The following is a 230,686-nucleotide window of genomic DNA, read 5'->3' as shown; positions in this document are numbered from 1 at the left end:
GATGACCAGGCCATAGGTGATCTGGCGTCCGGCCTCGGGCATCTGCATGACGGACAGTATCGATTGCAGCAGAGTGATCAGGATGACGCCGGCGACGGTACCGAGATAGGAGCCGCGACCGCCGAGGATCGAGGTTCCGCCCAGCACGACCGCAGCAATGGCCGGCAGCAGATAGGCATCGCCCATCGATTGGGCCGCCTTGGAGGCGTAGCCGGCGAGCAGGACGCCGCCGAACGCCGACAACCCGCCGGCCAGCGCGAAGGCGATCATCACGACCCGTCGTGTGTCTACGCCGGAAAGGTAGGCTGCCCGCTCGCGGTTGCCGATGCCGTAGACGGCGCGCCCGAATCCGGTCCGCGCGAGCAAAAAGACCGTCGCGGCGCCGACAAGCGCCCAGATAATCACGGCATTCGGGATTCCCGGGATCAGGGAACCGGTCGCGAGGTAACGCATGGCTTGGGTGGCGGAATCCTGCGGAGAGAAGCCGCCTGTGTAGACCACCATGACGCCCTGCGCCACCGCGTTCGTGCCCAAAGTGACGATCATGGACGGTATGCGCAGATAGGCCACGCCTAGCCCATTGACGACGCCGATCGCGATGCCGCAGAGGATTCCGAAGGGGATCGCAAGGGCGACGCCCACCGGTCCATAAGCCGCCGCCGCGCAGGCCATCATCGCGCCTGTTGCGACGGACCATGGTACGGACAGGTCGATCTGCCCCAGAAGGATGACGAGCATCATGCCCGTGGCGATCACCCCGAGGAACGAGGCGACCTTCAACTGCTGCAGCAGATATTCCGGCGACAGGAAGCTGCGCGAATAGAGGCTGCCGAGAAGAAGCAGAAGGATGATGCAGCCGAAAGCGGTCAGTACCGCCGGATCTGATCGGCGGATGAGGCCCGGCATGCGTCCGGCAAGGCGCGTCATCGTCGTCTCGCTCACTGGAACCACTCCAACCTGTTGCGCACCCTGAACAGCGCAAATGCTCCGAGGCTGACCGCGACCAGAAGGATGATCCCCTGGAACAGCGGCTGCCACAGAGGGTCGAGGTCGAAGACGAACAACAGGTCGCCGATGGTGCGGAAGGCCAGGGCGCCAAAGACGGCGCCGATTGCGCTGCCTTTTCCGCCGAACAGCGAAACGCCGCCCAGAACGACCGCGGCAATGGAGAACAGGGTATAGGCATTGCCGCTGGCATAGGCGGCTTCGCCCGTATAGGTGAAAAAGGTGAGGAAGAGGCCGCCGATAGCCGCGACGAGGCCTGCCAGCGTATAGGCCATGAACTTGCCGCGCCGGATCGGCATCCCCGACATGTAGGCCGCCGTTTCGGAAGAGCCGGCGGCATAGGCCGCTCGCCCATAGACCGAACGGCGGAACGGCACCCAGACGACCAGGATCACCACTGCCAGCGCGACAAGGCTGGCGGGCACCACGCCGAGGATCCGACCGGTCAAGGCGTCGGCGAGCCCCTCGTTGACCGATCCGCCCGGGAAGGGGCGAAGAAGCAGAGCCAGGCCAAAATAGACGGCGCCGGTCGCGATCGTCGCCACGATGGGCTGCAGCCGGCCATAGATGACGATCGCTCCGTTGATCGCGCCGCACAGGGCGCCCGCCGCCAGAACCGCAATGACGCCTAACGCCGTGGCCTGAGGGGTGCCGAGCACGAGCCAGGAGGCCAGGCAGTTGGTCAACAGGAAGATCATCCCGACGGAGAGATCGATGCCGGCAGTAATCACCACCAGCGTCTGGGCCATGGCGACGAAGGCGAGCAATACGCCCTTGTTCGCGGCGGTCTGGACGACGTTGGGCGTGAACCCGGCCGGATGGTTCGACGTGTAGATGATGAACATCACCACGAAGATAGCCAAAGCAGTCAGCGTGCCGCGCTGCTCGGCAAACCAGTATCGCCAGTCCTTCATCGGGCTGCCTCTTGGCGCGCGGCCTCTGCGGGGTGGATGTTGAGCGCGCTGGCGATCAGCGCATGTTCGGTTATCTCGTCGCCGGCAAGCTCGCGCTTGATCGCCCCGTCATAGAGAACGAGCACCCGGTCGCAGCAGCCGATCAGCTCGGCGTAATCCGTCGAGTAGAACAGGATTGCAGCGCCGCCGTCGGCAAGCCTGCGCAGCAACTGGTAGATCTCCTGTTTCGTGCCGACATCGATTCCGCGCGTCGGATCGTTGAGGAGGACGATGCGCGGGTGGCGCATCAGCCATTTGGCGATCACCACCTTCTGTTGGTTGCCGCCGGAAAGCGAGCCGACCGGGATATCGAGGCCGTCGGTCCTGATCTCCAGCAGCTTCACCATCTCGTCGATGTGGTCCTGTTCCGCGGCGCGGTCGACCACGCCGCCCCGGGTCAGACGATCCAGGCTGGCGAAGGACAGATTGTCCCGGACGGTCATCGGCAGCATCAGGCCTTCGGTCTTGCGATCCTCGGGGATGAGAGCCATGCCGATCCCGCGCTTCCGCGCCTGGGCGGGGCTGTTGATGCTCACCGGCTTCCCGTCGACCAGGACCTCGCCGCCGAGCCCGCGCAGCACGCCGAACAGCGCCAGCAGCAGATCGCGCTGTCCTTGTCCGTCCAGTCCACCGAGTCCCACGATCTCGCCGGCGCCGATCGAGAAGGAGATGTCCCGAAGCCGGTCCGACCAGGAGAGGTTGCGCGCTTCCAGGACCTTCGCGACATTGGTGTCGCGATCCGGTTTTGTCGGATATGCATTGTGATATTCGCGGCCGATCATCATTTCGATGACCTCGCTGTCGCTTTTCGAACCGGCCGGATAGCTGGCGACCTTGCGCCCGTTACGGAAGACGGTGCAATCGTCGGCCAGTTCGGCGATCTCGTTCATCCGATGCGAGATGTAGAGCAGCGCCAGACCCTCCGCCCGAAGCCGCTTGAGCACGGCGAAAACGTTGGCGACATCGGCCGACGTCAGCGCGGACGTAGCCTCGTCCAGGATCAGTATTCGCGGTTTTCGCGCCAGCGCTTTCGCGATCTCCACCATCTGGCGGCGGGACAGTGGGAGGTCCTTCACCAGTGCCAGGGGGTGAATATCGGACGCTCCCGCGCGGGTCAGGGCCTCCTCGGCCATGCGTCGCTGCGCCCCGCGGTCGATCATGCCGAAACGCGTGGGTGGATTTGATATAATGATGTTGTCGGCGACCGTGAGTTCGGGGATCAGCGAGAGTTCCTGGAAGACACAGACGATCCCGGCGGCATTCGCCGCCGCGGGAGAAGCGAATTCCACCTGTCTCCCGTCGAGCGTCATATGGCCTTCGTCCGGGGCCACGACGCCGGCCATGATTTTGATCAGCGTCGATTTGCCCGCACCGTTCTCCCCCAGGACCGCATGGATAGCGCCGGCCCTGACGGAGAGATCGGCCTTCTCGAGCGCCCGCACCCCGCCATAACGCTTCGAGACCCCTTCCATTCGAAAGAACGGTGCCGTGCCTTCCATCGTAATCTCCGGGAATTGGTCGGCGACTTGATGAGGGGTGTCGCGCCTGCCGCGCGGCACCCCTGGAATTGCACTGGCTATTTGTTCTCCTTCGTCTGCCCCATGATCTCCTGCGCTTTGAAATTGATTCCGCAGGTGGGGAAGGAATTGCCGACGAAGAAGTTGTCGGACTCATTGGGGAAATAGTCCTGCCCTTCCTTGAGATCCGGATCGGAGGCGACGGCCAGCGGCAGCTTCACCTCCTGGGGCACGACCTGCCCCTCGAGAGCGGCGATCGCCGTCTTGATGGCGACCGCGACCTGCGCCGGACCGGTGCCGGCCGAGGTGCATTTCAGCCCCTCGGAGGCGAATTTGGCGCAGAACTTGCGGAAGCCGTTCTCCGTCTCTCCGCCGAAGGGGACGAACGGATGCTTGGCGTCGATCATGGCCTGGACGATGCCGGTGTCTCCGCCTTGCCCGGTGATGCCGTCGAACGGACCGTTCGTCGCGATGGCGTCGGCCGTGACCTTCTGCGCGACACCGTCGTCCCATTTGCCCATCACCTCGGTCACCTGGAAGTCCTTGCCCGAAGCCTGCAGCTTTTCATGGATGCCGTTGTGGCGATCGGTATCGACCGAGGTTCCGGCGACGCCGCGCACTTCGAGGATCTTGCCGCCGTTCGGCAGGTGCTTGACCAGCCATTCGGCCCACAATTCACCGAGCCCCTTCTGGTCGACATTGACGTTGATGGCGTCCTTCGTGTCCAGGATGTTGTCGAAGGCGACAAGAACCACGCCCGCTTCCTTGGCCCGCTTGATGACGGGCGCGAAGGCGGTCGGGTTCTGGGCGTTGACGACGATCGCGTCATAACCGGAATCGATGAAATTGTTGATTGCGGAAATCTGCGCCGGCACGTCCTCGCCGGTCGAGACCACCTTGAACTCCTTGAGCTTGGCCGCGACATCCGGCTGTGCCGCGTAGGCCTTTGCCGTCTGCACCATCTGGATGCGCCAGGTGTTGGCGATATAGCCATTGGCCAGCGCAATACGGTATGGCCCATCCTTCTTCGGGAACTTGAAGAATTTCGTGTCCGCCGACCAAGGCGCGAAGCAATCGGGCTCGACAGCGGGGCCCGAGACGATTTCAGGTTCGGCAAGGGCCGACGAGTTGAGCAAGACCAATGCCGTGGCTGCAACAATGCCGCCGACGAGTGACTTCACCATCGCATTTCCTCCCGTGTAGGCGTGCCAGATCCGGCTTCGACCAGCGATCCGATATCGATTCCGATATCGATCTCCGGGCATTGCTACCGCCCGCCATCGGCACGCTTCATGCCGGGCTCGTTCGCGACGCTTCGGATCTCCTCCCAAAGGCAGTCACTGAAAGAGTTAGCGCTACCATTTCAGCCTTGTAAAGTGCTTTTTTGGGGACTTTCTGCCTGTCTCGATCGTCGCTCAAGGGCCGGATCGAGCATGGCCCCGGGTACCCTGCATCGAGGCTAGGTGTCCGATAGTGGCGCTTGTCGCGTCATTCTCGGCGAATGGTGCATATCGCAGGCACATGCGAGCCGGAGGCGATGCAAGCCTCGTCGCATCTGCCCCTTGAACCAGTTCTGATGATAGCGCTATCATCGCTGAGCTCTGTCATCGAGCGTAGGGGAGGAAGATGTCGGACAGCTACGAAATAATCGACCGGCGCTTTACGCGGCTGGTCAATGACGCCGCGCATGTGGACAGGCTCTATACCGGTTGCCGCTGGGCGGAGGGCCCCGCCTATTTCGCGGCGGGCCGTTACCTGGCCTGGTCGGACATCCCGAACGACCGCATGCTGCGTTATGACGAGACGGACGGGAATGTGAGCGTTTTCCGGCAGCCGTCGAACCATTCGAACGGCAACACGACGGACCGGCAGGGCAGGCTGGTGACCTGCGAGCATGGCGGCCGCCGCGTCACCCGCACCGAGCACGATGGCAGCATCACCGTGATCGCCGAGCGTTGGAACGGGAAGCGGCTCAATTCGCCGAACGACGTGGTGGTGCGCTCGGACGGATCGATCTGGTTCACCGATCCGGCCTACGGCATCGAAACCGACTATGAAGGGCATAAGGCCGAGAGCGAGATCGGCAGCTGCCACGTCTACCGTGTGGACCCGGCGACGGCCGCCGTCGAAGCCGTCATCACCGACATGGTGCGCCCCAACGGGCTCGCTTTCTCCCTGGACGAGAGGCAGCTTTACGTCGCCGACACCGGCAGGACGCACGGCCAGGAACATCCGGCCCATATGCGTGTCTTCGACGTGGGCGAGGCTGGCGGCGTTTCCGGAGGCAGGGTGTTCGCCGATTGCACCGCCGGTCTGTTCGACGGTTTCCGCCTGGACGACGAGGGCCGCATCTGGACCAGCGCGCAAGACGGCATCCATTGCTACCATCCGGACGGTACGCTCATCGGCAAGGTGAAGGTGCCCGAGGCCACCGCAAACTGTGTCTTCGGCGGCCCGAAGCGCAACATCCTCTACATATGCGGCACCACTTCGCTCTATGCGGTGCGGCTGATGGTCAACGGCGCGAAACTCTATTGAGGCCGGGAGGCGGCAATGCCGTTTGTGCGCATCGCCATTGTTCGCGAAGTCCTGCACCCCGACCCGGCGGGAAGGAAGGCCGGCGTCGGCGCCAAGTTGGCTGGTGCCATTGCCGAGGCGACCGGGCTGCCGGAACTGGAGATCGAGTTCGGGCCGGGTCCGATGCTCTGGCCAGGAGATAGGGCAGCGGCGGTTCCATCGAGGTGTGTGCCGCTCCAAGGAGTTCTTATTGGCTGACGACATCGTAAGCGAACAGGGGCGGACCGAGCGGGCGAGCCGGCGGGGTGGTGGCCGTCCGACCATTGCCGACGTCGCGGGGCTTGCCGGAGTAGCGGCCATCACGGTGTCGCGGGCGTTGCGCGATCCATCACGGGTGTCGGCCGAGCTGCGCGCGCAGATAGATGCCGCCGTCACCACGCTGGGATATGTGCCTGATCCCAATGCGCGGGCCTTGGCGTCATCCCGGGCGGATGTGGTGGGCGTGCTCGTTCCATCGCTGACTAATGTCGTCTTCGCCGACGTGGTGCGGGGCATCTATGACGAACTGGGCAGCAGCCGGCTCCAGATCCAGATGGGCAATACGCACTATTCTCCGCTCGAGGAGGAGCGGCTGGTGAAGGTCTTCCTCGGCCAGCGCCCGGCGGCCCTCATCGTGGCTGGCATCGACCAGACCGATGTGACGAGGAAACTCTTGCGGACTGCGGGGTGTCCGGTGGTCCAGATCATGGAGACGGCCACCGATCCGGTCGACATGCTGGTCGGCTTCTCCCACTTCGACGCCGGCAGGGAGGCGACCGTCCACCTCCTCGAGGCCGGATACCGCCGCATCGGTTTCATCGGTGCGCGCATGGACCCGCGTTCGCAGCGGCGGCTGGCCGGCTATCGCGACGCCATGGAGGAGGCCGGCCTGTTCGATCCGCGTCTGGTGACCACGACGCCGACACCGTCGAGCGTGTCGCTGGGCGGGCAGTTGCTGGCCGATGCGCTGGCCCGGGTGCCGGATATCGACGCCGTCTTCTGCAACAATGACGATCTCGCTCTCGGCGTGCTTTTCGAATGCCATCGCGCTGCGATCGCCGTTCCGCGCCGGATGGGTATCTGCGGGTTCAACGATCTCGACATGATGCGGGTCGCCTTTCCCACGCTTACCAGCGTGCGTACGCCGCGCTACGAGATCGGACACCGCTCGATGCGGATGGCGCTCGACCGGCTCGCAGGCAACGAGGTGACCGCACCAGTCCTGGATCTGGGCTTCGAGTTGCAGGCCCGCGAGAGCACCCGCCGGCGTTAGACGCGGGTCACCCTCGGGAAGAGCCGGGTGCGGGAAATCCGCACGCCCGGATCCGTGAGGGCGAAAGCCGAATGGCTGAGTTGCTCGACCACGACCTGCGACGACCGCATACGCCGGCAACTTGTCGAGCCGTCAAGCAGGCTGCCGGGGGGCTGGACCGAAGATGGAGATCGACATCGGTTGGAAACGCTCCGCACCGGCTGCGTAAACATCCTTGACATCGGATGTCTATCCGAAAATATGGAACACAGCGGAGGAGGATGAACATGGCCGAGATTTCGCTCGAACGTGCCTGGAAGCGCTTTGGCTCGGTGGACGTCATCCGCGATGTAAGCCTGCAAATAGCCTCCGGCGAGCTGGTCGTGTTCCTGGGGCCTTCCGGCTCCGGCAAAACGACGCTTCTGCGCATGATAGCGGGACTGGAAACGATCGACGGCGGCTCCCTGACGATCGACGGCGTCCGCTCGGAGACACTGCCGCCCGGCAAGCGGAATGTGGCGATGGTCTTTCAGAACTACGCGCTCTATCCCCATATGACGGTTGCTGAAAACATGGCCTTTGGGCTGAAAAACATCGGCGTCCCTGCCGACGTGATCAAGCGGCGGATCGCGCATGCGTCGAGAATGCTGGAAATGGAAGCATTGCTCCAGCGGCGGCCGTCACAACTGTCGGGCGGGCAGCGCCAGCGCGTCGCGATCGGGCGCGCGATCGTAAAGGAGCCGAAGGCGTTCCTGTTTGATGAGCCGCTGTCCAACCTCGATGCCGCGCTGCGGGCGAGAACGCGCGTCGAGCTTGCCGAACTCCATCAACGCCTAAGGTCGACGATGATCTACGTGACGCATGACCAAATCGAGGCGATGACGCTCGCCGACCGCATTGTCATCCTGAACAACTGCCGGATCGAGCAGATCGGCACCCCGATGGAGGTCTATCAAAGGCCGGCTTCGCGCTTCGTCGCGGGCTTCGTCGGTTCGCCGGCGATGAACTTCCTGCCGGTGACGCTGTCGGGCTCCGGCGACCGCGTGCAGGTACGGCTCGGCGACGGAGCGTTGGTCCCGTTGTCGAGGGCTCCGGCAGAAACCGGGGCGTTCGACCTCGGCGTTCGTCCGGAGGCACTGACGGTGGTGACCGAAGTTGGGCAGACATCGGGCACAGTCGTTGTGGTGGAGCGGCTCGGCGAACGAACACTCGTCTATGTACGGTTGCAGGACGGCATCCAGGTCATCGCACAGGACCGCGGTGTCTCGGCGCTTCGCCCGGGCGACACCGTCCGTCTGCAATTCGATCCCTCGGCGCTCCATCTCTTCGGCAACGACGGATGGGCTTGGCACGCGCAATAACGGCGGATCGGCGGCCCAGGCGGGTTCGTCGACCGGCCCGACCTCGAAGCTGAGACCTCGATCAGCCCTTGATCCCGGCCGACAGGGTAATCGCTTCCGTCACGCGCCGCTGAAAGAGCAGGTATGCCAGCGCTACTGGAAGACCGGCCAGGACCGCCGCCGACAACTGGCGGGCGTAGTAGATACCGAAGGCGTCGTTGACCTGCGTGATGCCTACGGTCACCGTCATCATCTCGGTCCGCGTGATGGCGAGAAACGGCCACAGGAAAGCGTTCCAGGTCCAGATGAAGCAAACGATCGACAGTGCGGTCGTCACGCCCCAGTTCATGGGCACATAGACCCTGAACAGGATCGCGAACTCCGAAGCATTGTCCATCACCGCAGCTTCGCGGAAGTCTCGCGGCACCTGGTCGAAGAACTGCTTGTAGACGATGACGATTACAGGATGGATGAGCTGCGGCAGCATTGTTCCAGCCCAGGTGTTCAGAAGTCCCAGATCAGCCACCAGCTTGAAGTGATTGATGATCAATGCCTGGATCGGAACCATGAAGGATCCCAGGATCAGCAACCACAGCGCGGTCCGCCCTGGGAATCGCAGCTGCGAGATCGCGTAGCCACACAGCATCGATGTGAACACGCAGATCGCCGTTACACCGACCGCGACCACCACGGAGTTGAGATACCAGAGCCCGATCTGCGTGGAAGTCAGCGCGAAGATGTAATGCTGGAAGGTGAGTGTCTCCGGCCAGAGTTCGATGAAGGGCCGCACAACCTCGTCTTCCGGCTTCAACGACGAGACCACGCCCCAGTAAAGCGGGAATGCCCAGACGACGGCAGAGATCGCGGTCAGCGCGGTGAGCAGTCCGCCCCAAAAACTCCAGCGTTGCGCGACAGCTCCTGTCATGCGCGGCGTCCGTCCGCGAGGCGCAGGAGCTGGAACTGCAGCACCGAGACCACGACAACGAGGACGAACAGCGTCACCGCGACAGCCGCTGCGCGGCCGCCCTGGTTCTGCTGGAAAGCGCGCTGGAAGACGTAGTAGACGAACACCATGTTGTCGTTCGGGCGCCCACCGACCGAGAACAGGTAGACTTGGTCGAAGATCTTCAGCTGGAGGATGAGCTGGATGGTGAAAACCAGCGAAGTGACGGGCCATAGCAGCGGCCAGGTGATCCGTCGGAACGTCGTCCAGCGCGTCGCATTGTCGAGTGCTGCCGCTTCATAGATATCGGCCGGAATGGCACGCAGTCCGGCCAGGAACAGCAGGATGGAAAAGCCGGCCGTCCACCAGATCGTCACCCAGGCCACCGCTGGCATGAACCAGATGCGCGATTTGAAGACCGGTACCCGCTGGATACCGAGCCAATCGAGCATGTGCATGGCAATGCCGAACTGGAAGTTGAGCGTCCAGTCCCAGATCAGGTAGACCACCGACACGGGCAGGATGTAGGGCAAAAAGAACAACGCCAGAATCATTGCCTGGAACCGCCCCTTCAGTCGCGATACCCCGAGCGCGATCATCAGGGCGATGATGGTCCCGGGCGCGACGGTCATCAGCACGAAGTAGGCGGTGTTCCATGCCGCCCTTCGGAACATCGGGTCGTTGGTCAGCCGCAAGTAGTTGTCGAACCAGACCAATTTGCCCTCGCCGATCAGCGGTGCGTCGGTGAAGGAGATACGGAACATCTGGAGGGTCGGATAGACGAAGGCGAGCGCGTAGATCGCGACGAAGGGAGCGATCAAAGCCAGCGCGACCAGTACGTCCTTCCGCTTGTTGTGGAGCATGGACTCTACTCGAAGGAGCGGAGCCACCGGATCATGGGTGGCTCCGAGTCGCCGAAAGGGGGCTACATGTTGTTCAACTCTTCCGTGATCGACGTAACGGCGTCAGCCGGGTCCATCTCTCCGTTCAAGGTAGGCACGAAGTGGTTGGACATCACATCAAAGATCGGCCCCGCGATGCCGGCAAGCGGCGACTTGGGGTCAAAGATCAGGTTGCTGGTCAGCGTCGAATAGGTCGCGTTCGGCTCCATGGCCTTGTATTCGGCCGAATCCGTGACCGGCTTGTATGCCGGGATGTGCCCGGCGGTGGCCCAGAACAGCGAGTGCTTGTCTATCCACGAGATCACCTCGAGCACCGCAGCCCGCTTCTCGGCGCTCATTTCCTTGCCTTGGTTTTTCGGGATCGCGAAAGTGTGGCTGTCGGCATAGGTGCAGGGTTTGTCGAACACCACGGGGATCTCAACCGCGCCCCAGTCGAACAGTTTGCCCTGCTTGGCGAGGTCGGTCATTGTTGGGACCTCCCAAACGCCGTTGATCATCATCGCTGCCTTGCCGGATGTGAACAGTGCGACCGTGGCGGGATAATCCGTGTAAGTCGACTGCAGCCCGGCCTTCGTCCAATCCTGAAGCACTGCAAGCGCGTTCTTCAGCTTGTCGCCATTGTCGCCCGTCAGGAACTTGCCGTTCGTCATCAGTTCGCCGCCCTGCTGGCACATCAGCGAATAGACAGTGCGGAACATGAAGTTGCCGTCCGCGGTCACGCTGCCAAGTGGGAACTCGACCCCGGCATCCTTGAGCGCTTGCAAGGTTGCCGTGAACTCGTCCCTGCTACCCATGCCTTTCGGCCTGCCGTCGTCGCCCAGCACACCGGCTTTCTTCAGGAGATCACGGTTGTAGTAGAGGACGATTGGATGCGTATCGAGCGGCACGGCATATTGCTTGCCGTCGACCGTCACCGCATCCCATGTGGCCGAAGCGAAGTCCGACGACGACACGCCCATCTTGGAGAGGTCGTCGGCGGTGATCTTGTCCAGGATGCCCTGACTCACCGCAAGCGGGATACGACTGGCGTGATAGGTCATCACGTCGGGCGCCTCGCCTACGGCCGCCGAGGTTTGCACCTTCGCATAGAAAGGCGTGCCCCATTCCAGCGTCGTCGCGTCGATCTTGACGTTGCCTGCATGTGCGGCGTTGAAATCCGTGATCATCTGCTTCATGCGGACGCCGTCGCCGCCGCCCAGGAAATCCCACCACAGGACGGTCTCTTCGGCTTGGACAGCGCCGACCCAGAGACTGCCGGCCGCAACCAAGGCGGTCGTCGCCAACCTGTGAAAATTCATCTTCCTTCCTCCCAGTTGCACGGTTCTGAGCCCGCTTGAACCTGGCCGCTATCCTACATCAAAGTGCGATTGGTGCAACGGATTGATTGGTATGTATCGGAAATTCAGATACACTCTGATCAGAGTGCCACCCGCACCATGGAGTAGGAGTATGGCGGCAGTGTCAGGGTCAGGCCTTTGCCGCCAAGCACGGCCCCATTGCCTCTTGCGGGGACGACCGTCTCAGGCGCGTCCCTGGTGTTCCGGGCTTCCAAATCGTCGTGACGGATGATCGTGTGCTCGACTGACTTCGCAGCAAACCCCTCAAGCGAAAGGTCGGCCTCCATCGCTTCGGATCCGTGCCGGTTTACGGCGAAGAAGGTCAGCGTGCCGGCATTGGCGTCGTGGACCCCCGCAATGTCGAGCCACGGCACCCGGTCGGCTGCGGCAGCGCTGTAGGTCGGCACTTCCACGGCAAGTTGCAGCGCCGTGCCGCGGCCGTTCTTCGACGCCAGCATGAACGGCCAGTAGATCGTCTGCCGCCACGCCACGCCGCCCGGTTCGGTCATGATTGGCGCGATCACGTTCACCAGTTGGGCGATGCATGCGATCCGCACGACGTCCGACCGGCGGATGAACGTATTGATGATGCACCCGACCTGAAGAACGTCTTCGAAGTTGTAAATATCCTCGAGCAGCCGAGGTGCCTCGGGCCAACCCCAGGTCTTCATCCGCTCCGCGTCCTGCTTGCGTTCGTGGTACCAGACGTTCCACTCGTCGAACGAGATCTTGACGTCTCGTTTCGACCGGGACTTGGCCTTCACATAGTCGATGATGCCGGAGACGGTCCCGATGTAGCGGTCAAGCTTCTCCGGCAGTGCAAGAAACTCCGCTGTGTTCTTCTCGTAGTTCTCGAAATACATGTGGAGCGAGATGTAGTCGATCTGGTCGTACGTCGCCTCGAGTACGGTAGCCTCCCATTGCGGATAGGATGGCATGTTGGAATGCGACGATCCGCAGACGACCAGTTCAAGGGTCGGATCGAAGCCACGCAGCGCCTTCGCCGTCTCGTTGGCCAAGTGGCCGTACTCGGCCGCTGACTTGTGGCCGATCTGCCATGGACCGTCCATCTCGTTGCCCAGGCACCAGAGCCGGCAGTTCCAGGGATCGCGGCGGCCGTTCTTTGCCCGAAGGTCGGACCAGTAGCTGCCACCCGGATGATTGACATACTCGACGAAGGCCCGCGCGGCGTCGAGCCCGCGCGAACCGAGATTAACGGCAAGCATCATCTCGGTGCCGGCCTTCTCCGCCCAGTCGGCGAATTCATGTATGCCCACCTGGTTGCTCTCGGTTGTGTGCCAGGCAAGGTCGAGGCGCTTCGGCCTTCCTTCCTTGGGGCCGATGCCGTCCTCCCAATTGTAGGCCGACACGAAGTTCCCACCCGGATAGCGGCAGATCGGTGTGTCCAGGGAGCGGACGAGGTCGATCACGTCCTGGCGCATGCCCTGGTCGTCGGCGAGGGGATGACCCGGTTCGTATATGCCGGTGTAGACCGCGCGCCCCAAGTGCTCCAGAAAAGACCCGTAGAGACGCCTGTCGATGTCCGCGACCGTGTAGGCCGCGCTTGCTGTGACCCTTGCCTTCATGTCTCCTCCCAGGTCGGGATATCATCCGACTTTCCGGTTTGTATCGGAATTACGGAATCATTAGGCGCGCAGGATCAGCCTCCGTCAAGAGAGTATGTTGTAAACGGCCATTTCAGACTGGCTGCCTCAGGCTTTGACGAGGCGCAGCACGATGTCCTTGCTGTGGTTGCCGAAGCCGCTGCCGAATATGTTCAGGCCGCCTGGATGGCGCGCATCCTCCTTGACGCCGATGCGCATCCGGATTGACCGGTGCTCCTCCAGTTGAAGGTCTTGCAGCGAGCAGTCGGACACTTTCTCGCCGTCGCGGTAGGTTCCCGCCGGCGTCACGCGCCACTGCTTGAGGTTGCCATACTGCGATCCTGCAAGCTTCCACCAATCGGGCGTATAGACGCCTCGCTTGTCGCCATAATCCGCAGGGGAGGTCCATGTGTCGATTTCGCGCCCGTTGATGGCGATGGTGATGTCGGAAGGCCAGTTCTTCGACGTGCCGGGCACTTCCGACGAAAGTTCGAGGGACAATTCCAGCGCGCCGATTGCTGCCTTGGCAACCGTTGCATTGTTTGGAAACTGATATTCGACGAAGCCGCGCGTGAACCACAATAAGCCGGCGCGCATCCGGTCGGGATCCAGGAAGGTATCCGGCACGTCGAGAAGGCCTATCACACCATCCTTCGAGCAAAGGCCACAGGGCGCCGAGATCTCGCAGCGCGTGTACAGTCCAAGGGGCATTGCCACCTCGATCACGTCGCGGCCTTGGGCGGGGCTTCGGTCCTTGAAGGCGATGAGCAACTCAGAAAACGTGGAATAGCAAACCTTCTGGCTGCCCTTCCTGGCCCGCTGGGACTTTGTCTGGATGAGGCCGGCATCCACGAGCACCTGGATGTTCGCGGAGATCGTAGATTGCGGGAGGCCCAAATCCTCAGCCACCTGATTGACGTTTCGCGGACCCTTTCGGTTGAGCAGATCGAGGATGCGGACACGCACTTCGCTCGCGAGGCTCTTGAGAAGATCAATCCGCTCAATCGGGTCGACCACAATGATTTGGTTTGACATATGCCTCTGCTGCCTTCTGCCGAGGCTTTTGTATCAGCAGGTCAGATATAAATAAAGGCGCAAGTACTCGTCGTGATCTGCGACGGCCGCGCCCGCCTCGATGCAACTGCGCGATCAAGGGGTGTTGGTTTCCTCCGCCTTCGCGTGGACCATCGCGTCGACCAAGTGCCGCACCGAAGGAGACGGCGCCGCGCGCGGCCACAAAAGGTCGAGCTGTAGCGCCGGCGTTCAGCTCTGGAACCGGCCGTAGCACCACGTCCGACATAACCTTGATCGGCTGGAAAAACGCAACTGCCCGTCGACAGAAAGCCGGGCTTGTCGTGCCGCGTGCGGATGAACGTACATGGAATGAGCGGGCTTAATGGCGCGCGACCGCTCGCGGGGCATCCCGATCCCCGGCGCGTCGGGGATCGGGAACTCGGGTTCGGCGCGGTTTTCACTTGCGCCGACGCCCGTGGTCATGGCTCGAGGAGCGAGTTCGTGTAGAAGTCGGACGAAGGCTTCCGTAGCGCCCCTTCTTCCGTCGACAGGATCAGCTCCTGCGCATCGGAAATGGTCTTTTCGTCCGTCCAGCCATGCGGCTTTCCAGCAGGTGAACTCAGGCTGGCCGACGTCTTTACAATCGTCGTTCTGACCAGTGCTTCCGAAGGAGCCGCGCCCCAGGCGTTCATGAGCGCCTTCGTGGCGGCGGTCGGATCCTTGCGCGCGAAATCGATCGACTCATTCGTGGCGGCAAAGAACCGCTTCAGGATGTCGGCATTGTCGGAAAGGCCTTTGTTGCTGACCACCGCCGCCAGCCCGGGTACGGACAAGCCATATTTGGGCAGATCCAGTACGGCGAATTTGGTTCCGCTTCGTTCCTCTATCAGCGGAAGATCCACATTCGTGTATACGGTGATCAGGTCGATCCGACCTTGCATGAACTGAGGTATCTTCGATTGAGGGTCGATCTGAACCTGCTTGATCTTGTCGCAGTCGATGCCGTTTATCTTGCAGAATACGTTCAGATAACTCGTTGCGGTGTCGCCGATGGAAACCGCAAGCGAGCGGCCCTCCATGTCCTTGGGGGTTGTCACCGGCTTGTCGGGCTGGGAAATGAAGGCGAATGGCGTGCTCGGTTGATAAAGGGCCGCGATCTTGACCGGCATGCCTTTCTGGATAGCGGAAATGGCAAAGATGGCGGGGACGATCACGACATCCTCGTTGCCTTGAACAAGTGAACCGAGTGCGGCTTGCGCCCCCGCGCCCTCTCCCAACTGGACGTCGATATCGTGTTTCGCGTAGATGCCTTCATCCTTGCCCAGGTAGAAGAAGCTGTATTCGCCCTTGAGTTTCCAGCTGAAGCGCACCTTGACCGTGTCGGTTGCCCAACTCGGGGCCGACATCAACGCTGCGCTTGCGGCAAGCAAAGCGATGGCTATTGTCTTGGCTATTCGCATTGATCTTTCTCCCATTTCCAAGCTTATCGAGGCGATTTCTAGGCCCTCAGCACGCCGGATTCTCGGGCCACCCAGGTGGCGACGTAGTCCATTAGCGCCGGCGACAGGCAGTCATAGGGCTCCAGCCCGAGTTCCCTGAGCCTCGCCCGCACGCCGTCCATCTCGTCCGGGCCGACACCCGCTTCGATGATCGATGACACGAAGGCCGCAAAGCCGGGCTCTGCCCAGCCGGCTTCCTGGAAGCGCTCCGGATGGATGAAGTCCAGCCCCTTGAAAGCATGGTCGCGCTCGACCGGACCGTACATATGCACGCCGCAAGCCTTGCAGGCGCGGCGCTGGATCAGCGCCGACGCGTCGACCACGGCCAGCTTGTCGCCATTCTCCAACACCGTCACATTCTCATGAGCGGCGACCGCGACGATCGAGAACTTTGCGCCGGCCGGCTTCCAGCATTTGGTGCAGCCGCAGGCGTGGTTGTGCGCGATCTGCCCCTTGATCGCCACCTTCACCGGGCGATCCGCGCAGGCGCAAACCAGGGTGCCGCCGGTGAAATCGGCGCTGCCGGGCCTCACCCCGTCATCGATTGCCGGATGTATCGATACCTTGTCCGCCATGAGCCTTCTCCTCCTGTGGCTGCTCGCTATTGGTTCCGGGCTGGGTCAGTACACCACGACGCTTCTGATCGATTTGCCCTCATGCATGAGGTCGAAGCCGGTGTTGATCTCGTCGAGCGTCAGGGTATGGGTGATCATCGGGTCGATCTCGATCTTGCCGTCCATGTACCAGTCGACGATCCTCGGCACGTCGGTGCGGCCGCGCGCGCCGCCGAAGGCGGTGCCCTTCCACACCCGGCCGGTGACCAGCTGGAACGGCCGCGTCGCGATCTCCTGGCCGGCGCCGGCGACGCCGATGATGATCGACTGGCCCCAGCCGCGATGCGACGCTTCAAGGGCCTGGCGCATCACCTTGACGTTGCCGGTGCAGTCGAAGGTGTAGTCGGCGCCGCCGATCTGGTCGGCGCCGCGCTTGGTCAGGTTGACGAGATAGGGCACGATGTCGCCCTCGACCTCCGTCGGATTGACGAAATGCGTCATGCCGAAGCGCTCGCCCCAGGCCTTCTTGTCGTCGTTGAGGTCGACGCCGATGATCATGTCGGCGCCGGCCAGCCGCAGCCCCTGGATGACGTTGAGGCCGATGCCGCCCAGGCCGAAGACGATCGCGGTGGCGCCTTCCTCGACCCTGGCGGTGTTGATGACGGCGCCGATGCCGGTGGTGACGCCGCAGCCGATGTAGCAGATCTTGTCGAACGGCGCGGCGGGATTGACCTTGGCCAGCGCGATCTCCGGCAGCACGGTGAAGTTGGAGAAGGTGGAGCAGCCCATGTAATGGAACACCTTGTCCTTGCCGATCGAGAAGCGGCTGGTGCCGTCGGGCATCAGGCCCTGGCCCTGGGTGGTGCGGATGGCGGTGCACAGATTGGTCTTGCGCGACAGGCAGGACGGACATTGCCGGCATTCGGGCGTGTAGAGCGGAATGACATGGTCGCCCTTCTTCAGGCTGGTCACTCCTCTGCCGACATCGACGACGATGCCGGCGCCCTCATGGCCGAGAATGGCCGGGAAGATGCCCTCGGGGTCGGCGCCGGACAAGGTGAACTCGTCGGTGTGGCAGATGCCGGTCGCCTTGACCTCGACCAGCACCTCGCCCTCGCGCGGCCCGTCAAGGTCGACCTCCATGATTTCGAGCGGCTTTCCGGCAGCGACGGCAACGGCGGCGCGGGTCTTCATATCGTCTGTCTCCGGCATTTTTCAGATATCAAGCACAAGCTGTTTTGACCTTGCGCGCGAGCAACAGATCGCGATCATGCTGTTTCCGATTTTCTCTGCATTGGTCTGGAACGTATCCCTGTGGTCGACCTCGCCGCTGATGACTTTGGTCAGGCAGGTGCCACATATGCCCTGTTCGCACGACAGGATCGGACAGATGCCGGCTTCCTCCAGAGTTTCGGCTATCGATTTGTTGTGCCTTACAAGCAGGACCTTGCCGGTTCGGGCGGTTACCACTTCGAACTCCTCTTCGCCGTCGACTGCCGCCGACACAAAGCTCTCCGTGTGGATCCTCTCCGGCCGGATGCCCGACCGTCGCGCCGCGCCCGCCACGAATTCCATGAAACCTCGCGGCCCGCAGACATAGACTGCCGATGTCTGCGTAAGATCTGCAAAGGCGTTGTCCGGGTTGAAACGCTGCTGTGGGCCACCGTCGTCGAGATGAAGCTCAAATCTCGCGGCAAAGGGACTGGTCGAGATCTCGTCCACGAACGCCGCCCGTTCCCTGGACCGCACACAGAGGTGGAATGCAAAGTCAGTGCCTTTGGCGGTCAGGCGATACGCCATGGACAGGATGGGCGTAACGCCAATGCCACCGGCGACCAGCACCACCTTTACGTCGTCTTCCGCCAGGCAGAAATGGTTCCTGGGTTCGCCGATCCGGATGAGATCGCCGGCCCGGAAGGATTCATGGATGGCCTTCGAGCCGCCGCGGGATTGGGGTTCCTTCTGGATTGCAAGGCGATAGTAGGAACAGTCGCTGGGGTCGTTGGAAATGGAGTACTGTCGGATCGTCTTCTCATCGATAAAGACGTCGACATGCGAGCCTGCGGAGAATGGCGGGAAACGGCCGCCATTCGCGGGAGAAAGCTCCACGCAAACAATATCTTCGGCGACGATTTCGATGCGGCGTATCAGGGCATGGATTTGACGGTTCTTTTCGAAACTCATCGGAAGCACGTTTCCACTTCATCAATGAAATCCCGGCCGGAACCGGGCTCTATCGATTGGAAAGTGTAGGTCGGGCTTCCGACATCCGGAAATTGGGATTCTGGAGGTCAGATATCCACAGCGCCGATAGATGAGCTCTTGGACTGAAAGCGTTGGCTCGCAACGCTCACGATCTGCTCCCGCAGCCACTGCAGCCCGGGATCACGGTCATGCGAGGGACGCCATTGCAATACGTCCGTCATGACCGGCAGCTCAAAGGGGACGGCGACGGTTCTGATCGGCAGATACGCTCCTGCCCGCGCCGCAAGGTCTTTGGGGACCAGAGCGAGGAATTCCGTTCCCACCAGTGCGTCCGGCAGGAGCGTGAAGCTTGGCGCGGTGATGCCGGCCCGGGGGGCTCGTCCGAATTGCTTGAGGAACCACGATTCGATGAATGTCGTTCGCTCGCTGAACGCTTGTGCGTGACGAGCCTCCAGAAAATCCTCAAGCGAGATGGACGCGCCGATCTGTTCGTTGCCGTCCCAGACGATACACACATAGGGGCTCGGGGGCAGGGGTTCGAAATGGCAGCCTTCCAGCATGAATCGATCCGGCACGATCAGCATGTCGATATCTGTCTTGTAAAAACGGGTGCTGGGCCCGCGGTAGTAGATGTTCACGGATGGAGCGTTCTTTCGGAGGGCCGAAATGATGTCCAGGATGAGGGTTGCCCAGACATAGTCGGAGCAGGCGATGGTGAATTGGCGGTCCGACGTCGCCGGGTCGAAGGCGCTTCGCATAGACAGGAGCCTTTCCGTGTCGGACAAGATCGCGCGAAGCGGAACGACCAGTTCTTCCGCCAAGGGAGTCAGCGTCATGCGCCGACCGGTCCTGACCACCAACTCGTCTTCGAAGTGCTCACGAAGACGCGACAGGATTCCACTGGTTGCGGACTGACTGAGGCAAAGCCGTTCGGAGGCCCGCGTGATGTTCTGGTGCGTCAGGATTGCGTCCAGGGCGACCAGCAGGTTCATGTCCAGATGCCGGAATCGCACGGCCCGCTCCAGAACGGCTGAGTTTGCAGACACGTTAGCCCATCCCCTGGATGCAAGCCACAAACGACGACAGGAAGGCGCCGCAGGCTCAGCCTGCGACGCCTTGTTCTTGGCCCGATCCGATCAGCTATGGCGTTCAGCCTGCAGTCTGGCCTCAACGACCCGCCGTGCCCGGACAGCCGGCCCGTCCGTCTGCAGCAGGACGGGATTGAGCGACATCAACTCGCTGGTGTCGATCATGCGCTGTTGTGCCTCGATAACGGGCTTGTCCTCGTCGTCGAAGACGGCGACGCCGACTCTGAGGAGTTCGGAGCTCAGCGCCGCATCGTCCTGGCGGAAGTCGCGCGACATCGCCCAGAAATAATGCGTGGTGAGCTCTGTTTCAGGCGTAAGCAAATGCGAGGTCGGGATCGACAGTCCCTCTTCGACCGGACGTCCAACGCCGGTCATGCCCACATCGAGGAGCAGCAGGGACGGCGACGACCAGCGCATGAAGTTCCGATGATCGCCACGCTGGTCCTTTGGATAGCCGAGCATCTGGAAGTATTTGTTGGGATACTGATTGGGCCGGGAGAATCGTGCCCAGACTTCATGCTCGGAAGGGTTTTTCTCGGGTTCGAAACGGGGTGGCCCTTCTGCATTCGTGAACATCGGATGGATATACTGACCATGGCTCAGATCGAGCAGGTTGTCCGAAATGAGCTGATAGTTCGCGTTGACATGAAGATAGCTGTTCACCGTGCAGAACTTCGGATCGGTGAGAACGCTGAAATCGGCGATGAGGCTCTCGTCGGCACGCTCGGCGTCACCCAGCCAGAGCCATGCGACATTGTATTTTTCGACGACCTTGTAGCTCTTCACGCGCGCGGCCCGAGGAATCTTCCCGTCGCCATGCGGATTCAGCGTGCAAGCGCCGGAGGGATCGAAGCAAAGCCCGTGATAGGCGCACTCGACAATGTCGCCCTTGAGCTTTCCGAGGTGGAGAGGCACGAACCGATGAGGGCAACGGTCCTCGATCGCTGCGACCCCACCCGACTCCTTGCGGAAGAAGACGATCTTCTCGTTGGCGATGGTTCGGGCGAGCATGTCGCGGCTAATCTCGCTAGACCATGCGGCCGCGTACCAGGTGTTCTTTATGAAAGCCATGGACTCCTCTCTGGCTCAAGTTGCTGAATAGGTCCCGGACGAAGTCTGGCATTCGCAAGCACATTCCAGAAATCGCGATTCTGGATGCGCACTATCGACAAAGCCGCTAGTTGATCGTCGCCCGGACCATGATGCATCGAAGAGGCCGCGCCTGCTGAGCGGCTGTGGGATTTGCTGGCGCTGGAGACGCTCGATTATCTGCTTACGGCCTCATGACGGCTATCCCGATCGACGGGATCACGATCGGCACTTCTGTTCGCCGGGCCAGGACAGACCGGTCGGCGACTGAAACCGAGGTGGCGCCAAAAGGGAGACAGAGTGCACCGATGTATGACGTCCTGAAAGGCATGCGCGTCGTGGAGGGCGCGTCCTTCATCGCCGGTCCGATATGCTGCCAGCATCTTCTCCAACTGGGGGCCGACGTCATCCGCTTCGACATGATCGGCGGTGGGCCGGACTACAGTCGCTGGCCCGTCACCGCGACGGGCGCCAGCCTTTACTGGGAAGGGCTGAACAAGGGCAAGAAGTCGATAGCGATCGATCTTTCGAGCGAGCGGGGACGCGATCTCGCCGTTTGTATCGCGACCGCGCCAGGCGACGATGCGGGCCTGTTCGTCACCAACTATCCGGTCGAAGGATTTCTTTCTCATGAGCGGCTCGCGGCGCGGCGCTCCGACATGATCACGGTGCGGGTGATGGGCTGGGCTGACGGCCGCAACGGCGTCGATTATACGGTCAATGCGGTGACAGGTTTGCCGGCCATGACCGGCCCGACGGGACTGCCGCAGGACCAGCCGGTCAACCACGTCCTGCCGGCCTGGGATCTGATCACCGGCTCCTATGCGGCCTTCTCGCTCATGGCCGCCGAGCGGCAGCGCCGCCTGACGGGGCAGGGGGCGGAGGTGCGGGTGCCGCTGAGCGATGTCGCCGCGACCTCCCTCGGACATACCGGCCAGATCGCGGAGGTGGTCGTGGGCGCCGACAGGCCGCGCCTTGGCAACGATCTGTTCGGCGCGCTCGGGCGCGACTTCGTCACGGCGGACGGCAGGCGCGTGATGATCGTGGCCATCACCGGCAAGCAATGGTCGTCCGTGGTCGAGGCACTGGAGATCGGCGCGCAGGTTTCGGCGATCGAAGCCGAACTCGGCGTCGCCTTCGCCCATGAGGGTCAGCGTTACCACCATCGCGCCCGGCTTTTCGAGTTGATGCAGGCGGCCATCGCGCGGCTTTCCCTGGCCGATGCGGCCGGCGTCCTGGAGAAGGCGGGCGTTTGCTGGAGCGTCTATCGCAAGCTTTCCGAGACCATCTCCGAAGAGCCGGGTTTCATCCGCGACAATCCTGTTTTTGCCGAGCAGAGGCACCCGGCGGGCTTCGCCTATCCGACTCCAGGCGCGGCTGCTACCTTCGCCGGTCTCGGTCGTGCGCCGGCGCCGCGCGCGCCGCGTCTGGGCGAGCATACCGACGAAGTGCTCGCCGAGGTGCTGGGGCTCTCGACCGCCGAAATAGCGCGCCTTCACGATGACGGCATCGTCGCAGGGCCGCACTCGTAGATGCAGGACGGATCAGCAATGGACCGGACGACAGGCATATCCGACGCCGTGCTCGCGCATGCCCACGCGGCCCTCGCGGCGGCCCGCGCATATGCGGCGACGGCGAAGCATCATGTTGCGCAGCGTGTCGCGAAAGACGGCTGTCCCGACGCATCGGCCCTGGACAGGGAGCAGCGCGCCGTGCACGGCCTTGCCTGGATCGCCACCGTGGTGGAAGCGCTGGCGCAGACCGAACGCTGGGGACGGAACCTGGGACAGTCCGGCGCTCTCGGCGAAGCCGAGCGGCTGGTGCTGGAGATCGCCTTCGGGGAGTATCTGAACCAGCTTGTCGGCGGCATCCCGATCGGGCCGAACGAGATCCTGCGACCGATCGATCTCGGCCTCGGCGAAGCGGTGCGGATGCTCGGCGGCACGCCCGAGGTGGCCGCGCTTGCCGCCGGCGGCAATTCAGCGGCCAATCGCTTGCGGCTGATGGAACTCATCGAAGGTGGCGCGCCTATCTCCGATGCCCTTGGCGACGACGGTCTCGACATGATCCGCGGCACCTATCGGCGCTTCGCCGATGAGCGGGTCGCGCCCGATGCCCACAAATGGCATCTCGCCGACGAATTGATCCCCGACATGATCGTCGCCGAGATGGCCCAACTCGGCACCTTCGGCGTGTGCATCGATACCGAATTCGGCGGCCTCGGCCTCGGCAAGCTCGCCATGTGCGTGGTGACGGAGGAATTGTCACGGGGCTGGATCGCCGCCGGGTCGCTCGGCACGCGCTCGGAAATCGCCGGCGAACTCATCCTCACCGGCGGCACGCCGGAGCAGAAGGCGACATGGCTGCCGAAGATCGCCTCTGGCGAGGTCCTGCCGACGGCGGTGTTCACCGAACCGGACACGGGCTCCGACCTCGGCAGCCTGCGCACGCGCGCGATCCGGTCGACGGAAGGGTGGAGCATCCACGGCAACAAGACCTGGATCACCCATGCCTCGCGCAGCGATCTGATGACGATGCTGGTCCGGACCGATCCGGACACGAAAAGCCATGAGGGGTTGAGCATGCTGCTTGCCCCGAAACCGCGCGGCTTGTCGGGCGATCCTTTTCCGGCAAAAGGAATGAGCGGGGGCGAGATCAAGGTGCTCGGCTATCGCGGGATGAAGGAGTACGAACTCTCCTTCGACGGCTTCCACGTCCCCGCCGACGGTCTGCTGGGTGGACAGGAAGGGCAGGGCTTTAAGCAGTTGATGCGAACATTCGAAGGCGCGCGCATCCAGACAGCCGCGCGCGCCGTGGGCGTGGCGCGCAACGCCTACGAACTTGGCCTGCGTTATGCGATGGAGCGCCGGCAGTTCGGTCGGTCCATCATCGATTTCCCTCGGATTTCGGACAAGCTCGCGCTGATGGTCGTCGAGACCGTGCTGGCGCGCGAGCTCACCTATTTCGCGGCGCGCGAGAAGGACAAGGGCCGTCGCTGCGACATCGAGGCGGGCATGGCAAAGCTGCTCGCTGCCCGCGTCGCCTGGACGAGCGCCGACGCCGCGCTCCAGATCCATGGAGGCAACGGCTATTCGATGGAGTTCGAGATCAGCCGGGTGCTCTGCGATGCGCGTATCCTCAGCATCTTCGAGGGCGCGGCCGAGATCCAGGCGCATGTCGTCGGCAGGGGCCTCCTCTCCGGCCGCCGATGAACTCGCCTCTTGCGGACAAAGCGCTCGGCAGACAACAGATCACGGTTCTCGAGCAAAACCCGGCTAAAGCATGTCTCCCGAAAGTGTGCAGCGGTTTGGGGGAAAAGACATGCGCCAAATCAAGAACCTACAGTGCGTCGCGTGAAACCTCTCACGGTACACGACAGTAGTCGGGACGGCATGGGATGCTGAATACATCGAAGGTCGAGAGTCTTCGGGCTAACTACATCATGGCGCCCTCGGCTGCCCGAGGCCTGGATCAATTCCAGCAAAAGTGCGCAGCGGTTTGGCGTCCCCGAAACAGCGCCGCCCTATCTTCGTCATTCTCGGGCCCGAGCCTACGCGAAGCGTGGGCGAGGTGACCCGAGAATCCATGCCGCGAAATCGCGGACGACTGCTTCGGTGCAGAACGGCCCTCGGCAGGTGGACAGGCGAGCCATCCTCTTCCTCGACCGTCTCTGGCCTTCGGGTCGGTCACGGCATGGATCCACGGGTCATCGCGCCCTGCGCTTCGCTGCGCGCGCTCGCCCGTGGATGACGAAGCGGCTATGTTGCCGCCCGCGACCATTCTGTCGTGTACTGTGGAATCCTCTTTCACGCGGCACGCTGTAGGGCATTGTGGCCGACATCTATGCCGTGCGGGCCGGCAGACACCTCGCCGGCGAGCGGCCCTGCGGAGGCACCTCGTTATGGATGTGATCGCCGCGCGTCGGGCGCCCCAGGTAGAAGCCTTGGGCCATGTCGATCCTCAATCGATGCAAGAGGTCGAGCTGTTCGGCGCTCTCGACGCCTTCGACCAGTATCTTGGGGCCACGATTGCGGACCAGTCGAACGATATCCTGGAACATATCGTTTCCGCGGACCGAAACGCAATCGTGCAGAAACGAGCGATCTACCTTGACCGTGTCGAACTCGATCAGACGCAGCCAGGACAGGCCCGCAAAGCCGGTTCCGAAATCGTCAAGCCAAATCTCGATGCCGAGCGTCTTGAGGTCTTCGATGCAGCGCAGCACATCCGAATGCATCTCCATCTCCAGACCTTCGGTGATCTCGAAGGCCAGGCGGTTGCCGGAGACGCCGGCTTCGCAGAGTAGCTGGGCAACCGATGCCGCGAAGCCCGGCATCTTCAGTTGCACGGGAGAGACGTTGATGGTGACAATGCGGGCGAGGTCATTGGCGATCACCTCGCGGCAGGCGGTCCGTATCGCCCAGCGGCCCAATTCAATTATGGCGCCGGTGCGTTCGGCGACCGGAATGAACAGGCTGGGCGGGACCGATGTGCCGTCCAGCATGCGCAGCCGCATGAGTGCTTCGAGCGCCTCGACCTGGTTCTTGCCGACATCCTTGATCGGCTGGTAGACAAGCGATACCAGCCCTGTCTCGATGGCGATCTTCAGAAGCGCGGCGATGTTCTCGCTTTCGTCGCTGCTTTGCGGGTCGTTCGGATCGAAGAGCTTGACGCAGTTGCGCCCGCTCGCCTTGGCGAGATAGAGCGCGCGATCGGCTTCGTTGATGATCTTTTCGAGCTTGCTGCCTGTATGCCGTCTTGCGATCGTTGCCCCGATGCTGACTGTCACGATGTGGACGCCGTCCCGACGCTGCTGATGCCTGAGGGCCAGTTTCTCCACGGCCCGACGCAATTCCTCGGCCAGATCCATTGCCTGTTCAGAATTCTTCACCGGGGCAATTACGATGAACTCCTCGCCGCCATATCGGCCGATCGTAACACTCTCGCCGATCGTCTTCCGTAGCGCTTCGGCGACCAGTACCAGGCACAGGTCGCCTTCCTGGTGACCGTAGCAATCGTTGAACCGCTTGAAGAAATCGACGTCGATAAGCATCGCGACGAAAGTCTCGCCCTGTCGCTGCCAGGCATCCCACAGGTCATGCAGCCTGTCGTCGATTGCACGACGGTTCTCCAGGCCGGTCAGCGGATCGGTACGCGACAGCCGCAGCAACTCCTTGCCGCGTTCTGTCGCCTCGGCATGCTGGAACTTGGCTTCCAGCTCGTTGAGAAATACGTTGTAGCGTTCTCGATTGAGCCTCCAGTTCACGTAGGAGGTAAAGACGAAGCAGGAGACGTAGAAGACGCCGAACGAAAGGTGATACACGTTCTTTAGTGGAAAATGGCTCAGGATGACGAAGAGCGACGCCACGAGCATCAGTCCTGAAACCAGCAGGGAAAAGCTGAAACGGAAGCTGAAGAAGAGATTTGCGCTCATCATGAAGATGGCGCCAAAGACCAGGTAGTAGGAGATCGTCTCCGTGTACTGCGTCGTGATGGACGAGAACAGCCAGCCGACATAGGCAAGGACCAGAGCGACGGCACAGGTGAATTCCATGTGCGACGCAGGCGAATGGTTGCGGAATTGCCATTCCACCATGAGCAGGGTTGCGACACCTACGCTGAAGCGCACTGCGATCGTCAGCGTCGCAACGTCTGGAATCAGCAGAATGTCCGTCACCGAGAAGATGAGATAGACAAGCACGGCAACCCAGAGGCCGTGACGGACCGACATGCGCCGCGCTTGTTCGCGGTCGCTCCGATAGAGCGCCTGCAGATGCCCCGGCGATGGGCGTTCCTTCCGCTCGGGCAGATCGCTGTCGGTAGCGCCTGCCGTTGCCTGGGGCATACGCCTTGCGTCGGGGTGCGGCGAGATCTCCAGTGCCAAACGGCTTGCCTGTCGCATGACGCGCCCGCTGTCCTTCTACGCCAATGGCATATGAGCAAGCCCGGCGTGAAGACGATCATGGCACTGCGGATGGAAATTTCCGTTAAAACGGCGACTAAGTTTTCTCTGCGTTAGCGTTTTGTAAAGACCCTCCCAAAAATACTAATCAAATACGAGACAAATGTTGCAACTGCGAAGGGTGGCGCATGCGGTTGCAGCTCTAGGTGGCGGGGGCTGTCAGTATGAACAACCGACCAGTACTGGACGGCGAAAGTCTCATCACTCCGACGGCCATGGCAGCCGACGTCGTATCCCGATACGGCGCTTCCAGGCGAGATCAATTCGCTACCGCAACTGCGGAACTTGGCCTGATCCTCCATACGGCGCAGCAGTGGTTTGAGGGTGGCACGGACCCGGTGCAAACGATGCGCTGGACGGTCGAGGCGTTGCACAAGACGCGCCGCAAGCTCGATCCGGCAGTCTGGCGCGAACTGATACCGATCGCGCAAAACCACCCCGTTGCAGCGTTCTTCCACGAGGATCCCTTCACGCGCTGGTCTTTCGAGAAGAACAGGGGGTATTCGGGCGATGCCCAGCTCCTCGATTTCATCTACCAGCATGAGAGTATCCTGGGCAGCGCGACCAGCGCAACGCCGATCGGTCGCGAGCTCTATGCCTTCAGCAAATACTATCCCTCTTGCGTGGCCGTGAGGGAGCGGCGCGATATCCTGGCGCAGAAGGTGGATGAGATCGCGGACGCAAAAGGGCCGGGAACAGAGGTGCTGGCGATTGCGGCCGGGCACTTGCGCGAAGCCGAGAAGTCAGCCGCCCTGAGGAATGGCCGGATCACGCGCTGGGTCGCGCTCGACCAGGATCCGCTAAGCGTCGGTTCTGTCACTCGCGACTTCGCGGGCACTGCCGTCGAGGCGATCGATGGCTCCGTTCGCGGTCTGCTCACCGACGCCCAGAAGCTGGGCCGGTTCGATTTCATCTATGCCGCCGGTCTCTATGACTATCTGACCGACGCGGTCGCGATCCGGCTGAGCAGACGATGCATGCGTATGCTGAAGCCCAACGGCGTGTTGTTCTTTGCGAATTTTTCGCCGGAACTGACCGATGATGGCTACATGGAAACTTTCATGGACTGGACCCTGCTGCTGCGTTCGGAAGCGGATATGTGGAAAATCGTCAATGGCAGCGTCGACCGAAACTCCGTGGATGCTGACGTCTTCTTCGGCGAGAACCGAAACATCGTTTACGCAACGATTGCCAAGCGGGATTAGCGCGTGTCTCCCGAAAGCCGGTTTCGGGACAAAGACACGCGCCATATCAATGATTTCCAGCATGTCGCGTGAAACCTTTTTCACGCGACATGCTGGAGGCCGCCGAACCTGAACCGATCGGCCGGCCTGTCCACTCATGCGTCTCTCGGACGATCAGGAACCTCAACCAACATCTCGCTGATCTCGGCATCAGTTCCCGCAGGTCAGGGCGGCGGCAGATCGATGGCGAACGTCGCAACCGACCGAGCGCACGGTTCCGACGGCCAGAACCAAACGTGCCTTCAATATTCGAGCCCAAACCGCCCTTCTGCGCGCCGCCTGACCCGGAGAGTTGTCACTATTTCTTGCCCGTCGCCTCGTCATAGGCTTCCGAGAAATAGGCAAGGAAGGCGTCGAGCATGCCGTTTTCGCCAGCATTGCGTTCCCCCCAACGCTGCACGAACAAGTCCCAGGCACGAGCTTTCGAGGAGGTGAAGGCGGAGCCCTGCGCCTTTGTCTCGATGACTTCCGGGGCCAGCGGGTCGAGCAGCCTTGCCAGCGCCTTTTGCATTGCCGTGTACGTCGCGGTTTCGTGTTGCTTGAGATCCCCGAAGGCCTCTTCGAGGCTGGCCCTGGCGTCAAGATAGCCTGATCGCCTGCCTGCAAACATCGCTTCGATCACTTCCGGAGGACTTGGAACAAATTTGAGCGGATTGTTGTCCTGTCTTCCGATCATGGTCCGGTTCGAACTCTTTACCATCGCCTTGGCGGTCGCACGGGCCCTGAGCAACTCGCCGAGATGCTCGACGGTCAGCTTGACAAATTCGCCGATTTCCTCCGCAAGCACATTCTGATCTCGAGCCGCCAACATCTCGGGAGCGATCCCTGCCCCTCTGCAAAACGCATCGACGAATGCCTCGGCAGTCGGCTGACCGGAGCCGGCTCCCGTCACGTACCGCGCTGCCTCGTCCCGCCGGATGTCGCGCGCTTCGCAAGCGGCGGAGGCGGCAGCATCGCGCGCTTCGGCCTGGTCAGTCTGGACGACGAAAGCCGGCTCCCTTCGCAAGGGGCGATCCGGGCTCCCGGTTCCGCGTCCTTCCGCATCCTTCGGAGCGGGGTCCCGCCCATGTGCCGATGGGGCGAACTCCGACAAGGTGTGGCCCGCCGGGTCCCCTTCGACCGCAACCCTCACGATGTAGCTTCCGATCGCCAGCCTGTCGCCGTCGGAAAGCCGGAAAGGACTTCTCATCCTTTCGGAAGATCCGTTGAGGAACACGCCGTTCGTGGACCGGTCATAAAGGTAGTAGCCGCCGTTTTCGAAGCGGATTTCGCAATGTCGCCCCGAGATACGGCGGGACGGATCGGGTAGTGTCCAGTCAAGTTGCTGGTCACGCCCGATATGAAAGCCGTGCCGCGTCGCACGATAGAATGCGGGCGCACCTTTCGGCAGCATGTCCGCGTTGACGATTGTCAGAGTGATCGTCATCGGCGTCTCTTCAGACTTTCTCTCGCATTGGAAGCCTCCTTGCACCGCCAGGGAAGGCGCTGCGGGCCAGACCGATCCGCGCTGAGTACCAGCATGCGGCTATCCCGTTCAGCGGGCAAGGCCATCCGGCATTTCAGGCCATCTGGCATTTCGACCGCTCGGGCCTTTGTGTCTGCGTCGCGCCAACCGATGCGCCGCGAGATCTTCCGGGCAACCGGTCACCGATCGGCGCATGTGACGATCTTGCTCCGTCGTCGTCGATTGAGCCAAACAAACTCGAACTTTCGTCTTGCCCACAGCCGGGTCGGTGAAGATGGCTGCTGTGCTCGAGACTGCGGCAGGGCCAAGTGACGGCAGTAGGACGTTCGTTGACAGGGCAATGCCCGAGTCTTAATTTTGGCAGCCGGGTTTGGTACGAACTCGGCTTGCTGAACTGGAGATGCTGCCATGCGTGTGGTTGCCTCGACGCTAGTGGTAACAGCAGCGCTAGTGTCCACGAATGCATCGGCCGAGCCTGTCCAAGCGTCGGAAGATATCGTCGAGTTCTTTGCGAACGCGGTCGATCTCGGTGCCGCTCGCGGCATCTGCGTGGGCACGGAAGAGGAGTGCAAGAGCAAGACGCAGGCGCCCGTCAAGACCGGGCTCGACATGCTGGTCAATTTCGATCTCGACTCTGCCGAGCTTACTCCCGACGCGCGGGCGAAGCTCGACGAGTTCGCCAAGGCGCTCAAGGACAATCGCTTGAAGTCTCACAGCTTCGTCGTCGAGGGCTATACCGATGCGTACGGATCGGCCGGCTACAATCTCGGGCTTTCCGAACGGCGGGCGCGCTCCGTGACGACGTTCCTCCTGTCGAACGGCATCGAATCGTCACGCATCAGTTCGGTGGGCAAGGGCGAGGAGAACCCGCGCGTCGCCAATCCCTATGATGCGGTCAATCGGCGGGTCGAGATGCGCATCAATCTGCAATAGAGCGAACGAGGTTCGCTGGCGCGCCACTGGTTTTGACGCATCCGGTTGGCGTGGACACCGACGCATCCACGCGACCTCGATCGCCGGCGCGGGCCTCTGGGTCCACATGGCTATCGCTCCAACGGTCGATCTTGTCGACCGCTGGTTTCACAAGCTGGTCTGGGGCGGCAGGATGCCCGAGATCGCGGCCTTGTACTGCTCGAATTCCGGCGACGTCTGTTTGATCTCCCTGGTGACGGACGCGGGCTGCGTCGCGACGATCCCGCGGCGGCCACGCATCTTGGCTTCCGCCCAATTCACCAGGTAGTTGACGGTCCTGCCTGCGAGGAAGGGGTTGGCCCGGATCACGTCCGAACTCAGCACACCGGCGAGCAGCTTGTCGCCGGGACTGGACAGAATCTGGTTGGCGCCCTCCGCGCCCAGGAAATGACAAAGGTAGAGCCGGCTGGCCGTGACCTGATGACCACGGGCCCGAAGATAGGCCTCGCCTTCGCGTGCCAGATTGAGAACCATTTCGCGTGAAAGCGTCGCGTCAAATCGCAACGCCAGAAGCTCGGCGCGTGATAGCGTCCGTGCAAGATCGGGCCGGTATGTGTTCATCATCCTGATCCAGGTGGATTCGATGAACTGGCCGAGGCCGGTCGCCGTCGACAAGGGGTTCTTGGCGCGGGGGTCATTGGCGCTCTCAACCCGGATGATGCGATCCGTCAGTGCTTCGACAGCCGAGTTGTCGGAGGCTACGACGGTCGTCGTACCCAACGGATCGATGGCTTCGATACCCCGATGCAGTTCGAAATGAAGATGCGGACCGGTCGACAGCCCTGTCGTGCCGACATAGCCGATGACGTCGCCTGCCTTGACGGAGGTGCCGACGCCATCGTTCATGGCGAAACGCTGCAAGTGGGCGTAGCGCGTTTCGCGGCCGTCGGCATGCGAGATGCGCACGAGATTGCCGTAGTCTCCGCCGCTGCCCTGGAAGGCGATCTCGCCGTCGAAGGCTGCAAAGACAGGCGTGCCGACCGGCGCCATCCAGTCGACGCCCTTGTGGATGCGCACGGTTTTCAGGATCGGATGCATGCGCGGTCCGAAGGTGGAGGTCAGTACGCCGTTGACCGGCGTGACCATTCCATTGGTGACAGTAAGCGAGCGGACCTGGTCGTCTCTCGACACGCAGGCGAATTCGCCGTCGCCTTGCCGGAAGACGAAGCATTCCAGCATCTTCTCGGCGCCCTGTACGGCAACATAGAGCACCCGTCCGCCGACGCCGTCCTTGCTGCGCGCCGAGTTCGAATAGATCAGGACCAGGCGGTCGTCGTGGGCAGCGAATGCGTTCAGGTCCTGCCCGCGTGACAGATGCATGATGGCCTCGCCGATCACTGCGGTGGGAATGCTGTTTCGGGCAGCGGTCGAATAGATCGCGTCGAGCAGTCGGTACTGGCGCTTGGGGCCGCTGTCCTTCGGCTCGCCCGAATAGTTGAACAGATTGTCGCGCACCCATGGATCGGCGGCTGGGCCGAAGCGTCCAGATGCGTCGCGCGCGAGTGTACCGACGAACTTGTCGTTCCCGTAGATCGAAACCTGCTTCAGCAACAGCGTCGAGGCGCGGCGGCTGGTCCGGAATCCACGCATGGCCACGACGAATCCGGGCTCGAGCGTGTCCCGGTGGAAGAACGCTTTCATGGCCTCTCCGGCAAGCTCGGCGTCTTCGGAGGAAAAGCGTCCCTCCAGGACAACGCTGTCGAGACTTCGGTTGACCAGCACCTTCACGAACGAATCCTCGGTGGTTTCGAATCTCTCCTGCTCAGGGGTCATCGTCGCCACGGCGGTATTGTTCTCGATCTCGGTCCTGTCGAAATCGGGCAGATCGGCCACGCCCGAACTGATGGTCTGTCCCCAGCCGGCAGCCGAATCCCCGGTCGACAGAGCTTCAGTGCCGGCTTGATCCCGCCGCGGCTGCTCGTCCGTGGCAGGAATGGCCTCGAGGTCGGCCGGCGCACCTGCCGCAGGCATTGTCGTCGCTGTCCGCTGGGCCTGGAAGAAGGCGAAGTCTTCCTGCGTGGAGGGGATGGTCGTCATGAAGCGTTCGCTGGAACTCAGCATCACGTCCGACAGGATTTCGATCTGCGGCGAAATCCCGGCCCCGGCGAGCGCGGCGGGCCGCTCGACCGAGCGGACCTGCGTCGCGCTGGTGCTGTCGCGAGTGAGGCTGATCCACATCGGGTCTCCGGGAAGATCGACGATCGCAGGAACATAGACCGGGGCGTCCGCCGGTATCAGCGCGGAACTTTCGGCCATCTCCAATTGATCGTCGTCGTCGCGGACCAGCCAATGGCTCGCCGTGACATAGAGACCGGCCACGAGGGCGAGGACGAGGAGGGCACCACACGCTGCAAGGACTTTCCTCCGCCGGGCACGCCGACGGTACGCCGCCAGCGCCTGCTTCTTAAGGCGGAAGCTGGCGTCTATGCCGTGCGTCATGGGCCTTGCCCCGTGAGGAACAGGGTCCAACGGACCTGAGCGAGCGTGTCGACCTCGTAAAAGGCAGCGGCGATGTGGCCGCGTTGCCAGCACTCCTCTATTCCGCGAATGGTGAAGCGCCGCTTCTCGATGCACATGTCGGTCGCGCCGCTGAGTATCGGATGACCGAAAACGTCGGTTGCGTAGACATAGATATAGCGGTTGCTCAGCTCTTCGCGGATGACATTGACGCACTGATTTGCGCCGACCGTCCACCAGCCGTCCGTCTGGAACGCGCTGTCGATCTCCTGGCCGACGGCCAGATTGACCACGTCGAGCGTCTGGTTGCACACGGTGAACTCGGCCCGAGCCGCCGTCGAAAGGAGCAGCGCGATGATGAGCGCCAGAAGCGCCGCTCGAGCCTTTGCCATCTGGCCGGTTTCCGGTAACCGTCGCGACGTTGCCATTGCCGTCCGAGCCTTGCCCGCGGACGATGGGCCGGCCCGCCACAGACCGGCGCCATTATCGACGACCATTTCCGAAATGGCAAAGACTTGATGATCGACTTGATGATCGCGAACGGCCGACCCTAAGCAGACTTGCGTGGCTTCGCCCGCGCTTCACCTGCCGGTCTCTTCTCTTGTCGCAGGTTCTTGTCGGAGGAAACCTGCTTTGGGCAACAGGCTTTCACTCTGGCTTCACGGTCCATTCGCTATTCCCTGGCCGCGAGGAAGCGCCTAGATTGAGTTGGCGGATAAGCTTGACGCATTGCAGCCTGGGAGATGCGTTGATGGCCTGTCGGAAGTTGCTCTATCGCATCATTGCTTCGGTCGGGGTCAGCGCGACGCCTGCCGCGGCGGAGGAAAAGGCCCTTTCGATCGAGCTGAACGATGCCGTGGACGTCGACGGCGGCTGTCGGCTTGCCTATGTCGCCATGAACGGGACAGGAGTACTGCTCGACAAGACGTCCTTCGACGTCTTCACCTTCGACAAACAAGGCAAGGTCGGCCAGTCGCTCGTCTTCCAGTTCGGCCGCCTTCCGGCGGGCAAGACCAAAGTCGTGCAGTTCGACCTTGCCGGCCAGTCCTGCGCGACGATTTCGCGCCTGCTGATCAACGACATCACCGAATGCGTCGCCGAGGGGAAGAACTCGACGATATGCATAGATGCCCTGAAGACGACGGCGCGCACGTCGATATCCTTCGGGCTGTAGCCGGGGACCGCCGATGCTCGACGTCCTGATCGATCAACTGGGTTCGGCCGGCGGCCCGGTGCTGATAGCCTTGGTTGCCGTCTCCATCGTCGCGACCACGGTGGCCATCTTCAAGGTCGTCCAACTCGCCCGCATGGGCGCCGGGCGGTCGCGGGCGGCTCGAAATGCCGTTGCCATCTGGGCCACGGGTGACCGAGCGAGGGCACTCGACGAGGCGGCCAGGGAGACCTCGCCGGCTTCGGCCACGGTGGTCAGCGCTATGAAATCCCTTATCAGGCACCCGGGGGATCGGCAACGGGCCCAGGAAATTGCCGGGCAGACGGCGCTCGACCAACTGACCGAGCTGTCGCGCTATCTGCGAATCCTGGAATCGGTGGTGCAGGCCGCGCCTATGATGGGGCTGCTCGGCACGGTTATCGGCATGATTTCCGCCTTCGGCGAGTTGTCCCAGCGCAGCGGCGCCATTGATCCATCCGCGTTGGCGACCGGCATCTGGGCTGCGCTTCTGACGACGGCCGCGGGGCTCGCCATAGCCATTCCTTTCTACTTCGTCTGGGTATGGCTCGACTCGCGGGTGGAGGACGAACGAGCGACCATGGACGCGGCGATCGGTGCCGTGCTCAGCGTCGAGGCGGGGGCAGATTCCGGCCAGCGTGGCGCGGCGCGGGAGCGAGAGGAGCCCGGCACCGCGACCCGCCCGGCAACGGCTTGAAGACGGGAGATCACCGTGGGCCGGCACAGGATACGCTGGCAGCCCGCACGCCGACGTGCCTTGTTCGCACTGACGCCGCTGATCGACATCATGTTCCTGCTGCTCATCTTCTTCATGTTGTCGTCCCAGATCGCACCTTATTCCCTCATGCCGATCGGGAACGTCGCGACCGGAATCGAGGACGGAAACCAGACGGGCGATGCCGCGCGGACACGCGACCTCGCCATTCGGGTCTCACACGGTTTCGTCAGCGTCGGTGGCGAGGCCATCCCCTTTGAAGAACTCCAGCCGGCGCTCAGCCAGCTGATTTCGCGTGGCTCCACCGGCTTCCTGCTGATTGCCACGAGGTCGGCGAGCGTCCAGGACATCGTCACCACCCTCGAGGCCCTTCAAGCGGTCTCCGCCGGGAGGGTGACGCTGGTCGATGCGACCGGGAGCACGCCATGAGCTTCCTCCCGTCTCGCCCCAGACGGCCGCGGCACGACTTCTCGCTGACCGTCATCAACATCGTTTTCCTGCTGCTGCTTTTCTACCTGGCAACCGGCAGCCTGATCAAACGCAACGAACTGGAGACGGATGTCCCGGTCACGCTGGACCTGCCGTTGGAGCGGCTCCCGCGGCCGCTTCTGCTGATTGCGGCGGACCGTTCGCTCTCCCTCGATGGCGCGCCGCTGACCATGGACGAGTTCCCGACGATGGTCCGCGAGGCGGCATCCGCAGGTGGCTTCCTGAATGTCCTTGCAGACCGCTCGATGGCCGGCCGCGACTTTCTCGAGGTCCTGGCGCGTGTCGACGCGGCTGGTGTCCCGGTCCGGATCGTAACGATGCGGGAGACGATTGCCGGAGCCGGTCCATGAAGCGACAATCGGAGCCGGCGCTTTGGCTTGGCGCCTTCTGCGCTTCGCTGGCATTGCACGCAGCGATCACAACGGGCCTGATCCTCGTGCCGGCGAGCCGGCCGAGGGAACCGCCGAGTACGAGCATCGCCCTCTATTCCATCCGTCGCGCCCAGGTCGGCGAGGCAAGTCCTCCCTTGGCATTGGCTCCGGTGGCTCCCTCCGCAAGAACGGCGATTGCAGTCGGGCAAAAGGAGATCGCCAGCCAGCCGCCGACGGCACTTCGCCTCGTGCCGAACCGCGGAGACCTGACAGCGGCCACGCCGGTTCTGCCGCGTGCGGCGACCCCCGTTGTGGCGGTGCCCACCGCATCCGAATCGGAAGCGGGGAACCTGCACCTTCCCTTGCCGGGCCTCGTGGCGCCGGGGTCGGTCGCGCGCATCGTCGCGCCGACGGTCCTGACCGATGCGTCCGCGGATCGATCGATCGAAAATACGATCGCATCGCAGCCGAAGGCCCCGACGGCCGCCCCGGTTCCTCGTCCGGGGTCGGTTGCACCTCGCCAGCAGAGCGGGCCATCGGCGCAATCGACCGCACGGTTCCCCCTGGTCGCACCGAGCACGGATTCAGCAAAGGCGCCGTCGCCTTCCCTCGCTGATCCGGCGGTCGAAGCGACGCCCCAGCAGCGTCATCTGTCCGCAGTGGAGGCAACCAGTTTGCGTCGGTCGACGGCCGGTTCCGTGGCGCCGGCGGCAACCGCACCTATCGTCGAGCCGATGATCTCGCAGCGGCCACGCTCGGACCCATCGGTCGCGAGCGCTGTCGGATCGCCGGCCGCGACGGCGGCTCCAACCCGTCCGTCGCTATCTCTTGCGCCGCTTCAGCAGGGCGGGTCGCCGTCGCCATCGACGGCGCCGCCACGCCCGGTGGAGCCCAGTACGCTCCCAGCGACGGCCCTGCCGCCTGCCCGGCCGGCGCTTGAAGCGCCGCCGAAGCGCGCGGGTCCACCCGCACTTTCGTTCTCCGGTGCCGGGCAGGTGGTCACTGCGGTTGATGAAGCGCCGGAGCCCAGGATTGCGATGATACCACAGGAGCAGCAGCGCCTGATCCGGCCCCGGGAAAGCGCCGCCGAAGCACTCGCAAAGATCCTCGACCTCATCTCCGGGCAAATGAACAGCCAGTGCTTCCTGGCACTCGCGTCCGCCAGGGGTGAAACCATAAGCGTGAACGGCTTCGCCACCGCGGCCAGGCCTGTGAGTGAGCTCCAGCGGCGCATTCGGCGATTGATCGAGCTTCCGATCGACGTTCGCGGACATGTCGTGACGGACGCGCAATGTGCCGCTCTTGCCTTCGCCGGCGGTCTCGAAGGCTATCCGGAGCCGCGCCTGCTGGTAGAGCTTGCCGTCAGCGAAATCGCAAGCGGGGACGAGCTTTCCGGGCGCATCAGGAACCTGAGCCGCAAGCGCCTCTATCTCGTCGTGGTGGACGACGAGGGCAAAGTGCAGGAAGTAGAGCAGTTGTTCCTGGAAAGCGATGGAACGGTCGGCTTTCGGGCACCCCTCACTCTCACCGACGGCCCTGTCGGAACGGAGCAGCTTCTCGTGGCAATCGCCAGCGACGAAGCGCTCGAGACGTTCTCGTTGCAGGAGGGAGAACAGGCGGCCGCTTTTTTCGACGAGCTCCGCGCCGAGATCAGGCGCAGGGGCAGCACAGTCGATTTCGGCATGGCGTCTGTCATCGTCAGGTGAGGCCTCCGGCCTATCCGCCAAGCCGGAAGTATTTGGCCGTGGCTGCGCCGCCAATTCCCTTCGCCTGAATCTCGGCCAGAATCTTGGGCAGCACCTCCGACGCCGGCGTCGGCTTTTGAAACGACGCGGCCTCGATGTCGCCGGAGGCACTGATCGCCATGATGATCTGTGGAACAGCCTTTCCTCCCGCTCGGTCGGCGGCACTCAGCCCGATCGGGATGCTGAACGAGGCGGTGTCCGCTTCGATGGCGACCCGGTCGTCGAGATTGAAAGCCATGCCTTTGTGGTCGATCAGCAGAAGGCTGGACTTGCGCCCGGGAGCCAGTTTGAGCGCGCCGCTCACCGGCGAATTACTTTCGACCGATGTACGATAGAGCGTCAGCTGCGGGACTTCACCCGCGCCGAGCCCGCGCAGGAAGTCCGTTACGGCGCATTGCGCGGGCTCTATGAGCCGGACGCCCACTTCCGGCTCGATATCGAACCTGGATTGGAAGGCCTTCATCATCTCTTGAAACGGTTGGACGTCCGTTCCGAAGCCTTCGATTTCGATCGCCGTATCGGTGGCCGATGTCGTCGTCGCGAAGAAGCAGTCGCCGCCGGCATATTCGCGCAACCATGAGATACGATCCGCCACGCCGTCCAATGCAACGGTCGCTGGGCCGGGCGGCTGGCGCGGATCGGCGAGCCGGCCCGCCCCCTCGTCGGATTGCAGGTCGTCCGGGTCCTTCGCCGCAGGCGGCTCCACAGACGGCGAAGCAGAACCAGGCGCCGACGGCTCGCGCGCCATGCTCCCGGGGGCGCTTTGCCGTTCGCTTGTCCCGCCGTCAGTACCGCCCCCGGCGCCCGCCGGTGGCTTGGTCACTTCCGGTTCGGAGAGGGGCACGGGAACGCGAGCTGGCTCCCGGGGCTGAGGAACGGGACCGAAGACGCCTCCGAAATAGGCACCGGCACCCATGCCCAGCGCCACGACGATAACCGATATGGCGACGATCGTGGTCCTGTTCTTCCACCATCGTCCGCGAGTTGCCTGCCCGGCACGTGCCGGAGCCGGGCGGGCCTGGTCCAGGAGCACGGGACGCCTGTGCGACACGAAGCCGGGCTGGGCGCTGCCAGGCGCCCATGATTGATCGGTCGGCGGAGTGCTCGCCTTGCCTGTAACGGGCGATGTTGGCGTGGCGGCCGACGAGGGCTCCTCCAGCCATGGGTGAAGCGAAGCGTCACGATAAGGCGAGGATTGCGCCACGCCTGCCGCTCTGGATCGTTCGGTGTGGTCGCCGCCCGCCGGAAGATCCGCCCGCGCCATTTCGACGATCTCGTACATGCTGGACGGTCGATCCGCCGGGTCCGGCTGCAGCATGGCTTCGATCACTGGCCGGAAATCGTCATCTATGCTGGTCAGGTCCGGAACGGTGCGACGTTTCTCGACGATTTCGACCTGGGACCCGCTCATCTCGATGGGCTTTCCACGCAGTGCTGCCGCGAGCACCAGCCCCAGACTGTAGATGTCGGATTTCTCGCTGACCTCGCCTCCGAAAAGGCCGAGCTGCTCGGGCGACACGTAGTTGTATTTGCCGGCGAACCTGCCGCCGATCAGCGTTCCGTCACCTATGCCGGCGGATCGCGCTATGCCGAAATCGATGATCTTCGCCCGGTCCACCCGCCCTCCCGGCAGGATGATGTTGTCGGGCGAAAGGTCGCGGTGGAGCGTATGCGCTTCGTGGACTGCGCCGAGCCCCGCAGCGAGGCGAATACAGAGCCTGCGCACATCGTCCGTTGGCATTGGACCGCGACGCATCACGTCGAACAAGGACTCGCCGTCCACAAATTCCATCGCCAGATAGGGACGGCCTATAGCCGGATCGATCGTGAAGACGTGATAGCGGACGATCGCATCGTGCGACAGACGGTTGAGTATCGACGCCTCCTTGCGGAACAGCGAAAGGATCGTCTGGTCGCGGGCGAATTCGGGAAGCACGATCTTGATCGCCACGAGGTCGCCGGTCTGGATATTGTGGCCGCGATAGACTTCTCCCATGCCGCCCGAGGCGAGGCGCTCGTCGAGCTCGTAGATGCCGCTGAGCTGTGTTCCCGCCGCGGCACGGGTCGTTTCGGGTTGAATTCGCGTCTTCTCGTCGGAACTCATGGCGCTTTGTGTCCCTGCCGGGCGGCGGTTTTACCCGCCCGCGCCGCACCGATATTGACGATGACGATCGTTACATTGTCGGTTCCGCCTCGCGACAGCACCGTTTCGAGCAGCGCATTGCAGGCATCCTGTGGAGCCGCCGAAAGGACGGCCGCCCTGATCTCGGAGTCGCTGACATGCGCCGTCAGGCCATCGCTGGCCAGGACGAAGATATCGCCAGGCAGGGTCTTCCCTTGCTCGTAATCGATGAGGACATCCTCACTGACGCCGACGGCACGAGTAATGACGTTGCGGCGCGGCCAGTATCGCGCCTCCTCCGAAGTGATGACGCCGCGATCGAGAAGTTCCTGGACTTCGGTGTGATCGTGCGAGATCTGGACGATCACACCGTCGCGGACGAGATAGATCCTGCTGTCGCCCACCCAGAGGCAGGCGAAGCTGCCGTCGATCGCGAGCAGTGCCGCGATGGTCGAGCCGACGGTCTCGCCGCGCGCTTCCGAGAGCTTCCGGATGTCCTCATGAGCCCGGCTCAGCCGATCCTCGAAACGTGCGCGAAGGTCCCTGGGCGAATTGGCCGTCCCCACCGTCGCGAGATGCTCGACGATGCTCGCGGACGCGACCTCACCGGAGTCATGTCCTCCCATGCCGTCGGCCACCAGCCAGATCCCACTGTCGGCATCGATCAGAAAACGGTCCTCGTTTATCTGGCGCACGCAACCTCTATGGCTGACGCCATAGCTCTCGACCGCGAGCGCGACCTGGCCCATGTGCCTCCCAGCAATTCCCGAGCGCCCGCTGTGGCGCTGTCTGCGCTCGCTGTTTCCAGTCTGCCACAGTTTCAGGCGTTTCGGTAAGTCATAACTGGTCCGGGCAGCTGAATTCGGAGAGCGCCGGCAGGACCAGGGGGTTGACCCCCGAGCCGGCGCGAATGGTGTAGGCGACGTCGCGTCCGCCTATGAGGAACCGCGCCTCCAGTCCGTTGTCGCTGGGGCTGAGCGAGGCTGCGCCATCGAGAAGACGCATCAGCGCCCATGGACCGTCGAAATGGACGGCGAATTCCCGTCCTGGGATCTCCGGGGTCAGGCTTAGGCCGGCGCCGCCCGACGAGGTGCTGGCGGGCCAGTTGAAGGTCGACGGCACGCTGCCGGTCTGGTGGCTCTGGACGATCTGGCCGTTCACGTCGAGCAGGGCCATGTCGGCGTCGACATGCAGCGAGAACGGCGTGAAGGTGATGCTCACGCCCGGCGCCGACCCACCTTGCGGGAAGAATGCATCCCGGATCTCGGCGGCTCGCTGGAAGGCTTTCAACGTCGACTTGGAAAGCTCACGTCCGAGACGGCTGTCCTGCCTCCATTGCCAGTCACGTCCGCTGAGATCGGCTAGCGGAGCGAGGTTTTGCGCGAAGAATCTGTCGATCACGCCACCGGGTGCAAACAGCCGGGCAAAGTCAGTGAGGGATGCATCGCGATCGCTGCGCCTGGCAAACGGGTAGGCGTTGGTGACCAGTCGATTGCAGGGCTCGGTCACCGCCTCGGCAAGCAGCTTGTTCAGTTGCGCAATCGATGTTCTTGCGACGTCGCCCTCGAAATCGTCGGCGGCGGCGTTGACCATGCTGGCGAGCTGTTTTGGAAGCCGCGACGCGTTGGCTCGAAGATTGTGAACCTGAAGCTGCAGATTGGCGTTGGCGCGCTCCGCCTGTGCGGGACTGTTGGTCGCCATGACGAGGCTTCGCAGCACATTGTGGAAATTCTGGATGAGGGCGTCGATCGGTCGCCCACCGGGATTGCCGTCGACGAGTATTTGGAACGGTTTGAAATGGGCCTCGATATTGGCGCCGGGAATCTGGTTGGTCGGCCGCTTGAAAGCCCCGCCAGCGCGGCTTTGCGATTTGCCGGAAGGAAGGTCGACACCGATGCGGGCGAGGCCTTTTGCCATGCTCTCCATCGCTCCGGGGGCAGGTTCCGTGTCTTCGCCGGCGCGCAAGTCCCGTGTAAGAGCCGTTTCGTCGGCCACCGCTTCAACCAGTTGCGTGATCGGCGATGTCGGCGAAGATGCGGCGGACAGTGACGCATAGTCAGGCTTGTCTTCCGTCATGGGCCTCAGCTTCAGATTGTCGAGCAGCTTCGTCCACGTCGCTAAGAAATCCCTGCCGTAGCGCTCCAGCAGTTCGGGGCCGAGACGGTCGAGTTGCTCCTCCACTCCGACCTGCGCGCCGCCTGCGCCCATGACCCATTGGTCATCGACGACCTTTTGCGCGACCGTTGCAAGCTGCGGCAGAAAGAATTCGTTGAATCCGCTCCAGGTGTAGATGCCGGGCACGCGCAGCGCAGCGATGCCGCGGCCGTCGCGGGCCTCGAAGACCAGAGGCGACTGGGGACCGGCGCGCGCCGCCACGGAAAAGTCGTCCAGCCCTGCCGAGTGGATCGCCGAATTGACCAGCGCCCGCGCAAGGTCGGCCATGTCCATGCGCGATAGCGACCGCTGCGCCGTCTCGACAAGACTGCGGTCGAGCTCGTAGGTGGGACCGCGTCCGTCGTCGAGGTCGAGCATGGCGCGCAGGTGCCGTTCGAGCTCGTCGCGTCCCTCGCGATTGGCAGGTCCGGGATAACGGTTCTGCTCCCAGTCCTGCTTGATCCAGGCAATGATCAATTCGTCATCGATCCGCGGTGCCTGGCCGCCCAGCATGAGATAGACCTTCAGCGGCTCATAGAGCTCGATCGGCTCCGCGAGCTTTGTCCGGATAGCGCTTTCGACCTGCAGAACAAGGCGCGATCGCAAGAGACGTTCGAGCGCCTGTCGGTAGGCTTCCTTGCTTGCCGAATTGAGCTTGGCGCGCTGGCTTAGGCCGAACCGTTCCTGAAGCGGCGTGGACGTTTCGCCGCTGTCATAGCCGGCGGGAAGGTCGCGCAGCAGAGCCAGCGTCTCGACGATGTTCTCAAGATCGACGCCGGTCACCTCGGTGCTTCCAAGAGGCGAGTTGTTTCCGACGTGAACCTGCCTGATCAGCGCCTGCGTCGAATCGACCAGCGCGCGGTTCCTGACGAAACTAACACCCCACGCGCCGATCAGCGTCGCGGCCCCGAGCACAAATGCGGCGAGGCCTCCATAGCGGAGAAGGGCGGCAGGACGGAGAGCCGGCCGATCCCGCGATTTCCAGCCCGTCTCGGCGGGGATAACCTTGGTCAGGAGATCGCGGAGGAAGAAGTCCACGCCATGCGCGGAACCGGTATATTCGGCCGCCGCCCCGGTCTGCCTTGCCGAGGAGAAATAGAATCCGTGCAGTTTCGGCACCGCACGATAGGCGGCGGGCTCGAACATCCGCCCCGCCAGATCAACGATGCGCTGCTTCAGGGACGCGAACTGCAGAGGAAAGCCGAAGATTGCGATGCGCGCGATCGGATCCGGCTCGTGGTAAAGGCGGTCTGTCGTTTCCTGCGAAAGACGCTGGACCAATGCGTCGAACTCCTTCCCGACACGGCTGCCTGCCGTCCTCTCCTCCCGGTCCTGCGGTTGGAACATCGCCCCCCATACCTTCCCTCGGCGGCTGTCGTCGAAGCGGCCGAAAAACTCGGCAAAGCCGGGGACGAGGTCGGCCATGCTGAACAGCAGGTAGACGCCGAATTCGGTAGTCAGCCGGTCCTGTATCTCCTGCAGCCGATTGCGGATGGCGTGGGCTTGTGCGGCGAGCGCCTCACTTTCGAGCGCTATGACGTCCTTGAGGCTTATCACGACGATGACACCGTCGATCGGCTGCCCGGCGCGGCTCTTGCCGAGCAGCGACAGGAGCGCCAGCCAACTCTTCCGGTCGGTCGCGGAATTCGAATCCTGCATCGTCAGGCGACCTGGCGTGTCGATGAACACGGCCTCCTCGGCGAGCCACCAGTCGCATTGCTGCGTGGCGGCCTCTCGCGCGCTACGCGACGCGTCCGGGCGGAGCCCCCAATTGGCGATCGCCGCCGTCTTGCCTGCGTCCTGCCGGCCAATGACGAGATACCAGGGTTGCTTGTCGGCGATCTTGCGCTTGCTGCTCCGCGGCGCTCCGAGCGCTTCGTTCATGCGCTTCAGGAGCTCGGGGTCGCCGGTCGCCACGTCCGCCTCTGCGACATGCGGCGGATGCGTCGCCGATCTTCGCAGCAGCATGAGGACGCCCCAAGCCCCCGCCAGCAGGAAGGCCGCCGCAACGATCGCGGCGCGGACCCAAACCGGTTCGAACGGCCGCTCGCCGTTGAAGCCGATCATCGGGCCGGCATACCAGACGGCCGCAGCGAAGCAGGCCAGCGCGATAGCCGAGATGCTCCCGACGATCCAGGATCTCATGGGCTCACCGAACCGACGTGCGAGCCGGCTGCCCTCACGGCGTTTCCTCCTGCGGAATCATCAGCTCGACCCGGCGGTTGCGGGCCCGGCCTTCCGGCGTCTTGTTGTCCGCTATGGGAACGTCTTCGCCCTTGCCTTCCACCGACAGGCGCGACCCGTCGCTCATCCGCGGCGCGACAAGCTCCTTCACGGCCTCGGCACGGGCGAGGGAAAGATCGTAGTTCGACTTGAAGGCGCTCGACCGGCTGGGCTTCACATCGTCGGTGTGACCGACGACCTTTATCGGACCCGGTTCCGGCTCGAGCGCGGCGGCGATGCGCCCCGCGACCGGCTCGAATTCGGGCCTGAGTTCGGCCTTACCCGGCTGGAACAGCAGGAGATTGTTGATTTCCATAACGATGAAACCGTCCTTGGGCTCGATGATCAGATTTCCCAGGGCGGTTTCGGCGGCAAGGGCGGCGCGAATGCGGTCCAGCCGCGTGGAGCGTCTTGGCTCCTCGATAACCGGTGCCGGGGCGGTTCGCTCGATCGTGACGGCCGTGGGCGGATTGAGCGCCAGCAAGTTGTGGACGGCCGCGTCGCTTTGCCTTTCGACCGTGAAACGCATCGCTGCGTAGGTGACCGCGAGCAGCACGAGCCCGGCGGCGGCGACGGCCCAGAGCGGAAGGGATGCAGAAGCTCGTGCCGTCGTTGCGGATGGGTCCTGTGAGCGAGGGGAGATATCGTCCGCTTGCGGCTCAAGAACGCGAAGCGTCTCGTAGACGTCGCCGCGCACACGCATCAGACCGCTGCCGCCGTCGGCCAGGCCGCGATACTGGCCTTCGAAACCGAGGCCGAGACATGCATGCATCAGTTCGAGCAAATGGTAATGCGAGTGGGGATCGGCCAACAGCCTGTTCAGCGCCTCGAAGAAACCGGCGCCGGAGGCTTGGCCCTGGAAGAACTTCGACACCATGCCGTTCCGTATCCAGGCCTGCCTGTCGGAGCCGGGCAGGTTCCGCACGATATCGTCGGCCACTTCGCAAAGCGCATATTTCGCGATCCGGATCTCTTCGGCCGGGACGTTTCTTTCACCGGCCTGCCGCTCGAATTGCCGAATGGCCTCGGCAATGCCGTCCATCAACGGCTCGACCTGCTTCGTCCGAAGGCGTCCGAGAAGCAGGAGCAGCGGCGCCGCGGCGGCAATCAGCGGATTGGAGCCGGGATATGGCGCGCCGCCGACAGGTTCGAGCGAGGCTTCTGAGGCCGGCGCGCCATCCCAGCCGGCAAGAACGGTAGGCCCGACGCCTGGCCAGCCGCCCGGTGCGGCGTCGGCGATTACCGTTGCGCCGGGCCAGTCCTGGGTGGAGGCGCGGCCCGCTTGCGGAGAAATGATCGTTGCCGGCGACGATACGGGCTCGACGTCAGCGCGGCTCCGCTGCGGCGGAGTGCCCGCCGGGACAGACTTCGGCGAACCGGTTGGAACGGGCCGGATGATGGTTCGGTCGCCCGAGGCGATGGGTTCGTCCTTGATGCTCATGGCCGGTTTTCGACGCCGAAACCTCCGGCTTGCCGGCACGAAGCACGAGGCCTCGATGCGGCAAGTCGATGCAGCCGGGGGGCTCGCTGGCTAAAAAATTCCGCCGATGCCGATCCCGCTGCTGATATCGGGCGGAGGCGGAGCCGGCGTGCGTGCCGGACTCGACCTGCGTTTCGTATTGCCCGTTCTCGTTGAGGCCGGCTTGCCGCCGGCTTCCTGGGAGGCGACATCGGTTTGCCTGACTTTCTTCACGATCACCGGGGCCTTGCAGATGCGGCCGGAGCGCAGGAACAGATCGCCGAGCAGTTCCACGCTTGGCCCGTTCGCTGCAGCCACCTGCTTGGTGTTCTTGTAATAATCATTGAGGGCGCGGGCGGAACCCTTGCCCCAATCGCCGTCCACCGCCATGCGATAGCATCCCAGCCGGCGCAGTTCCGTCTGAACGCTGCGAGCCAGTTCCTTGGAGCTGTCTTCGGCCCCTTGCTCGACCGACGTCCCAACGATCAAGGTTCCGAGGTCGGAGACTACGCTCTGCCGCGCTCCGTCGAGGCTCGCCACCCTGGTGCCGCCCCGCTGCTCCGCCACAGCAGGCGGATCGCTCGCCGGGACGGCCAGCGGCGAGCCTATCGAGCGCATCGTCTGCCCGACGATCAGGACCGCGGTCTGCAGATCGTTCGACGCCAGTTCGACCTGGAGCTTCTGCTTGGCGACCGGGTCGGACAAAATCCGCGACAGGCTCGCGCTCAGCTGTGTCGGATCAATGACCTGCTGCTCGGTGAAGTAGAACTGTTCCCGAAGATTGGACTGGTCCCACGGGACTTGCCGGCCAAGCGTGAGCGCCTCCGTCTCGTTGCGGACACGGATCATCATGTCCGAAATGCTCAGGCCGGGGATCTCGACGCTCTTCAGAAGGGCAGCCGTGAAAGGGCTGTTCTCGCCGGCACCGTCGACCGTCACGTTGCCGGGCTGGGTCGCAAAGGCGATGAAAGTGTTCTCGCCGGCCTCGACCTGAGCGAGGCCGTTGCTTCCAAGGCCGGATGCGCCCATCGGATTGTTGCGGCAGGCATCGAGGAAGACGAAGGTCTGGCGCTCCCGGCTGGCGAAGCGCGCGATGACGTCGTTCAGCTTGACGGCCCGCCCGGTGAGCTTTTCGATGCTTTCCGGATCCGGCGTGTCGACCGGCAGCAGGTAGTTCTGACCCTCGATCTGGACCCCGTGACCCGCATAGAAGATGAGGACAGAGCTCGCCGTGGCAAGCCTCTTTTCGGCATCGGCCAGGAGCCGGTCGAAGTCGTCACGGGTGACGTTGGTGGCGGTCAGGACGTCGAAATTCAGCCTCTTGAGGCTCTCCGAAAGGCGGCTTGCGTCATTGGCGGCATTGGCCAGCTCCTCCAGGCGCTTGCTTTGATAGTCGGAATTCCCGACGACGATCGCCATCCGCCTCGACGGTTCGTCGGGGGACGTGTCCATCGCCGCAGCACTCGCGGCGAACGTCGATCCGATCAGCAGCAATGTCGGCACCACTGAATGGAGGAGGAGTCCGAAGAACGACATGTCTCTGTCCCCGTGCTGCCATCCGACAATTGGCAGTCGTCGAACGTATACGGGTTGGCAAAGTCGCCGCCTGTGGTGCCGGCCGGATACCTTCGAAGACCACTGCTTTTTCTACACCAACGAGCAGGCAAAAGATAGCACGCCATGCCATTGACACCGCCCTGAGATGACGGCATCGGCCTGATTTTACGCTCGTTTCACGCCAGACGTCTTATATTTTCTGTAGAAGGTTGCCTGATTTTCGGGCCGGTGGCGGCTGTGAAATGATGATCTCCAAAGGAAGAAGCTGCAAACGAGGGTTGCAGAAGACGTGGAATTTCTCCATGCGCCTGAATGACTTGCGACCAGTGTGATAAATTTACAATTGCGGCTCAGGCTGCCTGGATGGCATAGTTTGACACAATTGAACCGGGTTCTTCTTCAGTGATGTCGGCCATGGCGGGGCGGTCGGCGAAGGGAAAAGGGGGGTACTCTTGGTCAAGGCAGGGCCGACCGTCCGCGGTCCGAAATCTTGCGGCGCGCGCACCCGCAGCGACACCGCCAGAGGTGTTGCCGCTATTTGGCTTGCCGGCGCTTCCGGCATGGCCATCGCCGCGATGCTGATGTTCCCGTCGACGCAGGCACGCGCTTGCAGCGGGACGCTGGGTTTGGGCACGGGCGTCACCGTGGATTGCCCGTCCGGAACGTTCAGATCGTTCGCGACCAGCATTACCCCGTTCGAGGGCCCCCAAATCTACAGCGGTAACGGCAGCGACGTGATAAACATGTCGGGCGGCCTCATTCTCGGTACCAGTGGGGCTCTCACGCCGATCGGAGAGGTGGGTTTTCTCGACATCACGACCGGCACCATCGAAACACTCGGCGGGGTCGACACCTTCAACATGAACGGCGGTACGGTGGGAGATCCGGGTTCGCCTGTGTCCATATTTCTGGGAGACGGTGCGGATACCTTCACCATGACCGGCGGCACGGTCAATGGTTCGGTGTTCGGGCAGGGCGGCGGCAACACCCTCACCATCAGCGGCGGCACGATCGACCAGTCGATCTTTGCCGGCTCCGAGAATGACACGGTCACCATCTCGGGCACGGCGAACATCGTCGGCTCGACGGCCGATCCCGACGCGATCGGGCTGGAAGCCGGCGACGACACTTTCCTGATGACCGGCGGTACCGTCGGTGCGGCTGTCAGCGGCAATGAAGGCGCCGACACTCTGACCGTGCAGGGCGGGTCCATCGCCGGTTTCCTTTTCGGCAACGAGGGGGACGATACGATCGACGTCAGCGGCGGGACGGTATCTGGCGTTGTCGGCGGCGACATCGGAAACGATGCTCTGACCATCCGCGGAACCGGCTCGGTGTTCGCCGTCTCCGGCGGCGACGGCAATGACACGGTCACGGTTGCCGGCACGGCAGTGATCAGCGACGTGGTCGAACTCGAGGAGGGTGACGACACTTTCACGATGACCGGCGGCACGGTCAATGGTTCGGTGTTCGGACAGGACGGCGGCGACACCATGACCGTCAGCGGCGGCACGATCGACCAGTCGATCTTTGCAGGATCCGGGAACGACATGGTCACCATTTCGGGCACCGCGAACATCGTCGGCTCGACGGCCGACCCTGACGCGATCGGGCTGGAAGCCGGCGACGACACTTTCCTGATGACCGGCGGTACTGTCGGTGCGGCTGTCAGCGGCAATGAAGGCGCCGACACTCTGACCGTGCAGGGCGGGTCCATCGCCGGTTTCCTTTTCGGCAACGAGGGGGACGATACGATCGACGTCAGCGGCGGGACGGTATCTGGCGTTGTCGGCGGCGACATCGGAAACGATGATCTGACCATCCGCGGAACCGGCTCGGTGTTCGCCGTTTCCGGCGGCGACGGCAATGACACGGTCACGGTTGCTGGTACGGCAGTGATCAGCGACCTGGTCGAACTCGACGAGGGGGACGACACCTTCACGATGACCGGCGGCACGGTGGGGAGCGTGATCGGCCCGACCGTAACCCCGCAACCGGGCGTCTATCTCGGCGGTGGAGCCGATGTCTTCCGCATGAGCGGCGGCACCATCAACGGTTCGGTGTTCGGGCAGGGCGGCGGCAACAACATCACCGTCAGCGGCGGCACGATCGGGGAGTCGATCTTTGCAGGGTCCGGGAACGACACGGTCACGATTTCGGGCACGGCGAACATCGTCGGCTCGACCGCCGATCCGGATGCAATCGGGCTCGAGACGGGCGACGACATTTTCCTGATGACGGGCGGCAGCGTCGGCGCAGCCGTCAGCGGCAATGAAGGCGCAGACACTCTGACAGTGCAGGGCGGATCTATTGCCGGCTTCCTTTTCGGCAATGAAGGCGACGACGTCGTGGAGGTCAGTGGCGGCACGGTGGCAGGCCCTGTCGGCGGCGACATAGGCGACGATTCCCTCACCGTACGCGGGACGGGGAGGGTGTCGAGGATTACCGGTGGTGCCGGTAACGACACGGTTGCCGTTTCCGGAGATGCGAGGATCGACGGCGTCGTCGAGTTGGACGAGGGCAACGACAGCTTCGCCATGGACGGAGGCACGGTCGGCGGCAGCGTGCTCGGCGGCGCGGGGGCTGATGTCGTCATCCTCGAAGGTGGCACCATTCTCGGCGGCATCGACGCCGAGACCGTCCGCCTTTTCGGCGGCACGGTCGGCGGCGACATCACGGGGCTCTCCGGTAACACGCTGGTGATCGACAATGCCGCGACGCTGAATCTGAGCGACGGCGTCCTGTTCAGCGGCACCGATGCCACGGGCGTGATCAGTGGCACCAATCTAGCTGTCGGGAGCGAGAGCCAGAACTTCGCCGGCTTCTCCTCGCTCGCGGTCACAGGATCGACCCTTCGCTTCGCCGGCGGCGTGCAGGTGATCGACGCGCTGGCCCTGACCGGCGGCTCGACGCTGTTCTCGACCGGAGCCGTGACGCTCGCCTCGCAGGCGGGGGGCTTCGGCAATCTTTCGATCGCGGGCTCGACACTGAACCTCATCGACGGAAATCCCACCAGCACCTTGACGCTCGGAGGGCTCTTTCTCGACGGCGCGACGATCGGGCTCGACTTCAACCAGGTCACGGCCCAGGCCGACACCATCATTGCCAACGGCGCTGCCACCGCCACGGGCGACAATGTGATACTGGTCAATCTGCTCGGTACGCCGCAGATTCTGGAGACCACGCAGATACCCATCCTGACCGCGGCCGGCGCCCCGATCGGCGGCGCGTTCACAGTCAGCGGCATCAGTGGGACGGCCGCCGAGTTGTTCACCTATCAAGTTCTACCAGGCGCGGGCGGCGGCCTGATCCTCATTGCAACGCCGAATGCGGAAGTTGTCGGCCTCGTGTCGAACGTCGATGCGGCCGTCAATTCGCAGACTGTGGAGACGATGAAGGATGCGTTCTTCGACATCACCGGAGACGCAATTGAATACGGGCTCGGTCTCGATGGCGGAACGACGGGAGCGGCGGCTCCGATATTTGGCGTCTTCGCCTCGGGCCAGTTCGCTCGCGTGAACCATGACGGCTTCACGATCTCGAACGGCGCCACGAGTATCCAGGGGCCGTCCTTCGACAGCGACGACTTCTCGGCCGCGATCAGCCTCGATTTCAACGCCGCCAGGCATTTCGCCTTCGACCAGGAATACGGGCTCAATCTCGGACTGTTCGCGGGTTACACCTCCACGGATCTGGCCCTCGGCTCGTTCGGAGGTTTCCCCAGCGTCGGTTCCGGACGCAACGAGAGCGGCATGGCGGGCACCTACGGTCTGTTCCGCAAGGAGCAGAACTATCTCCTGGTCTCCGGAATGGTTCTTTTCGGCGGCACGGACGTCTCGAACGGCGTGCTCAACGGAGCCAGCGGCGAATACGACACGATCGGCTATGCGGTTACGGCATCGGCCGGCCACATCTTCAACTTGACGGAAAGGGCCCGCTTCGATCTGCGCGGCGGCGTGCTCGGCATCAGCTTTACCGGCGATCCCTATACGGACAGCCTCGGCGTCGAGCACGGGGAATCGAAGGTGTCCTTCGGCGCCCTGAAATTCGATCCGGGCGTGTATGCCGACTACCGGATGGAAAACGGCATGATCTTCAGCCCGTATCTGCGTGCCGATCTCCAGCAGCGCTTTGCCTACAACAACGAGGCGAGCGCCGGCGGGGTGGGATTCTTCTTCGACGACTCAGACTTTTCCGCGGCACTTTCGGGGGGCTTCAACCTGAAGATATCGCAATCCTCCACGGTCAGCGGCGAGGTTCGGGGCAAGCTTTCCTCCGATAGTTCCACGATAGCGGGCAAGATCGGGCTGAAGGTAGCATTCTGAGCATCGGGAAAGCTGCGAAGCGAGGACGGCTATGCCAACGCAGGTGAACCGAGGCCGACGATCCTGATCGGGCGCATGCCTGCCTCGACCACGGCCGGACAAGCCTCTTTGGATGAATTGGATTTGCAATCAGGAAGATAGCGCGTGATTTTTGGCCGGTCTCCAAGACTTGTGCTACACTTGATCGTTGAAAGTTGGCCTGCGTTCCGGAGGCACGTTCCCGATGGCAGATGATCGTGCCGCAGTCATCCAGACGCCGGTCGGAGCCAAGACTTTGACCTTCACCCAGCTGATCGGACGTGACGAGATCAGCCGCTGCTTCGCCTTCACCGTCGGCTTCGTGAGCAACGACCTGCAGGTCGACCCCCTTAAGATGCTGGGCGGAACGGTCTCGATCGAGGGGGAATCCGATCCGAAACGCTGGTTCAGCGGTCTCATCTCCGAGTTCCGTCTCACGCGCATCGAGGAGAGGCTGGCCTATTACGAGGCCGTGGTCAGGCCTTGGCTGTGGTTCCTCGGCAATACCACCGATTGCCGCATCTTCCAGAAGATGAGCGTCGTCGAGATCGTCGAGGACATTTTCTCCAAGCACGCTCCCGCCAAATACGAGAAGCGGCTCCAGGGATCGTACCCCGCGCGCGATTATTGCGTGCAGTACGACGAGACCGACCTCGACTTCGTGCAGCGCCTGCTCGAGCACGAAGGCATCATGTACTTCTTCGAATATGGCGATGGCGAGCACAAGCTTATCCTGACCGACGCCATGAGCAAGCTGAAGCCGGCGCCCGGCTACGAGAAGGTGCCCTATCACCAGGAGGGGCGGGCGGCGAGGCGCGACGTCGAATACATCACCGACTGGATACCCGGCAGCGCCGTGATGCCGGGTGCCTACGCCCATACCGACTACGACTTCAAGAAACCGGGCGCCGACCTGATGGCCGTGTCGACGAAGGCCTTCAGCCATGAGCGGGCATCCGGCGAACACTATCGCCAGCCGGGCGCTCATCTCGATGTCGGGCGCGGCGACGCGATCGCGGCGATCCGGCGCGAGGAGATCCAGGCCGTGCACCGGCGTGTTCGGGCCGCCGGCACCGTGCGTGGCCTGGCCTCGGGCTCAACCTTCAAACTCGAAGGCTTTCCGCGCGAAGACCAGAACCAGGAATATCTGGTGGTCAGCGCCGAATACCGGCTGTTCGATCCCGGCTTCCGCAGCGGCGTCGAAACGGAAGCCGAGAACTTCCGTGTGACCATGGAGGTGGCGCCGACCTCATTGCCCTACCGGCCACCGCGCATCACGCGGCGGCCCGTCATGCGCGGGCCGCAGACGGCGACCGTGGTGGGTCCCTCGGGCGAGGAAATCTTCACCGACGAATATGCCAGGGTGAAGGTCCAGTTTCATTGGGACCGCGAAGGCAAGAAGGATCAGGACAGCTCCTGCTTCGTACGGGTCTCGCAGAGTTGGGCCGGCAGCGGCTGGGGCTTCATCCAGATTCCGCGCATTGGCCAGGAGGTGGTGGTCGACTTCATCGAGGGCGATCCCGATCTGCCGATCATCACTGGCCGCGTCTACAATGCCTCGCAGATGCCACCCTACGGACTGCCCGGAAGCGCAACCCAATCGGGCTGGAAATCGAACTCCTCGAAGGGCGGCGGCGGATACAACGAGCTGATGTTCGAGGACAAGGCCGGTTCCGAACTGGTCAATTTCCAGGCGCAGAAGGACCACAACCTTCTGATCAAGAACGATCGCACCAAGCTGGTGCAGCACGACCAGTCCGACCGCATCGACAACAACGCCAAGCATTCGGTCGGCGTCGATCTCGACGAGGACGTCGGCAACAACAAGACCGTGAAGATCGGCGTGGACCAGACGACCAATATCGGCTCGAACGACACGGAGACGGTGGGTGCCAACCGGTCGCTGACGGTGGGGGTCGACGAGACGATCGGCATCGGCTCAAACTCCACCGAAACGATCGGCCAGAACCATACGCAGACGGTGGGGCTGGTGCAGACGATCACGGTGGGCGCGGCGCGGATCGATACGGTGGGGGCGGCCGAGACAAGGAGCGTGGGCGCGGCGCAGATAAACACGATCGGGGCGACGCGGTCGGTCAGCGTCGGCATTGATCAGAGCCACGACATCGGCGCGTCGGACAGCTGGAGTATCGGGGCGAACCAGAGTGTGCAGGTCGGGGCCAATCAGTCCTTCAAGGTCGGCAGCGCCCAGAGCAGCGATATCGGTGCGGCGCGCAGCGCCAAGATCGGGGCGGATGACACGACTACGATCGGAGGCATGCATACACTGAGCATTGCCAAGGCAAGCGCGGTCAAGATCGGCGAAGACAGCACCGTGAAGGTCGGCAAGAATCTGGTGATCGATGCCACCGACTCCATCCTGATCAAATGCGGCAGCGCCAAGTTCATGATGAAGAAGGACGGAACGATCGCCATCGAAGGCAAGGACATTTCCATCAAGGGTTCCGGCAAGATCGGTATCAAGGCGTCAAGCGACATCGTCATGAAAGGCTCGAAGATAGTCGAGAATTGAGGTGAGGTATGAACGAGGTCAGTAAACGCATTGAAGGCGTAGTTATCGGTGTCTTCATCGGTTTCGACGACCAGGCGACGCCGCTGGTGGTCTTCCCGGGCAATCGCCAGGAAACAGCCGTTCCTGCCAGGAGCCTCGCCGAATTGTCGTCGTCGATGGTCGGATCGGAGGTAGCGCTCCTCTTTGAAGCCGGCGATCCCGGTAGGCCGCTCATCGTCGGTCGGCTTGTCGACCCCGTGAGGAAAGCCGCCACGCCCGCTGTCGTTCGCGATGGCGAACTGGTCCGGATCGCCGGCAAGGAGCGGGTCGAGCTGCGCTGCGGCAAGGCTACGATCATCATGGAGAAGGACGGCCGCATCATCATTCGGGGGACGAATGTGACAAGTCATGCCAGCGCCGCCAACCGTATTCGCGGCGGTTCGATCAACCTGAACTGAGCAAGGCCGGTGCTCAACAACGCCAACTCGGTTCAGGCCTGCCCCATCGTTGCCGACGTTGTGCGCCAGCACGCCGAGCTGTCGGCGTTCCTGTGGGCGCAGCGTGAGCTGCTGCGGCAAGCGGATCCGGTCGACGCGGAGGCGATTGCGGCTATCGACCTGCGTCTGGAGGCCAATCTCGACGGACTGCGCATTGCCGGAGAAGCAGCTTGGCCCTTCATTCTGTCGCAGTATGAGGATTTCCCGGAAAAGGGCGAACTGTTCGTCGCAGCCTTCTTCGCCATCGAATGGTGGGATCTGGCGCGTCTCGACCGGGTGGTCGAGTTCGGACGCGCGTCCGAGGACGTGGCAGGGTTGGCCGGCGCCCTGGCTTGGCTGAAGACGCAAACCATCGCGCCCCTGGTCCGCGACTGGATCGGCTCGGCTGATGCCATCAGGCGGTACCTCGCCGTCTCGGCTTGCCTATCGCATCGCGTCGATCCCAAGGCTCGACTGCCGCACCTGATGCGCGACACCGATGCAAGGGTGCGGGCCGAAGCCTTCCGGCTGGCTGGCACGCTGCGGCGCGACGACGTGATCAATGAGTTGCGCAGGGGGCTCGTCGAGCAGGACGATACGGCCAGAGCGCAAGCCGCCGTCGCGCTTTTCTTGCTCGGGGCAAATTCGGATGCGACAGCCGAATTGAAGAATGTAGCGGTCGGTGGCGGGCCGGAAGCTCTCACAGCGATGCGCATGGTAATCTCAGCCGGCCCCCAACGCGCGGTGCGCGCATGGCTCGGCGACCTGCTGGCGTCTCCTGATACCGCACCTCTCGCAGTTCGCGGCGCGGGCATGCTCGGAGACAGGTCTGTCCTGCACTGGCTCGTCCGCCAGATGCGCAATCCGCCCCTTGCTCAGGCGGCCGGAATTGCCTTCTTGGAACTGTTTCCGGAAGCCAAGGAGAATCACGAACTGTTCTCGGTCGAGGTCAGCCTGCTTGGACAGGTCATAGGAGACCATTTCGATGACGACCCTCCCTACCTTCCCGTAGCGGATCGTATCAAGGAGTGGGGCAGGGAACGGAAACTGTTGGGCGGCCGGGATTGAGGTCGCGGTTCACTCGATCTTGATACGCGCGATCGGTTGGCTTGTCCGATGAAAAGATCCCAGTGCATTGAGCAGCGGGTTCCAGGCTTCTTCAGAGCCGCCGAACTCGGCAACGACAACCTCGACGGAAAATTCGTCGAAGAGATGAATGGCGATGTCTTCAATGGCGCATTTGCCGCTTTCGAGGTCTTCTTCCGTCATGGGAAAGCCGTCGACCGAAATGCGTTCCCATTTGCCCATCAAGGTGGCGATAGCCTCGACCGTCGCTTCGGACGGTGGCGCTGCGAACTCGACCAGCAGGCGACGATACGACCGGGGAGAGCCTGTGGGCTCCCACTCCACAGGGAAGCCGAGCGCCGAAGAGGCGTCTGGATAGAGGACGGACTGATTTTCGAACGTTACCGCTTCCAGCGGCCTGGCAGCCATGACCGCGGAACCGGCGCCGACGATCGTTATGGTCAGCAGCGGATGGGCGTCCAGGGAAAAGCCGACCAGAAGATTATAGAGGACGCGCAAGCAGCGCGGGTCGCAACGGCTGGCCTCGAACAGCCACTGCCGCGTCAGCTCGCTTGGCCGACGGAACTCCTTCAGCGCCATTGCCGCTTGATCGGGTGGGATCTGGGGGACGCAGAACGCGCCTCGTGCACCGAACTCCAGCCAGCTTTCAACAGTTTCGTTGAGATCGACATCGATGTCATCAGGCGGGGAGCCGGACAATTCAACCTGGACAAAGAACTGCCCGTCCAAACGATCCGGGATTTGTACGCGGCTTACAGGAATGCTGTCAGACATTGTCGTCGAACCGGTGGAGCCACCGCTCGGTAAGATCGTCTTCGTCAGCTCGCTGCAGATTGAATGAAGGATACCAGTCGACGAGCACAGGTTTGATCGTACCGAATGCGGCGCGGTAGGCTGGTAGGGACCGTCTACGGTTGACGTCGCCTGTCTCGGGGCGTTCGCCTGCCCTAAGGATGGTTCCGTGCCGGGTTTCGACCATGTTGACATCCGGCTTGAGTTGCGCGCGAAGCTGCGCCACGCCGCCTAGCCGCTTGACGAATGGCGGGCCGAGGGCGGTGAGCCAGTTCACCCCCTTTATGCCCCCCTCCTTCACCGCGTAGGAGGCTTCGAACATGTCGGACATGTCGGCACCGGGATGACGCATGGCCAATGGGTAGGCCAAAGGATAGGCCTTGTTTGGTGCATATGGCGAGCGTTCGAGCACATAGCCTGCATGCCCGGACGCAAAGGGAAACTTGTCGCAGATGTCGTGCGTGAGTGCAGCAAATGCTTCCGGGTCGTCGGATAGTATTTCGGCCGGCATAAGGATCTGGATGTAGTTGGACCTCTCTTCGAACGAGAAGGATTCCCTTGAGTTGGCGAAGACCGTAAACCGCCACCGTGCCGTATCCACATACTCGTCGCCGTCTCGGAGCTCGAAAAAGATGGTCTCTCGCGGCCGCCTTTCGACCTTTAGCCACGCATTCAGGATGCCGAACGTCCTGCTGTTGACACGGTGATGCTTCTGCATCGCGCCGGTCATGTACCAGCGCATGAGCTTCTTGGGGCAGCGGTCCAGGAAGATCTCGAACGCGAAGAGTATTTCATCCGCCACATCGCCATAGGGCAGGTCGAAGTACAGGCCGATGTCGGCGCCCAGCGAAACCACGCGGCTTCCATCATCCAGCACAACGTCAAACGCGTTGTTTTCAGTCGGCATGACAGACCTCTCTCGTCAACAATCCACGTCCTGGCATTCCTTCGGTGAAATGGCTTGCACCTTGCCTTTCTTCCCGGCGATGCGCCGGTAAGCCTGTTCTTGCTCCGGCGACATCATCTCGGCACCCGTCCTGGTCATGTCGGAATCCAGGCGTCCCGAAAGCTTTTCGCCGCTCTTCACCTTCTCCGGGCACGGAAACTTGGCATCATACACGTTGCAGGTCGGGCCCGTGCCAGTGCAGGCGTCCGGCCGTTTAACCTGCACCCTGGCGTTGCGCCGCCGCCCAAGCACTTGTCTCAGCACTTTCTTGGCAGCACGGGGGTGCACCGGTCTGCCGTTCTGCTGGAGTATGGATTTCGGTAGCCTCGATTCCATGTTGAACGACGTTTCCGTGTACAGGTTTGGTTCGTTTTTGAGTTCCTTTTCCACGCAAGAATGCTTAAGTGTTCCCAGGGCACTGCAGCGTTTGTTCTTTTTTTGATCGGAGACATCGTAATGTTTTCGATCGCATTTCTTGATGGCGCATTTGATCTTCTTTTCTAGATCGGCGATCGTTTGAGGGTCGAGATCGCCCTGAAGGTTCACTGTGTTCTTGTTGTTGTGAAACTTCTTGTCGGTGTGCCGGCAGGCGTTCTTGCCGTCCATCTTGACGTCGAAGGAGTAGGTGATCCAATCCGTCGCCTGCTTGAACGTATTCGACTTGACGCCGCCGACCGTGCCCGGCTCGTCGCCGGTGCTCATGCCGTACTGCGATCCCTTGACCGCAATCATCTTGCCACCCTTGGCGAGCACCGTCGTCGTGCCGTTGCGCAACGTTCCCTGATTGGCGAAGTTGGGGTATGGCAGCGGGATTGGCCCGCCCGGGCTGGGGGTCTTGCAGACATCCGGAATCGTCGCGATCGAGACACCGATCGTGCCCTTGTAGGTCAGGCCGAGCTTGTTGACGGTTATGTGGGTCGGCATTAGGCCGTCCTCCTCGGCGCGCGAAGCAGAGCGGCGGCCCGGCTGCCGTTCTCCGAGCTCGCCCAGATGAGGGAGAGGGGACCCTTGGAATAGTCGCGCGCTTCCGCTTCGGTCACGAGCCCGACGAAGAGCGGGCCGGAGGCGGCGCCGACATCGCCCCAGCAATCGGCCGGCGTCTCGAAGTCCGCGGCGTCCTTGAACTTGCCCCTGTTGAGCAGAACGGCGAAGCCATACTCGTTGCCGCGATAGCGTTCGCCATTCATGTCACAGATGACACGGTCCACGACGCCGATCTCGCTGGGCGCCTGCTCGAATGTCGAACGGAATGCGGTACCAAGGCCTTTGCCGAGCACCACGGTCTGGGTCTTGATCCTGTTCTCCTCCCTCGCGGCTCCAACCGAAACCACTTCCAATAGCGGCCGGCAACTCAACTCGCGTGCCGTGCGGAGCGTTGCCATCAGACAGAAGCCGGCAGCCTCGCCGGGGCAGAAACCATAGATGTTTTCACGCGAATGCAGTTGCTCAAGCGCGTCCAGCCATTCCAGCGTCTCGGGTTCGACGTAGCTGTCCAACCCGCCGACCAGGCACAGCCTTGCGCTCCCGTTCGCCAGCGCGTCGCAGGCATGAAGCATGGCGAGAATTCCGCCTGCATGACCGGCAGCCAGCACGCCACCCTTCTCAATCGAGAAATTGCGGGCGAGCCTTGCCCTCAATCCTGAATAGACACTGGCGGCATAACCGGCCGTCTGTCCCGGCCGCTCTTCGCCGACAGCTAGGACAAGAGATATGGACGCGCGGCTGCTCTTGAGCGGTAGCAGTGCGTCGAGAGCGGCCGAGGCTCCGATTTCAACCACACGATCCGGTCCGCTGAGGTCGGCACTGACCCCGTTGTCGAGTGTCACCTTCATCGGCTCGCCGAAGCGATCGACCATGAACGGATGGTCCTGTATGACCGAGATGCCGGCGCGGACGGCCGCCGCGCTGGGGGGCAGCGAAAAGCCGAGCGGCGTGCGTGCCCCGACACCTATGACGACGATGGCACCGGGGTTGTCGCTCATCGTGCGGATCCCGTCCAGACACCGCTCTGGATGACGGCTTGGGAGACGCCCATCCTCTCGCGGACATTGACTGTCGTGATCTTCAACCGTTCGCCGTCGAAGGGACAGTGTAGCGCCGAAAGCCATGCGATGGAGAATTGCCGCTTGTCCGGCATCAGCCGCAGCGTATGTATCGGCGGTTCGCCATGCGTGCGGTCCGGACCCCTGTAGAACCTGGTGACGATGTCGAAGGTTATACGGGGCAACAGGAACTGCAAGAAACCATCGGGGGTGAAGTTGCCAAGTTGCACGAGTTCATAGCCGACCAACGGCGACTTCGTCTGCTGGTCTTCGGGGGCACACTGATAGTAGATGCGGCTGAAATCGCGCGGCAAGAGCGGATCGCGCGTCTGTTCCCACTCGGTTCCGTATGTGCCCGCATATTTGATGCGCGGCAGCCAATGCCGCCCAACCGGTCCATAGCCTGCCGGCCGGTGCTTGTCATGTGCTTCGGGATACTCAAAATTGGGCACTGTTTTGCCAACCAGATGTTGCGGGTGGACCGCAAAGCCGGTCCCGACGGGGTTACGTTGTTCCCAACCGGGTCTCGAAGCCTGTGTATCGGTACCGCCGTAGCTGCGCCGCCAAGTAATTGGCATTTTCAGGAAAGGCTCCGGTTGGCTCATCGCGACTCCGACTGGTCCCGGAATGAAAACCCTGTCGCCCGTTACAGTCAGCGACTTGTCGACATCTGCTACCTTGATGCGGGTGCCAATTTGGGTACCCGGCCCTCCATTGGCAGCATAGGCATGTCCCTTTATCAGCACATCGGTGCGTTTCTTCTCGAGATTGAAATCGGTCTCGTCCAGCAGTTCGTTCGGATCACTGGCGAACACCGGGGCCATGTTGACCGGTATCTGCTTCTCCAGCAGCGTCTGCCTTCCGTCGGGGGCGATTTCGAACGATGCCTTGATTGCCACTAGCCAAATCTCATGGCCGTTCTCGTCTCGCGTCCAGCTTTCCTGGGCTGCAAACGGGGTCTCGTTCGACAAGATCCACATGCGTCAGGCGACCTCGCGGGGTCCCGCCAGGAGATACCGCAGCGTCTCGCCGGGCTCCTCCGGATCGACGTCGTACAGTTCGAACGGATCGATCCAGAAGACCATTCCGCGAACAGGTTCCCCGCCGCCGTCCACGGCGGGAAAGGGCAGCATCGCGAGGCGGTCGCGAAGCGCGTCGGCATCGAACTCGCCGTAGCGCGCCTGCTCTCCAACCTCCTCGATATCGACGAACCAGGAAGCGGCGAGCACGGCAATTTCCGCCGCCGCCGAGGGCGGCGCTGCAGCCAGTGTGAGGGGAAAGCTGCGTCCGGCCTTGTCTGTGCTCGCCATCACGACGCCTGTCATCGGGCCGTGCATATCAAGGCCGAGCATGAAGCGCAGGGCCGGCCGTTCCTCCCACGGGCCGGCAGCGAGCCGCGGCGCGAGGTTCCTGGCGATCCAACGGTCCCAGAAACGGACATAGGCCGAGGGAAGCGATCGACCCACAAAATCCCCCGCCGCCGGAATCTTCCCGTAGAAGCCCGGGATCAGATTCTCTCCGGGCATGTGAACCTCGCGAACATCTTCAGATTGTAGGGGTTCTCCACGCTCGAAGCGCGCAGTTCGAAATCGGCGTAGTAGGCGCGGGCGGCGAGCCTGAGCTTGTAGACTTCGGGGAGGTCGGTGCCGGCGAACCGGCCACCGCGCAGCATCCTGAGCCAGGCCCAGCTTCCCGTCTCGCTGACGACGACAGCGGGCGAGCCGTCGAGCGGCTCGAAGGAAAGCGTGATGACGCCGGTGCCGTCCTTGCCCGGCCACGTCATCGGCTGCGGGCGGGTGGCGTTGTTGAAATATGTGAGCATCTGGCCGTCGACATTGAGCGTCACCCGCGCCACGCTTGGCGCGAGGTCCTTGGGCTCGAGCGTGAAGCTCATGGTCGGTCCGCTGCCGGCGGCAAACAGCTCGTCCCTGATCCTGCGCGCCTGTTCGAACGCGGCGAGCACGGAGGGATCGAGCCCGAAATCGGCGCGCCATTTCCAGGGTGAGCTGGCCGTGTCGACATAGCCGATCAGATGGTCGTTGATGAAGTTGTCGATCATTCCGCCCGGGCCGAAGAGGCGCGAGAAGTCGCGAATGTTGACGTCGATCGCGCTGCCGGGGTCGAAAGGATAGCGGTTGGCCAGCGCAGCCTGGCAGAAGGGCAGCACATCGGCACGCCAGATCGCGTTGAGCTGCGAGGTGACCGCCTTTTCCGTCAGGCCGGTCGTATCGCCGGCAATGCCGGCGAGCCAGTCGTCGAGCGGATCGGGCAGCGTCCTGGCTTGCGTGGCAACCGCGCCGGTCAGTTCGCCGAGGCCGCCCTGCCGCTTGATGGCGTCCTGGGGATCGGGGCTCGCCGAAAGCGTCTGCAACATGTTGGACAGCGCCGTCAGCGCCGCGACGGTCGCATCGAGGGAAGGGGGCAGGCCATCGACCTCCGCGACGGCGCCCTTGATCGGCTTGAAGTGCTCGGCCACCTGCGTACCTGAGATGTCGGTCTCCGCCGTCGCCCCCGTCCGCGGCAGCAGCTTTATGCCCTTCTTCGCATATTTGCCGATCTTGCCGAATTTGCCGAGCAACTTGGACGCGCCCTTCGATTTCGCCTTGTCGTCGCCTTGCTCCTCCTCATCCGAGCGTGTCAGTTCGGTCTCGCGCACGACCGCGTTGACCAGCCGCTTCATGGCGGAATCAGCGCTGGAGAGGTCCTTCAGATTGTCGCTCGCGGTTGCCAGATCGGTCAGCGGCGCGAGCTTGACGTCGCGAAGGAAGCTGTCCCATTGGGCGATGAAATCTTCGTAGTAGAGCTTGAGGATATCCCCGGACAGCGCGGGGATGGAGGTCTCCGCATTCTCGGAGCATCCACCGGCGAAGACTGCGCGGTCGAGTGCCGCCTGCGCGGCGACGTCCTCGAGCCGGACGAGCACGGCCTCGTGGAAGCCGCCATATGTGAAGGCGCCGGAGATGCCTTCGCGCAGCGTCTTGCCCGAGCGCCGGGCCAGCACCTTGCCGCCGTTCGGGCCGGCGAAGTTCGCCGGGACCCATTCGGCCAGTCCGGCCACCGCGGGGTCGGCCAGCAGCGTCTTGTAGGCGCGTACCGGCAGGGCGATCGCGCACACCGTCTGCAGCGCCTCACCGACCAGGCCCTTGTCGGGGGCGACGTAGCTTTCCTCCACCGCCATGCGGGCGATCGCTGCAACCTGGTGGTCCGCGGCCTCCTGGGTCGGGAAAGGTTGGACCGGCGCGAATTCGGGCAGCTTGTTCAGCCACCAGTCCCGGGCGTATTCGGGATCCATCTGCGAAAGGCCCGTCATCATGCGATAGGTCTTGAGCGCGCCGAACAGGAAATCCGGATCACGGATCTGGCGCCACATGGTGGCCTCGAGCAACGAAACCATCCGGGGCTCGAGGATGTTGCGCAGTGCATGGTCGTAGGCGTCGGTCTGCGCGCGGACGAGTTCGGCGGAAGCAGACGGGCCGATCAGGTCCCGCGCGCCCGAAGGCGGCTCGACCCGGCCGTTGGCCACCTCGGAGACAGCTTCAAGCCCGGCGTAGAGATCGGGTTCCTCCACCGGCGCCTTGCTCACCGCGATCGGGTTCAGAGCCTGGCGAAGCCCGTCGAACAGGCTGGCCTGGGCAGCAATCGCCGAGCGGTTGTCGAGATAGGACAAGGTGAACAGCAGCCCGGCGAGGACCACAGCCGCAGCCGCGGCAGCGGCCGAGCCGCGCCAGATCCACAGGCGTCGGCGCTCGGCGAGGGGGTCGAGCGTGCCGAGGCCGGCTTCCTTGAAGACGACTTCGGTCAGGAGGTTCTTGAGGAAGAAGCTGCGTTTGTCCACCCGCCGCACCGGCGCCGCGCGCTGCGGCGGCAGGCCGAAGGAGGCGGTGAGCGCTGCCGTCAAGCGGTCTATGGGAGCGCCCTCCTGGGTCGCCGAGGTGAGATAGAACCCGCGCAGCCAGGGGCTCTCCTCGTAGCGGCTCTCGCCGAAGATCGTCTCGACCAGGGTCTGGATGGGCTGCGATAGGCTTTCGAGCTGGGCCGGGAAGCGGAAGATGTCCGCGCGAACCGCAAGCGAATCCTCATATTCGAGGCGCGGCACCAGCCGCTTTTCGAGCTCCCTTGCCAGCGTGGAAAGCTCGCCGGCAACCACGCCGCCGTCGATGCGGGCGTCCGGCGCGAAGGTGGCGCCCCAGACCTGTTCGCGCGCCGAGGTCGACAGGCCGCCGAAGAATGCCTCGAAACCTTTGACAAGGTCGGCCTTGGTCAGCATCAGATAGACGGGCAGGCGGATCTCCAGCCGTTCCCGCAACTCGATCAGACGCTTGCGGATCTTGCGGCCATGGGCGCGGACGGCCTCGTCGCCTTCCGACAGCGTGTCGATCGACAGCGCGACGATGACCCCGTTCAGCGCGCGCCGGCCGCGATGCTTTTTCAGGAGATCGAGAAAACCCAGCCATTCGGCCGCGTCGACATCGGGCTGGCTCTCCTGCTGGACGTAGCGGCCCGCCGTATCGATCAGCACCGCATGTTCGGTGAAGAACCAGTCGCAGTTCCGCGTGCCGCCCACGCCCTGAAGGTCGTCGGTGAGATCGATCGGGAAGTTCAGCCCCGACTGGCGCAGCGCCGTTGTCTTGCCGGTCGCCGGAGGGCCCACGATCAGGTACCACGGCATGTCGCGCAGGAACTTGCGACCGCCCAGCTTCCGGCGCTTCAGTTCGTTCATGACGTCCTGGAATTTCGCGCCCACTGCCGCGACGCTCTCCTCGCCCGGGCTCAGTTGCGGCTCTTCCGGAGGGGCAGCGATCTCGGCGACGAACATGCGGTTGGCGCGGATCGCCCTGCGCTGGACGATGATCAGACGGACCAGCCACAGGATCACCAGCACGGCGATGATGGCGATGCGAACCGTCTCGGACGCGAATGGGGCGTAACCGCCGACGCTGACGATCGGGCCGAAGATCCAGATGATCAGGGAAAGCAGCGCCAGTCCGATCAGCGTCCAGAGCCAGCGCGACGTCAGTACCGCCCAGAGGAAGCGCAGGATGAACATCTCAGAGCCTCTTCTCGACCAGCACTTCGACCCGGCGGTTCAATGCCCGGCCCTCGCGCGTGGCATCGTCCGCCACGGGGTCGGTGGCGGCCCGGCCTTCGGTTCGAAGCCGTTCCCGGGGCACGCCGTTCTGGACCAGGATGTCGGCAACGGTCGCAGCGCGCGCTTCCGAGAGGCGCTGATTGGTCGACAGCGGGTTGCTCCGCTGCAACGGTATGCTGTCGGTGTGGCCGACCACCGTGATATTGCCGATGATCTCCTCGTTCTCGAGGATCACCTTGGCGATCGAGGCGATGAGCGGCTCGAAGCCGTTGGTGAGTTGGGCGCGCGAGGACTGGAAAACCTCGGGATTGGAATTCTGGATGACGAGCGTCGCCAGCGAAACGCTTTCCCGTCCCTTGAGCGCCTTCGACAGGTCGGCGGGGGCGGCCGCCTGGAACTCCGGCACGAGCTCGATCTCGACCGGCTCGATCGCCGGTGCCTCGGATGGCGGCTCGCGAGGCGCCGCGCGGTCGATCTCGGCCCGGTCCGGCGGCGGCAGGGCACGGACGAGCGTGGCGAGCTCGGTCGCCTGGCCGCTGAGCTGCATCGACAGGAAGACATGGATGGCGACGGCCAGAACCGCGGCCGCCGCAGCCATCACCCAGATCGGTATCGCGAAGCGCGACGGCTCGTCGGCGGCGAGCACGCCCTGCCAGTGGGGGGAGAGAGGTGCTTCCTCCCCGTCGGGATCGCGCAGGAATCGCGCCGCCGCGGCACGCACGGCGGCGAGCGACCGGTCGCCCGCCCGCCCGGGGACGCGGTATTTGCCGCGGAAGCCGAGCGCGAGGCATTGATATTGCAGCTCGAGGAGGTCGCGATCGCGGTTCGGATGCCGCTCGAGCTGCTCCAGGCGGGCGAAGAACTGTTCGCCAGCGTCCACGTCGCCCCGCAGCATCACGACCAGCGGCTGGCGCGGCCAGGCGCTGGCGCCTCCCCATGGCGTGTTGAGCGCGAGGTCGTCGAGAAGTGCCGCCACCGCCCAGGCCGCAGCATCGGCCCTGGCGAGCGGGGAACCGCCGGCGACAACGGCATCGCGTGCCTTCACGAGTTCGTCGAGAAGGCGTGTGCGCAAGGCTTCCGGATTGTCGGGCGCGAGCGCGCTCTCGAGCTCGGGCGCGAATTCGAGGAGCGCCGCGAAGGCGCTGACGAGCGGATTGGGATGCGAACGCGACCGGCGCAGCGGAGCGCCGGACGGCGGTGGAGCCGCCGGCCGTCGCATCGGCGCGCCGACCAGCCGGATACGGGTCCGTTCTCGATCCTCGGACAGGCCGAAAGGATCGTCCTTGCTCATCGCGTCACCTGTTCACCGAGTAGCAGTCAACCTCCGGCTCGTTCGGAAGCACGCCGGAAACGCCGATGACGAAACCGGGCGCATCGAGCAGCGAGGCCCAGTGCTCGCTCTTCTGGTCGAGCTCGAGGCACAGGCGATCGCCGTCGTAGGGAATCTCGCGCGGCTGTGAGTGCAGCGGCTTCAAGGGGATTCCGGGCAAGCGCGACTTCCACAGCCCCTCGAACTCGCCGGCTGCACCCACCGTCGCCTGGTTCACGAATATCTTGCGAAGCGCTTCCTCCGAGAGCTCCGAGCCCACGCGAATGACGATGCGGCTCTGCTGCAGAAGCTTCGGGTTGTCGATGCGGACCTTCCAGACATTGGTCGAATGCCGCATGACCGGCAGGGCGCGCGACTTCGGCTCGACATAGCGCAGGCTCAATATCAGCGAGCGCAGCGTATCGGCGAGCGTCGAGAAAGCGAGGCCAGGCGCCATGTGGTCATAGGCGGGGAGCTCCACCAGGCGCCGGGAACTCGAGCCATAGGTCGCCATCGATCCGGCCAGGCTTGCCATCTCGAGATAGAGCTCGGCCGGGTGGAAGATATCCTGGGCCAGCATGTGGGCGAGGCGAGGGCGTGCCGCATTGGCGAGGTTCAGTATGAGCAGGTTCTCGACGCTGCGGCCGGGCCCGCCGAGCACCATCTTGCCGTGCGCCTCGGCGATGCGGTCGAGGCCGGTAATCACCTCCTGCAGCAACTGCCCGTACCAAGGTACCGCGCCGGTCACGAGCGTGGGCGGAAGGAAGGTGTCATCGAGCGCCACGGCGCCATCGGCGCGAAGCCCCTTTATCTCCGCGACCGGGAGCGCGGTGAAGCCTCCGACCGGCTTGCCGGCGGCGATCAGCATGGCCTGTGGCCTGGCGATCTCGATCTCCTCCGCTTCGGCCCCTCCCTGCACGGCGTCGCGGATCCACTCGATGCGTCCGCGGTAACGTGCTCCGGACGGCTCGGCATGGGCCGGGTCGAAGCTGATGCCGCCCGGAGGCTCCAGCGGCAGCGCCATCTGCACCGGGCCCGCCGCCGTGTCGGCCGTGACGGCCAGCGGCTGGGGCGCATCCATCGTCTCCGGAATGGCAAACGGAGTTCCGTCGGGCAAGATGCCGCGTGCCGACAGCACCGCGATCTGCCCTGCTTCCAGCAGGGCCGGGTCGAGAGACAGCGACCGGAACCCGAACGTATGCAATTGCCCCGCCTGCAGCACGCCGCGTACGGTGGCTTCCATGAAGCGGTCCTGCTGCTGGAAATGTTGCGTCCTGAGGAAGAGCCCTTCGGACCACAGCACCCTGTTTGCGTCGCTCATGCTGCCACTTTCTGCTTTGGCACCCGGCGTTATGCGGAAATGCCGCCGCTGCCGAGCCTCACATTGACGGTCATTTGAGATCCGGGCGACACCGACTTGGTGGTGCGCCAGCTTCGGCCGCCGGGCTCCCGGACAAGCGCCACGAGGCCGAGAGCGGTTGCCTCCGGTTCGACGGTGATGGTTTTCGATGCGGTCTGGCCCGGCCCGACGGCGATCTGGTCCGAACCGATGAGGTCGCCTCCGAGCGCTCCGCCGGCATCCCCCTGCAGTGCGAAATAGTCCGCCGAATTGAACTTCCCCGTGCTGCGCAACCTCATCACGAGGATCGTCACAGGCCTGTCGCCGCCGCCCGGTCCGGGATTCATCCCGGCCTGGCCGGCAACGTTGATGACAACCGTCGACGGCTTGGGCGGCCCGCTCTGGCAGGCGGCAATGATGCCGGTCGCCCCGAGGGCGAAAACGAAGTCGCGCCGATGGATCATTCCTCACTCCTCTTCATATGCATTTCTGAAATCGGCGCCGATTTCGCCCAGGAAGCGGGACTCCGCGCTCAAGGCGATCTCACGGTGGCGCTTGCGGTAAAGTTCCCAAAGCTGGGCGCTGCGTCCACCCGCGAGGAGGGTTTCCATGGCCGAGCTGGATTTCAGCTCGTTTTCGATGGCGGCCGGATCGAAGCGATCGATCATGCGGCGCAGCGCGCCCTGCACGCCCCGCCAGGCGCGGACATGATGCTGGGCGAGGTCGCGGATGGCGTCGACGATGGCTGGTTCGCTCCCCAGAAAGCCGGGGCTGCGATCGGCAAGGATCGTGGCGAGCGCATCATCCACGGTCGGCAGGAACTTCAGCGGATTGACCTCCGATGCGCCGACCACGGTCTGCGCGACGCGGGCATTGCCTTTCTCTTCCGCACGCTTGCGCAGAAGCTGCATCAGCCCTTCCATCATCATGCGGTATTCGCGGCCGAACTTCTCCATTTCGGCAGTCGGATCGCTGTTCGGGAACTCTTGCGGGTCGAGGCCCATTCCGCGCAGGAAGGCGTCGCGCAGCGCCATGTCCGTGGCGGTGGCGTCGGGCGTCGATCGAACCGCCTGACGCCCCTGTGCCGGACGCGGTGCCTGGAGTTCGGGACCGGGCCACGAAGCCGGCGAGGCCGGCCTTGACCGGCCGGCGACGTCGCTTTCCTGCTCATCCGCAGGGGGCGTCGATACCGGATCGAGACTGAACGGGTCATCGAACGCGGGAGATTTATGCCGGCCGGCATCGGTGGTTTCGGCGGCGCTGTAGGCACCCGGCTCGGGATGTTCGAACGGGCTGGGAAGATCGGAGGGGCGGGCCGGCTTGGGCTCCTCCGCGGACTTCATCGAAAAGAAGTCGTCCTCGTTGATACCGGCCGGCGGCCGCGACGCCGATGTCGGTGGCGGGGCAGGCTCCTCCGCCGATGCTTCGAGATCGACCCAAAGCACATATTCGCCCAGTCTCAATCGCATGCCGTTGCGCAGCGGGGTCGAATTGCCGGCGCCAAGAGGTTCGCGCCCGTCGTCGATGAACAGGCCGCTGCTCGAGGTATCCGTCACGAAATAGCCGTCGCGTCCCGCGGAAATCGTGCAGTGGGCGCGTGAGACGAACATGTCGGGGTCGTCGATCTGCCAGTCTGCGGACGAACCGCGTCCGATCACCAACTCGCCCTCGTCCAGCTTGGTCTGCTGCACGGCCTGCGGTCGCGGTCCCTGTTCGAGGGTAAGGACAAGGCTCATGCCGCAACTCCAGCAGCCCGCGGACGCCATCCGACGAGAGTGCGCAAGCGCATGTCCTCGGCATCGGGGCGGTCTTCGCGCGGTGCGAGCCACGCAGTGCGCGAGAGCTGCGCGGATCCGATGCGGGCCGGCGGAACCTCGTCGCGCGCCAGCACGATGCGCAGATCGACATCGAGCATGCCGCCGACCAGATCGCGCACCGCTGTCCTCAGCATGGCAAGTCCCTCGGTGCCCGGCAGGAATGTCTTGAATCTGGTCAAGTCCAGCGGGCCGATGCGCAGCTCTATCCGGCTCTGACGATCGAAGCTGCGTGGGCCGATCGTCGCGCCGCGGTTGAGCGCGGCACTGTTGAGGCCCACCCGCGTCTGCAGTGCCGCGGGAATGCTGATCCAGCCGCCTACAAATTCCTTGAGCTGGACCGGAACCTGGAATGCCTCGGCCAGGAAAAGCGTGAGACGTTCGGGCCCATCCACCTGGTGGGCCAGGGCGGCCGCCTGGCGCAGCTTGACCACCTCGATCCCCGGTTCCTCGAAACCGCGGGTGCCCGGAAGGCCCATGCCGGCCAGCGCTCCGAGCATCGAGCGGACGCGGCCGCCGACCGGCCGCTCGACCTGCACCTCCGGATGCGCGTCGGCCCAAGCGCGATAGAACAGCGCGATCATGCGATGCTGAAGTACGTTGGCGAAGTCGAGGAAAGTCGTGTCGCTGGTCGCGCGGGCGTTCTCGCCGGCGAACCAGCGCTGCGACAGACGGTCGAGCACCCAGCGGGTCAAATGGAGCGGCATCGGGCCTTCCGGCCCCAGCAGGCCGAAATTCGCCACGGTGACTTTTGCCGGCTTGCCGTCCGCCGCTGGATGGAACTCCGCGATGTCCTGTGTGGCGAAGCCGAGACGTACATGCTGACCGAGCCGCGCCGGCTCGCGGTCCGGGCGGCCCGCATGGCCGAACAGCCCACCGTCATGTTCAAGCCGGCGCAGAAGCTCGAAGAAGTCGAAGGCCTCCGACGGCACTTCGGAACGGCGGTCTAGATCAGGTAGCGATTGCCGGGCGTCATCGGCCATGGCACATCCTCCTGCTTCTGGAGCAACCGGGTGCGCGTGCGCACAAATCCGTTAATGCCGGCATAGCGTGCGAAGAGCCGAGCGAGCAGCGCTGAAAGCAGCAGCGTGCTTTGGCCCGCCAGCACGGACTGATCGACGGACAGCGTCACCTCGGTGCCCCGCCCGAAACACATCGGTCCGGCTATGGCCAGCCTTTCGACCACAGGCCGGCTTTCGACACGGACGATGGACCGCACGTGACGCGCCAGGCCCGGGTCGCCACGGTCGGCATAGAGGTCGAGCAGGGCGTGGAGCGGATCGGCCCCACGGCCCTCTTCGGCCAGGCTGAGAAAGTTGAGGGAGAGTTGCGCCACCAGACGCCACGCCAATTCGTCGGAACGGGACTCTCCCTCGGCGCTGGTCGGAAGCGTCGCCGGGATGGCCGGCTGCGGCGGCCGCAGCGCGCCGAGAAGCCTCACCGTCTCGACCGGATCTCCACTTTCAAGCGTCAGGGTCGGTGCGTCGTCAAGAATGGTCAGATCGCGGTTCGTGCAGAGCGCCACCACGTCGATGTGCCGAGGCGGTCTGGGGATCTTCGACGCGGCCGGGCGCGAAATCGCCAGGAAGACGTCGTCTCCGACATAGGAGGTTCGCGTAAGCCCCTGCCGTCTTTCGTCTTCCGTCGGGCGGCGGGGACGGCGTTCGATAAAATAGACCCAGCCCCTGCCTCTGTTCTGCCCCAGGCTGAAAAGCTCCGGAATCTCCGCGTCGGGCCCTTCGAGATCGGCATCCTCGACCCGGATCGGCCTGTAGATCTCGAAATCCAGCGGCCGGGTCCGGTCGGCATGCAGTACCTGCCGCGTCCTGCGGGAATCGAGCTCGATGGCGTTGCATTCGCGCTCGAACAAATTGACGATCGGCGTGGCGAAGAGTTCGAAGTCCGCGGTCGATAGATCGGCGAGTTCGGGGGCCGGCCGCCGCAACAGGAACACGATCTCGAGGCCGGCGTCGGATTTGCGCACCACCTGCTGAAGCCCCTGTACGCGAACGAAGTGGAAGCGCTCCGGCATCACGAAATATTCGCGCAGCAGCCGGTAACCTTCAAATGTCGGCCGACTGCGGGGCATGAGGGCTTCGCTGTCGCTGATGCCGATCATTTGCGGCGCGGGCAGAGGCGCCAGCCGGTTGGTTCGGCCATCGGCGCGTGCCCCCACCGCCGCGCAGAGCCCGAAGATCGCATCGAAGAGATGGGGCGCCTTCGTACGGCCGGCGAAATGCAGATCGAGCCTGTCGAGCGCCAGCTCGCTGAGCTTGCCCTTGCCGGTCCGCGCCAGGCTCAGGCGCAGCGCCGCCTCGCCGCCGACGCCGTCGATCGGCGTGATCCCGGCGGCGGCGAGCCCGCTTCTGTCCTGGATGTAGCCCACCGATGCAATCTCGATCGGCCACAGGGTAACCTCCTGGGCGGTTGTGAAGGTGCAGCGCGTGGTGAGGCCAGGCCGAAGGCTTGAAACCAGCCGCGTGTTTCGACCTACGACATGGCCGGCGAGCATGGTCTGGACCTGCTTGCCGGGCTTCAGCACCGCCATCGCGGTGGCCGGCGTCGGCGTGACAAGATCGGGATAGAGAAGATTGAGCACGCCCCGCGCGAAACGCGAACCCTCGGCGTCGACCTTGAGCCGGGTCCGTGCGGCCAGATAGGCGACGCCGTCGAGGAGTCTTTCGACATAGGGATCCGGACAGGGCACCGTATCGAGCGACAGGTTGCGCGCGACCGCGGGATGCATCTCGGCAAACTCCGTCGCGAGTGCGCGGACATGGGCGAGCTCTTCCTCGTAATATTCCAGGAACGCCCGGTCCATTTCAGCTATCCCTCAATTCGGTCCGGGCCGAACCGTTGTCGAGATCGATGGTCGTGCGCAGCTTCAGCCGTTCCGGCGTCGGCGTCATGACGAGGACTGCGTCGATTTCGATCTTCAGGCCCATGCTCTTGTCGCCCAGGGTCACCGTGACCTTGGTCTCCCCATCCTTCAGCCGCGGCTCGAATATTCCGAGGACGGCGCGGATTTCGCGCGCCAGCTCTTCGCGATCGAAGTCGCGTGCCGACCGGCCCGAAAAGGACGGCACGCCGAAATTGACGACGCTGCGGCGGGCTTCGGGAAAATCGTCCAGCGCGAGCGGGGTGTCGGTCGCCAGCTCGGCCTCGACGGGAGATAGAAGCGGCACCGATTGGAAGCGTTCGGTGTTGAACAATGCTTCGATGTCGCGTCGCACCGCTTCGCGCAGCACTGTCGGCGAGACCACTACGCCGCGGCTCTCGAGTTCGACACGGCGCCGGTTCTGCATCAGGAGCCGATGAAGGCGCCGCTTCTGATCGGATGTGAGTTCGGGGTCCGCATCGATGGTCTTCGCGCCGCCGGCCAGCAATCGGTCGAGCCGCTGTTCGTCCAGTTCGTCGCTCAACGCCTTCAGCAGCACGTCGATCTCGGAAGTCAGTCCCGGCAGGTCGTTCACGAGGCGGTCCCACAGGGAGGGTTGGACCGCCTCGCGTGTCGCGCGTGGACTCATGCTGGTTTTGATCATCGCGATACCGGGAGGCCCCGGCCGGCGTCACACACCGACATGGACATCCATTTCCACCTCGTCGCTTTCGTCATAGGTGAACTTGATCGTCTTGTAGGCGAAGGCGATCCGTTCTTCGAGCAGGTCCGGTTCGTCCACGCTCGGCTTCATTTCGTAGCCGACGACCGAGGCGTCCGTGAGAGTCACCACCAGATAGTCGCTGCTGGCTTCCTCGATGGTCCTACGGGCCGAAAACACCACTTCGTCCAGCTTCTTGTTCTGGAACAGCGCCTGCTTCAGATAGGGTGAGGATTTGTCGTAGTACTTGATGAATTTGATCGTGCCCAAGGCCACGCGACCTCGGCGCGACAGCGAGTTGGGATCGTGCGGGGCGACCATGTCGAATTCGACCCCGTGGACTTCGATTTCCTCCTCATGGCCGTCGCGTTCGCTCGGCCCTGTGATGTCTGGGACCTTCAGAAAACCATCGATTTTCATTTCTGCTCTCCATCATGCTCAAGTGATCAAGTCTTAACGGAGGGAAGCTCCGACACGAGCCGGAGCGAGGCATTGATGCCCTCGAGTTGGTAGTGCGGACGCAGGTAGAAGCGCGCGTTGTAATAGCCCGGCCGCCCTTCGACGCTGTCCACCTGGACCTCTGCCGCTGCGAGCGGGCGCTTTGCGCGCGCCTTGTCGTCGGCGAATGCCGGGTTGGCCAGGACGTAGCGGTTGATCCACTCGGTCAGCCATACCTGCATGTCTGACCGTTCCTTGAACGAGCCGATCTTGTCGCGTGCGATCGCCTTGAGATAATGGGCGAAGCGCGAAACCGGGAAAAGATAGGGCAGGTTGGCCGAAAGCCTTTCATTGGCCTGCGCGTCAGGGTCCACCAGCCGGCCTGCGCGCTTCTCGTCGTCCTGAAGCGAGTGCGCGCCGATGAAGGCTGCCAGATCGGTGTTCTTGCGGTGCAGGATCGGCATCAGGCCGAGCTTGGCCAATTCGGCCTCGCGCCGGTCGTCGATTGCGACTTCGGTCGGGCATTTCATCGCCACCGTGCCGTCGTCGGTCGGGAAGGTATGGACCGGGAGGTTGATCACGGTTCCGCCGTTCTCGACCCCGCGGATCTGGGTGCCCCAGCCGAACAGCTTGTGGCTGCGATTGATGTTGACCCCCATCGGGAAGGCGGCGTTCATCCAGACGTATCTGTGATGGTCGCCCTGCACCTCCTCCTCGAAGGCGAAGCTCTTGACCGGTACCGTTTCCGCTCCATAGGGAAGCCGTGCCAGCACGCGCGGCATGGTCAGCCCGATGTAGCGGGAGTCCTCGCTTTCGCGCAGCGACTGCCAGGAGGCGTAGGCGGGCGACGACACGATCTGCTGCAGGTCCTGCGGGTTCGGCAGCTCCTGCCAGCTGTCCATGCGGAACAGCCGCGGCGCGGCCGCCGCGATGAACGGGGTGTGGGCGGAGGCGCAGATGCCTGATATGTTGCGCAGCAGCCCGACGTCCTTCGGATGGTTGGAGAATTCGTAGGCGCCGATCAGGCAGCCGAAGGGCTCGCCGCCGAACATCGAGTACTCGTCGGTATAGACCTTCTTGAAGATGGGGCTCTGGTCCCACATCTGCCCTTCATAGTCTTCGAGCGTGTCGGCGAGCTGCTCCTTGGAGATGTTCATCACGCGGATCTTCAGCTTCTGATCCGTCTCGGTATTGTTGACGAGATACCACAGACCCCGCCATGTCCCCTCCATCTCCCGCACTTCGGGCGCATGCAGAATCTCGTTGAGTTGTGCCGACAGCATCTTGTCGATGCCGGCGATCAAGGACTTGATCGACTTGATCGCGTTGGAGGAGATGGTGGTGGTCTCGGCGCGGGAGCGGGCCGCGAGGGCGAGGTTGCGGACCAGTGCCTGCAGCTTCTCGCTGTCGTCCTTCTTGACCCTGAAGTCCTTTTCCAGGAGCTCGCCGAACTCCCCGAGGTCGATGGCTTCGGCCTCGGCGACGGTTGCTACTTTTTGCTGTTCAGCCATGGCTCATTCCTCAACCTTGTCACCCTCCGCCAGTGCCTGCGTGGCAATCTGGCCGAGAAGCGGCTCGTTGTTCAGCAGTTGCGCAATGCGCTTTTCGGCGTCCACCCTTCCGTCCATGAAGCCGAGGAGTTCCTCGAGCTGGCGACGCATCTTGAGGAGCTCGGCCAGTTGCGGGACCTGCTCGGCCACGCGGTCCGGGGCGAAGTCGCCCATGTTGGAGAAGCTGAGATCGATCGCCAGCTCTTCGTCCCGCTCCTGTCCCTCGGGCTGGGGCAGGGTGTTCTTGACCCGGGCCTTCACGCGGGGGCCGAGCGCCTCCATGAAGCGCGGGAAGCGGCCCGCATCGGTCTCGACAAAGGCGCGGTCCAGAACGGACTTCTGGGCCTCGCGGGTTTGCGAGGCGCCGGAGAGATCGGCCATCACGCCCATCACGAAAGGCAGCTCGATGGTCGTCGGGCTGCCGTAATGCTCCACGTCGTAGGCGATCTGCACGCGCGGCGCCCGGTTCCGCTCGATCACCTTGGCCTTGCTTTCGCTCATCTCGAATTACCTTTCATCCTTCTGAGCCAACTTCTTGCTGTCCGGCACACCGGCGAGGACACGGAACTCCTTGAGGCCGGACGGCGCGAGATCTTCCATCAATTCGATGAAGTCCATCGGGACCATGCGGCGGATGCGCCGAACGAGATGCGGAATGGGGCTCGATGGCTCGGTGCGGTCGTAGAACGCGATGACGAGGTCGAGACATCTGATCACGTCCTCGCGCGAGGAGAGCCGGCTCGACAGGGCAACTGTTCCGCCCGGTGGCACGTGCCAGGCGTCTCCCTGGCCGTTGCCCGGAGAGGACGCCGCGGGGACGGCGTCTGCGGGAGGCGGCGCACGATTGGCGATGCCTCGCTCCAGCGTCGACAGCATGCGCTCCAGGAACCGTCGCAGACCGGGTACCGCGGCCTTGCCGTTGCCGAGCTTCGCGCCGAGGGCGGCGTCGACCGCATCGAGCGCGGCGATTGCTCTGCGCCCTCCGGCGATGAGATCCGCCATCTCCGCCTCGGCCTGATCGGCATGGGCAGCGCAGCCCGCGCGCACGCGCTTCACCAGTTGCTCGTGGGCGCTCAGCAGCGCCGCCTTCTCCGTGCCGTTCAATCCGGAGGCGGCCTCGTTCAGCACGGTCTGGTCGTCGAGCAGCCCCTGCTGGAGATCGTGCCCGCTGATCGGGCCGATGCCTCGCGGCGCGAAGAACGCCGTCTGCTTCAGATCGCACAGAAGTCCGGCCTGATCATTCTGCAGTTCGAGCAATGCGTTGATGCGGCGCAGAGCTGCATCCTGCGGAGGGACGCCTGACCGCAACTCGGGATGCATGGTTTCCCAATGCTCGTCGAAGGTCCGGGCGATCAGGGTGAGGCCGTCGGCCAGACCGGAGAGCCCGTCCATATTGGCGAGCGCACGCGTGACCAGGACCAGCAGGCGCAGATCGCGGCCTTGCACGCGCAGTTCCTCGGCCTTGTTCAGCACGGCGGACCAGTCGGCAGGGACGGTGACTTGCGAGGTCGGGTTGTTGCGGTCGTCGCGCACGACGGTGAGCTGCGGCTCGGCGAGGCGCTCCAATTCATGAAAGCGGGGATCGTTGCGCAGACTTTCCCCCGACGGGTTTTCACCGTCGAGAGGGTTCAGCCAGAGAGGGATATCGATCATATCAGCCTCCCGCCGCCAGCCAAGGGACCGTTGCCAACAATCCCGTCGACCATTCTCGTCCGTCGCAATCCGGACGACGCCAGCAATTGCAACACGATACGCGTTTCAGCGCCGGTGTCCATATTTTCGCGAATCGCCGTCCGTCGAAATGCCGCGACATGGTTACAGACGCGAAGCAAGCTCCGTTTCGCCGGTGCTTCCCCGCGAGACCACTTATGACAAGGCGCCGTGAAACCTCCGTGAAAAGCTGTCGATCGGCGGGGCGAGAGCCTCGCGGGACCCTTCGATTGCATCTTGCCACTTTGTAAAGCCTCGCTTGTGTGGCAGGCTATGGAGGGTCCGGTCGCAGGAGCAACTCCGATGGAGCCAGGCGGCATGCAACAGCGAAGGTCGTCACAGAGCTTCAAGCGCAAGGAACTGGTCGGCAAGCTCAACCCCACTTGTCTGCGCGCCTTCAAGGCCGCGGCCGATGCGGCGAAGCTGCGCGGCAACCCGTATGTCGAGCTCGTCCACTGGATCGAGCAGCTCGCCCTGTCGGACCGCTCGGACGTCCAGCTCATCGCGGCGGATGCCGGCGTGGACATGAGCAGGCTCGCCGCCGATTTGACCCGCGCGGTCGACAAGCTTCCCTACGGCGCGACCTCCATCGAAGAGTTTTCCGACCATATCTTCCACGCCATCCAGGAGGCCTGGAGCCTGGCCGGGCTCGAATTCGGCGCCGACGAGGTGCGCGGGGCCCATGTGCTGCTTGCCTGCCGCAAGGTGCCGGTGCTCGACGGTCTGCTTGCCAGGATCAGCCCCGAATTCGAGCGGATCGATGCAGATACCGTCATTGCCCGTTTCAACGACGTGGTGGCGGGTTCGACCGAAGGCGCGCCGCCGGAGGCCGCGCCGAAAGCTCAAGTGCGGGGCGCGCCCGGCGGCGAATCCGCCCTGGCGAAATACGCCACCGATCTCACGCAGCGCGCTCGTGACGGCAAGATAGACGCGGTGGTCGGGCGCGACCCGGAGATACGCCAGATCGTCGACATCCTGATGCGCCGCCGGCAGAACAATCCGATCCTGACCGGAGAGGCGGGCGTAGGGAAGACCGCCGTGGTCGAAGGCTTCGCCAGGCGCATAGCCGAGGGCGATGTTCCGCCCATGCTGCAGGGCGTGAGCGTGCACATGCTCGATGTCGGGCTGATGCAGGCCGGCGCGAGCGTGAAGGGCGAATTCGAGAAACGGCTGAAGGCGGTGATAGACGAGGTGCAGTCGTCCGCGACGCCGGTGATCCTGTTCATCGACGAGGCGCATACTCTGATCGGAGCGGGCGGCGCTGCCGGGACCGGCGATGCCGCCAATCTGCTGAAGCCGGCCCTGGCGCGGGGCGAACTGCGGACGATCGCGGCAACGACCTGGGCCGAGTACAAGCAGCATATCGAGAAGGATCCTGCTCTCACACGGCGCTTCCAGGTGGTGAAGGTGGAGGAACCCGACGAGGCGACGGCGGTGCTGATGCTGCGCGGCGTCGCAGGGGCGCTGGAGAAGCATCACCAGGTTCAGGTGCTCGACGAGGCGATAGAGACCGCCGTGCAGCTCTCGCACAGATACATTCCGGCGCGGCAATTGCCCGACAAGGCGGTCAGCCTGCTCGACACGGCCTGCGCGCGCGTCGCCATCTCGCAGCACGCGACGCCCGCCGAGGTCGAGGACCTGATGCGCCGGCGGCAGGCTCTCGAGATCGAAAAGGGCATCATCGGGCGCGAGGGGGCGATCGGCATCGAGGTCGCCGAACGACTTGCGCGGGTCGACGCGGGACTGGCCGAGACCGAAACCGCGTTCGCGGCCGCACAGGAGCGTTGGGATCGGGAAAAGGCCATGGTGGCCGAAGTCCTTTCTCTGCGCGCGAGGCTTCGCGGCGAGGGCGTGCCGCTCGACGCGATCACGCCGGAGCAGGGAACATCGCAGGGTGAGGACGCCGACGCGGCCGATGCCGCCCCGTCCGATGCCGCTCCGTCCGATGCCGCCCCGGCCGACGCGGCGGCGCCCGACCTTTCGGCCGACCTGGCACGCCTGAGGGAGCTCATGGCCGAGCTGGGATCGATGCAGGGCGAGACGCCGCTCATCCTCCTGTCGGTCGACCGCAGTGCCGTGGCCGCGGTGGTGCAGGACTGGACTGGGATTCCGACCGGCCGGATGCTCACCAGCCAGACCGAGAAGGCGCTCAGGCTTGCCGATCTCCTGGCCGAGCGTGTCGTCGGCCAGGATCATGCGATGGAGATGATCGCCAGGCGCGTGCAGACGAGCCGCGCGGGTCTCGGTGCGCCGGAAAAACCCGTGGGCGTGTTCCTGCTTTGCGGGCCTTCCGGGGTCGGCAAGACGGAGACGGCGCTGGCCCTGGCCGAGACGCTGTACGGCGGCGAGCAGAACCTGATCTCCATCAACATGTCCGAATTCCAGGAGGCGCATACGGTCTCGACGCTGAAGGGAGCGCCGCCCGGATATGTCGGCTACGGCAAGGGAGGCATCCTGACCGAGGCCGTCCGCCGCCGGCCCTATTCCGTGATCCTGCTCGACGAGGTCGAGAAGGCGCATCCGGACGTGCACGAGATCTTTTTCCAGGTGTTCGACAAGGGCATGATGGACGACAGCGAGGGGCGGCGGATCGACTTCAGGAACACGCTGATCCTGTTGACCTCCAATGTCGGCTCGGACGTGATCATGCACAAGACGGGCGGCGGTCAGCAGCGCGCGGAGATCGACGGCCTCGAGAAGGCGCTCCGGGCACCGCTGCTCAAGGTCTTTCCCGCGGCATTCCTGGGGCGGGTCGTGGTCATTCCCTACTATCCGCTGTCGGCGTCCATGATCGAGGCGATCACCCGGCACCAGTTCTCGAAGATCGCGCGGCGGCTGCGCGCCAGCCACGATGCGGAACTGGTGATCGGCGACGGCGTCATGGAAATGATCAAGGCGCGATGCACGGAGATAGAGTCGGGCGGGCGGATGATCGACGCGATCCTGACCAACACGCTTCTACCGGCTTTGAGCCGGGGGGTCTTGAGCCGCACGATCGACGGCCAGCCCATGACGCGTGTGGTCGTGGGTGCATCCGAGGACGGCTTTACCTATTCGTTCGAATAGCGGTCAGCCTTGCGGCAGCGTCGAGCGATGAGCAGTGTGCTCTCGCAACTACCAGCCACCTGCACCGCCGCCTCCGCCCCCGCCGTCCCCTCCGCCCCCTTGTTCCAGTGCGCGTATCAGGAACGGATCGGGTGCCGGTGGGCTGGCTGTGGTGCCCGTGGTGGCGACGTTGCGCGCGGTACTGCTGCCGCTTGGCGCCGCTTTCCTGGCAGTCGTTGTTCCGCCTCCGGATCGAGGCTTCGCCGCCGCTGCCGTGCGGGCCTTGGGGCGAGGATTGCTCGGCACGGGCTGGGCCACGGTTTGTGCCGGTTGAAACGCGGGAATGAGCGGCAAGGGAGCCACCGTCTCGCAGCCTGCAAGCGCCAGGGCGGCTGCGCCGAGAACGAGTGGTATCGAGCATCTGCGCATGGCCAACCTCCGGTCCGGCTGTCAGAGCATGTCGAGGCGCGGCTTGGACAACAGCCATTCCCGCGCCACCAGTTCGGCTAGAAGCTCATATGAGGATCGCGGTGCGGGGTGGCCGAGCATCGCATCGGCCGCCTGCCTGGTTCGCGATCCCAGGACCCCGTCCGCCTCGATACCCTTGGCCCCGAGCCGCACCAGGGCCTTCTGGACCTCGATGTTCACAAGCTTCTCAGGGATTTCCGCGAGCGCCTCTCTCGCGCGCTCGGCCGGCTTTCCTTCCCCGCGTCCAAGCGCATGCGCGAGCAGCCGGATGTCGTCTCCCTCCTCGGCGATGAGCTTGCGGTCCAGTCGCATCATCTCGGCCGCGTAGTAGGCGCCCCACGCGTCGCCGCGCTCGGCGCTTTCGCGGAACAGCCGAAAGATCTGCTGCTGGTCGCGGTCCTGTTCCTCGATCAGCGTAAGGGCGAGCAGGCGGCCGGCATAGGGATGCAGGCCTCGATGCGCCTCCATCAGCAGTTCCTTGCTGCGCGCCTTGTCCTGTTCGACCGCTATTCCGTCGCGATAGAGCAGCGACAGGTTCATGGCGCCCCATATATCCTTCCGCTCGTAGGATTCCCGGAAGTAGCGGTGCGCCCGTTCGACGTCCTTGGGGACCCGGTTGCCATAAAGATATTCCGCGCCCAACTGGTTCATCGCAAAGGTGTGGCCGGATTCGGCCGCGCGGGTCAGTAGTTCCACGCCGCGGCCGTAATCGGGCTTTGTGCCGTTGCCCTCCATCAGCGCCTTGCCGAGCGAGTACTGCGAATAGGCGTCGCCGCGCGCTGCCCCAGCCTCGAAAAGCGGGACGGCTGCGGCCGGATCCTTCTTCACGCCGGCCCCGTACTGGTAGAAGCGCCCGAGCAATTCGCCGGAGCGGACATGACCCGCCGCGAGCGCCGCCTTGAACTCGGCGAGCGCCGGCTCGAATTCTCCCCTGGCATACAACACACGTCCCAGTTCATGGCGAAACCGGGCGACGTCGGGCGCCGACGCGACTGCCTCCCGGCAGGCGGCCAGCGCCTCGTCGATCCTGATGTCGTTGGGATAGACGCCCTCGCTTACGCCCTGTATGTCCAGCCGATCGCCGGCAAGCTCGTCGCAGCGATTGACGGAGGCCTTCACGTCGATGACGATGGGAGGTTCGCCAGCCGCCTGGCCGATGGGTTTGAGGACGATCTTCGCATCGGTTTCGATGATCCTGAGGGACGGACGGATACCGAGACGGGCTATGTCCTCGGACTTCACCAGGTCGCCTTCGGACAGCATTCGGGTATTGAGCGCTATCTGAGCGGCAGGGGAACGCTCGTCGATGCGATACCACCCGTCGCCGAGTTGCTGCGGCTGCGGGATGGCGTCCGATAGCGACTGGAAACCCGTGCCCACATCGGCCGCGAGCGCGAGCTGCCGCAACTCGGCTTTCGAAGAGGCTCCGGCCGGTCGGGTAGTTCCTCCCTCCTTCGAGGCGACGGGAATTTCCTGCTCGTCGACAGGTGGCTTCATTGCAGGATCGAAGACGATCGCCACGGCTCCGCTGACCTTGTGCCCTTCGGAGGAAACGACGGAGTAGGGAATGAGCTGGACGGACGTCTCGCCCGGTTCGGGCAGGTAGACCACATCGGGGAGGCGGTTCGTCGGGATCGGCGCGCCGGGTTCGATCTGTTCGGATCCCAACATGAGCCTGCCCGATTTGAGCGGCTGGTCGAAATGTGCGGTGAGCGCCATTTCCTCGCTGGCGATCGGCGGCGGGATGTCGAGTTCGACGCGCCTGGCTTGCGGCGAGACCCTCACTTCCGTCAGGCTCTCGCCCATCACCAGCACGCTTTCCCGCGTCACGAAGAAGAATTGCGAGGTGAGGCTCGAAACGTCCCAGGGAACCTGGCGGCCGCTGGTGCGGGCGATCACGTCGGCGCGGATGTCGGTGAGCACCTGCCGCACCTCGGTGTTCGGCGTCAGGATGTGGCCGGCGAGAGCGTCGGTGAACGGACTCAGTTCTCCGGCCCCGTCATAGGCGATCTGGTTCGGTGCCGTCGAATAGACGATCAGGGAGCCCTGGCGCGGCGTGAGGGAGGCGAGCCCCTTGTTGCCTTTGACGGCGACCTTCTTGTTGCCCGCGAAATAATACTCGTTCTTGAAAGGATTGTCCCGGCAGGAGTCCAGGATGAGGATCTGCAGGGACGAGGTCTCCCGCATATAGTCGAGAAGGTTGGAGATATTATAGGATTCGACCTCGAGATCGTATGACGAGGTCAGATTGGCGTCGACCGGCAGGATGTAGTTTTCGCCGGCGACCTGGACCGCATGCCCGCTGTAGTAGAACAGCGCGACGTCGCCGTCATTGAGCGATCTGAGAAAATCCCGGATGGTCCTTTCCAGCGAAGCCTTGTCGAGGTCGTCGCCGATCGTCACTTCGAAATTCGCCCTGCTCAGGACCTCTCCGATGTGGCGTGCGTCCTTGGCCGCATTGGGCAAGGGAACGAGATCCTGATAGGCCGAATTGCCGATAACCAATGCGGCGCGCCGGCCCTCGGCGCGCTCGGCCAGGGCTTCGATCGGCGTCAGTCCTGAAGCAGCTGCGCCGGCCGCCAGAACAAGGCACCAGATGAACAGCCGAACAAGCAGGTGAATGTGGTTGCGGAGCGCGCTGTCCGCCACGCCCTTGGGACGGTTCTGGACTCTGTTACCCGCAGACCGATCCAACTTTTCGCCTCTATCTTACGGGTGGCAACCCCGGCGCGAGGGAAAGCAGGAAGGATATACTCGGGCCGGAGGATGGACAAGAAAATTAAGAGCGCCAGCAAGCCCCGGCCATGCGATGGCGTGCGGGCAGTCCAGCCATGGGCTTTCTGGCTGGAGCGCAACGCGCCAACGCCCCTCAGGAGAGGACGGTGGCGTCACTCGTTTCGGAGCTCGCGATCTGGCCTTCGGTGTCGCGCAGCTTCATCGGGAACAGCTCCTGTGCCAGTACGAGGTGGCGGTCGAGGAAGTTTTCCTTGAGCACGACGGCCGACCTTTCGTCGACGATGACGACTGCGATCTGTCCGGGCCCCTCGCGACGGGGCACCGGTGCCGGAAGCGCGCCGGACAGGCTCTGCAAGGTGGGCTCGATCGTATAGTGATTTCCGGCGAAGGTGCTGAACGGGATGCCGCGATAGCTGCCGCACGACGTCATGTGAACATGGCCTGACACCACGGCCCTGATGTCACGATGGCTCTTCAGCACGTCGACGAAGACATCCCGCTCCTCGAGAATGATGATGTCGTTCTGATTGTGCAGCGGGCAGATGTTGTGATGCAGCGCAATGACGACCGGCCTGTCGGCATGTTCGGCGAGCCGCCGGCCGAGCCATTCCAGTTGCGCCGCGCTGAGACGGCCGCTGGGCACGCCCGGCTCGCTGCTGTCGAGCACCACCACGGCGCAGCCGTCGAGCACGAGCGACCGGTCCATCTTGCCTGTTTCCGGTTCGGCGACATCGCCGAACTCGGCGAGGAAGGTCGGCCTGTGGTCGTGGTTGCCGAGGGTGAGGACGTAGGGCAGGTCGATCTCCGCCAGCAGATGCCTGAGCCGGCGATAGGACGCCGCGTCGCCACGGTCGGCAAGGTCTCCCGCAATCACCAGGAGGTCGGCATCGGCATGATTGCGGTTGATGAAGTCGATAGCCTGGCGGGTGCGCTCGCTCGTATCGAGCGAATGCGACAGTTCGTTTGCGGGCACGATGTGCAGATCCGCCATCACGATGATCTTGGGCACGGTCTGGGACTCCTGTCAGAGGGAAGGGACGAGTTCGGGTTCCGGCAGCAGACCCACCTGCTGCAGGCGTTCGGTATCGATCAGCAGCCCGTCCATGTCGAAGATCGCCCCGACGACAGGCCCGCTCATCCCTTTACTCCGGTCATGGTGATCCCCTGGATGAAGAGCCGCCGGGCAAAGAGGAAGGCGGCGACAAGCGGTGCGGTGACGATGGTCGCGGCGGCGAAAGTCACGCCGTAGTCGATGCCGAGATCGCCCTTGTACTGCATCATCGACAGCGTCGCGGTGACCTTGTCCTGGCTCTGCACGACGATGAGAGGCCAGTAGAGGTCGTTCCAGTGCGAGACGAAGGAGAATACCGAGAATGCCGCGATGGCCGGCACGGCGCTGGGCAGGATCAGGCGCAGGATGATCTCGATCTCGGAGAAACCGTCGATCCGTGCGGCCTGGATGATGCTGTCGGGAAAGGTGCGGAAGAATTGCCGGAACAGGAAGATCGCGAAGACGGAGACGAGAAAGGGAAACATCATCGCCAGGTAGGTGTTGATGAGCCCGACCTTGACGATGCCGATGTAGAGCGGAATGGCGATGACGTTCACCGGGATGGTTATTCCGGCGATCACGGCGCCGAACAGGATGCTCGAACCGGCAAAGCGCAGCTTCGCCAGCGCATAGGCCGCCGGTACTGCCGTCACCAGCTGGACGGCCAGGATGCCGATGCAGACGATCAGCGAGTTGAGGATGTAGAGCAGGTAGGGCTGGTCGAACAGCACCTTGCCGAAATTGACCAGGCCGTGGAACTCGCGCGGCAGCAACGAGAACTGGGGAGCGAAGATCTCGCTCTTCGGCTTGAGGCTGGAAGACACCATCCAGATGAAGGGGAAGACCATCGCCAGGCTGCCGAGGAAGAGCAGGGCCGTGACCGCGTGATGCCCGATACGGCGCAGGGAAAGGGGGCGCGTGACCGCCGGTGCGGCCGGCTGAGAAGCTGAGCTTGCCATGACGGATCTCAATTGCGCACGCGGCGGTCGGCGAACTGTGCCTGGAACAGCGCGAACAGGAACACGATGAGGAGGAAAGCGAAGGACAGTGCCGCCGCGTATCCCATGTTGAAATATTCGAAGCCCTCGCTGAATGCGAGGTAGAGATAGACCTCGCTCGCCCGGTCCGGGCCGCCCTGGGTGAGCAGCGCGACCGTATCGAACAGCTTGAAGGCGGTGATGGAGCTTGTGACTGCGACGAAGGTCGACGTCGGTCCGAGCATCGGCCAGGTGACGCGAAAGAAGCGGTCGAGCGGACCGTCGGCGCCGTCCACGGCGGCGGCTGCGTAGAGCGTCGGCGGGATGGCGGTGAGCCCGGCCAGGAACAGCACCATGTTGAAGCCGATGATGCTCCAGACGGAGATGATGGCGAGCGAAAACAGCACGATGCCGGGATCGCCGAGGAAGTTGACGGGAGAGAAGCCCAACGACGTGATCGCCCCGTTGAGGAAACCCTGCTTGCTGTCCATCAGTGCCGCCCAGACAAGCGACATGGCGGCCAGCGTCGACGTCACGGGAAGGAAGTAGAGAACCTCCAGGATCGACCGGAAGCGGTAGCGGTCCTGGAGGAGGATCGCGAGCAGGAGGGGGATGATGAACGCTGCCGGCAGGAATAGGGCGGCGTAGATTAAGGTGTTGGCAAGCGCGTTGCCGAAATTCTCGTCGGTGGCCATCTGCCGATAATTGTCGAGCCCGACAAAGCTCATGCCGTCGCGCACCAGGGTGAAATCGGTGAACGAGATGAGGATGACGAGAAGGATGGGCGCGAGATAGATGACGAGGATGAGGAGGGCCGCCGGCGCCGCGAGCGCATAGGCGAGCCTCTGCTGGGCGTGGGCCAGCGTGTCGGCGGCCCGTCTCACGGCACCAGCGCTCCCCGGGGTGACGCGGCTGCCGCCACGGAGGAGACGGTGCGGTCGCGCACGCGCTGGCCGTCCGCATCGAAGAACAGCAGGCCCTCGCGGTCGAGACGCAGTGCCTTCCGGCCGGCGATGCGGGCGATCGACATTTGCGTGCCGGGCAGCTTTTGGGCCCGTACCCTCAGTTCGATGCTGGGCTCGGTCGCCAGTGCGCCATGCACGACGAGATCGGCGCCATGATCCTCGATGCTTCTGACGTCGAAGTCGAGGGCCTCGGAGGTCGACCTGCTGCGATCGTGCGACAGGCCTGCAATGCCGTCGAACTGTGCGGCTTCGGGCCGGAACGCCACCAGCAGGTCGCCGCTCGCGCCCTTCGGGATCACGGCATCGAGCAGCCGGTCGCCGATGCGCAGCCTGCCATTCTCCACCTCAGTCGGAAGCAGGTTGATTTCCGGCGAGCCGATGAAGCGGGCGACTTCGACATTGTCGGGATCCTCGTAGAGCGTCACCGGCGGGGCCACCTGGACGAAGCTGCCGGCCCGCATGATCGCGACACGGTCGGACAGCGTCATCGCCTCGATCTGGTCGTGCGTGACATAGATGAAGGTGAGCTTCGAGCTGGCGTGGAGCTCGGCGATCTCCTTGCGCACCTGTGTGCGCAGCTTGGCATCGAGGTTGGACAGCGGCTCGTCCATGAGGAAGAGTTTCGGAGAGCGCACCAGGGCCCGGCCGAGGGCCACGCGTTGCCGCTGGCCGCCGGAAAGCTGCGCCGGCCGCCTGTCGAGCAGATGCTCGATGCCGAGATGCCGCGCGGTCTGGTTGATCTGGGCCTCGACCGCCGGGCGGCCGCGACGGGCGAGCGGATGGATGCGTTCGATCAGCGGCAGCCGCGCATGCCATGGCAGGGAGGCCATGATCAGCGGCATCGCCATGTTCTGCGCGACGGACATATGCGGATAAAGAGCGTAGTCCTGGAACACCATGGCGATTTCGCGATGCTTCGGCGGCAGCGCGTCGACCGGCTTGCCGTCGATGCTGATGCTGCCGTGGTCCTGGGCTTCGAGGCCGGCGATGATCCGCAGGAGGGTCGACTTGCCGCAGCCCGACGGTCCGACGAGGGAGACGAACTCCCCCTCGTCGACATCGAGAGACAGGCCGGCAAGGATCTGGTTCGTCCCGTATGCCTTGCGTATGTCACGCATCGAGAGCATCGGCATGGGTCGGTCTCCCTGTCTTTTTGGCCCACCGGCGGATGCGCCTGTGCAGGTTCCGGAAAATGTCCCGCGGTTTCCGTCAGGAACCTGCGGAAGAGAAAACCAGGCAGGTGAAGCGTGTCACGTAACCTTGCCTAGCGCTGCATCAGCTCTTCGGCGACTTGCTTCATCTTCGCGGCGCCATCGGCAGGCGTAGTCTCGCCGAGCATGACGGAGCGCAGGATGTTCTTCTGCTCGCGCCAGATCTTCTCGCTCTGGGTGCCCGGGTAGCCCTGCCACCTGCCGGCGCGGTCGTAGCCGGTGGACGGCGTGGCGTAGTAGGGGAACTCCCGGTAATAGGGCGCCAGGTAGTTCTCGCCGAGCGCGCCGACATTGGTCGGCAGGTAGCCGGTGTTGCGGGCGGTGATCGCCTGGGCCTCGGGCCCGGACATGAACTTCGCGTATTCCCAGGCAGCGGCGACCTTCTCGGGATCGGTGGTCGTGATCAGGACCGCGTTGCCGCCGGTCGGCAGGGTGCCGTTGGCGTCGTCGACGATGGTGAACTTGACCGAGCGCAGGTCGAACTTGTCGCCAACCAGTTCCTCGATATTGCGCGCCGACGCCGGCGAATTGGCATAGATGCCCATGGTGCCGTTGGTGAACGACTTGAGCTGGTCGTTTATGGTCACTGCCGGGTCGTACATGCCCTCGGTGACCAGACGCCTGACCAGTTCCATGGCCTTCGTCGCGTAGCCGTTCTGGTCGAAGGTGACCTTGGTCTGGCCCTCGTCGAGCAGGGTGCCGCCCTGCTGCGTGATCAGGATCTGCCAGGGCCAGTCGTCGCCCCACTGCTCGACCGCATAGGACATGCCGTGGACGTCGTCGCTCAGCGCGTCGATCCTGGCGGCGAGTTCCAGGATGCCGTTCCAGTCGGTCGGGAACTTGTCCGGGTCATGCCCCGCTTTCTTCAAGAGGTCCGCGTTGTAATACCACTGGACGACCGAGGCGTTGAACGGCATGCCGACCTGGACGCCGTCGACCTGGCCGAGTTCCAGCATGCGGTCGGTATAGTTGGCCTTCACCCATTCGGCCCCCTCTTTCTCGAGCAGCGTGCCGAGATCGACGATCTGGTTGCGCTCCTTCAGGGCCCGTACCAGCGAGGGCAGCTGGTTGTAGGCCTGGAACGCGCAGTCCGGCAGGGTGTTGGTGGCCGATTCGCGGAACAGGCGCAGATGCGTGTCCGCGTAGTCCTTGGCCGGCGCGGCATACTCGACGACGATCTCGTCCTGCATCTCGTTGAACTTCTTCATCAGCGGTTCATGCTGGCGGGTCAAATGGCCGGCATTGGTCAGGCAGGTGATCGTCACCTGCGCTGCGGCCGGGCTGACGGACGCGGCGAGTGCGACGGTGAACGGAAGCAGTATCTTCTTCATCGGCATTCCTCGGCTGGGAAAGGGTGGTGCTCGGGAGCGGCGAGGGGCTACCTAGGGAAGTTTGGTGACAGCGGGACAACCGATGCATGACGCTTTGTTGACACTCCACAGAGAGCAGTCGCGCCGCGGGAGCTCCGCCGCCCGCGCGTGATCCGGCTTGCCCTCCGGTATCGGCTTGGGAGACATCGGAAAATAATCGCTTCGCTTTGCGCCGCCCCTCACTGTCCTGCCGGACGACCGGCCGGGTCCCCAGCGTCCCGGCGTTCGCTCCCACAAGGGGAGAAGGCAGGATTGCAGAGGCGTTGCCGCCAACCTTCAACGTCGGCGATTTGCGGAACCGTCGAAGCCAAGCTCTCCCTTCTCCCCTTGTGGGAGAAGGTGGCCCAGACTGTATTTCGGCCGCTACGATCGTGCTGGGCTCAAGGGTGACGCCGAAATACAGGCTGGGTCGGATGAGGGGTGCTCCAGGGAGCGAGGCGGTCGACCAAAACGGACAAAGGACGAGACCAGGTAACGGTTGGGCTCGGCAGATGTGTATATGCCCTAGCGCAAGCGGGGAGAGAGCCGATCGGGTCTACGCTTTTGCCAATCGCCGAGGTTCCCCATTGGCGAAATCCGAGCGGCCTGTCCAGCGGATAGATGGGTGACGGTGAGAGGCAAGCCAGGGGCGGCAGCACCGCACCTCCTTCGCCAGATCTTGGCCGAAGCGATTCGGTTGATTTTAGACGCCGCCCTAGCCAGAGCAGCGACCGGCTTGCGTGGCCTGCGATCCGGACGACGACGAATTGCGGGATGGCAGCAACGCCGGCAAATCCCGGCTTCTCCGCTGCGCGGAACAAATCCGTTCTCCGGCCGGCCACGAAAATGGAATGAACGGCTTCGCATATCGGAAATTTACGATCTATATATCGTCACATGTCGATGCAGCCGAAGAACGTGGATAGCGACGCAGTGCTGAAAGCGCTGGCGCATCCGGTGCGACGCAAGATCCTGGCTTGGCTGAAGGAGCCCGAGCGGCATTTCTCCGGCCAGGAGCATCCGCTCGAGATGGGCGTCTGCGCCGGCCAGTTCGAGCGATGCGGCCTGTCGCAATCCACCGTCTCGGCGCATCTTGCCACGCTCGCCGCCGCCGATCTCGTGACGACGCGGCGTGTCGGCCAATGGGTGTTCTACAAGCGCAACGAAGACACCATCGGGGCCTTCCGGGTGGCGCTGTCCGATCTCTGACGTTTCCTCCTTCCTTCCTCCCATGCATGAAAGGCATTCTCATGGCCACTCTCTTCGATCCCTTGCAGGCCGGCGACCTGGCGCTTTCGAACCGTATCGTCATGGCGCCGCTGACGCGCAATCGTTCTCCGGACGCGGTACCGGGGGACCTGTCGGTGACATATTACCGGCAGCGCGCATCCGCTGGCCTCATCGTGACGGAGGCCACCGCCATCAGCCATCAGGGGCAGGGCTATGCCGACGTCCCCGGTCTTTACGGATCGGAGCAGCTTGCCGGCTGGAAGCGTGTCACCGACGCCGTTCACGAGGCCGGCGGCAAGATCGTGGTCCAGCTCTGGCATGTCGGCCGCATCTCGCACAATTCGCTTCAGCCCGGCGGCGGAAAGCCGGTGGCGCCCTCGGCCATCCGGGCGAAATCCAAGACCTATCTGATCAGGCCTGACGGAAGCGGGGAGTTTGCCGAGACGTCGGAGCCGCGGGCTCTCGACGCGCACGAAATCCCGGGGATCGTCGACGACTTTCGTCGCGCCGCCAGGGCAGCCATCGAGGTGGCGGGTTTCGACGGCGTGGAGATCCACGCCGCCAATGGCTACCTGATCGACCAGTTCCTTCGCTCGGGCAGCAATCACCGGACCGACAATTATGGCGGCTCGATCGAGAACAGGACGCGTTTCCTGTTCGAGGTGGTCGATGCCGTCGCGGGCGCGGCCGGCAGCGGCCGCACAGGCATCCGGCTGTCGCCGGTGACCCCGGCCAACGACGCCTCCGATCCCGAGCCCCAGCCGCTCTTCGAGCATGTGGCGTCAGGCCTCGGCAGCCGCGGCCTGGCATATATCCATGTCATCGAAGGGGCGACCGGCGGCGGGCGGGACTTCCAGCAGGGCGACAAGCCGTTCGACTACGCGGCGTTCAAGGCCGCCTATCGCAATGCCGGCGGCCGTGGCGCCTGGCTGGTCAACAACGGCTACGACAAGGACCTCGCGGAAAAAGTCGTGGCCGAAGGACCCGCCGACCTCGTCGCCTTCGGCAAGCTGTTTATCGCCAACCCCGATCTCGTGCGCCGGCTGAAGGACAACGTCGCGCTGAACGCGCCCGACAAGGCGACTTTCTACGGCGGCGGGGCAAGAGGTTATATCGACTATCCGACTGCCGCCTGACGTCTCGACGAACTGGCCCCACTCCGGGTATCCGGAGTGGGGCTCTGTACATTTGGTGGTGAGACATGATGCGACACGCCCTTCAAGCCGCGCCGCGGGTTAAAGATCGTTCGCCGGCAAGACCTATGCGTGGTGCCGACTGCGGACGACTGAAGCCGGCTTAGTCCCGTCCGAAGACGGCTCGTGGCTTATGAGAAACCAGTCCCCCTCAGGAAAGAGCTCAGCAAATGTCCCGTTTGGGGCCAGACAGGCCGCTTTGTGCCAACGACGGTAAGATAGCTGCCTTTAGCCGCGAAGCGGTGAGCGCGACCGCTATCGACGTTGTTGGGTAAGATAGTCTGTTGATCATCAAAAGGCGTGGTTCAGTTCAGCACGATAGATATTGAGCTTGCGATAGCGTTCATGCTGAAGTCAGCCCGATTCAGCCGAGGGGCAATTATTTCTTAAAGCTTATCTGTCGTGGTCCGCCCGACTGGTAGCCGCAGAACCTCTCAGCACATGGGGGAGCTTTGGCGAATGGCAGTTTCATTTGTACACTTGTCGGACATCCACTTCGGCCAAGAGAAGGGAGGGGAACTGGAAACCCATAACGACGTAAAGGAGCGGTTACTGGTCGACGCTGCCAACCAGGTCAAGTCGCTCAATCTATCAATCGATGGCATCATCGTCACGGGAGACGTAGCCTTCGCCGGCAAAGCCGCCGAGTTCAAGGAGGCAGGTCGGTGGCTTGATCGCCTAGCCAAGGGCGTCGGGTGCCTCGAAACCGCTGTTCAGGTGGTACCGGGGAATCATGATATCGACCGGTCAGAAATATCCGGCGGATGTCATCTCATGCTGAAGAGCATCCTTGAGGAGGGCGAGCCAGCTTTCGACAAATACCTGAACGATGCCACCGACTGCGAAACGCTGTACCGAAAACTGGGTGCCTATTTGGATTTCGCCGAGGGCTATAACTGCTTCCTCGACAAGAAAGGCGGCATTGCCAGTAACAAATCTTTCGATCTGGCGCCGGGTCGCTCTATTCGGATCATGGGTCTTAACTCGTCTCTTATGTGCTGGTCTGGCGAGAAGGAGGGAGACCTTTTTCTTGGGGCCAGACAGCGCGTCTTGCCGATCAAGGCGGGCGAGGAACTTGTGATTCTCTGCCACCATCCGCTCCATTGGTTCAATGACGAGAAGAAGGCGCGGGGATATATCCGAAATAGGGCCCGTGTGCTGATGACCGGCCATGAGCACCAACCGTCGGTCGGGGTCGACGAGGAGAAGCCAGGCCGCGATCTGCTCACCATCGCCTCAGGGGCCGCGATACCTCCGCATGCGACAGAAGAGTATGGATACACCTACAATATTCTGACGTTCGATTGGGACAGTGAAAGCGACGCCCTAAAGGTGTCTATCATACCCAGGACGTGGTCGGACGACGAAATGGACTTCGTCGCCGATGAGGACTTACTGAAGGACATTGGGTCGCCCATATTGTTAGCATCGGCAAATTTTAAGGCTGCCGCACAACAGGTCGAGCCAGAGCTACCGGAGGATTCGGAAGAGGTCGAGTATCCCGTCGCGGAAGCAGATACAATCGTGATTGTCGAGGAAACGACCGTGCCAAACAGGTTTGCGATGGTCCTTCTCAGATTCTTCAGAGACCTTTCGCCCACACAGCGAATGCGGATACTTGTCCGTCTCGGAGCTCTGCCGCCCACTTGGAGGGGTACAATGATCCATGGGATGGAGCGTACAGTCGTCGACAAACTGATGAAGGATGGTCGCTTGGGGCAACTGGAAGCAGAGATTGATCGAGAACAATCTAACGGTTCAGAATAAAGGCAAATGGGGGCGCAAGTATGCTAGATATCGCACCACATGTCAGGATCTTTGAGGGATCACCGACTGACGAATTCGTCACAAAGAGGCAAACCGCGATAAAGGACATTGCGGCAAAGTTCATCAAACCTAATCACATTGCGCGTCTATTGTCCGTTGCCAATGGGGTAGTCCTTGCCAGCAAAGAAGGAGGCAAGCTTCCGCCTGAACTGGCCGCTGAGGTCGCGGCATCGATCACCAAGGTTTCGCCTTCATTTGTAGCTGAGGAGCATGACCTTGAGCTGTCGACATGCGCGATGCTAGCAGCCATCAATGCAATAGTGACCGGCAGCAAGGCTGGCACAATTACTACATCGGATTACCTTGCTGTCGGCATATGGTCGGGAATGTCCTGGCAAACTGGAAACAGGAATGGGGGCTTTGAGCGACTGCGCAAGCTTTTGTTGGATCTTTCTCGGGACCATGTTCTGAAAGCAGCGAAGTTAGGCCGGGTTCGGTCAAAACCTACGAAAGCGGTCGCACTTGCAGAGGACAACTCTAATCTTGGAAAAGTTGTCGAAAACCTGAGGTTCGTCGTCGACACACTGACCGCCAACGCGGCAGTTGATCGTGAAGAGATAGACCTGCTGTGGTGGTCGATATCCGGATGGAGCGATGTCCTGAGCATGAAATATAGCGACGCGAAACCACATGCTGCTGCCATAGCATTGGGGCTGGACGCGGCGAAGCGCCTTCGCCGAATGCCCGTTGACCTGCACAAAGCGCTGGTACTTCGCCGCGTGCCTGAAGGTGAGAGCCTATCGTTCGCGCAGCTCGTAAAGGCCCTCGGTGACGACTGCGTGCGATTGGGCGCAGGCTACGGCAACGAAACGCTCGTCACCGAGAATACCCAGGTTTTCCCACTCCTGAATGTCTTGGCATCAGGATCCGCGAAAGGCATAGGCAAAGGCATTTTTTCGATCTCCGATCTGGCATCGAGGGCCCTTTTGGAGGCAGTCACTTTCGATGTGGTTGATAGGCGCGAGGTCTAGGGATGCTCGCCGAGTGCCCGCAAGAGAACTGTACGGTCGGCACAACCGGCCAATGCCTTCTCAATCATGATCCGGCATCGAGTTGTCCGCACTATCAAGCGTTGCCCGAAGAACTCGAAAGTTTGGTCGACGAAGAGCTGCTCTCGGAGCCGGAGCATAATCTGCCCTTCCATTCCAGCAACACGCTGACAGAAGATAGTTTGAGCCTGATAATGGGCAGTAGATACTGCACGATGATCGGCATCATCGGGCCGCCTGACTCCGGCAAGACCGCAGCATTGGTGAGCCTTTACCTGCTGCTCTCGCACGGGAGGCTGGCCGGATTCGAGTATGCCGACAGCCGAAGCCTTATGGCTCTCGACGAGATCAGTCGCGGCGCGCGCCGTTGGACAGGTGGGACGCCACCCCAGCAGATGACCGCCCACACCGAATTGTCTGATGACCGCGCGGCCGGCTTTCTTCACTTGAGAGTTCGGGCGGCGGAACACCCGGTCGCTATCGACTTTCTGTTGCCCGACCTTCCCGGGGAATGGTCTACCGCCATGGTGGAAGAAAGTCGCCATGACCGCCTAGCCTTTGTTCAGCGCGCAGACGTGATCTGGCTGATGGTTGATGGTAGCCGTCTAACCACCCCGGGTACCCGGCAGGGCGCGATTCATCGCACCAAACTCTACCTGCAGAGATTGAAGGAGTTTTTTCCGGATCTGCCGCGTGTGATTTTGGTTGTAACTCGAGCCGACACCAGTGTCGTGAACGAGAAGACCATAGCGACTATATCGGACGAAGCGATTGCACTCGGAATAAGCCTGAGCGTTCAAGCGGTCTCGTCGTTTTCCATCAACCCGGACGTGCCCGCCGGCACCGGCATACCGGAACTTGTTCGGGCTTCCATCGGAAAAGAACCGGACGTGGGGGAATTCTGGCCCCTTTCTGAGGAAAATAGCGGAATTCGTGCCATCGGGAATGTCGTGCGAGGAGGGATCGATATATGAGCGAGCACTCGATCGTCCTTCTTGGCGGTCCGGATTCCGGCAAGACCAATTACATGTCGCGCCTCTGGCTAGCCGTCAATTCAAAGAAGGCTGAACTGGTGGCGTCGCAAAATCCCACCAACATCAAATATGTCGAAGGTGGTGCAGAGCACATTCTGGGGGGCGCGTTTGCCCCGCGATCCGACACAAACTCGCTTCCTGACGACCTGACGCTAGACATCCGGGTTCGGCTTGCCAGCAGTCCCGATGGGAAGGAGATCCTGATCTCCGTGCCCGATGTCTCTGGTGAGCTGTGGAAGGAAGCAATTGAACGCGGAGACGTCAGGCGTGAGTGGATGGAGGCCCTCCAGCAGGCATCTGGTGCCCTACTGTTCGTTCGCGTGCTCTCCACGGCCAACGTGGCGCCGCTGGATTGGGTGAACGCTGCCGAGTACCTAAGGTGGTCAGGCGATGCGGCACCTAAGGACGAGCAAGGGCAGGATATCCTTGTCCCGACCCAAGTAGCCCTGTGCGAGATGCTGCGCTTCCTCGATGAGACTCTTTTGCGCGTGAATGGTCGGCGGCCGAAGGTAGCCGTACTAATAGCTGCATGGGACCTCATTGACGAACACCGCCGTGCGAAAGGGCCGAATGTCTATTTGAAGGAGGAGTATCCGCTTTTTGCCGGCCGGTTGGCAGATTGTACCAGTCTGGACGTGCGCATTTTTGGCGGCAGCATCGTAGGGGGAGACTTCGAGGACCCCGAGTTCACTGCGAAGTTTCAGGAAGGCGATATCAACGAAATGGGATATGTGGCAGTTGATGGTTCCGAGGGAAGGGCGTTCGTGATTTCCGATGTCACCCTGCCTGTGGTGTGGGTAGTCGGTCCCCTGTTTGACGATGAATAACCTAGTAATCCACCAACAAAAGCATGGCTATCGGAATGGTCATCAGCTTCTCGAAAGCACGGTTCGGCTCGAGAGGTCGGATCAGGATACTATTGACCGCCTGTCCGACCTTTCCGGCCAAATTCGGCCCGGAGAAGTCATTCCTCCTTACGTAACCATTTATCCGCTGCCCAGCCGCACCTACCACGTCGTCGCAAGGACATGGCCGGACTTGGCGGCTCCACGGGCTGGCTGCGTGCTGACCAAGAGCCTACTCGTTCCCCGAGAACGATGGCACGAGAACGCACATTTGCAGTGGTTGCTGAGGCAACTGACATTACCCACCGACAATGAACTTCTACCCATTGTTGGCGTAAGCGCGGAAGAGCCGATTCCTTCACTCGTTGATCAGCGAACACCTGAACTGGTCGAGGCTCTGTTCCTTGAGGCACGGAAGCCCATCGTGGTCTTCGATGCTAGCGACGCCGATCTGCTTACAACCAGGCTTGTCACGGCATTTTGGCCTGCAATTCGCGGCGAATTTTCAGTCTGCACTTATGCGTTGGGGCCGCGCAAGATCGGCGGGCGGGACTTCGACTTGGTCTTCGCGCCGAAGAGAGCCCGGTCTAGGTTCTCGAACTGGCCTGGACGAAAGATTGAGGCTGGCTCGCCGAAGAGCGCTCGTCATCGCTGGTCGTCCGCAGTCGCTGACGCAATCCTTCAGTCGCCCCATCCCACTCTAGCCTCAGGGGATGCGCTCGGGCTTTTGGGAGCGGACGGCCCAGGTGACGAGGTTGCGTTTAGAAAGTCTCTGCTGTGGAATGAACTGGCAGAGAAGGCGCCGACGAGCTCGAGCGCTGTCCTAGGGATGCTAGACATTGTCAATTCGCAGCCCGGCCTCGCATCCTATGCGATGAGAAGCTCGCGGCCATTGCTTGTCTCTGCGATTAACTCGGCCGTCCATAGCATGCCATCCGCAGATGCCTGGATTTTTCTTCAGACTTTGGCTGGCAAAGTGCGGGGTCGGGATGACCTTGAGCCGCTTAGCGTCGAGGCGGGCAGGGACGCCGAGGGACTGGCTGCTTCCGACCCCGACGCCGCGATCGAGTTCTCGCGTCGCTTCGAGGACGGGTCGGACGCCCTTCCGACCGACATTATGCAGGGGCTGGCCGATGGATTGGGGGCCGCGGACGGCTCGGCTATCGATTACCGGCGCATTCCCGCTCGGGTAGGCACCTTCCTAGTTGCTAATAGCTCGGTCTTTGCCGAGGCGGTCGCGCGCCGCATCAGGACTGGAGAGACACCCGCTTCAGATTTTCTGCCGTATCTCCAGACGGGTGACGACACTTGGCGAGACAAAGCAGCTGGCCGGCTCGTGTCCGAAATAGACAGTCGTGAGTTCGCGCCTCTGCTACCCAGTATTCTACATCGCAGCTCGGGTGATGACCTTGCCGGTCGCGTTGCGGAAATTGTTTGCCGTTCCGCTCTCGCGTTCCCCGAGTTCGATGACGCGCTCGTCGATGCAATTCGCGACGACGCTACAATGCGGAACGTGCGTAGTGTTGTCGCGCGCGAGCTGCAGGGAAGCAACGCAGATCGCTTTCTCGCGAAGACCATTCGCCTGGTGCCGAATGATATTGATTGGCTTTTCGATGGCCCGATCGAGGGCTCAAGATCGGCAGCTTTGCTCTCGATCGTGATCGAAAGTCAAAGCGATAGGTCGGTGATAGAAGCACAACGAGACCCGGCGATGCGTCGCAAGATGTTGCACACGTTGGCAAGGGACGTCGAGGCCACCGCCCCACAGATAGCTCGGATACTGGTTTTGGGCGCGGTGTCGGTCGAAGACCTCCTCGAGTTTGCTCAACTCACGCTTGGTGTTCTGCCCAAGGGCCGACTACGTTCGGACGTCATCAACACGGCCCTTGAACGAGCGCTCTTGGAGGCCAAACCGGCCGATAAACGCGTTCAGCTTCTGGTTACTGACCATTTTGACGAAGTCGGGGTCCGCCAGATGATATGGTGGAGTATCCCGAACGGAATTTCGACAGCCAGGCTTGCACAAAATCTTTCAATCCTAACGCGTCTGCCGGAAGCCCAGAAAAGGCAACTGGCGAGCTGCGTCGACAATCTTTCTGATCGTCTGTCTAGGCGTGCACCTAATGGAATCGATGAGGAAATATGCGCGACGTGGGCTCGCTTGCTTTGGGACACTAGGACAATTGCGCCTACGGTTCATTTGAGGGCAGCAACGACGAGTATGTCTGCTACTATCGACCTCACGCGATCACCGGTCGCGGAGGTGCTCGCGGCAGCGTTTCCAGCCGTCTATCGGGAATTAGTCTCCCGAAACAATAAGGACAATGATGGGATATTCGGCCTTTTCTTCGCTCTGCCTCGAATGCTGGTCAACGACTGGGATCGAGCAAAGCCCGCTCGGCACGGGTTGGTCGACGCATTTATGAATTCCAACTGGCCCCCATCCTACCTACTGCTAGCTGCGGCCAGGGCAGGAATTGTCGATCGCATCTGCCTTCGTGTCATGAGACAACGCGGAGGGAAGAAATACCTCAATCGGGCAGTTGCGGATGTGGGCCGGTTGACCCCAAGTCAGATCAGTGCGATCCGCGAAAGTCTCGATAATTTTGCCAATTCTGACATGGAGAATGAATGGGACTAACCGACTTTGTTCGAGTGCGCGAGGGAGGCGGCGTAAACTGGGTTCCAGGCGCGTCCGCTTTTGGGGTCTAGCTACAGTTTGCTCAACGGCCGCCAGGCTGCCCCATCGTGGTCATTCGCGACGCAGAAGGTGAAGGCCACCAGGGCCAGATTTGCGCGTGGGCGAGAACGGCCACCTCCGCCCGAGCGCGGCTGCTGCGCTCGGGAACTGCACCGTCTGATCGAGTGACAAGAGCCCAACTTGCGTCGGGGAGCAGGGCTGAACAGGCTCTTCTCCCAAAAGTCCAAGTGATTGAAATCGCAGGCTTTGGTTCGAAACTTTGGCTCCTAAATACGGAACTTTGGGTCTCCCACCACACTCATCTCTTCTCTCACGAACACCCACTCGTCGCACCACAAGTGTCGCACTTCTCGCAGGTGCCGTTGCGCACCATGGTGAAGTTCTGGCACTCCGAGCACATGTTGCCGGTGTAGCCCTGCATGATCGCGCGGTTGCGGCGTTCGGCGGCGAGCGCCTTGGCGTCGGAGGCCTCCTTCGCGGCGGCGTCAGTGAACAGGGTGTCGGCGGAGGCTTCTTCCGCCTCTCCGGCGATGTCTTCGGCAAGTTCCCTGGCGCGTTCCTCATAGTCGCGCTTGAAGGCAGTCGATTCCTCGCGCAGTTCCGCATAGGCGGGTTTCAACGCCGTCACCGTCGCGCCCGACGAGATCGCCCTGACGTTGGAGCCGGCGAAGGCCGTCGTCGCGGGGCGGGCGGGCGCGGCAGCGGGATTCGATCCCCCGGCCATCCCTTTCGGATCCGAGCCGGAGATCCCGCTCACCACTTTCAGCGGAGAGGCGCCGCGGGTCAGGCCCTTGGAGAAAGGCGTGGCGCGGCCCTCGTTGATGCCGCGGCCGAGCGCGGTGTTGGAGAAGTCGGACGTGTCGACATGGGCGAGGTCGTTGCGGCCGAGATAGGAGATCGCGAGCTCGCGGAACACATAGTCGAGGATCGACGTGGCGTTCTTGATCGCGTCGTTGCCCTGCACCATGCCGGCCGGCTCGAATTTGGTGAAGGTGAAGGCCTCCACATATTCCTCCAGCGGCACGCCATATTGCAGGCCGAGTGAGATGGCGATGGCGAAATTGTTCATCATGGCGCGGAAGGCGGCACCTTCCTTGTGCATGTCGATGAAGATCTCGCCCAGCCGGCCGTCGTCGAACTCGCCGGTGCGCAGATAGACCTTGTGGCCGCCCACCACCGCCTTCTGTGTGTAGCCCTTGCGGCGGTTGGGCAGCTTCTCCCGGTCGCGCACGACGCGCTCGACAATGCGTTCGACGATCTTCTCCGTCACCGTCACCGCCTTGGCGGCCGTCGGCGCCGAGACCAACTCCTCGATCAGGTCGTCTTCGTCCTCGTCGTCGGCGATCAGCGAGGCGTTGAGCGGCTGGCTGAGCTTGGAGCCGTCGCGATAGAGCGCGTTGGCCTTCAGCGCCAGCTTCCAGGAGAGCATATAGGCTTCCTTGCAGTCCTCGACCGTCGCCTCGTTCGGCATGTTGATGGTCTTGGAGATGGCGCCCGAGATGAAGGGCTGGGCGGCGGCCATCATGCGGATATGCGATTCCACCGAGAGATAGCGCTTGCCGATCTTGCCGCAGGGATTGGCGCAGTCGAAGACGGGCAGGTGCTCGGCCTTCAGGAAGGGCGCGCCTTCCAGCGTCATCGCGCCGCAGACGTGGATGTTGGCGGCCTCGATGTCCTTGCGGGAGAAGCCGAGCGCCGGCAGCATCTCGAAGGAGAAGTCGTTGAGCTGCTCGTCGGTGAAGCCCAGGACCTCCTTGCAGAAATCCTCGCCCAGAGTCCATTTGTTGAAGACGAACTTGATGTCGAAGGCCTGCTTCAGCGCAGCGTTCAGCGCCGCGATCTTCTCATCGGTGAAGCCCTTGGCCCTGAGCGAGGCCGGGTTGACGGCGGGCGCCTGGTTCAAATTGCCGTGGCCCACCGCATAGGCCTCGATCTCGGCGATCTGGCTCTCGGAATAGCCCAGCGTGCGCAGCGCTTCCGGCACGGCGCGGTTGATGATCTTGAAATAGCCGCCGCCGGCGAGCTTCTTGAACTTCACCAGCGCGAAGTCGGGCTCGATGCCGGTGGTGTCGCAGTCCATGACCAGGCCGATCGTGCCGGTCGGCGCGATGACGGTGGCCTGGGCGTTGCGGTAGCCGTGCTCCTCGCCGAGCTCGATGGCGCGGTCCCAGGCGGTGCGGGCATGCGCCATCAGTTCCGGCTGCGGGCAGTCCTCGGCGACGAGCGGCACCGGATTGACCGACAGCTTCTCGTAGCCGTCCTTCTCGCCATAGGCGGCGCGGCGGTGATTGCGCATGACGCGCAGCATGTTGACGGCGTTGCGGTCATAGTCGGGGAAGGCGCCGAGCTCGGAAGCCATCTCGGCCGAGGTGGCATAGGCCACGCCGGTCATGATTGCGGTGAGCGCGCCGCAGATGGCGCGGCCTTCGCGGGAGTCGTAGGGGATGCCCGAGGTCATCAGCAGGCCGCCGATATTGGCGTAACCGAGGCCCAGCGTGCGGTATTCGTAGGAGAGCTTGGCGATTTCCTTCGACGGGAACTGCGCCATCATGACCGAGATCTCGAGCACGATGGTCCACAGCCGCACCGTATGCTCGTAGCGCTCGATATCGATCGAGCCGTCGCCATTGCGATAGGTCAGAAGGTTGATCGAGGCAAGGTTGCAGGCCGTGTCGTCCAGGAACATGTATTCCGAGCACGGGTTGGACGCGCAGATCGGGCCGGCCGCCGGCGAGGTGTGCCAGTCGTTCATGGTCGTGTTGAAATGCAGGCCCGGATCGGCCGACGCCCAGGCGGCGTAGCCGATCTTCTCCCACAGGTCGCGCGCCTTCAGCGTCTTGCCGACCTTGCCGTCGATGCGGCGGATCAGGTTCCAGTCCTCGTCCTTCTCGACGGCGCGCAGGAAATCGTCCTTCAGCGAGACCGAATTGTTGGAGTTCTGGCCGGAGACGGTGAGATAGGCCTCCGAATCCCAGTCGGTGTCGTAGGTCTTGAACTCGATCTGGGTGTAGCCCTGCCTGGCGAACTGGATGACGCGCTTGATGTAGTTCTCCGGCACGGCGTTCTTCTTGGCCGCCTTGATCTCGCGCTTCAGCGCGGTGTTGATGGCGGGGTCGAAGCAGTCGTCGTCATGGCCTTCGCAGTTGACGCAGGCCTTCATGATGGCGGTCAGGTGCTGTCGGACGATCTTGGAGCCGGTCACAAGCGCGGCGACCTTCTGCTCCTCGTTTACCTTCCAGTCGATATAGGCCTCGATGTCGGGGTGGTCGACGTCGACCACGACCATCTTGGCGGCGCGGCGCGTCGTGCCGCCCGACTTGATGGCGCCGGCGGCGCGGTCGCCGATCTTCAGGAAGCTCATCAGGCCCGACGAACGGCCGCCGCCGGACAGTTTTTCGCCTTCGCCGCGCAGATGCGAGAAGTTCGAGCCGGTGCCGGAGCCGTATTTGAACAGGCGCGCCTCGCGCACCCACAGATCCATGATGCCGCCCTCGTTGACGAGGTCGTCGGCGACCGACTGGATGAAGCAGGCATGCGGCTGCGGATGCTCATAGGCCGATTTGGACCTGGTCAGCTTGCCGGTGAAGGGGTCGACGTAGAAATGGCCCTGGCCGGGACCGTCGATGCCATAGGCCCAGTGCAGGCCGGTGTTGAACCATTGCGGCGAATTGGGCGCCACGCGCTGGGTGGCCAGCATATAGGCGAGCTCGTCGCGGAAGGCGCGCGCGTCGTCCTCGCCCTTGAAATAGCCGCCTTTCCAGCCCCAGTAGGTCCAGGTGCCGGCGAGACGGTCGAAGACCTGGCGGGCGTCGGTCTCGGAACCGTAACGCTCGTTCTCGGGCAGCTTGGCGAGCTCCGTCTCGTCGGGCACGGAGCGCCAGAGGAAGGAGGGAACGCCGTTCTCCTCGATCTTCTTCAGGCGGGCAGGGACCCCCGCCTTGCGGAAATATTTCTGGGCCAGGATGTCGGCGGCGACCTGGGAGAACTGAGCGGGCACGTCGATGTCGTCGAGGCGGAAGACGACCGACCCGTCCGGGTTCCTGATCTCGGAAAGCGCCTTGCGGAATTCGATCTCCGCATAAGCGCTCTGTCCAGCCTTGGTGAAACGCCGCTCGATGCGCATAGCCTTAGTCCCTTTGTCTATATATAGCGCCTTTTCCACAGGCCTTCACGGCCAATCCGAAAAGACGCGGTCCGCCGCCGCCGGAAACCCTTCGGGGTATCCGGATCTCCATCCGCCGTGATCCGTCCAAACGCCATAGACCCTCCTCTAGGGAGCGCGCCGCCCGGCCTTCGACAGACCCTCCACGGGTCCGACACAACTCGTTGATTTCGATTCCCTCAGGGAGGGAAATTCACGCTATCTAGTGCCGAGCATGGCTGCAAACACTAAATATAGTGTTAACAGAAGATTTCTGCCAGCCCGCCAATTGTCCCCTTCGCCCTCGAAAACCCGCAAACCAAACACCCCGCCCGGCCTCGTGAAACGGGCGGAACCGCGATGAAAACGCAACTGAGTCCGGAAAAAAGACCGGGACTACACACCGCCCGGCCGCACCCTCAACAAGAGCGCATGACCCATAAAAAGCGACTCGCCGGAGGCCGTCAAGGATTCGTTTCTTGGAAGTTTTGTGACCGCTATATGTTGTGCGTGTGGCGTGTGGATATCGGGGATGGGGAGGGGCTGGCCCGAGTCGCCAGGGTTGGCGAAAGGGGCCGTTTCGCTGCCTGCCAGGGCGGACAGCGGAGGCGCCGGCGGGCCCCGGCGGCAATGTCCGGATATCGGCGAGGGGAAAGCCTATTCCGCGGCGATGCGGTCGGAACTGCTGGCGAAGCTCTCGATCAGCGCGGCGAGATCGGGCTCGTTCACCATGCGCGCGGCTTTCTCGGGCTTGACCCATCTGCGCCTGCGCTGGCCCTTTTCCTTCCACTTGTCGGCGACCGCGCCGACCTCCAGCGAGAAGACCAGCACGTCGCAGGACAGGTCCCGGCTGGCGCCGCATTTCAGATAGGAGTAGTGGCCGACTTCGATGCGCGAGACGGCGCCGCTGATCCCGGCCTCTTCCTTGGCCTCGCGTGCCGCCGCGTCGCGGAATTCCTCGGGGCCTTCGGGCCAGCCCTTGGGCAGAACCCAACGTCCCGTGTCGCGGCTGGTGATAAGCATGACCTCGATGCCGCCACGGTTGCGCCGCCAGGGCAGCGCTGCCACCTGAAGCGCGCTCGTACCCGCTGCGGCCCGCGCCGGCCGTGAAAGATTGTCGCCCACCCCTTGGCCCATCGCAGTCACCTCATGCCGGAGATCGGCCGAGAATCACATTTCACCCCTCGATGTTGAGGCGGATCATAGCAGATTGAAGAGCAAATTGCTCCACACGCCAGAATAGCAGGTTGAAAATTCCACAAGACCGGCGTGCGGCAATCGGCTGTTGCCCGGATCTTCGCCTTGGAGGGAACGGGTTATCCGGCGTGCCCCTCGGCGATCGGCTTCTGATAGGTGAAGCCCATGTCCCAGGGGAAGTAGATCCAGGTGTCCTGCGACACCTCGGTGACGAAGGTATCGACCAGCGGCCGTCCTTTGGGCTTGGCATAGACCGTCGCGAAATGCGCCTTGGGCATCATGGCTTTCACCACGGAGGCGGTCTTGCCGGTATCGGTCAGGTCGTCGACGATCAGTATGCCTTCGCCGCCATTTTCCAGAAGCGGCGCCGAGATCTCCTTCAGCACCTTCAACTGCCCCTGCTCGGCATAGTCGTGATAGGAGGCGACGCTGACCGTCTCGATGATCCGCACGCCGAGCTCGCGCGATATGATCGCCGCCGGCACCAGCCCGCCGCGCGTGATGCAGACGATCGCCCTCCAGTTGCCTGCGCCGGCCAGACGCCAGGCCAGCGCACGGGCGTCGCGGTGGAACTGATCCCAGGAAACGGGAAAGGCCTTTTCGGGAAGGGACATGGCGGGCGCACTCCGGTCGCGCGCCTCGGCGCGCTGAAGATCGAGGAATGCAGGCGGAATTAGCCGGAATGCCGGGGCGTTGGCAAGCCCCGCGCGAGCATGTGCCGCACCTTCCGAGGCTCCCTGTCAGCGGGACATGAAAGTGGCGACCGGCATCGACCGCAACACATCGCGCGTCACGCCGCCGAATAGGAACTCGCGCAGCCGCGAATGGCCGTAGGCGCCCATTACCAGCAGATCCGTATTGTTCTCCACGCAATGATTTTCGATCGTGGCGCCCACGCCGATACCGGCCGAGCTTTCCTCCGCGACCGTCACATGCGCGCCGTGGCGCATGAGGGCGGCCGCGATGTCGGCGCCGGCGACCTTGGCCGGCTCGTCCTCGGCTTCCGGGGCGTCGACGGTCAGGATCTCGGTCTGGTCGGCCTCCATGATGAAGGGGAGCGCGTCGAACACCGCGCGCGATGCCTCGCGCGTGCCGTTCCAGGCAACGAGGATCCTGGAGAAGGTCGTGGTGACCGGCCCTGCATAAGGCAGGAACAGCGTCGGGCGGCCCGTTTCGAACAAGAGATGGTCGACATTGGTACTGGCCGCTCCGCTGTCGGCGGGGTCTCTTTGCGCCGCGATCACAAGGTCGGCGGCGCGGGCGCTGGCCAGCGCGCAGAGCGCGCTGTCGCCGGAAAGGCTCTCCATGGTGCGCCATTCGTGAGGCACGGCTGCCGCCGTTGCGCGGGTGCCGAATTTCCTGCCGAGTTCCGCGGCGCGTTCCTTGCTGGCGTCAGCGGTGACCTGCATGTACTCCGCGTCGGGAAAGCCGATCGCGGTGGTGTAGGGGATCGCCATCGGCTCGGCGTGAATGCCGACGACATGGCTGCGCAGCCGCGCTGCGAGCGGCAGGACATGGTCCAGCACGCGGTCGATATCGTGTGTGTTCTGGATGACGGCGAGCAATGTCTTGTAGGGCACGGCGCATGCTCCATTTCTGAGGGGCGGATCGCCACGTAACCAGAACGCGGGAGCCTGCCTTCCGGTTCCGGAACAGTGCGCCTGTCAGCTTTGAGCCTTCAGCCCGTCGAGCATCGCCTGCACGGCCGCCCGGCCGGCCTCCAGCGCTTCGGGGGAACGGGCGCGCACCACCAGTTCGGTCCAGAAGCGGCCATCCTGATATTTCGGATAGGAGCCGATGATCGTGTCGGGATGGGCTTTCTGGATCTCGCCGAGCGGCGTGCCGATGGCGCCCTCGCCGAACGGGCTCCGGATCGCCGTGGAGAGCAGCCTGGTGCCTGTCGTGAGCGTGGGCACGACATTGTCGAGCATGGCCTGGAACACGGCCGGCACGCCGGCCATCACATGGACGTTCTCGACACGGAAGCCCGGAGCCGTCGAGACGGGATTGACGATATGCTCCGCGCCGAGCGGCATGCGCGCCATGCGCTTGCGGGCATCGGTATATTCCATGCCGCGCGCGGCGTAGTTGGCCTCGAGCATCGCATAGGCCCTGGCGTCGTATTCGCAAGGGACGCCGAAGGCCCTGGCGATCGAGTCGGCGGTGATGTCGTCATGGGTGGGGCCGATGCCGCCGCTGGTGAAGACATAGGTGTAGCGGACGCGCAGCCCGTTCACCGCCTCCACGATCGCGTCCTCGTCGTCGGCGACGATACGGACTTCCTTCAGGTCGATGCCGATCGCGGTCATGATGTCGGCGAGGTGGCCGATATTGCGGTCCTTGGTGCGGCCGGACAGGATCTCGTCGCCGATGACGATCATGGAGGCGGTAACGATATCGGTCATGGCGCATCCCCGGCAAACGGTCAGCGTCACATAGCGCCCATCCGGCGAGCCGGCAATGGTCGCCGAACTGTGAACGAACTGTCGACGGCGTCGGCGTTTCGGCGTCGGCGTCGGGGCGATAAGGTCCGTTGTATCGGGCGGCGCGGGCGGCGTCCGCCTGAACGGCTTTCACAGGAGACAAACCATGGCCAAGGTGCTGGTGCTTTATTATTCGAGCTGGGGACATAGCGAGGCGATGGCGAGGTCCGCGGCCGAGGGCGCGCGCGAGACCGGCGCCGAGGTCACCGTCAAGCGGGTGCGCGAACTGGTGCCGGAAGAGGTCGCCAAGGCGGCCTATTACAAGCTCGACCAGGAGGCGCCTTTCGCCGAGCCGCTGGAACTCGAGAACTATGACGGCCTCATCCTCGCTTTCTCGACGCGCTACGGCGCGATGGCTGCCCAGATGAAGAACTTCCTCGACCAGACCGGGCCGCTCTGGGTCAAGGGCGCCCTGGTGAACAAGGTGGCCACTGTGATGTCGTCGACCTCCACGCAGCACGGCGGAGCCGAGATCTCGATCCTGACGGCCCAGGCCTCGCTGCAGCATCACGGCATGATCATCGTCCCCTTGTCCTACGCTTATCAGGGCCAGATGGGCAACGACGTGGTGCGCGGCGGCTCGCCCTACGGCATGACGACGACCTCCGATTCCGACGGCTCGCGCCAGCCGTCCCAGCAGGAGCTGGAGGGCGCGCGCTTCCAGGGCAAGCGGCTCGCCGAGATCACGATCAAGCTGCACGGCTGATCGAAATTCTCCGTAGAAAGGACACCGCGGCCGGCATTCCCGGCCGCACTGTCCTTTGCCGGCATGAGGGCCTGGTTCCCTTGCGCATCGGCGAGAGCCGATCGGGTCTACGTTTTTGCCAATGGCCGAGGTTTCCGATTGGCGAAATCCGAGCGGCCGGCCCCTCTCTCCCCGCTTGCGGGACGCTTGCGGGGAGAGATGTCCGGCAGGACAGTGAGGGGCAACGCAGTGCCGGCAGCACCGCACCTCCTTCGCCAGATCTTGGTCGAAGCGATTCGGTCAGTTTTAAACGCTGCCTAAGCAGGCTCGCGTGGCTTCGCCCACGCTTCACCCGCTCAGCTTCTAATGTTCGCCGCAGGTTTTTACCGGAAACCGCGGGACACTTTTCCGAAACCTGCTTAGATTGTCGGCGTCGTCACCGGCCTCGGGGGAATCATGACCTTTGTGTCGATCGTGCTGTCGGTCATTGCGTTGCTGCTGGCCGCGGTGCTGGCGGCGCTCGCCCTCGCCGTGTTCAGGACACGCAGGATCGCGGCGAAGGCCGAGAAGATGGTGCCGCCTACTGGCAAGTTCGTCACCGTCCACGGCAACCGGATCCATTACGTCGAGAAGGGCAGGGGCCGGCCCATCCTCTTCATCCACGGGCTCGGCGCGCAACTCCACCAGTTCCGCTCGCCGCTCTTCGACCGCTTCGGCTCGGGCTACCGGCTGATCGCCATCGACAGGCCGGGCTCCGGCTATTCCGTTCGGGCGCGCGACGCGACGGGCCGCCTGCCCGAGCAGGCCCTCGTCATCCGCCATTTCATCGAGGCGCTGGAACTGAACAAGCCGCTGGTCGTCGGCCATTCGCTGGGCGGAGCCGTGTCGCTGACGCTGGCAATCGAGCATCCGGACGTGGTGTCGGGCCTCGCTCTCCTGTCGCCGCACACGCATCACACGGGCGAGGTGGCGCCGGAATTCGCCGCCCTCTACATTCCCTCGCCGCTGAAGCGTCGCCTGGTCGCCGAGACGGTGGCCGTGCCGGCCGCGCTGAAATATGCCGACCAGACGCTCGGCTTCGTCTTCGGCCCGCAGCCGCCGCCGGCCGACTACATGACCGAGGGCGGCGGCTGGCTGGGGCTGAGACCGAGCCATTTTTACGCGACCTCGACAGATATCGTCGCGGCGGGCGTCGACTATCCCGCGATCCAGAAGCGCTTCGGCGAGATCAAGGTGCCGGTCGGCATCCTGTTCGGCACGGCCGACCGCGTGCTCGACTACCAGAAACACGGCGTCGACATGGTCGGCAGGATCCCCGGCCTCGACCTGGAACTGGCTGACGGCGTCGGCCATATGCCGCAATTCTCCGCCGCCGCGCAGACGGTGGCCTTCATCCGCCGCATCGCGGAGCGGGCTTTCGCCGCCTGAAGCGAGTGAAGTCGATCTTGCCCGCCGGCTGCGGCGGCTCCGCATCCGGAACGGCTTGACCTTCGCGCCAAGCCGTTTGAAAAGAGCCACCGGGCGGACGTGGTGGAACTGGTAGACACAAGAGACTTAAAATCTCTCGCCTTCACAGGCTTGCGGGTTCGATCCCCGCCGTCCGCACCATCTTCCCGACCTCGCGTCCGTTTGGTTTCGCTCACGACTTGGATGAGGCCGCGCCACCGACCGACGCGCTACTTGCGGTTGATTTTCGTGACAGCCAGACATTGTCGCATGTCCAGGACGTTGCTGGCGCACGAGTCGTTCTTTCTGCGGAGTGTTGATCGCGCGTCAGTTGCGTCGTTCGTTCCGCCTGCTGGGAAAGGATCAGTCCCCGAATCCCCATTTGCAGCTATGCACTTTTTATGGTACATGGACATTATATGATGCCAAATGGCTACTGAGGCGCCGCGCAGCATCCCGGTCGTGTTCTACCGTACGGCTGGCGGCAACGAGGTCGTTCGAGACTGGCTGCGTGGCCTCGATGAAAACGATCGGCAAGCCATCGGGCTTGATTTGATGCGCGTTCAATATCGCTGGCCGGTGGGCATGCCTTTGTGCCGACCACTCAGCGGCGGATTGTGGGAAGTGCGCACATCGCTTCCCAGCGGACGCATCGCCCGCATGCTGTTTTGTGTGCGGGCAGACGCAATCCTGGTGCTCTCCGGGTTCATCAAGAAAACCCAGAAGACCCCGGACGAGGAACTGACGCTGGCCCGCAAGCGAATGAAAGAGTTCATGCCATAGGAGGCAGTCATGACGGAAGAAGGCAACAAGGGACGTTCGACCGAAGGGCTCGTCACCCTCGATGAGTTCCTGACCGAAGAAGGCAAGCGCGAGGAGTTCGAGGCGATCGCCATCAAGGAAGTGCTCGCCTGGCAGCTTGAGAACGCCATGAGGGAAAAGAAACTCTCCAAGCGCCAGATGGCCGCGCAGATGGGAACGAGCCGCAGTCAGGTGGACCGCCTGCTCGACCCCAAGGACGGCAATGTCACGCTGACAACCTTGCAGCGCGCGGCCGAAATGGTCGGACGCAAGGTGCGGATCGAGTTTGTCTAGAAACTGGTTGCGACATGGCTGAAGGACTCGTCGTTCCAGCCGTGGCGGGCAGAAGCACGTCTCCCGAAAGTACCTGCAGCGTGTCGCGAGTATCCTTCTTCATGCGACACGCTGCAGACCGGCCGGCCGGCTACAGTCCCTCCAGAACCCTCGTTTGGATTTCCTCGAGTCACAGCATTGCTCAGAACACTTCCGCCACCGGCAGCCCCAGCGCCATCGACCCGGAATAGCGCGCCTGCGGGCCTGCCTGCAGCGGGTGGTAGCGCGCACCCTGGATGTCGCGAAAACACCGTTCGAGGCCATTGGCGCGATAGAAGCCGGCGCCGCCGGCCAGTTCCATGGCGAATTCGACGGCCTGGATGGCATTCTGTGCCACCAGCGTGCGGCCGATCATCACCTCGTTGACGGACTCCGCCGAGGGATTGTTCCGTTCGACCACCTCCACCATGTGGCGGTGCGCGATCTGCGCGGCGCGAAGCGTCGTCTCCATGCGGCCCGCAAGTTCCGTCAGGTGGTGGTTCGGCTGCTTCCCGGCCGCGAGCCCGATGGCGATGTCGCGTGCGCTTTCAGCTACTCCCAGATAGACAGCATAGATCAGCGGGAACGCGGTCGTGGCGATCACCTGGAACAGCGGATGCCACTCGCCCGCCTTGCGGGACAAGGCGACCGCGGCGTCGGGTATGAAGTGCCCGTCGACGACCACATCGTTCGAACCTGTGCCGCGCATGCCGAGGGTGCGCCATGTGTCGACGATCTTGACCGTCTCGGCTTTCATCGGCAGTCCGAAATGGATGACCATGCGCGTGCCGTCCTGCTCGGTGATCGCGCCCGTCATCAAGAGGTCGCCTGCCTCGGCGCCCGACGTGAAGACCTTGCGCGCCGTGACGCGGTAGCCGCCTTCGACCCTTTCGGCCTTGCCCGACCCGCCGATCCAGTCGGAACCGCCGCTCGACAGGAGAATGATGCGATCCGTCGCGACGCGGCGCAGCAGCGGCTCGACCGCGGCCACCTTCTGATGCCGCCAGCGCCAGGCCGGGATTGCGACCTGGTGGGTGTGCATGGAAAAGGCGAGCGCCGTCGAGGCGCAGCCATGCGCCATCGTCCGCAGCATTTCGCAGAGTTCCGCGATCTCGGCGCCGCCGCCGCCCAGTTCCACGGGCACGCCGGTTTCGACGAGCCCCGCGTCTTTCAATGCCGCGTAGTTCTCGGCGACGAAACGGTCGCCTGCGTCATGGGCATCCGCCCTCTTTGCAAATCCGGGAAGCAGTTCCCGGACGATGTCGACCACGCGTCCCGCCGGGGCCGGACCAAAGTTCTTCAGTCTCGATGTTTCGGGTGCCGCCAATGTCATCTGATGATCCTCCGTGGGATTTTCTCAGTGGCAGGATCGCGCCATGAAAGGCGCGGGTCCAGTTCACGAACTGTACCGCTCGCTGGCTGGTCAGCTTTTCGAAGAGGCGGACAAGAATAGATGGATAGAAATATGCGTCATATATGGAGAAAAGCGTGTGAATGATGCCTGCCGGAAGTGCTCTGCCGCATGCCAGGCGAAACGATAGGTTGCTTTGCGGTGCAGGCCCGAAATGTTATCCTGATTGCGGTCAACAACGGTGGATTGCATGCTTGGCGGATATGGACAGTTCTGTCCCGTTTCGATGGCGTCGGAAATCCTGTGTTCCCGCTGGACGACGCTGGTCATCCGTGAATTGCTGTCGGGAACGACGCGGTTCAACGACCTGAGGCGCGGCGTACCCCGCATGTCCCCCGCGCTTTTGTCCAAACGCTTGAAAGAACTGGAGAAAGCCGGCGTCATCGAGAAGAAGAACGGCGGTGCGGCCGAATATCGTCTGACGGCGGCGGGCGAGGATCTCCGCGGCATCATCATGGGGCTCGGCTTCTGGGGAACGCGCTGGGTGGAATCGCAGCTTTCTCTGCGCAATCTCGACCCGTCGCTTCTGATGTGGGACATGCGCCGCAATCTCAATCCCGAGCCTTTGCCCCCGCGCCGCTGCACGATTCAGTTTCAGTACCCCGAACTGTCGGCCAAGCAGAAGAACTGGTGGCTGGTCGTCGACGGCGGCGAGGTCGATCTGTGCAATTTCGACCCTGGTTTCGATATCGACCTCATGGTCCGCTCTTCATTGAGGAGCATGACCGCGATCTGGATGGGCCTGGCGAAGGTGAGGGCCGAGGTCGAGGCCGGTGCTCTCGAACTCGACGGCGATCCCGCGATCGCGCGCGCCATGCAGCAATGGCTGGGCCTCAGCCCTTTCGCCGGTGCCGCGCGGGCATAGGGCGTAGCCGCTCCCTCGCCCCCCCGGGAGGGCAGGGTTGCCCGCCCTCAATTCTCCTCGACGAACACTTCCTCGCGCTTCTTCTTCACGCTCGGCAGGAACACGACGATGAGCACGGCCGCGGCGATGGCGAGCAGCGTGGCGCTGATCGGCCGCGTGACGAAGACGGATGGATCGCCGCGCGACAGGATCATGGCGCGCCTCAGATTCTCCTCGAGCAGCGGGCCGAGCACGAATCCGAGCAGCAGCGGCGCCGGTTCGCAGCGCAGCTTGACGAGCACGTAGCCGATGAACCCGAAGAAGGCGACCGCGAAGAGGTCGTAGATGTTGGCGTTGACGCTGTAGACCCCGATCGAGCAGAAGGCCATGATGATCGGGAACAGCACGTAGTAGGGCACCGTCAGCAGCTTCACCCACAGGCCGATCAGCGGCAGGTTGAGGATGACGAGCATCAGGTTGCCGATCCACATGGACGCGATGATGCCCCAGAACAGCGCCGGCTGCTCGGTCGCGACATTGGGGCCCGGCACGATGCCCTGGATGATCATGGCGCCGATCATCAGCGCCATGACCGGGTTGGCGGGAATACCCAGCGTCAGCATCGGGATGAAGGAGGTCTGCGCGCCGGCATTGTTGGCCGATTCGGGACCGGCGACGCCGGCGATGGCTCCCTTGCCGAACTCCTCGGGGCGGTCGGAAAGCCGCTTCTCGACCGTGTAGGAGGCGAAGGCGGCGAGGATGGCGCCGCCGCCAGGCAGGATGCCGAGCGCCGAGCCGATCGCCGTACCGCGCAGGATCGGCGCCGTCATGCGCCTGAAATCCTCGCGCGTCGGCAGCAGGCCGCTGACCTTGCGGATCAGCACCGAGCGCTCATGCTCGTTCTCCAGGTTGCGCAGGATCTCGGCGATGCCGAAGACGCCGACCGCCACCGCGACGAAATTCAGCCCATCGGCATATTCGGTAATCCCCAGTGTGAAGCGCGGAGTGCCGGAATAGATGTCGGTTCCGACGAGGCCGAGCAGCAGGCCGAGCACGACCATGGCCAGCGCCTTCACGATCGAACCGTGCGCGAGCGCGATCGACGAGACGAGGCCGACCACCATCAGCGAGAAATATTCCGCCGCCCCGAATTCCAGCGCGATGGCCGTCAGTGGCGGTGCGAAAAGCGCCACGAGGAAGGTCGAGACCGTGCCGGCGAAGAAGGAGCCGATCGCGGCGATGGCGAGGGCCGCGCCCGCCCGGCCGTTGCGGGCCATCTGGTAGCCGTCGATGGCCGTGACGGCGGACGAGGATTCGCCCGGCATGTTGATCAGGATCGCCGTGGTCGAGCCGCCATATTGGGCGCCGTAATAGATGCCGGCCAGCATGATGAGCGAGGAGACGGGATCGCCGATCTGGAAGGTGATCGGCAGCAGCATCGCGATGGTTGCCGTGGCGCCGATGCCCGGCAGCACGCCGATCAGCGTGCCGAGCAGGACGCCTATCAGGCAGAAGCCGAGATTGGCGAGCGTCGAGGCGGTCGCGAAACCGAGGCCGAGATTGGACAAGAGTTCCATCCTGCCCTCCTCAGAAACGCAGCCAGGGGCCGAACCGTTGGTACGGCAGGCCGAGCCCGTAGCTGAAGACGACGACCGAAAAGGCGGTCAGCGCCGCAGCCAGCACCAATGCCATGAGCGGCGTCATGCGCGTGCTGGCGAAAGAGGCGACGAGAGCGCTGATGAACACGGCCGGGACGAAGCCGAACCCGCGCACCGTGAGGCCGAACAGGATCGGCGCGGGCAGGATGAGAAGCATGCCGCGCCAGGCGATCGGCCCGATCGGTTCGCTTTCCACCTTGGTAGCCTGCACCAGGATGACGAGGCCGAGCACGATCAGAACTCCGGAAAGGACGAGCGGAAAATAGCCCGGTCCCATCCTGAAGGCAGTGCCGATCTCCAGCCCGACCGACTGGACGAGAAAGAACAGCCCGACGACCAGGAAAAGCGCTCCGCAGAGGCCGTTCGTCGGATCGATACGCAGGGATTTCATGACGTTCCTATCCCTTGTTGCTTTGAGCGGCGTCGGGTTCCGACGCTCCTGTTCGTGAAGGCTGCCAGCGTCGACCGGACCGTTTCTCCGAAGAAGCCCGACGGCCTGCGGCCGAGGGCTGGCAAATGCCGGGAACTCGCCCGGCGGCCCGAACTCCTGCCTGAAGAGCGGCGGATGCACCGATGGGATCGATGATATCGGTGCTGCCGCTCGATCCCTCTATTATAGCATCGGATTCATCCCGATACCGGTACCCGCTTTCGGGTCCGATGCTGCAGGGGGCGCGCCTCCACGGCGCGCCTTCCCGATAACACAGGCCGCTGGTCGGGAGATCAGTCGGCGTATTGGCCGGCAGCCTCGATGATCGGCTTCCAGCGAGCGATCTCGCTTTCAAGCTTGGCCTTGAGGGCGGCAGGTGTGGCGTCGGCGTCGGAGGAAGGCGTCGTGCCGAGCTCGGCGAAGCGGGCGACGACGTTCGGGTCCTTGAGCGCCACCTGGAGCGACTTCGACAGGCGCTCCGTCACTTCGGCGGGCGTTCCCTTCGGCGCATAGAGCCCATGCCAGATGCCGACCTGCACGGCGGGAAGGCCCGCTTCTGTCGTTGTGGGCACGTCGGGCAGCACGTCGAGGCGTTCCGGCGAGGTGACGGCATAGGCCTTGATCGTCCCGCCGGTGATCTGCTTGGTCGTGTTGGTGGTCTGGTCGCACATGATGTCGACCTGTCCGCCGAGCAGATCGGTCATGGCGGGGCCGGTCCCCTTGTAGGGAACGGTGACGAGTGGCGTCTCGATGGCGTTCATGAACAGCATCCCGCACAGATGCGAGGCGGCACCTAAGCCGGCATTGGCGACCGTGACCGTGTCCTTGTTCGCCTTGGCATATTCGACCAGGCTCTTCAGGTCGGTCGGCTCGAGATCCTTGCGCGCCACGATGGTCATCGGAACCTCGGTGACGAGGCCGACATATTCGAAAGCGTTCAGCGTATCGTAGGCGAGTTTCCGATAGAGCGTGGCACTGGTGGCCATGCCGATGTGATAGAGGAGCAGCGTGTAGCCGTCCGGATCGGCTTTCGCCACGCGCCCAGCCCCCAGCGTGCCGCCGGCACCGCCCACATTCTCGACGATGATCTGCTGGCCGAGGTCCTTGGACATGGCTTCGGCGACGAGACGCGTCACCGTGTCGGTCGGTCCGCCCGCGGAGAAGGGCACGACGATGGTCACCGTGCGGTCGGGATAGGTCTGCGCCGAGGCCGCGAACGACGACAGCGAAAGCGTCACGGCCGCGCCGATGGCGGCAATCATATTCTTCATGGGTGTCCTCCCGGTCTGCATTTACCCGCCCGGCCCGCACGCAAGCTCCCCGGCGTGCCGGCTGGGGATCGGGCCATCAAGACATCCGGCCGCAATATGTGCAAATGCCGCGACCGTGCCGCCCGCCATTTTTACACCATCGGCCTCGCGCCGTGGGTGGAAAACGTGACATAGGGCGACGGAGATGTGTGGATTTCCACCCATCGGCGGGCGACCGGCTGTCTGACGGGGCGAATGAAGCATCCCGCGCTGCTCACACACTGTCGAGGTCGTGCCGTCCGAGGCCGTATTTCTGCATCTTCTCGTAGAGGGTCTTGCGCGAGATGCGCAGCGATTCGTAGACGGGCTTCAGGCTTCCGCCGTGGGCGGCGAGGGCTCCCGCGATGATGCTCCGCTCGAAATCGGCGACCCGGTCTGCGAGGCCGGCATGGGCAGAGCCGGCTCCGAGCGGCTCGGCGGGTCCGAGGCCCAGCACGAAACGATCGGCGGCGTTGCGCAGCTCGCGCACATTGCCCGGCCAGTCCCGCCGCGCGACGTCGGCGACGATCGCGGGCGGCACGTCGATCGGCCCGCGACGGTAACGAACGGCCGCTTCGTTGACGAGCTGGAGGAAGAGCAGGGGCACGTCCTCGCGCCGGGCGCCGAGCGCCGGCATGCGCAGCGTCACCATGTTGAGCCGATAGAGCAGGTCGGCGCGGAAGCGGCCGGCTGCGGCCTCCGCGTCGAGATCGGTCTTGCTGGCGGCGATGAAGCGCACGTCGAGCGGCACGGCCTCGTTGGAGCCGAGCCGCGTGATGCGGCGCTCGTCGATCACCCGCAGCAGCTTGGCCTGGAGGTCGAGCGGCATGGAGCCGATCTCGTCGAGCAGGATCGTGCCGCCGCGTGCATGCTCGAACTTGCCGTAGCGGGCGCGGATCGCGCCGGGAAAGGCGCCGGCCTCGTGGCCGAACAGCTCGCTTTCGATCAGATTGGCCGGCAGCGCCGCGCAGTCGATGGCCACGAACGGCCTTTCTGCCCGCGCGCTGATGTCGTGGAGCGCGCGTGCCGCGACCTCCTTGCCCGTCCCGGTGTCGCCGATGACGAGCACATCGGCATCGGTGGCCGCGACCGCGCGCAGGCGGTAGCGCAGGTCGACCATGAGTTGTGTGCGGCCGGGCAGGCGCGCCTCGATGTCGTCGCGCTTGCCGGCCTCGGCGCGCAGGCGCCGGTTCTCGATCACCAGGCTGCGCCGGTCGAGCGCGCGCGCCGCGATGTCGGCGAGTTCCTGTGCGTTGAAGGGTTTTTCCAGGAAATCATAGGCGCCCTCACGCATCGCCTTCACTGCGAGCTGGACGTCGGCATGGCCGGTGATGAGGATGACGGGGATGTCCGGATCGATCTCGCGGATCTTGCCCATCAGGGTCATGCCGTCCATGTCGGGCATGCGGATGTCGGTGACCACGATGCCCTCGAAGCCGTAGCCGACGATGTCGAGCACGGGTTCGCCGGCGGCGAAGCTTCTGACATCGAAGCCGGCGAGATCGAGGGCCTGGCTCGACGAACGGCGCAGTTCCTCCTCGTCGTCGACCAGCAGTATCGTCGGCTTCATTCCGCAGCCTCCGTCGCCGGCAGCCGCGCCGCTTCGAGCTCGATTGTGAAGACCGCGCCGCCTTCCTCATGGTTGCCGACCGAAAGGCTGCCGCCGAAATCCTTGACGATATTGTAGGAGATGGAGAGGCCGAGGCCGAGACCCTTGCCTATTCCCTTGGTGGTGAAGAACGGATCGAAGATGCGCTCGGCGATCGCAGCCGGAACGCCGGGGCCACGGTCGCGCACGGTGATCGTCACCTTGCCCGACTTGCGCCGCGCCACGATGTCTATCGTCCTGCCTTCGCGACCTTCGACGGCGTCGGCCGCGTTGGAGATGATGTTGACGAGGACCTGCTGGAGCCGCACCGAGCCGGCGCGGACGGCCAGCGGCAGCGTGCCGAGGTCGACGTTCACGCAGGCATCGGCGGCCTTCAGGCGCGCGGCGACGATCTCCAGCGTGTCCCTGATCGTGTCGGCGAGCGGCACGGCGCCGAGCTTCTCGTTTGGCTTGCGCGCGAAGTTGCGCAGATGCCGGCCGAGCGAGGCCATGCGGTCGGCGAGGCCCGAGATGCGCGCGAGGTTGTCGCGGGCCTCCGCCATTCGCTCCCGGTCGATCAGGACTGCCGCATTGTCGGCATAGGTCTTCACCGCTGCCAGCGGCTGGTTGAACTCGTGCGACAGGGCGGCCGACATCTGGCCGAGCGCGGCGAGCTTGCCGGCCTGGATCAGATCGGCCTGTGTCTGCCGGAGCTGCCGCTCGGTGGCGCGGCGCTCCGCCACCTCGGTTTCGAGCTGCCGGTTGACCAGAGCGAGATCGGCCGTGCGTTCCTCCACGCGCCGCTCCAACTCTGCCCTGGCCGTCCTCTGCAACTCCATCCGATCGGCCAGTCGCGCGCGTCTTTGCATGACGATCGCCGCGGCGAGGGCGGCGAGGCCGAGCAGCAGCAGGGCGGCGGCGACCGCTGTGATCGCCTGGGCCCGGGCGGAAGCGGTGTCGGTCAGGATGTTCACCGTCCAGCCGGCTTCGGGCATTGGTTCGGCCAAAGCGAGATACTCGCGCACCTTGTCGCCGGTCTCCACGCTGATCAGTTCGCGGCCGTCCGAGACGGTTCGTCCGGTTATGGGAAGCTCGCGAAGCTCCGCGTCGGAATAGCGCCTCGACACTTGCGTGCGCGCCAGCCGGTCCGCGGTCAGCGGCAGCAGGCCGGAATAGAGCCATTCGGGCCGGCCGCTCATGAATATGATGCCTTCGGGATCGGAGACGAAGATCGCATGCTCGCCGCCCATCCAGGAGGCTTCGATCGCGTCGAGGTCGACCTTGAACACGACCACGCCCCGGATCGCGCCGCCGATGCGCACCGGCGAGGAGAAGTAGTAGCCCCGCTTCTGCGATGTCGTGCCGAGCGCGAAGAAGCGGCCCTGCTCGCCGGTCATGGCGTCCTGGAAATAGGGACGGTAGGAGAAATTTCCGCCGACGAAACTGGCCGGGCCCTGGTGGTTGCTGGCCGCTATCGTCTCCCCGTCGGGCACCATCACATAGATGTCTGAAGACTGGAGCAGCGCGTTGATCTCCTCGAGATAGTCGTTGGCACGGGCCCGCAGACCGGCGTTGCCGGGGTCGGCCACCAGTTCCTTGATGTCGTCGTGATCGGCGATCAGCGCGGGCAGCGGTTCGAAACGGTTCATATGGCCGCGCAAGGCAGCGACCGCCAGCCGCAGCGTGGTCTGGCCGCGCGCCGCAGCTTCGTCGAGATAGGCGCGCGTCGCGAGGCGGCCGACCAGGACCGCCACCACGGCGGCCACGGCGACCAGCACCAGCGCTGCCCACAGCCTGCGGCCCGGGGCAAGGCTTCGATGCATGAACTGCAGTCCGTCCATCGGCGGGCCTCGTTCTCCTTTTTGCTCACTATAGCGGCCCGGCACCTCGCCGAAAAAGGGGGCGCGGGCAACTGGTCAAAGCGCGCGGGTCTTGGCACATTCGCGGGAATCAGGAGCGAACCGATGGCGAAGAAGACGAGCGCGAGTTTTTCCAGGCCGAAACCCTGGGCGGAGGTGGCGACGCTGCTCGTCGACGTGGCCATGGGGCGCAAGCCTGCCGACCTCGTCGTGCGCAACGGCCGCTGGGTGAACGTCCATTCCGGCGAGGTGATCGCCGGAACGGATCTCGCCATCGTCGCCGGCCGCTTCGCCTATTGCGGCTCCGATGCGAGCCACGCCATCGGCCAGGGAACCAAGGTGGTCGACGCCGGCGGACGGTATCTCGTGCCGGGCCTCTGCGACGCCCACATGCATGTCGAAAGCGGCATGGTCACGGTGACCGAGTTCTGCCGGGCGGTGATCCCGCACGGCACCACCTCGATGTTCATCGACCCGCACGAAATCGCCAATGTTCTGGGCCTCGGCGGCGTCAGGCTCATGCATGACGAGGCGATGGCCATGCCGATCAACGTGCATGTCCAGATGCCGTCCTGCGTGCCCTCGGCGCCGGGACTGGAGAATGCGGGCGCCGCACTTACCGTCGCCGACGTCGTCGAGGCGATGGGCTGGGAGAACATCATCGGCCTCGGCGAAGTCATGAATTTCCCCGGCGTCGCGGCGAACGACCCCGTCATGGCCGGCGAGATCGCGGCAACGGTCAGGGCCGGCAAGACGGTCGGGGGGCATTATGCGTCGCGCGATCTCGGCCTGCCGTTCCACGGCTATATCGCCGGGGGGGCGGAGGACGACCACGAAGGCACCCGCGCCGAGGATGCGATCGCCCGCGTCCGCCAGGGCATGAAGGCGATGCTGCGTCTCGGTTCGGCCTGGTACGACGTTGCGGCCCAGATCAAGGCCGTGACGGAGCAGGGCGTCGATCCGCGCAACTTCATCCTATGCACCGACGACAGCCATTCGGGAACGCTGGTCGACGACGGGCACATGGACCGGGTCGTGCGCCATGCCATCGCCCAGGGGCTGAAGCCGGTGACCGCGATCCAGATGGCGACCATCAACACCGCGCAGCATTTCCGTCTCGAACGCGAGATCGGGTCGATCGCGCCGGGCCGGCTCGCCGATTTCCTCATCGTCTCCGATCTTGCCGCTCTCGCGATCGACGAGGTCTATAGCCGCGGCGTCCGGCTCGCCAGGGCAGGCAGGCTGGAGGCGGACATCCGGCCATACGACTATCCCGCGACGGCGAAGAAGACCGTGAAGCTGGGCAAGAAGCTGGCGGCAAGGGATTTCGACATCGCTGCCCCGGCCGGCGCCAACGAGGTGCGGGCGCGGGTGATCGGGGTGATCGAGAACCAGGCGCCGACCCGGGCGCTTGAGGCGGATCTGCCGGTCGAGGACGGGCTGGTGGCGATGGACCGCAGGAACGACATCTGCCAGATCGCCCTGGTCGAGAGGCACCGTGGTACGGGCGGGGTCGTGAACGGCTTCGTCTCGGGCTTCGGCTACGTGGAGGACTGCGCGCTGGCCTCGACCGTGGCGCATGATTCCCACCACATGATCGTCGTCGGTACCAACAAGGAAGACATGGCTCTGGCCGCCAACCGCCTCGGCCAGGTCGGGGGTGGCGTCGTACTGTTCTCGAAGGGCAAGGAGATCGCGCTGGTGGAGATGCCGATCGCCGGTCTGATGTCGGACGAGCGTGCCGAGATCGTGGCGGCCAAGGCGGCGAAGCTGACGGAGGCCATGCGCCAGATGGGCTGCAGCCTGAACAACGCCTATATGCAGCATTCGCTGCTGGCGCTGGTGGTGATCCCGGAACTGCGAATTTCCGATGTCGGCCTGGTCGACGTGACGACCTTCGAGAAGGTTGACCTGTTCTTGTAGAAGGGCGCCCTGCTGGCTTCCTACGGCGCATTGCGCGAAACGGATTCCACGGCACACGACAGTAGTCGGGACCGCATGACATGCTGGATACATCGAAGGTCGAGAGTGTTAGGACTCGCCACATCATGGCGCCCTCGGCTGCCCGAGGCCTGGATCAATTCCAGCAAAAGTGCGCAGCGGTTTTGCGTCCCCGAAACAGCGCCGCCCTATCTTCGTCATTCTCGGGCCCGAGCCTACGCGAAGCGTGGGCGAGGTAACCCGAGAATCCATGCCGTGAAATCGCGGACGACTGCTTCGGTGCAGAATATGTGCCGGCTTGGGCAGGTGGATAGGCGAGCCATCCTCTTCCTCGATCGTCTCCGGCCTTCGGGTCGGTCACGGCATGGATCCACGGGTCATCGCGCCCTGCGCTTCGCTGCGTGCGCTCGCCCGTGGATGACGAAGCGGATATGTTGCCGCTGATCACCCGCAACCATTCTGTCGTGTGCTGTGCCCCACTTACCGCAACGCGCTGTAGGTCTTGATTTCACGCATGTCTTTATCCCGAAACCGGTACCCGCTTTCGGGAGACATGCCTTACTGCCCCACGGCGACCTTCATCACCTCGAACGGCGTGGTGATGACGATCTCGGCCGCCGACACCAGCGTCTGGCCCAGGCCTCTGGTCAGGGTGTTGACCCGATCGGTGATCTGACTGCCGCTCGCCTCCAACTGGTCGCTTTGCAGCCGATCGCCGAGAAGCTTCACCATCAACGGATTGTCTGCGAACTTGGTGTGGTTGAGCCTGTCGCCCGCCGACAGGGAACTGATATCGGCGACGACAACGCCGTAGCTGACGATATCCTTGGAGTCCGCATAGTCGCCGAGGCGCGGTCGCTGACCGGCGATCAGGCCCGATATGCTGAGGGCGCGGTCGTTGCTCGACGTCAGCACGATAAAGGGCTTCTTCGGCACGCCATAGCGCCGCATCTGGGTCTTGAAGACGTCGACGTCGATGTCGGGCGAGGCGAGCACGACGTCGCCCATCTTGCCGCCGAGGTCGCGGTCGCCGGTCATGGCGAGTTGCCGCAAAGCTTCGACCGTGACCCAGTTGCCCATTGAATGCGCGACGATGTCGATGCGCTTGGCGCCCGAGCGCTGGACCAGCCGAAGCAGATCCTCCAGCCGGTCGCGCGCAGCCGTCGCGCTGTTGTTGTCGTATACGTAATCGACCGTGCGGCCGGCCGAGGCCCAGGTGAAAAGGATGGGCGTGCCGCTGTAGCCGGAATCGTGCACGATCTGCGTGGCGCGGTAGACCGCGCCGTCGAACGCCGTGTTGTAGCCGTGGATGAAGACCATCACGCGGCCGTTGCGGCGGGCCATGTCGGCCCGCAACGCGCTGGAGAAGGCGGCTTCGTCGCGATAGGCGGCGAGCCTGGTGGCGGTGAAATATTTGGAGGGGTCGCCTTGATCGCTCTTCGGCACCTCGATGCTGCCGGTCTTGTGCACCTGAGGGACTGTCATGTCGACGCGGGCGAAGGAAGAGGCGTCGGAGCGGTCCCCGGAGAAGACCACACGAGGATCGGGGGCCTTGGCGCGGGTCGTGACCACGAAGATCTCGTGCTTGCCGGCGATCTTCGAGGCTTCGACCGGAACGGCGGTCTTCGCCAGCAGCGCGTGCGACTGGGGCCCCGCGCAGCCGGAGAGCACGATGGCCGCCAGCAGCGCGGCGATCGGATAACGGATTGCAAATGATGGGAACACTATGGGAATGGACCGATTACTCGGACTGGGTTGATACAGGCAAAGACCTCGCCGGTCCACCGACGTCCTTCGCGAGCGTGCCGCTGTTCCTTGACGGCTCCCGGTCTCAGCGTCCCCAGAAAGTCGGGGTGAAGATGACGAAGACCGCGAGGATTTCGAGGCGGCCGAGCAGCATCGCGGCCGAGCAGATCCATTTCGCGGCATCCGGCAGCGAGGAGAAGTTGCCTACCGGCCCGATGACCGGGCCGAGGCCCGGCCCGACATTGGTGAGCGAGGTGAGGGCACCGGTCATGGCCGTCGTCAGGTCGAGGCCGGTCGCGGCCAGCATGATGGTCGCGATCGCCCACAGCACGAAGAAGGAGGCGATGAACAGGACGACCGCGCGCTGCATGTCCTCGTCGACCGTGCGGTCGCCGTAGTGCACCGCGTGCACCATGCTCGGATAGATGAGGCGGCGCAGGCCGTTCACGATCAGTGCGAACAGGATCAGGAATCGATAGGACTTGATCGCGCCCGTCGTCGAGCCCGAGCAGCCGCCCAGGAAGGTGGCGACGAATATGCAGGCGACGGCGAAGGGTCCCCATTGCGTGTAGTCGTCGCTGGAGAAGCCCGTCGTCGTGATGATCGATATCATGTTGAAGGTCGAATGGCCGAGCGCCTCGAAGAAGGGCATGTCCATGCGGACGCGCAGATAGACTGCCACCGCCAATGCGAACATGATGCAATAGCCGGCGAAAGCCCTGATCTGCGGGTCGCGCATCGCATCGAGCCGCCCGCGCACGGCGAACAGGATCGTGATCGAGAAGGGCAAGGCCCCGATGAACATGAAGATCGAGCCGATCCACAGGATGGCTGGCGTGTTGGCGTAGCGGATGAAGGAAGTGTCATGGGTCGACATGCCGCCTGTCGCGATCGTGGACATGGCATGGTTCACGGCGTCGAAGCCTCTCATCCCGGCGATCGCGTAGCAGACCGCGCAGATGAAGACGAGCGCCGTATAGATGCCGATCAGGCTGATGGCGAAGGTCTGGAAACGCTCGAAAGGGCGATCCTCTATGTCGGATGATTCTATTCTGAAATAGGAGACGCCGCCGATGTTGAGGAAGGGCAGCAGGAAGAGCCCCAGCGCGATGACCCCGAGGCCGCCCATGAAGGAAAGCAGGGAGCGCCAGAGCAGGAGGCCGGGAGGCAGTTGGTCGAGGCCGTTGATCACTGTCGAGCCGGTCGTGGTGATGCCCGAGACCGATTCGAAGAAGGCGTCGGTGATGCTGAGGTCCAGCGACGACAGCATGAAGGGCACGGCGCCGGCGACGGCGAGCGTGAACCACAGGAGGTTGACGAGAAGGAACCCGAAGCGCGTCGTCACCTGCGGCGGGCGGCCCTGGGTCGCCATGGCGACGGCAAGGGCAAGGCCGCCCATGGACAGTGCCGAGAAGGTGAAAACCTGCCAGTCCCGATGGCCGAAATAGAGATCGACCGCAGCGGGGATGAGCATCGCGGCCGAGAGATAGATGGCGAATACGGCTGCGATATGAATGGCCGCACGGACGGCATTTCTGTTCACGAATCCCCCAGGGCAGGTTTCGGAAAAGTGCCCGACGGTTTTTCGGAAAAAACCTGCGGCAAGAAGAAGAAGCCAGGCAGGTGAAGCGTGGGCGAAGCCACGCAACCCCGTGTGGGGTCCCGATTCCGAAATTCGCGATACCTCGATATCAGGCCCCGGGGAGGCGCTGCGCTTTCGCGGCAGGTGATGGCTTCATACAGGCGAATATGCCATAGCGCAAAGCAAGGGCAGCGGTGCGGGGTGGTTATCCCCGGCAGGATGGAACGGCATGACTGGTTTCAACGAGCTGGTGGCACAGGCGGCCGAGGCGCTGCGCGCCCTGTTCCCGGAAACGCCGCTGCAGGAAAACGACTATCTGTCGCGCAAGACAGGGGCGCGCATCTTCCTGAAACGCGAGGATCTCTCGCCGGTCCGTTCCTACAAGATCCGCGGCGCCTTCAATTTCTTTCGCAAGGCGCTCGGCGCCGGCGCAAAATCCGATCTCTTCGTCTGTGCGTCGGCCGGCAACCACGCCCAGGGTTTCGCCTATGTCTGCCGTCATTTCGGCAAGAAGGGCGTGGTCTTCATGCCGGTGACGACACCGCAGCAGAAGATCGACAAGACGCGGCTGTTCGGCGGCCAGTTCGTCGAGATCAGGCTGATCGGCGACTATTTCGATGATTGCTACCATGCCGCGCTCGACTTCGCGGAGGAGGGCGGCGGCCACATGGTGCCCCCATTCGACCACAGGCACATCATAGAAGGCCAGGCGACCGTCGGCTGGGAGATCGCCGCCCAGATGCCCGACGGCAAGGCCCCCGACATCATGGTGCTGCCGGTCGGCGGCGGCGGGCTGGCCGCCGGCGTGACGCGCTGCTTCGGCGAGCTCGGCCGGCGGCCGCGCTTCGTCTTCGCCGAGCCGGCGGGATCACCCAGCCTCAAGGAGAGTCTCGCCGGCGGCAAGCGCGTGAAACTCGCCAAGGTCGACAATTTCGTCGACGGCGCGGCGGTGGCCGAGATCGGCCGCGAGCCGTTCCGCCATCTCAAGGACTATCCGGCCGATGCCGTCCGGCTCATCCCGGAAAACCGGCTCTGCGCCACGATGATCGAGATGCTGAATGTCGAGGGCGTCGTGCTGGAGCCCGCGGGCGCGCTGGCCATCGACGCCCTCAAGGATTTTCCGCGCAAGGAGATCAAGGGCAAAGCGATAGTGCTGGTCGTCTCGGGCGGCAATTTCGACTTCGAGCGGCTACCCGACGTCAAGGAGCGGGCGCTGCGCTTCGAGGGGCTGAAGAAATATTTCGTCTTCCGCTTCCCGCAGCGGCCAGGCGCCCTGCGCGACTTCCTCGACCTGCTCGGCCCCGACGACGACATCACCCGCTTCGAATATCTGAAGAAGTCGGCCCGCAATTTCGGCTCGGTCCTGATCGGCATCGAGACCAGGGACCGCAAGAACTTCGACATTCTCGCCAAACGCTTCCACGAATCGGGCTGGGCTTATCAGGATATTACCGAGAACGAGACGATCGCGGCACTGGTGATATGAGCGACACCGCCTTCATCGTACTGTTCCGCGGCGTCAATGTCGGCGGCAACAAGGTCGCCAGGATGGAGACCTTGCGGAAAGTGCTTGGCGAGGCTGGCTTCGGCAAGGTCGCGACCTACATCCAGAGCGGCAATGTGGTGCTGACGTCGGTCAGGCCGGCCGCGGAAGTCGCGGCGATCATCGAGAAGGTGTTCGCCGAGACCTTCGGCTTTTCATCGCGCGTGACCATCCGCAGCGCGGACGCCTGGGGCCGGATCGTCGCGGACAATCCGTTCCCGCAAGGCGCCGACGAGCCGAAACGGCTGCACGCCGTCCTGCTCGATGAAGCGCCCGAGGCCGGTGCCGTCGAGCGTCTGCGTGAACTGGCGACGCCGACCGAGCGCTTCGTCCTGTCGGAGGGCGTTCTCTACCTCTTCACCCCCGACGGCTTCGGCATATCCAAACTGGCGGGAGCGATGGACAGGGTGCTCGATGTGCCCTTGACGGCGCGCAACTGGCGCACCGTGCTGACCTTGCTGGAGATGGCCGGCAAGGCCGCGTGAGGGCAGGCCCGGCTTCCTGACTCCTTCAGGCTCTCGCCGGCAGGCAACGCCGATCAATCCTTGATGACCACAGTTGACACCGGCGCCGCCACCGTGAATTTTTGACGCCTGCTTTCAACGTGACGAACTGCGTCCGCCGGCTCCGGGGCGTGCCGCCGGTGGATGCACATATCCGCACAAAGGGGCGAGCCGTCCCGGCAGGCGGCCCACTCCGATCCTTCGCGGGATGTCCGCGGGCTGGCGGAGGCGGCGCAAAGGCTGCCCCGTCACCCGCCTTCGACGGCATGCCGAAATTACAGGCCCGTCCTGCTAATTTCCTGTACTTTACAGGACCGCCGGCGCGGCGCGCAACATATGCGTGCATGGTTGGGTGGCCCCTGCGGCCGGATGCCGCCTGCCGTGCCGCGGCGAATTCATTTGCCTTTTCGATCGAACTCGCCCATATGGCCGCCATAGGCGCTTGGGCCGGATATCCGGCTTTCCCGACCGTCGGGACTGGTTGCGTCTTCCTTCCCCTTTCCATTCCCGGAAAGTGAAGGGTGTGCCGCGGGCATGATGCCCGTGGACGCGACAGCGCAGCCGAGCGGGTTTTCCCCGCCGCCTTGTCGTTCCCGTAAAATACACCGCCGGCAGGTTGCGCCCTGCCGCAATATGCAGTGCGGCCCTTGTTGGCCGTCCGAAAGAAGAAGAAATTGAACAACGAAAATCCGGCGGAGCTCGAAGGCTTCGCACGACTTGGAATTTCCGGCGCGCTGTTGAAGGCCGCCACCAATGCCGGCTTCACCGATCCCAAGCCGATCCAGGCGCAGTCGATCCCGGCGCAGCTTGAGGGCCGGGACATATTGGGTGTCGCCCAGACCGGCTCCGGCAAGACCGCGGCTTTCGCGCTGCCGATCCTGTCGAAGATCATCGCGCTCGGCACCAGGCGGCGCCCGAAGACGGCGCGCGCCCTGATCCTGGTGCCCACCCGCGAACTGGCCGTGCAGATCGAGGAGACCTTCCGGCTGCTCTCCAAGGGGGCGCATATCTCGACCGCGCTGGTCCTTGGAGGGGTCTCCCGCTTCAGCCAGGTCAAGAAGCTCGCGCCTGGCGTCGACGTGCTGATCGCCACGCCCGGCCGGCTGACGGACCTCGTGCGCGAAGGCGACGTGATCCTTTCGGAGACGACCTGGCTGGTGCTCGACGAAGCCGACCGCATGCTCGACATGGGCTTCATCAACGATGTCAGACGCCTCGCCAAGGCCACGCATCCGGCCCGGCAGACGGCTCTCTTCTCCGCGACGATGCCGCCCGAGATCGAGCAGCTCGCGCAGGGGCTGCTGCGCAATCCGGCGCGGGTCGAAGTTGCGCCGCAAGGCACGACGGCCGCCGAAATCCACCAGAGCGTGGTGATGGCGCGCACCCGGCAGAAGCGGCAGGTTCTCTCGACGATGCTGGCAGATCCCGGGATGCGTTCGGTGATCGTCTTCGCCCGCACCAAGCACGGCGCCGACAGGGTGACGCGCGACCTCGAGCGCGACGGTTTCGAGGCCGCGGTGATCCACGGCAACAAGTCGCAGAACGCCAGGCAGAAGGCGCTGAACGGCTTCCGCGACGGTTCCGTCCGCATCCTGGTGGCGACCGATATCGCCGCCCGCGGCATCGACGTTCCCGGCATCAGCCACGTCGTCAATTTCGACCTGCCCGATGAGGCCGAAAGCTATGTGCACCGCATCGGCCGTACCGGCCGTAACGGCGCCGACGGCGTCGCCATCACGCTGTGCGATCCGGCCGAGGCGAGCAAGCTGCGTGCCGTCGAGCGGATCATCCGCATGCGGCTGCCGGTCGCGCGCGACCATACGGGCGAACCCGATCCGCGGTCGGAGCCGCGTGTGCGCGACATGGCGGCCCTGAAGCCCGCCAACGATCAGGGCGGCCGTGGCGAGGGCCAGGCTCAGCGCCCGGACCAGCGTCGCCGCGACGGCGGCAAGCCGGGCCAGGGCAAGCCGTTCTCCGGGAAGCCGGGCGAGCACAAGGCCGGCGAGCGCAAACCCTTCCGCGCGAAGCGCCGCCGTTTCGGCGGCAAACGCCCCGCGGCCAAGGCGGCCTGACGCAGCCTGCGACTTCCGCCGGCCCTGCAGTTGCGGGGCCGGCTTTTTGTTCGAACGCCAGCGGAAACCGCTGCCTATGCAGTGGCGCAAACGGTCGCGGCGCGCTTCCCCTGTCCAGGGCGAACGTCCAGGCCGATTTCTGGGGAATGGCAGGACCCGGACGATTGCGCCTGCGGCCTGCGTGGCGATAGGGGTGAAGCAGGAGCGTCCGGAGGGAAGATACCGTTCGATCGCTCTGCACGACGGGAGGGGATATGGCAGGCATCGTCGCTCTTGCCGTCGGCTACGTGCTGTCGCAATTCTACCGTTCGTTCCTGGCCGTGCTGACGCCGGCGCTCGGCGCCGACCTGGGCATGACCAAGGCGCAACTGTCCTTCGCGTCGGGGGGCTGGTTCATCGCTTTCGCTCTGGCGCAGTTCGGAGTCGGCGTCTGTCTCGACCGCTTCGGCCCGAAACGGACCACGGGGCTGTTCGTCGCGCTCGGTGCAGGCGGCGGGGCGTTCCTTTTCGCGGCCGCCTCGTCGCCCTGGATGGTGATCGTCGCCATGGCGCTGATCGGCGTCGGCTGCGCGCCTGTTCTGATGGCGTCGCTGTTCATCTTCGCCAAGACCTTTTCGGCGGCTCGTTTCGCCGTGCTCTCCTCCTGGATGGTCGCTTTCGGCACGGCCGGCAACGTGATCGGCGCTGCGCCGCTCGCCAATGCGGCTGAGGCCTTCGGCTGGCGCCCGGTGATGACCGCGCTCGGCCTGCTCACGCTGTCGGCAGCAGCGGCCATCGCGCTCGTGGTGCGTGACCCCGAACGGGCGGGGGAAAAGCCCGCCGGCTTCGGCTTCGGGGGCTATCTCGACCTTCTTCGCATCAGGGCACTGTGGCCGATCATCCCGCTGACGGCGATCAACTACGCGCCGCCGAGCGGCATAAGAGGGCTTTGGGCCGGCCCCTATCTGACCGACGTCCATGGCGCTGATGCCCTGACCATCGGCAATGTCACGCTGTTCATGGCCTTCGCGATGGTGGCCGGCTCGTTCCTCTACGGTCCGCTCGACACGATCTTCAAGACCCGCAAATGGGTGGCGGCCGTCGGCAACGCCGTGGGCCTGGCCGCCCTCGTGTCGCTCGCGCTGCAGCCCGTCATCGGCATCCCCGTGGCCACGGCGGCGTTCGTCGTGATCGGCCTCTTCGGCAGCGCCTACGGCCTGCTGATGGCGCATGCCCGCGCCTTCGTGCCCGCCCATCTCATCGGTCGTGGCGTCACGCTGATGAACTTCTTCGCCATCGGCGGCGTCGGCATCATGCAGTTCGCGACCGGCGGCGTGGTCACGGCAAGCGTCGTGCCCGGAGAGCCGGCCGCCGCCTACGCCGCGCTGTTCGGCTTCTACGCTGCGACGCTCGGCATATCGCTCCTGATCTATCTCTTCGCCAAGGACGCGCCCCCGCATCGCATCCCGTAGATGGCGCCGTGTCGCGCCGCGCGATCCCGGTTCCCTGACCGATTTCCGCGTCAGCGCACGACCGCGTCGATCCAGGCGGAAGCCCTGTCGGCGAGCGCCTGGGTCGTCGCCGGGGACAGGGCGTCGCCGGCGATCACATGGTTCGCCGGGTCGCCGCTGCGCTCCACCGGGACCAGTTCGTGGCGCGCACCCCAGCGCGCCGCGATCTCCCGCGTCAGGTCCTGCCTCACGACCTTGTCGTCGTCGCTGAATATGAAAAGCGCGGGAATTCCGATCGTCTCGACGGGTGCATTGCGCGCGAGGTCCACCAGCGCGGCCATGGGCAGCAGCGCCATGGTCGGATAGCGCGTGGTCCAGAGTTTCTCATGCAATGGATTGAGCGGCGCGAACGAGCGCTCCTTGCCGATGAGGGCTTCGGCGATCTGCTTGCCCCAGGGCCAGGTGAGCATCTGCGATCCCGTAGCGCGGACCCCGAAATTGGGAGAGACGAGGACCATGGTGGCGACATCGCGCGAAAGCTCCGGCCGGGTCGCGGCCCAGGTGGCGAGCGATGCGCCGGTCGAAGTGGCGATGACGACGACCTTGTCGCCTATCGCACGGCCGATTGCGATCGCCTCTGCATAGTCGTTGATCCAGGCATTGACCGTGCCGCTCGTCATCGCCGGGCCGTCCTGGCCGTGACCGGTCAGACGCGCAAGGAAAAGATTGGCGTCGAGCGCGTCGGCGACTTCGTCGGGCAGGGGGCGGAGTTCGCCCTTCGACGCCGAGAAGCCGTGGATGTAGACGATCGAAATCGGGGTCCTGGCGCGGATCAGCGGATTCGCCCAGACGATTTCTTTCTCGAGCCCGGGGCGGATGGCGGGTACCGCGTCTTCCTTCCCGTCGAGATAGGCTTGTGGATCGTCGCCGATCACGGCCGGGTCGAACCTGACAGTCGTGTCGAGCGCCACCCGCGGCCCGAGGAGGAAGGCGACTGTCAGCGCGGCAATGACGACAAAGAGCCAACCCAAGATGCGTCGCCCCATCAAAGACCTCGAAAACATCGGTGCAAGCCATCACTCGGCCGGGGCGGACGATCAGTTTCTCGGCTTCCTGCCCGCCGGAACCGGCCGTCTGCCCCACCCCGTCGCCTTGTTGACGAACCAGAAGCGCAAAGGTTGAGGACAGACGCGCAATAGCTTGAGAAACCAGGTGAATCGGTGAGGAAACGTGACTTCGAAGCCGCCGGATTTGAGCCCCTTCAGCATACGCCTGGCAGCGTCGTCGACCTTCATGAGGGCAGGCATCGGAAAGGCGTTCTTTTCGGTCAGGGGGGTGTCGATGAAGCCGGGATTGATGACCTGGATGCGGATGTTCATCTTGTCGAGATCATATTTCAGGGATTCGGCCATGTTGTTGAGCGCTGCCTTCGAGGCGCCGTACGCGGCCGTCGAAGGCCAGCCGAAATAGCCTGAAACGGAGGCGACGATCGCAACGTGCCCGTGACCGCGCTCGCGCATCCGCTCCACCGTCGGCACGATGCCGTTGATCACGCCGAACAGGTTGATCTCGTAGGTCCTGACGAAATTCTCGGCATTGAGCCGTTCGCCGCGTGTCTGGAAGTATTTTCCCGCGTTGAAGACGGCCAGGACGATCGGCCCGGCACTGGTCTCGATCGCATCGACGATCCCGGCCATCGCCTTCTCGTCGGCCACGTCGCCCGGAAACGGAATGATCCTGCCCGGCAGGCCTTCCGCCTCCTCGGACAGCGATACGAGCTTCTCTTCGGTCCGGGCGGTCACCGCGACCTGATAACCTTCCCGCGCCAGGTCGAGGGCCAGCGCACGTCCTATGCCGGTGCTGGCGCCGGTAACCCAGGCAATGCCGTCCTTGGGTTTCGCCCGATAGAGCGCCATTTCCCCATCCAGTTGTCTTTTCGGGCGAAGCTACAACGGCTGCGCCGGTGCCGCAAATCTCTTCCCTCGCCGGTCGAAGCGGCGACGCGGGAGCGGCGGAATTAGACAGGCTGGCCCCTGCAAAGCAACTCCCGGCGGCCTCTTTTTCGGTGCGCCGTGAAATTGGCATTCGATTTCCGCTTGCTTGGCGCAAATTCTCACCTTGAAAGCGGCGTCGCCGGTTTCTAGGGTCGCTCCGCGAGACGAGCAAAGGAATCCCCATGTACCGGTCCGTGATCGACGCCATCGGCAATACGCCGCTGATCCGCCTGAGGCGGGCTTCGGAGGAGACCGGCTGCGAGATATTGGGCAAGGCCGAATTCATGAATCCGGGTCAGTCGGTGAAAGACCGCGCCGGCCTCTTCATCATCCGGGACGCGGAAGAGCGCGGGCTGCTCAGGCCCGGCGGGGTGATCGTCGAGGGCACGGCCGGCAACACCGGCATCGGCCTCACGGTCGTCGCCAAGGCGCTTGGCTACCGCACCGTCATCGTCATCCCCGACACCCAGAGCCAGGAAAAGAAGGACGCGTTGCGGCTGCTCGGCGCGGAACTCATCGAGGTGCCGGCCGTGCCCTACAAGAACCCCGACAACTATGTGAAGATATCGGGCCGGCTTGCGGAGCAATTGGCTCGCACCGATCCCAACGGGGCGATCTGGGCCAACCAGTTCGACAACGTCGCCAATCGTGACGGTCATGTCAGGACGACGGCGCAGGAGATCTGGGACCAGACCGGCGGAAAGGTCGACGGCTTCGTCTCGGCCGTCGGGACCGGCGGCACGCTGGCCGGCGTCTCCATCGGTCTGAAGGAGAAGAGCAATGGGGTGAAGATCGCGCTGGCCGACCCGCTCGGCGCCGCCCTGCACAGTTTCTACACCGAAGGGCTGCTCAAGGCCGAAGGCAGTTCCATCACAGAGGGCATCGGGCAGGGTCGCATCACCGCCAATCTCGAAGGCTTCACGCCGGACTTCTCCTGGCAGGTTCCCGACGAGGAGGCGCTGCCGATCATCTTCGACCTGATTCAGGAAGAAGGCATGTGCGTGGGCGGTTCGACCGGCATCAATATTGCCGGCGCGATCCGCCTGGCCAGGGAACTTGGCCCGGGCCACACCATCGTGACCATCCTCGCCGACTTCGGCACGCGCTACCAGTCGAAGCTCTTCAACCCGACTTTCCTGCGCGGCAAGAACCTGCCCGCACCGGAATGGCTGGAAACGACCCCGGACATTTCGGTGCCCTTCGAGGGGGGCGCCTGATGGCTTTCTTCACCAATGCCCTCTTCCGCGAAGACGCCTATCTGAAGCTTGGCGAAGGCCAGGTCGCGGCGGTCAACGAGCGCGGCGGCATCATCCTCGACCGCACGATCTTCTACGCCACGTCGGGCGGGCAGCCGGGGGATACGGGTTTCCTGATCCGTTCGGACGGGAGCCGCATCGCGGTCGCTGCCACGATTTCGGGCGAGACGAAGGACGAAATCATCCATGTGCCCGCGCCGGAGCAGCCGATGCCCGAGCCGGGCGAGACGCTGTCGCTGGCCATCGACTGGGAGCGGCGGCTGCGGCTGATGCGGATGCACACGGCCTGCCACCTCCTGACCGTCGTGTGCCCGTATCCGATCACGGGAGCGTCGGTCGCGGAGGACGATTCCCGTATCGATTTCGACATTCCGGATTCCAGCTACGCCAAGGAGGACGTCACGGAGCGGCTCATGGAACTGGTGGCGGCGAACCATCCGGTGTTCACCCGCTGGATCACCGACGACGAACTGGCGGCCAATCCCGGCCTGGTCAAGTCGAAGAATGTGCGCCCGCCCTCGGGAACGGGCCGCATCAGGCTTGTGTGCATCGGTGATGACGCCGTCGTCGACAGCCAGCCCTGCGGCGGTACCCATGTCGCGGCGACGGGCGAGGTCGGCGCCATCCATATCGGCAAGATCGAGAAAAAGGGGCGCGAAAACCGTCGTTTCCGTATCCGTTTCGGCCCGTTGCCAGGGAATTGAGGAACAGCATGGGTGAGAAGAGCCCCTTCGTCGTCGATGCAGACTGGCTGCAGTCGCGGCTTGGATCGCCGGGCCTGTCGATCGTCGATGCCTCCTGGTACCTGCCGGCACATCGTCGCGACGCACGCGCCGAATATGAGACAGCGCATATTCCGGGCGCCGTGTTCTTCGACCTCGACAGTGTGGTGGAGGAGGGCGCCAGTCTTCCGCATACGCTGCCGCGGCCGGCTGCCTTTGCGCAATCGGTCGGCTCGATGGGCATCTCGGCCGACGACACGATCGTCGTCTATGACGGGCCGGGCTTCCTTTCGGCTCCCCGCGTATGGTGGATGTTCCGCATCATGGGCGTGGCCGAAGTGTTCATTCTGGACGGCGGTTTTGACCGCTGGAAGGCGGCCGGTCGGCCGGTAACCGCCGCATCGACCCGAATCGCGGCCAACGTCTTCTCGACCGATTTCGACGCCGAACGCGTGGTGTCGCTCGCCGAGATGCGCGATATCGTCGCCAGCGGCAGCGCCCAGATCGCGGACGCGCGTTCAGCCGGCCGGTTCGCCGGTACGGAGCCGGAACCGAGGCCTGGGCTGCGCTCGGGCCATATGCCCGGCGCCAGGAGCGTGCCGTCCACAACGCTGTCTGAGAACGGCGAACTGCTGCCGGTGGACCGCCTGAAGGAGGTGCTGGAGGAGGCCGGCCTCGACCTTTCGAAGCCGATCGTCACCTCCTGCGGTTCCGGCGTCACCGCAGCCGTCATCACGCTGGCGCTCTATTCGATCGGCCATGGCGACAACCGCCTCTATGACGGTTCCTGGACCGAATGGGGCGGGTTCCCCGACACGCCAGTTGCCACCGGCAAGGCATGACGATGACGGAGCGACCGGACCCGATCGAGGTGACCGTCACCTTCCTCGAGATGACGAAGCCGCCGGCGCGCTATGCGCCGCTGCCTGTGGGACGGCAGATCGCATTGCTCAAGGCGAGGAACATCCCGCTCCACTTCTATCGCTATTTGCTCGATCGCGTCGGCCGCAAATGGCACTGGGTCAATGCGCTCCGTCTGAGCGACGAGGAACTGGCGGCAGGACTTCACGCGCCGGGTCGTGACGTCAGGGTGCTCTATCTCGACGGCGCGCCGGCCGGCTTCTTCGACCTGAAGCCGCAGCTTCCCGACCATACCGAACTGGCCTATTTCGGCATGATGGACCAGGCAATGGGGCAGGGCATCGGCCGCTGGTTTCTCGGCGCCGCGATCGAGGCCGCCTGGGCGACCGATCCGCAGGCGGTGACGGTCCAGACATGCACGCTCGACCATCCCGCCGCCTTGCCGCTCTACCAGAAGCTCGGTTTCGTGCCGGTCGGCCAGAAGCAGGAGACTGTCTTTCCCTTGACGCCTTCGGAACGGGCGGAAAGCGTGATGCGGTAGCAGTTCGGACTTGCCGAAATGCAGGCCTCCCACGACGAGACGGCCGTTCCGGAATCGGGTGGCCGGGCAGGGGCCGCACGCGTATCTGCATGGGGTTCCAATTGGAGAACCGCCATGCTCATCCGTTACGTTGCCATGCCCACAGACCGCGTTCGCGCCCTGCAGGGCGGCGCACCAGACGATTACGGCATGCCGCCCGAGCGGCGTATTTCGGATGGCGACGGGGTTCCGTGCCGTCATTGCCTGCGCAACGTGAAGGCGGGCGAGCCCTATCTCATCCTGGCCTACCGACCGTTCCCCGCGCTGCAGCCCTACGCGGAAACGGGGCCGATTTTCCTCCACGCCGAGCCTTGCGAGAGGGCGCCGGAGAGCGACGTCATTCCGGATCTGTTCAAGGCGACGCCGGACTACATCCTGCGCGGCTACGGCCATGACGACCGGATCGTCTACGGGACGGGAGCCGTGACCCCGACGCACAGGATCTGCAACCGCGCGCACAAGCTCCTGCAACGGCCGGACATTGCCTATCTCCATATGCGCTCGGCGAAGAACAATTGCTTCCAGTGCCGGATCGACAGGGAGGCCGGCTGACGACGGCCGATCCGGCTGTTCTGCCAAGGTCGGTGGATCGATCACTGAACGCGCGGACTGTGTGGCCCACGCCCCTTGGCGCGAAGCCAAGTGGCCGGAGTGCCGCGTCGGCGATTGAGGGAAAGTGGGTGCGTGGGCATCCGGTTCCGATGGTATTACGACGTGGATCGCTTCGGCCTTGCGACCTGCGCCGAGAGCGAGCGGGTATTGACCCTGACATAGTCCATGAACTCGTCCTTGAGGACGTCGACGAAGGCGGAAAGGTAGCCGGGAAGCACGCGGCCCTTCGGCACCAGCATGGTGATGCGCGCCGGCTCGATCACGCTCTTCTCGAGGGGGATCCAGACCAGCTTGCCTTCGCTCACCTCCTTCTCGACGCCGAGCGATGACAGGAACGCAATTCCCAGCCCGGCGCGCACCAGGGCCTTCAGAATGCCGGGGCGCTCGGCATAGGCAACGATGCGGCCGAGCGCGTGATCGCCCTGGAAGAGGACGTTGAGACCGCTGTTGGTCAACCAGTCGCGTCCCGGTGCGATCAACGGATAGCGAGCGCATTCGGCCAGCGTCAGCACTGTCCGGCCCGAGAGCGGATGGTCCGGTGTGGCGATGATGCCGATCGGCTCGACCACGGTATGGACGACCTCCGCCTTGATCTTCTCGCTGACGTCGTAGGCAAGGACGACGTCGGCCTCCTTGGCCAGCAACTCGCTCGTTATGCGATGGTTGTCGCCTGAGATCAGCGTGTAGTCGACATGCGGAAAATGCGACTGCAGCTTGGTCATGGCCCGGGGCAGAACGTCCTCGGTGAAGGTTTCGGCCGCTGCGATCCGGATCGTACCGCGCACGCCGTCGCGCAGGCTGCCGATCTCCTGCTTCAACAGCATGGCCTCGCGATTCCAGCGCCTGACGTTGGCGAGCAGGATCTCGCCGGCCGCTGTCGGCTTTATTCCGCGCGGCAGCCGCTCGAACAGCGGCACGCCCATCTCCTCCTCGAGCAGAAGCAACTGGCGGTTTACGGCGGACGAGGCGACATGCAGCACATCGGCGGCCTTGCGGATCGATCCGAAACGCGCCGCGAAATCGAAATAGACCAGAGTGGTACGCATCAATGCCATCCGAAGCGGCCTCTTCCAGTGCTCGAATATTTCGATCAGTAAGCGCAAAATTTGATGCTAGTGCAATCATTTTTCATGCGGCTACTATCGCTCCGGTCGGCAAGGGACAGGTCGAGTTCCGGCAAGCGCCGCGCGGAAGTCGCGGCCTGTTCCGTCACCCGTGACGAGGTGAATGGGGGAAGCGAGTGCACGCAACCGTCATACCGGAACAGGCCTCGAGGGCCATTTCTTCAGACATGCCCGTGGTGCGGACTGCCGCCCTCGAGATCGACGATGTGTCGGTCTCCTTCCCCGGACGCAGCGGAGCGGTCGACGCACTGACCGGCGTCAGCCTCGACATCGCGTGCAACCAGTTCGTTTCGATCGTCGGACGCAGCGGGTGCGGCAAGTCCACCTTGCTGCGGGTCATCAGCAACCTGATACCGGCCACGAGCGGAGCGGTGCGGGTCAACGGCCTGCCGAGCGAGGACTATCAACGCAAGCGCAAATTCGGCTTCGTGTTCCAGGATGCCAGCCTGTTCGCCTGGAAGACGGCTCGCCAGAACATCGAACTGCCGCTGGAGGTACTGGGCATAGGTTCGGCCGGCTCGCGCCGCGCGCGGGCGCTCGAGCTGCTGTCCCTGGTTCGCCTCGAGGGCTTCGCGGATCATTACCCGGCGCAGCTTTCAGGCGGGATGCGACAGCGCGTGTCGATCGCCAGGGCCCTGTCCTACGAGCCGGACATCATGCTGATGGATGAGCCCTTTGGCGCGCTCGACGAGTTCACGCGTCGGGAGATGCATGACGAACTAATTCGCATCTGGAGGTCGCGCAGCCTCACGGTGGTTTTCGTCACGCACTCGCTTTCCGAGGCGCTCTACCTGTCGGACCAGATCGTGGTCATGGCGCCGCGGCCTGGCCGCGTGAAGGCCGTCGTGCCGGTGCTGCATCCGCGCGAGGCCGATCCGGCTCTGCGCGCCAGCGCCGAATACATCCGCCAGACCGAAGAACTCGAGGCGTTGATCCATGCGCAATGACGTCATTGGGAACCGCGGCTTCGCCTTCATGTCGAAGGTGCTCGAATTGGGGCCGGCGCTGGTGATCTTCCTCGCCGTCGGCGTAGCCTGGGAACTGGCCGTCAGGCTCTTTTCGATCCCGGCCTATCTGCTGCCCGCTCCGAGCGCCATCGCCGTCAAGATGTACGAGGCGCGTGCGATGCTGTTCGAGAACCTCGTCTCGACCATGACCGCGGCCGTCCTTGGCTTCGTCATCGGCACGACAGTGGCCGTGCTGCTCGCGGTGCTGTTCCTATACTCCCGGACCGCTGAACGCGCGCTGTTTCCCTGGGCCATCACTCTCAAGGCCATCCCGATCCTGGCGATCGCGCCATTGCTCACGATCTGGCTCGGCTTCGGCCTCGCGCCCAAGGTCGCGATCGCCGCGATCGCCTGCTTCTTCCCGACGCTGGTCAATGCGGTCAAAGGCTTCCGCACTGTCGATCGCCAGTCGCTGGAATTCCTGGCGGTGGTGGGCGCTACGCGGGGGCAGACCTTCCGTCATGCGCGCATCTATGCCGCGCTGCCCTACATATTCGCCGCCGCCAAGATCAGTTCCAGCACCGCGGTCATCGGCGCCATCGTGGCCGAGTTCACCGGCGCCAATCTCGGCATCGGCACGGTCATCGTCACGGCCGGCTACCAGCAGGATGCCGCCATGCTGTTCTCGGCCATCGTCATCTCGTCGATCGCGACCATCCTGATGTTCTACCTTGTCATCGCCGCCGAACGGCTCTGCCTGTTCTGGCCCGAAGCGAGCATGGACGCCTGAGCAAACCACACAAATCAAGAATGGGAGACTTATCGTGATGAAGAGCCTTCGCAGATTGTTTGCTTCAGCCCTTCTTTCCAGCGCCTGCATCGCCGCATCCGGCCATGCAACATCCGCGGCCGACGACATCTCGCTGCGCCTGCCGTGGCTGCTCAACGTCCAGTCGGCCGGCTATATCATGGCCAAGAACAAGGGCTTCTACGACGAGGCCGGCCTCAATGTCGAGATCATGCCCGGCGGCCCGAACCTCAATTCGACCGCGCTGGTGGCTTCGGGCGCCAACACGTTCGGCACCAACGACGTCGGTCAGATCGCGCTGGGCGCGGCCAACGGCATGGACCTCGTGATGGTCGCGGCATGCTTCCAGCGCCACGCGGGCGGCGTCATCGCGCTGGCTTCGTCCGATATCAAAGAGCCGGCCGATCTTGCCGGCAAGAAGCTCGCCTACAATGAAGGCGGGCCCTGGGTGCTGACCAAGGCGATGCTGGCGAAAGCCGGCGTCCCCCTCGATCAGATCAGCCTCGTGGTCTCGCCCAGCTCGGAACTGCTGATGAACGGCTCGGTGGACGCCAAGACCGGCTTCGCCATCAACGAGGCCGTCGCGATCGAGCTGAAGGGCAAGAAGACTTCCGTCATCCTGCCCTCGGACTACGGCGTGAGCGCCTATCTCGAAGTCGTCTTCACGACGCGCAAGACGGTGGAGGAGAACCCCGATCTCGTGAAGCGTTTCGTCGCCGCGACGAAGAAGGGCTACGACTACGCCTACCAGCACAAGGACGAGACCGTCGCGACCGTCGTCGCCTTGAACAATCAGCTCGATCCCGTGCAGCAGACGGCCCAGCTCGCGCTGCAGGAGAGCTATGTCTACACCGACTACTCCAGGAAGAACGGCACCTGCTCCTTCGATCCCGCTGTCGTGAAGGAGACCGTCGAGACGTTGCGCGAATTCGGTGGCCTGAAAGGCGATCTCGACGTCGACAAGCTCTATTCGACCGAGTTCATTGCCGCCCGGTAATACCAACGGTCGATGAGATCGACTGCTGGAACGCGCGACGGCGTGGCCCACGCCCGTTGGCGCGGAAAGCCAAGCGGCCGGACGGGCCGCGCCGCCTGGATGCGTCGGCATCCAGGCCGTTGGAACAAGCCTTTTCGAGGAAGCAAGAGACCATGAATGTACAGCATACCCCCATCCATCCCGGCGGCGTCCAGATGCATCTGAAGATCAAGCCGGGCGACATCTCGCGCTACGTGCTGACCCCGGGCGACCCCGGCCGGGTGCCGGTCGTCGGCAGCAGCTGGGACAGCTATGAAGAGGTCGCGCATTTCCGCGAATACAGGACGGCGCGCGGCAAGCTCGACGGTGTCGACATCACCGCTTGCTCGCACGGCGTCGGCGGCCCGTCCACAGACATCGCTGTCGTGGAGCTGTCGAACTGCGGCGCCGACACATTCATCCGCGTCGGTTCCTGCGCGGCCCTGCAGCCGGAGATCGAGCCGGGTGACCTGGTCATTTCCACCGGCGCCCTTCGCCTGACCGGCACCGTCGATGCTTATGTCGACAAGTCCTATCCGGCGGTTGCCAACCACGAGGTGCTGATGGCCCTGATCGAAGCGGCCGAGGAAATGGGTGAGCGCTACCATCTCGGGCTCGCGGCCAGCGTGGACAGCTTCTATGCCGGCGAGGTCAATCCGATGCCCGGCGGCTTCTGGCAGTCGCGGATGAACCACGTCATCGAGGACCTGACGCGCGCCAAGGTCGCGAATTTCGAGATGGAGGCCGCGACGATCTTCACGCTTGCTCAACTCTTCGGCTTCAGAGGCGGCATGATCTGCTCGGTCGGGGCCAACCGCGTCACCCGCCAGCGCGCCGATTCCGCGGAATCGATCAAGCGCTGCTGTGCCGTCGCCAGCCGTGCCGTGGTCATCCTCGCCGGTTGGGACGCCAGGAAGAAGGCAGCGGGCAAGCCGCATTTCTTCCCCTCTCTTGCGGCCTGACACCGCCGGGAACGGACGCGGGGCGATGCCGACCAAAGTCATATTCGATACGGATCCCGGTGTCGACGATGCCGCCGCGCTCCTTTTTCTCAATGCCTGCCGGACGGTCGATCTCGTCGGGATCACCACCGTCTTCGGCAATGCCGACATCGACACGGTGACCCGCAACGCGCTCTATCTCAAGCGGCGATTCGGCATCGACGCCCCGGTCGCCAGGGGCGCCGGCCGCGCGCTCGAGGCGGAGCCGTCTCCGCCTCCCGTTCACGTCCACGGGCGCAACGGCCTGGGAGACATGCTGCTGGAAATCGAAGACCTGCCCGGGCCGGATCCGAGGCCGGCGCATCGCTTCATCATCGATCTGGTCCGGCAGCAGGAGGGGCAGATCTCCATCGTCGCGGTCGGCAGGCTGACCAATCTTGCGATGGCGCTTGCCGAGGCGCCCGATATCGCCGGCCTCGTCAAGGAGGTGGTGGTCATGGGTGGGGCATTCGGCCTCGCGGGTCCCAACGGCAACGTCACACCGGTCGCCGAGGCCAACATCATTGGCGATCCGCACGCCGCCGACATCGTTTTCGGCACCGAATGGCCGGTGACAGCGGTCGGACTGGATGTGACCCGCCAGGTGGTGATGGGACCGGCCTCTCTCGATCGGCTGGCCGTTGGCGGGGAGGCGGCTCGTTTCATCGTCGAATCCACGCGCGGCTATCGGCATTATCATATGCGCTTTGGTGTTGACGGCTTCTATGTTCACGATTCCTCGGCCGCCGCCTTCGTCGTGGACCGATCGCTTTTCCAGACCAGGCGAGGGCCGATACGCGTCGCCACGCAGGGCGTGGCCGCCGGCCAGACGGTCCAGATGGACCGCATGACCCCTTACCCGCCTGGCGCCTGGGACGCGGCGCCGGATCAGGACGTCGCGGTTTCGGTCGATGCCCTGGGCGTCAGACAGTTGATCCTCGACACATTGTCGTGCTCGTCTTGAGGGCCGCTGGGAACCTTCGTCACGCACGAAAAAGCCCGCCGGCGATGACCGGCGGGCAGCGGGAGGAGTTCTTGCGGGCAGTCAGGCGGCCAGCACGGCCTTCGGCTCGGCCATCTCGTAGCCCAGCGATTCTGCGACCGCGCGATTGGTGATCTTGCCCTTGTGGACGTTGAGACCGTTCCTCAGATGCGGATCGTCGACCAGCGCCTTCAGGCCCTTGTCGGCAAGCTGCAGTCCGTAGTGCAGCGTGGCATTGTTGAGCGCATGGGCCGAGGTGACCGGAACCGCGCCCGGCATGTTGGCGACGCAGTAATGGATGATGCCGTCGACCTCGTAGGTGGGCTGGGCGTGAGTGGTGGCGTGCGAGGTCTCGAAGCAGCCGCCCTGGTCGATTGCGACGTCGACGAGCACGGCGCCCTTCTTCATGCCCGACAGCATCTCGCGGGTGACGAGCTTCGGCGCGGCGGCGCCCGGGATGAGCACGGCGCCGACCACGACGTCGGCGGAGAAGCACTCGTCTTCGAGCGCCTCGACGGTCGAGTAGCGGGTGTGGACACGGCCGTTGAAGATGTCGTCGAGCTGGCGCAGGCGCGGGATGGAACGGTCGATGATGGTGACGTCGGCGCCGAGACCGACTGCCATCTTGGCGGCGTGCAGGCCGACCACGCCGCCGCCGATCACGGCGACCTTCCCGGGCAGCACGCCGGGCACGCCGCCGAGCAGCACGCCGCGTCCGCCATTGGCCTTCTGAAGCGCGGTGGCGCCGGCCTGGATCGCCAGTCGGCCGGCCACTTCCGACATCGGCGCGAGCAGCGGCAGGCCGCCGCGGTCGTCGGTGACGGTCTCATAGGCGATCGCGGTCACGCCGGAGGCGAGCAGCCCCTTGGTCTGGTCCGGATCGGGCGCGAGGTGCAGGTAGGTGTAGAGGATCTGGTCCTCGCGCAATTGCACCCATTCGTTGGGCTGCGGCTCCTTCACCTTCACGATCATATCGGACTTGGCGAAGACTTCCTCGGCGGTCTTGACGATCCTGGCGCCTGCTGCGTGATAGGCGTTGTCGTCAGCGCCGATGCCACCGCCGGCGCCGCTTTCGATCAGCACCTCATGGCCGTGGCTGACATATTCCCGGACGGAACCCGGCGTCATGCCGACCCGATACTCGTGGTTCTTGATTTCCTTCGGGCATCCGACGCGCATATCGAGTTCTCCTCATCCGGCCTGTTGGGGCCCGTTCCCTGATGCCACAATTAAACACGGATCGCATCGCATGTGTTTGCGATTGCGGTTGCTGAAACGACAATTCTTCGCTATTCCTTGCATCATATCGTCAGAAATTCGAAGGATCTACGAAGAATGTCGCTCGATAGGATCGATATCGCCATTCTCGACACGTTGCAGAAGGACGGACGCATCTCCAACGCGGCGCTGGCCGAGCGGGTAGGCCTGTCACAATCGGCATGCTCGCGCCGACTCGACAACCTGGAGAAGACCGGCGTTGTGCGTGGCTACCACGCCCGGCTCTCCAACGCGGCACTCGGCCATCAGATGACGGCGATCGTGCACATATCCCTGTCCGGCCAGTTCGAGAAGACGCTGTCCGACTTCGAAGGGGCGGTGAAGCGTTGCCCGAACATCCTGTCCTGTCACCTTATGTCGGGCGAATACGACTACATATTGCGGGTCGCGGCACGTGACCTGGCCGACTACGAGCGGATCCACAAGGAATGGCTGTCGGCCATGCCGCATGTGACCAAGATCAATTCGTCCTTCGCCCTGCGCGAAGTGATCGACCGCACCGCGCTCGGCCTCAAGCCGGAAATGGCATGACGATCGGTGATCGACCGGATTTGACGAGCCGCTGGTGAGCGTGATCTAGATGCGGCCCGGATATCGGGAGCATCGTCATGGCTGCAGGGTCCGGAACGCATCACGTCGTCATCGTGGGAGCGGGATTCGGCGGGCTGGAATGCACGCGCGCGCTCGACGGTGCGCCGGTCCGCGTGACGGTAATCGACCAGCGCAATCATCACCTGTTCCAGCCTCTGCTCTATCAGGTCGCCACCACTTCGCTCGCGACGTCGGAGATCGCCTGGCCGGTGCGCCATCTCCTGCGCAGGCGAAGGGACGTGACGACGCTGCTCGGCCAGGTCGCAGGCGTTGACGCCGCGGACAAGCGCGTTCTGCTCGACGACGACCGCTCCGTAGCCTACGACACGCTGGTGCTGGCGACCGGTGCACGCCATGCCTATTTCGGCCATGACGAATGGGAGCCCTTGGCGCCCGGCCTGAAGACCATCGAGGATGCGACCACGATCCGGCGCGCTATCCTGAACGCCTTCGAACAGGCGGAATGGGAGGCTGATCCGGAAAAACGTCGGGCATTGCTGACCCTTGCCATCATCGGCGGCGGGCCGACGGGGGTGGAGCTTGCCGGCACCATCGCGGAACTCGCCCATGAGACGCTGCGCGGCGAGTTCCGCAACATCGACACACGCGAGACGCGCGTGGTGCTTATCGAGGCGGGCGATCGCATATTGTCGAATTTCCGGCCGAACTTGTCGGCCTATGCGAAGGCTGCATTGGAGCGGCTGGGCGTTACTGTAGAACTCGGCCGGCCCGTCACCGAATGCGACAGCGACGGTGTGGTCTTCGGCGGCCGGCGCCTGCATGCGCGCACCATCATCTGGGCCGCCGGCGTTGCCGCATCGCCGGCCGCCGAATGGCTGGGTGTCACGTCCGACCGCGCCGGGCGTGTGATCGTCCAGCCCGATCTGACGTTGCCCGGCCATGCCGATATCTTCGCCATCGGCGATACCGCTCATGTCGAGCGCCCGGACGGCAAGCCGGTGCCCGGCGTCGCGCCGGCTGCCAAGCAGCAAGGCAGGCATGTGGCCCTGACCATCCGCAGGCGTCTTGGCGGCGATAGGACACCGCAGCCGTTCCGCTACCGACACGACGGCGATCTCGCCACGATCGGCAAGCGGGCCGCCGTGATCGATTTCGGGTGGATTCGGCTCACCGGCCGGATTGCCTGGTGGGTCTGGGGCCTTGCTCACATCTATTTCCTGATCGGCTTGCGCAACCGCCTCGCAGTCTCGTTGAGCTGGCTGTGGATCTATGTGACCGGGCAGCGCAGTGCGCGCCTGATCACGCAGGGCGACGCGGACAAAGGCTGAAGCCGCCCCTGGTGGCGGAAATCTGGCGGTTGGTACCTGGTGGAAGACCTGGTCCGACCCCGATTGGCTGTTCGTCTGATACTGCCAGACCCGCACTCATGACCCAATGCGGTCTTTCAGTTGCGAGTGTCGCTTGCTGAAGTGGCGTTAGTCCGTTGGAGTCAATGGTATTCTTGATGGAGCGCTAATATACATAGACGCTCGAACGGGCAGCGCCTGCCAAATACTGGAGGAATGCCATGCGAAGGTCGTTCTTCACGGCAATGTGTATCGCCGCCGCAACAGCCGCTAACGCCCATGATTGGTACGAAGACAAGATTGACCCGCAGACGAAATTCAAGTGTTGCGGTAGTTCTGACTGCCGCGCCATACCTCGGTCTTCGGTGCGGTACAGGACCGATGGCGGATACACTTACTTGCCGCATAATTTCACCATCCCACGGGATCGTGTACAGGAGTCCCCGGATGACCAATACCACATCTGCGAGAATACATACGTCATAACCAATCAGCTTTATTGGCGTTGCTTTTTCGCACCTCGTGTCAACGTCTCCCTGGGTCTGGTGGACAAAGGCCATCCATAGTTTGATAGCGGCGACGACGACGACACCGAGGTATGACTTATTGGTTTTGTCACATCGAGTGGCGATCAGGCGCCAATTCTTGAGCTTGCTGAAAGGCGGTCGATCTGGTTGCGCCATCTGTATTTGCTTTGGCCATGCTAGGGCGGGTTGCGGCGGTTGCCGGGATGACGGCTTCCACCTCGGCCTTGGCAATTTCCTCGCGGGTCGCACCTGCGTCATAGCCCTTGTCTGCGAGCATCGCCTCGATGCGGTCAGCGATCAGGGGCGCACCGCCCTGCGTGTCGTGCGTTTGGTCAGGCGTCAGCACGAAGCCGAGCGGGCGGTAGCGGCGAAAGCCGCTGTGCATTTGCCGTACCCTCCAGGCAGACGACGCTATTGCGCCCCGGCACGCGCCATCCACATCATGCCTCCAAAGTGCGTCCGGGCGCGCAACCGTGGCGCGGTACCGTAGGAGCGCGAATGAAGGAGCATTTTCATGGACTTCAACGGACCAATTGTCACTCCTTTCACTTGCTGCGCGCCTACGGCTCTGGCACCAAGCGCCAGGTTTTCACCTTCGGAGATCGTGCGCCGGCGAATATTCATTCGCCTGTCATGGCTTCCTGCTGGACTTGCAGAAGGATCGGCGCGAAACTTCTGATTTCGGCCGGAAATTCTGGTCGCCGTCATCAATGGGAGAAAAAGACCATGTCGTTGCCGCTTGCATCCTTGTCGCGCCGAACCTTCCTTGCGGGGTCCGCCGCGACGGCCTTCGTGATGCTGCATCCTTTCTCGGCGCGCGCCCAGGCCAACCAGGCGCATCTGAGGATCATGGAGACCACCGACATCCATGTGAACGTGCTGCCCTACGATTATTATGCCGACAAGCCCAACGACACGATGGGACTGTCGCGCACCGCCTCGCTCATCGATTCGGTGCGGAAGGAAGCGACCAATTCCATGCTGGTCGACAATGGCGACCTGCTGCAGGGCAACCCGATGGGCGACTACATCGCCTATGAGAAGGGCATGAAGGAGGGTGACGTCCACCCTGTCATGAAGGGCATGAACATGCTCGGCTACGAGGTTTCGACGCTGGGCAACCACGAGTTCAACTACGGCCTCTCCTTCATGGACAAGGTGCTTGCCGGCGCGAACTTCCCCTTCGTCTGCGCAAATCTCGTGCGCGGCACGACGCTCGCCTCCAATCCGCGCGACGACAAGCTTTATTTGAAGCCCTATCTGCTCGTCGAAAAGAAGATCAAGGACGGTGCCGGCGCCGAACATCCGATCAAGATCGGCGTCATCGGTTTCGTGCCGCCGCAGATCATGATCTGGGATTCCAAGAACCTCGCCGGCAATGTGATCACCCGCGACATCGTCGAGGCCGCCAAGGCCTGGGTGCCGCAGATGAAGGAGGAGGGTGCCGACATCGTCATCGCGCTCTCGCATTCCGGCATCGACAACAAGCAGGGCGACATGATGGAGAATGCCTCCTTCTTCGTCGCCGGCGTGGAGGGCATCGACGCCGTCTTCACCGGCCATCAGCATCTGGTCTTCCCCGGCAAGAAGGACTTCCAGGATCTGGAGGGCGTCGATGCGGCGAAGGGTACGCTGCAGGGCAAGCCCGCCGTCATGGGCGGCTTCTGGGGTTCGCATATGGGCCTCATCGACTTCCTGCTCGAGCGAGACGGCAACAGCTGGAAGATCGTTTCCGCCACGTCGGAGGCGCGGCCGATCTTCGAACGCGTCGACAACAAAAACAAGGCGGTGGTCGGCGACGACCAGAGGCTGCTCGACGCGTTGAAGGAGGATCACGAGGCCACGCTCGCTTATGTACGCCGGCCGGTCGGCAAGACCTCGGCGCCGCTCTATTCCTATTTCGCGCTCGTCGCGGACGATCCTTCGGTCCAGATCGTGTCCCAGGCGCAGACCTGGTACGTCAAGGATCTGCTCAAGGAGTCCCAATGGAAGGACCTGCCGGTGCTGTCGGCAGCGGCGCCCTTCAAGTCGGGTGGGCGCGGCGGTCCGGAATATTACACGGATGTGCCGGCCGGCGACGTGGCGATCAAGAACGTCGCCGATCTCTACCTCTATCCGAACACCGTGCGGGCGGTGGAGATATCTGGCGCCCAGGTCAAGGAATGGCTGGAGATGTCGGCGGGCATCTTCAAGCACATCGAGCCCGGCAAGTCCGACCAGGCGCTGATCAATGCCGACTTCCCGGCCTTCAACTTCGACGTGATCGACGGCGTGACCTACAGGATCGACCTATCGCAGCCGCCCAAATACGACCCGAAGGGCGCGGTTCTGAACGCGAGTTCGAACCGCATCGTCGACCTTGCCTTCGACGGCAAGCCGATCGACCCGGCCGCCAGGTTCGTGGTCGCCACCAACAACTATCGCGCCGGCGGTGGCGGCAACTTCCCGGAGATCAACGCGTCCAAGGTGATCTTCGAGGCGCCCGATACCAATCGCGACGTGATCGTGCGCTACATCGTCGATCAGGGCACCATCAACCCGTCGGCCGACGCTAACTGGTCCTTCGTGCCGATGCCCGGCACGACGGTGCTGTTCGAGACCGGCCCCAAGGCGAAGGACTTCATCGCCGACGTCAAGGCCGTGAAGATCGAGCCTGCGGGTGAGGGCGCAGACGGCTTCGCAAAGTATCGGATTGCGCTCTGAGCATCCGAAACGACGGCGGCCTTTCCCGGCGGCCGCCGTCGACTCACTGCCCCTGGCGCTTGCCCATGGGATGGAGCGCGGCAACAGGTCAGAGGCAGGTCATCCCGACCCGGCCCTGGGCGGACGTCTGGTAGCGGCAGTTGAGCGGCTTGTCCGGATCGGTTCTCTCGAAGGGGGGCTTGACGGTCTGAACCTTCCAGCTTCCCAATTGCGACGAAACAGTTGCACGGCTCGGGGGCTGTGGCGCGGGAGTTGTGGCGGGAGGCAATTCGGCGAGCGCCATGCTGCGTTGGTCCGGGGCGATCGTCTCCCGGCTGGCGCTGCGGCCGAACAGACTGGGCATCGCCGGCGTCGACATGACGACCGAGCCGTCCGACGTGCGGGTGCAGCCCGTGGGCGCAACCAAGCTGCCGCAGGCGGCCAGCGCCAGCAAGAAGTTCCAGGATCTGCTCATCACCGCGTGGCCCCGTAGTCACCCGCCCATCGTGGCGGCCGCACACGTCGCCATCGTTTCGCCGATAGCGATTAGGATGAATGAATGGCCATTCGATGGCAGGGAGGCGGCGAATCAGGCCTTGTAGACGACCTGTCTCACGTCGATGTACTCGGCGCGGAAGCCGGCTTCGCAGTAGTGGAGATAGAACTCCCACAGCTTCTTGAAGCGGTCGTCGAAGCCCAGCGGCACGATTTTCTCCCAGGACGACCAGAAGCGGCTGCGCCACTCGGCGAGCGTACGGGCGTAGTCCTGGGCGAAGACCCGCTCGCGCAGATGCGACAGGCCGTGATCGGCGCCGAGCGATCTGAGCAGGGCAGGCGTGGGCAGCATGCCGCCCGGGAAGACGTAGCGCTGGATGAAATCCGGCCGCTTCCGGTAGAGCTTGAAGGCTGCCTCGTTGATGGTGATGATCTGCATGCCCGCCGTGCCGCCGGCCTTCAGGCAGTCCCGGACCTTGCCGAAGAACACCGGCCAGTATTTCTCTCCGACGGCCTCGAACATCTCGATCGAGGCGATCCGGTCATATTTGCCGGTCTCGTCGCGGTAGTCCTGCAGTTTGATCTCGACCTTGTCGGAGAGCCCGGCCTCGGCGATGCGCTTGCGTGCGAAGTCGTGCTGTTCCTTCGAGATGGTCAGGCCCGTCACCTTGCACCCGATCTCGCGCGCCGCGAACTCGGCGAAGCCGCCCCAGCCGCAGCCGATCTCCAGGACGCGGTCGCCGTGGCTGATGCCGGTGTCCCGGGCGAGGGCCCGGTACTTGGCGGCCTGCGCGCTTTCCAGGTCGTTGGCTCCCGTGATGTAGAGCGCCGACGAATAGGTCATGCTCGGATCGAGCCACTGCCTGTAAAAGGCATTGCCGAGGTCGTAGTGGGCCGAGATGTTGCGCTTCGAGCCCGAGCGCGTGTTCTCGTTCAGCCAGTGGCGCAGCCTCTGAACGGCGGTGAGGAACCAGTTGGCGCCGCCGGCCACCTGCTCGCCGGCTTCGACATTGACGACGAAAAGCTCGAGGAACGTCGTCACGTCGGGGCTGTCCCAGTCGCCGTCCATATAGGATTCCGCGACGCCGATCGTCCCGCCGGCGAAGGCCTTGGTCGGCAGGTTCCAGTTGTGCAGGATGACTTCCGCATCGGGGCCCGGCGCGTTGCCGCCGACCAGGAAGGCGCGGCCGTCGGGCGTCCTTATGCGCAGCGAGCCGCGGGCGAGCCCTTGCGCGGCTGAAAGAACCATGCGTGCCCTCGCGGGCAGGCCCTTCGCGACCTGCGCGAAATTGCTTGCGTCGAGCCGCACTGCATCGGCCAGAACGAACGCCTTGCTCGGATTCTTCACCATATCGTCATCCCGATAGGCGCCACGGCGCCCTACGCCTCCTGGTCCGCCGATGCCGGCCGGCCGGGCTCCATGACCGCCGAACCGTCGCGACGGCCAAGGGCACCTGGATATGTGTCCCTCAGATCACGATTCCGGTGTTCCCCACGGATCCCCACAACCATATTTCCAGCCATGAGGGAGAACTTCAAGTGGGATGCACAGCCAGGCCGCACGGGAAGCGACCGGGCTTCGCCGGGCTGCTGGCGACTGCGGCGAGAAGGAAGGGGACCGGCTTGCTGGGCGCAGGACCGCACTGCGGGGAAACGGATGCTATCGGTCCCCGCCGGGCTGTCGTTCAAGCAAGATGTAGGAGGGGTGGGATACGATCGGCGCAAAACCCAGGCGAAGATAGAGCCGCAATGACGGGTCGTTTTCCGACGACACATAGAGCTGGATTGGAACACCCGAGTGCTGGGCCTCGTCGATGACGCTTTGCATCATTGCCGTTCCGATTCCGCGATTGCGCAGCGAGGGCACGATCGCTAGATCGACGACATGGATCATCGTGCCCGGCCGGTCGACCACGACCCGCCCGATCGGCCGGCCATCGAGTTCGACGATGTCGAACCGCGCCTTGGGAAACTGACTGCGGTAGCCGACAGTCTGGGCCCTGAACTGATGCTGCATGAGCTGTTCGAACAAGACGGCGTTGGACCGCACCGGGTCCCACTCTTTCGTTCGCGACTCGCAGAAGAGACGGTAGCGGAATGCTTCGTCTTCGTCCCGCTCGGGCCGCAGCCGAAGCAATCCTTCCGGCGACCGGACAAGGAAGGTGCCGCTCACGAGACGAATCCCTGGCGACAGGTGATGCTGCCGGGAACCGAAAGCTGCCACCATTTGCAAGCCGCGAGGCCGCGCGTCATAGTGGCCGCCACTATCCGCAGGAGCCTTGCCCCGTGACCGAGCAGCTTACGCCCGAGCATTTTCTTCCTCATGTGAGCAAGCCTTTTCGCGTGCACGGTTGGCCGCATCCTTTCATCCTGGAGCAGGTGGATGTGCGTCAACTGGAGGGTTGGGAGAAGGATCGAACGGCGCGCCAGCCGTTCAACCTGATCTTTCGCGGGCCGCCGGGCGAGGTGATGCGCGAGGGGCTGTACACGCTCCAGATCGAGGATAGATCGTCGTTCGATCTTTATCTGATGCCCGTCCATACGGTGCAGAGCGACCGGCAGAACTATCAGGCCGCTTTCAACTGAAGCCGACCGGCGCGCGAATGGTCGTCCGATCCTTGGATCGAGGCCGGCTACAGCGTGTCGCGCGAAAGGCTTCACGCGACACGCTGCAGCCACTTGATCTTGCGCATGTCTCTATCCCGAAACCGCGGCACACTTTCGGGAGACATGCTTTAGTTGCGCGACGGGAAGACGCCCTGGAGCGCAATGACGAAATTGATGGCCAGATAGGGCTGCATATTGCTGTGCGGCTGGCTCCCGCCCGAGTTGCCGATGGTCGCGGCAGCGAGATTCGCGACAGGCGCGCCCTCGCCATACATCTGCACAGGAAAACTCGCGCCCTGCGGCGGTTTGCCGGTGGACTGGCCAAGAACGGTTCCGGAAGCCGGGGTATTGGTGTTGGAGGTGGCTGCCGTAGCCGCGTCGACATTGATGAAATGGTTGTGGGTCGGCATTTCCCCCATCGTCAAGGTGTGGCTCGGCTCTCCCGCGACGGTGCCCGGGTTGCCGCCGCTGGCATGGACCGCGACCCTGCCGCGCAGGTCAGGCAGGCCAAAGGTCGTCTGACCGTTGCCGCCGAAATTCGTGCCGAGCAGCGAGAAAAGCGCCTGGTTCTGGTTGATGGGCAACAGCTGCCCGTTGCAGAAGGCCCATCCCTTCGGAGGGAAGTTCCACGGTATCATCTTTATTTCGCCCAGATACGGCGTGCCCATCGTTCATGACTCCCTGGAATAGACCGGCAGCAGAGTTCCCGCCCGCGATCAGGGGCGGGGCGGGAAGACCCCCTGCAATGCGATGCAGTAGTTCAACGTGAGGTAAGGCATCATGTTGTTGTGCGGCATCGTCGATCCCGCGGTGCTGACCGCGGAAGCCGGGTTGAGCGTCGTCGTCGCCTGATTGGCGCTGTAGAGCTGGACCTGCGTGATACCGCTCTGAAAATTGCCCTTCTGCCCCTTGGCAAGCTGGGCCCCGTCTGAGGCGGTGACGGTGGCGACCGTGCTCGTGCAGTTCAGGCTGTGGTTGTGGGAGGGCATTTCTTGGGTAAGCAGCGTCACGTTCGGCTCGCCGCCGACCTGGCCGAGGTCGTAATTCGAGAGCCCGGGCCCCTGGCCCTGGCCGATGGCGACGGAGCCTGCGAGATTCGGTAGTCCGAACGTGGACTTGCCGTCGCCGCCATAGTTCGTGCCGAGCAGGGAGAACAGCGCCGTGTTCTGCGATATCGGCATCAATTGCCCGTTGCAGAGCGCCCAGCCGGTCGGGGCGAAATTGTAGGGGAAGATACGGATTTCCGCGACGAAGGGAGATGACATGTCGGGCCTCAGCTCTGGCTCGGAAAAATACCGAAAAGCGAGATAATGTAGTTGAGCGTCAGATAGGGCTGCATGTTGTCATGCGGCTGGTTGCCTCCGACCTGGCTGACGGATGCGGCGCTGATCTGCACCTGATTCGTGCCGTCGAAGGGTTGATAGGCAAACACGGACGCGATGTTGGCCGGGCCCTCGTCGGCAACGATCGTCGAGGACGACGGCGTGCCGGTGGTCCCGGGCTGGCCGGTCGAGCCGACGCGGTGATTGTGGATCGGCAATTGGGTGGTGGTCAGTGTGACACTCTCGGTCCCGCTTCTCTCGCCGATTACATAGGTGTTGCCGGCAAGCGTGCCCTGATGCAGGGGGACGCGTCCCTGCAGATCGGGCAATGCGAAGGTTTGCTGCCCGTCGCCGCCATATGTGGTCCCGATCAGCGTGAACAGCGCGTCGTTCTCCGCAATGGGCATGAGCTGACCCTGACAGAGTGCCCATCCGGCGGGTGCGAAATTGCCGGCAAAGAGACGAATTTCTCCGATATAAGGATCGCTCATCGCACTTCCCTCGGGTCGAACATATGCTTCGGATTTGCTGAAGCCTGGCTGGATGAGATCACCTTACGTCACTCGCTTTTCCCGTTCAATCTAGGGACCGGAGAATAAGGCAAATTTATTCGTGCGAATTGATGAGGGCGGCGTCCGATCGGATGTTGAGGGCTGTATATTTCGTCGGCCAAGGAGCTTTCGACCATCGCCCCGACGACATGGCCCTCCGCCTGACGCGACCGCCGCCAATCGCGTCGATCCCGATATTTGTGGATCGACCTTCGCTGCCCGCATGAAGACAAGCATTCGTCGCCCGCTGCTCCTGCTTGGTGCGCGATATATTTTCCGAACACTTCGGCGGCGATTGAGGGAAAACGTCAGGGATACCTCCGCCTAACGTATGAGTGTCGCCGGAGGTCAAGTATACATCTTTTACTTGTGCCGCTCTGCCAAGAGCGATAATTTGACGCCGATCAGGAGCGCGGGGCTCTCATCCGCAGGTTGAGTCGGCACTGCAGGGCAGCAGTGGCCGGGGCCGTGCCTGAAATGCCTTTTCGCAAGAGGAGTGGCGCCATGGCGGTCACCGGCCAGCTTTGGTATCTGACGCAGGGTGGGAATACGGATGCCCGTCTCGTCTACGTCAATGACGACGGGACGAACCAGACCGTTCACGTCGACAACAGTCCGACCACGGATCTCGTCACGGGGTTCCCTCAGGAGGTCGTCGTCGACTGGGCGGCAGGCATCTACTACGTGCTGGTCAATGGCGGCCCGTCGGGCGACGGCGCCATGCTGCTCATGGGGCAGGTCGGCAGTCCGGCGGCTCCGACCGTGGTCCATACTTTCGCGGCGGACGACATCGTCAACGCGATCCATATCGATCCGATCAACGAACGCCTGTATGTCGGCTACACCGACCTCGATCTCGACCCGAACCAGCAGGGCATCCTCCAGTTCAGCTACAATCCGCTGACAGGCGCGGTCACGGACAACGGCTTCATCGCGACCCAGACGACGGCCAATGTCCAGTCCAGTGTCCCTGGCGGGCTCGACCTGTTCGACGTTCGCGATTTCGACATCGACTACTCGACCAACACGCTCTACTTCGCGCAACTGACCCTCGGCGACGGCTTCGAGTCCAATCTCATCTGGAAGATCGATCTCGACAATCCGACCGCACCCGCGGTGCCGCTGCTCCAGCAGTCGCAGTTTCCGCTTGATGGCGACGGCGTTGATTTCACGACGCTGAACGGCTTCATCTACGATGTCGAGGTCGATTCGAGCCGCGGCCTGGTCTATTTCACCACACAGGAAGAAGAGCCCGGCGGCGGCAGTCCCGGCGAGAGCGCGATCTGGGTGATCAACGGCTCCGCAACGGGGAGCACGCCGGCGACGAAGGTCACGCTCAGCGGGCTGAGCGCCCCGCTCAATTTCTATCCCGGCGACTTCGTGATCGATGAAGCGAGACACATCCTCTATGTCGAGTCCGAGGAAACCGACGATGGCATCGGCGCTGACGATGACGTCATTTATGCATTCCAGCTCAGCGCCGATGGCCTCTCGGCGACGCTGATCGATACCATCACGGTCGGCCTTAACGGCACCGCGGCAAATATCGGCGGCATGACCTTCAATGTGCTCGCCGAGATCGACGGCGTCAACGGAACGTCGAATCCGGCGGTCGAGCAGGTCACCGATCTCACGCTGCTCACCGCCGACCCCACGATCTCCGATCTCGAGGGCGATCATCTCGCGAGCGCGACGGTCGCCATAGGCGGCAGCTTTGCTGGCAGCGGCGATCAGCTTTCGGTCGCGGGCCAGACCAGCGGCCTCGTCGCCGGCACCAACATCACGATATCGATCACCACGGACGGCAGCGGCAACCAGACGCTCAGGCTGAGCGGCTACGACACGCTCGCCAACTACCAGCAGGTGCTCGGAGACGTCCGTTTCGTGGCGGGCGGAGACAACCCCACCAACTATGGCGGCAACACCACCCGCACGATCAGCTGGCAGGTCAATGACGGCGCCGCCGGCGACCCGAGCGGCACGCCGAACGGCTCGGACACCAATCTCAGGACCACGACCATCACAGTCGTCGGGGTCAATGATGCGCCCGACATCACTGTGGGTGGCGGCAACAGCGCCAGCCTGGCGCGAAGCGAGACCAATGCCGGCCTGTCGGGCAGCGGCACTCTGACCGTGGCCGACCCGGATTCGACATCGGTCACCGTGAGTGCAAGCATTGTCGGCGTTACCGGAGACCAGGGCGGCCTGAGCCTCGCGACGCTCGAAGGCTTCTTCACGGCGGGGCCGTCGCCAATCATCAACATCCCCTCGACCAGTGCCACGCAGACCTTGACCTGGACCTTCAACTCGGGCGGGCAGGCGTTCGATTACCTGGCGGCCGGCGAAACGTTGACGCTTCAGTATCAGATCGCCGTCACCGACAATGCCGGGACTCCGCTGGCCGACAGCCAGGTCGTGACCGTCACGATCACGGGCACCAACGACCTCCCTGTCGTCACGACGTCGGGCGGGACGGCGGCTTTCACCGAGGGCCAGAATGTGGCCTCCACGCCTGTCGTCGTCGACGCGGGCCTGACGCTGAGCGACGTCGACGACGCCGCATTGAGCAGCGCAACGGTGTCGATAACGGGTGGTTTCGTATCCGGGCAGGACGAGCTCGCCTTCGTCGCGAATCCCGGGACGATGGGCGACATCGTGCTCGTGAGCTACACTCCCGCGACCGGCGTGCTGACCCTGGACTCGCCCGGTGGCAACGCCACCGTGGCGCAGTGGCAAGCGGCGCTCCGCGCCGTCACCTACGTCAACAGCTCAGACACTCCGAACACGGGCGACCGCACGATCAGCTTCGTCGTCAACGACGGCACGTCCGACAGCCTTGCCGGCACCAGGATGGTAAGCGTCACGGCGGTGAACGACGCGCCTGTCGCGACATTGCCGGCGAACATCGTGGCCAGCGAGGACGTCGCCACCGCCCTGACGGGGATCAGCTTCTCCGACGCCGATGCAGGCAGCGGCAGCGTGACGGTGACGTTGTCGGTTCCTTCCGGCACGCTGGCGGCATCGAACGGCGGCGGCGTGACGGTGGGCGGCACCGCGAGCGCATTGACGCTGACCGGCTCGATCATCAACATCAACACCTTCATCGCCGGCTCGAATGTGACCTTCACCACGGCCGCAAATGCGAGCGGCGACGTGATGCTGACGGTTGGGATCAACGACGGCGGCAACAGTGGCGGCCCTGCCGAGACCGACAGTGGCACGGTGACGATTGATGTCACGGCGGTCAACGACGCGCCTGTGATCACCGCGCCGGCTTCGATCGCGGTCACCGAGGATGTGGCGGCGGCGTTGACCGGCATCTCCTTCGCCGACATCGATGCCGGCGCAGGCTCCGTATCGGTCGAGTTCTCGGTGCCGTCGGGAACGCTTGCCGCCACGGCGGGCGGCGGCGTCCTGGTGGCCGGCTCGGGCAGCGGCACGCTGACACTGACCGGCTCGATTGCCGACATCAACGCTTTCGTCGCCGCTTCGGGCGTCTCCTTCACGCCGTCGCTCGACGCCACGGCCGACGTGACCCTGACGGTCGGGATCAATGACGGCGGCAACACCGGCGTCGGCGGCGCCCTGACCGACACCACCACGGTAGCGCTCGACCTCACCGCCGTGAACGACGCGCCGGTCAACGGCGTGCCGGCCGCTCAGACGACGGACGAGGACACGGCGCTGGTGTTCTCGACCGGCAATTCGAACCGCATCTCGATTTCGGACGTCGATGCCGGCGGCGGGACGGTCCGGGTCACGCTGACTGCATCGAGCGGGCTGGTGACGCTCAACGGCACCACCGGGCTGACTTTCACTGTCGGCAGCGGCGCCAGTGACGGCAGCATGACCTTCGAGGGCACAATCGCGGCCATCAACGCCGCGCTGGACGGCCTCGTCTTCAGCCCGACGCCGGGTTATTCCGGGCCGGCCTCGCTGCAGATCGTCACCGACGATCTCGGCCTTTCCGGCAGCGGCGGCAACCAGACGGATACGGACACCGTCACCATCACTGTGGCTGCTCAGAACGACGCGCCGGTGCTGACGCTGCCGGCAAACGCGACCTTCCTGGAGAACATTGTCAATGCCGCGCCGCAATTGCTGGTGCCGTCGGGCGTCGCTGTCAGCGATGCGGAGGGTTTTGACGCGGGCGGCAGGCTGGCGATATCGGGCATGCTGGCCGAAGACGTCGTTTCGATCCGCAACCAGGGCAGCGGTGCCGGCCAGATCGGCTACAATGCGGCGACCGGCGCGGTGAGTTACGGCGGGGTGCGTTTCGGCACGGCGGCTATGGCCTCCGGCAGCTTCGTCATCGGCTTCGACACGGCCGTTTCGCAGGCCGCGCTGGAGGCGCTGATCGCCAATCTCACCTATGCCAACGCATCCGACACGCCGACGGCGAGCCGGGTGTTGAGCCTGGTGCTGAATGACGGTATCGAGGACGGCGCGCCGGCGACGATCACCGTCGGGGTGACCGCCCAAAACGACGCGCCTTCCGACCTGACCGGCGGTCCGCTGTCGGTCGCGGAACTGGCGGCCAACGGCACGGTCGTCGGGGCCATCGCTGCCGTCGACGCCGATGGGCCGTCGCCCAACGCCTTCACCCTTCTCGACAATGCGGGCGGCCGTTTCTCGATCAATTCGACGACGGGGCAGGTGACCGTCGCCAATGGCCTCTTGCTCGACTACGAGCAGGCGCGGAGCCATCAGGTCACGGTCCAGGTCCGCGACGGCCTCGGCGGGCTGCGCCAGGAGACGTTCACCATCAACCTGACCGACGTGAATCCCGAGACGGCGCTGGGCAGTCCGGGAGCGGACAGGCTCACGGGCGGCAGCGGCAACGACAAGCTGGTCGGCTACGGCGGCAACGACACGCTGATCGGCGGGGCGGGCAACGACACGCTGTTCGGCGGTGTCGGCGCCGACACCATGACCGGCGGCACCGGCGACGACCTCTATTATGTCGACCATACCGGCGACCGGGTGATCGAGCTTGCCGGCCAGGGCTTCGACCGCATCATCGCAACCGGCGTCAGCTATGCGCTGCCGGCCAATGTCGAGTCGCTGGCGCTTGTCGGCTCCGGACTGACCGGGCGCGGCAGTGCCGGCAACGACGTTTTCTACGCCAACGGCGCGGCCAACACGCTGATCGGGCTCGGCGGCAACGACAGCTATGTGGTCAACGCCGCCAGCACGCGTATCGTGGAGACGGCGGGGGGCGGCAGCGACATGGTGCGGGCCAACGGCGTTTCCTATTCGCTGGCCAACGCGGCCAATGTCGAGCGGCTGGAACTCGTCGGCACCGGCCTGACCGGGACCGGCACGGCCGGTGCCGACATGCTGGTCAGCAAGGGCAGCGGCAACGTCCTGCGCGGGCTCGGCGGCAACGACACCTATGCGGTCAATGCCGGCGACACGGTGGTGGAGGCCGTCGGCGGCGGCACCGATCTGGTCTACGCCTCGGTCGGCCACACGCTCGCCGCCAATGTCGAGCGGCTGGTGCTGACGGGAGCGGGCAATTTTAACGGCGCCGGCAACGGGCTCAACAATTTGCTCACCGGCAACAGCGGCGCCAACCGGCTCTATGGCTTCGCCGGCAACGACGTGCTGGCCGGCGGGCTCGGCGCCGATACGCTGTTCGGCGGAGCGGGCAACGACGTGTTCGACTTCAACGCCATCGCCGACAGCCGGGTCGGGGCGGGCAACCGCGACGTGATCGGCGACTTCGCCAAGGGGCAGGACAGGGTCGACCTGTCGACGATCGACGCCAACAGCCTGTTTTCCGGCAACCAGGCCTTCGCCTTCCTCGGCACGGCGGCCTTCACCGGTGCCGGCCAGCTGCGCTACGTGCAGGAGGGCAGCGGCGCCACCGCCAAGACCATCCTGTGGGGCAATGTCGATGCCGGCCTGAGCGCCGATTTCCACGTCGAGTTCAAGGGCCACCTCGCCCTCACCGCAGGGGATTTCGTGCTGTAGGCCAGCAGCGGACCGGCTCCCGCAGGGGGCCGCTGGGACGAAACCCCAAGCGGCTCCTACAGCGTGTCGTGTGAAAGAGAATTCACGCGACACGCTGTAGGTTCTTGATTTGGCGCATGTCTTTCCCCAAACCGGTGTCCACTTTCGGGAGACATGCTTTGGCACGGCGAGACGGGTCGGGCGGCTGTCAGGCCATGCGCAGCTCGAGCCGGAACAATACGTCATATGAAACGGTCGCGCCGAGGAGCGGTGCCGCACGACGGCACCGCCATCAACGTCACACGTCGGTCACAAGCCAAGCACTAGAAGCACGGACGGGGATCGACCGGATGGTGACGCCGCAGCCCGCCGTCAACCGTGGTCGCGCAAGAGGGAGTCTGTTCCATGGTCGACACTGTCGTTCTCGCCGGTACCATCCGCACGGACCGCGTTTCGATGGGAGGGGCCGACACGCTGACGGTCGAGATCGCCGGCGCGCTTTCGGTTTCTGCAAACGCCCAGGCCGTACGCTTCAATGCGCCGACCAGCGGAGCCACCATCGTCAATGACGGCATAATCGAGGCTGTGGGAGCGCAGGCCGAGCCGCGGGCGATCCGCTTCGAGAGCACGGTCGGCGCGACGCTCAACGCCACGATCATCAACAACGCCACCGGAACTATCCGCTCTGCCAATGACGCGATCCAGATACAGTCGGGTGCCGTGACCGGCGGTACGGTGCACATCATCAATTCCGGCGAGATCACTTCCATCGACGGCCAGGCGGTCGATTTCGCGGGCGCGACCGGGACGTTCGTCACCGAACTCGATAATTCCGGTACCATCAGCTCCGTCAACAACGACGCGGTCCGTATCGGCGCGATCGGTCACATCGTCAATTCCGGCACCATAAATGCTGGCACGGCTGCCGCATATGGCGGCAGTCTCGACGGTATCCAGTTCGAGGACGACGCGACCGGAACTGTGGAGAACAAGGGCACCGGCGCGATTTCGGGCGACCGTCACGGCATCAATGTCGGCGAATCCACTGATATCACCGTCATCAACGGGCCCGGCGCCAGCATCACCGGAAGGAACGGATCAGGCGTCGGTTCGGACGGTACCGCGACCGTCATCAACTACGGCGTCATCACCGGGGCCTTCAGCGACAGCATCGGTTCCGACATCAACGGCCCCGGAGGGGGCGGCGTTCCCGATGGCGTCAACGACGGCGACGGCGACGGGGTCGACATCGACTTCGAGGCGACCATCGTCAATTACGGTATCATTCAGGGCACCGGCGCGGGCGGCCATGGCTCGGACGGGCTGGCCAACACCAGCGAAGGCATCGCGGCCGGCGGCGGCACCATCACCAATCACGCAAAGGCTACGATCAGCGGTGTCGGGATCGGTATCCTCGTCGACGACAGCTCGCAGGGCAACGCGCCGTTCGTGACGACCATTGTCAACGACGGTACCGTCTCCGGTGCCGGCAGCTTCGGTATCCGCATCGTCAGCGACCTCGATGACACGATCGACAATGGCGGCACGATCTCGGGAGGCGGCGGAACGGCAATCCAGTTCGGCAGCGGCAACAACACCCTGAAGCTCAGGCAAGGGTCGGTCATCACCGGTCTGACCGACGGCGGGGCCGGCAACGATACCCTCGACTATTCGGCTTTTGGCCGCAGTGTGAAGGTGAACCTCGCAGCCGGTACCGCGACCGGCACGGGAGGCGTCGCCGGCTTCGACACCGTGATCGGCTCGGCGAAGGCCGACGTGCTGATCGGCAGCAGCGGTGCCGAGAGCCTTTTCGGTGGCGCCGGCAACGACTGGCTCTCCGGCGGGGCCGGCGCGGACACGATTTCCGGTGGCGCGGGCAACGATGTCTACTACTACGATCTCGGCGATACCCTCATCGAAGCAGCCGGCGAGGGAAACGACACCGTGATAGCCGGCGCGAGCCTCACCCTCGCCGACAATTTCGAGAACCTCCTGCTCACCCGATCCGGTAACTTCAATGGCAGCGGCAATGCGGCCAACAACACCATTGTCGGAAATTGCGGCGCGAACGTTCTTCTCGGCCTGGGCGGAAACGACGTTCTGTTCGGCGGGGCCGGCAACGACCTGCTGCGGGGCGGGGCAGGCCGCGACCTGTTGAATGGAGGGGCGGGCGCAGACCGTTTCGACTTCGACTTGGTGGCGGACAGCGCGGTCGGAGCGGGCCGCGATGCCATCTACGGTTTCAGCAGATGGCAGGGCGATCGGATCGACCTCCTGGACATCGATGCCAATGTCAATCTCGCCGGCGATCAGGCCTTTGCCTTCATCGGCAGGCACGGCTTTACGGGCGCCGCCGGCCAACTGCGCTTTGCCGGGGGAGTCGTTTCCGGTGACGTCGACGGAGATCGCGTGGCCGATTTCCAGATCCAGGTTCACTCGGTTTCGACCCTGACGGCCACCGACTTTCTCCTGTAGCCTCCGGGCGCCCGAAGCCGCTCGCAGCCGACTGGCGGCGCGCAGTTGCGTCGGCGCGCGGCGGCGCGTATTCCTGCACAATTGAGGGGCCATCTGGCCGCTCCATCGTGCAGGAAAACGCGGGCTTCATGAGTTTCGACTGGTCCCACCTTCGTTTCTTCCTGGCGGTCGCCCGAACGGGGCGGCTGACCGCGGCTGCCGCCCAACTCGCGACCGACCACGCGACGGTCAGCCGCCGCATCGCCGCGCTAGAGCAGGCGCTGTCGGCCAGGCTTTTCGAGCGCTCGCCGAGGGGCTCCGTGCTGACGCCGGCAGGCGAAAGCCTGCTCGCCCATGTCGAGCAGATGGAGAATGTCGCTGCCAGGATCCAGAACGACATCGCCGGCTCCGACCTGGCGCTGAGCGGCGCGGTCCGCATCGGTGCACCTGATGGTTTCGGCTCGTTTTTCCTCGCGCCGAGGATCGGCGAGCTTTGCCGGCGTTATCCGGAACTCGACGTGCAGCTCATCGCCATGCCGCGGATCTTCAGCCTCTCGAAGCGTGAGGCCGACATCGCCATCGGCCTGACCCGGCCGACGGAAGGCCGGCTGGTGGCGCGCAAGCTCACCGATTATCACCTGCATCTTTATGCATCGCGCGCCTATCTGGCCGCGCACAGCCCGATCGAAACGCCGGACGATCTCGCCGACCATCTGATGATCGGCTACATACCCGATCTCATCTTCACGCCCGAACTCGACTATCTGCCGCAGGTTCCGGCCGACCTGAAGGTGCGGTTGACCAGCTCGAACCTGATCGCCCAGATGCGGGCGGCGGTCGCGGGAACCGGAGTCTGCGTCATTCCCGATTTCATGGCTGCCACCGAGCCGGAACTGGCGCCGGTGCTCGCCGACCGCATCACGATCACCCGGACTTTCTGGCTGATCATGCATGCCGATCTCAAGGACACGGCGCGCATCCGGGCCGCCGCGACCTTCATCGGCGAGCAGGTCGAGCGCAATCGCGCATTGTTCATGCCGGGGTGAAGGCGTCTACCGAAAACGACATCGGAGCGCGCGACCGCGCCGGCGATTGAGGCCATCACGATAAGCCAGCTTGCCGCATTGCATGAGTCTGCCGACCTGATATGCGTCCCGGCATCGGCTTCACATCGGGGTATCCCATGATCCGCCATATCGTGCTGTTCAGCGCCAAGGACGAATGCGACGCCGCGAGCATCAGGGACGGGCTCGCAATCCTGACCACCATCCCGCATGCGCTTCGGCTGGAAGTGTCATTCAACCGCAAGAGCGATCCCATCAGCAAGGAGATCGACGTCGTGGTCTATGGCGAGTTCGAAAGCCCCGAGGCGCTGGCCGCCTACAAGGCTCACGGGATCTACGCCGAATCCATCAGGCGTGTGCGTCCCTTGCGCGAAATGCGGTTCGCTGCCGACTATGACGTGGCCGAGGCCGTGACGTCCGCGCCCATCGCCGCCTGAACGCTCAATCCTCGCCCAATGCGCGCGGGCGTGACCTCGACATTGTCGATCAACCGCGTCTGGCCGAGCCAGGCCGCCACGATCAGCCGCGCGGGCCGGTCGAGGCGTCGCATGGGCTTCAGATCCTCTTCCCCGCGCAGTTCGAGATATTCGACCTTCTCGTAACCGGCTGTCATGATCGCGTCATGCGCCTCGGACAGCACACCGTCCACCGGCGCGCCGGCGGCCATGCGCTCGGCCGCCTCGAACAGGATCGCCGCCAGCCGCGGCGCCACCCGCCGCTCTGCCGGCGAGAGCCGGACATTGCGCGAAGAGAGAGCGAGCCCGTCGGCTTCGCGAACGGTCGGACAGCCGATGATCGAGATGGGAATATCCAGGTCGCGCGCCATACGGCGGACAACGTGAAGCTGCTGAAAATCCTTCTCTCCGAACAGTGCGATGTCGGCGCCGCTCTGCAGAAAGAGCTTGGCAACCACGGTCGCCACGCCGTCGAAATGACCGGGCCGGAAGGCGCCGCACAGTCCTTCGCTGACGCCGGTCACCGAAACGGTCGTGGCGAACCCCTCAGGATACATCTCGCTGCCGTCGGGAGCATAGAGCAGGTGAGCGCCGACCGTCGCCAGCTTGGCCGCATCTTCATCTTCCGTGCGCGGATAGGCGGCGAGGTCGGCGGCGCTGTTGAACTGCTTCGGGTTTACGAACAGCGTGACCACCACCCGCTCGGCGCGGGCGAGAGCAGCGCGGACCAGGCTCAGATGCCCTTCATGCAAGGCCCCCATGGTGGGCACCACCGCGACACGGGCGCCGCCGCGTCGCCATTCAGCGACCCTTTCGCGCAGTTCGACGACGGTCCTGACGATGGCTACGCTCATGCGCTTTCTCCCTGCTTGCGGCTCTCGGGCGTATCGCCGAAGACATGCTCGGCCGCCGGAAAGCGGCGCTGGCGCACATCGTCGGCATAGGTGGCGATCGCGGTCTCGGCTTGCCGGCCGAGTTCGGCATAGCGCCTGACGAACTTCGGACGGAAAGCGGTGAACATGCCAAGCATGTCGTCGATGACGAGGATCTGACCATCGCAAGCCGGCGAGGCGCCGATCCCTATGGTTGGAATGGCAATTCTCGCGGTGAGCGCGCGGGCGAGAGCCTCAGGCACCTTCTCCAGAACGACCGAGAATGCGCCCGCATCGGCGACGGCCATGGCATCGCGCGTGATCCGGTCGGCTTCGCCGCCACGCCCCTGCACCTTGTAGCCGCCGAAAGCATTGACCGCCTGCGGCGTCAGCCCGATATGGGCCATGACCGGGATGCCCCGCCCCGTGAGGAACCGGATCGTACCGGCCATGGTCTCGCCGCCTTCGACCTTGACCGCGGCGCAGCCGGTCTCGGCCATCAATCGTGCCGCGTGGCGAAAGGCCTGTTCAGTACTCTCCTCATAGGCGCCGAAAGGCATGTCGACGACCATCAATGCCTGATCGACGCCGCGGCGCACAGCCTTGCCGTGCAGGATCATCATGTCGAGCGTGACGCCGAGGGTGGAGGGTAGACCGTGCAACACCATGCCGACACTGTCGCCGACGAGCACGATGTCGCAATGAGGGTCCACAAGACGTGCCATCGGCGTCGTATAGGCGGTCAGGCAGACCAGCGGCTGTTTGCCTTTGCGGGCCAAGACTTCGGGTGGGGTGACAGCTCTCGCTTCATTGCTCGCGCTCATGGCGCCTCCTTCCCATGCGTCATCCCCCGCGGGGCGTTTGGCACAATTTTGTGCAGTTGCGAAGAGCAAATTGTTCGGGGTGGCCCCGAGGCGTTGACGATAGCCCGGCGGAAGTCCACGGTTCGGCGCAACCACTGATGAGACTTCGCAACGCAATGCAGCACGATACCTCCAGCCCGACCGAGCGGAACCGCGGTTCCGACCAGTCTCACGACGTGAAGGTGGACCTGATCGCCGTGCTTGTCGCCGTCACCGACGGCGAGCCGTGCGCCCTCACCATCGACAAGGCGCATGCCTTGCCGTCCGGTCCCTTTGAACTCGGCCATCGCTCCCTGCAATCGGGCTTGCGGGCGTGGGTCGAGCGCCAGACGGGCCATCCGCTGGGCTACATCGAGCAGCTCTATACATTCGCCGACCGTGACCGAGCCGGCGATGCGCAGCGCGTGATCTCGATCAGCTATCTCGGTCTGACGCGTGAGGAAGGCACCGAGGGCTCGGCGCGGCGGAGGTGGCGGAGCTGGTACGAATATTTTCCATGGGAAGATCACCGCGGTGGCGTGCCGGCGGTGCTCGCCGACATTCTGGCGCCCCGATTGCGCGCCTGGGCCGAGCAGGGCGGCGATGCCGAGATGCGCCACGACCGCTGGCAGCGGGCTGCGATCGCCTTCGGCTTCGACGAGCGCGGCTGGAACGAGGAACTGACGCTGCAACGTTACGAACTGCTCTATGAGGCCGGCCTGGTGGAGGAGGGCACGCGCGGCCGAGAGACCGAAGAAAACCTGCCCGGCCGGGCAATGGTCGCCGACCATCGCCGCATCCTTGCGACCGGGATCGCGCGTCTGCGCACCAAGATCAAATACCGTCCGGTGGTGTTCGAGCTGATGCCCCCCGTCTTCACGCTGCTTCAGTTGCAGCGCGCCGTCGAAGCGCTGGCCGGACGGCTGGTGCACAAGCAGAACTTCCGCCGCCTGATCGAACAGCAGGAGCTCGTCGAGGAGACCGGCGAGACCGCGACCGACACCGGCGGACGACCCGCGAAACTGTTCCGTTTTCGCCATGCCGTGCTGGCTGAACGCTCCATGGCCGGGACCAAGCTGCCCCAGTCGCGCCCCTGACAAAGTGACGTTCCTGACAAATGCTTCTTGACAAGCCTTATGCTCATAGTAAGCATATGCCCCTATTATACTCGTACCGAGCATAATAGGGAGTTGCCATGTCCGTCTCACATTCCAGCGCCGCCGCGCTGTATGAACGCGTGCGCCGTGTCATTCCGCCGGTCGAATGGCCGGTCTTCGAGGACGACATCGAGGCCATCCTTGCGCTGAAGCGTGAGCGCAACGCCGTGATCCTGGCGCACAATTACCAGACGCCGGAGATTTTCCACTGTGTGGCCGACATCGTCGGCGACAGCCTCGCGCTGGCCCGCAAGGCCATGACGGTCGACGCCGATGTCATCGTCCTGGCGGGGGTGCACTTCATGGCCGAGACCGCAAAGCTGCTCAACCCGGGCAAGATCGTGCTGATCCCGGATCTGGGAGCGGGCTGCTCGCTCGCCGATTCGATCACGGCCGAGGACGTGCGCCTCATGCGCAGCCGCTATCCGGGCTTGCCTGTGATCACCTATGTCAACACCTCGGCCGCGGTAAAAGCCGAGTCGGACATCTGCTGCACGTCGGGCAATGCGCTGGCGGTGGTGGAATCACTCGGCGTGCCGCGTGTCATCATGATCCCCGACGAGTATCTGGCCAGGAACGTCGCTGTCCAGACAACTGTCGAGATTGTCGCCTGGAAAGGCCACTGCGAGGTGCATGAGCGCTTCACTCCGGCCGATATCAGGGAGTTGCGCGAAGCGCATCCCGGCGTCGTCGTCCTGGCTCATCCGGAATGCCCGCCCGAAGTGGTCGCCGAGGCCGACTTCGCGGGCTCCACAGCCGCCATGTCCGACTATGTCGGGCGGCACCGGCCGGGCCGCGTGGTGCTGATGACGGAATGCTCGATGAGCGACAATGTCGCTGTTGCCCACCCTGATGTCGACTTCGTCCGGCCGTGCAATCTCTGCCCCCACATGAAGCGCATCACGCTCTCCAACATCCGTTCGGCGCTGGAGCACGATCGGCATGTCGTGACCATCGATCCCGATGTCGCCGCCCGCGCGCGCCTCGCCGTCGAACGGATGCTGGCGGTATGAGCGCCGTCCGGCATGATTTCGACGGGCGCCCGATCATTGTCGGCGGCGGTATCGCCGGGCTGATGACGGCGCTGCATCTTGCTCCGGAGCCGGTCGTGCTCCTGTCGAGGTTGCCGCTCGGCGACGGAACTTCCAGTACGCTGGCGCAGGGCGGCCTTGCCGCCAGCCTCGGCGAGGACGACGATCCCGCGCAGCATCTGGCCGACACGCTGGCCGCAGGCGACGGGCTCTGCGACGTGGAAGCCGCCCGCGGGATCGTCGATGAAGCCCCGGCCGCGATCGCGTCGCTGACACGCTTCGGCGTGCGTTTCGACCGCGCCGGGGAAGGAGCGCTGCAACTGGGGCTCGAGGCAGCGCATGGCCGCCGCCGGATCGTCCATGCTGGAGGCGACGGGACCGGCCGCGAAGTGATGCGCGCTCTCTGCGCCGCCGTGCGCCAAACGCCGTCGATCACGGTGCTGGAGGCTGTCGAGGCGCGCCGTCTGATCGTCGACGAAGGTACCGTCGCGGGCCTGCTCGTCGCCCGTCGAGATGGCCTCTCGGCGTTCGCGACCCGTCGCGTCGTGCTGGCGACGGGTGGTACCGGCGGCCTTTTTCTCGACACCACCAATCCGCTCGGCAACTGGGGGCAGGGCCTCGCTCTGGCGGCGCGCGCCGGCGCCGAGTTCGCCGACCTCGAATTCATCCAGTTCCATCCCACGGCCCTGGCGGGAGCGGCGCGCCCAATGCGGCTGGTCAGCGAAGCGGTGCGCGGTGAGGGCGCCGTGCTGATCGACGAACTGGGCCGGCGTTTTCTCGAACATCTGCCCGGGGCCGAGCTGGCGCCCCGCGACCGCGTGGCGCGCAGCGTCTGGCGGCATCTCGCTGCAGGGCACAGCGTCTTCCTCGATGCTCGTCGGCTATCGGGCGGCGAGTTTGCCCTCCGCTTCCCCGCCATCGATGCATTCTGCAAGGACGCCGGGCTCGATCCGGCTCGTCAGCCCGTTCCAGTCCGCCCGGCCGTTCACTATCACATGGGGGGCGTCGCCACCGACCTCTCGGGCCGAAGCTCGGTCCCTGGCTTGTGGGCCTGCGGCGAGGTCGCCTGCACCGGCCTTCACGGGGCCAACCGGCTTGCCAGCAACTCGCTGTCCGAGGCGGCCGTCATGGCGCGGCGCGTTGCGGAAGACGTGGCGGGGATAGCCGATCGCGTCGGCCGCCCAGCCACTTTCCCAGCGGCCTCGCCGTCACCCGATCCGGGGGCGGTGCGGCCTATCCTGTCCAGCGCACTCGGGGTGACACGCGACGGCCCCGGGCTGGAAAAAGCAGTGGCCACCTTGCTTCGGCTCGTCCAGGGCGGCGGCACGGCGGGCGATCCGGCGGCGGTCGGGCTGATGATCGCCGTCGCCGCACTGAGGCGCGAGGAAAGCCGTGGCGCGCATTGGCGTGACGACTTCCCGCAGACCGACGAGGTGCCGCGCCGAACCCGTCTCGACTTCGACACGGCCGTCAAGGCGGCACGCGCGCTGTCGCACGACAAAACGGCAATACTTGCAAGGAGCGCATGAAGCATGACGCCGCTTCCCGAAATCATTCTCGAACCGCTGGTGCGCGCGGCGTTGCTGGAGGACCTCGGCCGTATGGGAGACATAACAAGTGCGGCGATCGTGCCCGAAGGCCTGAACGCGACCATGGCGATCGTCGCGCGGCAACCCGGTGTCGTCGCTGGGCTGGACGTGGCGATACTCGCCTTCCGTCTTGTCGACCCCGGCATATCACTGCGGATAATGCGGCCGGACGGCGCCGCCGTCGCGCAGGGCGAGACGATCGCGACAGCGGCTGGCCCGGCGCTCGGGCTGCTGGCCGCTGAGCGTACGGCACTGAACTTCCTGTGCCGTCTCAGCGGCATCGCCTCCGCGACAGCCTCGGTCGTTGCGGCCGTCCGGGCATACAAGGCGAAGATCGTCTGCACGCGCAAGACCACGCCGGGCCTCAGGGCCGTAGAGAAATATGCCGTGCGTGCCGGCGGCGGCTCCAATCACCGCTTCGGGCTGGACGACGCGGTTCTCATCAAGGACAACCATATCGCGGTTGCCGGTGGCGTCCGGACCGCGATCGAAAGGGCGAAGGCCTCGGTCGGCCATTTGGTCAAGATCGAGGTCGAAGTCGACACGCTGGCGCAGCTCGATCAAGCGATGGCCGTCGGTGTCGATGCGGTTCTGCTGGACAACATGACGCCGGAGGAATTGCGCCAGGCGGTCGAAATGGTCGACGGCCGCGCGATCACGGAAGCCTCGGGTCGTGTCACGCCGGCCACGGCCCCTGACATCGCCGCATCGGGCGTCGACCTCATCTCGATCGGCTGGCTGACGCACAGCGCGCCGATCCTCGATATCGGGCTGGACTATCGCTCGACTGGCGAAACGGCAGCCTGACGGGGATTAGCTTGCCTGCCTCTTCGCAAAAAAGGCGGCGATGGCGTCCTTCATCTCGGGCGTGCGGCCGGCGATGCCTTGAAGGTCGCGCTCGAGGTCGAGCTGATCGTTCATGCCAAAATCGGTCGCCGCCGTGACCAGGCGCTTGGTCGCGGCGATCGCCGACGGCGTGCGGGCAGCGAGAGTGTCGGCGATCCGTGCTGCCTCGGCGGCGAGTTCGGCATCGTCGAAGACGCGCCACACAAGGCCCCAGGACAGGGCTTCCTCGGCGCTGATGCGATCGCCGAGCAGCATTGCCGGCATGGCGCGGATGCGGCCCGCGGCGCGCGGCAGGAACAGCGTGTTTCCGGCGTCGGGCACAAGCGCGATGCCGACGAAGGGCTCGTAGAAATAAGCCGAGCGTGCGGCGATCACGATGTCCCCGGCGAGCGCGATGCCGACCGCCGCTCCCGCGCATGGACCGTTCACCTGCGACAGGATCGGCAGGCGCGAGTGGCGCATGTGGCGCACAAGGGGATTGAAATGTTGCTCGAGCACCTGGTCCAGTTCGGGCACTTCGCCTGGCTTCACCGTCGAGAGGTCGTAGCCGGCGCCGAAGGCCCGGCCGGCGCCCGTGAAGATCACCGCGCGGATCGTCGTATCGTCCTCGGCGCGGCGGAATGCGTCCAGAAGTTCGTCCGCGGTCTGGTTGCGATAGGCATTGAGCCGGGCAGGGCGCTCGACGGTGATATGGGCGATGCCGCCTTCGTGCCGGAACGAGATGTCGTTGTAGCTGCTCATGATTCTTCCTCCGGCCTTTCTGAGCGTTGCCGATTGTGCCATGCTTTCCATCACGCCGTCACCTGCCGATGGTGCGCTGACCGAGACGCCAGGCGATCTGCGGTACCCTGTCGGCGCCGAAGAACGGCTCTCCGTCGATGATCACGAAGGGCGAGCCGCAAACGCCATCGGCGATGGCCAGATCGACGGCAGCCGCCAGCTTCGCGCGGCCGACAGGCCCGCTCACTGCATCGCGCGCTCCGGCTTCGTCCAGGCCAGACCGGGCCGCGAGACGAGTAATCGCAGCCTCGCTTGTGATATCCTCGCCCTGGGTGAAGAACGCCCGGAAAACGCTACGGCCAAATTCTTTAGCCGCCGAAGGATCGGTGTTGGCGAGGCACCAATAGACGCGTGCAGGCAGATGCGATGAGACCGGCAAGCGATCGGGATGGCGATAGGGAAGGCCGTGGAAAGCGGCGGACCGTTTCATGTCGGTGAAGAAGTAGTCCCGCTTGACCGGCACATCCATGGGCGGCGCGATGCCATGGGCCTTCATGACCGCCCACAGGATGACGGGCCGCCATTCGAGCTCGCGGCCGTGTTCTTCGGCGAGCTTCTCCAGGCCCGGGAGCGCGAAGTAGGCGTAGGGCGAGGCGAAATCGAAATAGATGCGGATCGGCTCCATCGTCAGAACCTGAACACGCCGTAACCCGGTTCGCCGAGCGGCGCGTTGAGCGATGCTGAGATGGCGACACCGAGCGCGTTGCGTGTATCGGCCGGGTCGATGATGCCGTCGTCCCAGAGTTCCGAGGTCGAGTAGTAGGCCGACAACTGCTCCTGATAGGCCTTCCGGGTTTCTTCCCAGAGCCGGTCGACCTCGACCTGGTCGACCACTCCGCCGTTGCGCTTCATCTGGTTGACCTTGACCTCGGCCAGCGTGTTGGCGGCCTGGTCGCCGCCCATGACCCCGATCTGGTGGTTGGGCCAGGTGAACAGCAGGCGGCCGTCGAAGGCGCGCCCGCACATGCCGTAATTGCCGGCGCCGAAGGAGCCGTTGCACATCACGGTGAATTTCGGCACGCGGCTGCAGCTTTGCGCCATGATCATCTTGGCGCCGTCCTTGGTGATGCCGCGGCGCTCATATTCGCGGCCGATCATGTAGCCGGTGATGTTCTGCAGGAACACGAGCGGCGTGGAGTTCTGGTTGCACAGCTCGATGAAATGGGCGCCCTTGAGCGAGGAGTCGTTGAACAGGACGCCGTTGTTGGCGAGGATGCCCACCTTGAAGCCCCAGATATTGGCGAAGCCGCAGACCAGCGTGGTGCCGTAATTGGGCTGGTACTCATGGAAGCGGCTGCCGTCGACGATGCGCGCTATGATCTCGCGCATGTCGAACTGCTTCTTGATGTCGTCAGGCAGGATCCCGTAGATCTCCTCGGGATCATAGGCGGGGTCCTCCGGCGTTTCGCGCTGGCACTCCCATTTCCGCGGCTTTTCCCACTGCGCGACAATCTCGCGGCCGATATGGATCGCCTCTTCCTCGCTGCCGGCCGGATAGTCGCAGGTGCCTGAGACGCTGGTGTGCATGTCGGCGCCGCCGAGTTCCTCCACCGTCACATCCTCGCCGGTTGCAGCCCGCACCAGCGGCGGCCCGCCGAGGAAGACCGCGCCGGTGCCGCGCACGATGACATTGTAGTCGGAAAGCCCGGGAATATAGGCGCCGCCGGCCGTGCAGTGGCCGAACACCAGCGCCAGTTGCTTCACCCCCATCTTCGACAGGATCGACTGGTTCCGGAAGATCCGTCCGGCCATGTGCTTGTCCGGAAAGACCTCGGACTGGAGCTGAAGAAAGCCGCCCGCGGAATCGCACAGATGCACGACGGGAAGCCGGTTTTCCATGGCGATGTCGAGGGCGCGTGCGATCTTCTTTGCCGTCAGCGGATACCAGGCGCCACCCTTGACGGTCGGGTCGTCCGCGCGGATCACGACTTCGCGTCCCGATACGACGCCGATGCCGACGATCGAACTGGCCGACGGAGACTCTCCGCCATAGGCCATGTTGGCGGCGAGCGAGGAGAGTTCCAGGAAAGGCGTGCCCGGATCGAGCAGCTTCTCGATGCGCTCGCGCGGGCGCAGCTTGCCCTGCTTGCTTAGCCGCTCAAGGTCGCGCTGGGGGCGGGCATGGCGAGCCGCCTCCTGCTTCTCTCTGAAGGCTGCTACCAGCCTGCGGTTGTGAGCCTCGTTGCGCCGGAAGTCGCTGTTCGACGTGCTGACGACGGAAGAAATTCTGCGCATGATATCAGGCCTTTCCGGCTTCTTCTTCAAGCCGCGCGATTATCTCGTCCTTCTCGAAGGTCGCGCCTTCCCCGCGCAGGATCTCGGCGACGACCCCGTCGCGCGGCGCCGCCAGCGCCGTCTGCAGCTTCATGCTTTCGATGGTCACGATGGTTTCACCCCGCTTGACGGCATCACCGGCGGACCGGTGGACCGAAACCACCGCTCCGGGCATCGGCGCCTTGATGTGATCCTGGGCGCTGCCGCCGCCTTCGGCTTCAGAACGGGGATCGACAATTCCGGTGAGGAAGGTGCGCCCGCCGAACCGGACGATCTGGCGATCTCCGGCATGGGCCCTGGTGAAATGGAAGGGAATGCCTGCGATCTCGATCGTCTGGCGGCCGTCGCCGGAGTTGCCGGTCAGTGAGATTTCGTGTTCCCGCCCGTCGATCCGCAGGACGAGGTGTGGCCGTCGCCGCACGATTTCGATCGTATGCGGATGGCCGTCGACCGTAAGTTTGAACGCCATCAGTTTCTCCAGTACCCGATGGTGGCGTGCGGCTCGGGCACGTCGAAGGCCATGTCGTGGAATTCGCGGAAGCCCAGCGCGGCGGCAATCAGCGCATTGTCGAGGGTTGCCGTGTCGAGCTCGCCGGCAGCGAGGGCGGACGCATGCTCGGCAACGAAGCCGGTATGCAGGCTGCCGGATCGGAATGCGAAGTGGTCCAGCACCCTCGCGAGATAGTCGGTATTGGTAGTGACCCCAAGCAGAGCGAGTTCGTGGAGAGCGGCGACCGATCGGTCGATCGCCTCGTTCCGATCGCCGCCATAGACGACCAGCTTGGCCAGCATCGGATCGAAGTCGGCGGTGATCTTCTGCCCGTTCTGCAGGGCGTTCTCGAAGCGGATGAACGGCGCTTCTGGCACGCCGAGATATTGGATCGCGCCGGTCTCCGGCATGAAATCGCGCCCCGGATCCTCGGCACAGATACGGCACTCGATCGCGTGACCGGCGATGACGACTTGTTCCTGCGTGGCCGGCAAACCCCGCCCGGCCGCGATCTCCAACTGGGCTCGCACGAGATCCAGCCCGGTGATCATCTCGGTCACGGGATGCTCCACCTGGAGGCGGGTGTTCATTTCGAGGAAGAAGAACCGGCCGTCCGCCCCGAGGATGAACTCGACGGTCCCGGCATTCTTGTAACGCGCGGCTGCGGCGAGCTTCACGGCCGCTGCGCAGATTTCGTCGCGCATTTCAGGCGGAAGGCTTGCGGCCGGCGCTTCCTCGATGATCTTCTGGAAGCGGCGCTGCACCGAGCATTCGCGTTCGAAGAGGTGGATGGCGTTGCCCTGGCCGTCGCCCAGCACCTGAACCTCGATGTGGCGTGGGCGCTCGACATAGGTTTCGGCATAGACCCGGCTGTCGCCGAAATAGCGTTTGGCCTCGCTGGCGGCGATACGGGCGGCCTCCTTGAGCTCCGACGCCGAACGCACGATGTTCATGCCCTTGCCACCGCCGCCGGCCGCGGCCTTGATCAGCAGCGGGAAACCGATCGCCGCCGCCTGGTCGACAAAGGCTTCGATATCGCCGGTCGGCATGACCGAGGGGGCCACGGGGACGCCGTGCGCCTGCGCGAAATTGCGCGCGGAGATCTTGTCGCCCATGAGCCCGATCGTCTCGGCGTCCGGCCCGACGAAGGTGAGGCCGGCCTTGGCGATCGCTTCGGCAAAGCCGGCATTTTCGGAGAGGAATCCATAACCGGGATGAATCGCGTCGGCGCCGCAGGAAAGGGCTGCCGCGACGATCTGGTTCCCGTCCAGATGAGCGGCAACCGGTGTGTCGCCGGCAATCTCGATCGCCTCGTCGGCCGTGCGCACATGGCGCGCTCCGGATTCCACGCGATGATGGATCGCAACCGACGCAATGCCCATCTCGCGCAGCGTGCGGATGACCCGGCAGGCGATCTCGCCGCGATTGGCTATGAGCACTTTCCGGAACGGGGCCGGCGCGAGCGGCGTCTCGGCGCTGGGCGCCACCACATGCCTGGTCATTTGCCGGTTCCTTGCATTGCGCCCTGTTCTTTCCAGCCGGCAAGAGGGCCGCCCGGCACCAGCCAGGCCGCGGGCACACTGACCGGCATGTCCATCAGGATCTGGGCCATCGCCTTGCCCTGCGGGTCGTGCCGCAGCGAGGCGATGCCGCCGCCGCCGAGCCCTTCGTGAAGAAGGAAGTTGAAGGCATCGAGGCCCGGCCATTCGTAACGCTCGACCTTGCCCTTGGCGAAGTGGGCGAGATAGGCACCCACCGTATCGGGCGTCAGAGCCTGCCTCAGGACGGGCACGAATTCGGGGCGCCGGGCCAGCACGCCGATATTGGCGATGTCGCCCTTGTCGCCGCTTCGGCCGTGGGCAAGCGCGACAAGGGGGACGGTCGCGATCCTGTGGTCTCCCGTTTCGTCCGGCGCCGGCAGAGACGGGGCGGAATCGGCATCGCGATCTGGTTTTTCTCCTCGCTCGGGTGATGCCGCCGGGCTGCCGAGGGAGGCTGCCACCGGAATGGCCTTGCCGTCGATCTCCACCTCGACCGGCACGCCGCCTTTCTGGGCGAGGAACGAGAACAGCCGGACGACGGGTTGCGGCTCGGGCCGGCCGCCGGCGAAGCCGGTCAGCCCCTGGGCCATTGCGGTCGCTGCCGGATAAATCTCGCGGCCGAAGATCTGCAGGGCTTCCTTGCTTGGGTGACGCACGGCGATCTTGAGCACGACCTCGCGTGATGTCCGCGCTCTGCTCGATCTGCCATAACTCGCTTCGCCGCCGAGAACCTCGACCGAGGTCTCCGAGAAGCCGGGCAGGCCGGCCTCCTGCATGAGACTTGTCGACCGGGCGAGGATCGCCTTGCCGACCGTCTCGGCCTTCTCGACCGCGTCGCGACCGGCGATCATCATGGTGACGGCGGCGCGATAGCCGTCGGCATAGGTCGCGCTTACCTTGAAGGAACCCGTCGGCGAGCGTCCCCTGGCGCCGGAGACGTGCACCCGGTCCTTGCCCGTCTGCTCCAGCTTCACCCTGGTCCAGTCGCAGGTGACATCAGGGAGCACATAGGCGGCGGGGTCGCCGACCTCGTAGACGATTTGCTCGCCGACGGTCATCGGGCTGACCAGTCCGCCGGTTCCCGCCGGCTTGGTCAGTTCGAATGTCCCGTCGGCGCGGCACTCGGCGATCGGAAAGCCCATATTGTCCCAGCCGGCTGCCGCGTCGCGCCAATCGGTGATGATGCCGCCGGTCGCCTGGGTGCCGCATTCGACGACATGGCCGGCGAGGCTGCCGGCCGATAGCAAATCGTAGTCGCTTACCTTCCAGCCGAATTCATGGATCAGCGGCCCGAGCACGATCGCCGAATCCACGCAACGCCCGGTGAGCACGATGTCGGCACCGGCGTCGAGCGCGGCCGCGATCGGAAAGGCGCCGAGATAGGCGTTCACGCTGGCGATGCGTTCGGGAAGGGCCGCGCCGCTGAACATTTCACATACCCCGACGCGCCGATAATCCTCGATCCGTCCGGAAAGGTCGTCGCCGCGCACCACGGCGATCTTGAGATCCACTCCGGCGGCCTTGAACACCGCGGCCAGCGCATCGCGGCAGGCTTCGGGATTGACACCGCCTGCATTGGTCACGACGCGAATGCGTTTGTCGGCGATCTCCCTGGCCAGCGGTTGCATCACCATGGTCACGAAATCGGTCGCATAGCCGAGATCGGGGCGCTTGGCCTTCATCCTGGCGAGGATCGACATGGTGATCTCGGCCAGATAATCGAGCACGAGATAGTCGATGCCGCCGGCGCGTACGAGCTGACGCGATCCTTCGGGGCTGTCGCCCCAGAAGCCGGCGCCGCAACCGATCCTGACGATCTCCTTCATGGCTGCCTACTCCGCCGTCCATTCAGGTTTGCGCTTGTCGTTGAAGGCCGCGAAACCTTCCCGAGCGTCTTTCGTGCGGGCCATGTTGGCGAGCATGAACTGCGCATATTCCAGCGCGCTGTCGGTCGACATCTCCCGGATCTTGGTCAGCGCCTGCTTGCCGAGCCGGATGCCGGTCGGCGACTTCGTGACGACGCGCTCCACCAGCCATTCGGTCTTTGCGTCGAGATCGTTTGCCGGGACGGCGTAGTTGATGAAGCCGTGGCTCAGTGCCTCGGCTGCAGTGATCGACTCGCCGGTCACGCAGAGCTCCATCATCGCCCGGTAGGGCACGACGCGCAGCAGGTAGGGCAGGATCATCATCGGAAAGAGGCCGACCTTGACCTCGGTGACGCCGAGCAGGGCATCGTCGCGCGCCACGACCATATCGCAGGCGCAGACCAGGCCGAAACCGCCGGCGAGCGCATGGCCGTTGACGCGCGCAATCAGCGGCAGCCGGCAGGCATCCATGCGTCGCAACAGCCGCGCCACATAATGGCGGGGGTCGGCGGCATCGATGGTGAACGGCGTTCCGTCGGCCGCCGGCTGAAGGTCGCCGCCCGCGCAGAAGGCCTTGTCGCCGGTCCCGGTGAGCACGATGGCGCGGATGCTCCGGTCGGCCTCGCCCTGGTCGATCCCGGCGGCGATGCCGAGCGCGACGCTTTCGTTCAGCGCGTTGCGGCGCGCCTCGCGATCGATGACGATGGTCAGCGTGGCGCCCTTGCGCTCGATGCGTACCGGTCCTGTCACTTTCGTCCCTGGCTCCGTTTTGGTGTTTGCTGCGCCCGGTCTCCGACCGTCCTGCGATATAAATGATTTCAATTCATCAGTGATGTCAACTCCTGGGAGTGGCGATAGATCGAGCTGGCTGTATATTTCTTCCTATCTGAACAGTGCAGGCCGAATTTGGCGGCATTGGCCGCGATTTTGCGGTTGACAACCAACCTCTTTCCATTGATGAAGCGTATTCATTACAGATGCGAGGCGGAAGCGGGCGTTGGCCGCTTGCCGATGACCGCGATCTCCTGCGGGAGGTGAGCGGATGCGGGAGGTAGATCAGTTGGACACCCACGATGCGAATCTCATGGGAGGCAATCGTGCTTCCGCATTCGATCTGGACGAGGATCAGCGCAATATCCTCGACCAGGCCGACCGCTTCGCGCGCAACGAGCTCTATCCTCTGTCCGAGCGCATGGATGCCGAGGAGTGGTGGCCCGAAGACGCCTTCGCCAAGATCGGCGACAACGGCCTCTTCGGCGTGAGCATCCCGGAGAAATATGGCGGCGCTGGCCTCGACCTGATGGCCGCCGGCCTCGTGCTGCAGGGGCTGGGGCGGTGGAACCACGCGCTGGCGCTGGGCTGGGTGGCCCACGACAATCTCTGCGCCAACAACATCTATCGCAACGGCAACGAGGTCCAGCGCAAGAAGTATCTTCCCGGCCTCTGCTCTGGCCGCAAGATTGGCGCGCTGGGCCTCACCGAGCCCGGCGCCGGTTCCGACGCGCTGGGCTCCATGCGGACCACCGCCCGGCGCGAGGGCGATCATTATGTGCTGAACGGCAGCAAGATCTTCATCACCAACGGGCCGATCGCCGACGTGCTCCTGATCTATGCCAAGACAGACAGGGAGAAGGGCGCCCACGGCATTTCGGCCTTCATCGTCGAAAAGGACTATCCCGGCTTCCGGGTCGCACAGAAGCTCGAAAAGATGGGCTATCGCGGCAGCCAGACCGGCGAGCTGGTGTTCGACGAATGCCGCGTTCCGGCCGACAATCTCGTCGGCGAGGAGAATCGCGGCGTCTCGATCGTGATGAGCGGTCTCGACCTGGAAAGGGCGATGATCTCGCCCCTCTGCCTCGGCATCGCTGAGCGGGCGTTGCAGCTCTCTGTCGAATATGCGCAGACGCGGCAGCAGTTCGGCAAGCCGATCGGCTCGTTCCAGATGGTGCAGTCGATGCTGGCCGAGATGTATGTGCTGGTCGAGACGATGCGCGCGCTCACATACCGAACGCTCGCGGCGGCGGCGCCGCTCGAGGTGGGCGGAGGCGGACGAGGCGACATCCATATGCTGACCGCCGCTTCGGTCATGCATGCCGCCGAAGCCTGCCATGCCGTGCTCGACAAGGCGGTCCAGGTCCATGGCGGCATGGGTTATATCTGGGAGTCCGAGATCAATCGGCTCTACCGTTCCATCAAGCTGATGGAGATCGGCGCGGGCACCACCGAGGTCCGCAAGATGATCATCTCGGGCGAACTCTTGGGGGACATGAAGCGCCATGGCTGAGCCGGCAGCGGATGCGCCCGCCTACGGGCTGGGCGACGACGAACTCGCCGTCCACCCGACCGTCTATCGGGAGGGCGCCTATGCCGGAAAGACTGTGCTCGTTTCCGGCGGCGCCGGCGGTATCGGCCGCGCGACGGCCTGGCTCATGGGCAGGCTCGGCGCCAGGCTGATCCTCGCCGGCCGCAGCGCCGAGAAGCTGGCCGCCGCCGTGGAGGCCATGCGGGCGAGAGGGCTCGATGTCGACAGCATGACGGTCGACATACGCGAGCCCGAGAGCGTCGCCGGCCTGTATGGCCGGGTCGCGGAGGCGGGCGGATTCGACATCCTGATCAACAGCGCCGGCGGCCAGTTCCCGCAGGCCGCGATCGACTTCTCGGTGAAGGGCTGGAATACGGTCGTCAATACCAACCTCAACGGCACCTGGCACATGATGCAGGGCGCGGCTCGGCTGTGGCGCGACGCCGGTCGGCCCGGCAGCATCGTCACCATCGTCGTGGTAACGCGGCAGGGACTGCACGGGGTCGCGCACACCATCGCGGCGCGCTCGGGCGTCGTCGGCCTGACGCAGGCGCTGGCCGTGGAATGGGCGCCGCTCGATATCCGCGTCAACTGCATCGCGCCTGGAGTGATCGAGACGCCGGGCTGGCGCGTCTACGATCCCAACGCGCTCGAGGCCTATCCGAAGTCCAATCCGATGATGCGCAACGGTACGACGTGGGAAGTTGCGGAGGCCTGCGCCTATCTCGCCGGGCCTGCGGCAGCCTATGTCACCGGCGAAGTACTGAACGTCGCGGGTGGTTCTCAGCTCTGGGGCGAGACGTGGACCATCGGCAAGCCCGACTATTTCAAGGGCTGACGGATATGCCGGACGCCGACTCTCAATGTCACGTGGAAGCTGGCGGCACCTGTTTCGCGCCCACCGTCCGGCTATTTGAAGAGCGTGCCGGCGAACTTCATGTAGGTATCGACCACGAAGTCAGGTGGCCGGGTGTAGCGCCCGTCGACGAAACAGAAGCGCGCGCTCAGATATTCGCGGGCGCTGAGCAGCATGTGGGTCACCACCTCGATCTCGTTAGGGTCGGTGATGCGCAGATTGCCGCGGTCGAGCTCATATTTCATCGCGCGGCGGTAACTCTCGGTCTGCTGCTGGAGGTGCCGGCGAAAGCCCTCCGGCGCCTGTACCGGTCCCTCGCTCAGGATCTTGAACAGATGCGGCGCCTGTTCGAGGAACTCGAAAAAGGCCGAGATGCGCGCGCGCTCGCGTTCCATCGCGCCGTCGGCCGCGAGCACACGCTCGCGGATGTGGGAGTGAAGCTGCCGGCTGATCGCCGGCAGGAGCTGGTCGAGAAGATCCTGGCGCGACTCGAAGTAGTTGTAGAACGTGCCTTGGGCCACACCGGCGCGATCGGTGATACGGGCAATCGACGTTCCCGCGTAGCCATATTCTCCGACGATTTCGACCGCCGCATCGAACAGCGCGTTTCGGGTCGCCTCGGCCTTCTCGGCGCGGTTGGGCCGACGTTTCGCGGGTCTGGCTAATGTCATCGTGACCGCAATATGACTGGATCTGAAAGGAATGCACGGACTGCCCAAGCTAGTGGCAGGCGAAAGCCGTGTCAATGAAATGAATTATGAGCCATGATTCATTTCGCTTTACTTCAGACGTAAATGCGGTACGCTCCATTCGTGCTCGAGGAGGAGCGTCAAGGGCTTCGACGGAGCCAGCGCCGGTGGAGGCCGGCGGCATACGACAGCAGGAGAGCCGGCGCGTGGGCCTGACGGTCCGCGAACGGTGTCGTGCGGACAGAGGGAGGAGACGATGAACCAATTTTCCGGGAAACTGCTCGCCGCGGCCTTGGCCGCGGCCTCACTTGCCGCGCCCGCGACGGCGGCTGAACTCATCATTTCGACCGGCCTCGGGCAGCCGCACATGTGGGTGGCCCACCACATGAACCCCTTCGCGGATGCGATCGAAAAGGGCAGCAACGGGGACATCACCTTCACGCGTTTCTACGCAGGCGAACTGACCTCGGTCGGGCGCGAGCTCGACGCCTTGACCAGCGGGGCGATCCAGGTCGCCGCGCCGTTGCTTGCCCCTTATCATGAAGGCCAGTTTCCGCTGTCGGACGTGACCCAGCTGCCTACCTACGGAACGGATTCGCCGATGGTCACGCGGGCCTTCCAGAAGCTTCTCGATTCCGATGTCGAGCTGAAGGACGGCAAGACTTTCTATCAGTACGAAATCGCCGACAAGGGCATCCGCGCCTGGGCGCTCGGCGCAACCGCCCCCTATTCCATTTCCACCGTGAAGAAGGTTCTCAAGGAGCCGGGGGATTTCCAGGGCGTTCCGCTGCGGGCCGGTTCGGCCATCCATACGATCGTGCTGGAAAAGCTCGGGTCGACACCGGTGACGCTGCCGGGACCGCAGGCCTATGAAGCGCTTTCGCGCGGCACGATCGAAGGGATCATCATCGCGATCTCGGACTGGCCGTCCTACTCGATCCAGCAGCTCCTTCGGCATTCGATCACCGATGTCTCGATCGGGCATTGGGAGAGCTATCTGGCGATCAGCGACGCCATGTGGAACGGTCTCACCGACGAGCAGAAGAAGCTGTGGGACGAAACCGCACGCCGCATCGGGGCCGAGAACGCCCAGATGTGGGAAACCAATGTCGGCGTCGTGAAGGAAAAGTCGATCGCCGACGACGGCGGCTCCTTCGTTGCGGTCGGCGAGTTGTCGAAGGAAATGCAGGACCATATCGGCAAGGCCGGCGCCGAGACCTGGTTCGCCTGGATCGAGAAGACAGAGGCGAACGGCCACCCGGCCAAGGCGACGGCAAAACTCTATGCGGAGCTGATCATGGCCGAAGGAGGCAAGCTGCCGGAAGGCGTGGCCGCCTATCTCGGGCTCTGACGCGCCTTGGGCGCGCCCGTTCGCGTCCGTTACCTTTCCTCGTTTCCTTTGGCCGGGACAGACCATGTCGAAAGACCTGATCATCTGGTTCGTCGCGCTCTGGTTCGTCGCATTCCTGACGCTCGGGCAGGCGGTTGCGACCGTGCTGCTCGGCGCGGGCATTGTCGGGATCCTGCTATGGACGGGCCCCGGGGTGCTCGGCGGCATCCTGGGTCAGGATATCTTCTACACGGCCTCGGCCTATACCCTCTCGATCATTCCGCTTTATCTGCTGATGGCGCAGCTTCTGTTGCGCGGGGGCGTGATCGTCGACCTGTTCCGGGTCGGGCATCGGCTTGCCGGCTATCGACGCTTCCCGCTGGGCATCGCGACGATCGTCACCGGCGGATTGCTGGGAGCCGTCTCCGGTTCCGGCACAGCCAGCGCGGCGGCGCTTGCGACGCTCGCCGGGCCCGAACTCGAGCGCGTCGGCTATACGAGGTCCTTTTCGGTCGGGCTGGCGGCGGTCTCGGGATCCCTGTCCGTGATCATCCCGCCGAGCCTGCTCATCATGATCTACGGTTCGCTGACCAGCATTCCGATCGGGCACCTGTTCATGGGCTCGGTCGGACCGGGTCTGCTGTGCGTTGCCGTCTATATCCTCTGTCTCAGGATCTTCGGCGAGATCCGGCCGGGCGCGGTCGACGGCGTTGGGGGTGACGAGCCGGAAGACCCGGCGATGCTCAGGCGTTCGTTCAGCGCATTCCTCTTCGTCATCGCGCTGATGCTCGTGGTCTTCGGCGGCATCTATGGCGGCGTGGTTACGGTCGGCGAGGCGGGAGCGATCGGCGCTTTCGCGGCCTTCGTCGGCATGATCGCGATGCGCCGCGTCGGTTTTCGCGAAATCGCCGAGGCCCTGGTCGATTCGGTCAAGGTCAGCGCCATGCTGCTGATGCTGCTGATCGGCGCGCAGATCTTCTCGCGCTTCCTGTCCTTTTCCCGCCTTCCGACCGAGATTCTCGCTTTCGTCGCGCCCTTGCTCGACCAGCCCTATCTCCTGGTGGTGATCCTGCTGGCGGGCATCTTCATCGCCGGGATGTTCATGGAGGAGGTGACTATCATCGTGCTGATGGTGCCGATCGTCCTGCCGATGATCGAAGCCGCGCAGATCGACCTCATCTGGTTCGGCGTGATGGCCTGCTTCATGATCTCGCTCGGCCTGCTGACGCCGCCGGTCGGACTGGTCGCCTTCTCGGCGGCGACGGCGGCCAGGGTTCCGGTGGGACCGGTGTTCAGACCGGTGATGATCTTTTCCTCGGTCGCCGCGGTCGTCGTCACCGCGGCGATGATGATCTTCCCTGCCGTCGTCACCTGGCTCCCCAGCCATCTCAATTGAGGCAACGTCATGCGGTTCTGGAAGCTGATCTGGCAATTCGAATGGGGCATGGCCTCGATCGGCGCCGGCCTCTGCCTGCTCGCGATGATGCTGATGACCGTCATCAGCGTCTTCGGCAGATATGTCCTACATCTCGACCTGATACCGGGCGCCTACAACATCATCGAACGCATCCTGTTTCCGCTCATGGTGTTCTGGGCGCTGCCGACGGCGCATCGCGAAAAGACGTTTCCGCGCCTCGAGAGCTTCCCGGGTGCGCTATCGCCATTCTGGCGGACCGTTGTCTCCGCCTTCGTGCTCGCCGTGGAGATCGTGATTTACGGGATCGCGCTGTGGTTCGTGACGCGCTTCGTCTGGGGCAGCATCCAGAGCGGCAGGCCCATGCAGGTGGGCACCAATTTCTGGCCGCTCTGGCCGGTCCTTTTGATGATGCCGCTGGCCTTCGCGCTGATGCTTCTGGAAATGGCCCGGCTCCTGGCCGCCGATGTGCGGATCCTCGTCGCCACGACAACAAAAATGAAGAATGAATCATAGTTCATTTTTGTTGACAGTGGCTGATAGCCGGAACACAAGTTGCCAGTTGGACACGACAGGAGGACACGTGGCGACCTTTGATCCTTTCGATGGCGAGACCGTGCGGGCCCGGCTCGCCGGCTTCCTTCGGAACCAGATCGGTGGTGCCGTCACGGTGGGGCCGCTTCGCCGCTTCACCGTCGGATTCTCCTGGGTGACCTACGGATTTCGCGCAAGCTGGGATGATGGCGAGAGGCTCGTCGAGCGCGATCTCATCCTGCGTGTCGGGCCGCCCAACGGGATCTTCGCTCCATACAAGGCCTCGCCGGAATTCCTTACTTTGAACGCGTTGCAGGGCAGCGGCGTTCCGGTGCCAAAGGTCTATTGGTACCGCGACGAGAGCGACGTGCTCGGTGCGCCCTTCTTCGTCTGCGACCTGGTCGCCGGCGAAGCGCCAATCCCCTGGACCCACGATGGCGGCCCCGCCTTCGACGATCGCAGGCGTGAAGATCTCGGCGGCCAGTTCGTCGCGGCTCTCGCGTCGCTCCACAATTTCGACTGGCGGGGGACGCCAGTTGCCGGCATCGACGGCTCGACCGACGTCAATCGCACCGCGTCCGATCAGATCGGCCTCTGGGAAGGGCTGCTGCGCCGTTGGTCGCCGCGTCGCGTCCCCATGCTGGAAATGGCCGCGATCTGGCTGCGCGACAACGCGCCCGTCGCTCCCAGGATCGCCATTGTGCATGGCGACTTCCGCATCGGAAATTTCCTCGAGGCCGACGGCCGCATCACGGCCATGCTCGACTGGGAACTGGTGCGGCTCGGCGACCCGATCGAGGACCTCGGCTGGATCTGCCTGCAGGCCTGGCGTGGTCGCTCGCCTCATATGTGCCATTTCTTCCCGCGCGAGGAACTGCGCGACCGCTATGCCGCATTGACCGGCATCGACGTCAGCCTGTCGGCGATCCGCTACTGGGAGGCCTTCGGCACCTACAAGCTGGCGGTCATGCACTACGGGGCGACACACTGCTTCGCCGAGCGCGGTTTCAACGATCTGCGCATGGCCGGCATGGGCGCCCAGATTCCGCGCATGCTCCTGCAACTGGAAACGGCCATGGAGCGCGCTGCATGAACATTCCCTTGGAGCGGCTGATCGAAGGCATCGTGGCGACGCTGCGGGCAGATGTGATCCCGAACGTGACCGACGGATATGCGCGCGGCCAGGCGGTCGGCGTCATCGACCTGCTCAACAATATCGGGCCACGCATCGAATGGGCGCGTGAGCCGATCCTGGAGGCGGTGTCGGAGAAGACCGCACTGTTGCGCAGCGTCGGCGAACTCATGCCCGAGTTCCCCTCTGCCTCGGCAGGAACGCCGCCCGCGACGATGTCGACCGGCGCGCTTCAGGCAGAGCGAGACAGGCTCGACGCGGCGATCGGCGACGTGCTTTGCGCCATCCACGACGGCTGTGGCGAAGGCGAGGCCCGGCGGCAGGCGCTCGGCCTTTTGAAGCAGCACATCCACGACGATGTGGCCCGCGAGATGAAGCTTACGCGCAAGCCGCTCTTTGCCGAGATTGCCAGCGGCACGGACGCAAAGACGGCGCGATAGCGTTTTTCGAGGCCCAGAGAGGGGCCGGGAGGTCAGGAATGGGGTATCACGTCGATCCTCGCATGCCGAAGCCCGAGCAGTGCATCCAGCGCTACATGATCGAGCGCTGGGCGGCCGAGCAGCCCGACAAGATCTTCGCGATCTTCCCGGACGGCCGGCAATGGACCTATGCGGAAATGCAGCGCATCGCGATCCGCACCGCCAATGCGCTTCGCAAGCTCGGCGTAAGGCAGGGCGAGCGCGTCCTGGTATGGCTGCCCAACGGGCCCGATTGTTTGCGCATCTGGTTCGGTCTCAACTATCTCGGCGCGGTCTTCGTGCCGCTCAATCTCGCCTATAAGGGAACCCTGCTGCAGCACGCCATCGGGCTCGCCGAGACCCGTCTCGCCATAGTCCACGCCGATCTGCACCAAAGGCTCGCCGACATCGACAGGAGAATGCTGCGTGAGATCGTGGTGCTGGGCGGCCAGGCCGATCCGGTGGACGAGCTCGTCCTGCACCCGGCCGGCACTGTGGAATCGGATGACGAAACGCCGCCCGCGCTCGATCGCGAGATCGTCCCCTGGGACCTGCAGTCGATCATCTTCACCTCGGGCACGACCGGGCCGTCGAAGGGCGTGCTGTCGTCCTATGTCCATCTCTACAACATGGCCGTGTCCGCGCCGTTCCTGTCCGGTGACGACCGTTACATGGTGAACCTGCCCATGTTCCATTCGGGCGGGGTGATGCCTGTCACCGCCATGCTGATTCATGGCGGATCGATCTCGATGGTCGACGCCTTCGATACGGAGTCCTTCTGGCCGACCGTGAGCAAGACCGGCATCACGACCACGATCCTGCTCGGCGTGATGGGCGGTTTCCTGCTGAAGCGTCCGCCGAGTCCGGACGACAAGACGCACACGCTGCGCACCTGCACCTACGTGCCGCTCAACGACACCGCGCCGCAGTTCCATGCCCGCTTCGGTACGGACATCCACACCCATTTCAACATGACCGAGATATCGATGCCGATCGTGTCCGAGGCCAACCCGACCGCACTTGGCAGCGCCGGTCGGCCGCGCAAGGGCGTCGATGTGAGGATCGTCGACGAGAACGACTGCCAGGTGCCGATCGGCGCCGTGGGCGAGATGGTGGTGCGCACCGATTGCCCCTGGGCGATGAACCATGGCTATGCCGGCAATCCGGAAGCGACGGCGGCGGCCTGGCGCAACGGCTGGTTCCATACCGGCGACGGTTTCCGCCGCGACGCCGAAGGTAATTTCTACTTCGTCGACCGTCTGAAGGATGCGATCCGCCGCCGCGGCGAGAACATCTCGTCCTTCGAGGTCGAATCCGAGGTGCTGGCCTTCCCGGCCATTCGCGAGGCGGCGGCAGTCGCCGTGAAGAGCGAGATCGCGGAGGATGAGGTCATGGCGGTCGTGGCCTTGCGCGACGGCGAGGCTTTCGACCCTGCCGATCTCATCGAGTTCCTGCGGCCGCGCATGGCCCACTTCATGATCCCGCGCTACGTGCGCGTGGTCGATGCCCTGCCGCGAACGCCGACAGCCAAGATCGAGAAGGTCAAGCTTCGCGTCGAGGGCCTGACGCCTGACACATGGGACCGCGATGCCGCCGGCATCGTGGTGAAGCGCGAGAAGATCGGCCGCGCCTGACGGCGCCGGCGTGCCGACCGTACCATCGGGACGAGACATCGATTGTCGGAAGGCACGGTGCTGGGGATCAACAATGTCAGGGCGCCCTTGGAAGCGCCCGGAAAGGCGCGCGGCGCCCTAGGTAAGGAGCATCGATGTTCGCAGAGCTTTCGGATCGGGCCAACGCGCTTCGTGCGAGGCTCGAGACCTTCATGGCAGAACATGTCTATCCCAACGAGCACGCGCTCCTGGCGCCGTCGCGCGAGGGTAAGGACAAATGGGCTCCGCGTCCGCTGCTTGGCGAGTTGCAGGCGAAGGCGCGGGCGCAGGGACTGTGGAACCTCTTCTACAATCACGGCTCCGAAGGGCAGGGCCTTTCCAACTACGAATACGGCCATCTGTGCGAGGTGCTCGGCCGGTCCCTCGCCGCGCCGGAGATCTTCAACTGCAACGCGCCAGATGTCGGAAATATGGAGATCCTGTCGATCTACGGGACCGACATGCAGAAAGAGCGCTGGCTGAAGCCGTTGCTCGAAGCCGAAATCCGTTCGTGCTTCGCCATGACCGAGCCCCGGGTCGCTTCGTCGGACGCGACCAATATCGAGACGGAGATCCGGCGCGACGGCGACCACTATGTGATCAACGGCCGCAAATGGTGGGTCACCGGCGCGCCGTCGGAGCGCTGCAAGGTGGCGATCGTGATGGGCAAAAGCGACCCGTCCGCGCCAAAACACAAGCAGCAGTCGATGGTCCTGGTGCCGATGGACGCGCCAGGGGTCACGGTGGAGCGGGCGCTGTCGGTCTACGGATACGAGCACGCGCCGCTCGGCCATGGCGAGGTGGTGTTCAGGGATGTGCGTATCCCGGCCGGGAACATGCTGCTCGGCGAGGGGCGCGGCTTCGAGATCGCGCAAGGCAGGCTCGGCCCCGGCCGCATACACCACTGCATGCGTTTCATCGGGCTCGCCGAGCGGGCGCTGGAGATCATGTGCAAGCGTTCGGCATCGCGGACGGCCTTCGGCTCGACGCTGGCCGAGATGGGGGCGGTGCGCCAGGCGATCGGCCAGTCGCGTTGCGACATCGAGCAGGGCCGCCTGATGACGCTGAAGGCGGCCTGGATGATGGACACGGTCGGCAACAAGGCCGCCCGGAACGACATCGCGATCGCCAAGATCGTGGTGCCGACGATGGCCGGAGCGGTGATCGACCGCGCGATCCAGGTGCATGGCGGCGGCGGGCTGAGCCAGGACTTCTTCCTTGCCGAAGCCTTCGCGGAGACACGCTTCCTGCGAATTGGCGACGGACCGGACGAGGTCCACCGCGAGGCGCTTGCCCGTGTCGAACTGGCTCGCTACGCTTGAATGAAAGTAAGTGAAAACAAGGCTTTGATCATGAACTCTCTAGAACAAGGTGTGAAGCTGGTAACGCCAGGGCGGACGATCGGCGAGGGGGATGTCAACCTCTTTGCCGGACTGGTGGGCGACTTCACGCCCGTCCATGTGGACGAAGTCTTCGCCAGGACGACGCCTCACGGCACGCGTATCGCGCATGGGCCGTTGGGGATGGCCACGGCGATCGGGATGCTCACCCATACCGGCATATTGGGAGAGCGGGTCATCGGCCTGGTCAACCTGAACTGGGATTTTTCGGGGCCGGTGAAGCTCGGCGACACGATCCGGTCGCGCGTGACGGTCGAGGAGTTGCGGCCGACCTCGAAGCCCGGCCGCAACCTGGCGACCTTCGTGCTGGAGGTCGTCAATCAAAACGAAGAGGTCGTGCAGCGCGGCCGCATGAAGGTGGTGGTTCGCGCCGACTGAGCGCATGGCCAGCAGGAGGGATCAGACCATGGCGAAGAAGTTCGTGATGCGACCCGAGGACGAGCTGATGCATCAGCCCGACGGGTCGAGCAATTTCAATGAAAGCGTCTACACAAACGGCTTCAACACGGCCTCTCCCGTGGGCGGCTGGATGCGTCTCGGCAACCGCGTCAACGAGGGTTATGCGGAACTGTCCGTCTGTCTTTATCTGCCCGACGGCCGCATCGCCTGCCAGTTCCAGCGCCCGGCGATCGCCAGCAATGAGCGTTTCGACGCTGGCGGCCTTTCCTATTCGGTGATCGAGCCTTTCAGAAAAGTGTCGATGCGCTTTGCCGGCGAACTGATCATCGTCGATGATCCCGAGGCCTTGCGCGAGCCGCAGACGCTGTTCGCGTCGGGGCCGAGGCTGCCGGGCGAGGTCGCCTGGGTGCATGAGGCGGAATCGCCGATCCATGGCGGTGAACCCGTCGACGACACCGTACAGACGATGTACGGCCGCGACTTCTCGCTCGGCCATTTCAACCAGCATGGGCGAGTTCGGGGCGAGATCCGGGTCGGCCATGAAAGCTGGCCGATCGACGGCCGCGGCTGGCGCGATCACTCCTGGGGCCCGCGCTATTGGCAGGCGATTTTCTACTACCGCCTGTTCATCGCCAATTTCGCCAATGGCGACGGCTTCATGCTGCTCAAGATCACCGACAAGAACGGCGTCTCTCGCCGCCAGGGCGTGCTTCTGGTCGACGGCGACTATGAGGAGGTCGTCGATATGGATGTTTCGACCGAGTGGACGCAGGCGCAGGACCCTGCGCGTCTGGTGCTGGGCGTGAGAACCGCAAAGCGGAAGGCGAGGATCACCGGCGAAATCATCAAGCTCGCTCCGCTGCGCAACCGGCGCAAGGCCGATGGCGAGACCCTCGTCTCTCGCATCGCGGAAGGTTTCACCCGCTTCAAGTGGGATGGCCGGCAGGGGTACGGCATGACCGAGTATATCGAGCGGATCGAGGACGGGAAGCTTGCGGGCTATCCGCTCTAAGAGCAGCGGACCCGAAAGTGGCCCCGGTTTCGGGAGGAATCCGATGCGCAAACTAGAAGGTAGAGCGGCAGCGCCGAATTCATCGGCGCGTCGGCCGCTCTAAACGGACGGAGCCAGGCGCTCGAGGCGGGCGGTGACGCTTTCCAGGCGCGACAAGGTGTCGGAGACAGGATCATGGAGCGGCTGGCGATCCACGACGAGGCCCCGATAGACGATATCGGTGATGCCATCGGCCGTCGTGTCGAGCTCGAAGTCGCCTTCGTTGCGGAGGAATGCCCAGGTGCGATGTTCGATGCAGCCATAGACCATGTCGCGGACGAGCGACGGCGAGATGTCGGTGCGCAACTCGCCTTCGGCCACACCTGCCTTAACCACGTCGATGATGCGGTGCGTATAGGCCTGGTTGAGCTGGAAGAGTCGCGTCGAACGGTAGTCCGGATCGGGCCGAAGCTCCTGGAAGACCAGACGGCTCAGCGCCGGATCGCGCCGGATCGACGCCAGGTGATGATGGATGATGAAGCGGATCCGGTTCCATGTGCCGCGCACGCCGGCGAACTGCTCGTCGTCGCTGGCGATCATCTCCTCGTACCAATGCTCGACGACCCTGACCAGAAGGTCCCGCTTGTTGGTGAAGAAGCGATAGATGCTGCCTTCCACGACGCCGGCCCGCTCGGCGATGTCCGAGATCAGCGCGTCATTGTAGCCCTTCTCGGTGAACACCGCGCGGGCGGCAAGCATGATATCGGCTATCCGACGCTCGGCCGGCAGGCGATTGACCTGCCGCCTTGTGCCCGTCTGCGCCATGAGACGTCTCCTGTTCGCCATTCTGGTGCCGGCTCGCGTGAAGCGAGCGCCTATGTCCTTCCTAGGATTCGGCGACCGTCTTCGCAAGTCGGGCCGAATCCTCGCGTCCCTCATCGTGATCCATATACCGCAGGTTGCGCAGAGCTGCCCTGGAAAAGAGAGCAGTTGCGTGAAGCTCGATCTTCGGCGGCGAAGAGTTCGGCCAAGCGAAGACAAGTCCTTGGGCGACAGGGCTCCCGGGTCGCAGGAGCGCGGAGCCATACAACCTCGGGCTCGGACCTTGGATGACCGTTGGTGAATTACATTCATTTTATGCGCGATGTCCTGTGGTTCATCCTTTGTTGGGTTCCGACGCCATTTTCAAGCCTCGCGTGGAATTTTTGCTTTTGCCGGACGCTGTATTGCCGTTGACAAATCTACCTAGTAGTGAACATAATTCATTTAATGATGCCCCGGCGCCTGTGGTGGCATGGGGCTGCGGTCTCGGGAGGAGAGCGCCGTCATGATCCATCGCCTGAACCAGGAGCGCATCGTCCTGCTTATCGCAGCGGCGCTGTTCCTGTTCTTCTCGGTTTCGCTCAATGGGTTTCTCGACCCGGGGAACCTGTTGTCGCTGGTCCAGAACGTCTCCATCCTGGGTATCCTGGGTGTCGGCATGGCGCTGGCCATCATCGGGCGGGGCATCGACCTTTCGATGGTCGCCACGATGGCGCTCTCGGTCGCCTGGCTGCTCGACATGCTCAACAACGGCGCGCCCATCCCGGTCGCCCTTCTTTGGGCGCTGGGTTTCGTCATCCTCGTCGGGCTGATCAACGGCGTGCTCGTCGCCTATGTCGAGATCCCGGCGATCTTCGCCACCCTGGCCGTGGGCATCCTCGTCTACGGCTTCGGCAAGACATGGCTCGTCAATGTCGACGTGGTCTACCTGCCGGCGGGAGACGGCTGGTTCTATCGTATCGGCAGCGGCCGCATCCTCGGGGTCCCGACTTCGGTCGTCATATTCGCGGCGATCGCGCTGATGGCCTTTCTGTTCCTGCGCTATCTGAAGCCGGGCCGCTTCATCTACGGCATGGGCGACAATCCGCTGGCGGCACGTATCACGGGTATCCCCGTGCGGCCGATGATGGTGGTGCAATATGTGCTGATCGCCGTGATCGCCTTCGTGGCCGGCATCGTCACCGCGACCGCGGTTTCCAGCATGAACACACGTGTCGCCCTGTCGACCCAGGTCTACGACGTCATCCTCGTGGTCGTGCTCGGCGGCATCGGCCTTTCTGGCGGCAAGGGCGGCATCCGCAATGTGATCGTCGGCACGCTGCTCATCGGCATCCTGCTCAACGGCATGACGATCATGAACCTCACCTACACCATGCAGAACATCCTGAAGAGCGTGATCCTGCTCGCCGCGATCGTGATCGACACGCTTCTCAATCCCCGGGACGAACAGACGGCGCAGCATGGGGATATCTGATCGGCGCAGCCGTATCTCTGATCGGCGCAGCCGTATCTGACCCGCCGCGGCCGTGGAGGAACGGCCGCGCCAGTAAGGACCAGACAAGTGGAGGAAAGCAAATGAAAAGCCTGAAACTGCTCGCGCTCGCCGCAACCGTGTCGCTGACGGCGGTCTTGCCGCCGGCTCATTCGGAGCCCTTCGATGACGGTCAGTCGAAAACCTACTACGACACGCTCAAGGGCAAGAAGGTCGGCTTCGTGCCTCTTTCCATGGGCTTCGACCTGACCGAGGGCTGGAATGCCGGCCTGCAGAACCAGGCCAAGGCGCTGGGCTACGCGGTCGAGGTGCGGGACCCCAACTGGAACACCGAAGCCGGGACCCAGGCCGCCAACGGCTTTATCGCCGAGAAGCCCGACGTGCTGATCCTCCATCCGCTCGACATGCAGGCCTATAACCGCATCGTCCCGAAGGCCATGGCAGCGGGAATCAACGTCGTCCAGATCAATCTCAAGTCGGTCACCAACGGCGACGCCTATGTCGGTACCGACTGGTACGAGATGGGCGTCAAGCAGGCCGAGGAGGTGGTGAAGGCCTGCGGCAAGGAGAGCGGCAAGAACGGCAAGGTCGCCTTCATCCAGGGCATGCTGGCGACCCCCACCGCGACCATTTCGGGGCAGGGTGCTGCCGACGTCTTCGCACAGCATCCCGACATCCAGGTCGTCGCCACGCAGGCCGCCGACTGGGATGCGACCAAGGCCCACGCCATCACCTCGACCATCCTGAAGCAGCACCCGGACCTGTGCGGTATCCTCGGTCTGTGGGACGGGCAGGACGTCGGAACCGCCGCGGCGCTGCGCGAGGCCAACATGTCCGAACAGGTGTTCCTGGTCACCTCGGGCGGCGGCAACAAGGCAGCCGCCTGCGACAATATCGAGAACGGCAACTTCGATGCCTATTATAGCTACGATGTGCCGGGCCAGGCGCGCGACCTGAACTCCGCTGTGAAGATCCTGCTCCAGACCAAGCCGGCCCCGGGCAGCGCGCCCTTCGCGCTCTACACGCCGCTGAAGCGCATCACCAAGGAGACGTTGACGCCGTCGTCCTGCTGGACGCTGGACGAGTTGAAGGCTTCCGGCGGCTGATGATCATGCCCTGACTGGCGACGCGGCTCCGCCGCGTCGTCGCTTTTTACTTCGCAGCGGCTGTCGCCCGCAATCAGATCATTGCACAGGCGCATGGCGGCCCATCTTGCGCCGAGACGGAGCTTCGGATGTCGGCATCGGAAACCTATGCGCGCTGGCGATATCGCCTCGTTCCCGACCATGTGGTCGGCGAGGTGCTGGCGAAGACCTGGATCGACAATGCCATACCGGTGCTGATCCTCGGCGTCGTGCTGGTCTATTTCGGCATCGAAATGCCGGAATTCCTGTCGGCCTCGGGCTTGTCCGACATCTCGCGGGTCTTCGGCGAATATCTGTTCATCGCCGTCGGCATGACCTTCGTCATGATGGCTGGCGGCATCGACCTCAGCGTCGGCTCGAACTTCGCGCTGTGCAATCTCGCGGCCCTTGCCCTGATAAACTATCTGGAACTGCCGCTCATTGTCGGTATCCCGGCCGTCATGCTGGTCGGCGGGCTGGTCGGCCTCGTCAACGGCATCCTCATCGGCTACCTGCGGCTCCGGGCCTTCCTGACCACGCTGGTCATGCTGATCATCGTGCGCGCCATCGTCGACATGCTTCTCCTGCAATATGCGATGACCATAGGCCGCGGCTTCAATGCCTCGGCGGCGTGGGAATTCATGGCGATCGGCTCCGTCTTCGGCATTCCAGCGAGCCTCGTCGTCTCCGCGGTCGTTGCGATCATCGCCCATATCGTGCTGACCCGCGTGCGTTTCGGCTGGCATGTGCTAGCGGTCGGCGGATCACGCCGGTCGGCCTACAATGCCGGCATAAAGGTGCGCCGCACGGTCTGCGCTACCTATGTCATCTCCGGCCTCATGGTCGGCCTTGCCGCGTCCTTTTATGCGGCGCGCCTGTCGAGCGCGGGGTCCGACGTGGGCATGGGCATGGAGGTCACCGTGCTCACCGCCGTGGTGCTTGGCGGCATCAGCCTCGGCGGCGGCCGCGGCTCTGTCGTGAAGGCCGTGCTCGGTACCATCATCGTGCTGCTCGTCCAGAACAGCCTGATCCGCATGGGACTGCGCAGCGGCGCAAGCTCGCTGGTCCTGGGCTCGATCCTGCTGCTCGCCGTCGCCATCGACGTGCGCTGGCTGAAGAACCGCCACAAGGTGCTGGCGCGCGCCTATGTCTCGCCGACCTATTTCAGGCTGCCGCCGCTGCCGGAGACGGCGGAAGGTTCCAACTCCGATTATGCACTGAACGACAGGCTGCGGGGCGTCGAAGCCATCGGCCTCGGCGAACTCGATGGTCCGGAAGACGTCATCTTCGACAAGGACGAGAACCTCTATTGCGGAAGCCGGCACGGCGACATCATCCGCTTCTTCGCGCCCGACTACAAACGCTGGGAGAACTTCGCCCATATCGGCGGCCACCCGCTGGGCATGGCCTTCGACGCCAAGGGCAACCTGCACAGCTGCGTGGGCGGCATGGGCCTCTACATGATCACGCCCGATCCCGAGCGCAAGGTCGTGAAGCTCTCCGACGAGACCAATCGCAGCCTGCTGTCCGTCGTGGACGATTCACGCCTGAGGCTGGCGGATGATCTCGACATCGCTCCCGACGGCCGCATCTTCTTCTCCGAAGCGACGGTACGCTATGAGATGTATGACTGGATGGTCGACGCGCTTGAAGCGCGCGGCAACGGCCGCATCATCTGCTACGACCCCAAGGACGGTTCCTCGTGCACGGTGCTGCCGAACCTCCAGCTACCGAACGGCATCTGCGTGGAGCCCGGCGGGCAGTCGCTGCTCTTCGCCGAGACCTGGGGGTGCCGCATCACCCGTTGGTGGTTCGACGGACCCAAGAAGGGCCGCAAGGAAGTCGTGATCGACAACCTTCCCGGCTACCCCGACAACATCAACCGCGCCTCCGACGGCACTTTCTGGTGCGCGCTCTGCGGCATGCGCTCTCCGGTCTTCGACCTGGCGCTGAGAATGCCGCAGTTCCGCCGCCGCATGGTCCTCAAGGTCGCGCGCGACGAATGGCTCTACCCGAATATGAACACCGGCTGCGTCATCAAGTTCGATGCCGAGGGCAATGTGCTCGACGTGCTTTGGGACCTCGGCGGCGAGGCGCATCCGATGATCACCTCGATACGCGAGCACAAGGGCTATCTCTATCTCGGCGGCATCTACAACAACCGGGTCGGCCGGTACAAGATTCCCGGAGCCGACCCGAACTGGACGTCGCTCTCGTCCTATTGGGGGAAGAAGTCGTGATCGGCGCGGTTCGCAGAATCTGGGACAATTTCCGCGGCAGCGGCGAAGCGGCCGTCACCGTGCCGCCGATGGACGGCGCCCTTCGCCCCAACCGGACATTGGAGGAAGCCGTCGCTTTGCTCGCCGCCGAAGCGCCGGACAACCTCGTCTTCGACGGGACGCGCGGCTATTTTTCGAGCGGCGGCGTGGTGCTCGCTCTCGACGTCTCGAACGGGCAAGCATCGGAACTGTACCGCTTCGACCGGACGGTCACGGCGCTCGGCGCCGGCGTGGATGGCGCGCTGGCGATCGGTCTCGATGACGGGCGGGTCCTGTTGCGGGGAGGAGCTCACGACGGAAAGGTGATCGACAGCCTGTCCGGCCGCCCCCTCGTCTGTACGACGGCGCTGCTCTTCGCGTCCGCTGGCGAATTGACCGTGGCGCAAGGGTCGGCGTCGCGGCCGGCGAGAGAATGGAAACATGACCTGATGCTGTGCGGCGCGACAGGTTGGGTCGCCCGCGTTGATCTGGCGAGCGGAAAGGCGAGCCTGATCGGCGACCGGATGAGCTGGCCCTACGGCCTCGCGGCTGCCCAGAACGGCGCGATCGCGGTCTGCGAGAGCTGGCGTCACCGGATCGTTCTCTTCGACCGGGACGGCGGGCCGGCAAGGCTGGTGCTCGAAGACCTGCCCGGCTATCCGGCGCGGCTGGCGCCGGCTTCGGGAGGCGGTTATTGGCTGTCGGTGTTCGCCCCGCGCAACCAACTCATAGAGTTCGTGCAACGGGAACCCGAATTCCTTCGCCGCATGATGGCCGACATCGAGCCGGACTACTGGGCGGCTCCGGCGCTCAAGGCATCCAGCACGTTCCTGGAACCGCTGCAGGGCGGAGCGCAGAAGCATCTCGGCATGCTGAAGCCATGGGCGCCGACCCGGTCCTACGGCCTTGTCGTGCGGCTCGACCGCGACTTCCGTCCGACCGGCAGCTTCCATTCGCGTGCCGACGGCACGAGGCATGGGATCGCGAGCTGTGTCGAGGCCGGTGGCAGGCTTCTGGCCGCAAGCTTGGGCGGCGGCGCGATCGTCGCCCTCGATCTGCTGATCGCCACACCGGCTCGGATGCAGGCGGGAGAATGACCATGCAGCCGCTCATCGAAATGAGGAAGGTCACCAAGGAATATCGCGGCGTGCCTGCTGTGACCGACGTCGATTTCGCGCTCGCCAAGGGTGAGGTGCATGCCCTGCTCGGCGAGAACGGGGCCGGCAAGTCGACGCTGACCAAGATGATGTGCGGGGTGGCGCAGCTCACCTCAGGCGAGATGCTGCTCGACGGCAGGCCGGTGAATTTCTCCACGCCTGCCGAGGCACTCGACAGCGGGGTCGCGATGGTCTTCCAAGAGACCAGCCTGGTGCCGTCGATGACGGTGGCCCAGAACCTCTATCTCGGCGACGAGAACCTGTTCAACCGTATACGCGGCCTCAACATCGCCGCGCAGACCTTCCTCCAGTCGCTGAATTTCAACGTCAATCCGACCGCCGTCGTGTCGAGCCTGGGTGCTGCCCACAAGCAGATGGTCGAGATCGCCCGCGCCGTGCGCAAGAATGTGCGCGTCATCATCTTCGACGAACCCACCGCCTCGCTGACGCCGGAGGAGAAGCATCATTTCTTCGCGCTGGTCGAGCGGCTGAAACGTCGCGGCGTCTCGATCGTCTTCATCTCGCATGCCATCGAGGAGGCGCTGCAGATCGCCGACCGCATCACCATTCTGCGCGACGGCGAACTGGTGGCGAGCGATGCCAAGACCGCCTTCGACCGCGACAAGATCATCCGCGCCATGGTCGGCCGAACGCTCTCGAGCGCATTGTACCGCAAGCACTCCGGCGGCGGGGCGAGATCAACGGGCGAAAAGGTGCTGAGCGTCCAGAACCTTTCGATGGGCAACATCGTCCGCAACACCTCCTTTTCCGTCTATTCCGGCCAGGTCACGGGCATGTTCGGATTGATCGGCTCCGGCCGCACAGAAACGGCCAAGATCGTCGCGGGCGTCGCCAAGCGGAACTTCTTCAACGGCGGAGAAGTTCGCCTGAGGGACCGGTCCGTCCGCTATCGCGTGCCGCGCCAGGCAATGCGGGACGGCATCGTTTATGTCACGGAAGACCGCAAGACCGAGGGCTTCTTCGAAACCATGTCGATCGCGGAGAACCTCTTCATGGGCAAACTGGCCGCCGGCCTGGAGGAAAAGACCGTGCTCAGCATGTCCGAAATGCGCGCGCTTGCGACGGAATGGACCAAGGCGCTCAACATCAGGGCGATCGACCACAATGCGCGTGTCATCGAATTGTCGGGCGGCAATCAGCAGAAGGTGGTGATATCGAAATCATTGGTCCAGAAGCCCGGGATGATCATCTTCGACGAGCCGACCCGGGGCGTCGATGTCGGCGCCATCGCCGAGATCCACCAGTTGATCAACCAACTGGCGGATGACGGTCTCGCGATCGTCGTCATCTCCTCCTATCTGCCCGAGATCCTCAACATCTCCGACCGCATCCTGGTCTGCCGCTCGGGCCGCGTCGTCGAGGAGTTTTCGCCCGAAGAGGCGACCGAGGAGAAGATCATGTACGCGGCGGTGCATTAGGACAATTTGCGTGGCATCGACTGACGGCTGACGGCAGGAAGGGTGCGATAGCCATATTGGCTTTTTGCCGCAGCCAACCTATGTCAGCCTCCGATGCGCCCGATCCTGTCGATAATGAATCTCTCCAAGACCTATGCCGGCGGCCTCCAGGCGCTGAAGAAGGTCGATCTGGAAATCCGCAAGGGCGAGATCTTCGCCCTGCTCGGCCCGAACGGCGCCGGCAAGACAACACTGATCGGCATAGTCTGCGGCATTGTCACCGCTTCCGAGGGGACAGTCGTCGCGGACGGGCACGACATCGCCCGTGACTATCGTGCCGCGCGCTCCAAGATTGGGCTCGTCCCGCAGGAACTGACCACGGACGCCTTCGAAACGGTGTGGGCGACAGTGCGCTTCAGCCGTGGCCTGTTCGGCAAGCCTGCCGATCCGAAGCATCTCGAAAAAGTTCTCCGCGCGCTCTCACTGTGGGAAAAGCGCAACGAGAAGATCATGACGCTGTCGGGCGGCATGAAGCGGCGCGTCATGATCGCCAAGGCCCTGTCGCACGAGCCCGAGATCCTGTTCCTTGACGAACCGACCGCGGGTGTCGATGTCGAGCTGCGCCGCGACATGTGGGCACTCGTGCGTGAACTGCGCGACGGCGGCGTGACCATCATCCTGACCACGCACTATATCGAGGAAGCCGAGGAGATGGCCGACCGCATCGGCGTCATCAACAAGGGCGAACTGATCCTGGTCGAGGACAAGCAGGCGCTGATCGCCAAACTCGGTAAGCGTCAGCTTACGTTGAGCCTGCAGGAGCCGCTCGATGCCATCCCCCCAGAACTTTCCGAATGGCCGCTGGCCCTCAATGCGGAAGGCGGGGAGCTCGAATATACGTTCGATGCCCACGAGGAAGACAACGGCATTCCCGATCTGCTGCGCAAGCTGGAGAAGCTCGGCATCGGTTTCAAGGATCTCGCGACGCATCAAAGCTCGCTCGAGGATATTTTCGTCAGTCTGGTAGCGAGGCGCGCATGATCTTCAACCCTCGCGGCGTCTGGGCGATCTACCGCTTCGAGATGGCGCGCGCGCTGCGCACGCTGCTGCAGAGCCTGGTGACGCCCGTCATCACCACGTCGCTTTATTTCGTGGTCTTCGGCACCGCCATCGGCTCGCACATACAGGCCGTAGAGGGCGTGCCCTACGGCGCCTTCATCGTGCCGGGGCTGATCATGATGTCGCTGTTCACGCTGAGCATCTCGAACGCTTCCTTCGGCATCTATTTCCCCAAATTCGTCGGCACGATCTACGAGATCCTGTCGGCGCCGATTTCGCATATGGAAATCGTTCTGGCCTATGTCGGAGCCGCCGCCACCAAGTCGATCGTGCTCGGTCTCATCATCCTGGCGACAGCCTCGTTCTTCGTTCCGATCGAGATTCGGCATCCGTTCTGGATGATCCTGTTCCTCGTTCTGACGGCGACCACCTTCAGCCTGTTCGGCTTCATCATCGGCATATGGGCGAAGGGCTTCGAACAGTTGCAGTTCATACCGATGCTGGTCGTCACGCCGCTCGCATTCCTGGGCGGCGCCTTCTACTCGATCGATATGCTGCCGGCTGCCTGGCGGACGGTGTCGCTGTTCAACCCGGTCGTCTATCTGATCAGCGGCTTCCGCTGGAGCTTCTTCGGAACGGCCGACGTCGCGGTGGAGGTGAGCCTCGCCGCGACCTTCGGCTTCCTGCTCGTCTGCCTGGCCGTCACGATCTGGATATTCCGGACCGGATACCGCTTGAAGAACTGAGAGGCGTGCATGGGCGCGGTCGGCAGACCGGTCTTGAGCCGGCCGGTTGGGCAGAGCTGAGGATTCGCGATCACCTGCCGAATCTGATCGCCAGTGTAGCAACCGCTGGTACCGCTTTTCTGTTATCATCCGGGGCGCACGAGGTCCTGATGATGCCATGAAGGCAATGACGCTGGAAGAAGCAGGGCGACCGCTCAAATCCGTGGAGCGGCCCGATCCGTTGCCCGGCCCGGGTGAAATCCGGCTGCGGGTCGAAGCCTGCGCCGTCTGCCGGACCGATCTTCATGTGGTCGACGGAGATCTGCCGAACCCGAAACTTCCGCTGGTTCCCGGACATGAGATCGTCGGCATCGTGGACTCGATCGGCGCCGGCGCCGATCCTTCGCGGCTGGGGCGGCGCGTCGGCGTGCCCTGGCTTGGCCATACATGCGGGGCATGTGCCTATTGCGTGGCCGGCGCGGAGAACCTCTGCGACGATCCGCTGTTCACCGGATATACGCGCGACGGCGGCTTCGCCACGCACGTCGTGGCCGACGCCTCCTATGCCTTCGACCTCGATCCGGATGCGGATCCCGTCGCGCTCGCCCCGCTGCTCTGCGCGGGTCTGATCGGCTGGCGTTCGCTCAAAAAGGCAGGCGAGGGCCGGCGGATAGGGCTGTTCGGCTTCGGCGCGGCGGCCCATATCGTGGCCCAGCTCTGTGTCGCGCAGGGACGCGAGGTTAACGCGTTCACCCGCCCAGGGGATCTGCAGGCCCAGGATTTCGCCCGGTCTTTGGGGGCCGTTTGGGCCGGCGGCTCGGACAGGACGCCCGATGTGATGCTCGATGCGGCGATCATCTTCGCACCCGTCGGCGAACTCGTGCCGGGAGCTTTGCGCCTTGTACGCAAAGGCGGCCGTGTGGTCTGCGGCGGCATCCATATGAGCGACATTCCTTCGATGCCCTATCGTTTGCTCTGGGAGGAACGCGAACTCGTCTCGGTTGCCAATCTGACCCGGCGCGACGCAGTCGAGTTCTTTCCCGCGGCAAGTCGGGCCGGCGTGCGCACCCACACGGTCGTCTACCCGCTGGAGCGGGCAAATGAGGCGCTCGGCGACCTTCGCGCGGGTAGGTTGACCGGAGCCGCGGTCCTGGTTCCTTGAGAATCGCAACCGTCAGGCATTCGAGCGGGCTGGCGGAGGCTTCAGGCTCAGCGCGCAGCGGAAAGTCCAGATGGGAGGATCACACGATGACCGTGAAGATCAAACGACGGACGGAAGGGCGGGCGGAAGATCGGGAAACCCTCGACGAACAGCTCGCCGAGGGACTGAGGGATACGTTCCCTGCCAGCGACCCGGTGTCGGTGGTTTCCACGCTGATAGCCGGGGGAGGCAAGAAGCTGACCGGCACCGACGAGATCCTGCGGCGGCGCCGAAAAGAGGCGGCGCGTCGGGGCGGCGGGCGCAGGAAATGACCGGTCGGAATGAAGGGCGGGCTTGGTGCCGTCAGGGTTTCTCCACCCGTGCGACCTGGTAGGTGTGCATCGCGCCGTTGCTGCCGATGGACACATATTCCCCCGTCACGAAGCGTTCCTCTCCCAGGCGGAAGCCGACCTCGTCGTCGCGCTCGCCTTCGACATAGTCGAAATACCATTGCCCGCCCGGCTTGCGCCGAAGTCGACCGATACGGTCGTCCTGCCCGGCCTTGAAGTGTCTGACACGGCACAGCGCCTGCTTCGCCTTCCATTCGGCCGCATCGAGCCGACCCTCCTCGTCGAGCGGAACGAGAAGGTCGTAGCCCTGTTCATGCTCGCCCGTCGGGTGGTCCCTCTCGCGGGCGAGCAGCAGGCGCACATGGCGGAACCGGGGCGTGAGATCTTGCAGCGTTGTCATGGAATCCTTCCTTTCTTCGGCTTGCTTAGGTCGCCCGAGCCTCGCGTGCTTTGATCCTGGTCAAGCGTCAGCCGGATGGAGGGGGATGCGTTCGCGCACCCAGCGTACGATCTGACCGGCACTCATCGCCCCGGATGCTCGTCCTATCTCCTTTGATCCGTGAAAGAGGATCATTGTCGGGATGCCGCGAATGCCGAGCTTCGCGGCGACCGTCTGCTCGGCGTCCGAGTTGAGCTTGATGAGGCGAACGCGCGGCTCGAGTTCCCGGGCGGCCGCTTCGTAGGCCGGTGCCATAACCTGGCAAGGGCCGCACCAGGGGGCCCAGACATCGACCAGGACCGGCAGTGTGCTTCGAGCGATCTGCCGTTCGAAGGTCGCGCCGTCGACATCATCCGGATGACCGGAAAACAGATGCTTGCGGCACTTGCCGCATCTCGCCTCTTCGGCTCTGCGGAACGTCGGCAACCGGTTCACGCTGCCGCAGTTGCTGCAGACCGCAAGCTCTGACGTGGTCATGGACGGCTCCTTTCGAAACGGTCATGTAGCGGAATCGACAATCCAGCACGGACGCCGGTCGGACAATCCGGTTCCATCGGCACAATAGCGTATGGAGGACCCTGCGAGTTGATCTGTCGCAAAGATGAGGCTCAATTGAGATTAGACCAAAGGTCGATGATATCGACCGCTGGAGCGCGCGACCGCGTGGCCCATTGGAGCGAAAGCCAGGCGGTCCGGAGGGGCCGCGCTGGCGATTGAGGCGCTTGGATGCGTCAGCATCCACGCCTTGGCATGAGAGATGTGTTCAAAGCCGGAGGGCAGTGGATATGACTGTTCGGAATCTCGAATTTGCGGCGCATCCCGGATCGGTCGCGGTCTATGGTGCTTCGACCCGCGAAGGGTCCGTCGGCGCGACCGTCATGCGCAACATCGTCGAGGGCGGCTTCGAGGGCGAGATCTGGCCGGTCAATCCCAAATATCGCGAGGTCGCGGGCAGGCGATGCTACGCCCGGACCTCGGCTCTTCCGTATGCTCCCGATCTGGGCGTCATCGTCACCCCGCCCGAAACGGTCCCCGGCATCGTGCGGGAACTGGGCGAGAAGGGTACCAGGGCGGCCGTTGTCATCACCGCCGGCCTGACCGCGGGCAACGGCCTGCGTCAGGCGATGCTCGATGCAGCAAAGCCTTATCTCTTTCGCATCATCGGCCCCAACACACTTGGGCTGATGATCCCGCCGGTCAAGCTCAATGCCGGCTTCGGTCACATGCCGGCGCAGCCGGGCGGCTTGGCCCTCCTCTCCCAGTCCGGGGCGATCGTCACGTCGCTGGTCGACTGGGCGGCCGAGAACAATGTCGGCTTCTCTCAGATCGTCTCGCTCGGCGACATGGCCGACGTCGATGTCGGGGACTATCTCGACTTGCTGGCGCGAGACGGGAAGACGCGGGCGATCCTGCTTTATCTCGAAACGATTCCCAATCCGCGCAAATTCATGTCAGCGGCCCGCGCCGCCGCGCGGCTGAAACCCGTGATTGCGATCAAGTCCGGCAGGCACGAGCAGGCAGCCAAGGCCGCCGCCACCCATACCGGCGCACTCTCCGGCGCCGACCGTGTCGTCGATGCGGCTCTTGCGCGAGCGGGCATATTGCGGGTTCACGGACTGGGCGAATTGTTCGACGCCGCAGAGACGACGGCGCTGTTCCGGCCCCTCCAGAGATCCCGGGTTGCAATTGTGACCAACGGCGGCGGGGCAGGCGTTCTGGCCGTGGATCAGCTAATCGATTGCAAGGGGGAACTCGCGGAGCTTGCGCCCGCCACCATCGAGCGCCTGGACGTTTCCTTGCCGCCGACCTGGTCGCGTGCGAACCCCATCGACATCATCGGAGACGCGACGCCTGAGCGCTATCGTGCGGCCGTCGAAGCCGCCGCCGCCGATCCAGGGACGGATGCCTTGCTCGTCATGAACTGCCCGACGGGCCTTGCTTCCCCGACGGAAGCAGCGGCGGCCGTCGCGACCCTGACGAAGAACGGAATGATCGGCGGCAAGCCGGTGCTGACCTGCTGGCTCGGCGGGCGGACGGCCCGCCAGGGACGACAGATCCTGCAGGATGCCGGCGTGCCGAGCTACGAGACACCGGACTATGCCGCGACCGCCGTTTCCTATCTCACCGATTGGGCACGCGCGCAGACGGCGCTGATGCGCGTGCCGTCGAGCCGCAGCGAGGATGTCGCCTGTGATCGCGAAGCGGTGCTGGCAATCTTCCGTCAGGCGGCAAAAGAGGGTCGGCGCATGCTGACCGAGCCCGAGGCCAAGGCGGCGATAGCGGCCTATTCGATCCCGGTTCCGGAGACGATTGTGGCGCGGTCGCCGGCAGAGGCGGGCAGGGCGGCGGCCCGACTGCTCGAACGAAACCGAAAGGTCGTGGTCAAGCTTCTGTCCAAGGCGATCTCGCACAAATCCGATGTCGGCGGCGTGGTGCTCGATATCGAGACCGCGGCGACGGCGGAAGAGGCAGCCGGGCTAATCCGCAGCCGGGTCGCCAGCCATGCGCCCGATGCCGACATGGAGGGCTATGCAATCCAGCCGATGATCGCGCGAAAGCATGCGCAGGAACTGATCCTCGGCATGAGCCGCGACCCGATCTTCGGCCCGGTCATCCTGTTTGGAGCGGGCGGAGTCGCCGTCGAGGTGATGGACGACACGGCAATCGCTCTGCCGCCGCTCGACGACGTGCTGGCCGGAGATCTTATATCGCGGACGCGCATCGGGCGGCTTCTCGCCGGGTTCCGGGATCGCAAGCCCGCCAACATGGGGGCAATCGCCACCGCGCTCAACGGCCTGTCGCAGATAATCGTGGACTTCCCTTGTATCGTGGGCATGGACATCAATCCGCTGCTGGCCGACGTCGATGGGGTGATCGCGCTCGACGCCCGCGTCGAGATCGATCCCGGCGCGGTCGAGACGCCGGGTCCCAATCCCGGACTTGCCATCCGTCCCTATCCGGCCGGCTGGGAACAGGAGCATTCGGCCAAAGGTGTCCGCTATCTCATCCGGCCGATCAAGCCGGCCGATTTCGCGCTCTATCCGGATTTCTTCGCAAAGGTCTCGCCGGAGGATATCAGGCTGCGCTTCCTCGGCGCGCGCAAGCAATTTCCGGACGACATGCTGAAACGGCTCACTCAACTCGACTACGATCGCGAAATGGCTTTCGTCGCACTCGAAGCCGACAGCGGCGCTGCCGCCGGAATCGGGCGCCTGGCCTGCGACCCCGATCACGAGGTGGCCGAATATGCCTTGCTGGTGCGCAGCGACCTGCAGGGACAAGGGCTCGGCTGGGCCCTCCTGAAGAGGCTCATCGACTATGCCCGCGCCGACGGGATAAGCCGCATCGAAGGCATCATATTGAGCGAGAACGAAAAGATGCTCGGCATGGCGCGCGAGCTTGGTTTTGTCGTGCGGCATCATGCTGACGAAGGAGGCGTGTCGCTCGCCACGCTCGACCTTCCCGGGAATTAAGCCGGGCCCGGTCCCTGTCCGGGATCGGGCGGCAGCATTTTCGCGGGAGCGAAGTTCGACGAAACCGGATGGAGCGGCGGCGTCGCTCGAGGGCGGGTGGCTGCTGATGTCGGGTCCAGATCAGGCCATTGCGCGGCGGGCATGGATGGTCGGACCCGCGCCGGCGCGCAGGATCTCATCGGCAACCTCCTGCGGCGTCGCGCTCGCATCCACGCGATGCCAATCGATCGCGCCGGACGTCCGGTCGAGTTGCCGCGAAAGGATGTCGATGGTCGCGTCGGACGGGCCGCCCTGTCTTTCGCTGACCCGGCGCCACAACAATGCGGGCTCCGCTTCCAGCCAGATTCCGACGAACGGCAGTTCGAGCCGGCCCGCGGCATCGCCGATAAGGTGGCGGTTCTTCTCCTTCTCGAAAGTTGCATCGGCGATGACGCAGCCGCCTTCTGCAAGTATCAGTTCGGCGCGCCATGCCATCTGCCGGTAGACGGTTTCCGATACTTCCGGCCGATAAGCCTTGTCCGGGAGCCTGGTCTCCGCCGAAACCCCGTGTATGGCCTTGCGGATCCTGTCGCTCTCCACGATGCGGGCTCCGGGGGGCGCGCCGACCGAGGGGGCGAGCGCCTCGGCCACTGTGGTCTTGCCCGACCCGCTCAATCCACCGATTGCGATCAGTCTGGCTGGTGTCACTTCGAGCAGGGACATCGCAAGATCGAAATAGGTCCTCGCGTCCGCGACGAGCCTATCCCTTTGAGCCCCGCCCTGTTCGGCCTGTGTCGCCGTCACATGGGCCCGGACAGCAGCGCGGACGGCCATGAAGAACGGCAGCAGCGCAAAACCGTCGTCATCGTCCGATTCGTCCAGATACCGGTTCATGACCAGGTTGGCGAAGTGCCGATGGCTGCCGTGCCAAAGGTCCATCAGCAGGAAGGCGAGGTCGTAAAGCGTGTCGACGGTGGCGATCTGATCGTTGAAGTCGATACAATCGAACAGCCTGGGCTCTCCGTCGAGCAGGCAGATGTTCCTGAGATGAAGGTCACCGTGGCAGCGCCGCACCTTACCGGCCGCTTCGCGACGGTCGAGAAGTTCGCAATGGCGCATCAAACGGTTGCGGAAAGCGGCGTTGAATCCAGCCACCTCGGCGTCGTCGAACACTTTGCTTCCGGCGAAAGCGGCCTCGTTGATGTCGAGAACCCCTGCGATGTTGTCGGCGCCGCCGCCCGAATGGATGACAGGCGCCGTCCGATGGAAGTGGACGATCGTCCGTGCCAGGCCGGTCATCAGAGAGGGCGTCAGCTTGCCGGCTGCCGCCATTCTGTCGAACAGGCATTCCTGATCGAAACGGGTCATCTCGACCACCGCATCGATGAGTTCGCCGCCACCGTCGAACGTGATCGCGCCGTCCGCTTCCCGCGTGATACGCCGTACGCCGAGATATAGGCCGGGTGCCGTCTTCGAGTTGAGTTCGACCTCCTTTTGGCAGAAAGCCAGCCGAAGCGAGGCCGTCGAGAAATCCGCATAGGGCAGGCGGACGGCGCGTTTCATCTTGAACGCGCGCTGGCCTGCCAGGAAAATCCGCGAAATATGCGTCTCTATCTGTTCGACCGGCTCGCCCGGCAAACCTGCTTCCATAAGGAACGCAGTGGCGTCGTTCTGGTTGTCGATGATCATGGCCCAGCCTTCCGATCCATTTCCCGTGCCTCTGGTGTTGAACGCCGGAAAGGCGAGGCCGGTTGCGAGATTGAACAGCAACCTTGCGGCGACTGTTCGGGCACGGCGTTCCACCGCATGAGCCTATGTCACGGTCGGCTTCGCGCCTTGATCCGGATCAATGGCGCGCTGCGCTGGCCAACAGTTGACCTGGGTCAAGATACCATCCCGACCTGCGTGTTAGACGAGCGGCTGAAGACGGGTTTCTTCGCGTCTAAAGGAGCAGCTTCATGGCTTACAGAACTATTCTGAACGTTGCCCGCCTCGATAGCGGCGATCGTGATCTCGATCATGCCATCGCATTGTGCGAGCCGATAGAGGCGCATCTGTCGGTTCTGGTTCTGGGGGTCGCGTCGCCGCCGCCGATGGGTGATGCGGCCATGGGCGCGGAGGTCTGGGCGCAGGAACGCCAGACCGAACTGAAGCGGTTGCAGGAGAGGGTGGCTTCGATCACGAAGTTCCTCGCCGGCAGCGCGCTGTCGGCCGATGTGGCGAGCGACTATCCTGACCTTGCGGCAGTCGACGACGTGGTCGGACGGCGGGCCCGCTACACCGATCTGGTGGTTGTCGGACCGGATCTGCTGGACTCCGAGGTCTTGCGGCCCAAGGTTGTCGAGGGCACGCTGTTCGCATCGGGACGACCGGTCCTGCTCCTGCCCGAGAATTCGCGCCCGACATTGCGCCCCAAGCGGGTGCTGGTGGCCTGGGACTCCAGCCTGGAGGCGGCGCGTGCCGTGCGTGAGGCGCTCGACATGCTCGTAGCGGCGGACGACGTCCGGCTGGTCCTGGTCGATCCGGTGGCCGGCGAGACCGGCCAGGGCGCGGAGCCCGGCGCGGATGCCGCGGCCTACCTGGCGCGCCACGGGGTGAAAGTCGCCGTCGACAGGCTGCCGAGCTCCGGCCAGTCCGTCGCCGCCGTACTTGCTCGCCACGCCGCCGACATGGACGCGGAACTCATGGTCATGGGTGGTTACGGTCATTCGCGGCTGCGCGAGCGCGTTTTCGGCGGTGTCACCCGATCGATGCTGGCAGAACCGCCATTGCCCATCCTCATGGCCCGCTGAGTGCCGGAACGCGGCCGGCAAAGCCGGCCGCCGACCATATCAGGCGATCTTCAGCTCTTCTGTGCCGCCAGATGCACTCCCAATCCGACGAGGACGGTACAGTCGGTGTGCTGCATCGTCCGCTGGGCGTTCGACCGAAGAAGGCGTGCCGGCAGGATGTGGGCGGCGTGACCGGCAGAGTGTGCCCTGCATGTTGCTGCGGCAGGAGGCGCCGATCGGCTTGGGTGCCATCTGGATCGGCGGGACGGTGAGGAAGAGGATCGACAGGTCGGTCGCCGCCTCGACCAGATGCACATGGCAACCGAGGTGCACGCAGGGCGTGGCCGTCTCTCCCTCGAGCAGGTGGTTGTCCCTGGGATGAAGGTGGCCATGGCAGCGCCGCACCTGCCGGCGGCTTTGCGTGCTGCGCCGAACGATCCGCCGGGGACGAAGCTTGCCGTCCACAGTCTCTGCCCCATAACGGTTGTGTGGAACTGGATTTACGCAACGCCGTCGATGAATCGCTGGTCTGGGCCCGCGGATGGCTCGATTATGCCGCCACACCTTGGCTCCTCTATCAATTCGTCGTCGTCGTCTTGTTGTTCCTGGCGGCCAAGCTTCTGGCGCGTCGCGTCGAGCCGATCCTCGAGGACGGCGCACGCCGGATCAAAGGGCATCCCGGACTGCTGAGGGTCGTCATTGCGCTGTTGCGGCGCACGGACTGGATCCTTTTCACGGTCTTCCTGCTCGCTGTTCTCACCTTCTTGCGCAGCGTCACTTGGCCAAGCCGGACTTATTTCATCTCCATAGCGTTCTCCCTGTCCGTTGCCTGGTTGTTCGTGTCGGTGCTGTCGCGCATCATCCACAATCGGCTTGTTGCACGCACCCTCGGCTGGCTAGCCTGGATTTTTGCCGCCCTTGTCATTCTGGGCATCGATGACGAAGCATCGGTTTTCCTGGACAGTCTTGCACTTCCCCTGGGCAATTTTCGCCTTTCGGCGCTCACTTTGGTAAAGGCCGCGCTTCTGCTTGTCGCGACCGTCTGGCTTGCGGTCATCGTCGGCAACTATGTCGACGAGCGCGTCCGGAGCTCCGAAGAGCTGACACCCTCGATCCGCGTTCTCATCGGCAAGGTCGCCAAGATCGGCCTTGTGCTGGTCGCCGGTACGGTCGCACTTTCCTCCGTCGGGATCGACCTGACGGCGCTGACTGTATTTTCCGGCGCCGTGGGTGTCGGCCTCGGCTTCGGATTGCAAAAGGTCGTCTCGAACTTCATCTCCGGCGTCATCATCCTCATGGACAAGTCGATCAAGCCGGGTGACACAATCTCGCTTGAAGACACATTCGGCTGGATACGCGAATTGCGGGCGAGGTTTGTCTCGGTGGTGACGCGAGACGGCCGCGAATACCTGATCCCGAACGAGGATTTTATCACCCAGCGGGTGATCAACTGGTCGTTCAGCGACAATCTCGTGCGGCTCGACGTGCATTTCGGGGTCTCTTACGAGGCTGATCCCCACAAGGTCAGCCAACTGGCGGTAGAAGCGGCGATCAGCGTCTCGCGGGTGGAGGCCGACCGGCGACCGGTCTGCTGGCTTACGGGCTTCGGCGAATCCTCGCTGGATTTCGTCCTGCGGTTCTGGATTCACGATCCTCAGCAAGGCCTGACCAATGTGCGCGGCAAAGTGTTGATCGCCCTGTGGGACACATTCAAGGAGCACGGAATAGGAATACCATATCCACACCGCGAGCTGATCTTGAAGCAAGCCTCCGGCGGATCGACGGCGAGACTGAATTTGCGGAATCGCCGCTGAGGGACAGGCCAAGGCTCAACAGACGGAATGCAGACGGCGCACCGTCAGTTCGTCGGTTTTCATTTCCACCTCGCCACCTCGCGAGTCGGCCGATGGATCTCATATGAAACCGCCACGGAGCGGCGAACGCAGAATGTCCGGCAGGGGTTTGCCATCCCGGGAACGCGCCTGCAGCCAGTTATGCCGGTGCCGATCGGCAGGCGTGCTATTCGTCCCTGTCGATGGCTTCGCGTCCAGAGATTTCTTGGATGATAATCCTGAAGAAGACATGCTCGTAGTGGTCTGAGACGATCGGATGAACGGGGCTTAGGCTGCCTGTCTCCCACCAGTTGGGCCGGCTGCTGATGAGCCGCCACGCATGGATGCGTTCCGGCTCGTTCTCCGGTGTATCATCCAGTTCCTCGTAGCGGCCCAGCACCACGACACTCTTCCATCCCCTGCCTGGACCCGGTTCGTCCACCTGGACGCATATACGGGGATTGTCGCGCATCCAGGTGATCTTGCGGCCGGGCATCGAGAATCCGTAGAGGTGCCGGTCGGCATAGGTCATGTGGATCGGCACGACATAGGGCTGGCCGTCCCTGCAGCAGGCGAGACGCACCACGCGGCTTGCCGCGATCAACTTGGTGCATTCCAGGACCGACAGTGTCCTGATCAACATCGTCACACCTGCCTCTCAGGACAGCTGTCTTCGATTGCGGCCACAACGGGCGTCGGAAGGTCAGGGCAGCCTGTTTCGTCGATATGCTGCGCGAAACGCCGACAACGCCCAATCGGACCAGCTGCGGCGAGTGAACTCCAGAATTGTGGCCATGTCATTGACTCCGATCAAGCCGATCCTGTCGGGACGCGGCGCGCGCAATCGCCCTCGGGATGAATAACAAGTCTCAGGCCCGCCAAGCGGCTGACAACGGGTCCGACCGGCCAATTGCGCTATGTCAAAGCGCTGGCTTTCCGGCCAAAATAGCCTTCGGCCGCCTATCGCCGAGCCAGGGCGCCGAGCTATGTCCGGTCAAGGAGAATCGTCATGAAGCTGAAAGCCTTGCTTCCGCTGGTCACCCATCCCGACCCGAATTCCGATGCCGTGGCCGCGCATGCGGTGGCCGTCGCAAGGCAGTTCGGGGCCGACCTCCACGTGCTGGTGGTCAATGTCGACATCCCGCCGGTCTCCAATGCGTTGTCGGACCTGCTGCTCGACCTGCCGAACAAGATCCGCCAGGCGGAGGAGCAGAGCCGGGCGAGGGGCGCGCATCTGCTGGACCGTGTCGAACACCAGGCCTCGGCTGCCGGCGTGCCGCTCTCGACCGAGGAAGTGTCGGCGGGGCCCGCCTTTCTCTACGAGAAGGCGGCCACGAGTGCACGCTATTTCGACCTCGATCTGGTCGGTTGGGAAAAGGGCAATCCGACGTCTCGGACCCTGGCGGAAGCGGTGATCTTCGGCGCGGGACGTCCCACGATCCTGCTGCCGGAACACTGCGATATCGGTACCTTGGACCGTATCGCGATCGCGTGGGACGGCAGTCGCGTCGCTGCCCGGGCGGTGGCGGACGCAAAGCCGCTCCTGGCCAGATGCGAAACGGTCTCGGTAGTCACCGTCGTCGATGAGAAGCCGCTGGCCGAGCTCGACGCAGGCGAGCGTCTGGCGGATGGGTTGCGCAAGCGTGGTCTTCAAGCCGAAGCCACAAGAATCGAGGCCGGCGATGCTCCGGTGGGCGCAATACTCCAGGAACAGGCAATCCAACTCGGCGCAGGCCTGCTCGTCATGGGCGGCTACGGCCACTCCCGCGTTCGCGACTTCATCCTGGGAGGAGCCACCGAGGCGGTGCTGGACGATTTGCGCCTGCCCATCCTGCTTTCGCACTGAGCGCAGGCCGCTTGAAGGGGCGGGGCAGTCCGCTTTGCGGTCAAGGCCGGCGTGACATGCGGCGGAGAACAACTTCGCCGTGTCGGGTTCACCAATTTCCCACGAGAGCCGCGCACATCAGGAATATGCCGGTCAGGATGTTCGACAGAAAAAGGCTGAAATTCAGCTCCGGACGCTGGAGGTCGATGCGCCAGGCCTGCCAGGCGAGATGCGCGGCGATCACCGCCATTCCTGCCGCGTATGGCAGCGACATGTCCAATAGCCAGCCTCCCAGCGACCATGATACGACCGTGAGAGCGTAGAACAGACCGATACAGGCTTTTCCCCTCTGACCGAACAGGATCGCCGTCGACTTCAAGCCGAGGCGACTGTCGTCGTTCAAATCCACGTAGGCGTAGACAGTGTCATAACCGATTTGCCATGTGATGGCCCCGATCCACATGACGATGGCTCCGGCCGGGATATGCCCGGCCACCTCCGCCCATGCCATCAGCATTCCCCAATTGAACGCGGCGCCCAGGACCGCCTGGGGCCAATGGGTGAATCGCTTGCAGAGCGGATAGACGAATACGACCGGCAGCACGCATATTGCGATCAGGCGTGTGTATGGGGCCAGGAAAAACAGGAGCGACGCGGCGAGAGCAAGTTCGACTATCAGGAAAGCTACGGCTTGGCGGGTCCTGAGCTGGCCGCTGGCCAACGGGCGAAAGCGTGTCCGCTCGACGTGGGCATCAAACTTGCGATCGGCGATGTCATTGATCGTGGAACCGGCGCTTCTCATCAGCAGTGCGCCGAGGGAGAAGACGATCAAATGCCGGAAGGCAGGAATTCCGTGCGAGGCTTGAATGAGCGCGGCCAGGCAGGGAAAGAGAGTGAGCCATATGCCGACGGGCCGATCCAGGCGCGCGAGCCTCGTGTATGGCCGCCATGCCGAGGGCAACCGGCGATCGACCCAGTCACCTGCATGGATGTCGCTGAGGTCGGGCCGGCTCGATGCTGTCATGGTACGAATCCCGTGGCAGCCTGCTTTCTATCCGAAACCGACTTCGTTGTGATGCGCGTGGCTTCGCAACGAAGCGATGAGCGGTTGACGCCTGGCGGGCTATCCGATGCTAATCCTCGTCGGCCAGGATACGCACCGCAGCGCCGTCGGGGTCGTCATATTGACCGCTGCGAAGCGCCCAAAGAAAGGCGCCCAGGCCAAGCCCGCCGAGGAACAGCGCGACCGGGATGAGATAGGCGAGGGTGGTCATTGCGCGATCGCCGGCATCGCGGGGCGGGTCGCGCTCCGCGATGTTGCCGCCGGCTCAGGCTGCTTCCTGCCGATCCCGAGACGCAGCGCGTTGCCGATGACGAGCAGCGACGAGCCCGACATGGCGATTGCCGCAACGAGCGGCGTGACGAAGCCGAGAATGGCGATCGGCACGGCGATCGCATTGTAGAGGATCGCCAGCCCGAGGTTTTGCCGGATCAGACGGCCCGCCTGCCGCGACACGGCGACGGCAAGCGGTATCGCCGACAGGCTTTCGCGCAGGAAGACAAAGTCGGCGGCGTTGCGCCCTATGTCGGCGGCCGTGGCCGGCGCAATCGAGACATGGGCGGCGGCCAGCGCCGGCGCATCGTTCAGCCCGTCGCCCACCATCGCTGTCTTGCGGCCCTGGGCGGCAAGGGCAGCCAGCCGTTCGACCTTGCCGGCAGGCAGAAGCCCGGCGGCGAAGTTCTCGATCTCGAGCGCGCCGGCCACCCCTTCGGCGATGTCTGAGCGGTCGCCCGAGAGCATCTCGATCCGCATCCCCGTTTCCTTCAATTCAGCGATGGCCGCGCGTGCATCGGGGCGAAGCACGTCCTCGAAAACGAATACGGCACGCTTCATGCCATCCTGGGCCAGGACCGTTCCCCGGTTCCCCGGTTCCCCGTTGCCACCCATTGCCCATTCGGCTCGCCCGAGCCGCCAGGTGCTGCCTCCGTCCTTGGCCTCGATTCCCAGCCCGGGCATTTCGGCGATATCGGCAAGACGAGGTCCGTTGGCGACCGGAGAGGCTTCTGCGATCGCCAGGGAGAGCGGATGCCGCGAATGCCGCGCGAGAGCCGCGGCGACGGAGAGCGTCTCGGCATGGATCGAGGCCGCGTTGACGAGGCGGGGGCGGCCGAGGGTAAGCGTGCCCGTCTTGTCGAAGACGACCATGTCGATATCGGCCAGCCGCTCCATGGCCGACCCGTCCTTGACCATGATCCCATGTTCGAAGAGCCGGCGTGCCGCCACGACTTGCACGATGGGCACAGCGAGGCCGAGCGCGCAGGGGCAGGTGATGATGAGCACCGCGATCGCGATGGTTGTCGCGCGGTGCCAGTCTCCCGAAATCGCCATCCAGCCGAGGAAGGTGAGAAGGGCGGTGAGATGTACCACGGGCGCATAGAGGCTCGAGACGCGGTCGGCGATCCGGCGATATCCAGCCCGTCCGCCTTCGGCCGCCTCCATCATGCGCAGCATTTCCGACAGGAATGAATCCTTCACGGCCGCGAGCGCCTGGACGGTGAGTGGACCCGTCAGATTGTGCGTCCCGGCGCGGACGGTGGTGCCGATGGACACGGGCTGTGGATCGCTCTCGCCCGTGATCAATGAGGCGTCGATCTCGGAGCGACCCTCGATCACCCGCGCGTCGAGGGGGATACGGTCGCCGGCGGCGATCGCAAGCCGCATGCCCGGCTCGATCTCGCCGACCGGCCGGTAGTCCCGTTGGCCGTCTGACGTCAGCACCACCGCGCCCCGTGGGGCGAGCCTGGACAGGCCGAGCACGGCGGCGCGCGCACGATTGCGCATCACGTGGTCGAGCGTCCTGCCGATCAGCAAGAAGAACAGCAGCGACACCGCTGCGTCGAAATAGGCGTGCGGGCCATGGTTGATAGTCTCGTAGAGGCTCATGCCATAGGCGAGCGAGACGCCGACGGCGATGGGCACGTCCATATTCATGCGTCCATGCCTGAGCGCCGACCATGCCGATCGGAAATAGATGCGGCCGGCGAAAACGAGGGCGGGTATGGCGATCAGTGCCGATATCCAATGGAAGAGGTCGCGGGTGGCGTCTTCCGCGCCCGACCACACCGACACCGACAGGAGCATGATGTTGCCGGCGGCGAAGCCGGCGACCGCGACGGCGCGGATCAGTTCGGCGAGCGTTGCGTCTTTTTCCGTTCCCTCGTGGTCGAACAGATGGGCCTCGTAGCCGAGCCCTGCCAGCGTGGCCGGGATCGGCGGCACGTCGTCGCCCTGCCAGCGCACGGCGACGCGTCGCGTCGAAAGGTTGACGCGCGCGCTTTCGACATGATCGAGACTACGGAGCGCGGTTTCGATCGACCGGATGCAGGCGCCGCAATGGACGGAAGGTACCGAAAGGTCGACCTGGTGCCGACCGTCGCCGAGCGCGCGGGCGGCCAGCTTAAGCTCTTCCGCCGAAGGCAGGCCATGTCCCATCCTTTCGATGTCGAGTGCACCCTCGGCGCCGGGAGCGCAGCAGCTCATTCCAGCTCTCCCGCGGTAACGACGATCCGGCTGACCTCGCGATAGGGCAGGTCCCTGCCGACCTCGGCATCGGTCTCGACAATCCATATGCCGTCGCGCGGGGTTTCCGGCGCCCGGAACGTTCCGTCGGCACGGCGTTGCATCGCGATGACCTTGTCCTCGCCGTCATAGGCCGGGCGGCGGAAGGTCACCGTTACGGCGCTTGGCGCGACCGTTGCGCCTGATGCGTCGGCGAGCCGGTAGCGGATCTCTCCGCTGCCGATCGTCAGGCTGCTGTGCCATCCAAGCGCGGCCTGGGCGCGCCCCTGTTCGGCCTTCCGGTTGAACTCCTGGCTTGCGACATAGGAGTTCTTCACGACAAAGCCGGTCCAGCTACGGCCCGCGACCATCGCCATGGTCAGGTTGACGGCGATGATGGTGCCGAAGAAGGCGACCACGATGGCCAGCATGTGCCGACCGGTGAACGTGCCGTTTCCGCGCCTGGTCATCTCGAAATCTCCGGTGCCTTGAAGGTCGCGACATAGTCGTCGCGCTCGAAGCTCGATTTGTCCTCGACGATGAATTTGAAGCTGGCGTCGGTGCCGTCGACGAACTCTTTCGGCTGCCGCACGAAGACCTTGAGCGTCCTCAGCCTGTCGGGCTCCACCAGCACCGCGATCGACCGGTCTTCGGGCTGGTCGGAGCCGATCACGCTCATATTCGCGCCTGGCAGCCCTTGCATCGTCAGGATGATGGTGCGCGGCTCGGGGATCATGTTGAGAAGCTTCACCGTGTAGCCGTTGCGGATGGAGCCGTCGGAGAGCGTGACGAATTGCGGATTGCGATCGTGAAGAACGTTGATCTCGAGCCGGTCGCGGCCGAGGAGGGCATAGAGCAGTGCGACACCGACGAGGGTCCAGCCGCCCATATAGATGAAGGTGCGCGGGCGGAATAGCTTGCGGATATGGAACTGGGCGACCTTGTCGGTGAGTTTTCCGTCGGTGCCGCGGACGCGACCCGGATCGATCGCGGTCGTCCCGCCCGCGGTCGCCAGCGCCATGTTGGCGTTGTAGTCGCTGAGCGTGGCATAGGAGATCAGGCCGCGCTCCTTGCCGATCTTGTCCATGACCGCGTCGCAGGCATCGATGCAAAGCGCGCAGGTGATGCATTCGAGCTGCTGGCCGTCGCGGATATCGATGCCCATGGGGCAGACGGCGACACAGGCGTTGCAGTCGACGCAGTCCCCGACGGGCCGGCCTTCCGCGGCCGCCTTCTTGGCATGGCGCGAGCGCGGCTCGCCGCGCCAGTCGTTGTAGGTGACGGTCAGCGAATGCTCGTCGAGCATGGCCGCCTGGATGCGCGGCCAGGGACACATATAGGTGCAGACCTGCTCGCGCATCAGGCCGCCGAACGTGTAGGTGGTGGCGGTCAGCACCGCGACGGTGATGTAGGCGACAGCCGCCGCCTTGCCGGAGACCACGTCGAGGAACAAGGTCGGGGCGTCGGCGAAGTAGAATATCCAGGCGCCGCCCGTCGCAACGGCGATCAAGAGCCATATGGCGTGCTTGGCGCTGCGCAACACGAGCTTGCGCGCGGTCCAGGGGCCGGCGTCGAGCTTGATCCGCGCGTTTCGGTCGCCCTCGATCGCCCTCTCGACGACCAGGAAGAGATCGACCCAGACGGTCTGCGGGCAGCTGTAGCCGCACCACGCGCGTCCGACGGTGGACGTGATCAGGAACAGCCCGACCCCGGCCATGACCAGCAGGCCTGCGACGAAGAAGAATTCCTGCGGCCAGATCTCTATGAAGAAGAAATAGAAGCGCCGGTGGGCGAGATCGACCAGCACGGCCTGGTCAGGCGCATAGGGACCGCGGTCCCAGCGCAGCCATGGCGTCAGGTAATAGATGCCGAGCGTCACCAGCATCACCAGCCATTTGAAGCGCCGGAAGCTGCCCGAGGCGCGCTTCGGGAAGATCTTGCGACGCGGAGCGTAGAGAGGTTGCCGGACCTTGGCGGAATTCACCGCCTCCGCTTCGAGCCTTTCCACTTCAGTCTGGTTGAGCATGTCGGGCACTCGCAGTTTCATCGCACGCCGCGGAGCCGACGAGAGCCAAGCGGAGCGATGTACTCTCATCTAGCCGCAGGAGACGCCGTCTCGCGTTGATGCAGGTCAACCGGTGACCTGGCCTATTCGCCGCCGCCGAGCGAGTGGATGTAGACGGCAAGCTCCTTGACCTTGGTGTCGCCCAGCCGGGCACTCCAGCCGGGCATGACGCCGTGCCGGGGGGCTCGCACCTGCCGGGCGATCGCCGCCTGGCCGGAGCCGATCAGCGAGATCGCATCGGTGAGATCGGGCGCGCCGAGCTCGCGACTGCCCTTGCCGTCCTCGCCATGACAGGCCGCGCAATTGTCGGCGAAGACTGTCTTGCCCGGGGTCGCCAGCGCGGTGTCTGCCTCGTCGCCGGCGAGCGTCGCGACATACGCGGCGACCTCCTGGATCTGCGCGGGCTCGAGCACGTCGGCGAAGGCAGGCATTTCCGAGACCCGGGTGTCCGCATCGGTCGCGAAGCGTATGCCATGGGCGATCGTCTGGTAGATCTGGTCGGCAGTGCCGCCCCACAGCCAGTCGTCATCGTTGAGGTTGGGGAAGCCGGGCGAGCCTTCCGCACCCGACCCGTGGCACTGGACGCAGTTGACCTTGTAGGCCGCACCGCCGGCGGCGACGGCGAAGTCGCGCAGGGAGGGGTCGGCGATGATCTCGCCGACGCTCCTGGCGCCAACCGCTTCGACATACCTGCCCTTGGCGGCTTCGGCCGCCGCCAGCTCGGCCTTGATGTCGCTGCGGCTCGAATAGCCGAGCAGACCTGAGGTCGCCGAGCGCAGCATCGGCCAGGCCGGATAGGCGACGGTGTAGACCAGCGCCCAGGCGATGGTGGCGTAGAAGGTCCACAGCCACCAGCGCGGCAGCGGATTGTTGAGCTCCTTGATGCCGTCCCACTCATGGCCGGTCGTGGCGACGCCGGTGATGTCGTCGATATGCTTGTCGCTCATGGCTCAATCGTCCTTGAGAGGGATCCTGGCGGCCTCGTCGGCCGCCTTGCGACTGCCCGGCCGGAATGCGAAGAGGGCGACGCCGAGGAAGAACAGGGTCATGGCAAGCAGGGCCCAGCTGTCGGCGAATTCACGCATCGTGTGGTAATCCATGACGACGTTCCTCAGCGGTAGCCTGCGGCTTCGTCATAGGTCGAGAAGTCGACCAGCGTGCCGAGCATCTGCAGATAGGCGACGAGCGCATCCATCTCGGTGAGCGCCTGCGGATTGCCGTCGAAATCGCCGACCTTGGCCTTGGGGTAGCGCTCGAGCAGGCCGGTGGTGTCGGCATCAGGATCGGCTTGCGCCCTGAGGTCGGTCCCGGCATTGGCGATCATGTCGTCGTTGTAGGGCACGCCGACCCGGACGTTGGCCACGAGCTGGGTAGAAAAATCCTTCGCTGCCAACGGTTTGTCCTTCAGGAAGGCATAGCTGGGCATGACCGATTCCGGCACGACCGACCGCGGCTCGATGAGATGCTGGACGTGCCACGCGTTGGAGTAGCGATCGCCGACGCGAGCGAGATCGGGTCCGGTGCGCTTGGAGCCCCATTGGAACGGGTGGTCGTACATGGACTCGGCAGCGAGGCTGTAGTGGCCGTAGCGCTCCACCTCGTCGCGGAAGGGCCGGATCATCTGGCTGTGGCAGACGTAGCAGCCTTCCCGGATGTAGATGTCGCGGCCGGCCAGTTCGAGCGGCGAATAAGGACGCATCCCCTCCACCTTCTCGATCGTGTTCTCCAGGTAGAAGAGCGGCGCGATCTCGATGATGCCGCCGACCGTGACCACCAGGAAGGAGCCCGCCAGAAGCAGCGTGGCGTTCTTCTCCAGGATTGCATGTTTGTCCATCAAGGCCATTTGGTCGGGCTCCTATTCGGCCGGCTGCAGGCTGGGTGCGGCGCCGGCGACCGGCTCCTCCTCGCGCTGGTAGCCGAGGATGGTCATGGTGATGTTGAAGGCCATGATCAGCGCGCCGGTGAGGTAGAGCGCGCCGCCGGCGGCGCGCATGACGTAGTAGGGGTGCATGGCCGCGACCGTTTCGGCGAAGGAATAGACCAGGAAACCCTGCTCGTCGTATTCGCGCCACATCAGGCCCTGCATGATGCCGGAGACCCACATCACGGCCGCGTAGACGACGATGCCGAGGGTCGCCAGCCAGAAGTGCCAGGTGACCAGCCGCATCGAATACAGCCGCTCGCGGTTCCACAGTTTGGGCACGAGGTAGTAGATCGCGCCGAACGAGATCAGGCCGACCCAGCCGAGAGCGCCGGAGTGGACGTGACCGATGGTCCAGTCGGTATAGTGCGACAGCGAGTTGACCGCCTTGATCGACATTACGGGGCCTTCGAAGGTCGACATGCCGTAGAAGGCCACCGCCATCACCATCATGCGGATGATGGGATCGGTGCGGATCTTGTCCCAGGCACCGGACAGCGTCATCAGGCCGTTGATCATGCCGCCCCAGGAGGGCATCCACAGCATGATCGAGAACACCATGCCGAGCGTCTGCGCCCAGTCGGGCAGCGCCGTGTAGTGCAGATGGTGCGGACCGGCCCAGATATAGAGGAAGATCAGCGACCAGAAGTGGATGATCGACAGCCGGTAGGAATAGACCGGGCGGTTCGCCTGCTTCGGGATGAAATAGTACATCATGCCGAGGAAGCCGGCGGTGAGGAAGAAACCGACCGCGTTATGGCCGTACCACCACTGGGTCAGTGCGTCTTGCACGCCCGAGAAAGCCGAGTAGCTCTTGACGCCGAGGAACGACACCGGCACCGCGAGATTGTTCACGACGTGCAGCATCGCGATCGTCACGATGAAGGAGAGGTAGAACCAGTTCGCGACGTAGATGTGGGGTTCCTTGCGTTTCAGGATCGTGCCCAGGAACACCGCCAGATAGGCAACCCACACGAGGGTCAGCCAGAGATCCACGTACCATTCGGGCTCGGCATATTCGCGGCTCTGCGTGATCCCCAGCAGATAGCCCGACGCCGCCATGACGATGAAGAGCTGGTAGCCCCAGAACACGAACCAGGCGAGGTTGCCGCCGAAGAGTTTCGCGCGGCTTGTGCGCTGCACGACGTAGAAGGAGGTGGCGATCAGGGCGTTGCCGCCGAAGGCGAAGATCACGGCCGACGTGTGAAGCGGCCGCATCCGTCCGAAGCTGAACCAGGGTTCGATGTTGAAGTCGGGATAGGCCAGTTGCAGGGCCACGATCACGCCGACCAGAAGGCCCGCCACGCCCCAGAACATGGTTGCGATCGAGCCGTAGCGGACCGGCCCGTCCATATAGGGCGAATCATCGACGGCACGATCGGAGGCCGGAGCGAAACCGGTGTTGCGTAGCAGGAGCACAGTGCCCGCAGCGAGCACGAAGAACAGCACCCACATGTGCTGGCGGAAGAGGTCGTCCGCGGCGAACGCTGCCCCGAGCAGTGCGAGAAAGGCGGCAAGGCCAACGCCGGCGATTTCGGCTCCGTATTTCATATGCGGTCCCCACGAGGATGGGCGGATCAGGCGATTCCTGTCTCCGCGGGCGCACCATCGTCGGGGCGACCGGCAGCGTCCTTGATTTGGATCAAGGCGGCAGCGGCCGCCGCTCCTAGCCTTTGACGACAGACGGCCGTGGCGCGAGGAAACGGATTTGGCGAGGATCGGGACGGGCTATGGCGGAGATACGGAGCGCCTCGCCTCGGCGCCCGGCGATCCGTTGATCCTGCTGCGAACTGTGCATGCGGCCAAGCTTGCCCTTTGCGACAGGCTGGAAGCGATCGCCGACGGACTGCCAGCCGATGTGAGCGGCAGCGAATGCGAAGCCGTCGCCCGGGCAGTGGTGCCGCTTCTGGAAAATGCCCATCGCTTCGAGGAAAGCGTCGTGTTTCCCCTCTGCGAGCGCCTGTACCCGGGCAGTCTCGCGGTCGCCGGCTCGCTGGAGCGGCTGGCGGGAGAACATCGCGAGGATGCGAGCTATGGCGAGGAAGTCGCGGAGGCGCTGCTGCAAGTCGGCGAGGCCCGTCCGATGCCGGGCGCGGAGGCGCTCGGCTTCATGCTGCGGGGATTCTTCGGATCGCTGCGCCGTCACATCGCCTTCGAGCAGGACTTCGTGGCGATGATCGCGGAAACGGCCAGACTCGGCGGCCGATGATCGGCCGTTGGAGCGCGCTACTTCGTGGCCCACGCCCGCCGGCGCCAAAACCGGCCAGCCCGGAAGGGCCGCGCCTGCGTGGCCGCCCGGATGCGTCGGCATCCAGGCGCATTTGAAACAGATCAGCGTCCGGCGCGCTTTGCCAGTCGTTCCAAGTCGCCCACCGTCACATGACGGTTGTTCTCGATCGCGATCACGCCGTCCTTGCGCAGGATGGTCAGCTGCCGGCTGACGGTCTCGATGGTCAGCCCAAGATAATCGGCGATGTCGGCCCGGGTCAGCGGCAGGTCGAACACCGCATCCTTCATGTTGTCGGCTCGGTAGGGGTCGATGTTGCGCGCGATCAGAAGCAGAAAGCTCGCCACCTTCTCCGACGCGGTCTTGCGGCCGAGGGTCAGCATCCATTCGCGCGCCTCGTCGAGCTCCTTCAAGGTCTGCACCAGCAGACGATGCTCGAGCTCGGGCGAGGCCTTCATCATGCGCTCGACCGATGCTTTGGGGAACGAACAGAGAGAGACGGCGGTCGCCGCCTCCGCATTGATTGCGCTCTCGGATTTGAACGGGCGGCCCAGGAAATCGGGGGCGAACTGCAGGCCGACGATCTGCTGGCGGCCGTCAGCCAGCGTCTTGGTCAGCTTGATGACGCCGGAGAGCACGTTGGAATAGCTGGCCACCTTTTCGCTGTCGCCGACGAGCTCTGCACCGGCATCCGCTTTCTGCTTCCACGACTGCTTCGCAAGCGTGATGAGCTGCGCCGGGTCGAGCGCGCCACACAGGCCGCGATGCCTGGCCTCGCAGGCTTGGCACAGGGCAGGGATATCGGAGTTGTGGACGTCCTGTCGGATGTTCATGGCGATTTCCGGTTGAGCCGCACACTATATCGTTCGCCGCTGTCGACATATGGGGGACATCGCGGCTTTTTGTCCCCGCCGGCGGGTTGATCGAGGTCAAGGCCCTCGCCGTCGTGTTTCCTAATCTGGGCTGCCGAACAGGAGCCCAGCATGGACGAGGAACTGATCAGGAAATACGCGGCGCCGGCGCCGCGTTACACGAGCTATCCGACTGCCCCGCATTTCCATGCCGGCGTGGGCGAGGACGCCTATCGGGACTGGCTGGGCGAGCTTCCCGCGAGCTCGACCCTTTCGCTCTATATCCACATCCCGTTCTGCGACCGGCTCTGCTGGTTCTGCGCCTGCAACACCAAGCAGGTGCGACGATATGCGCCGCTCGAGCGCTACCTGCAGGCGCTTCACTGGGAGATCGAGACGGTCGCCGGGCTGATCGACGGCAAAGCGCGCGTCGAGGCGGTTCATTATGGCGGCGGCTCCCCCACCATGCTGGAGCCGAGCGACATGATCGCGCTGGATGCCCAACTGCGCAGTCGCTTCCGGTTCCTCCCCGACGCGGAAGTTTCGGTCGAGATCGATCCCAACGACATGGACGACGCCCGTTTCGACGCACTCGCCGCGATCGGCATGAGGCGGGCGAGCCTCGGCGTCCAGGATTTCGACAGCAGGGTGCAGAAGGCGATCAATCGCGAGCAGAGCTTCGAGGCGACGAAGGCCGTGGTCGATGCGGTCCGCGCACGCGGTGCGACATCGGTCAATCTCGACCTGCTCTACGGGCTCCCGCACCAGAGCGAGGCGGGCGTCGCCGCGACCGTCGACCAGGCCTTGACGCTCACCCCCGACCGCATAGCGCTGTTCGGCTACGCTCATGTGCCCTGGATGAAGAAGCACCAGACGATGATCGACGAAGCTGCGCTTCCAGGACCCGTGGAGCGGTTCCGGCAGTTCGAATGCGCTGCGTCGGTGATCTCCGCGTCGGGTTACGATGCGGTCGGCCTCGACCACTTTGCCAGGCCGGGCGACAGGATGGCGATTGCCTGCCGCGAGGGCTGGCTCAGGCGGAACTTTCAGGGCTACACCTGCGAAAGCGCCGAGGCCCTGATCGGCCTTGGCGCATCGGCGGTCAGCCAGTTGCCGCAGGGCTATGTGCAGAATGCGCCGGCTTCCGCCGATTACGAACGTCGTGTCGCGGCGGCTGGCATGGCCGTTGTCCGCGGCTTCGAGCTATCGGGCACTGACCGCATGCGCGCCTGGGTGATCGAACGGCTGATGTGCGATCTCTCGTTTTCGCGCTGCGACCTGTTGAGCCGCTTCGGCGAGGCTGCTCGGCCGATCATCATCGAAGCGGAATATCTTGCCGCAGCGGACAAGGACGGCATCTTCGCGCGACAGGGAAACCGCTTCGTCGTGACGGCGCGCGGCCGGCCCTTCGTGCGAAGCATCGCTTCTGCCTTCGATCGCTATTTCGGCTCCGGCGCCGGGCGTCACTCCGCAGCCGTCTAGCCACGCTGCTGCGTGTCGCGACACGCGGTAGATATTGATCCAGCGGATGTCCTTTTCCGAGACTGCACACTCGCGGGAGACATGCTTTGGCCAATGGCCGATCCGATTGGATCGGAGCGGCTATTCGCCAGCCTGCGCCCGCCGGCGTTTCGGTTCAGTTCGCCAGGATCCACGATCATCGGATGTTTCGACAACCAGGACGGCTGTCATGTGCCGTCGCCGCCTTTTTCGAACTCGTCCCGCAGGATGCCAAGTCCCCGTTCGTACTTCCCCGTCGGCAAGCCGGCCTCGCGGGCTTGGCATAGATTGTCCTCGAGATCGGCACGCTTGACGCTGCGCGCAAGGCGGTTGGCGGCGGCGCGGCGCACGAATGCAGCGTCGTCTTCGCCCTCGCGCCGGGTCATGGCGTCCACGGCCGCCACGATCGAGGGGCTGAAGCCCTCGGCTGCAAGGCGTGCCAGCGTCCAGCCCTTCGCCTTTTCAGGAACATCGTGCAGATAGGCGACGATCTTCTCGTCAAGCCCGTCGACCGCTTCGACGACGCGCCGGCAATGCTCGACATAGGGTCTGCCGAGCTTGTCCTTCTGGCCTCGATGCGCTGCTTCGGCGAGCGACAGCGCATGGTCGAGATTGCTCATCGCTAGCCTCCATTCGAACGCAAAAACAGCCGGCACTGCGCAATGTTCCAAAACATGGCTCGCAACCATGGGAACGATCGAGCGCCGGCGCTTCGTCGGCCTGGTCAGGAGATCGTCGGGGATAATTTCGCCTCCCGCGCGGATGCCCGACGGGCATCCGCCATGTGGGTCGAATCGGCGCGATGGCGAAGTTCAAGCCCGAGGTCCGGTATTGCTGAGCCTCACGCCTGCGGTCGGTGATCCGCGCTTGCCGGAATGTGTAGATGGTCTGTGTGAGGGGGGAGGCTGTTCGCTTTTGTTGAGCCCGGCTTTGGCCGCGTCGGACAAACGAGGGGGCCAGCAGTCGAAGTCGCGGCAGCGAATCGACTTCGGGTCTCTTGACTGTTGGCCGTTATTGACTTACTAGTCAGTTAATAAGAGCGGAGAGAAAACAGCATGGCCGATGCCCCAGCACCCGAGGCCCTTGATGTCAGGATCGGCATCGACATCGGCGGCACCTTCACGGATTTGGTGCTTTCACGCGGCGGCCGCACGCTGTTCGTCAACAAAACCTCTTCCACGCCGGCCGATCCCGGCGAAGCAGTGATCACCGGCCTGGCCGAGATGCTGGAACGACTGGCGATCGAACCTGGCGCCGTGAAGGAAATTGTGCACGGAACGACGGTCGGTTCGAACGCCATACTGCAGCGCAAAGGGGCCAAGACGGCACTGATCACCACCAAGGGTTTCCGCGACGTTCTGGAGATCGGCCGCATCCGCACCCCTGAGATGTTCAATCTCGCCTGGGAGAAACCCGAGCCTCTGGCACCGCGCCGCTACCGCCGCGAGATATCCGAGCGCATTGCCGCCGATGGCTCGGTCGTCACAGCTATCGACCTTGCTGAGGTGGTGGCCGTATGCGGCGAACTTGTCGCGGAGGGAGTGGAGGCGGTCGCGATCTGCTTCCTCAACAGCTACGTGAACCCCGTTCACGAGATCGCCGCGGCGGCTGCCGTGCGCGAAGCCTTTCCCGAGTTGCGGGTGACTGCATCGTATGAGGTTCTGCCGGAGATCAAGGAATATGAGCGCACCAGCACGACAGTGGTGAACGCTTATTTGCTGCCGGAGATGCAGACCTATATCGATCGGCTGCGCCGGCGCATCGCCGAACTCGGCATTCGTGCCCCGCTCCAGGTGGTTGCCTCAAACGGAGGCATGATGGGAGCGCCGGTAGCAGCCAGACTCCCTGTCTTCGCCGTCGCTTCGGGGCCGGCCGGTGGTGTGACGGGAGCCGCCTCGCTCTCGGGCGGCTTCGGCTATGGCGACCTGATCATCTTCGACATGGGCGGCACCACTGCCAAGGCGTCGATCGTGGAAAACGGTCAGGCGGCATTGGTCACCGAATATGAGTTCCGCGACGGAATCTCGTCGCCCAGCCGTTTCATCAAGGGCGGCGGCTACATGCTGAAGGTTCCGGCGGTCGACATCGCCGAGGTCGGCGCGGGCGGCGGATCGCTCGCCTCGATCGACGCAGGTGGGCTGCTCACCGTCGGCCCCGCCTCGGCGGGTGCCGATCCCGGTCCGGCTTGCTACGCCCGCGGCAACGACCGGCCAACCGTGACAGACGCAAATATGTGCCTCGGCTACCTGAATCCGGAGGCGCTGGCCGGCGGCAGCCTGCCTGTCCACCGCGACAGGGCTATCGAGGCAATGCGCCGCCATGTGGCCATCCCGCTTGGGCTTTCGATCGAGGAAGCCGCGCAGGGAGTGCGCCAGATCGCCAATGTCAGCATGGCGCGGGCTATCCGCTCCGTCACTGTTGAACGTGGTCGTGATCCGCGCGACATGACCATCGTCGCCTTCGGCGGCGGCGGTCCGCTGCATGCGCTGGACGTGGCGCGCATACTCGGCGTCAATCGTGTGATTGCGCCTATCATGTCCGGAGTCTTCTCCGCCGCCGGCATGCTCACCGCCGATGTCGAGCACAATTTTGTGCGCGCCGTGCAGAAGAAGATCACCGATGTCGAGGCCGCCTGGTTGTCGCCCCGGTTGGAGGATCTTGCAGCCGAGGGACTTACCGTGCTTGCCGAGGAGGGCTACGGCGACGACGGCGTGGAACTGCGTTTCGCCGCCGATCTGCGCTATGTCGGGCAGTCCTCGGAACTGACCATTCCCTTCGATCCGCAGGCGATCCTCGCGGCCGGCTTCGCCAGTCTCGCCGAACGCTTTTACGCCGATTACCGGTCGACCTATGGCTACGCGACCGGAGAGCCTGTCGAGGTGGCTGCGCTGCGGCTGACGGCGATCGGCAGAGCCGAACGACTCGCCTTCCAGACAGCGAAGGTGGATGCGGCGGCCACCCGTGGTCTGAGCGGCACGAGAATGGTGCATTTCGAGCGCGGTATGCCGCCCGTTTCCACCCGGCTGATGGCACGCGGCGACGTGACTACGGAGCCTCAGCAAGGGCCGGCCGTCATCGAATCCTATGACACCACCATTGTCGTGCCGCCGGATGCCCGCTTCCGCGCCGATGCCGTCGGGAACGTCATCATCGACATCGCTTGAGGAAGAGCAAATGAGCACGACCGCCGACCCGATCACCTTCGCTGTTCTCAAGAATGCGATGGACTCGATCGTTGACGAGATCGCCTACACGGTGGTGCGCACCGCACGCTCCGAGATCGTGAAGGACGTGATGGACTATTCTGCCGCTCTCTGCGACCGCCATGGCCGCATGGTCGCGCAGGCCAAGACCATCGCGCTGCATCTCGGTGCCGTGCCCGAGGCCATGGCCGCAGTGCTGGAGAGGTATGGCGACGACCTCAATCCGGGCGACGCCGTCATCCTCAACGATCCATATCGTGGCGGTATGCATCTGCCTGACATTTTTATGTTCGTTCCAATTTTCCATGGGGGCGCACTGCAAGGCTTTTCGGTCGTGATCTGCCACCACACCGACGTCGGCGGTCGGGTGGCGGGATCGAACGCCAGCGATTCCACCGAAATCTATCAGGAAGGCCTGCGCATCCCCGTCATGAAGCTCTACGAGCGCGGCGTCATCAACGAGACACTGGCGGGCCTCATTGAGATCAACGTCCGTGTTCCCGACCGCGTGCTCGGCGATCTCTACGCCCAGTATGCAGCCTGCCAGGTCGGCATCCGCGAAATCGGCAAGCTGTGCGACCGCTACGGCGCCGAGACACTGCAGGACTACATGGCCGCGCTGCTCGACTACGCCGAAAAGATGACGCGCGAGGAGATACGCGGCTGGCCGAAGGGCACTTTCCGTTTCGTCGACCACATCGATGACGATGGTATGGGCTCAGGCCCGATTCCGATCACAGTCGCGGTCACCGTTGGCGAGGATTCGCTGATCATCGACTACGAGGGTTCCTCACCGCAGGTACGCGGCGCGATCAACGCCACGCGCTCTTACACCAATTCCTGTACCTATCTGAGCATTCGCTGTGCGCTGAAGGGGGACGTGCCCAACAATGCCGGCATCTTTCGCTGCCTCGATATCCGCGTACCGGAGGGAACCGTACTCAACCCGCTCTCACCGGCGCCGGTGGCGGCGCGGGCGCTTACCGGCTATCGCATTTGCGATACGATGTTCGGCGCGCTCGCCCAGATCGTGCCGGACCGCATCCCCGCTGCGGGCGAAGGCGGCAACACCGTGGTGTGCATTGCCGGCCTCAGGCCGAATCGCGACCCCTTCATCATCGTCGATATGGTCTGCGGCGCCTGGGGTGGTCGGCCCGACCGCGACGGCGTCGAGGCCATCACCAACCCCTCCCAGAACCTGTCGAACACACCGGTGGAGACGCTGGAGGCGCAACACCCCGTGCGGGTCGAGGAATATGCGCTGATTGAGGACAGTTGCGGTGCCGGGCGACATCGCGGCGGCCTTGGCGTCCGGCGCAGCTATCGGCTGCTGGCGCCACAGGCCGAACTGCAGCTCCGCTCGGACCGGATGAAGTTCCAGCCATTCGGCCTGACCGGTGGCGAATCCGGCCGCGCCACGCGGAACTATCTCATCCAGGACGGCAAGACCGTCGACCTGCCGAGCAAGGTGACAATGTCTATCGCCGCCGACAGTGTCATCGTGCATGAGCAGGCCGGCGGCGGCGGGTTCGGCGATCCGCTGGAGCGGAACCCCGAAAGCATTGCGCGTGATGTCTGGAACCACAAGATCAGTGTCGCCTTCGCCCGAGACCGTCACGGCGTGATCGTGGATCCTATCTCCGGTTGGCTGGACTCGGCTGCGACCCGAACGCTTCGCATCGAACTCGCCCGGGCAGCAGCGGAATAGGGGGCGGCGAAGGCCATGCGGAGCTCAAGGACCGCATTGTTCGCCAGACCCGGTTTGGCCATGATGCCGGCATCGTCGGATTCTGCGACAGGAAAAGTCATGAAAAGCGCCGGGAAGACAACGAGACAGAGCAGGGAGGCGACCGTGCCGGAAGTCGCGCCCGAGGCCAGAATCGGGACCGAGGGTGGCGAGTTCCGCGAAAGGCCGATTGAGCGTATCGGCGAGCCGCGCCGTTGGCGCAATGCCGAGCGCACTCGTGCGGACCTATTGGAGATCGCCACTGAAGAGTTCGCCGAGAAGGGTTTCGCCGGCGCGCGGGTGGATGAGATCGTGCGACGCTGCGGCGTTACGAAGAACGTACTCTATCATTATTTCGAGAGCAAAGAGCGGCTGTTCGTCGAGGTTATGGAACTTGCCTATGCGCGCATGCGCAAGCGTCAGAACGAATGGAGTTTCGCCGACCTCGAGCCGAAGGACGCGATGGCCAAGCTCACCATTTTCACCTTCGAGCACTTCCGCGACGAGCCGCAGGTTATCCGTCTGCTCAACTCGGAGAATTTGCACAAGGCCAAGCACATTGCCATGTCGGGCAAGATCCCTGACCTCTATCATCCCCTTATCGCCGCCATTCGCGACGTGCTCGCCAAGGGGCGCGCCGCTGGTCAATTCCGCGCAGACGTTGACCCCGTGGATCTTTACATCACCATTTCAGGTCTCAGCTACTTCTACCTCTCCAATCAATACACGCTGGGCTACGTGCTGCGGCAGGACCTGATGGCCCCCGAGCGGCTGAAGCAACGCGAGAAACACATGGTCGACGTGGTGCTGGGGTATCTGCGCGCCTGAATCGAAAGACGACGACCCGGACAACAGAAGCCGGGGAACTAACTGGTCAGTAACAAGAGGAGAACACAATGAGACGTTTCCTGGAATTGAAAGGGTTGCTCGCCGGCGCGCTGATGATGGCGGGCGCGGCAACGGCCGATGCCGCCGACAAGCTGACGGTACGGATGGATTTCATCGCATGGGGAACCCATGCCGCCATGCACCTGGCCAGCCAGAAAGGCTGGTTCAAGGAGGCTGGCCTCGACGTGGAGGTGCAGGACGGTACCGGTTCCGGCAACACGATCCAGCTCGTGGCTGCGGGCCAAGCGGATGTCGGGCAGGTTCAGCTCGGCGTGATGGCAGTCGCGAAAGAAAAGGGCGCGGACCTTGTGTCGATCGCAGGCTGGTTCCGCAAGAGTGACCTCGCGGTTCTGGTTGATCGCGATGCTGACATTGACCAGATCGCCGACCTCAAAGGCAAGAGCATCGTCAATTTCAACGGCAGCCCGTGGTCGCCCTACATAGGAAGCTTCCTCAGGGCAGGCGGTTTGAGCGAGGATGACGTCGACATCGTGGCGGTGGCACCGCCCGCGCTGATGTCGACCTACACGGCAAAGCAGGCCGATGCGGTGATGACCACGGCTCCTTTCGGACTGCCGGTGATCGAGACGGCGCGCCCCTCCAAGGCCGTGCTGATGGCCGACGCCGGAATCGCCTTTCCCAGCTACGGCCTGATCGTGACGCGCGATACGCTAGCCGGCAAGACCGACGCGCTGCGGCGACTCGTCGAGGTCGAGGTGCGGGCTTGGAAATACATCTATGACGGCCACGTCGACGAGGCGGTGGACGCGATCATCGCGCAGCGCCCGGGCATGAAGCTCAACCCGGCCGTGCTCAAAGGCCAGATCGAGCTCTACCGCGACTTCATCGATACGGAGGCGAGCGCCGGCAAACCCTTCGGCATGCAGACCGAGGCGGACTGGGCCAGGGCTCTGGCCGACATGGAGGCGGCCGGTATCGTGGCGGCCGGGCGCAAGCCGGCAGACTACTTCACCAACGAACTGGTGGGATCATGATGCACACAGCGGCTGTCGTGACCAGGCTGCAACCGGCGCGGCCCCTGGTCCAGATGAGAAGTCTCGCCGTCACCTACACGTCGCGACGGGGGCCGGTCGTGGCGCTGGAAGGGGTCGATTTCGACCTCAACGAGGGCGAGTTCCTCAGCATTCTGGGACCCAGCGGCTGCGGCAAGTCCACGCTGCTCAAATGCGTTGCCGGTCTGGAGAAGCCCACTTCGGGAGAGATCATCTTGGACGGCGCACCGCTCGCCGGTCCGCCGGACGGACTTGGTGTAGTGTTCCAGCGTGACGTGTTGCTGGACTGGCGCACGGTGCTCGACAACGTGCTTCTGGTGGCGGAGTTTCAAGGGCGCGACGTTTCCGCGTTGAGGTCGCAGGCGCGTCGCACCCTTGCTCGCTTTGGGTTGGAGGCCTTTGCCGACCGCTATCCGTGGGAGCTTTCGGGCGGTATGCGCCAGCGTGCCTCGATCTGCCGGGCGCTCCTCACCGATCCCACCCTTCTTTTGATGGACGAGCCCTTCGGGGCGCTCGACGCCATGACGCGCGACGACCTCAATATCGAGTTGGCCCGCCTGTGGCAGGAGACCCGCAAGACAGTGCTGTTCATCACCCACTCCATCGCGGAGGCAGTCTTTCTTTCCGACCGCATCGTCGTCATGTCGCGCAACCCAGGCCGGGTTGTCGAGATCATCGATGTGGACTTGCCGCGACCACGAAGTCTTGCCGTACGCGAGACGCAAGCCTTTTCCTCGTATACCACCCGCATACGTCAGCTCTTCACCAAGCTGGGCGTGCTTCAGGAGGGTTGAGTTATGTCGTTTTGGCGCCGCGGCGAAGAAGCCGTCTACATCGCCCTGACCATGGTTGCAACGCTGGCGCTTTGGGAGATTGCCGTCAGGGTCTTTTCCATCCAGAGCTTCGTTCTGCCGGCCCCGTCCGCCATTTTTGCCGAATTCGCGCTCGCCCCGGGCTATCTGGCAGAGAACGCGCTTTACACACTTTACTCCACGCTCGCCGGTTTCGCCCTGGCAGTCGTCATCGGCTTCGCACTGGCGGTCGCGATCGTGCATTCCAAGTTCCTGGAACGCACTCTCTATTCCTATCTCGTGGTGCTCAACAGCATCCCGAAGGTAGCATTGGCGCCGCTCTTCGTGATGTGGTTGGGCGTCGGCGTCGAGCCGAAGATTGCAATCGCCCTCATGATCGCGATCTTCTCGATCGTCATCGACACGATCCTCGGCCTGCGCAGCGTCGACCCGGACATGCTGAGCCTCGCCAAGGCCTCACGCGCCTCGCAGTGGCAGATCCTTTTCAAGATCAGGCTTCCGAATGCGCTGCCAAGCATGTTCGCCGGCATGAAAGTGGGGATTGCTTTCGCGTTGGTGGGCGCCATCGTGGGCGAGTTCGTGGCCGGTCAGGTCGGGCTCGGCGCGGTGATCCTGCAGGCACAGGGCTCATTTGACAGCGCCCGCGCATTTGCCGCCATCGTCATCCTCGCGATGATGGGCACCGTTCTGTTCTACTTGGTGGAATTCGCCGAGCGAATGCTGCTGCCCTGGCATACGTCACGCCGGGGAGAGCACGGCTCGAACGTGATGGTCCACATCTAGGTTGGCGCCGCGCACATGACGATCGAGGTATACAACTACCCGCTGTCACCC

At 64.0% G+C, this 230,686-nt stretch carries 188 protein-coding genes, 1 tRNA gene and 1 pseudogene (2 of these 190 only partly in view); 92 read left to right on the top strand and 98 right to left on the bottom strand.

What is annotated here, in order from left to right; translation table 11 throughout:
- The 4 genes from JN280_RS27015 to JN280_RS27000 all read right to left on the bottom strand — a co-directional run.
- Window positions 1-942 carry the 5' portion of an ABC transporter permease gene (locus JN280_RS27015; protein WP_202306910.1) on the bottom strand. Its footprint begins 45 nt before the window's first position, so the window shows 942 of its 987 coding nt (coding positions 1-942); it begins with the start codon at window positions 940-942; its stop codon lies off the left edge, out of view.
- The gene (locus tag JN280_RS27010; protein WP_202306909.1) at window positions 939-1,919 is read right to left on the bottom strand and encodes an ABC transporter permease; all 981 of its coding nucleotides are present in this window, start codon (window positions 1,917-1,919) and stop codon (window positions 939-941) included. Before JN280_RS27010 ends, JN280_RS27015 begins: the two co-directional genes overlap by 4 nt.
- Window positions 1,916-3,457 carry a sugar ABC transporter ATP-binding protein gene (locus JN280_RS27005; protein ID WP_202306908.1) on the bottom strand — a complete coding sequence of 514 codons (1,542 nt, stop codon included), beginning with the start codon at window positions 3,455-3,457 and terminating at the stop codon, window positions 1,916-1,918. The genes JN280_RS27010 and JN280_RS27005 overlap by 4 nt, the downstream gene beginning before the upstream one ends.
- Window positions 3,458-3,534: 77 nt before the next feature.
- Window positions 3,535-4,659: a sugar ABC transporter substrate-binding protein gene (locus tag JN280_RS27000; RefSeq protein ID WP_202306907.1), complete on the bottom strand. Its 1,125-nt coding sequence runs from the start codon at window positions 4,657-4,659 to the stop codon at window positions 3,535-3,537.
- A gap of 442 nt (window positions 4,660-5,101) precedes the next feature.
- Here JN280_RS27000 and JN280_RS26995 point away from each other — a divergent pair, with 442 nt between their 5' ends.
- The 3 genes from JN280_RS26995 to JN280_RS26985 all read left to right on the top strand — a co-directional run bounded on the left by JN280_RS26995 (window position 5,102) and on the right by JN280_RS26985 (window position 8,644).
- Entirely contained in the window at window positions 5,102-6,013 is a 912-nt protein-coding gene (locus JN280_RS26995) for an SMP-30/gluconolactonase/LRE family protein (RefSeq protein ID WP_202306906.1), read from the top strand.
- A gap of 229 nt (window positions 6,014-6,242) precedes the next feature.
- Window positions 6,243-7,304, top strand: a complete 1,062-nt coding sequence (locus tag JN280_RS26990; RefSeq protein WP_244742134.1) for a LacI family DNA-binding transcriptional regulator — start codon at window positions 6,243-6,245, stop codon at window positions 7,302-7,304.
- A gap of 266 nt (window positions 7,305-7,570) precedes the next feature.
- Complete coding sequence (locus JN280_RS26985) at window positions 7,571-8,644, top strand: ABC transporter ATP-binding protein (protein WP_202306905.1); 1,074 nt, start codon at window positions 7,571-7,573, stop codon at window positions 8,642-8,644.
- 61 nt (window positions 8,645-8,705) lie between these two features.
- Here JN280_RS26985 and JN280_RS26980 read toward each other — a convergent pair whose 3' ends face one another.
- From JN280_RS26980 to JN280_RS26940, 9 genes are all read right to left on the bottom strand, one after another.
- Entirely contained in the window at window positions 8,706-9,548 is an 843-nt protein-coding gene (locus JN280_RS26980) for a carbohydrate ABC transporter permease (protein WP_202306904.1), read from the bottom strand.
- Window positions 9,545-10,429 carry a carbohydrate ABC transporter permease gene (locus JN280_RS26975; protein ID WP_202306902.1) on the bottom strand — a complete coding sequence of 295 codons (885 nt, stop codon included), beginning with the start codon at window positions 10,427-10,429 and terminating at the stop codon, window positions 9,545-9,547. The genes JN280_RS26980 and JN280_RS26975 overlap by 4 nt, the downstream gene beginning before the upstream one ends.
- A 62-nt stretch (window positions 10,430-10,491) precedes the next feature.
- Complete coding sequence (locus JN280_RS26970; protein WP_202306900.1) at window positions 10,492-11,766, bottom strand: extracellular solute-binding protein; 1,275 nt, start codon at window positions 11,764-11,766, stop codon at window positions 10,492-10,494.
- A 119-nt stretch (window positions 11,767-11,885) separates the two neighbouring features.
- Window positions 11,886-13,391: an arabinosylfuranosidase ArfA gene (gene arfA, locus JN280_RS26965; RefSeq protein WP_202306898.1), complete on the bottom strand. Its 1,506-nt coding sequence runs from the start codon at window positions 13,389-13,391 to the stop codon at window positions 11,886-11,888.
- 126 nt (window positions 13,392-13,517) lie between these two features.
- Complete coding sequence (locus JN280_RS26960; RefSeq protein ID WP_202306896.1) at window positions 13,518-14,444, bottom strand: ArsR/SmtB family transcription factor; 927 nt, start codon at window positions 14,442-14,444, stop codon at window positions 13,518-13,520.
- A gap of 458 nt (window positions 14,445-14,902) precedes the next feature.
- The gene (locus tag JN280_RS26955) at window positions 14,903-15,883 is read right to left on the bottom strand and encodes an ABC transporter substrate-binding protein (RefSeq protein WP_202306894.1); all 981 of its coding nucleotides are present in this window, start codon (window positions 15,881-15,883) and stop codon (window positions 14,903-14,905) included.
- Window positions 15,884-15,921: 38 nt separating this feature from the next.
- Complete coding sequence (gene gfa / locus JN280_RS26950; RefSeq protein WP_202306892.1) at window positions 15,922-16,497, bottom strand: S-(hydroxymethyl)glutathione synthase; 576 nt, start codon at window positions 16,495-16,497, stop codon at window positions 15,922-15,924.
- A 45-nt stretch (window positions 16,498-16,542) separates the two neighbouring features.
- A complete protein-coding gene (locus JN280_RS26945; protein ID WP_202306891.1) occupies window positions 16,543-17,670 on the bottom strand; it encodes an S-(hydroxymethyl)glutathione dehydrogenase/class III alcohol dehydrogenase in 1,128 nt (375 codons plus the stop codon).
- 21 nt (window positions 17,671-17,691) lie between these two features.
- A complete protein-coding gene (locus tag JN280_RS26940) occupies window positions 17,692-18,321 on the bottom strand; it encodes a flavin reductase family protein (protein WP_202306890.1) in 630 nt (209 codons plus the stop codon).
- 27 nt (window positions 18,322-18,348) lie between these two features.
- Between JN280_RS26940 and JN280_RS26935 the strand changes: the two genes are divergently transcribed.
- Window positions 18,349-18,729 (top strand): hypothetical protein, encoded by a 381-nt coding sequence (locus JN280_RS26935; protein ID WP_202306889.1) that lies wholly within the window; start codon window positions 18,349-18,351, stop codon window positions 18,727-18,729.
- 38 nt (window positions 18,730-18,767) lie between these two features.
- Here JN280_RS26935 and JN280_RS26930 read toward each other — a convergent pair whose 3' ends face one another.
- A complete protein-coding gene (locus JN280_RS26930; RefSeq protein WP_202306888.1) occupies window positions 18,768-19,673 on the bottom strand; it encodes a LysR family transcriptional regulator in 906 nt (301 codons plus the stop codon).
- Window positions 19,674-19,817: 144 nt separating this feature from the next.
- Window positions 19,818-20,840 carry an aromatic ring-hydroxylating dioxygenase subunit alpha gene (locus JN280_RS26925; RefSeq protein WP_202306887.1) on the bottom strand — a complete coding sequence of 341 codons (1,023 nt, stop codon included), beginning with the start codon at window positions 20,838-20,840 and terminating at the stop codon, window positions 19,818-19,820.
- Window positions 20,841-21,166: 326 nt separating this feature from the next.
- Between JN280_RS26925 and JN280_RS26920 the strand changes: the two genes are divergently transcribed.
- Together JN280_RS26920 and JN280_RS26915 are read left to right on the top strand one after the other, a co-directional pair.
- Window positions 21,167-22,390 (top strand): CoA transferase, encoded by a 1,224-nt coding sequence (locus JN280_RS26920; protein ID WP_202306886.1) that lies wholly within the window; start codon window positions 21,167-21,169, stop codon window positions 22,388-22,390.
- An 18-nt stretch (window positions 22,391-22,408) separates the two neighbouring features.
- The gene (locus JN280_RS26915) at window positions 22,409-24,070 is read left to right on the top strand and encodes an acyl-CoA dehydrogenase family protein (protein ID WP_202306885.1); all 1,662 of its coding nucleotides are present in this window, start codon (window positions 22,409-22,411) and stop codon (window positions 24,068-24,070) included.
- A gap of 629 nt (window positions 24,071-24,699) precedes the next feature.
- On the opposite strand, the gene JN280_RS26910 is transcribed toward JN280_RS26915, so the two are convergent.
- A complete protein-coding gene (locus JN280_RS26910) occupies window positions 24,700-26,703 on the bottom strand; it encodes a GGDEF and EAL domain-containing protein (protein WP_202315056.1) in 2,004 nt (667 codons plus the stop codon).
- A gap of 281 nt (window positions 26,704-26,984) precedes the next feature.
- On the opposite strand from JN280_RS26910, the gene JN280_RS26905 reads away from it, so the two are divergent.
- Window positions 26,985-28,025, top strand: coding sequence for a class I SAM-dependent methyltransferase (locus JN280_RS26905; protein WP_202306883.1), 1,041 nt, complete (start codon window positions 26,985-26,987; stop codon window positions 28,023-28,025).
- A 337-nt stretch (window positions 28,026-28,362) separates the two neighbouring features.
- Here JN280_RS26905 and tagH (JN280_RS26900) read toward each other — a convergent pair whose 3' ends face one another.
- A complete protein-coding gene (gene tagH / locus JN280_RS26900) occupies window positions 28,363-29,490 on the bottom strand; it encodes a type VI secretion system-associated FHA domain protein TagH (protein ID WP_202306882.1) in 1,128 nt (375 codons plus the stop codon).
- Window positions 29,491-29,937: 447 nt separating this feature from the next.
- Here tagH (JN280_RS26900) and JN280_RS26895 point away from each other — a divergent pair, with 447 nt between their 5' ends.
- Window positions 29,938-30,462, top strand: coding sequence for an OmpA family protein (locus tag JN280_RS26895; RefSeq protein ID WP_202306881.1), 525 nt, complete (start codon window positions 29,938-29,940; stop codon window positions 30,460-30,462).
- A gap of 147 nt (window positions 30,463-30,609) precedes the next feature.
- On the opposite strand, the gene JN280_RS26890 is transcribed toward JN280_RS26895, so the two are convergent.
- Both JN280_RS26890 and JN280_RS26885 read right to left on the bottom strand, forming a co-directional pair.
- Window positions 30,610-32,940 carry a peptidoglycan DD-metalloendopeptidase family protein gene (locus tag JN280_RS26890; RefSeq protein ID WP_202306880.1) on the bottom strand — a complete coding sequence of 777 codons (2,331 nt, stop codon included), beginning with the start codon at window positions 32,938-32,940 and terminating at the stop codon, window positions 30,610-30,612.
- Complete coding sequence (locus tag JN280_RS26885) at window positions 32,937-33,350, bottom strand: DUF1036 domain-containing protein (protein ID WP_244742130.1); 414 nt, start codon at window positions 33,348-33,350, stop codon at window positions 32,937-32,939. Before JN280_RS26885 ends, JN280_RS26890 begins: the two co-directional genes overlap by 4 nt.
- Before the next feature lie 359 nt (window positions 33,351-33,709).
- Here JN280_RS26885 and JN280_RS26880 point away from each other — a divergent pair, with 359 nt between their 5' ends.
- The 5 genes from JN280_RS26880 to JN280_RS26860 all read left to right on the top strand — a co-directional run bounded on the left by JN280_RS26880 (window position 33,710) and on the right by JN280_RS26860 (window position 37,428).
- Window positions 33,710-34,132: a hypothetical protein gene (locus JN280_RS26880; RefSeq protein ID WP_202306878.1), complete on the top strand. Its 423-nt coding sequence runs from the start codon at window positions 33,710-33,712 to the stop codon at window positions 34,130-34,132.
- Between the two features lie 13 nt (window positions 34,133-34,145).
- Window positions 34,146-34,844, top strand: coding sequence for a MotA/TolQ/ExbB proton channel family protein (locus JN280_RS26875; RefSeq protein ID WP_202306877.1), 699 nt, complete (start codon window positions 34,146-34,148; stop codon window positions 34,842-34,844).
- Window positions 34,845-34,859: 15 nt separating this feature from the next.
- Window positions 34,860-35,291: an ExbD/TolR family protein gene (locus JN280_RS26870; RefSeq protein ID WP_202306876.1), complete on the top strand. Its 432-nt coding sequence runs from the start codon at window positions 34,860-34,862 to the stop codon at window positions 35,289-35,291.
- Window positions 35,288-35,701 (top strand): ExbD/TolR family protein, encoded by a 414-nt coding sequence (locus JN280_RS26865; protein WP_202306874.1) that lies wholly within the window; start codon window positions 35,288-35,290, stop codon window positions 35,699-35,701. The genes JN280_RS26870 and JN280_RS26865 overlap by 4 nt, the downstream gene beginning before the upstream one ends.
- Before the next feature lie 1,058 nt (window positions 35,702-36,759).
- Window positions 36,760-37,428: a hypothetical protein gene (locus JN280_RS26860; RefSeq protein WP_202306873.1), complete on the top strand. Its 669-nt coding sequence runs from the start codon at window positions 36,760-36,762 to the stop codon at window positions 37,426-37,428.
- A gap of 10 nt (window positions 37,429-37,438) precedes the next feature.
- On the opposite strand, the gene JN280_RS26855 is transcribed toward JN280_RS26860, so the two are convergent.
- From JN280_RS26855 to JN280_RS26835, 5 genes are all read right to left on the bottom strand, one after another.
- Window positions 37,439-39,571, bottom strand: a complete 2,133-nt coding sequence (locus tag JN280_RS26855) for a serine/threonine-protein kinase (protein ID WP_202306872.1) — start codon at window positions 39,569-39,571, stop codon at window positions 37,439-37,441.
- Window positions 39,568-40,338 (bottom strand): PP2C family protein-serine/threonine phosphatase, encoded by a 771-nt coding sequence (locus tag JN280_RS26850; protein ID WP_202306871.1) that lies wholly within the window; start codon window positions 40,336-40,338, stop codon window positions 39,568-39,570. The genes JN280_RS26855 and JN280_RS26850 overlap by 4 nt, the downstream gene beginning before the upstream one ends.
- Window positions 40,339-40,426: 88 nt before the next feature.
- Complete coding sequence (tssM, locus tag JN280_RS26845; protein ID WP_202306870.1) at window positions 40,427-43,888, bottom strand: type VI secretion system membrane subunit TssM; 3,462 nt, start codon at window positions 43,886-43,888, stop codon at window positions 40,427-40,429.
- A gap of 34 nt (window positions 43,889-43,922) precedes the next feature.
- Window positions 43,923-45,407 (bottom strand): type VI secretion system protein TssL, long form, encoded by a 1,485-nt coding sequence (gene tssL, locus JN280_RS26840; protein ID WP_202306869.1) that lies wholly within the window; start codon window positions 45,405-45,407, stop codon window positions 43,923-43,925.
- Between the two features lie 90 nt (window positions 45,408-45,497).
- A complete protein-coding gene (locus tag JN280_RS26835) occupies window positions 45,498-46,961 on the bottom strand; it encodes a caspase family protein (RefSeq protein WP_202306868.1) in 1,464 nt (487 codons plus the stop codon).
- Between the two features lie 581 nt (window positions 46,962-47,542).
- On the opposite strand from JN280_RS26835, the gene JN280_RS26830 reads away from it, so the two are divergent.
- The 4 genes from JN280_RS26830 to JN280_RS26815 all read left to right on the top strand — a co-directional run bounded on the left by JN280_RS26830 (window position 47,543) and on the right by JN280_RS26815 (window position 55,381).
- Window positions 47,543-51,307 (top strand): autotransporter, encoded by a 3,765-nt coding sequence (locus JN280_RS26830; RefSeq protein WP_202306867.1) that lies wholly within the window; start codon window positions 47,543-47,545, stop codon window positions 51,305-51,307.
- Window positions 51,308-51,530: 223 nt separating this feature from the next.
- Window positions 51,531-53,858: a type VI secretion system Vgr family protein gene (gene tssI / locus JN280_RS26825; RefSeq protein WP_202306865.1), complete on the top strand. Its 2,328-nt coding sequence runs from the start codon at window positions 51,531-51,533 to the stop codon at window positions 53,856-53,858.
- 8 nt (window positions 53,859-53,866) lie between these two features.
- Window positions 53,867-54,295, top strand: coding sequence for a DUF6484 domain-containing protein (locus JN280_RS26820; protein ID WP_202306857.1), 429 nt, complete (start codon window positions 53,867-53,869; stop codon window positions 54,293-54,295).
- A 9-nt stretch (window positions 54,296-54,304) separates the two neighbouring features.
- Window positions 54,305-55,381 carry a hypothetical protein gene (locus JN280_RS26815; protein WP_202306855.1) on the top strand — a complete coding sequence of 359 codons (1,077 nt, stop codon included), beginning with the start codon at window positions 54,305-54,307 and terminating at the stop codon, window positions 55,379-55,381.
- Window positions 55,382-55,390: 9 nt separating this feature from the next.
- Here the strand turns inward: JN280_RS26815 and JN280_RS26810 are convergent, their stop codons facing one another.
- Genes JN280_RS26810 through tssA form a run of 18 tightly spaced genes read right to left on the bottom strand, consistent with a single transcriptional unit; the run spans window position 55,391 to window position 75,970 of the window.
- The gene (locus tag JN280_RS26810; protein ID WP_202306854.1) at window positions 55,391-56,173 is read right to left on the bottom strand and encodes a hypothetical protein; all 783 of its coding nucleotides are present in this window, start codon (window positions 56,171-56,173) and stop codon (window positions 55,391-55,393) included.
- Window positions 56,166-57,098 carry a type VI immunity family protein gene (locus tag JN280_RS26805; protein ID WP_202306853.1) on the bottom strand — a complete coding sequence of 311 codons (933 nt, stop codon included), beginning with the start codon at window positions 57,096-57,098 and terminating at the stop codon, window positions 56,166-56,168. Before JN280_RS26805 ends, JN280_RS26810 begins: the two co-directional genes overlap by 8 nt.
- Before the next feature lie 15 nt (window positions 57,099-57,113).
- Complete coding sequence (locus JN280_RS39590) at window positions 57,114-58,061, bottom strand: DUF4150 domain-containing protein (protein ID WP_244742125.1); 948 nt, start codon at window positions 58,059-58,061, stop codon at window positions 57,114-57,116.
- Window positions 58,061-59,119, bottom strand: coding sequence for a beta-ketoacyl synthase N-terminal-like domain-containing protein (locus JN280_RS26795; RefSeq protein WP_202306851.1), 1,059 nt, complete (start codon window positions 59,117-59,119; stop codon window positions 58,061-58,063). The genes JN280_RS39590 and JN280_RS26795 overlap by 1 nt, the downstream gene beginning before the upstream one ends.
- On the bottom strand, window positions 59,116-60,159 hold the full coding sequence (locus JN280_RS26790; protein WP_202306849.1) for a DUF2169 family type VI secretion system accessory protein: 1,044 nt from the start codon (window positions 60,157-60,159) through the stop codon (window positions 59,116-59,118). The genes JN280_RS26795 and JN280_RS26790 overlap by 4 nt, the downstream gene beginning before the upstream one ends.
- Before the next feature lie 3 nt (window positions 60,160-60,162).
- Complete coding sequence (gene tagF / locus JN280_RS26785) at window positions 60,163-60,705, bottom strand: type VI secretion system-associated protein TagF (RefSeq protein WP_202306848.1); 543 nt, start codon at window positions 60,703-60,705, stop codon at window positions 60,163-60,165.
- Window positions 60,687-64,226 (bottom strand): type VI secretion system membrane subunit TssM, encoded by a 3,540-nt coding sequence (tssM, locus tag JN280_RS26780; protein ID WP_202306847.1) that lies wholly within the window; start codon window positions 64,224-64,226, stop codon window positions 60,687-60,689. The genes tagF and tssM (JN280_RS26780) overlap by 19 nt, the downstream gene beginning before the upstream one ends.
- Window position 64,227: 1 nt before the next feature.
- A complete protein-coding gene (gene icmH / locus JN280_RS26775) occupies window positions 64,228-65,559 on the bottom strand; it encodes a type IVB secretion system protein IcmH/DotU (protein WP_202306846.1) in 1,332 nt (443 codons plus the stop codon).
- A gap of 4 nt (window positions 65,560-65,563) precedes the next feature.
- Window positions 65,564-66,898, bottom strand: coding sequence for a type VI secretion system baseplate subunit TssK (gene tssK, locus JN280_RS26770; RefSeq protein WP_202306845.1), 1,335 nt, complete (start codon window positions 66,896-66,898; stop codon window positions 65,564-65,566).
- Window positions 66,899-66,927: 29 nt separating this feature from the next.
- Window positions 66,928-67,380 (bottom strand): type VI secretion system lipoprotein TssJ, encoded by a 453-nt coding sequence (gene tssJ, locus JN280_RS26765; protein WP_202306844.1) that lies wholly within the window; start codon window positions 67,378-67,380, stop codon window positions 66,928-66,930.
- Between the two features lie 3 nt (window positions 67,381-67,383).
- Window positions 67,384-68,652, bottom strand: a complete 1,269-nt coding sequence (tagH, locus tag JN280_RS26760) for a type VI secretion system-associated FHA domain protein TagH (RefSeq protein ID WP_202306843.1) — start codon at window positions 68,650-68,652, stop codon at window positions 67,384-67,386.
- Entirely contained in the window at window positions 68,649-69,713 is a 1,065-nt protein-coding gene (gene tssG, locus JN280_RS26755) for a type VI secretion system baseplate subunit TssG (RefSeq protein ID WP_202306842.1), read from the bottom strand. Before tssG ends, tagH (JN280_RS26760) begins: the two co-directional genes overlap by 4 nt.
- Window positions 69,677-71,551: a type VI secretion system baseplate subunit TssF gene (gene tssF / locus JN280_RS26750; RefSeq protein ID WP_202306839.1), complete on the bottom strand. Its 1,875-nt coding sequence runs from the start codon at window positions 71,549-71,551 to the stop codon at window positions 69,677-69,679. Before tssF ends, tssG begins: the two co-directional genes overlap by 37 nt.
- A gap of 1 nt (window position 71,552) precedes the next feature.
- Window positions 71,553-72,257, bottom strand: a complete 705-nt coding sequence (gene tssE / locus JN280_RS26745) for a type VI secretion system baseplate subunit TssE (RefSeq protein WP_244742121.1) — start codon at window positions 72,255-72,257, stop codon at window positions 71,553-71,555.
- A gap of 42 nt (window positions 72,258-72,299) precedes the next feature.
- Window positions 72,300-72,749 carry an Hcp family type VI secretion system effector gene (locus tag JN280_RS26740; RefSeq protein WP_202306836.1) on the bottom strand — a complete coding sequence of 150 codons (450 nt, stop codon included), beginning with the start codon at window positions 72,747-72,749 and terminating at the stop codon, window positions 72,300-72,302.
- A gap of 26 nt (window positions 72,750-72,775) precedes the next feature.
- The gene (gene tssC / locus JN280_RS26735; protein ID WP_202306835.1) at window positions 72,776-74,278 is read right to left on the bottom strand and encodes a type VI secretion system contractile sheath large subunit; all 1,503 of its coding nucleotides are present in this window, start codon (window positions 74,276-74,278) and stop codon (window positions 72,776-72,778) included.
- A gap of 3 nt (window positions 74,279-74,281) precedes the next feature.
- Entirely contained in the window at window positions 74,282-74,818 is a 537-nt protein-coding gene (gene tssB, locus JN280_RS26730; protein ID WP_202306834.1) for a type VI secretion system contractile sheath small subunit, read from the bottom strand.
- Window positions 74,819-74,824: 6 nt separating this feature from the next.
- Window positions 74,825-75,970, bottom strand: coding sequence for a type VI secretion system protein TssA (gene tssA / locus JN280_RS26725; protein WP_202306833.1), 1,146 nt, complete (start codon window positions 75,968-75,970; stop codon window positions 74,825-74,827).
- A 375-nt stretch (window positions 75,971-76,345) separates the two neighbouring features.
- Here tssA and tssH point away from each other — a divergent pair, with 375 nt between their 5' ends.
- Entirely contained in the window at window positions 76,346-79,093 is a 2,748-nt protein-coding gene (gene tssH, locus JN280_RS26720) for a type VI secretion system ATPase TssH (protein WP_202306825.1), read from the top strand.
- A 429-nt stretch (window positions 79,094-79,522) separates the two neighbouring features.
- Here tssH and JN280_RS26715 read toward each other — a convergent pair whose 3' ends face one another.
- From JN280_RS26715 to JN280_RS26690, 6 genes are all read right to left on the bottom strand, one after another.
- Window positions 79,523-82,234: a caspase family protein gene (locus JN280_RS26715; RefSeq protein ID WP_202306823.1), complete on the bottom strand. Its 2,712-nt coding sequence runs from the start codon at window positions 82,232-82,234 to the stop codon at window positions 79,523-79,525.
- Window positions 82,235-82,409: 175 nt separating this feature from the next.
- Window positions 82,410-83,285, bottom strand: coding sequence for a metallophosphoesterase (locus tag JN280_RS26710; RefSeq protein ID WP_202306821.1), 876 nt, complete (start codon window positions 83,283-83,285; stop codon window positions 82,410-82,412).
- A gap of 125 nt (window positions 83,286-83,410) precedes the next feature.
- Window positions 83,411-84,286: a carbohydrate ABC transporter permease gene (locus JN280_RS26705; protein WP_202306819.1), complete on the bottom strand. Its 876-nt coding sequence runs from the start codon at window positions 84,284-84,286 to the stop codon at window positions 83,411-83,413.
- Window positions 84,287-84,294: 8 nt separating this feature from the next.
- Window positions 84,295-85,188 (bottom strand): carbohydrate ABC transporter permease, encoded by an 894-nt coding sequence (locus tag JN280_RS26700; RefSeq protein ID WP_202306817.1) that lies wholly within the window; start codon window positions 85,186-85,188, stop codon window positions 84,295-84,297.
- The gene (locus JN280_RS26695) at window positions 85,185-86,402 is read right to left on the bottom strand and encodes an ABC transporter ATP-binding protein (RefSeq protein WP_202306815.1); all 1,218 of its coding nucleotides are present in this window, start codon (window positions 86,400-86,402) and stop codon (window positions 85,185-85,187) included. The genes JN280_RS26700 and JN280_RS26695 overlap by 4 nt, the downstream gene beginning before the upstream one ends.
- Window positions 86,403-86,533: 131 nt before the next feature.
- A complete protein-coding gene (locus tag JN280_RS26690) occupies window positions 86,534-87,811 on the bottom strand; it encodes an extracellular solute-binding protein (RefSeq protein WP_202306813.1) in 1,278 nt (425 codons plus the stop codon).
- 936 nt (window positions 87,812-88,747) lie between these two features.
- On the opposite strand from JN280_RS26690, the gene JN280_RS26685 reads away from it, so the two are divergent.
- From JN280_RS26685 to JN280_RS26655, 7 genes are all read left to right on the top strand, one after another.
- The gene (locus JN280_RS26685) at window positions 88,748-89,038 is read left to right on the top strand and encodes an ArsR/SmtB family transcription factor (RefSeq protein ID WP_244742116.1); all 291 of its coding nucleotides are present in this window, start codon (window positions 88,748-88,750) and stop codon (window positions 89,036-89,038) included.
- A gap of 41 nt (window positions 89,039-89,079) precedes the next feature.
- Entirely contained in the window at window positions 89,080-90,195 is a 1,116-nt protein-coding gene (locus tag JN280_RS26680) for an alkene reductase (RefSeq protein WP_202306811.1), read from the top strand.
- A 516-nt stretch (window positions 90,196-90,711) separates the two neighbouring features.
- Window positions 90,712-92,019, top strand: a complete 1,308-nt coding sequence (locus tag JN280_RS26675) for a metallophosphoesterase (protein WP_202306809.1) — start codon at window positions 90,712-90,714, stop codon at window positions 92,017-92,019.
- 20 nt (window positions 92,020-92,039) lie between these two features.
- Entirely contained in the window at window positions 92,040-93,050 is a 1,011-nt protein-coding gene (locus JN280_RS26670) for a GTPase-associated system all-helical protein GASH (protein ID WP_202306807.1), read from the top strand.
- 2 nt (window positions 93,051-93,052) lie between these two features.
- Window positions 93,053-94,042 carry a TRAFAC clade GTPase domain-containing protein gene (locus JN280_RS26665; RefSeq protein WP_202306805.1) on the top strand — a complete coding sequence of 330 codons (990 nt, stop codon included), beginning with the start codon at window positions 93,053-93,055 and terminating at the stop codon, window positions 94,040-94,042.
- Window positions 94,039-94,929, top strand: a complete 891-nt coding sequence (locus tag JN280_RS26660; RefSeq protein WP_202306803.1) for a TRAFAC clade GTPase domain-containing protein — start codon at window positions 94,039-94,041, stop codon at window positions 94,927-94,929. The genes JN280_RS26665 and JN280_RS26660 overlap by 4 nt, the downstream gene beginning before the upstream one ends.
- Window positions 94,922-97,588 (top strand): GAP1-N1 domain-containing protein, encoded by a 2,667-nt coding sequence (locus JN280_RS26655; RefSeq protein ID WP_244743610.1) that lies wholly within the window; start codon window positions 94,922-94,924, stop codon window positions 97,586-97,588. Before JN280_RS26660 ends, JN280_RS26655 begins: the two co-directional genes overlap by 8 nt.
- Window positions 97,589-97,958: 370 nt before the next feature.
- Here the strand turns inward: JN280_RS26655 and JN280_RS26650 are convergent, their stop codons facing one another.
- The 5 genes from JN280_RS26650 to JN280_RS26630 all read right to left on the bottom strand — a co-directional run bounded on the left by JN280_RS26650 (window position 97,959) and on the right by JN280_RS26630 (window position 105,391).
- Window positions 97,959-101,771, bottom strand: a complete 3,813-nt coding sequence (locus JN280_RS26650; protein WP_202306800.1) for a vitamin B12-dependent ribonucleotide reductase — start codon at window positions 101,769-101,771, stop codon at window positions 97,959-97,961.
- A gap of 675 nt (window positions 101,772-102,446) precedes the next feature.
- Entirely contained in the window at window positions 102,447-102,926 is a 480-nt protein-coding gene (locus JN280_RS26645; protein ID WP_202306799.1) for an NUDIX hydrolase, read from the bottom strand.
- 179 nt (window positions 102,927-103,105) lie between these two features.
- Entirely contained in the window at window positions 103,106-103,600 is a 495-nt protein-coding gene (gpt, locus tag JN280_RS26640) for a xanthine phosphoribosyltransferase (RefSeq protein WP_202306798.1), read from the bottom strand.
- Between the two features lie 126 nt (window positions 103,601-103,726).
- Window positions 103,727-104,566, bottom strand: coding sequence for a universal stress protein (locus JN280_RS26635; protein ID WP_202306797.1), 840 nt, complete (start codon window positions 104,564-104,566; stop codon window positions 103,727-103,729).
- 84 nt (window positions 104,567-104,650) lie between these two features.
- Window positions 104,651-105,391, bottom strand: a complete 741-nt coding sequence (locus JN280_RS26630) for a competence/damage-inducible protein A (RefSeq protein ID WP_202306796.1) — start codon at window positions 105,389-105,391, stop codon at window positions 104,651-104,653.
- 184 nt (window positions 105,392-105,575) lie between these two features.
- Here JN280_RS26630 and wrbA point away from each other — a divergent pair, with 184 nt between their 5' ends.
- The 5 genes from wrbA (at window position 105,576) to JN280_RS26605 (ending at window position 108,695) form a co-directional block, all read left to right on the top strand.
- Window positions 105,576-106,175: an NAD(P)H:quinone oxidoreductase type IV gene (wrbA, locus tag JN280_RS26625; RefSeq protein WP_202306795.1), complete on the top strand. Its 600-nt coding sequence runs from the start codon at window positions 105,576-105,578 to the stop codon at window positions 106,173-106,175.
- A gap of 435 nt (window positions 106,176-106,610) precedes the next feature.
- Complete coding sequence (locus tag JN280_RS26620) at window positions 106,611-107,582, top strand: alpha/beta fold hydrolase (protein WP_202306794.1); 972 nt, start codon at window positions 106,611-106,613, stop codon at window positions 107,580-107,582.
- A gap of 93 nt (window positions 107,583-107,675) precedes the next feature.
- Window positions 107,676-107,762, top strand: a tRNA-Leu gene (locus tag JN280_RS26615).
- A gap of 267 nt (window positions 107,763-108,029) precedes the next feature.
- Entirely contained in the window at window positions 108,030-108,383 is a 354-nt protein-coding gene (locus JN280_RS26610; RefSeq protein ID WP_202306793.1) for a type II toxin-antitoxin system RelE/ParE family toxin, read from the top strand.
- A gap of 9 nt (window positions 108,384-108,392) precedes the next feature.
- Complete coding sequence (locus JN280_RS26605; RefSeq protein WP_202306791.1) at window positions 108,393-108,695, top strand: XRE family transcriptional regulator; 303 nt, start codon at window positions 108,393-108,395, stop codon at window positions 108,693-108,695.
- 181 nt (window positions 108,696-108,876) lie between these two features.
- On the opposite strand, the gene JN280_RS26600 is transcribed toward JN280_RS26605, so the two are convergent.
- Complete coding sequence (locus JN280_RS26600; RefSeq protein ID WP_202306789.1) at window positions 108,877-110,046, bottom strand: acyl-CoA dehydrogenase family protein; 1,170 nt, start codon at window positions 110,044-110,046, stop codon at window positions 108,877-108,879.
- 268 nt (window positions 110,047-110,314) lie between these two features.
- On the opposite strand from JN280_RS26600, the gene JN280_RS26595 reads away from it, so the two are divergent.
- Complete coding sequence (locus JN280_RS26595; protein ID WP_202306787.1) at window positions 110,315-110,989, top strand: winged helix-turn-helix transcriptional regulator; 675 nt, start codon at window positions 110,315-110,317, stop codon at window positions 110,987-110,989.
- A 47-nt stretch (window positions 110,990-111,036) separates the two neighbouring features.
- On the opposite strand, the gene JN280_RS26590 is transcribed toward JN280_RS26595, so the two are convergent.
- The 5 genes from JN280_RS26590 to JN280_RS26570 all read right to left on the bottom strand — a co-directional run bounded on the left by JN280_RS26590 (window position 111,037) and on the right by JN280_RS26570 (window position 117,774).
- Window positions 111,037-112,545, bottom strand: a complete 1,509-nt coding sequence (locus tag JN280_RS26590) for a tripartite tricarboxylate transporter permease (protein ID WP_202306785.1) — start codon at window positions 112,543-112,545, stop codon at window positions 111,037-111,039.
- Window positions 112,546-112,555: 10 nt separating this feature from the next.
- A complete protein-coding gene (locus tag JN280_RS26585; RefSeq protein WP_202306783.1) occupies window positions 112,556-113,017 on the bottom strand; it encodes a tripartite tricarboxylate transporter TctB family protein in 462 nt (153 codons plus the stop codon).
- 332 nt (window positions 113,018-113,349) lie between these two features.
- Window positions 113,350-114,327: a tripartite tricarboxylate transporter substrate-binding protein gene (locus JN280_RS26580; RefSeq protein ID WP_202306781.1), complete on the bottom strand. Its 978-nt coding sequence runs from the start codon at window positions 114,325-114,327 to the stop codon at window positions 113,350-113,352.
- A 253-nt stretch (window positions 114,328-114,580) separates the two neighbouring features.
- Window positions 114,581-115,915, bottom strand: a complete 1,335-nt coding sequence (locus JN280_RS26575; RefSeq protein WP_202306780.1) for a sigma-54-dependent transcriptional regulator — start codon at window positions 115,913-115,915, stop codon at window positions 114,581-114,583.
- Window positions 115,912-117,774 (bottom strand): sensor histidine kinase, encoded by a 1,863-nt coding sequence (locus JN280_RS26570; protein ID WP_202306778.1) that lies wholly within the window; start codon window positions 117,772-117,774, stop codon window positions 115,912-115,914. The genes JN280_RS26575 and JN280_RS26570 overlap by 4 nt, the downstream gene beginning before the upstream one ends.
- Before the next feature lie 123 nt (window positions 117,775-117,897).
- On the opposite strand from JN280_RS26570, the gene ade reads away from it, so the two are divergent.
- Window positions 117,898-119,715, top strand: coding sequence for an adenine deaminase (ade, locus tag JN280_RS26565; protein WP_202306776.1), 1,818 nt, complete (start codon window positions 117,898-117,900; stop codon window positions 119,713-119,715).
- A gap of 576 nt (window positions 119,716-120,291) precedes the next feature.
- On the opposite strand, the gene JN280_RS26560 is transcribed toward ade, so the two are convergent.
- Together JN280_RS26560 and JN280_RS26555 are read right to left on the bottom strand one after the other, a co-directional pair.
- Complete coding sequence (locus JN280_RS26560) at window positions 120,292-121,458, bottom strand: alpha/beta hydrolase (RefSeq protein WP_244742113.1); 1,167 nt, start codon at window positions 121,456-121,458, stop codon at window positions 120,292-120,294.
- Window positions 121,459-121,564: 106 nt separating this feature from the next.
- Entirely contained in the window at window positions 121,565-123,022 is a 1,458-nt protein-coding gene (locus JN280_RS26555) for a TrkH family potassium uptake protein (protein WP_202306772.1), read from the bottom strand.
- A gap of 268 nt (window positions 123,023-123,290) precedes the next feature.
- Between JN280_RS26555 and ilvA the strand changes: the two genes are divergently transcribed.
- From ilvA to JN280_RS26535, 4 genes are all read left to right on the top strand, one after another.
- The gene (gene ilvA, locus JN280_RS26550) at window positions 123,291-124,547 is read left to right on the top strand and encodes a threonine ammonia-lyase IlvA (protein ID WP_202306770.1); all 1,257 of its coding nucleotides are present in this window, start codon (window positions 123,291-123,293) and stop codon (window positions 124,545-124,547) included.
- Window positions 124,544-125,089: a DUF1697 domain-containing protein gene (locus JN280_RS26545; RefSeq protein ID WP_202306768.1), complete on the top strand. Its 546-nt coding sequence runs from the start codon at window positions 124,544-124,546 to the stop codon at window positions 125,087-125,089. Before ilvA ends, JN280_RS26545 begins: the two co-directional genes overlap by 4 nt.
- A gap of 692 nt (window positions 125,090-125,781) precedes the next feature.
- A complete protein-coding gene (locus tag JN280_RS26540) occupies window positions 125,782-127,179 on the top strand; it encodes a DEAD/DEAH box helicase (protein ID WP_202306766.1) in 1,398 nt (465 codons plus the stop codon).
- Window positions 127,180-127,433: 254 nt separating this feature from the next.
- Window positions 127,434-128,630, top strand: coding sequence for an MFS transporter (locus JN280_RS26535; RefSeq protein WP_202306764.1), 1,197 nt, complete (start codon window positions 127,434-127,436; stop codon window positions 128,628-128,630).
- A 50-nt stretch (window positions 128,631-128,680) separates the two neighbouring features.
- Here the strand turns inward: JN280_RS26535 and JN280_RS26530 are convergent, their stop codons facing one another.
- Entirely contained in the window at window positions 128,681-129,655 is a 975-nt protein-coding gene (locus JN280_RS26530; RefSeq protein WP_202306762.1) for an alpha/beta hydrolase, read from the bottom strand.
- A gap of 51 nt (window positions 129,656-129,706) precedes the next feature.
- Window positions 129,707-130,525, bottom strand: a complete 819-nt coding sequence (locus tag JN280_RS26525; RefSeq protein ID WP_202306760.1) for an SDR family NAD(P)-dependent oxidoreductase — start codon at window positions 130,523-130,525, stop codon at window positions 129,707-129,709.
- A 260-nt stretch (window positions 130,526-130,785) separates the two neighbouring features.
- Here JN280_RS26525 and JN280_RS26520 point away from each other — a divergent pair, with 260 nt between their 5' ends.
- The 5 genes from JN280_RS26520 to JN280_RS26500 all read left to right on the top strand — a co-directional run bounded on the left by JN280_RS26520 (window position 130,786) and on the right by JN280_RS26500 (window position 134,574).
- Complete coding sequence (locus tag JN280_RS26520; RefSeq protein WP_202306758.1) at window positions 130,786-131,820, top strand: cysteine synthase A; 1,035 nt, start codon at window positions 130,786-130,788, stop codon at window positions 131,818-131,820.
- Window positions 131,820-132,563, top strand: a complete 744-nt coding sequence (locus JN280_RS26515) for an alanyl-tRNA editing protein (protein ID WP_202306756.1) — start codon at window positions 131,820-131,822, stop codon at window positions 132,561-132,563. Before JN280_RS26520 ends, JN280_RS26515 begins: the two co-directional genes overlap by 1 nt.
- Before the next feature lie 8 nt (window positions 132,564-132,571).
- On the top strand, window positions 132,572-133,423 hold the full coding sequence (sseA, locus tag JN280_RS26510; RefSeq protein WP_202306754.1) for a 3-mercaptopyruvate sulfurtransferase: 852 nt from the start codon (window positions 132,572-132,574) through the stop codon (window positions 133,421-133,423).
- A 2-nt stretch (window positions 133,424-133,425) separates the two neighbouring features.
- Entirely contained in the window at window positions 133,426-133,983 is a 558-nt protein-coding gene (locus tag JN280_RS26505) for a GNAT family N-acetyltransferase (RefSeq protein ID WP_244742109.1), read from the top strand.
- 114 nt (window positions 133,984-134,097) lie between these two features.
- Window positions 134,098-134,574 (top strand): DUF1203 domain-containing protein, encoded by a 477-nt coding sequence (locus JN280_RS26500; RefSeq protein WP_202306751.1) that lies wholly within the window; start codon window positions 134,098-134,100, stop codon window positions 134,572-134,574.
- 155 nt (window positions 134,575-134,729) lie between these two features.
- On the opposite strand, the gene JN280_RS26495 is transcribed toward JN280_RS26500, so the two are convergent.
- Complete coding sequence (locus JN280_RS26495; RefSeq protein ID WP_202306750.1) at window positions 134,730-135,680, bottom strand: LysR family transcriptional regulator; 951 nt, start codon at window positions 135,678-135,680, stop codon at window positions 134,730-134,732.
- A gap of 194 nt (window positions 135,681-135,874) precedes the next feature.
- Here JN280_RS26495 and JN280_RS26490 point away from each other — a divergent pair, with 194 nt between their 5' ends.
- The 5 genes from JN280_RS26490 (at window position 135,875) to JN280_RS26470 (ending at window position 140,472) form a co-directional block, all read left to right on the top strand.
- Window positions 135,875-136,705 (top strand): ABC transporter ATP-binding protein, encoded by an 831-nt coding sequence (locus JN280_RS26490; protein WP_244742106.1) that lies wholly within the window; start codon window positions 135,875-135,877, stop codon window positions 136,703-136,705.
- Window positions 136,695-137,495: an ABC transporter permease gene (locus JN280_RS26485; protein WP_202306749.1), complete on the top strand. Its 801-nt coding sequence runs from the start codon at window positions 136,695-136,697 to the stop codon at window positions 137,493-137,495. Before JN280_RS26490 ends, JN280_RS26485 begins: the two co-directional genes overlap by 11 nt.
- Window positions 137,496-137,532: 37 nt before the next feature.
- On the top strand, window positions 137,533-138,510 hold the full coding sequence (locus JN280_RS26480) for an ABC transporter substrate-binding protein (RefSeq protein WP_244743608.1): 978 nt from the start codon (window positions 137,533-137,535) through the stop codon (window positions 138,508-138,510).
- Between the two features lie 152 nt (window positions 138,511-138,662).
- Complete coding sequence (locus tag JN280_RS26475; protein WP_202306747.1) at window positions 138,663-139,490, top strand: nucleoside phosphorylase; 828 nt, start codon at window positions 138,663-138,665, stop codon at window positions 139,488-139,490.
- Between the two features lie 25 nt (window positions 139,491-139,515).
- The gene (locus JN280_RS26470; RefSeq protein WP_202306746.1) at window positions 139,516-140,472 is read left to right on the top strand and encodes a nucleoside hydrolase; all 957 of its coding nucleotides are present in this window, start codon (window positions 139,516-139,518) and stop codon (window positions 140,470-140,472) included.
- An 81-nt stretch (window positions 140,473-140,553) separates the two neighbouring features.
- Here the strand turns inward: JN280_RS26470 and ald are convergent, their stop codons facing one another.
- On the bottom strand, window positions 140,554-141,669 hold the full coding sequence (gene ald, locus JN280_RS26465; protein WP_202306745.1) for an alanine dehydrogenase: 1,116 nt from the start codon (window positions 141,667-141,669) through the stop codon (window positions 140,554-140,556).
- Window positions 141,670-141,825: 156 nt separating this feature from the next.
- Between ald and JN280_RS26460 the strand changes: the two genes are divergently transcribed.
- On the top strand, window positions 141,826-142,299 hold the full coding sequence (locus tag JN280_RS26460) for an Lrp/AsnC family transcriptional regulator (RefSeq protein ID WP_202306744.1): 474 nt from the start codon (window positions 141,826-141,828) through the stop codon (window positions 142,297-142,299).
- A gap of 77 nt (window positions 142,300-142,376) precedes the next feature.
- Complete coding sequence (locus tag JN280_RS26455; protein WP_202306742.1) at window positions 142,377-143,648, top strand: NAD(P)/FAD-dependent oxidoreductase; 1,272 nt, start codon at window positions 142,377-142,379, stop codon at window positions 143,646-143,648.
- A 633-nt stretch (window positions 143,649-144,281) separates the two neighbouring features.
- Here JN280_RS26455 and JN280_RS26450 read toward each other — a convergent pair.
- A complete protein-coding gene (locus JN280_RS26450; RefSeq protein ID WP_202306740.1) occupies window positions 144,282-144,578 on the bottom strand; it encodes a transposase in 297 nt (98 codons plus the stop codon).
- A 341-nt stretch (window positions 144,579-144,919) separates the two neighbouring features.
- On the opposite strand from JN280_RS26450, the gene JN280_RS26445 reads away from it, so the two are divergent.
- Window positions 144,920-146,896 (top strand): bifunctional 2',3'-cyclic-nucleotide 2'-phosphodiesterase/3'-nucleotidase, encoded by a 1,977-nt coding sequence (locus JN280_RS26445; protein ID WP_202306738.1) that lies wholly within the window; start codon window positions 144,920-144,922, stop codon window positions 146,894-146,896.
- A gap of 281 nt (window positions 146,897-147,177) precedes the next feature.
- Window positions 147,178-147,477, top strand: a complete 300-nt coding sequence (locus JN280_RS26440; protein ID WP_202306737.1) for a hypothetical protein — start codon at window positions 147,178-147,180, stop codon at window positions 147,475-147,477.
- Here the strand turns inward: JN280_RS26440 and JN280_RS26435 are convergent.
- Window positions 147,465-148,721, bottom strand: coding sequence for an SAM-dependent methyltransferase (locus JN280_RS26435; RefSeq protein ID WP_202306735.1), 1,257 nt, complete (start codon window positions 148,719-148,721; stop codon window positions 147,465-147,467). The genes JN280_RS26440 and JN280_RS26435 overlap by 13 nt on opposite strands.
- Window positions 148,722-149,030: 309 nt before the next feature.
- Window positions 149,031-149,543 carry a GNAT family N-acetyltransferase gene (locus JN280_RS26430; RefSeq protein WP_202306733.1) on the bottom strand — a complete coding sequence of 171 codons (513 nt, stop codon included), beginning with the start codon at window positions 149,541-149,543 and terminating at the stop codon, window positions 149,031-149,033.
- Between the two features lie 113 nt (window positions 149,544-149,656).
- Here JN280_RS26430 and JN280_RS26425 point away from each other — a divergent pair, with 113 nt between their 5' ends.
- Entirely contained in the window at window positions 149,657-149,956 is a 300-nt protein-coding gene (locus JN280_RS26425; protein ID WP_202306731.1) for a DUF6916 family protein, read from the top strand.
- Window positions 149,957-150,105: 149 nt separating this feature from the next.
- Here JN280_RS26425 and JN280_RS26420 read toward each other — a convergent pair whose 3' ends face one another.
- From JN280_RS26420 to JN280_RS26410, 3 genes are read right to left on the bottom strand one after another with little or no spacing between them, the layout of a single operon-like run.
- The gene (locus JN280_RS26420) at window positions 150,106-150,645 is read right to left on the bottom strand and encodes a phage tail protein (protein WP_202306729.1); all 540 of its coding nucleotides are present in this window, start codon (window positions 150,643-150,645) and stop codon (window positions 150,106-150,108) included.
- 48 nt (window positions 150,646-150,693) lie between these two features.
- The gene (locus JN280_RS26415) at window positions 150,694-151,242 is read right to left on the bottom strand and encodes a phage tail protein (protein WP_202306727.1); all 549 of its coding nucleotides are present in this window, start codon (window positions 151,240-151,242) and stop codon (window positions 150,694-150,696) included.
- 8 nt (window positions 151,243-151,250) lie between these two features.
- On the bottom strand, window positions 151,251-151,790 hold the full coding sequence (locus JN280_RS26410) for a phage tail protein (protein ID WP_202306725.1): 540 nt from the start codon (window positions 151,788-151,790) through the stop codon (window positions 151,251-151,253).
- A gap of 564 nt (window positions 151,791-152,354) precedes the next feature.
- Here JN280_RS26410 and JN280_RS26405 point away from each other — a divergent pair.
- From JN280_RS26405 to JN280_RS26390, 4 genes are all read left to right on the top strand, one after another.
- Window positions 152,355-157,826, top strand: a complete 5,472-nt coding sequence (locus JN280_RS26405) for a beta strand repeat-containing protein (protein ID WP_202306723.1) — start codon at window positions 152,355-152,357, stop codon at window positions 157,824-157,826.
- A 384-nt stretch (window positions 157,827-158,210) separates the two neighbouring features.
- Entirely contained in the window at window positions 158,211-160,280 is a 2,070-nt protein-coding gene (locus tag JN280_RS26400; protein ID WP_202306721.1) for a beta strand repeat-containing protein, read from the top strand.
- A gap of 128 nt (window positions 160,281-160,408) precedes the next feature.
- The gene (locus JN280_RS26395) at window positions 160,409-161,305 is read left to right on the top strand and encodes a LysR family transcriptional regulator (RefSeq protein ID WP_202306719.1); all 897 of its coding nucleotides are present in this window, start codon (window positions 160,409-160,411) and stop codon (window positions 161,303-161,305) included.
- Window positions 161,306-161,442: 137 nt separating this feature from the next.
- Complete coding sequence (locus JN280_RS26390) at window positions 161,443-161,760, top strand: Dabb family protein (protein WP_202306717.1); 318 nt, start codon at window positions 161,443-161,445, stop codon at window positions 161,758-161,760.
- On the opposite strand, the gene panC is transcribed toward JN280_RS26390, so the two are convergent.
- On the bottom strand, window positions 161,715-162,632 hold the full coding sequence (gene panC / locus JN280_RS26385) for a pantoate--beta-alanine ligase (protein ID WP_202306715.1): 918 nt from the start codon (window positions 162,630-162,632) through the stop codon (window positions 161,715-161,717). The two genes, JN280_RS26390 and panC, sit on opposite strands and share 46 nt — an antisense overlap.
- Entirely contained in the window at window positions 162,629-163,474 is an 846-nt protein-coding gene (gene panB / locus JN280_RS26380) for a 3-methyl-2-oxobutanoate hydroxymethyltransferase (RefSeq protein WP_202306713.1), read from the bottom strand. Before panB ends, panC begins: the two co-directional genes overlap by 4 nt.
- Window positions 163,475-163,629: 155 nt before the next feature.
- Here panB and JN280_RS26375 point away from each other — a divergent pair, with 155 nt between their 5' ends.
- The 4 genes from JN280_RS26375 (at window position 163,630) to nadC (ending at window position 168,076) form a co-directional block, all read left to right on the top strand.
- Window positions 163,630-164,589: an NUDIX hydrolase gene (locus JN280_RS26375; RefSeq protein ID WP_202315050.1), complete on the top strand. Its 960-nt coding sequence runs from the start codon at window positions 163,630-163,632 to the stop codon at window positions 164,587-164,589.
- Between the two features lie 98 nt (window positions 164,590-164,687).
- Window positions 164,688-165,662 carry a quinolinate synthase NadA gene (gene nadA, locus JN280_RS26370; RefSeq protein ID WP_202306711.1) on the top strand — a complete coding sequence of 325 codons (975 nt, stop codon included), beginning with the start codon at window positions 164,688-164,690 and terminating at the stop codon, window positions 165,660-165,662.
- On the top strand, window positions 165,659-167,209 hold the full coding sequence (locus tag JN280_RS26365; RefSeq protein WP_202306709.1) for an L-aspartate oxidase: 1,551 nt from the start codon (window positions 165,659-165,661) through the stop codon (window positions 167,207-167,209). Before nadA ends, JN280_RS26365 begins: the two co-directional genes overlap by 4 nt.
- A gap of 3 nt (window positions 167,210-167,212) precedes the next feature.
- Window positions 167,213-168,076: a carboxylating nicotinate-nucleotide diphosphorylase gene (gene nadC, locus JN280_RS26360; protein ID WP_202306707.1), complete on the top strand. Its 864-nt coding sequence runs from the start codon at window positions 167,213-167,215 to the stop codon at window positions 168,074-168,076.
- Window positions 168,077-168,082: 6 nt separating this feature from the next.
- On the opposite strand, the gene JN280_RS26355 is transcribed toward nadC, so the two are convergent.
- The 7 genes from JN280_RS26355 to JN280_RS26325 are packed head-to-tail and all read right to left on the bottom strand — an operon-like array spanning window position 168,083 to window position 175,815.
- On the bottom strand, window positions 168,083-168,856 hold the full coding sequence (locus JN280_RS26355; RefSeq protein WP_202306705.1) for an enoyl-CoA hydratase-related protein: 774 nt from the start codon (window positions 168,854-168,856) through the stop codon (window positions 168,083-168,085).
- A 58-nt stretch (window positions 168,857-168,914) separates the two neighbouring features.
- Entirely contained in the window at window positions 168,915-169,520 is a 606-nt protein-coding gene (locus tag JN280_RS26350) for a 2-hydroxychromene-2-carboxylate isomerase (RefSeq protein ID WP_202306704.1), read from the bottom strand.
- A gap of 2 nt (window positions 169,521-169,522) precedes the next feature.
- Complete coding sequence (locus JN280_RS26345) at window positions 169,523-171,130, bottom strand: acyl-CoA carboxylase subunit beta (RefSeq protein ID WP_202306703.1); 1,608 nt, start codon at window positions 171,128-171,130, stop codon at window positions 169,523-169,525.
- Window positions 171,131-171,134: 4 nt separating this feature from the next.
- Entirely contained in the window at window positions 171,135-171,638 is a 504-nt protein-coding gene (locus JN280_RS26340; RefSeq protein ID WP_202306702.1) for an acetyl-CoA carboxylase biotin carboxyl carrier protein subunit, read from the bottom strand.
- The gene (locus tag JN280_RS26335; protein WP_202306701.1) at window positions 171,638-173,161 is read right to left on the bottom strand and encodes an acetyl-CoA carboxylase biotin carboxylase subunit; all 1,524 of its coding nucleotides are present in this window, start codon (window positions 173,159-173,161) and stop codon (window positions 171,638-171,640) included. The genes JN280_RS26340 and JN280_RS26335 overlap by 1 nt, the downstream gene beginning before the upstream one ends.
- Window positions 173,158-175,026, bottom strand: coding sequence for an acyclic terpene utilization AtuA family protein (locus JN280_RS26330; RefSeq protein ID WP_202306700.1), 1,869 nt, complete (start codon window positions 175,024-175,026; stop codon window positions 173,158-173,160). The genes JN280_RS26335 and JN280_RS26330 overlap by 4 nt, the downstream gene beginning before the upstream one ends.
- Before the next feature lie 6 nt (window positions 175,027-175,032).
- The gene (locus tag JN280_RS26325) at window positions 175,033-175,815 is read right to left on the bottom strand and encodes an enoyl-CoA hydratase-related protein (protein ID WP_202306699.1); all 783 of its coding nucleotides are present in this window, start codon (window positions 175,813-175,815) and stop codon (window positions 175,033-175,035) included.
- A gap of 292 nt (window positions 175,816-176,107) precedes the next feature.
- Between JN280_RS26325 and JN280_RS26320 the strand changes: the two genes are divergently transcribed.
- Window positions 176,108-177,349 (top strand): acyl-CoA dehydrogenase family protein, encoded by a 1,242-nt coding sequence (locus JN280_RS26320; RefSeq protein ID WP_202306698.1) that lies wholly within the window; start codon window positions 176,108-176,110, stop codon window positions 177,347-177,349.
- Complete coding sequence (locus tag JN280_RS26315; protein ID WP_202306697.1) at window positions 177,342-178,205, top strand: SDR family NAD(P)-dependent oxidoreductase; 864 nt, start codon at window positions 177,342-177,344, stop codon at window positions 178,203-178,205. Before JN280_RS26320 ends, JN280_RS26315 begins: the two co-directional genes overlap by 8 nt.
- Before the next feature lie 71 nt (window positions 178,206-178,276).
- On the opposite strand, the gene JN280_RS26310 is transcribed toward JN280_RS26315, so the two are convergent.
- A complete protein-coding gene (locus JN280_RS26310) occupies window positions 178,277-178,894 on the bottom strand; it encodes a TetR/AcrR family transcriptional regulator (protein WP_202306696.1) in 618 nt (205 codons plus the stop codon).
- Window positions 178,895-179,168: 274 nt separating this feature from the next.
- Here JN280_RS26310 and JN280_RS26305 point away from each other — a divergent pair, with 274 nt between their 5' ends.
- The 9 genes from JN280_RS26305 to JN280_RS26265 all read left to right on the top strand — a co-directional run bounded on the left by JN280_RS26305 (window position 179,169) and on the right by JN280_RS26265 (window position 188,243).
- Window positions 179,169-180,263 (top strand): hypothetical protein, encoded by a 1,095-nt coding sequence (locus JN280_RS26305; protein ID WP_202306694.1) that lies wholly within the window; start codon window positions 179,169-179,171, stop codon window positions 180,261-180,263.
- A 64-nt stretch (window positions 180,264-180,327) separates the two neighbouring features.
- Complete coding sequence (locus JN280_RS26300; RefSeq protein ID WP_202306692.1) at window positions 180,328-181,638, top strand: TRAP transporter large permease; 1,311 nt, start codon at window positions 180,328-180,330, stop codon at window positions 181,636-181,638.
- Between the two features lie 9 nt (window positions 181,639-181,647).
- Window positions 181,648-182,172 (top strand): TRAP transporter small permease, encoded by a 525-nt coding sequence (locus JN280_RS26295; RefSeq protein WP_202306690.1) that lies wholly within the window; start codon window positions 181,648-181,650, stop codon window positions 182,170-182,172.
- A 67-nt stretch (window positions 182,173-182,239) separates the two neighbouring features.
- Window positions 182,240-183,283: a phosphotransferase family protein gene (locus tag JN280_RS26290; RefSeq protein ID WP_202306689.1), complete on the top strand. Its 1,044-nt coding sequence runs from the start codon at window positions 182,240-182,242 to the stop codon at window positions 183,281-183,283.
- A complete protein-coding gene (locus JN280_RS26285; protein ID WP_202306688.1) occupies window positions 183,280-183,762 on the top strand; it encodes a hypothetical protein in 483 nt (160 codons plus the stop codon). Before JN280_RS26290 ends, JN280_RS26285 begins: the two co-directional genes overlap by 4 nt.
- Before the next feature lie 38 nt (window positions 183,763-183,800).
- Window positions 183,801-185,414 carry an AMP-binding protein gene (locus JN280_RS26280; RefSeq protein WP_202306687.1) on the top strand — a complete coding sequence of 538 codons (1,614 nt, stop codon included), beginning with the start codon at window positions 183,801-183,803 and terminating at the stop codon, window positions 185,412-185,414.
- A 134-nt stretch (window positions 185,415-185,548) separates the two neighbouring features.
- Complete coding sequence (locus tag JN280_RS26275; protein ID WP_202306686.1) at window positions 185,549-186,754, top strand: acyl-CoA dehydrogenase family protein; 1,206 nt, start codon at window positions 185,549-185,551, stop codon at window positions 186,752-186,754.
- A gap of 30 nt (window positions 186,755-186,784) precedes the next feature.
- A complete protein-coding gene (locus tag JN280_RS26270) occupies window positions 186,785-187,210 on the top strand; it encodes a MaoC family dehydratase (protein WP_202306685.1) in 426 nt (141 codons plus the stop codon).
- A gap of 28 nt (window positions 187,211-187,238) precedes the next feature.
- Window positions 187,239-188,243, top strand: coding sequence for a DUF7064 domain-containing protein (locus JN280_RS26265; RefSeq protein WP_202306684.1), 1,005 nt, complete (start codon window positions 187,239-187,241; stop codon window positions 188,241-188,243).
- A gap of 99 nt (window positions 188,244-188,342) precedes the next feature.
- Here JN280_RS26265 and JN280_RS26260 read toward each other — a convergent pair whose 3' ends face one another.
- Window positions 188,343-189,047, bottom strand: a complete 705-nt coding sequence (locus tag JN280_RS26260; protein ID WP_202306683.1) for a TetR/AcrR family transcriptional regulator — start codon at window positions 189,045-189,047, stop codon at window positions 188,343-188,345.
- A gap of 502 nt (window positions 189,048-189,549) precedes the next feature.
- Here JN280_RS26260 and JN280_RS26255 point away from each other — a divergent pair.
- The 9 genes and pseudogenes from JN280_RS26255 to JN280_RS26215 all read left to right on the top strand — a co-directional run.
- A complete protein-coding gene (locus tag JN280_RS26255) occupies window positions 189,550-190,518 on the top strand; it encodes an ABC transporter permease (RefSeq protein ID WP_244742101.1) in 969 nt (322 codons plus the stop codon).
- A 101-nt stretch (window positions 190,519-190,619) separates the two neighbouring features.
- Window positions 190,620-191,642 carry a sugar ABC transporter substrate-binding protein gene (locus JN280_RS26250; RefSeq protein WP_202306680.1) on the top strand — a complete coding sequence of 341 codons (1,023 nt, stop codon included), beginning with the start codon at window positions 190,620-190,622 and terminating at the stop codon, window positions 191,640-191,642.
- Window positions 191,643-191,770: 128 nt separating this feature from the next.
- Window positions 191,771-193,900 carry an ABC transporter permease gene (locus tag JN280_RS26245; protein WP_202306678.1) on the top strand — a complete coding sequence of 710 codons (2,130 nt, stop codon included), beginning with the start codon at window positions 191,771-191,773 and terminating at the stop codon, window positions 193,898-193,900.
- Window positions 193,897-195,015: a strictosidine synthase gene (locus JN280_RS26240; RefSeq protein WP_202306676.1), complete on the top strand. Its 1,119-nt coding sequence runs from the start codon at window positions 193,897-193,899 to the stop codon at window positions 195,013-195,015. The genes JN280_RS26245 and JN280_RS26240 overlap by 4 nt, the downstream gene beginning before the upstream one ends.
- A 2-nt stretch (window positions 195,016-195,017) precedes the next feature.
- Window positions 195,018-196,514, top strand: a complete 1,497-nt coding sequence (locus JN280_RS26235; RefSeq protein ID WP_202306674.1) for a sugar ABC transporter ATP-binding protein — start codon at window positions 195,018-195,020, stop codon at window positions 196,512-196,514.
- A gap of 93 nt (window positions 196,515-196,607) precedes the next feature.
- A complete protein-coding gene (locus JN280_RS26230; protein ID WP_202306672.1) occupies window positions 196,608-197,534 on the top strand; it encodes an ABC transporter ATP-binding protein in 927 nt (308 codons plus the stop codon).
- A complete protein-coding gene (locus tag JN280_RS26225; RefSeq protein WP_202306671.1) occupies window positions 197,531-198,298 on the top strand; it encodes an ABC transporter permease in 768 nt (255 codons plus the stop codon). The genes JN280_RS26230 and JN280_RS26225 overlap by 4 nt, the downstream gene beginning before the upstream one ends.
- A gap of 157 nt (window positions 198,299-198,455) precedes the next feature.
- Window positions 198,456-199,439: a zinc-dependent alcohol dehydrogenase family protein gene (locus tag JN280_RS26220; RefSeq protein ID WP_202306670.1), complete on the top strand. Its 984-nt coding sequence runs from the start codon at window positions 198,456-198,458 to the stop codon at window positions 199,437-199,439.
- A gap of 119 nt (window positions 199,440-199,558) precedes the next feature.
- Window positions 199,559-199,750: pseudogene (locus JN280_RS26215) on the top strand (hypothetical protein); the annotation flags it as partial.
- A 31-nt stretch (window positions 199,751-199,781) separates the two neighbouring features.
- Here the strand turns inward: JN280_RS26215 and JN280_RS26210 are convergent.
- Both JN280_RS26210 and trxC read right to left on the bottom strand, forming a co-directional pair.
- Window positions 199,782-200,168 (bottom strand): hypothetical protein, encoded by a 387-nt coding sequence (locus JN280_RS26210; protein WP_202306668.1) that lies wholly within the window; start codon window positions 200,166-200,168, stop codon window positions 199,782-199,784.
- Between the two features lie 60 nt (window positions 200,169-200,228).
- Window positions 200,229-200,684, bottom strand: a complete 456-nt coding sequence (trxC, locus tag JN280_RS26205) for a thioredoxin TrxC (protein ID WP_202306667.1) — start codon at window positions 200,682-200,684, stop codon at window positions 200,229-200,231.
- Between the two features lie 308 nt (window positions 200,685-200,992).
- On the opposite strand from trxC, the gene JN280_RS26200 reads away from it, so the two are divergent.
- Window positions 200,993-203,680: a bifunctional acetate--CoA ligase family protein/GNAT family N-acetyltransferase gene (locus tag JN280_RS26200; RefSeq protein WP_202306666.1), complete on the top strand. Its 2,688-nt coding sequence runs from the start codon at window positions 200,993-200,995 to the stop codon at window positions 203,678-203,680.
- A gap of 120 nt (window positions 203,681-203,800) precedes the next feature.
- On the opposite strand, the gene JN280_RS26195 is transcribed toward JN280_RS26200, so the two are convergent.
- Entirely contained in the window at window positions 203,801-205,348 is a 1,548-nt protein-coding gene (locus tag JN280_RS26195; protein WP_202306665.1) for a bifunctional aminoglycoside phosphotransferase/ATP-binding protein, read from the bottom strand.
- Between the two features lie 269 nt (window positions 205,349-205,617).
- Between JN280_RS26195 and JN280_RS26190 the strand changes: the two genes are divergently transcribed.
- Window positions 205,618-206,451 (top strand): universal stress protein, encoded by an 834-nt coding sequence (locus JN280_RS26190; RefSeq protein ID WP_202306664.1) that lies wholly within the window; start codon window positions 205,618-205,620, stop codon window positions 206,449-206,451.
- A 39-nt stretch (window positions 206,452-206,490) separates the two neighbouring features.
- On the opposite strand, the gene JN280_RS26185 is transcribed toward JN280_RS26190, so the two are convergent.
- The gene (locus JN280_RS26185; RefSeq protein WP_202306663.1) at window positions 206,491-206,895 is read right to left on the bottom strand and encodes a hypothetical protein; all 405 of its coding nucleotides are present in this window, start codon (window positions 206,893-206,895) and stop codon (window positions 206,491-206,493) included.
- A gap of 29 nt (window positions 206,896-206,924) precedes the next feature.
- On the opposite strand from JN280_RS26185, the gene JN280_RS26180 reads away from it, so the two are divergent.
- Window positions 206,925-208,244, top strand: coding sequence for a mechanosensitive ion channel family protein (locus JN280_RS26180; protein WP_202315048.1), 1,320 nt, complete (start codon window positions 206,925-206,927; stop codon window positions 208,242-208,244).
- A 205-nt stretch (window positions 208,245-208,449) separates the two neighbouring features.
- Here JN280_RS26180 and JN280_RS26175 read toward each other — a convergent pair whose 3' ends face one another.
- A complete protein-coding gene (locus JN280_RS26175) occupies window positions 208,450-208,905 on the bottom strand; it encodes a pyridoxamine 5'-phosphate oxidase family protein (RefSeq protein WP_202306662.1) in 456 nt (151 codons plus the stop codon).
- 366 nt (window positions 208,906-209,271) lie between these two features.
- Between JN280_RS26175 and JN280_RS26170 the strand changes: the two genes are divergently transcribed.
- Window positions 209,272-210,108, top strand: a complete 837-nt coding sequence (locus tag JN280_RS26170; protein ID WP_202306661.1) for a universal stress protein — start codon at window positions 209,272-209,274, stop codon at window positions 210,106-210,108.
- An 88-nt stretch (window positions 210,109-210,196) separates the two neighbouring features.
- Here the strand turns inward: JN280_RS26170 and ubiA are convergent, their stop codons facing one another.
- The 9 genes from ubiA to ccoN all read right to left on the bottom strand — a co-directional run bounded on the left by ubiA (window position 210,197) and on the right by ccoN (window position 219,183).
- The gene (ubiA, locus tag JN280_RS26165; protein WP_202306660.1) at window positions 210,197-211,111 is read right to left on the bottom strand and encodes a 4-hydroxybenzoate octaprenyltransferase; all 915 of its coding nucleotides are present in this window, start codon (window positions 211,109-211,111) and stop codon (window positions 210,197-210,199) included.
- A gap of 109 nt (window positions 211,112-211,220) precedes the next feature.
- Window positions 211,221-211,361: a cbb3-type cytochrome oxidase assembly protein CcoS gene (ccoS, locus tag JN280_RS26160; RefSeq protein WP_202306659.1), complete on the bottom strand. Its 141-nt coding sequence runs from the start codon at window positions 211,359-211,361 to the stop codon at window positions 211,221-211,223.
- Window positions 211,358-213,628 carry a cation-translocating P-type ATPase gene (locus tag JN280_RS26155; RefSeq protein ID WP_202306658.1) on the bottom strand — a complete coding sequence of 757 codons (2,271 nt, stop codon included), beginning with the start codon at window positions 213,626-213,628 and terminating at the stop codon, window positions 211,358-211,360. The genes ccoS and JN280_RS26155 overlap by 4 nt, the downstream gene beginning before the upstream one ends.
- Window positions 213,625-214,116 carry a FixH family protein gene (locus JN280_RS26150; RefSeq protein WP_202306657.1) on the bottom strand — a complete coding sequence of 164 codons (492 nt, stop codon included), beginning with the start codon at window positions 214,114-214,116 and terminating at the stop codon, window positions 213,625-213,627. The genes JN280_RS26155 and JN280_RS26150 overlap by 4 nt, the downstream gene beginning before the upstream one ends.
- Entirely contained in the window at window positions 214,113-215,672 is a 1,560-nt protein-coding gene (gene ccoG / locus JN280_RS26145) for a cytochrome c oxidase accessory protein CcoG (protein ID WP_202315046.1), read from the bottom strand. The genes JN280_RS26150 and ccoG overlap by 4 nt, the downstream gene beginning before the upstream one ends.
- Window positions 215,673-215,794: 122 nt before the next feature.
- Window positions 215,795-216,658 carry a cytochrome-c oxidase, cbb3-type subunit III gene (ccoP, locus tag JN280_RS26140; RefSeq protein WP_202306656.1) on the bottom strand — a complete coding sequence of 288 codons (864 nt, stop codon included), beginning with the start codon at window positions 216,656-216,658 and terminating at the stop codon, window positions 215,795-215,797.
- Window positions 216,659-216,661: 3 nt separating this feature from the next.
- On the bottom strand, window positions 216,662-216,811 hold the full coding sequence (locus JN280_RS26135) for a cbb3-type cytochrome oxidase subunit 3 (RefSeq protein ID WP_202306655.1): 150 nt from the start codon (window positions 216,809-216,811) through the stop codon (window positions 216,662-216,664).
- Between the two features lie 11 nt (window positions 216,812-216,822).
- A complete protein-coding gene (ccoO, locus tag JN280_RS26130; RefSeq protein ID WP_202306653.1) occupies window positions 216,823-217,554 on the bottom strand; it encodes a cytochrome-c oxidase, cbb3-type subunit II in 732 nt (243 codons plus the stop codon).
- Between the two features lie 12 nt (window positions 217,555-217,566).
- Window positions 217,567-219,183 (bottom strand): cytochrome-c oxidase, cbb3-type subunit I, encoded by a 1,617-nt coding sequence (gene ccoN / locus JN280_RS26125; RefSeq protein ID WP_202306651.1) that lies wholly within the window; start codon window positions 219,181-219,183, stop codon window positions 217,567-217,569.
- 157 nt (window positions 219,184-219,340) lie between these two features.
- On the opposite strand from ccoN, the gene JN280_RS26120 reads away from it, so the two are divergent.
- Window positions 219,341-219,841: a hemerythrin domain-containing protein gene (locus JN280_RS26120; protein ID WP_244742096.1), complete on the top strand. Its 501-nt coding sequence runs from the start codon at window positions 219,341-219,343 to the stop codon at window positions 219,839-219,841.
- Between the two features lie 122 nt (window positions 219,842-219,963).
- Here JN280_RS26120 and JN280_RS26115 read toward each other — a convergent pair whose 3' ends face one another.
- Complete coding sequence (locus JN280_RS26115; protein ID WP_202306650.1) at window positions 219,964-220,692, bottom strand: Crp/Fnr family transcriptional regulator; 729 nt, start codon at window positions 220,690-220,692, stop codon at window positions 219,964-219,966.
- Between the two features lie 150 nt (window positions 220,693-220,842).
- Here JN280_RS26115 and hemN point away from each other — a divergent pair, with 150 nt between their 5' ends.
- Entirely contained in the window at window positions 220,843-222,192 is a 1,350-nt protein-coding gene (hemN, locus tag JN280_RS26110) for an oxygen-independent coproporphyrinogen III oxidase (protein WP_202306649.1), read from the top strand.
- Window positions 222,193-222,398: 206 nt separating this feature from the next.
- On the opposite strand, the gene JN280_RS26105 is transcribed toward hemN, so the two are convergent.
- Window positions 222,399-222,830, bottom strand: coding sequence for an HD domain-containing protein (locus tag JN280_RS26105; RefSeq protein ID WP_202306648.1), 432 nt, complete (start codon window positions 222,828-222,830; stop codon window positions 222,399-222,401).
- Window positions 222,831-223,265: 435 nt separating this feature from the next.
- Between JN280_RS26105 and JN280_RS26100 the strand changes: the two genes are divergently transcribed.
- The 7 genes from JN280_RS26100 to JN280_RS26070 form a co-directional block, all read left to right on the top strand.
- Entirely contained in the window at window positions 223,266-225,374 is a 2,109-nt protein-coding gene (locus JN280_RS26100) for a hydantoinase/oxoprolinase family protein (protein ID WP_202306647.1), read from the top strand.
- Window positions 225,375-225,384: 10 nt separating this feature from the next.
- Window positions 225,385-227,121 (top strand): hydantoinase B/oxoprolinase family protein, encoded by a 1,737-nt coding sequence (locus JN280_RS26095; RefSeq protein WP_202306646.1) that lies wholly within the window; start codon window positions 225,385-225,387, stop codon window positions 227,119-227,121.
- Between the two features lie 144 nt (window positions 227,122-227,265).
- Window positions 227,266-227,967, top strand: coding sequence for a TetR/AcrR family transcriptional regulator (locus JN280_RS26090; protein WP_202306645.1), 702 nt, complete (start codon window positions 227,266-227,268; stop codon window positions 227,965-227,967).
- A gap of 68 nt (window positions 227,968-228,035) precedes the next feature.
- Window positions 228,036-229,022 (top strand): ABC transporter substrate-binding protein, encoded by a 987-nt coding sequence (locus tag JN280_RS26085; protein WP_202306644.1) that lies wholly within the window; start codon window positions 228,036-228,038, stop codon window positions 229,020-229,022.
- Window positions 229,019-229,834, top strand: a complete 816-nt coding sequence (locus JN280_RS26080) for an ABC transporter ATP-binding protein (RefSeq protein ID WP_244742093.1) — start codon at window positions 229,019-229,021, stop codon at window positions 229,832-229,834. Before JN280_RS26085 ends, JN280_RS26080 begins: the two co-directional genes overlap by 4 nt.
- A 3-nt stretch (window positions 229,835-229,837) precedes the next feature.
- Window positions 229,838-230,635: an ABC transporter permease gene (locus JN280_RS26075; RefSeq protein ID WP_202306643.1), complete on the top strand. Its 798-nt coding sequence runs from the start codon at window positions 229,838-229,840 to the stop codon at window positions 230,633-230,635.
- Window positions 230,636-230,650: 15 nt separating this feature from the next.
- A protein-coding gene (locus tag JN280_RS26070) for a glutathione S-transferase family protein (protein ID WP_202306641.1) crosses the window boundary here: on the top strand, window positions 230,651-230,686 show its beginning. 762 nt of this gene lie beyond the right edge of the window; 36 of the gene's 798 nt are visible here — the first part of the coding sequence; the start codon lies at window positions 230,651-230,653; the stop codon falls past the right edge of the window.

This window comes from Mesorhizobium sp. L-8-10, assembly GCF_016756635.1.
Classification (GTDB): domain Bacteria; phylum Pseudomonadota; class Alphaproteobacteria; order Rhizobiales; family Rhizobiaceae.
Note: the sequence above shows the minus strand (reverse complement) of the source record. Positions and strands in the feature narration are given on the sequence as shown.

What these genes read in the sequence shown, in the direction of transcription:
- ccoG (WP_202315046.1), bottom strand. Translation starts at nt 215,672, where the DNA reads ATGCTCAACCAGACTGAAGTGGAAAGGCTCGAAGCGGAGGCGGTGAAT.
- JN280_RS26590 (WP_202306785.1), bottom strand. Translation starts at nt 112,545, where the DNA reads ATGGAACTCTTGTCCAATCTCGGCCTCGGTTTCGCGACCGCCTCGACG.
- JN280_RS26400 (WP_202306721.1), top strand. Translation starts at nt 158,211, where the DNA reads ATGGTCGACACTGTCGTTCTCGCCGGTACCATCCGCACGGACCGCGTT.
- JN280_RS26955 (WP_202306894.1), bottom strand. Translation starts at nt 15,883, where the DNA reads ATGCGAATAGCCAAGACAATAGCCATCGCTTTGCTTGCCGCAAGCGCA.
- JN280_RS26520 (WP_202306758.1), top strand. Translation starts at nt 130,786, where the DNA reads ATGTACCGGTCCGTGATCGACGCCATCGGCAATACGCCGCTGATCCGC.
- JN280_RS26970 (WP_202306900.1), bottom strand. Translation starts at nt 11,766, where the DNA reads ATGAATTTTCACAGGTTGGCGACGACCGCCTTGGTTGCGGCCGGCAGT.
- JN280_RS26740 (WP_202306836.1), bottom strand. Translation starts at nt 72,749, where the DNA reads ATGAAAATCGATGGTTTTCTGAAGGTCCCAGACATCACAGGGCCGAGC.
- JN280_RS26320 (WP_202306698.1), top strand. Translation starts at nt 176,108, where the DNA reads ATGCGGGAGGTAGATCAGTTGGACACCCACGATGCGAATCTCATGGGA.
- JN280_RS26460 (WP_202306744.1), top strand. Translation starts at nt 141,826, where the DNA reads ATGTCGCTCGATAGGATCGATATCGCCATTCTCGACACGTTGCAGAAG.
- JN280_RS26220 (WP_202306670.1), top strand. Translation starts at nt 198,456, where the DNA reads ATGAAGGCAATGACGCTGGAAGAAGCAGGGCGACCGCTCAAATCCGTG.
- JN280_RS26330 (WP_202306700.1), bottom strand. Translation starts at nt 175,026, where the DNA reads ATGAAGGAGATCGTCAGGATCGGTTGCGGCGCCGGCTTCTGGGGCGAC.
- panB (WP_202306713.1), bottom strand. Translation starts at nt 163,474, where the DNA reads ATGAGCGCGAGCAATGAAGCGAGAGCTGTCACCCCACCCGAAGTCTTG.
- nadC (WP_202306707.1), top strand. Translation starts at nt 167,213, where the DNA reads ATGACGCCGCTTCCCGAAATCATTCTCGAACCGCTGGTGCGCGCGGCG.
- JN280_RS39590 (WP_244742125.1), bottom strand. Translation starts at nt 58,061, where the DNA reads ATGCCGACCCACATAACCGTCAACAAGCTCGGCCTGACCTACAAGGGC.
- JN280_RS26260 (WP_202306683.1), bottom strand. Translation starts at nt 189,047, where the DNA reads ATGGCGCAGACGGGCACAAGGCGGCAGGTCAATCGCCTGCCGGCCGAG.
- sseA (WP_202306754.1), top strand. Translation starts at nt 132,572, where the DNA reads ATGGGTGAGAAGAGCCCCTTCGTCGTCGATGCAGACTGGCTGCAGTCG.
- JN280_RS26410 (WP_202306725.1), bottom strand. Translation starts at nt 151,790, where the DNA reads ATGAGCGATCCTTATATCGGAGAAATTCGTCTCTTTGCCGGCAATTTC.
- JN280_RS26810 (WP_202306854.1), bottom strand. Translation starts at nt 56,173, where the DNA reads ATGTCTGACAGCATTCCTGTAAGCCGCGTACAAATCCCGGATCGTTTG.
- JN280_RS26085 (WP_202306644.1), top strand. Translation starts at nt 228,036, where the DNA reads ATGAGACGTTTCCTGGAATTGAAAGGGTTGCTCGCCGGCGCGCTGATG.
- JN280_RS26395 (WP_202306719.1), top strand. Translation starts at nt 160,409, where the DNA reads ATGAGTTTCGACTGGTCCCACCTTCGTTTCTTCCTGGCGGTCGCCCGA.
- JN280_RS26455 (WP_202306742.1), top strand. Translation starts at nt 142,377, where the DNA reads ATGGCTGCAGGGTCCGGAACGCATCACGTCGTCATCGTGGGAGCGGGA.
- JN280_RS26705 (WP_202306819.1), bottom strand. Translation starts at nt 84,286, where the DNA reads ATGGCAAGCTCAGCTTCTCAGCCGGCCGCACCGGCGGTCACGCGCCCC.
- JN280_RS26365 (WP_202306709.1), top strand. Translation starts at nt 165,659, where the DNA reads ATGAGCGCCGTCCGGCATGATTTCGACGGGCGCCCGATCATTGTCGGC.
- JN280_RS26890 (WP_202306880.1), bottom strand. Translation starts at nt 32,940, where the DNA reads ATGACGCACGGCATAGACGCCAGCTTCCGCCTTAAGAAGCAGGCGCTG.
- JN280_RS26975 (WP_202306902.1), bottom strand. Translation starts at nt 10,429, where the DNA reads ATGCTCCACAACAAGCGGAAGGACGTACTGGTCGCGCTGGCTTTGATC.
- JN280_RS26450 (WP_202306740.1), bottom strand. Translation starts at nt 144,578, where the DNA reads ATGCACAGCGGCTTTCGCCGCTACCGCCCGCTCGGCTTCGTGCTGACG.
- JN280_RS26945 (WP_202306891.1), bottom strand. Translation starts at nt 17,670, where the DNA reads ATGAAGACCCGCGCCGCCGTTGCCGTCGCTGCCGGAAAGCCGCTCGAA.
- JN280_RS26355 (WP_202306705.1), bottom strand. Translation starts at nt 168,856, where the DNA reads ATGAGCAGCTACAACGACATCTCGTTCCGGCACGAAGGCGGCATCGCC.
- JN280_RS26830 (WP_202306867.1), top strand. Translation starts at nt 47,543, where the DNA reads ATGGCCATCGCCGCGATGCTGATGTTCCCGTCGACGCAGGCACGCGCT.
- JN280_RS26350 (WP_202306704.1), bottom strand. Translation starts at nt 169,520, where the DNA reads ATGGAGCCGATCCGCATCTATTTCGATTTCGCCTCGCCCTACGCCTAC.
- JN280_RS26530 (WP_202306762.1), bottom strand. Translation starts at nt 129,655, where the DNA reads ATGGGGCGACGCATCTTGGGTTGGCTCTTTGTCGTCATTGCCGCGCTG.
- tssC (WP_202306835.1), bottom strand. Translation starts at nt 74,278, where the DNA reads ATGGCTGAACAGCAAAAAGTAGCAACCGTCGCCGAGGCCGAAGCCATC.
- tssA (WP_202306833.1), bottom strand. Translation starts at nt 75,970, where the DNA reads ATGATCGATATCCCTCTCTGGCTGAACCCTCTCGACGGTGAAAACCCG.
- tagH (WP_202306843.1), bottom strand. Translation starts at nt 68,652, where the DNA reads ATGAGCCTTGTCCTTACCCTCGAACAGGGACCGCGACCGCAGGCCGTG.
- JN280_RS26405 (WP_202306723.1), top strand. Translation starts at nt 152,355, where the DNA reads ATGGCGGTCACCGGCCAGCTTTGGTATCTGACGCAGGGTGGGAATACG.
- JN280_RS26190 (WP_202306664.1), top strand. Translation starts at nt 205,618, where the DNA reads ATGGCTTACAGAACTATTCTGAACGTTGCCCGCCTCGATAGCGGCGAT.
- JN280_RS26605 (WP_202306791.1), top strand. Translation starts at nt 108,393, where the DNA reads ATGACGGAAGAAGGCAACAAGGGACGTTCGACCGAAGGGCTCGTCACC.
- JN280_RS26305 (WP_202306694.1), top strand. Translation starts at nt 179,169, where the DNA reads ATGAACCAATTTTCCGGGAAACTGCTCGCCGCGGCCTTGGCCGCGGCC.
- JN280_RS26860 (WP_202306873.1), top strand. Translation starts at nt 36,760, where the DNA reads ATGATACCACAGGAGCAGCAGCGCCTGATCCGGCCCCGGGAAAGCGCC.
- tssM (WP_202306847.1), bottom strand. Translation starts at nt 64,226, where the DNA reads ATGTTCATCCTGCGCTTCCTCTGGGCGGTACTGACGTCGCGCTGGCTC.
- tssM (WP_202306870.1), bottom strand. Translation starts at nt 43,888, where the DNA reads ATGAGATCCTGGATCGTCGGGAGCATCTCGGCTATCGCGCTGGCCTGC.
- tssG (WP_202306842.1), bottom strand. Translation starts at nt 69,713, where the DNA reads ATGGCCGATGACGCCCGGCAATCGCTACCTGATCTAGACCGCCGTTCC.
- JN280_RS26960 (WP_202306896.1), bottom strand. Translation starts at nt 14,444, where the DNA reads ATGTCAAACCAAATCATTGTGGTCGACCCGATTGAGCGGATTGATCTT.
- JN280_RS26270 (WP_202306685.1), top strand. Translation starts at nt 186,785, where the DNA reads ATGAACTCTCTAGAACAAGGTGTGAAGCTGGTAACGCCAGGGCGGACG.
- JN280_RS26645 (WP_202306799.1), bottom strand. Translation starts at nt 102,926, where the DNA reads ATGGGCCAAGGGGTGGGCGACAATCTTTCACGGCCGGCGCGGGCCGCA.
- JN280_RS26175 (WP_202306662.1), bottom strand. Translation starts at nt 208,905, where the DNA reads ATGTTGATCAGGACACTGTCGGTCCTGGAATGCACCAAGTTGATCGCG.
- JN280_RS26655 (WP_244743610.1), top strand. Translation starts at nt 94,922, where the DNA reads ATGAATAACCTAGTAATCCACCAACAAAAGCATGGCTATCGGAATGGT.
- tagF (WP_202306848.1), bottom strand. Translation starts at nt 60,705, where the DNA reads ATGCCCGGAGAGAATCTGATCCCGGGCTTCTACGGGAAGATTCCGGCG.
- JN280_RS27000 (WP_202306907.1), bottom strand. Translation starts at nt 4,659, where the DNA reads ATGGTGAAGTCACTCGTCGGCGGCATTGTTGCAGCCACGGCATTGGTC.
- JN280_RS26600 (WP_202306789.1), bottom strand. Translation starts at nt 110,046, where the DNA reads ATGACATTGGCGGCACCCGAAACATCGAGACTGAAGAACTTTGGTCCG.
- JN280_RS26585 (WP_202306783.1), bottom strand. Translation starts at nt 113,017, where the DNA reads ATGAAATCCCTGCGTATCGATCCGACGAACGGCCTCTGCGGAGCGCTT.
- ilvA (WP_202306770.1), top strand. Translation starts at nt 123,291, where the DNA reads ATGACTGGTTTCAACGAGCTGGTGGCACAGGCGGCCGAGGCGCTGCGC.
- tssK (WP_202306845.1), bottom strand. Translation starts at nt 66,898, where the DNA reads ATGAGCGACGCAAACAGGGTGCTGTGGTCCGAAGGGCTCTTCCTCAGG.
- JN280_RS26445 (WP_202306738.1), top strand. Translation starts at nt 144,920, where the DNA reads ATGTCGTTGCCGCTTGCATCCTTGTCGCGCCGAACCTTCCTTGCGGGG.
- ccoS (WP_202306659.1), bottom strand. Translation starts at nt 211,361, where the DNA reads ATGACCACCCTCGCCTATCTCATCCCGGTCGCGCTGTTCCTCGGCGGG.
- tssJ (WP_202306844.1), bottom strand. Translation starts at nt 67,380, where the DNA reads ATGATCCATCGGCGCGACTTCGTTTTCGCCCTCGGGGCGACCGGCATC.
- JN280_RS26880 (WP_202306878.1), top strand. Translation starts at nt 33,710, where the DNA reads ATGGCCTGTCGGAAGTTGCTCTATCGCATCATTGCTTCGGTCGGGGTC.
- JN280_RS26375 (WP_202315050.1), top strand. Translation starts at nt 163,630, where the DNA reads ATGCAGCACGATACCTCCAGCCCGACCGAGCGGAACCGCGGTTCCGAC.
- JN280_RS26135 (WP_202306655.1), bottom strand. Translation starts at nt 216,811, where the DNA reads ATGGATTACCACACGATGCGTGAATTCGCCGACAGCTGGGCCCTGCTT.
- JN280_RS26925 (WP_202306887.1), bottom strand. Translation starts at nt 20,840, where the DNA reads ATGGCTTTCATAAAGAACACCTGGTACGCGGCCGCATGGTCTAGCGAG.
- wrbA (WP_202306795.1), top strand. Translation starts at nt 105,576, where the DNA reads ATGGCCAAGGTGCTGGTGCTTTATTATTCGAGCTGGGGACATAGCGAG.
- ccoN (WP_202306651.1), bottom strand. Translation starts at nt 219,183, where the DNA reads ATGAAATACGGAGCCGAAATCGCCGGCGTTGGCCTTGCCGCCTTTCTC.
- JN280_RS26310 (WP_202306696.1), bottom strand. Translation starts at nt 178,894, where the DNA reads ATGACATTAGCCAGACCCGCGAAACGTCGGCCCAACCGCGCCGAGAAG.
- JN280_RS26525 (WP_202306760.1), bottom strand. Translation starts at nt 130,525, where the DNA reads ATGGCGCTCTATCGGGCGAAACCCAAGGACGGCATTGCCTGGGTTACC.
- JN280_RS26295 (WP_202306690.1), top strand. Translation starts at nt 181,648, where the DNA reads ATGCGGTTCTGGAAGCTGATCTGGCAATTCGAATGGGGCATGGCCTCG.
- JN280_RS26935 (WP_202306889.1), top strand. Translation starts at nt 18,349, where the DNA reads ATGGTTCCTGGGTTCGCCGATCCGGATGAGATCGCCGGCCCGGAAGGA.
- JN280_RS26610 (WP_202306793.1), top strand. Translation starts at nt 108,030, where the DNA reads ATGGCTACTGAGGCGCCGCGCAGCATCCCGGTCGTGTTCTACCGTACG.
- JN280_RS26630 (WP_202306796.1), bottom strand. Translation starts at nt 105,391, where the DNA reads ATGACCGATATCGTTACCGCCTCCATGATCGTCATCGGCGACGAGATC.
- JN280_RS26230 (WP_202306672.1), top strand. Translation starts at nt 196,608, where the DNA reads ATGCGCCCGATCCTGTCGATAATGAATCTCTCCAAGACCTATGCCGGC.
- JN280_RS26470 (WP_202306746.1), top strand. Translation starts at nt 139,516, where the DNA reads ATGCCGACCAAAGTCATATTCGATACGGATCCCGGTGTCGACGATGCC.
- JN280_RS26905 (WP_202306883.1), top strand. Translation starts at nt 26,985, where the DNA reads ATGAACAACCGACCAGTACTGGACGGCGAAAGTCTCATCACTCCGACG.
- JN280_RS26505 (WP_244742109.1), top strand. Translation starts at nt 133,426, where the DNA reads ATGACGGAGCGACCGGACCCGATCGAGGTGACCGTCACCTTCCTCGAG.
- JN280_RS26315 (WP_202306697.1), top strand. Translation starts at nt 177,342, where the DNA reads ATGGCTGAGCCGGCAGCGGATGCGCCCGCCTACGGGCTGGGCGACGAC.
- JN280_RS26100 (WP_202306647.1), top strand. Translation starts at nt 223,266, where the DNA reads ATGGCCGATGCCCCAGCACCCGAGGCCCTTGATGTCAGGATCGGCATC.
- JN280_RS26200 (WP_202306666.1), top strand. Translation starts at nt 200,993, where the DNA reads ATGACTGTTCGGAATCTCGAATTTGCGGCGCATCCCGGATCGGTCGCG.
- JN280_RS26675 (WP_202306809.1), top strand. Translation starts at nt 90,712, where the DNA reads ATGGCAGTTTCATTTGTACACTTGTCGGACATCCACTTCGGCCAAGAG.
- JN280_RS26080 (WP_244742093.1), top strand. Translation starts at nt 229,019, where the DNA reads ATGATGCACACAGCGGCTGTCGTGACCAGGCTGCAACCGGCGCGGCCC.
- JN280_RS26115 (WP_202306650.1), bottom strand. Translation starts at nt 220,692, where the DNA reads ATGAACATCCGACAGGACGTCCACAACTCCGATATCCCTGCCCTGTGC.
- JN280_RS26795 (WP_202306851.1), bottom strand. Translation starts at nt 59,119, where the DNA reads ATGAGCGACAACCCCGGTGCCATCGTCGTCATAGGTGTCGGGGCACGC.
- JN280_RS26660 (WP_202306803.1), top strand. Translation starts at nt 94,039, where the DNA reads ATGAGCGAGCACTCGATCGTCCTTCTTGGCGGTCCGGATTCCGGCAAG.
- JN280_RS27005 (WP_202306908.1), bottom strand. Translation starts at nt 3,457, where the DNA reads ATGGAAGGCACGGCACCGTTCTTTCGAATGGAAGGGGTCTCGAAGCGT.
- gpt (WP_202306798.1), bottom strand. Translation starts at nt 103,600, where the DNA reads ATGTCCCTTCCCGAAAAGGCCTTTCCCGTTTCCTGGGATCAGTTCCAC.
- JN280_RS26495 (WP_202306750.1), bottom strand. Translation starts at nt 135,680, where the DNA reads ATGCGTACCACTCTGGTCTATTTCGATTTCGCGGCGCGTTTCGGATCG.
- JN280_RS26150 (WP_202306657.1), bottom strand. Translation starts at nt 214,116, where the DNA reads ATGACCAGGCGCGGAAACGGCACGTTCACCGGTCGGCACATGCTGGCC.
- JN280_RS26850 (WP_202306871.1), bottom strand. Translation starts at nt 40,338, where the DNA reads ATGGGCCAGGTCGCGCTCGCGGTCGAGAGCTATGGCGTCAGCCATAGA.
- JN280_RS26210 (WP_202306668.1), bottom strand. Translation starts at nt 200,168, where the DNA reads ATGACAACGCTGCAAGATCTCACGCCCCGGTTCCGCCATGTGCGCCTG.
- JN280_RS26985 (WP_202306905.1), top strand. Translation starts at nt 7,571, where the DNA reads ATGGCCGAGATTTCGCTCGAACGTGCCTGGAAGCGCTTTGGCTCGGTG.
- JN280_RS26415 (WP_202306727.1), bottom strand. Translation starts at nt 151,242, where the DNA reads ATGTCATCTCCCTTCGTCGCGGAAATCCGTATCTTCCCCTACAATTTC.
- JN280_RS26650 (WP_202306800.1), bottom strand. Translation starts at nt 101,771, where the DNA reads ATGCGCATCGAGCGGCGTTTCACCAAGGCTGGACAGAGCGCTTATGCG.
- JN280_RS26275 (WP_202306686.1), top strand. Translation starts at nt 185,549, where the DNA reads ATGTTCGCAGAGCTTTCGGATCGGGCCAACGCGCTTCGTGCGAGGCTC.
- JN280_RS26475 (WP_202306747.1), top strand. Translation starts at nt 138,663, where the DNA reads ATGAATGTACAGCATACCCCCATCCATCCCGGCGGCGTCCAGATGCAT.
- JN280_RS26345 (WP_202306703.1), bottom strand. Translation starts at nt 171,130, where the DNA reads ATGCGCAGAATTTCTTCCGTCGTCAGCACGTCGAACAGCGACTTCCGG.
- ade (WP_202306776.1), top strand. Translation starts at nt 117,898, where the DNA reads ATGGCGAAGAAGACGAGCGCGAGTTTTTCCAGGCCGAAACCCTGGGCG.
- JN280_RS26245 (WP_202306678.1), top strand. Translation starts at nt 191,771, where the DNA reads ATGTCGGCATCGGAAACCTATGCGCGCTGGCGATATCGCCTCGTTCCC.
- JN280_RS26500 (WP_202306751.1), top strand. Translation starts at nt 134,098, where the DNA reads ATGCTCATCCGTTACGTTGCCATGCCCACAGACCGCGTTCGCGCCCTG.
- JN280_RS26910 (WP_202315056.1), bottom strand. Translation starts at nt 26,703, where the DNA reads ATGCCCCAGGCAACGGCAGGCGCTACCGACAGCGATCTGCCCGAGCGG.
- JN280_RS26595 (WP_202306787.1), top strand. Translation starts at nt 110,315, where the DNA reads ATGCTTGGCGGATATGGACAGTTCTGTCCCGTTTCGATGGCGTCGGAA.
- tssF (WP_202306839.1), bottom strand. Translation starts at nt 71,551, where the DNA reads ATGGACCGGGCGTTCCTGGAATATTACGAGGAAGAGCTCGCCCATGTC.
- JN280_RS26420 (WP_202306729.1), bottom strand. Translation starts at nt 150,645, where the DNA reads ATGGGCACGCCGTATCTGGGCGAAATAAAGATGATACCGTGGAACTTC.
- JN280_RS26435 (WP_202306735.1), bottom strand. Translation starts at nt 148,721, where the DNA reads ATGGTGAAGAATCCGAGCAAGGCGTTCGTTCTGGCCGATGCAGTGCGG.
- ccoO (WP_202306653.1), bottom strand. Translation starts at nt 217,554, where the DNA reads ATGGCCTTGATGGACAAACATGCAATCCTGGAGAAGAACGCCACGCTG.
- JN280_RS26855 (WP_202306872.1), bottom strand. Translation starts at nt 39,571, where the DNA reads ATGAGTTCCGACGAGAAGACGCGAATTCAACCCGAAACGACCCGTGCC.
- arfA (WP_202306898.1), bottom strand. Translation starts at nt 13,391, where the DNA reads ATGAAGGCAAGGGTCACAGCAAGCGCGGCCTACACGGTCGCGGACATC.
- JN280_RS26670 (WP_202306807.1), top strand. Translation starts at nt 92,040, where the DNA reads ATGCTAGATATCGCACCACATGTCAGGATCTTTGAGGGATCACCGACT.
- JN280_RS26885 (WP_244742130.1), bottom strand. Translation starts at nt 33,350, where the DNA reads ATGGCAAAGGCTCGAGCGGCGCTTCTGGCGCTCATCATCGCGCTGCTC.
- gfa (WP_202306892.1), bottom strand. Translation starts at nt 16,497, where the DNA reads ATGGCGGACAAGGTATCGATACATCCGGCAATCGATGACGGGGTGAGG.
- JN280_RS26930 (WP_202306888.1), bottom strand. Translation starts at nt 19,673, where the DNA reads ATGAACCTGCTGGTCGCCCTGGACGCAATCCTGACGCACCAGAACATC.
- JN280_RS26255 (WP_244742101.1), top strand. Translation starts at nt 189,550, where the DNA reads ATGATCCATCGCCTGAACCAGGAGCGCATCGTCCTGCTTATCGCAGCG.
- ubiA (WP_202306660.1), bottom strand. Translation starts at nt 211,111, where the DNA reads ATGACAGCATCGAGCCGGCCCGACCTCAGCGACATCCATGCAGGTGAC.
- JN280_RS26335 (WP_202306701.1), bottom strand. Translation starts at nt 173,161, where the DNA reads ATGACCAGGCATGTGGTGGCGCCCAGCGCCGAGACGCCGCTCGCGCCG.
- icmH (WP_202306846.1), bottom strand. Translation starts at nt 65,559, where the DNA reads ATGAGCAAGGACGATCCTTTCGGCCTGTCCGAGGATCGAGAACGGACC.
- JN280_RS26515 (WP_202306756.1), top strand. Translation starts at nt 131,820, where the DNA reads ATGGCTTTCTTCACCAATGCCCTCTTCCGCGAAGACGCCTATCTGAAG.
- JN280_RS26895 (WP_202306881.1), top strand. Translation starts at nt 29,938, where the DNA reads ATGCGTGTGGTTGCCTCGACGCTAGTGGTAACAGCAGCGCTAGTGTCC.
- JN280_RS26480 (WP_244743608.1), top strand. Translation starts at nt 137,533, where the DNA reads ATGAAGAGCCTTCGCAGATTGTTTGCTTCAGCCCTTCTTTCCAGCGCC.
- JN280_RS26820 (WP_202306857.1), top strand. Translation starts at nt 53,867, where the DNA reads ATGAACGAGGTCAGTAAACGCATTGAAGGCGTAGTTATCGGTGTCTTC.
- JN280_RS26695 (WP_202306815.1), bottom strand. Translation starts at nt 86,402, where the DNA reads ATGCCGATGCTCTCGATGCGTGACATACGCAAGGCATACGGGACGAAC.
- JN280_RS26225 (WP_202306671.1), top strand. Translation starts at nt 197,531, where the DNA reads ATGATCTTCAACCCTCGCGGCGTCTGGGCGATCTACCGCTTCGAGATG.
- JN280_RS26980 (WP_202306904.1), bottom strand. Translation starts at nt 9,548, where the DNA reads ATGACAGGAGCTGTCGCGCAACGCTGGAGTTTTTGGGGCGGACTGCTC.
- JN280_RS26075 (WP_202306643.1), top strand. Translation starts at nt 229,838, where the DNA reads ATGTCGTTTTGGCGCCGCGGCGAAGAAGCCGTCTACATCGCCCTGACC.
- JN280_RS26155 (WP_202306658.1), bottom strand. Translation starts at nt 213,628, where the DNA reads ATGAGCTGCTGCGCTCCCGGCGCCGAGGGTGCACTCGACATCGAAAGG.
- JN280_RS27010 (WP_202306909.1), bottom strand. Translation starts at nt 1,919, where the DNA reads ATGAAGGACTGGCGATACTGGTTTGCCGAGCAGCGCGGCACGCTGACT.
- JN280_RS26195 (WP_202306665.1), bottom strand. Translation starts at nt 205,348, where the DNA reads ATGATCATCGACAACCAGAACGACGCCACTGCGTTCCTTATGGAAGCA.
- JN280_RS26485 (WP_202306749.1), top strand. Translation starts at nt 136,695, where the DNA reads ATGCGCAATGACGTCATTGGGAACCGCGGCTTCGCCTTCATGTCGAAG.
- JN280_RS26280 (WP_202306687.1), top strand. Translation starts at nt 183,801, where the DNA reads ATGGGGTATCACGTCGATCCTCGCATGCCGAAGCCCGAGCAGTGCATC.
- JN280_RS26915 (WP_202306885.1), top strand. Translation starts at nt 22,409, where the DNA reads ATGGACCGGACGACAGGCATATCCGACGCCGTGCTCGCGCATGCCCAC.
- trxC (WP_202306667.1), bottom strand. Translation starts at nt 200,684, where the DNA reads ATGACCACGTCAGAGCTTGCGGTCTGCAGCAACTGCGGCAGCGTGAAC.
- JN280_RS26580 (WP_202306781.1), bottom strand. Translation starts at nt 114,327, where the DNA reads ATGAAGAATATGATTGCCGCCATCGGCGCGGCCGTGACGCTTTCGCTG.
- ccoP (WP_202306656.1), bottom strand. Translation starts at nt 216,658, where the DNA reads ATGAGCGACAAGCATATCGACGACATCACCGGCGTCGCCACGACCGGC.
- tssE (WP_244742121.1), bottom strand. Translation starts at nt 72,257, where the DNA reads ATGAGTCCACGCGCGACACGCGAGGCGGTCCAACCCTCCCTGTGGGAC.
- tssB (WP_202306834.1), bottom strand. Translation starts at nt 74,818, where the DNA reads ATGAGCGAAAGCAAGGCCAAGGTGATCGAGCGGAACCGGGCGCCGCGC.
- JN280_RS26570 (WP_202306778.1), bottom strand. Translation starts at nt 117,774, where the DNA reads ATGGACGGACTGCAGTTCATGCATCGAAGCCTTGCCCCGGGCCGCAGG.
- JN280_RS26285 (WP_202306688.1), top strand. Translation starts at nt 183,280, where the DNA reads ATGAACATTCCCTTGGAGCGGCTGATCGAAGGCATCGTGGCGACGCTG.
- JN280_RS26805 (WP_202306853.1), bottom strand. Translation starts at nt 57,098, where the DNA reads ATGCCGACTGAAAACAACGCGTTTGACGTTGTGCTGGATGATGGAAGC.
- tssL (WP_202306869.1), bottom strand. Translation starts at nt 45,407, where the DNA reads ATGAGCATCAAGGACGAACCCATCGCCTCGGGCGACCGAACCATCATC.
- JN280_RS26790 (WP_202306849.1), bottom strand. Translation starts at nt 60,159, where the DNA reads ATGTGGATCTTGTCGAACGAGACCCCGTTTGCAGCCCAGGAAAGCTGG.
- JN280_RS26680 (WP_202306811.1), top strand. Translation starts at nt 89,080, where the DNA reads ATGGCCACTCTCTTCGATCCCTTGCAGGCCGGCGACCTGGCGCTTTCG.
- tssI (WP_202306865.1), top strand. Translation starts at nt 51,531, where the DNA reads ATGGCAGATGATCGTGCCGCAGTCATCCAGACGCCGGTCGGAGCCAAG.
- JN280_RS26235 (WP_202306674.1), top strand. Translation starts at nt 195,018, where the DNA reads ATGCAGCCGCTCATCGAAATGAGGAAGGTCACCAAGGAATATCGCGGC.
- JN280_RS26665 (WP_202306805.1), top strand. Translation starts at nt 93,053, where the DNA reads ATGCTCGCCGAGTGCCCGCAAGAGAACTGTACGGTCGGCACAACCGGC.
- JN280_RS26390 (WP_202306717.1), top strand. Translation starts at nt 161,443, where the DNA reads ATGATCCGCCATATCGTGCTGTTCAGCGCCAAGGACGAATGCGACGCC.
- JN280_RS26265 (WP_202306684.1), top strand. Translation starts at nt 187,239, where the DNA reads ATGGCGAAGAAGTTCGTGATGCGACCCGAGGACGAGCTGATGCATCAG.
- JN280_RS26545 (WP_202306768.1), top strand. Translation starts at nt 124,544, where the DNA reads ATGAGCGACACCGCCTTCATCGTACTGTTCCGCGGCGTCAATGTCGGC.
- JN280_RS26300 (WP_202306692.1), top strand. Translation starts at nt 180,328, where the DNA reads ATGTCGAAAGACCTGATCATCTGGTTCGTCGCGCTCTGGTTCGTCGCA.
- panC (WP_202306715.1), bottom strand. Translation starts at nt 162,632, where the DNA reads ATGAGCGTAGCCATCGTCAGGACCGTCGTCGAACTGCGCGAAAGGGTC.
- JN280_RS26865 (WP_202306874.1), top strand. Translation starts at nt 35,288, where the DNA reads ATGAGCTTCCTCCCGTCTCGCCCCAGACGGCCGCGGCACGACTTCTCG.
- JN280_RS26835 (WP_202306868.1), bottom strand. Translation starts at nt 46,961, where the DNA reads ATGTCGTTCTTCGGACTCCTCCTCCATTCAGTGGTGCCGACATTGCTG.
- hemN (WP_202306649.1), top strand. Translation starts at nt 220,843, where the DNA reads ATGGACGAGGAACTGATCAGGAAATACGCGGCGCCGGCGCCGCGTTAC.
- JN280_RS26995 (WP_202306906.1), top strand. Translation starts at nt 5,102, where the DNA reads ATGTCGGACAGCTACGAAATAATCGACCGGCGCTTTACGCGGCTGGTC.
- tssH (WP_202306825.1), top strand. Translation starts at nt 76,346, where the DNA reads ATGCAACAGCGAAGGTCGTCACAGAGCTTCAAGCGCAAGGAACTGGTC.
- ald (WP_202306745.1), bottom strand. Translation starts at nt 141,669, where the DNA reads ATGCGCGTCGGATGCCCGAAGGAAATCAAGAACCACGAGTATCGGGTC.
- JN280_RS26440 (WP_202306737.1), top strand. Translation starts at nt 147,178, where the DNA reads ATGCTGCGTTGGTCCGGGGCGATCGTCTCCCGGCTGGCGCTGCGGCCG.
- JN280_RS26875 (WP_202306877.1), top strand. Translation starts at nt 34,146, where the DNA reads ATGCTCGACGTCCTGATCGATCAACTGGGTTCGGCCGGCGGCCCGGTG.
- JN280_RS26690 (WP_202306813.1), bottom strand. Translation starts at nt 87,811, where the DNA reads ATGAAGAAGATACTGCTTCCGTTCACCGTCGCACTCGCCGCGTCCGTC.
- tagH (WP_202306882.1), bottom strand. Translation starts at nt 29,490, where the DNA reads ATGACGATCACTCTGACAATCGTCAACGCGGACATGCTGCCGAAAGGT.
- JN280_RS26250 (WP_202306680.1), top strand. Translation starts at nt 190,620, where the DNA reads ATGAAAAGCCTGAAACTGCTCGCGCTCGCCGCAACCGTGTCGCTGACG.
- JN280_RS26170 (WP_202306661.1), top strand. Translation starts at nt 209,272, where the DNA reads ATGAAGCTGAAAGCCTTGCTTCCGCTGGTCACCCATCCCGACCCGAAT.
- JN280_RS26920 (WP_202306886.1), top strand. Translation starts at nt 21,167, where the DNA reads ATGTATGACGTCCTGAAAGGCATGCGCGTCGTGGAGGGCGCGTCCTTC.
- JN280_RS26620 (WP_202306794.1), top strand. Translation starts at nt 106,611, where the DNA reads ATGACCTTTGTGTCGATCGTGCTGTCGGTCATTGCGTTGCTGCTGGCC.
- JN280_RS26575 (WP_202306780.1), bottom strand. Translation starts at nt 115,915, where the DNA reads ATGAAGCCGACGATACTGCTGGTCGACGACGAGGAGGAACTGCGCCGT.
- nadA (WP_202306711.1), top strand. Translation starts at nt 164,688, where the DNA reads ATGTCCGTCTCACATTCCAGCGCCGCCGCGCTGTATGAACGCGTGCGC.
- JN280_RS26340 (WP_202306702.1), bottom strand. Translation starts at nt 171,638, where the DNA reads ATGGCGTTCAAACTTACGGTCGACGGCCATCCGCATACGATCGAAATC.
- JN280_RS26535 (WP_202306764.1), top strand. Translation starts at nt 127,434, where the DNA reads ATGGCAGGCATCGTCGCTCTTGCCGTCGGCTACGTGCTGTCGCAATTC.
- JN280_RS26095 (WP_202306646.1), top strand. Translation starts at nt 225,385, where the DNA reads ATGAGCACGACCGCCGACCCGATCACCTTCGCTGTTCTCAAGAATGCG.
- JN280_RS26105 (WP_202306648.1), bottom strand. Translation starts at nt 222,830, where the DNA reads ATGAGCAATCTCGACCATGCGCTGTCGCTCGCCGAAGCAGCGCATCGA.